This window comes from Aureibacillus halotolerans, from assembly GCF_004363045.1.
In the GTDB taxonomy this organism is placed as follows: Bacteria; Bacillota; Bacilli; order Bacillales; family DSM-28697; genus Aureibacillus; species Aureibacillus halotolerans.
This window is the reverse complement of record NZ_SNYJ01000003.1, coordinates 57,382-288,067: the sequence shown is the minus strand read 5'-3', so window position 1 is coordinate 288,067 and position 230,686 is coordinate 57,382. Positions and strand designations below refer to the sequence as shown.

The window sequence follows — 230,686 nt, the reverse complement described above, 5'->3', positions numbered from 1 at the left end:
CGTAGGACGAATTGGCTGTCATGTCATTGATGTGACGAATAAAGCTGTGGAAGAAACTGCAAATCTAATCCTATCTTTTATTGAACATACGCGAACCAAATAATTATCGTAAATGGGTTTCTAATGTCCGTCTATTCTTTTCATCCCATGAGTGTAAAAGGTGAGATTAATTTTCGGGGAAACTTCTAAAAGTGAGAGAACTTCGCATTCACATTTATTCGCGAGAAAGAAACGAATCATGTAGCATTTAAAGTAAGTAAAGCATTCCCATGAAAACTTCTTTAGGCATCAACGGTAAAAAGAAGTCTATTCGCTACGAATCGTCCTAAGGGATGACCGTTCTACTCGCTTGGGCGAATGGCTTTCTTTTGATTTGTAAGGAGGGGAGTCATTAAACTGATTCAACTTTATGCAAAGGATTGAGCGTCTGAATAGATTTTATTTGTTCGATGTATTATAATGATTGGATTATGTTTGTGGCTTGGAGACGCTCATTAGTCGACAAATATTGAACGTTTCTTCACTGTACGACAGATTTCTGAAATTTAAAACTTAACGAGTCGAGAAGGAATCTTTGAGGTGATGTAGAAATAGAGAACTATGACGAATTAAAGATGTCAGTTTTTGTGGACGCTGATGCCTGTCCCGTTAAAGATGAAGTATTGCAAGTATCACGGGAATACGGGATTCGCGTTGTCTTTGTTGCGTCTTATTCGCATTTTTCCCCTTCCGCTATAGGTCATTGGATATACGTCGATAGTGCCAAGGAATCAGCTGATATGTATATCGTCAATCATGTAGCAGAAAATGATGTAGCCATTACTGACGATTATGGACTGGCAGGTCTGCTCTTGCCTAAGCGTGTTTACGTGCTGACATCAAGGGGGAAAAGCATTCATGAGGGCAACATTACCCTTCACCTTAATCAGCGCTTTCTGTCTCAGAAGGCACGAATGGCTGGACAACGCTCGAAGGGACCTACGGCGATCAAGCAAAGTGACAAGGCTCATTTTGCGACAGCGTTAGACACATTGCTTGCAAAGCTAGCGAGTGCGGCAGATAGAGAAGCTGAGTAATTTCAGGCAGGTTGAAAACGTTAGTCAGCAGGAGTTCAGATTGATTGAAAACAGTTGTCTAATCTAAGCGCGAAGACTTGAGAGGAGCGGAGTTGCCATAAGGCAATGAGCACCGGACAAGGCAAAGCAACGAAGAAAGCGAGCGTTTGTCAACAGGAGGTCAGACTGATTGAAAACGTTTGTCTTTCAAGGCGCGAAGACTTGAGAGGAGCGGAGTTGCCATAAGGGCAATGAGCACCGGACAAGGCAAAGCAACGAAGAAAGCGAGCGTTAGTCAACAGGAGGTCAGACTGATTGAAAACGTTTGTCTTTCAAGGCGCGAAGACTTGAGAGGAGCGGAGTTGCCATAAGGCAATGAGCACCGGACAAGGCAAAGCAACGAAGAAAGCGAGCGTTTGTCAACAGTCTGAGGGGGGTGGTTTAATGGGGCAACGCATCCCTGATGAAACAGTTGAGGCTGTTCGTCAGTCGGTCGATATCGTTGATGTCATCGGGGATTATGTACAACTGAAAAAGCAAGGGAAAAATCATTTTGGGTTATGTCCTTTTCATGGAGAAAATACGCCGTCTTTCTCGGTGTCTGAGGACAAACAGATTTTTCATTGTTTTGGCTGTGGTGCTGGAGGAAATGTGTTTCAGTTTATGATGGATTATAAAGGGGTATCGTTTGCGGAGGCGGTCGAAATGATGGCCAGAAATACGTCTATCGCTCTCCCTGATAGGCCTCATAAACAAACAGAAAGAGAATCTCCGGAAACAACTAATGTACATGAGGCGTATGATTTAGTGACAAAACTTTATCACCACTTGTTACTGCATACAGATGAAGGCAAAGCGGCGCTCGCTTATTTAACGGATAGAGGCGTGACAAAAGAAACCATTCAGGCATTACGATTAGGCTATGCGCCAGAGTCGTGGCAGCTGACAACGCAATTCTTGGAAAAACGAGGGTTTGATTTAGCTCTTATGCAGCGTGCGGGTCTTGTTGGTTTTTCAGAGAACAAAACCCGTTACTTTGATCGTTTTAGGCATCGTGTTATGTTTCCAATTGCAAATCCACAAGGAGCGATTATGGCTTTTGGAGGAAGAGCGATTGGAAACGGGGATGAGCCCAAATATTTAAATACGACAGAGACCCCTTGGTTTGAAAAAGGAAAACAATTATATGGATTTTCAGAAGCACGCCCATTTATAAAAAAAGAACAAAAAGTGTTGCTAATGGAAGGAAATGTGGATGTTGTTACTGCGTACCAGGCGGGTTTTAAGCATGCTATTGCTACGCTGGGAACCGCGTTAACGAAGCATCAGGTGATGTTGTTGAAACGCATCACATCACAGGTCATCATCTGTTACGACGCTGATTCAGCAGGCTCAAAAGCCGCTGTAAGAGCGGGTGATCTTCTTGTTGAGAATGGTCTCGATGTAAGGGTTGCCTCGTTGCCCGACAACATGGATCCAGATGAATGTATTCGATCACATGGAACGGAGCATTTTAAGAATGAGGTTCTCGGAAACAGTTCGACGCTTACCGCGTTTAAAATGACCGAAGGAAGAAAAGGGAAAAACCTTCGAGATGAAGGAGAACGTCTAGCCTATATCGAACATGTTCTTAAGGATTTACTGCTTCTCGACAGTGAAGTCGAAAAAGATCACTATATTCGACAGCTTTCTGACGAATTTTCAATTGCTGATACGACGTTACGAAATGAAATTGAGCGATTGTCTAGGCAGACATCCTTTAAGACAGAGCAGCGAGAAACTCCAGAGAGAGAATGGAAAGGCACATCTCGTCCCGCAGTAAAATCACAATTAAGACCGGCATATGAGAATGCAGAGCGGTTTTTAATCGCTCATATGTTGAAAAGCGCCGACAATGCTGCCGTCGTTTACGAAAAACTTGGTGTTGCTTTTAACCTTGAAGAACACAGTGCTATTGTCACTTATCTATATGCTTTTTACGAAGAGAATGATCGTATTGATATCTCAAGATTTATTTCAGGTTTAAAAGACCAAAGGTTGGAAACCCTTGTATCTGAGCTTGCGATGCTTGAAATGAACGAGGTTATTTCCGAAAAAGAACTTAATGACTACATTCAGCAGGTGTTGAATCACCCTGAATGGTTAATGATAAATAAAAAAGAGCAACAAAAGCATGATGCGGAAAGACGTAAGGACTTTAAGATGGCTGCCCAAATCGGGCAAGAAATCATCGATCAAAAACGACGTTTGAAATCCCAAAGGTTATTATAGATTTAGTTTATATAAATGTAATTGTACTAAAGCAGGCCGAACATAGGAACACGGCTTCACTTTCTGGAAGGAGGCGGACGAATGGCTGAAAAATCAGCTCGTTCAAAAGAAGTTGAGGGTGAACTACTAACAGTAGATCAGGTGAAGGAGCAGCTTACCGAGCAAGGCAAAAAAAGAGGCTCTATCACTTATGAAGAAGTGGCTGAGAAAATGGCCGGCTTTGAATTGGAATCTTATCAAATGGATGAGTTCTATGAATACTTGGGGGAGCAGGGCATAGAAGTTAATGGCGAGTCAGAAGATGATCCAAACGTCCAACAGCTGTCTAAGGAGGAGGAATTTGATCTTAATGATTTAAGTGTGCCTCCAGGCGTTAAGATAAATGACCCTGTTCGTATGTATTTAAAAGAAATTGGTCGTGTGGATCTTCTTTCTGCAAAAGATGAAATTCAATTAGCAACCCGAATTGAGGCTGGAGATGAAGAGGCGAAACGACGCCTTGCAGAAGCAAACTTACGTCTCGTGGTGTCGATCGCTAAACGCTATGTAGGACGGGGAATGCTGTTTCTGGATCTCATTCAGGAAGGAAACATGGGTCTAATTAAAGCTGTAGAAAAATTTGACCACAGAAAAGGCTTTAAATTTAGCACCTATGCTACTTGGTGGATTCGTCAGGCCATTACTCGTGCCATCGCAGACCAGGCAAGAACCATTCGTATTCCTGTTCATATGGTTGAAACGATTAACAAGCTTGTTCGTGTACAAAGACAGCTTTTGCAAGATCTAGGACGAGAGCCTACACCTGAGGAAATTGCTCAAGAAATGGAGCTGACCTCTGATAAAGTGCGTGAAATCCTTAAAATTGCTCAAGAACCTGTATCTCTTGAAACGCCTATCGGTGAAGAGGATGACTCCCATTTAGGCGACTTTATTGAAGATCAGGAAGCAACGTCACCATCTGATGCAGCGGCCTATGAGCTTCTTAAAGAACAATTAGAGGATGTCCTTGATACATTGACAGATCGAGAAGAAAATGTTCTGCGCTTGCGTTTTGGGCTAGATGATGGACGAACACGTACATTGGAAGAGGTAGGGAAAGTGTTTGGTGTGACGCGCGAAAGAATCAGACAAATTGAAGCAAAAGCGCTTCGTAAGCTACGCCACCCAAGCCGGAGTAAGCGTCTAAAAGATTTCTTAGAATAAGGGATATGAAAAAAGAAAACTATTTGCTTCAACAGTTGAAATGCTGTTGGAGCAAATTAATTCTATAAGAGGAAGTTAGAAACATCCTACACTTATTTTACTGAATCTTATAGTGATTTGCAAATCACGTTGGCAGTTTTTACTCGTTCTTTTTCGACGAAAATCGCGATTGTTTCTATTAATTATCAATCTCCCCTTCCTCATCGGGGTGATTTTATTGTAAAATAAATGATGTGCAGTAATGGAAACGCTTTTGGTACTACATAAGGGGGAGCATCAATGAAAAATCCACTCATGCCATTTTTGACGATAGCGGTGCTTGGCATCATCTTAATTGTCGTCCTTTCCACGGTTGGTGTAAACCAGAATGCGGAAGGTGAAGGCGCTACGGAAGCAGCGACACCTGAGGAGATTTTTGCGCAAAATTGCGCAATGTGTCATGGGCAAAATCTCGAAGGGGCATCGGGACCGAACCTTCAACAGATTGGCAGCAAGTATTCAGTTGACGAAATTAAAGGCGTCATCCAAAATCCACCAAGTGCGGCAATGCCACCAAACCTCGTGTCAGGTGAGGAGCTTGATGTTTTGGCTGAATGGCTTGGTGAACAGAAGTAACCATTGAGAAAGGCAGATGACTGCCTTTTTCTTTTTTTGATTATAAGGGAAACGAGGGCGCGTCAAATGAATGATCATACATTGTCGAAACGTCTAGAGACGGTGGCTTCATATATTCCACTAGGGGCTCGCTTAGCCGATATTGGCTCCGACCATGCTTATCTTCCTGTCGTGTTAGTACAGCAAGATAAAATTCGTTCAGCCATTGCAGGTGAACTAAATGATGGGCCTTTTGCAGCGGCGAAAGCACAAGTATCCGCGCTTCATTTGGATGATAAAATTGATGTGCGACAAGGTGATGGATTATCCGTCCTGAAGAAAGGCGAAGTTGATTGTATTACAATCTGTGGCATGGGCGGCGTGCTCATTAAAACCATTCTTGAAGGCGAATCAGAGGTGCTTCCAGTTCCTAAAATGATCCTGCAACCAAATAATGGTGAACCAGCGCTGCGCTTTTGGCTTCAGCACAACCAGTACCGAATTGTTTCAGAAGAGATTATTGAGGAAAATGATAAACTGTATGAGGTTTTAATCGTTGAACCAGGCGATCAGGAGTTATCTGAGGAAGAGGTTTTATTCGGACCTTGTCTAATAAAGAACCCTACCAATCCTGTGTTCCAAAAAAAATGGCAGGATGAAGAAGGGAAAACCAAGCGTTTGTTACTCTCGTTGGATCAATCTGTGAATGATTCCTCCATTCAAGAAAAACGAGAGCAATTTACGAACAAACTTCGCATGATACAAGGAGTGATTCAATGAAAATCGCAGAGGCAGTCACGTCCATGGAAGCATGGGCAAAGCCTTCGTATGCCGTGGAGGGAGATCGCATTGGACTCCAGGTTGGCAATTCAGAAACTGAACTATCAGGCATCATTGTGACGCTAGATGTCACGATGGAGGTCGTTAAAGAAGCGATTAACGCAGGCGCGAATTTAATCATTGCTCACCACCCCTTTATATTTTCGCCTATTAAAACAGTAGATACGTCGACGTACCGAGGGAAATTATTGGTCGAGTTGCTTCAACATAACATCGCAGTTTACGTAGCCCATACAAATCTAGATATCGCGCCTGGCGGTGTAAATGATATGTTGGCGAACGCACTCGACCTTAAACAAACACGGGTCCTCGCAGAAACCTCTACAGAGAAGCTACACAAATTAATCATATTTGTGCCTGAGACACATACAGAGGACGTACACACTGCAATGGCAGCAGCAGGAGGGGGGGCATTAGGGAACTATAGCGCATGTGCATTTCAGACCTCTGGCGTAGGGATGTTTAAACCGAACGAAGAGGCGACACCTTATTTAGGCTCAGCTGGTGAGCTTGAGAAGGTGAGTGAAGTTCGTTTGGAAATGATTGTGCATGAGCCGGTCCTACAAAAAGTATTATCTGCAGCAAAAAAAGCCCACCCATATGAAGTGATGGCCTATGATTCTATAACGCTTGACGTGACAGGAGAAACGTACGGCCTTGGAAGAATCGGCATGTTAGAGAAACCACTTCCGTTTGGACAGTTTGCTGAACATGTGAAACGGTCCCTTCAAGTGCCCTTTGTAAGAACGGTAGGGGACCATGAACGACTGGTGCAAACCATCGCTGTTCTTGGTGGCGATGGCAATAAATACATCGGAGCTGCACAAGTTCAAGGTGCAGATGTTTATGTGACGGGTGATTTGTATTTCCACACAGCACAGGATGCGATGTACGAAGGCATGTTGCTTGTTGATCCGGGGCATCATGCAGAAAAGATCATGAAACATGGCGTGGCTCACTATTTAAAACAACAACTCCCATCCATCGCTATTGCAGCGTCCGAACACACATCAGAACCGTTTAACCTCTTGTAAGAAAACGGTGAGGCGGGACTAGTTCCAGGAAGGATTTGTTATGCTTTTAGTAAAAAAAACGTGCCAGTAATTGGCACGTTTTTTAAGCTTTTAAGACTGCCCTATATTGTTTACGCTTTTTTCTTTGGTCTTACTTTCGGCAGAATTCTATCCGTTTCTAACGTCCATTCTCGAGTCCATGTTGACTCGTCTTCCCAAGTAAAGGCTTCGAAGAAAGCAATGACCTCACGCACGACCGGTGTTGGCGTAGATGCGCCTGCCGTAACGGCCACTGTGTGCACATCTTTTAACCATTCTAACTGGATTTCAGTCAGGTCTGTCACACGATAGGCTGTTGTGCCGGCGATTTCCTCTGACACTTGAGCTAACCGGTTTGAGTTATTGCTCTTCGGGTCACCGACAACGATCGTTAGGTCTGCTTCCTTCGCTTGTTCGGCAACCGCTTCTTGGCGGACCTGAGTCGCTTTGCATATCTCCTTATGAAAAAGTGTCTGCGGATAGCGTTCCTGCACACGATTCGACACATCAATGACATCCCACTGACTCATCGTCGTCTGGTTCGTAATTAGAATTCGATCATTTTCTATGTTCAGTTCGTTGGCATCCTCAACAGTTTCAATTAGATGCACGGCATGAGGAGCTACGCCGACCGCACCCTCAGGCTCTGGGTGATGTTTTTTACCGATATACACAATGTCATACCCTTCAGCGGCCTTCTCACGTATAAGGTCATGGGTCACCGTCACATCTGGACATGTCGCATCTAATACGGTAAGTCCTTTGTCTGTCGCTTTTTTACGAACTGACGGGGAGACACCGTGTGCTGTAAAGATGACAGTACCTTCATTAATTTGTTCAAGCAAATCTTCGCGGCTGTCTCCATCTACTGTAATTATACCTTCAGCTTCAAATGCATCAGTAACATGCTTATTATGAACAATCATGCCGAGAATATAAATGGGTCTGGGGAGCGTTTTGTCCATTGATGCATTCTTCGCGATCACCATTGCATCAACAACACCGTAGCAGTACCCTCTTGGTGCAATTTTTATGACTTTCATTTGGTCTCCTCCTCTCCATCTCCTTTCATTATAAAGGAAAGGAAAGGGGTTTGACAAAACATCTATGCTTTTAAAGGGATAAGTGGTGTCAATGGATTGAGAGAGCAAGGTGTGGTACACTTTTGTTGGAATGAAACAGTGAGGTGAGTACGTTGAAAATTGGTTCACATGTATCCATGAGTGGAAAGAAAATGCTTCTCGGTTCTAGTGAAGAGGCAGCAAGCTATGGAGCGACGACTTTTATGATTTATACTGGTGCACCACAAAACACGCGCCGAAAGAAAATTGAAGAACTTAATATTGATGCAGGTCTCGCACATGCAAAAGAAAATGGGATTACTGATATTGTCGTGCATGCCCCATATATTATCAATCTTGGCAATGCTGTAAAACCAGAAACCTTTGAACTAGCTGTTTCTTTTTTGCGTGCAGAGATAGATCGCGCTCAGGCCATCGGAGCCAAGCAAATTGTATTGCATCCTGGTGCACACGTAAAAGAGGGAACAGATGTAGGAATTCAACAGATAATTAAAGGATTAAATGAAGTCATCTCGAATAAAGAAGAGGTACAAATCGCACTTGAGACGATGGCTGGTAAAGGATCGGAATGTGGAAAAACCTTTGAAGAGCTGGCCAAGATCATTGACGGTGTAGTGCATAATCAGCACTTGTCGGTTTGTTTTGATACATGCCATACCCATGACGCAGGCTATGATATCGTGAACGACTTCGATGGTGTGTTAAATCACTTTGATAAAATCATCGGAGTAGACCGATTAAAGGTTGTTCATGTAAATGATAGTAAAAATGAACAGGGTGCTGCTAAAGACCGGCATGAAAATATTGGTTTCGGGAAAATAGGATTTGCAGCGTTGGACAAAATCGTTAGCCATCCTCAATTAGCAGAGCTACCTAAAATACTTGAAACCCCATATGTCGGAGAGGATAAGAATAATAAGACAGCGCCATATAAGCTTGAAATTGAAATGCTTCGATCTCGTAAATTTAATCAAAACTTAAAAGAACAGCTACAATCTGAAGAAAGCATGTGACCAAAAAGGCCAACATGCTTTTTACTTACACGCATTTTTTATGATGAGCTTGTTAGTTTAACAAATAACTGCTCTAGCTGTGCAGCTGTAGATGGCCCAACGCGTTCAGAAATGGTCTTTAATAGCTTTGATCGTTGCTGTACGTCGTATACGTCAAGGTTCGGTTGCTGATGGAAAATCGTAGCGATTTTTTCCGCTTGTGGCTCTGTTAAGTTAATTTGATAATTTTTAGCATATTTTAATAATTCTTTAGGAGAAATTCGACGAAGCTTTTGGTTCACAATCTTTTTAACGAACATGTCACTCCTCCTTTCATATTGCCTTTTTATACGTATGAAAGGGGACTGAAGTTGATGAATGGAATGTATCGATAAATCATGTTAATATTCTGTTTAAGATTCGCATGACTGTTCCAAACGCTAGAAAGGGGGACTAGAAGTAGTGCATTCTCACGTTCAGGCCGATATAGATCATACAGTTTTTGATGAATTGTCACAGGAAATCCGTCTTGTGCTTGGTCCAAATGGAGAAGTGTTAAACCTAAACCATTGCGGCAAGAGGATATTCGGAGAGAAGACCTTTTCTTTTTTTCATTATTTTGAGGAAGAAGATAGGCAACAGGTGTTTCAATTTTTAAAAATGCTCACGTCATCACAAAAAGAGGACGAGCGCCACTCAACCTTTTCCTTTTCTCGCAATAATCTAAGATGTGATATGACCTTTAAAGGAAAGTGGGATGGTCATTTTATCTATCTGATCGGCAAAATGATTGAGCAAAAAGCGGAACATATTGCTCAAAGAAATGCAGGCTTCAATCATCTCCTGAGTCAGAACACGAACATATTTTTGAATTTTTTGGAAACTAAATTGGATTTAGCTGTGATCCTTCTTCGTGAAGATGATGAAATCCAATTTTGCAATGATCGGTTTGGGAAGTATCTTCAATTGGAGGCGCAGCATATCACAGGCAGTAGTGTGCATGCCCTTCAAACAAAGCATCCCTTAAAGGACACTTTAATTGAAATCGTCGAGGAAATACGATCAACTGGTTTGGTAAACGAACGCTATTATTACGAGGATGATGCTTTGTATCAGTTTCAAGGGTTGTATTTTCCTGAAGACGAAGGCATTCTTTTGCTTGTTCATGATCGTTCGTACCAGCAACGGTTTGAAAATTTACTGATCTATAAGCAGCAGATGGAATCCGTTTCACAGCTCGCGGCAGGTGTGGCGCACGAGCTAAGAAATCCATTGTCGGTCATAAGAGGCTTTTTACAGCTCTCTTCGTTAACGAACGATTGGACTAAATATTACAACACCATCTTGAGCGAATTAACGCGTATGAATGACATTATCGAAGATTTCCTATCAGTGTCTAGAAAAAAGATAAAAAAGCAAAAACAACTTCCTCATGCTATTTTTCAATCACTCGTGTACATTATTCGCTCTGAATGCCTTTTACATAATATTACGTTCGAATACCATATCGAAAAAACAGATGCGTATGTGGATGTAAATGAGGCGATGATAAAGCAAGTTTTGTTGAATCTTCTTCGCAATACCATTGAGGTGTACGAAGAGAAAAAAGACAATCGCCGGTTCGTATTGCACACGAAAGTGATGGAAAATAGGCACTATCAGATCGTTATCCAGGATTTCGGTAAAGGGATGGAAAAAGAAGTCCTCGAACAATTGGGGAAACCGTTTTTTACAACAAAAGAAAAAGGCAATGGTATAGGGATTCCGCTTTGTAAAAAAATTGTGGAAAATCATGAAGGAGAGTTTTTTGTCGAGAGTGAGCTTGAGAAGGGGACAAAAATTACGTTTACACTGCCACTTACTGTAGATGAGGGGGAGTAGCGCACCTTGAAGCTTGAAAGCATTGCTGACTTAGGCTAAGATAGGCGTCATGGACAAGGAGGGATGTCGATGCAGTCGAAACGCACAAATATGCCAACAATGTTCATGATGCTTCTTGCGATCATAATGTGTGCTGGCGTGACGTTTTATTTTTCTCAGAAAGTCACGTTACTTAACAAAGAAGTGTCTGCATTAGAGCAAAATGTATCTGAAAAAAAACAGCTGCTTGATAATTATTCAATTAGCCCAGAGATGATAAAAACATACGTGAGCAAAGAGCGAAGCGGAAGCATGAACGGGTACGAAGAATGGGCGCAGGCAGTCACATTGGCTGAAAGCTTGTATAAGAAAAGTGATGGGCAATTTAAAAAAGAATGGGGATTGTTCCTTTTTCAAGAAGCAAAGCGATACGATATTGATCCCTATGTCGTGTTTGAGTTGCTCTCAGTTGAGACAGGTGGGACGTTTAATCCATCGCTTACTGGACCTCAAACGCAGTATGGCAGAGCTTATGGCATGTCGCAATTCATGAAAAATACCGCCCCTTGGATTGCGGAAATGGCCAATCTAACGTATAAAGACGAGCTGTTGTTTGATCCGCTGTATTCCATTCAATTGTCAATTGTTTATTTGGATTTTCTACATGAACGTTATGGAAACTGGGATCAGGCATTAACGGCCTATCATCGTGGTATATTTGGAATGCACTCTTATGTAAGAGAAAATGGAAGTGCCAAAAGCTGGTACGCGACAAAAATACAAACAGAGGCTGCCGCTCATTAAAGTCTTTAAAACATGACTTTTCTATTGTTTCGTATAAGGAATCCCTTCTATGTGCGTCGCATTTGAAGGGTTTTTTCTTTCGTTGAGATGCTATGGAACAATGATGCGCTTAGACAAGATCCTCATCAATTTACTTCTCAGCTATTATTCGCTATAATATCTGAGTGGTAAATCGGAATAATTCTTACTTAAGATTGAATCATCTTAGCAATTTATAGAGAGGTGGGCGACTGTGAATACGACGCCTGTGTTATCAATCGACCAGCTGTCCTTTCGGTACAATGATGTTGACGTATTGCGTAATATCTCATTAACGATACCAGACGGGGCATTTATGGCATTAGTAGGTCCTAACGGGTCAGGGAAATCTACATTGATTAAATTGATTCTCAATCTTTTGCCGTCATCGGCACGTTCCCAAATACAGCTTTTTGGCGTATCAGCTCCAAAGTTTAAAGAGTGGAATAAGGTCGGTTATATTTCTCAGAAAGCGAATAGCTTTAACTCAGGTTTTCCTGCGACAGTTAGAGAAGTTGTCTCTATGGGACTCGTCTCTAAGGTAGGTTTTTTTCAATTTATGAATAAAGCCAATCGACAGAGAATAGAAGAGGCCGTTGAAGCTGTAGATATGACAAGCTTCATTGATAAAAATATTGCGTTGTTATCCGGCGGCCAACAGCAACGTGTGTTTATTGCGCGCGCATTGGTAAGTGACCCAAAGTTATTGATTTTGGATGAGCCTACGGTTGGTGTAGATGCAGCTCATGTCGATTCCTTTTATCGCTTGTTGGAAACCTTAAACAAAGACAAAGGGATGACATTGCTCATGGTCTCTCATGATATAGGGACGATGACAAAAAAAGCCACTCATTTGGCATGCCTTAATCGAGAACTGCACTTTCATGGAGAAATGGACACATTTAACAAGCTGGACGATGAGGTGCTCTCCCAATTTTACGGTCACGCTGTCCATGCCGTATCTCATGATCATGGAGGTCTGGCATGATTGAAAATATTGTTCGATTTGAATTCCTGCAAAATGCGTTTTTGACGGGTATTATGATTGGTTTCCTTGCGCCGTTCCTTGGTGTATTTATTGTTGTACGGCGGCTCTCCTTAATCGCTGATGCCCTTTCTCACATTACATTAGCTGGCATTGCAGCTGGGCTGTTGATCCAAGCAAAGGTAGCGTTTGTTACAGCGTTTAATCCGCTGTATACAGCCTTACTATTTTCCGTCATTGGCTCGTTGCTTATCGAAAAGCTTCGAAGCTTGTATGCCTCTTTTCAAGAATTATCCATACCGATTATTTTATCAGGTGGCATTGGATTAAGTGTTATTTTTATTTCGCTTGCCAATGGATTCAATCAGGATTTATTTTATTACCTCTTTGGGAGTATTAATGCAATTTCACGAAGTGACATGTGGACTGTATTTGCGATTCTCATCGTCGTGTCTAGCGTATTGGTGTTTTTATATAAGGAGCTTGTGTTCCTTTCATTTGACGAAGAACATGCCAAAGCTTCAGGAATGCCTACGAAAAAAGTTCATTTTGTATTCATCGTTATTGTTGCCCTCGTCATAGCGGCGAGTATGAGAATTGTTGGAATTATGCTCGTTTCTGCTTTAATGACACTACCGGTGGCGACCAGTATACGAATTGCAAAAGGCTTCAAAGAAACGATTGTCCTATCGATTGTTTTCGGTGAGCTTGCGGTTGTCGGCGGGTTAGTAGCTGCGTATTACCTCGAGCTTCCCTCGGGTGGAACGATCGTTATGGTGTCAATTGCATTGCTTTGTATCGTTTTATTGTGGAAAAAAGTGAAATTGATGTTCGTGGCAAAAACGGCGCAAATCGATTAATTTCCCAGCATAGGCTAGGCTCGCTAGTTGCATACTATAACTGCTCTTCAGAAAAGAGGAGGTGTTAGGTGTGCATAATGATGATAGAAGGCACGATGAAGGTTTTGAGGACATCCGCGCAGACGATGCAGCAGATCGTTCTTATCTAGAGGAAACCGCTACAGAAGCCTCCTTTGATGGTATCGATCGAGATCGTAATCGAGATCAAGACAGTATAGATGATGATCGAGAGCGTTCCACAAATACAGACTCGAATGCGGTTGGCTTAAGCGGTCTTGCTTTGGCACTTTCCCTTTTGGCTCTGTTTGTGCTCCCGCTGATTCTCGGTGCTGCAGGTATTATCATCGGTTTCATCTCTCGCAGACGAGGCGCTGGTGCAATGGCTCTATGGGCTATTGGTTTAGGTGTTGTTGCTGTGCTCATTAGTTTGTTTTTTGCACCGTTCATATAGAGCTTATGACAAACGTTTGCTTTCGTCGGTGCTTTGTCTCATCTGACGCTCATTGCCTACAATGCGGTAATGAGCGCCTTCCAAGTGCCTCAAAAGCCGTGAGCAAAGTCTTGTTTGAACATTAAAAAGCTTGACACATAGTGTCAAGCTTTTAATGTTTCTTCTTTTTTTGCTTCTTCTTTTAATCGATGTGCTTCAGCTAAAATATCAATTTCTTTTTTAAGCTCCTCAACCATTTGGTCCTCGGGTACTTTACGGACCGTTTCACCATGGCGGAAGAGAAGGCCTTCACCACGTGCTCCAGCAATGCCGATGTCAGCCTCACGTGCTTCACCTGGACCATTTACTGCACAGCCTAATACAGCAACTTTAATTGGGGCTTTAATTTTTGAAATGTACTCTTCAACCTCGTTAGCGATTGAGATTAAGTCGATTTCGATTCGCCCGCACGTTGGACATGAAATTAATGTCGCAGCGTTTGATGCAAGTCCAAAGCTCTTTAAAAGTTCTCTTGCCACTTTTACCTCTTCTACGGGATCCGCAGACAAGGAAACGCGCAGCGTATTTCCGATTCCTTTGCTAAGAAGGATGCCTAAGCCAGCAGCGCTCTTTACAGTTCCAGAAAATAAGGTTCCTGATTCAGTGATGCCTAAATGCAATGGGTAATCAAAGGCCTTAGCTGCTTTTTCATAGGCTTCGACAGCGAGGCCCACATCAGAAGCTTTCATGGACACAATGATGTCATGGAAATCAAGGTCCTCTAGAATTTTAATGTGATGCAATGCACTTTCGACCATCCCATCGGCGGTAGGGTAACCGTACTTTTCAAGAATCCCCCGTTCAAGCGAACCTGCATTTACTCCAATTCGGATGGGGATGTTTTTTTCTTTAGCTGCGTTTACCACAAGCTCCACTTTGTCGCGTTTTCCGATATTTCCTGGGTTGATTCGGATTTTATCTGCGCCGCCTTCAATTGCTTTCAACGCCAATTTGTAATTAAAATGGATGTCGACAACTAGCGGAATATTGATTTGTTTTTTAATATCAGCGATGGCATTTGCTGCTCTTTCATCAGGGCAAGCAACGCGAACAATCTGACATCCAGCCTCTTCCAAACGATGAATTTCTGCGACAGTGGCTTCGACATCATGTGTTTTTGTTGTCGTCATGCTTTGAATGAAAAGTTCATTTGAACCACCAATCGTTACATTTCCTACCTTAACAGGTCTCGTATTTTTACGATGAACTAATTCGCTCATTGTATCATCTCTCCTCTATTAAACCATCCGTATCACGAACAGTCTCCCAACTAATCTCATTGTAACAAGACCAATTTTAAAAAGACAAGAAAAAGTACCTAATTCCTAAAAAGTACTTCATTATTGATTGTATAATGGAAACCGATAGACTTCACCAGCTTCAATTGTGTTCACGGGTGACTGGTTTAAGGCGATAAAGTCCTCTGAAATTTGTTCAATGGGCACTGGTATTTGATTGTCATGCAGACTTTCGATAATCCCGAGAACGGTATCACCAGGTTTAACCATATGTTCTATATAAGTGTTGTTTTCTTCAGAACGCGTACTTGGGAGTAACTCGTCTTGTTGGAGGACATCAACGGTTTCCCAGTTGCCAACAGATTGTGTGCTTGGTATTGTCCCGCTTCGAAAGTCATAAACAATGGCATAGATGATCGCAAAGCTCAACACAACGACGATAAATTGTTTCATTTCGCTTCATCCTCTTTTCGTGATCTCTACCATCACTATATGGTAGAAGAGGACAAGGTATGTCATAATGTAAAAGGAACGCAAAATAGTCCAGATTTAGTGAAACTTTATCAACTTTAATTCGTATACTAAAGTAGAGGGAACGTTTTATAAATAGAAGGACTTATACACGTAACTGAAAGGTGGTGAAGACAATGCTCCTGGATTATGTGTTTATTGGGATGGCAGTTATCCTTTTTGCGACGATGTTTATTTTAGGAGAAATCCTCGTTAAAACACGCGGTATTTTAGGTGCAATTGGTCTTTTGTTGATGCTGCTTTACTTTAGCTACCATGTGTCAGGGGGAGCGCTCGTCTGGATGGTTGCCATTTATATTATTGGCATCGCTCTTATATTAATTGACGGAAAGCTTCTCAATGACGGGACATTAGCCATTATCGGCACACTTATGATGATCGTTGCCATTGCTGTGCCTTCTCCATCATTAACCTATGGTGTCGCAGTAACCATTGGTATGATGATTGGTGTCGCAGGCGCATTATTTCTTCTTAAAGTTTTTCCAAAGCGGAATGTATGGTCTAAGCTCGCACTCAAAGATCGTTTGACGAGTGAAGCCGGCTATAATTCAATAAATCTGTCTTATAAAGAACTCGTTGGAAAAGAAGGAATGACGATGACTGACTTTCGCCCCATTGGCACGGTTCGCATTAACGAGACCGACTATAGTGCAGTGTCTTCTGGACAATGGATCAAGCAACAGACAACAGTGAATGTTGTTGCTGTGGATGGGACGAAAATAGTCGTGAAGCCTCAAACGGAAGAATCAATAATTCAGGAATAAGTTAAAGCTGCCTGTCAGTTGGTTATACACGGCTGACAGGCAGCTTTTTTATGGCGAGAAACATCATAGATATCGTTACGAATACGCCACCTAGCCCAAAAAGGGGTTGTCCTATGACGCTGCCAATAAGGTAAAGAAACGTTCCTAAGGGCAATGTAAAGGCGCTCATCGACCATGCTTGTGTATAAGAGCTGCGTTTTTTCTTCATAACGGTGGAGAAAAGCTGGCTGGATAAAGCGAGTCCACTCGATGCGAGCACTAGGAACATAAAACAAAGAACAAAGGTGATTACAAAACTAGCAACATACAGTAAGACGATATTTTCTTGGACAAAACGCAGTGCATTCTGACCGTCTTCTTCAGTGAAAATGCGTTGAGGAAAGGTTGAATAATCCACCGACATTGACAGATACTCAGAATGAATTGTAAATTGGGTAGAATCAAGAAACAATGCTGGTGTTATTGAATCTTCTGATGGCGATGACCGTTTGACAAGACTATTGTCAGGGGCTGAAAAATCTTCGAGAAACCCGTCAACGCTTTTCCAGCGGATGCTTTCTGAAGATAACGCATGAGAAACGTCATTTACCCATGCTGATAAGGAAAATGATAAAATACTGCCGTAAAGAAGGGCGAACAAAGCAGAGAGCGTGAGTAATAAACGAAGCGCGTTTCCAATGCCCCGAACCCGCATTGCGGCAATAAAGGCAGGCGACGTAACGCTTTTTCGTAGTTGAAAGAACAAACGTTTCATGAATGGATCTCCTCAAGGTTCACATACTTTTTTATCTATAGTTCATTTTACGCACGACATGACACAACATCAAGCATAGAAACAAGATATCATTATAGAAGCGAGGTGGCACCGTTTTTTAAGGCAGTTATATAAAAAACGGACGGATATTGGATATTGTCGGTTGGATTCTAATTTCAATTTTATTTCTATTAGGGTATCTCAGTTTCATCTACCCGGTACTCCCAGGCATTCTCTTTGTGATCGCAGGCCTATTTCTTTATGGATTTTGGTTTTCTTTTGCGCCGTTTGGCATTGTTTATTGGGTGCTACAGGCAAGTATAGTTGCCTTGATTTTTTTAGCAGATTGGGCGGCCACTTATTTTGGAGTGAAAAAATGGGGAGGGTCGAAAGCAGCAATTAATGGAAGCTTAATTGGCATGCTTATTGGTCCATTCGTCATCCCGGCTGTTGGACTGTTTGTGGGTCCGTTTGCTGGTGCAGTTATTGGGGAGCTTATTGTGCATAGAGGTCCTTTTTTGAAGGCATTAAAAATTGGGGTAGGTTCATTGCTAGGATTTATCGCAGGATCACTTGCCAAATTCGTTCTGCAAACCATCATGATTGTCCTGCTTTTTGTTTGGATTTTTATATAGAAAAAGATTGCAACACGAAAACAAGCATGGTATATTGTTCTAGTGATCCTTTAAAAAAGGGTTGACTTGAGAGATTATTACTTGTATAATTTCTAATGTCTTTTCATTGTGGCGGTGTAGCTCAGCTGGCTAGAGCGTACGGTTCATACCCGTGAGGTCGGGGGTTCGATCCCCTCCGCCGCTATGCTTTTATATGTAACTGGACCCTTAGCTCAGCTGGTTAGAGCCATCGGCTCATAACCGATCGGTCGCAGGTTCGAGTCCTGCAGGGTCCACCAGTTGTACGGAGGAATACCCAAGTCTGGCTGAAGGGATCGGTCTTGAAAACCGACAGGCGGGTCAAACCGCGCGGGGGTTCGAATCCCTCTTCCTCCTCCATAATTTATATGGCACATGAATCAAGCCTCTTGAAGGCTTTTTTTATTTGTGTTAAATCATATAAGAAACTCGTGCTAGACGGAATTGATTAAAGCTAGAATGGTTCGTCTTATTTTAAAGATCGTCTTTTAGTAACTAAGTGGATCTCTACGCTTTTAATAACTAGAGGATCCCTCTTCAATTCAATTCAAATCAAATCATAAAAAATGAATGGGTCATTAAAAGCAGCCACTAGCGAGGACTCCTACGGCAAAAAAATCACGACGAAGCTTTTTGAGTCGATGATGCACTTGTGCACTTTAGGGTGAAAGCGAGCGTATGGCAGCTTTTATAAAAAGTAGGACTAGTCGAACGAGTCGCTTGTCGCTACAATAAACGTAAGCGATTACAATTAAGGAGGGTTTTTATGAATCATCGTGTCATTGTTGTTGGGTGTGGTGGGATGGCAAACAAATGGGTAGACTATGCCATCGAGAGAACCAATGTGTCGATTGTAGCTCTTGTCGATGTGTTTATCGAGAATGCAATCAAAATGCGAGACGCACACAATTTGGATGTTCCGGTGTTTGAATCACTCACAGATGCCATTGCACAAACAGAAGCAACACTTGTTTTTGATGTAACCATTCCTGCTAGTCATAAGGATGTTAGTTCAGAAGCAATGAGAATGAACTTAAACGTCTTTGGTGAAAAGCCAATGGCTGAGTCATTTGAAGATGCAAACAGTGTCTTAGCATTATCGGCAAAACAGAAGCAGACGTATTCAGTAATGCAAAATCGCCGCTATGATAAGCATATTCGTGGCTTACAGAAGGCTCTTGATCAACAGCTTATTGGACCTGTAGGAGCTGTACACGCTGACTTTTTTCTAGGTCCACACTTTGGTGGGTTCAGGGAAGCGATGCTGCATCCTTTAATTATTGATATGGCGATTCATACGTTCGATCAGGCACGCTTGATTTGTAACGCTGACCCTGTGTCTGTTTACTGTCACGAGTTTAACACGCCAGGATCGTGGTATGACGGGAATGCTTCTGCCGTTTGTATTTTTGAGATGGATAATGGCATTGTCTTTACATATCGAGGTTCGTGGAGCTCAATTGGTGCAGGGACATCGTGGCAATCGGAGTGGCGGATTCAAGGTTCAAAAGGAACTGCCTTATGGAATGGGGAGAAAGAGCTTTTTGCCGACGTTAAACAATTGAAGGAAAATAAGGAGGGGGACTTCCTTGATGAGATCGTTCATGTGCCTATTCAAGCAGATGTGTCACGACGAGAAGGGCATGAAGGGTGTTTAGATGAAATGTTTCAGGCGTTAGAAGAAGGGCGTCTAGCGGAGACCGACTGTACCTCTAATATTAAAAGCATGGCCATGGTTTTTGGGGCGATAAAAAGTGCTAAAGAAGGTAAGAAGGTATTGTTGACAGGAACCCACTTAGAAGTATAACAATTTTCTGCTTGTAGGATGAAGGTAGAAAATCACTAAATTTGTAAAACCTTTTGTGTTGAACGCATTTAGAAAAGGAATTCGACTACAAAACGGTGAACTAGTAAATGGAACCGCTTTTATAGGGAACGATGTCGTATCTAAGCGGAGATTACTCAACCACTCATCAAAAGGGGATGAAAAACATTGAAATTAGGCGTATTTAGTGTTTTGTTTCAGGACAAACCGTTGGAAGAGGCACTCGACATCATTGCCAAAAATGGACTGGATGCCGTGGAAATTGGTACAGGTGGGTATCCAGGAAATGCTCATTGCAACCCTGCAGAGCTTTTGGCAGATGCCAGTAAGCTCGATGCGTTCAAACAAGCTGTTGAAAGCCGTGGGCTAGAAATTAGTGCCTTAAGCTGTCATGGAAATCCTCTGCATCCAACAAAAGAAACAGCTGACAAATTTCATCAGGATTTTCATGATACCGTTTTACTCGCAGAACGCCTAGGTGTTAAAAATGTGATTACCTTTTCAGGTTGCCCTGGAGAGTCAGAGCATTCTAAATACCCAGTGTGGGTGACCGCTGCTTGGCCAGAAGATCATCCTGAGGTTCTGAAGTGGCAATGGGAAGAAAAAGTGATTCCGTATTGGAAGGAGCAGAATGAATTTTTGAAAGCGCATAACGTTCAAGTTGCGATTGAAGCGCATCCTGGTTTCGTTGTGTACAATACAGAAACGGCTCTACGTCTACGTGAAGAGTGCGGCGCTCAGATTGGTGTTAACCTCGATCCGAGTCATTTGTTCTGGCAGCAGATGGATCCAGTTGTGGCGATAAAAGCACTTGCAAAAGAAGATGCACTTTTTTACTTTCATGCGAAGGATACAGGCATTGATGCACAAAACACTGCGGCAAATGGCGTATTAGATACAAAAAACTATGGTCAAGAACTTGAACGATCATGGATTTTTAGAACAATAGGCTTTGGGCAAGGCGAAGAAAAATGGCGGGAGATTGTCTCGGCTCTTCAGCTAGTTGGCTATGACGGCTACTTAAGCATTGAACATGAGGACAGCTTAATGTCTGTCCAAGAAGGGTTTGAAAAAGCGGCTGCGACTTTGCAACGCATGATTACGAAGGAAAAAGTAGGCGAAATCTGGTGGGCATAACCAAATGAAAAAACAGGGAAGAAAAATCGGGAATCCCGATGTTTTTTCTTTGCACTTCACGGGTATATTTGGTACTGTTGATGTAGTGACAGGCTGATAATCGTTTTCAGCTGCAAACTACATACATTCTTAAAGGAGGAATTTGCAATGGCTTATGAACTGCCGGAATTACCATATGCATACGACGCACTCGAACCACACATCGATAAAGAAACGATGAACATTCACCACACGAAGCACCATAACACGTACGTCACAAAACTTAATGATGCCGTTAAAGGAAACGCGGATCTTGAGAACAAAGACGTGTTTGAGTTGGTTGCACAATTGAATGATGTCCCAGAAAACATCCGCACAGCGGTAAGAAACAATGGCGGTGGTCATGCAAATCACACATTTTTCTGGAATAGCCTTTCTCCTAATGGTGGCGGGGAACCTACTGGTGATTTGAAAGCAGCTATCGACAGTAAATTTGGTAGCTTCGATGCGTTTAAAGATGAGTTCACGACTGCAGCAACTGGTCGTTTTGGCTCTGGTTGGGCATGGCTCGTCGTAAATAACGGCGCCATCGAGATCACAAGCACTCCAAATCAGGATTCTCCACTTACAGACGGTGCGACGCCAGTTATTGGCCTAGACGTTTGGGAGCACGCCTACTACTTGAAATATCAAAATCGTCGCCCAGATTACATCTCGGCGTATTGGAATGTCGTTGATTGGGATAAAGCGAATAAAATTTACAACGACGCAAAATAATAATTTGTAAAAATGGGGCAGCCCTTAAAGTCATCTAAGTGACTTTAAGGGCTGCCTTTTTGCTTGTCGTTTTGTGCATATCTCCCTTGCTTCAGGATCATGCTAAGAAAAGCATGCAAAGGAGAGGCTACGATGAAGACATTATTACGTAATATGACGGGCAATACAGGTGGTAGTCAACGGGCGTTGTTATTGCTCATTAGTATTGGAGGGCTTTACGCGTTATCCATTGCACTATCAAATACCTTTGTAAACATTTATCTTTGGAAGCAATCAGGAAACTATACGGACCTGGCCATTTACAACCTTGCTCAAGTCATTTTACAGCCACTCACTTTCCTTTTTGCTGGTCGTTTAGCAAAAAAAGTAGATCGAGTGCTTGTTTTACGCATTGGTGTGATTTTCTTGGCGCTCTTTTATTTAGCCGTATTAATGGTAGGGGGGGCATCCTCTCAATATTTAGTGCTTTTGGGCAGCTTGCTCGGGATTGGGTTTGGGTTTTACTGGTTAGCGTTTAACGTGCTGACATTTGAAATCACCGAACCAGACACACGTGATTTTTTTAACGGTTTTCTAGGCTTTATCTCCTCGTTCTCCGGGATGGTAGGTCCCTTGGCAGCTGGGTATATAATTGCTAGTATGGAGCAATTTACAGGATATACAACAATCTTTACGACCTCGCTCATCCTTTTTGCAGGAGCTGTGGCGCTCAGTTTCTTGTTACTTCCTAGACCTGCTAGTGGACGCTACGAATGGAAACGGATCTGGACCGAGCAAACATATAATAAGGATTGGAAACGAATATTAAACGCCCATTTTTTCCAAGGGCTCAGAGAAGGAACATTTATATTTGCGATTACACTATGGGTGTTTATTGCAACGCAAAGTGAGCTGGCCATCGGTACCTTTAGCCTTGTGCACTCGTCTGTAGCGCTCTGTTTCTATTATATAGCCGCGCGATATATTCCACCCACAAGGAGGAAGCTTGCTATTTTAGTGGCTGGAGCGATGATGTATGCCAGCGTATTATTGCTCATGTTCACATTGAAATTCCCTCTCTTGATGATCTATGCAGTTTGTACAGGAATTGCTTACCCTGTCGTCATGGTGCCCTTTGCATCTCTCACCTATGATGTCATTGGTCGAGGCTGGCGTGCAGCAGATATGCGCGTAGAATATGTCGTTATCAAAGAGCTTTTTTTAAATGCCGGTCGCGCCGTTTCCATCCTCATGTTCATAGTAGCTGTGACGGCGTTCTCTCCAACAGTTTCACTTCCTGTGTTAATTGGTGTCATAGGCTCCGGCCATTTTCTCATCTATTTTTGCATACGACGGATCCATACGGTGACACCAACACGTGACGATGACAAAAAAGCTGTGTCCGATTCTTGGCGAATGCAAGAAAATAATGCAGACCCACGTTAACATTCTTTCGCTCTCGTAAAAATTCATGTAAAATGGACTTAGAAGTTGTAGCGAGAGGGAGCGTTATGTGTGGCAGATACAGTAAAGAAACGAAAGAAAAAACGGAAACAGCTATCCTTTCGATTAAACATCTTATTTTTTGTTATATTTTTGCTGTTTTCGGTATTAATCTTACGGCTTGGTGTGCTTCAAATTGTGCATGGGGAAGAGTACGAACGCAGTTTAAATCGAACTGTAAATACGACCGTGAATACGCCAGTTCCTAGAGGAAAAATATACGATAGCAATTACAATGTGCTTGTGAACAATAAGCCGCTTTATGCTATTACCTATACAAGAGACAAAAACACTAGCAATGAGCAGCTTTTAGAACTGGCAAAAAAATTGTCAACGCTAATTGAAAAGCCGGATGAAGACGTAAATCTCCGTGACGAAAAGGACTATTGGATCATTACGAGACCGGAGAAAGCTAGAGAAAAAATTGCCACTGAAATTGAGGCAGGGGAGCTTGAAGCAGGAGACCTTTACCAACTTCAGTTGGAGCGTATTACAGCTGAAGATCTTGCCTCCATTAATGGGCAAGAGCGTGAGGTGATGGCCATCTATCGTGAGCTTGCAGGTGGATATGATCTTGTGCCACAGAACATAAAGATTGAGGACGTAAAAAAAGAAGAATATGCTCGTGTCAGTGAACATTTGGCTGAGCTACCGGGCATTCATACGACAGTCAACTGGGAGCGGAATTATACACAGGATGGGATGTTACGGAGTGTTATTGGCAGTGTGTCCAGTTCGGAAACAGGATTACCTAGAGAACAGCTTGACTATTATTTGGCACGCGGCTACAGTCGAAACGACCGTGTCGGAACAAGCTATTTAGAGGCACAATATGAAGATGTCCTTCAAGGACAGAAAAAGCAAGTAGTGAATACACTTGAAGATGGTGAAGTTGTCGCTACAAAAGTAGTGACAGAGGGAAAACGCGGCAAGGACCTTGTTTTGTCCATTAGATCTCAACTACAAAAAGAAGTGGAACAGATTGTTGAGGAAGAAATGCTTCAATCTAAACAAGGTCCACATGGGTCTAGTCAGTATGCCAATGAGGTGTATGCAACAATGCTGAACCCTAATACTGGTGAAGTGTACGCCATGGTTGGGAAGAAATTTAGTCGCAATGAAAATGGCGAAATTGAATTTATTGACAATCCGTTAGGCGTCACAAACAATGCTTATGCAATGGGGTCAACGGTCAAGGGCGCCAGTGTACTAGCTGGATTGGAAAGTGGTGTCATTCATCACGGCGAGGTCATTGATGATCGGCCGATTAATATCAATGATGATGATGAAAAAAGCTCTTATAAATATTTGGGCTACAACAATGAAATTCAAGCGTTACAAAAATCTTCGAACGTGTACATGTTTCATATTGCAATGCGGATGGGGGAGTACAATTACCGCCCCTATGAATCTGCTCCGTTTAATAACCCTGGCGCTTATGAAGAAGTAAGAAACTACTTTGCACAGTTTGGTCTCGGGGTGGATACAGGCATAGACCTACCTACTGAAAGCTCAGGGTATACTGGTAGAGACAGAATAATCGGTCTCTTGATGGATATGATGATTGGGCAGTATGACACCTATACAACAATGCAATTAGGTCAATACGTGTCAACAATCGCGAATGGTGGCTATCGCATCCAGCCAAGACTAGTCAAAGAAATTCGTGAACCTACGCTCTCAGGTGATGGTTCACCTGGTCCATTAATTCAACGTTTTGAACCGAATATCCTCAATAAAATCGAAATGAGCGATACGAATTTAGGATATGTTCAGCAAGGCTTTCATATGGCTTTCCATACGGCGGAAGGTACAGCAGATGAGCACTTTGCTGATCGCCCCTATAATGCCGCTGGAAAAACAGGAACCGCTGAAGCTGACAACTCTGGCAACTTCTACAACTTAACGTTGATTGGTTATGCGCCTTATGATAATCCGCAAGTCGCTTTTGCTATCGCTGTCCCGGGAATTAGTGACAGTGATCCAATCAGCAAAGATATCGGTCAGCGAATGATGGACGCCTTCTTTAATTATGGTGATTATGCTAATACCAACGATAATCAAAATGAAGAAGAACAAGGCAATGAATCGTAGTAGAGCGCTGTAGCGCTGCTGCAAACCGAAATAGGCTAAGGCATACCTAATTTATCCGATAAAACTTCGAACAATTCATTTGAATCTGTTCGGAGTTTTGTTTGCTATTAAGGCATTGACCGATTCATCTGTTACAAGCCGGGCGCTAAGTTAAGTCCTATTTTTCATAACGACGTAAGCGGTCAACACCTAACGAATGGTAAAGCGAATAGAGAAAAAGCAGCCCGCCCTCGGAGGAGGAATGGACTGCTTTTTTCATATTAAAGATTGAATAATAAAGTTCGAAGCTTTTTTGTCAAAAGCAAGACCTCTGCAGAGCTTATGAGGATGGCCTTAGCCGACAATGTAAAGAAATGAGTACCGGTCGACCTCCACTCGAAATCGCTACAGAACTCCTTATGTGCTTTTGCAGACTAACAATTTCCCAATGGACTTCTACAAATGCCCATTTGTATCCCTTGTTTATTCAATTCTGCTTTAACATTAATAATAATTGACCGCTTCGTATATGTTGAGTTAAGAAGTGAATGAATTGCATCATCGTGCATTTGATTCTCTTCGCCAGCTATTAGCCTATTGAACCAATCATGTATCCCGTTCGGATCAATATTTCCTGCTACAGAGGAAAGTCGATTGAACCCCTTCTGAAGTTTATTTTTAAGATCTATATCGCCGCCAGCATAAATGTAAATACCTGGACATGATTCTTTTATATAGGCTAAGGTTTCCTTACTTTTTGGGCCAGATTCTTTTAGTCCAATGACAAGTTTTAATGAATTAAACGTTTTTATGATGGTATCTTCACTCAGGTCAAATCCTGTTCTCGCTGGGGAGTTATATAGAATTGTAGGTTTTCCCCCCGCTTCAACAACTTTTTTAATGTATATTGTAATTTCATCTTGTGTGGGCACAATATAGGGAGGAAATCCTAACACCATACCAGCAATATTCGTTTTGCTAATTGCTTCCGCAATCATCACTGCGTCTTTTTGTCTGACAGCGCCTACCCCAAAAAGGATCTCCATTTTTTTAGATAATCCATGACCATCTAGTGCTTCAATAAGCCTTCGTTTTTCTTCTGTATTGAGACTGTGCTGTTCTCCTGTAGTCCCACAAACTAAAACCGATTTGACCCCCTTATCATACAAATTCTGAATATGATTCAATGTGTGTTCGATTTCTAACTCCTCATTTTGTGAGAAGGCTGTAGGTATTGTAACGTGGTAAGCTTCAGTAAGCATTATGTAACATTCCTTTCCATAGGTTATTGAGTTTCTTTCAAGTGCCAGATTTCAGCCACTTAAACTAATGTAATGGTATAGCTTTTTTGTGTGATGTCGTGGCACGTTCAATTGTGGTATTAATGGCTATCTACTAATGGTTGTGAAAAACACTCAGCCTTTATTAACCATTTGTATAATATTTACACCGATTTTGATGTGAACGTCAAGTAAAATCTATTCTAGTGCACTTTCAGGTAACGTAGATCTTATTTTAATCAGAATGAATTGTAGTGCTTGTTTTCGCACAAATAACAGCCTGAAAATATTCTCAACTAATGTTGTATGAACGGATAAGCAGATTACGAGATGGACATGGCCCACTCATTTGGCTCTATTTTTGACATTTCTGCTTTCGGGCACAAACGAAAAAGACTGAATAGGGGTTTTATCCTCTACTCAGTCTTTTATAAATGTACGTATGGTGTTAGCGATTTGTAATTTGTTTGGCGATCTCGACAATGTTCATTCCGGCTTTGATTTCATGATCACCGATTTGAACATACTGTGCAATGTTGTTATCTTCCAGATAATTCGTCAGAACAGACGCATCTAGCAAACCTAACTCTTCAAGCTGTTGACTTACTTCATATGTGCTCATGCCTTCTTCAACGGTAATCGTCCATTCCGTTTTTGGTTCTTCTGGAGCTGCGTTTTCGTCTTCAGCATTATCGTTGTCAGCATTTGCACCTTCATCTGATACGGGACTAGGCGATTCTTCATTTTTTTGCAATTCATCGCCTTTATCAGCCGCTGGTTGCTCGTCGGTCGAAGAAAGGCTTCCATCAGCTGAAACGGCCATCTGACCATTGGCGTCTAGGTAGCGATTGACAGAGGCTTCGCTCAGCGTAGGTTGTGGAGAAAAACCCGTAAATATCAATACGACAACAACGGCAAACACGATACCAGCTGAAAAGGAGCGTAACGTGTTTCGGCTCATAAAAGGACGCCTCTGCTTTTCTCAGCATACAATAATTGCTCAACATGGTCGGTGCTAATGTGAAGTGCGTGGGCAATCGATGAAGGATCCAAGCCCTGGGCGTGCAAATGCAAGGCTTTTTCAGTGAGAAGCTCTTGCTCTGAAGCCATATGATCGTCTATTTGTTGAGTTTGTGTGTCAGTGAGAAGCATTTCTTCTTCAAAGACCTCTACTTTACGTCGGAGTTGATAAGTATCCTGCGATGTTTGAATCGTCAATTGTTCGAGCTGTTCCTCCACGTCCTTCATTCGATCCTTGGCGAAAAAAGAAATGACAAACAGTGCAATTGCGATACATACTAAAACAATTAAAATCGTAGTCATGAGATTCCCTTCCTTTTGAGTCTTAATACTATACATTTATACCATACTATTCGAGCGCTTCGTAAGGTTTTTAAAGGAGAAAACATGACATTTTGTCGTCATTTGACGAATTTATAGGAGTTAACGACAACTTTCGCAGTGCAAAAATTACTTTCAACGCTGACAGTGACTGAGTAGAAGCAGGGTGAGATAGATGAAATGATATCTTGAGTATTGAGGAAAATTAAAGTTGCCAAAGCTCACAATCCTGTATTTTCTAAAAGGTCGTCTTTCAGTAACGAGCGGAGATGCGCTGGGGGGCATAGGAATGACGACCGCTGCGTCAAAATACTTCGCTTTCTGCGGGGCACGGCTTCAGCTTCCTCGGAAAGCAGGCTTTCCGAGGGGATCTTCAGCTCGCGCTGATCCCACTAGAGTCTACGTATTTGACTACGCTGGGTTTTGTTTCTGTGTAAATTGTTATTTATTATGTCCGTGACTCGTATATCGAGTAATTAAGCGTTTTGCAACCAATTAAAACAAGTAAGGGCATCGTTTCATGCAAAGTTGGATTACCTAATGCAAGAGTAGAGATAAATTTAGTTCTTCAAAACAACGCCTGCTGTATTCTGGTAAACAGATAAGGGCCTCTGCTCACGATCTGTATTTCTAAATATCATCTTTTAGTAACGAAACGGATTTCTACAAGTTAATTCTTTTAATGAGTCCTTTTGAATTCATGTTACATCATAAAAAGAGTCGATCAATAAAAGCTGCCACTAACGAGACGCCAGGAGAAAAGAAAACGCGACGTGGCCTTTTCGAGTCGATGATGCGCTTGGGTGCACAGGAATGACGACCGCTGCGTCAACATACTTCGCTTTCTGTGGGGCACGGCTTCAGCTTCCTCGGAAAGCAGGCTTTCCGAGGGGATCTTCAGCTCGCGCTGATTCCACTAGAGTCTACGTATTTGACTACGCTGGGGTTTGCTTCTGGTTAGATTGTTTTTTATTGTGTCCGAAATCCGTATATCGAGTAAGAAAGCGTGTTGCAACCAATTAAGACAAGTAAGGGCATCGTTTCATGCAAAGTTGGTTTACCTAATGCAAGAGTAGAGATAAATTTAGTTCTTCAACGACTGCTGTATTCTGGTAAACAGATAAGGGCCTCTGCTCACGATCTGTATTTCTAAATATCATCTTTTAGTAACGAAACGGATTTCTACAAGTTAATTCTTTTAATGAGTCCTTTTGAATTCATGTTACATCATAAAAAGAGTCGATCAATAAAAGCTGCCACTAGCGAGACGCCAGGAGAAAAGAAAACGAGACGTGGCCTTTTCGAGTCGATGATGCACTGGGGGGCACAGGAATGACGACCGCTCCGTCAAAATACTTCGCTTTCTGCGGGGCACGGCTTCAGCTTCCTCGGAAAGCAGGCTTTCCGAGGGGATCTTCAGCTCGCGCTGATCCCGCTAGAGTCTACGTATTTTGACTACGCTGGGGTTTGTTTCTGTGTAAATTGTTATTTATTATGTCCGAGACTCGTATATCGAATAATAAAGCGTGTTAAAACGTGATTGCTTAGCAAACAAGACAAGTAAATGCATCGTTTTATGCAAATTTGCATCCTAGTGCAGTATTGATGCAGTGGTGGACATAAGGTTTGTTTATAATTCAGATAACTTCCGCAGTGCAAAATCGATTTTAACGCTGGTTGTGCTTGAGTGGACGAAAGGTGACATAGATGAATGGACTTCTTAAAAATAACGGCTGCTGTATGCAGTAATATAAAGATACCATTGCTCATAATCCTGTGATTTCTAAAAGTTCATTTTTCAGTAACAAGCGGACTTCTACATCCTAAATCACTAAATAAAAAATGAATCATCATTAAAAGCTGTCATAAGCGAGACTCCTGAGGCGAGGTTTTATCGAGTCGATAATGCACTTGTGCCTTTAGGGGAGAAGCGAGCGTATAGCCACTAGTATAAAGCAATCACTTCAATGGGTTGCAGGTTATTCTTCATCTAAACATGTAAACCAATAGGCAGTGGCTATGCTTTGAAAAAAACAAGTCATTCTGTAAATAAAAAACACGAACTAACTTGCCTTTTGTCGTTACGTTTGGTACTTTATTATAGTATGTGTTGCAAGAAATGGAGGGATACTTATGCGCGTAAACATTACACTTGAATGCACTGAAACTGGTGACCGTAATTATATTACAACAAAAAACAAACGAACCAACCCAGAGCGTATCGAGCTGAAAAAATATTCACCTCGTCTTCAACGCCACACGGTGCATCGCGAAACGAAATAACAACAGGGTCCTCCTGTTGTTTTTTTTTCGCTTTTTTTTCGCTTTCTTTGTACACTAAGCATATGGACATTCAAGAGAAACACTTTATTCGACAACAAATGAAAGCGAAGCGGAAGCTCATCGCGGATCGCGACCAAAAAACTAATTTGGTGACAGGGCGGGTGTTGAGAACGAAGGCATGGCAACAATCCAAACAGGTTGGTATTTATGCTGCTATTGAAGGTGAAGTTCAAACGGAAGCACTTATTCAAGCGGCGTATGAGCAGCATAAGCGGGTAGCGTTGCCCAAAATAGCAGCGGACCGCTCGATGCAGTTTTTGCAAATGAATAAAAACAGTTTAATGAAACGAAACAGGTACGGCATTGAAGAGCCTTGTGATTCACAGGTGTTGACGTTTGAAGCCATAGACTTGCTTGTCATTCCAGGTCTCTGCTTTGCAAAAAATGGAGATCGCCTTGGGTATGGTGGCGGGTATTATGATCGCTATCTTAAAGAAACGAAAGGGATAAAAATGGGGCTTGCTTTTAACGAAATGATGCTTGAAGAGTTGCCAAGAGAAGAAACCGACATTCGCATGGATCTAATCGTCACAGACCAACACGAGTATTGGTCTTGAAAGGAGGGGCGCAGCAAATGACAACACGATATTCTCGACAAACATTGTTTCAACCAATTGGGGAAGAGGGGCAGGAACGACTGGCAAAGGCGTCGGTTGTTATTGTTGGCATGGGAGCCCTTGGAACCGCAACAGCAACGCATTTTGTACGTGCCGGGATCGGTCATGTACGCTTAATTGATCGTGATTTTGTTGAATGGTCTAATTTGCAACGACAGCAGTTGTTTGACGAGGAGGATGCTAGACAATTGGCCCCTAAGGCGGAGGCCGCAAAAAACAAGCTTGAAAAAATTAATAGTACCGTGACCATTGAAAGCATTATCACAGATGTGACCGCATCCAATGTGATGGAACACGTGGATGGAATGGATGTTATTGTCGACGGGACAGATAATTTTTCGACTCGGTTCCTGCTGAATGATGTGAGCGTTAAATACAATCTACCATTTGCGTATGGAGGAGCCGTGTCATCGCGAAGTCTGGCAGGTTTTTTTATCCCAGGGAAAACGCCATGCCTGCGTTGTATGATTTCTGGTGGAGACCATGGGGAAACCTGTGACACTGTCGGGGTGATCTCTCCAGCCGTAGCGATCACAGCTGCCCTCCAGACAACGAGTGTGCTCCAATGGCTCGTGCATGAGGAACTTGAACAGGAAGGTTTAACGTCCTTTGATGCATGGACTGGCCGCTATCACCATCTTCCGTTTACAGCACCGAAGGCGACGTGTCCCACCTGTCAATCCCATGAATACCCTTCATTAAATGCAAGGGAAAAAACAGAAGCGGTCTTGTGTGGTCGTGACGCTATACAACTTCAATACAAGAGCTCGTTTCAATTGGAAGAGGTCGCAGAGCGTTTAAACCCAATTGCCGATGTGACGACAACACCGTTTCTCGTTCGTGCAAAAATTTCTGATCAAACCACTTTTGTCATCTTCAAAGACGGACGAGTCCTTATTCAAGGCGTTAAGGAAGCTTCAACGGCACGAAGCTTATATAGTCGTTACTTAGGAAATTAACCAGCTCTTGCATAAACCTCCAGCAGATAAGCCACCCTAAGGCGTACTGGAGGGATGTATAAATGCGTGAAGCCGATATAGCAAAATGGATGCTTCTCCTTGGTGCTATTTTTGCATTGTACACGTTGCGCTATCGTTTGCTTGGATTTTTGATGTCAGCCAATTGGTTACGAAACATTGTCGTTCGTCGATTTGCAGGTCCTTATATCCGGAAAAAGCTTGAAGGGGATCTGTTTTAACCGTATTGCTTAGATATACAAGGATGAAAAGAAACCACCTTTTGATGACAGAGCCTTTTTGTCGCTAGAGGGTGGTTTTGTCTTTCTATCGGAATAAAGGTATGGAACACGAAAAGCATGACAATGATGAGTAGCAGAAGTGTCGTTTGCTTTAGCGAGTAAGGTCAAATTAATGAACGTTTAAGAGAGTTCATTTTGCCGAAGATAAAGGGTGATCATTCAAATGCATAAACCTCATAAACGAGTCCCGTTAACGGAGAATTTCACGGAGAATATTGCGTATTTACATAAGCGCCTCGGTGTCGATAAAAGCTTTGATGTCATTCAAGTCGATCTGAAGTATGCCAACAGGAAAATGGCACTCTTTTTAATCGATGGCTTTGTCAAGGACGACATTATGCTGTACATTATGCGAGCTCTTTCGCATTTAAAAGAATCAGACCTTGATGATCAACCACTTGACACCCTCATGAAAACACATATTCCCTATATTGAAATTGGAACAGAGGACGACCTTGAGATTATCATTGATCAGGTATTAAGTGGACCTGTTGCTATGATTGTAGAAGGCGTTTCAACAGCTATTTTAATTGATGCCCGTACATATCCAGTGCGTGGACCAGAAGAGCCTGATGTAGAGCGAGTTGTGCGTGGTGCAAGAGATGGCTTTGTTGAAACGATCGTATTCAATACGGCAATGACGCGAAGACGGATACGAGATCGGTCTTTACGTATGGAGTACATGCAAATCGGAAGGCGATCGAAAACAGATATTTGTATTAGCTATCTGGAGGACATTGCTGATCCGAGTCATGTGGCTGAGATTAAAAAAGCCTTGGAGAGTATTGATACAGACGGTTTGCCTATGGCTGAAAAAACAATCGAGGAATTTATCTTCAAGGAATTCAAAAATCCGTACCCTCTTGCTCGGTATACAGAACGGCCAGATACGGCTGCATCCCATTTGTTTGAGGGACATGTGATTATCATTGTAGATGGTTCACCAAGTGTCTTAATTACACCGACAACATTTTTCCACCATTTGCAGCACGCAGAAGAATATCGCCAGAAACCGATTATTGGCACCTATCTTCGTGGTGTTCGCTTCCTTGGTGTATGGTTGTCACTATTTATGCTACCGTTATGGTTTTTATTAGCGATCACACCAGAGCTCCTCCCCGACGCATTAGCGTATATTGGTGTTGACGATTCAGGGGTTGTCCCACTCCTCTTTCAATTTTTGATTATCGAGGTCGGGTTAGACCTGTTACGTATGGCGGCCATACACACACCGTCTTCGCTCGCGACTGCCCTTGGCCTCGTCGCTGCTGTACTTATCGGACAAGTTGCGGTGGAGGTAGGGTTATTCTCCAACGAGGTCATCCTTTATTTGTCGATTGCAGCCATTGGAACGTTTGCGACACCAAGCTATGAGCTGAGCATTGCCAATCGTCTTTTTCGGATTTTTTTGCTCCTCACGACAGGTCTTTTTGGAGTGGTCGGATTTGTAGTTGGTGTGACGTTTTGGGTCCTATTTTTAGTGAGACTCAAAGGGTTCGATGTTCCTTATCTTTGGCCACTCCTGCCGTTTAATCGGGAAGCGCTTAAGGATGTACTGCTGCGGGCTCCAATTCCATTGAAGCATCATCGACCGAAAATATTACATCCAAAGGATCCAGATCGCTAAAAAAATCTCCTTGGCTGAAACAATTTTATAATGTGTATGAATCTCTTTGAATCTCTTAGACCACGGGTTTTAGAAACAGGAGTGCTACTTTTTAAACTTACGTGGAAAGTGCATGGAGTTTTAACGCAAAGTTGCTTATAATAAAAGGTATACAAACTGTTTTTAGGGGTGTGGCCTATTCAACACTTTATAGATGTTGTTCAGTATGTAAGACGGTTTGGCGCTTTTATTTACACGGGCGACAGACTAGCTGATATTGAATTAATCCACGGAGAACTTAGGGAGCTCTTTCAGCTCGGCATGATGGATGCGGATGAATATGCGAAAGCGGTTGCTTTGTTAAAACAAGAAGAGCAGGTAGAAAAAAAGAAAAAACTGCCAAAGTGATTGGCGTCATCATTGAAACACATACATAGAACCAAAAGGGAGAGATTTTCTTGGAGAGTACGGTTTTAGCAGCAGCGGATATTGGAGGGACATCAATTAAATTAGGATTACTTAGCGGCACAGGTGATATTTTGGACAAATGGGAGTTGCCTACAGATCTTGCAAACAACGGCGAGGCAATTCCTGAGCAACTTGCCCACTCTTTATTGGATCGCTTGAAAAGAAATGGACTAGGTAAAGAAAATGTTCGTGGGTTAGGTGTCGGATGCCCAGGATTTATGGACATGGATCATGGTTTTGTGCATCAAGCGGTTAATATTGGCTGGCGTGATTTCCCATTAAAAGAGAGGCTAGAAAAGGCAACTGGACTTTCGGTGATCGTAGATAATGATGCAAATGTAGCTGCTCTGGGAGAAATGTGGAAGGGCGCAGGAAATGATGAAAGCGATTGTTTGTGCATTACTCTCGGGACAGGCGTTGGTGGAGGGGTCATTATCAACAACGACATCGTTCACGGGACATCAGGGCTAGCAGGAGAAATTGGTCATGTCACCGTCATTCGTGTAGGCGGAGCGCGGTGCAACTGTGGAAGACAAGGGTGTTTGGAAACCGTTTGTTCGGCAACTGGAATCGTCCGACTTGCGGAAGAGGCATTAGAAACATCCCCATCCATTACCTCGTCATTACGAACGCTCCAAGGCACGTTAACGGCCAAGGCGATTTTTGATGCAGCGAAGGAAGACGATGCTTTAGCGAAACAAGTTGTTGATTTTGTGACCGCTGAGCTTGGTCATGTTCTTGCACAATTTGCGAATGTTCTCAATCCTAAAGTGATCGTCATCGGCGGAGGCGTATCAAAAGCAGGAGACGCTCTATTACGCCCAGTGCGTCAGGCGTTTACAAATGCCGCTTTGCCACTAATTGCTGAGAGTTGCCGCATTGAAGAAGCTCTTTTAGGCAATGATGCTGGTATTGTTGGTTGTGCATGGTTGGTTAACGAGAAAGTGTAAATAGCATTATTTTTATGGTTGCACTGCATAATTTAAACATTGAAAGCATTTGCCAAGAGTGTTGGGCAAATGTTTTTTTTTGTTTTTTTTATACGACGCTTGTCCTACTGCCAGAGGGGTTTTAGTTCATAGGGAGGATGGAGTGTATGGAGAAAACTGAAACTAATTCGCCTGTTTTTTCGTCTTTAGGTTTAGATGATGCGCGATTGTGTAATAGATCTAAGTTAAGATTTTTGTTTTTTTGTTGAGATTTTATGAAGAAAACATTAAGATATACTATACTGTCTCAACCCCAATTGACGTGCCGAAATAGAGGAGGACCATTTATGAAGGAGCGTTTTGCGTCTTCAAAGTATTTTGTGCTATTGTTTACCGTTGGATTGCTATGGATAAAAACCTATGCGCTTTACAGAATGGAATTCAGTATAGAAATGAATTCACTTTTAGAGCAATTTAACCTTCTCATCAATCCATTAGCAACATTGCTCTTGATTGTTGGTACGGCGTTTCTTTTCACATCCAAACGTCGTCGTGGATGGCTGCTTTTTGTCAGCATTGCCTATACGCTAGTGCTCTATGCCAATGTCCTTTACTTTAGAGCGTTTAGTGATTTTATAACGATTCCAGTATTGCTTATGACAAACAATGCAGCCGATTTAGGATCAAGTTTTTTCGCTTTACTTCACATTTACGACGTTTTGTTTTTTGCTGATGTAGCTGTTATTGCTTGGCTTCTTTACAAAAAGAAGGTTAACGTAAGCTTTGTTTTCAAAAAGCCTGATCTTCGGAAATATTATGCGATCGTCGCTTCTGTGTTTATATTTAATCTAGCGCTAGCAGAGATGCAAATGCCGTGGTTGCTAACCAAAACGTTCGATCGTGAGATTATGGTGAAGAACTTAGGGACGGTGAATTACCATGTTCATGATGCCTTTATGTCTTCAAAAACGTTAATGCAGCGTGCGTTCGCAAATGGCAGTGAGCTTGATGAAATAACGAATTATGTGAATGCAAACGACGTGGACCCGAGTGAAGATATGCAAGGGATGATAGAAGGGAAAAACGTAGTCTATATTTCAATGGAGTCTATGCACCGGTTTGTGATAAATAAAAAAGTGAACGGTGAAGAGGTTACACCATTTCTAAACGATTTAATCCAAGACTCGTTGTATTTCTCAAATTTTTATAGTCAGGTTGGGCAAGGAAAAACGTCAGATTCTGAGTTTCTCGTTGAAAACTCCCTTTATCCACTGCCTAGAGGATCTGCGTTTGTCACACATGCGGATAATCAGTTTCGTGCAGTTCCGGAAATTGTAGGTGAGCACGGCTATCATTCGGCTGTGTTTCATGCCAATGATGCAACGTTTTGGAATCGCAATATCGTATACGACTCTCTTGGGTATGATGAGTTTTTTGACATTGAAAGCTATGATGTCAATGAAAACAACCAAGTGGGTTGGGGGCTAAAGGATGTTGATTTCGTTGAGCAGACTGTCCCATATTTGAAAGAAATGCAGCAACCATTTTATACGAAATTGATCACGCTAACGAATCATTTTCCTTTTGAGCTTGATCCACAAGACCAGCTGATTGACCCGCTTGAAACGAGCAGTGAAACAGTGAATAATTATTTCCCGACAGTTCGTTACACTGATAAAGCCATTGAAACGTTCATCCAAAAAATGAAGGACGCAGATCTTTATGAAAACACTGTGTTTATCTTGTATGGAGATCACTATGGTATCCCAGAATTTAATTATAATGGGTTGGAAGACTTGCGTGGCGAGGAAATTACGCCATTTGATCACGTAAAGCTCCAACGTGTTCCATTAATTATTCATATCCCAGGGTATACAGACAACCGTACGATTGATAACGTCACTGGACAGATTGATCTGAAACCAACCTTGTTGAATATGATGGGCATTGCAAATGACGACTTGTCTTTTGGTCATGATATATTTTCCGATGAAAATCAACCATTAACGATCCTAAGAGATGGAAGCTTCATTACAGATGAGGTGCTTTACACAAAAGGCGTTTGTTATGATGCTGAGTCTGGGGAAGAAATAGAAGCTTCTCATTGCGAGCCTTATAGTAAAAAGGTGGAGCAGGAGTTAAGTTACTCAGATAAAATCATATATGGCGATTTGTTACGTTTTAAAGATGAATAAAATAATCTAGAAGATAAGAAAAGGTTTTCTGTGAAGTTATTGTTCGCAGAAAGCCTTTTTTGTGTGAGTGATGACAGTGGTGCAGGGCTCATATAGTAAAATTAAATCACACAACCAAGGAGAGGGACTATGCAAGGTCATGCTAGTGAAGCATTTGGTTCTCGGCAAGTCATCCGTCGATTGCATCGTTTACATGCGACTTGTCCATTTATAACACTCCGTACGATAGGATATTCTTTGGCAGGAACGCCTCTATTGGAAGCCAGAATCGGCCAAGGGAAGACGGTTGTGCATGCCAATGCGGGTTTTCATGCACATGAATGGATCACTTCCTATGCTTTATTAGATTTTCTTGAGCGTTATGCGATGCAAATGAATACAATCAAAGAGACCCCTTGGAACAAAGCCTATGAAACATACACCCTTTCTGTCGTGCCTATCGTCAATCCGGATGGAGTCGATCTCATCCGGTTCGGTCCGTGCGTTTTTCCTGACTACAAAGATATACTTGGCGAATTAAATCATTTCCGAACAGATTATAGTGGCTGGAAGGCCAACCTTCGTGGTGTTGATTTGAACAATCAGTTTCCTGCTGGCTGGGAGATCGAACAAAAGCGAAAACCGTTGGCGCCTGCCCCGCGCGATTTTCCTGGATATGCGCCATTGAGCGAGCCAGAGGCACAAGCGATGCACTTGCTTGCTTGTGAATCCTCGTTTGCAACAGTGCTGGCATTTCATACACAGGGAGAGGTGATTTATTGGGGGTATCAGGAGGCTGAACCCACAGAGGCGAAGGAAATGGTTGAGAGGATGCAGACTTTTTCGGGATATCGACCTGTCCGAACGATTGATAGCCACGCGGGATATAAAGATTGGTTTATTGATACCTATCGTAAGCCCGGGTTCACAATCGAGTTAGGAAAAGGCATTAATCCGTTACCTTTTAGTATGTATCAAGGAGTGTTCAACAGCCTCACACACATAATGGCTTCAGTAATGCTTTGAATTCAGTAAGATTTTCCGTTGTATAGAGGCGTGGAAGCTTGTAAAATAGAGAGAACATATTCAGGAGAGAAGGCGAAGGATGAGAATGATACGCTGGCTTCTGGTCCTTGTCATCATTTGCCTTGCCGGCTGTGCCTCTGGACCTGTTGTACAAGAGGCTGATGGGAGTAAATTCCAAGGAATTACAAAGCAAGTCGGGCTTAATGCTGTTCGTGGATTGGAAATTGATGAAAATGCAGAGTGGGAATTCGTACAATGGAGAAATGAACACGCGATTTATGTCATTGAACGTTCGACCACAGAAAATACTCTGCTGCAATACGATCTTTACACGGGTGATCGTCAACCGTTATTTACAACAGAAGGAGCCATCAGCTCTGTCACTTATAACCGCCTTAGTCAAAGCTTTGCCATCTATTACAGTGAAGACCCTATGAGAAGCTATTTAATGATTGCGACATTGGAAGGGGAACAGATTCGTCTTTGGGAAACGTCCGCCTACGATCTTTTTGTGGCATGGAGTCCATTTAATGCAGATCAAATGGTGGTTTCCACCTTTCAGCGCGATTGGACAGCAGACACCTTTTTGTGGTCAATAAAGGACGATACACGTGTTCCGCTACAAGTCCCTTCCCCGTTTTTGTATTGGTTGTTTTCTGATACGTTAACGTATATGGATACCACTGCTCTGCAATGGAACTTATTGTCTCTTGAGTCGTTGGCGCCCGAACCGATCTCCAAAAATGTATTGGACATTAAACAACTAGGCCCTTACACAGTCGCTTTGGAGCGAACGAATGAAGGGAAAAAGCGCTCCTTGTATAAACAAGGTTCATTTGTTTTCTCAACATCTCTCCCTTCAGGAGTCAGCCGATTGTCGCCAATGGATTTGGCCATTCAACAGGAGAGAATGTACATCGTTGAAAATGATATGCTTGTTGTGTATAGCCTTACCGACGGCTCATTGATACGACAACTTCCGATTCAAGCCTCAACAGAAAAATTGACAGTGTCTCCAAAGGCGTCATGGGCAATATTGCATTCCTATAATGAAGCATACATTGTGAGACTTGCATCAGGAGAAGCAAAGCCTTTGTATTGAATTCGTTGAGTAATATTGCTAGAATTGCAATAATAGAAACATCAATAATGTGACTAGAGGTGCCCATGTTCGGGCTGAGAAAAAGCCTAGCTTTTACTCTTAGAACCTGCTCTGGCTAATACCAGCGAAGGGAAGTCACGGACGTGAGGTCTAGATTTAATGTATGCCTCATAGCCGCTTCCCTTTTGTGTGGGAGCGGCTTTTTTATATGATAAGGGGGAAAAAGAAATGAAACTTGGTCGTGTATATGCCATTACAGGAGAACAGTTTCACCCACAGCGACCCTTAGAAGAAGTGATGAGGGATGTGCTCGAGGGAGGGGCATCTATTGTACAGCTTCGGGACAAGAAAAACGCACCCCATCTTGTGCGTGAAAAAGCATTTCAGCTTAAAGCGCTTTGTGATCTCTATCAAGTGCCGCTCATTATCAATGACTATATTGACATTGCCATAGAGGTTGACGCTGCAGGGGTCCATTTAGGTCAAGAGGATGTAGCAATTGAAAAAGCTAGGGCTGAACTTGGCCCATCGAAGCTCATTGGCATTTCCACGCACGGCATTGAGCAGGCCATGGATGCACAAAGGCGAGGGGCAGATTATATTGGAGCGGGTCCAATCTATGATACGCAGACGAAGGAAGATGTGGTTGCACCCGTTGGCCTCGGGTATATTAAAGAGCTGGTCTCAGCAGAGCTCCGTATTCCCTTTGTTGCCATCGGCGGCATTAAATTGCATAACCTACATGAAGTGATTGAAGCAGGGGCTTCTACGGTGTGTATGGTGAGTGAAATCGTTGGCAATGAACGACCAGCCCACCAGATTCAGCAAGCTATACAAGCATTTTCGTATGAGGAAAAGAGGTAGAGGGCATGACGATTGTCTTAAATGGAAAAACAACAGAGGTGACTCAAGGAACTTTGGCAGAGCTTCTTTCCACTTACAATATGACTCCAGGATTAGTTATAACAGAGGTCGATGGCGAGATTATCAGTGAAGAATCACGAAATGAAATTACACTAAAGGACAACATGAACATTGAAATTGTTCAATTTGTTGGAGGGGGGTAAAGAGATGAAACATGACTCATGGAAAATAGGTGAGCATACGCTAACGTCACGTATTTTTTTAGGAACGGGGAGGTTTCCAAATCCTTTTATTCAAAATGAAGTCATCGCTGCCTCCGGATCGGAAGTGCTGACGTTTGCTGTTCGGAGGGTGAATACAGAAGCTCCTGAGGAAGATGCCATCTTACAGCATCTTGGCGATCGTACGCTTCACTATTTACCGAACACTTCTGGCGCGACCAATGCAAATGAAGCTATCCGTATCGCACGCTTGGCACGTGCTAGTGGGCTAAGTAACTGGATTAAAGTTGAAATTAGTGTCCAGGATGAGACATTACTGCCTGACCCCATTGAGACACTGAAGGCAACGGAACAGCTCGCGTCGGAAGGCTTTACTGTTTTTCCGTACACATCGGACGATCCAGTGTTAGCAAAAAGACTTGAAGAAGCTGGAGCAGCGGCAGTCATGCCTGGTGGGTCACCGATTGGAACTGGCCTCGGTATATTGAATCCATACAATATCGAGCGTATCTGTACATCGTTGACTGTACCGGTCATTGTTGATGCAGGCATTGGCACGGCAAGTGACGCCACGAAAGCGATGGAGCTAGGAGCCCAAGCTGTATTAATAAATACAGCCATTGCGAAAGCCAAGGATCCTGTCCGGATGGCCACCGCAATGAGATATGCAGTTGAGGCAGGATTGCTTGCTAAAAAAGCGGGTCGAATTCAGGAAAGAATGTACGCGACGGAAAGCAGTCCTACTTTAGGAAAAGTACACTAAGCATGTGTTCGAAAAATGCTGTATTTAGCATGGGAAAGGCTTCAGAAAGCGAGTAAAGTAATCGTATGGAGCATTGGAAAAGGGATTAAACATATAGAAAGTTTCCTGAACCAATTCACATGAAACCACCGACAAGAAAAAGAGCGCAATCGCATCATCGCAGCAAAGCGTATAGGGAGTGAGCATTTTGCGCCAAACAGTCAATATAGTAGGCGGCGGCGTTATTGGATTATCTGTCGCTTTTGAGGCAAGAAGCAAAGGGTGGGATGTGCGCGTTTTTGATCAATCAAACTTTGGTGGACAAGCTTCAGGAGCAGCGGCGGGCATGCTTGCGCCTTATTCAGAGGTTGAAGAGGATCCAGATGCCTTTTTTGTTCTTTGTCAGGAAAGCTTAAAGTTATTTCCCCAATGGAAAAAGCGAGTTGTAGATGCAGGCGGCATGGATTTTGAATATATGGAAAGTGGCAGTTTACATGCTTTTTTCCACGAAGCGGATGTTTTAGCAGCTAAAACAACGATGGCATGGCAGAAAAAATTTCAGGTGGATTCGGAGCTGTGGGACGGCAGAAGTTTGGCGGAACGTGTGCCTGCCTTAAGCTCGTCTGTCCTTGGCGCTGTCTATCGTCCAGAGGAAGCTCACATTTATGCTCCGGATTATGTGAAATCTTTGCATAGGGCGTGCTTAGCAACTGGTGTAGAATGCTTCGAACATAGGAAGGTGACACCGACGGCGGCTAACAACGGAGATATTATTGTGAAGAGCAGATGTTATGAGGCCGATGTTCTTGTCATCTGTTCTGGTGCGTGGGCAAAAGAGTGGGAAGACACCTTGAGTTTAGAGATTCCAGTTTACCCAATTCGTGGTCAGATTTGTGCGTATAGAGGGGCACCAGGTGCCTTGCCACACATCGTTTTTTCAAGCCAAGGGTATTTAGTTCAAAAGGGAGACGGAACGATTGTAGCAGGAGCCACGGAGGATATTGCAGGTTTTGAAACAAGTGTCACAGAAAAAGGGGTCGGACGACTGCTCCGATGGGTTCCGAAAGTTATGCCTTCTCTTGAAGGGCTTGTACCGTTTCATCAATGGGCGGGTCTCCGTCCTGCTACAATGGACGGGTATCCATTACTAGGGCATACAGATGATTGTAGCGCAATTCTATTTGCTTGCGGGCATTATCGAAACGGGATTTTATTGTCGCCAGTAACAGCTAAGCTTATAGGTGAGCTATTAACTAAAATTTCAATGCCTCGTGATTATGAAGTGGCCTTCCACCCAGGTCGATTTAATAGAAAATGAAAAACAACCAATCGTCTACACGATTGGTTGTTTCAGGCTGTTCTTTTAATACTGCCCCTTGATTTGTAAAAACCAAAGAGGACTTCTAGAATTAATATGAAGTCGGTCCGTTTGTAATGAGGCTGATTAGTGTGTTCACTGTAAACCATCCAAAAACCGCAACTGTAGCGGCAGAGAAAGCGACGGCAACGAAGTTTTTCCTTGAAAATTCGCGAATGAAACCAAATATGCCTAGAATCGTAACGATCCCAAAAATAATAATAATACCCATCGTATGTCCCTCCTTACATCGAGCGTTCAATATGTAAGAGACACGCTTCTTGCCTCAAGGCATACACTCATTTGAATGTAAGCGTGCCCTTTGCTATTGTTTATTATACGATGTATCTTTTAGAATGTCGATTGTTGATCGTAAGAATTTGAAGCTTTTGTCATGATAGTAGAAAAGAGGGGAATTAAATGGCTTATAGACAGCAACCGTTAGGTACCATTCAAACAAACGCATATATCCTGAAAAAGAACGAGCATGTTCTTCTCATTGATCCAGGGGACAATATAAAAAAAATTATCTCATTGGTGGGAGACCAGCTTGATGCTGTGTTGTTAACTCATGCGCATTGGGATCATATTGGCGCATTGGATGCCGTTTTATCTCATTACAAAGTGCCAGTGTATTTGCACGAATTTGAACACGACTGGCTTGTGGATGGTAAGAAAAATGGGTCAGCTAAATATTTTCCTGAAGCCATTACGGTGAATTCACAAAGTGATTTACACCCTCTTACAGAAGGCAACCTCTCGATTGGACCTTTTCATTTACGCGTCATTGAAACGCCGGGACACTCACCTGGGAGTTGCTCGTTTTACTGGGAGGAAGAAGCTGTGGTCTTCGCTGGTGATACTCTTTTTGAACGTAGTATTGGGCGAACTGATCTCTACGGTGGAAACACATCGCAATTGTTGAAGAGCATTCAGGAGAAGCTGCTCTCTCTCCCTGATGAGACAGCTGTAGCTCCTGGTCATGGTCCAGAAACGACAATCGGAGCTGAAAGACAATCAAATCCGTTTCTTTGAGTTCATAATAAAGGAGTGCATCGTTAAATGCAGCGACTAACGAGACTCCAGCGGCAAAGAAATCACGACCGCTCCGTCAAAATACTTCGCGTTCCGCGGGCACGGCTTCAGCTTCCTCGGAATCTTGCTTTCCGAGGGGATCTTCAGCTCGCGCTGTTCCCGCTGGAGTCTGCGTATTTTGACTACGCTGATGTCTGTTTCTGTATAAATTGGTTTAGGTTGTCTCGGTCTCGCAATTGAATGTATTCAAAAATCAAATCTGTTATGGGACAAGCGATTCAGAAAGTGCAAAAAGTAATCATCTAAAAACCAGCGGTCACTAGTGCCCTTTCAACTAACTTAGTTGGTCATGGTCGAAATTGAATCAACAAGGTCGATCTTTTTTTTACAATACCCAAAAGCGGTACCTAGTGAGACTCCAACAGCAAAGAAAACACGACGAGGTCTTTTTGAGTTGAAGATGCGCTAGGGTGCACGGGAATGACGACGACCGCTCCGTCAAAATACTTCGCTTTCTGTGGGGCACGGCTTCAGCTTCCTCGAAAAAGCAGGCTTTTTCGAGGGGATCTTCAGCTCGCGCTGATCCCACTAGAGTCTACGTATGTTGCCTACGCTGATGTTTGTTTCTGCGTACAATGTTTATTGTGGCTCGATCTCGTATAGAGGGTAAAAAGCCGTGTGGCAACCAAATAAGGCGAGTACGTGCACTGTTTCAAGTTAGATCACCTGGTGCCTTTTACACGAATGTTGTTTGGTAAAGGAAGCAAGTGAACGCGGATGTATAGCCGTTTGCCTAGAGAGAGTGTTTTCCAGCTGTTAACTTGTGCGAAAACAAGAACCATAACTCATCCTGAATAAAATAAGATCTACGTTACCTGATGGGGCACTAGCGAGACTCTTGAGGCAAAGAAAACACGATGAGGTCCTTTCGAATCGATGTTGCACTTGTACCCTAAACGTGAGTTGTGCTGTGTTGCTTTAGTATACAAGAAAATGAAGCGAATTGTTTCATGCAGAATTAGGTTACCGGTGCCCGAAGATCATCTGCTTGGCAAGATAGGTGCAGCGGTGGATTTTGCTGTTTTTGCAAATTCTATGGCTCTACCTCAAAGTAGGGATTGATGTTAGCAACATTCGTACATTTCGCAACGATGAATGACTTCGTTAAACCTTTAGGGTGAAAGCGAGCGTATGACCGCTAGTATTTAAGTCAACCCAGAGTTGTGGTGATGACCAAAATTTGTAAGGTCTGTCGTATGAGAGAGTTAGGAAGCTCAAGTGAACCTTTATGTCCTTCAGGGTGAAAGCGAGCGTATGGTAGCATGTATAAAAAGCAATCCCAACAATGAATTGCAGGTTTACCTAGCTATATAAAAGCGTGTCTGCCAAACGTAAGCTGCGAAAGTGGAGGTAATTACATAAACGTTCACGCAATAAAAAGGACAACACGCAAAAAAATCCCGTCATCCTATTAAGGTTGACGGGATTTTTATTGCGGTTTAATGACCAGCGCCTGGCTGAAAAATAAAGGTCGTGTAGTACGTAAAACCTACAAAGAAAACCGTCAAATAGGCACCAAAGATGTAGATGTACATTCTCTCGCTTAATTTAAGATAGCTTAGAAAGACGAAGAATGCCGTTTGGGCAAAAAACATAAGCGACATTGGCTTTAAGTCACCAAGAAACGCCATTATCGCTATAATTGCTGTCCAAAATCCTAATACGCGGTACATGCGATCCATATGTATTCCTCCTTGCTCGATCCCTTGAAAAACGTTCATACATTAGTTCAACTCATTATAATATAAAATCAAACGCTTGCAAAGGGAGGACTTGACAAAAGTTTTACGAAACCGGTAAAAAGCCCACTTCTACGAAAAAATTTCAAAAAATGTACGAAAAGATAAAAAAACAGGTTTTAGGGGGTCGGTATTTTGGGTACAAAGTATTGCTACATACTTTTAAGGGAGGTTTATCCATGGAAGAAAATAAAGCTATTACATTTTATACGTACCCGAGTTGCACATCATGCAGAAAGACGAAGGCCTGGTTGAAAAAAAATGATATTGATTTCGGTGAGCGTCATCTATTTCGTGAAACCCCATCATCCTCTGAATTAAAACAGATCCTGTCACTAACGACGGAAGGCATTGATGAAATCCTGGCGACAAGAAGCCAAACTTTCAAACAATTAAAAATTGATGTGAATGAATTGACCTTTACTGAAATGGTTGAGCTCCTTACGAGAGAGCCGAAGCTGCTTAGACGTCCTATTATTACAGATGGAACAAAACTCGTTGTTGGTTATAATCCTTCAGCACTACGAAATATCTCGCAAAAGAAACAGCGCTTGTCCATTGCAAATTAATCGCTGCTGGAGAATGATGTATTTTACATGTCATGCAACACATGAAAAAGCTGACATTCTTTCACGCTATAACGTAAAAAGTGTCAGCTATGTGTATCAAACTGGGCTAGCTGGATTCGAACCAACGAATGACGGAGTCAAAGTCCGTTGCCTTACCACTTGGCTATAGCCCAAAGTTCAAGTGAACATACATAGCATTTACTTTGATGAAAAAAATATACAAAAAAAGCAGGAGTTTTTATATTTGTGCTGAATAGCTAAAACATAGCAGGTGAAAAAGTCACGATTTTTGTCGTGATTAGCGTTGTAACGAAGCGATTATTTTTTTGACCTGCCAAAAAACATTTGGAGGTGTGTGTACATTAATGTGACAGACAAGTTGCAAGATCTTTTGTCATTTGCATTATCCGCTCAGGCGACCGATATTCATTTTTTTCCTGAGCATTCATCTGAACAAGTTGTTGTTCGGTACCGAATGAACGGAACACTAGAAAATAGGGAGACACTCCCGATGCTGCTGTATGAGAAGTTGCTGCAACATTTGAAATTCTCTTCGTCGCTTGATATCGGCGAAAAACGCCTTCCGCAAAGTGGTTCGTATCTATTTAAGCTCAAAAACGAGCATTTTCCTCTCCGAGTTTCTACCCTTCCTGGGCGTCCACTTGAACACCTCGTCATTCGCTTGCTTCCATCACAAACGTTACAGCTGAGTGAATTATCTCTTTTTCCAAATCAAACCGACCAGCTTTTTGCTATGTCCCAAATTCCGCATGGTCTGCTTTTAGTGAGCGGTCCAACAGGTGCGGGGAAGTCAACGACGTTATATGCATTGCTTCAAACCATTGCCAATGCTGGACACAAACATATCGTTACGCTTGAGGACCCTGTTGAAATGTCATTGGAACATATTGTTCAGCTCCAAGTAAATGAGCGATCTGGATTTTCTTATGCAGAAGGCTTGCGATCCATTTTACGCCATGATCCTGATGTGATCGTCATTGGAGAAATCCGTGATGCCCTAACGGCGAAAATGGCAGTAAGGGCAGCATTAACAGGTCATCTCGTACTCAGTACCATTCATGGCAGCAACGCTTTTTCAGTAGGAAGGCGGATGATTGACTATGGTGTGCTCGAAATGGATTTAGACGATTGTTTGCTGGGGGTTGTTTCCCAGCGACTTACGCAGCTTACGGTTTCTCCTGCGAATAAACGAACACGTGCAGCGATCTTTGATGTTGCCCCGAACAAAACCTGGAAAACCGAAGAGCGCCACTACAAAGGCATCAATCAACAGCTTCTTAAAGCGTATGTGTGTGGGTATATTTCCAACTCGGAACGCAGGAGGTGGACCATGCTTGAAATGGAAGCGTAAACGCTGGCCGCTTGCTGATCAAGGAACTTTTCTACAAAAAACAGGAGAGTTGTTAAGCAAAGGCTATCGAATGAAAGACGTACTTTTGCATATGCAGCCATTTTTCGATCACCGCTACGATCAACAACTTCAGCATGCCTCTCTACAGTTTGAACAAGGTGCATCCTTCCTGCATGTGATGCAACATATGCATTTTCACCCCCATGTACAAAGCTTTCTCCAAATGCCTCACTCTCAAAATACATTTCCTAACGTGTTAAAAAATTGTGGTTTAATGATGACGAAGTGGTCAATGTATCAGCGTCAGCTTCTGCAAATTATTCGTTATCCTTTGATTATGGGTTTGTTTTTTATTGCTTTTTTGGTCGTGCTTCAAATGTATATTCTCCCTTTGTTTGAAGGGCTGACGACAGGAGAGAAGAACCCTTACCTCGAGCTCTTGCCGTCTCTAATGTTTCAGGGTATTCAACTCATTGGTTGTTTGATTGCTTTTTCTGCGATTGCTTATTTGGCTTTGAAGCGTTTCGCCACTCCTGTACAACAAATCAACTTGTATTTACGTTTGCCTCTCTTCAAGCGTTGGCTACGCTACTATTTGACATATTATTTTTGCTCCCAATTATCCATCCTGTTTGCAAGTGGATGTTCTGCTAGAGAAGCCTTTACGATTCTCACAACAAAGTCAAATACGCCTTTTTTTCAAGAAGAATGCAAGCGAATTTATGAGCAGCTTACTGCAGGAGAACGGCTAGAGGAGGTCATCGCTCAAAGACCTTATTATGATCCGTCACTAGCAGCTGTCATCGTTATGGGACAGTTAAAAGGTGATCTTCACCAGCAGTTGGATGAATTAAGTGCAAATAGCTTTGAACAGATGGATCGTATGTTGAAATCAGTTGTGGCGCGTACACAACCCATTTTATTTGCCATGCTCGGCTTGTTTGTTTTCCTATTATTTCTGTCTGTCATGCTGCCTGTGTTTCAACTTATGAACAGTATTTAATTTAAAAAATGAGGTGTCCTTACAATGTGTAAACAGAACAGGATGAAACGACTTACCAACGACCGTGGTTTTACGCTTGTTGAAATGCTCATTGTGCTTGTGATTATTTCTGTGCTCATCGTTCTGACTGTAGCAAATTTATCGAAAAACAAAAGTGTCGCAGAAGGAAAAGAATGTGAAGCGTTAAAAACAGTGATAGGGAATCAAATGGAGGTATATGAAATCGATATTGGCGAGCCAGCTGCTGATATTACAGTGTTGATGGATGGAGGGTATATTCAGTCCAATACTTGTAGCAATGGCACGATTTATACGATACAGGATGGGAGTGTTGTAGGGGGAGAGACGAGCAGTGGGTGATCGTGGCTTTACACTTATTGAAGTATTAATCGCACTTACACTTGTGCTTTCTGCGACATACCTTATTGTTTCAAAAGCTCCTGCTCCAAAGGAAAAAGAACTCACAAATTTCGTTGAACAGGTGGCCGCGCACCTTAGGCAAACGCAACATATGTCTAAGCTTTATAAAACAACAGGGCGAGTGTATTTCAGAGATGAATACTACCGAATATCTTGGACGTGCTGTCCACAATTCACCCAACAGCATGACATTCCTGATCATGTTTCAATAGAGACAACGACATTTAGAATTCCACATTTGTTTACAGCAAGTGGTCGGTCAAGAAAAGCTGGCTCGTACGAGATCTCTTCAGGTGATCAAGTATTCCAAATCTCTTTAACGGTTGGAAATGGCAGAGTGACGTACTATGAAATCTGAACGAGGCTCCTTTGTTGTTGAAAGCCTTTGGTCAATGGGGTTGTTGTCCGCTTTTCTAATGCTGTTTGTCCCCGTCTCTGTGAATGTTTTGCAGGATCGACACCAAGTTGACCTCCGCTACGAGCAGTTACAAGTGCTCAAGGAGCTTATCACTCAACATGGGAGTGGATCACTAGTAGGAGACGAAGGTGTTTATATACCGACAGATAGTGATCAAACGTATGAATGGGCGATCGAAAAGAGGAATTCAGTCCCGCGATTTTGTGTACAAGCCATTCAAGTAGAAGGTCTCGAAGCCAGCTGTACGTTGCTCATTCGGGAGGAATGGAAATGAATGTCGTTAGTGTGTGTTACGGACTGCTCATCGTCACAATGAGCCTAAGTATGCTGTCTTGGGTGTTAACTACAATCAATACATCACCTCGTTCAGATCTAGAGCGTCTGGAGTATTACCGGTTCATCAGACAACTCAAGGAGGAGTACCACTCGGCAGCAGAAATAGACGTTGTTGAGGCGACACTGATTTTACAAACCGAAGACGGACGTGTCACCTATGAACCCTATCAAGACAAATATCGCCGCCGAGTCAATGGAAGGGGTCACGACCTTGTGCTACAGCAAGTACATCAAATGTCTTTTTCAAAGGAAAATGGCGGCCTCAAGGTGGTGACGACATTTGAAAGCGGTCATGAAGTTAGCAGCTTCCTGCAGAATCCCTTTTTCTACAGAGAGCAAACACAATGACCACGGGTTTGTCTTTTTATCAGTGTTGCTGCTTACCATCTTTCTAACCGGTGCTATGCTTCATTTTAGTACGGTACATCTCGCTGCCAAAAAGGCATTTATGAGTGAAGAGCGGATGATTTACTTGGATCAATTGCTGCATTATGGGGCGGCCTATACGGTTCATCTCATTCAAAAAGAGCAAACTGAGGAGCAACGTTGGCCAGAGGAGTCTTGGAAGGAGACGATGACCTTTGATGAAGGAACGATCACAAGTACGATTGAACCAGATGCATCTGAGTTGCTACAAGTCACGATTAAAGCGGAGGGTCATCATGAAGAGTGGGCACGTGCGCATTTTTCCTACGACATCGAGCTTGAAAAAGTGATAGAATGGAGGGCATATTAACATAATGAAAGTAGGGAACGTATCGTGGCAGTAATTTTTTTGACTGGATTTATGGGAGCTGGAAAAACAACCGTTGGTCAGCTACTTGCTGAGCAATATGGGTACCGTTTTATTGATACAGATCAAGAAATAGAACGTTTGCATCAATGTTCTGTTAGGACAATTTTTCAAGAAAAAGGGGAAGCTCAATTTAGAGAAATTGAAACAGAGGTTCTTCAAAAGGAGACGACCTCAAAAACGGTGCTGTCCACTGGCGGAGGTATCGTATTATCGAAAGCCAATCGGGAATGGCTTTCAAAAGAAGGCATCTGGGTGTTTTTGCATGTAACTCCTGAGGAAATCTACCAACGGGTGAAAGATGATCCACATCGCCCGTTGCTTGATGGAGATCCGCAAGAGAGAATCCAATCGTTGTTTGAACAACGATTGTCGCTATACAACGAAGCACCGATCGTTATTCCTACATCAGAGTTCACTCCTAAAGAGGTCACTGTAGAAGTCATGAATCGTATAGCCCACCTTATCTAGGGGAAGACTTAAGTGAAGAATGTTCGTTTTCAAATTGAACATTCTGTCATTGGTTTAGGAGGTGAGCACATGAGTGTTAATGATTTCGTCAAATTCCTTACGGCGCAACTTGTTACCGGATTTGAAATGAATCGACAGAATCCTAAGCCGGAGAAGCAGCTGCGTGTTGTTCATCCATGTAGTCATCGCTGGTTCGGTGTTCTGCCGTTTTCACTCTCTATGATGTTCGGTAGGCGTTGATGGCATTGCTTTCGTCATTGCATTGTTTTGTCCGGTGTACATTGCCCGTATGGCAACGCCGCACGCCAGACAACTTTGCGTCTCGAAAGTGACGAATATTTATTTAGCTTAATGTATTCGAAAAGCCTCGCACAGCGAGGCTTTTTGTATGCCAATTGACTCTTCAAGCAGACGCTCGCAAATAAAACATTCCCCCATTAACAATGTGAACTTGAATGGTTGGCATGAATTGATCAATGATCGCTTTTTTTTCGATATGATAGCTCTCGGGAAGCTCTTCTTCATGTGCGTAAAAGCGATCAAGCAACGTCAAGTCTTGGGCCATACGTGCGTTGGCTTCAGTCGCCCAAGCGTCTTCTCCATTTGAAATGGCGTCTCTTAACATGTATTCAATCCGTTCAAAAGCCCTTTGAGGCTTTATAATAGGCGCGATCGTGAAAGTGTAGTCTGGCAGTGTTGGTGTCAGTGACAACGCTCTCAAGTCATCCATAAAATGATCACGGACGGTTCCTGTGAGCAAATGTATGCCAAGTGATAAGAGAGTGTCTTTTCTTCGATCGCAAACAAATGAAATTTTGACATTTAAAACGAGCCAAGGGTGCAGTCCTTCTTTAGTACCTTGGCCATCTGACGTCTGTTCATATAAGCGAATATATTGAGCTTGCTCTCCTAAAAGACGGAGAATTTGATGGAAGCGCGGTGAGCCAGAATGAACCAAATCGCCACGTTCGGGTGAAGAAGCGTCAAGCTTGAGCGTGAGCTCCATCGGTGTCGGTATCCCACCCGTTTTCCGGACATACTGCCAGTAAAAAGGCCGGTTCATCATGGCCATGTCAAGCGCCTCGGTGAGCTGGACGCGCAACATACCTGGAGGAGCTGGTCGCATCTCAGCCCCGGCCCTTAATAAAAATGTTTCCGTAATGCGTTGAACATCAACCTGATTCATGAAAGGCCTCCTTTGACATTTCTTGAAGTACAGATGTAAGATTATCCACTTTGATTTTTCGTTCGCCCTCATTCTCAGAAGTTGAAAAAATATCTTGGATATGAGCATCCACCTCTGCCATGTTGACGCGTTCTAAAATATCGTCTAGTCGGCCGATGACATGCTCGAAAAGGTGGATTTTCTCGTACAGGAGTTCAACGATACGCTCTTCAATTGTGCCAGTGCAAGCCATATTGTAGATGTTCACATCATTTTCCTGTCCCAATCTGTGAAGCCGTCCGATACGCTGTTCAACTCGCATTGGGTTCCAAGGGAGATCATAGTTAATAATATGGCTGCAAAATTGCAAATTGATTCCTTCACCACCAGCCTCCGTGGCGATCATCACGTCGGCATGGTCTCGAAAGAGCTGTTGCATCCAATCCTTCTTGCCGCGTTTAAAGCCTCCACGAAACGGAACTGAGCGAATGCCGTGTTGCTGGAAGAGCCATTGCAAGTAAAGCTGGGTGGCACGGTATTCCGTAAAGATGACTGTTTTCTCTTGAATACCTTGCACAAGCTCAAGAGTCTTATTTGCTTTCGTGTGGCCTGGAAGTTGTTGAATATCATTGAGGAGCGTTTGCAATGTTGATAGGTCGCGATCACTTAATGTATGTTCTTTACTATATTTCGTAATGGTCTGATAGAGCGCCTCTCTGCTCGAACAGAACTCTCTTTGTAAAGTGAGGACCATAAACGGATTTTGCCCGAAGGCTTCAATCGTCGAACGCAACGAGGAGATGCGCTCATAAATGCCTTGTTCTTCCTCCGACATTGTGACAGTTTCGGTGTGAACGATCCGTTTCGGCCACTCCATTTTCGTATCTGCTCTTCGATTTCGAACCATGACACGTCCAATAAGGTCGCGTAATTCATCAGGATTCCCTTTTCCTCTTGCCAACTCAGCACATTTATCGGCATCCCCAAGATGCCCTGGCTTTAATAAAGACACAAGATGGAACACTTCATCGACTTTGTTTTGGATCGGGGTCGCTGTTAATAGCAAACAAAACTTTTTTTTCAAGTGACGCACAAATTCATAGTTTTTCGTTTTATGGTTGCGTAAACGATGGGCTTCATCAATGATGACCATGTCGTAATCCTGCTCATAAACGATGCTTCTATGTGGCTCGCGTTTCGCTGTGTCCATTGATGAAATAACGACGTCACATTGTTCCCATACATAGGTTTTACGCTGGGCGACAGCAGGAATGAAAAACTTTGAATTGAGTTCGCGTTCCCACTGTGAGACTAAAGATGCCGGGGTTAAGATTAATACTTTCTTCACAAGTCCTCGAATCATATACTCTTTCAAAATAAGGCCAGCTTCAATCGTTTTTCCAAGTCCGACTTCATCAGCTAGAATGGCCTTCCCGTTCATTTCTTGAATGACTTTCTCCGCCGTCTCTCTTTGATGCTCATAAATATGAAGATCAGGCAGATGCTGCGGAGCAAGCAATTCGTCAAAATCTTTAATTCTCAAACTGTTTTGGGCTTCAAAGTGAAGTTGGAACAATGTCCAATCTGCCCAAGGGCCGTCTTTTTCGTAGCGTTCCATAAACCCGTCCGCAAACGCCGTATCATAATGAATGTCTGTCATTTTTGCACCTCTTTGAAATACTGGTTGAAGATCACTTTAGTTTAATGATAGGATAAAGATGCTTAGTCATAGTGTAACCAAGATTTCAAAATTTAATGATTGCGGATGACAGCAAGGGGAGAGATCGAATTTATTCGACGCCGAAGGAGCAAACTAACGTGAATCTCTCAGGCAAAAAGACTCTTGTTGGACGCTTCTCTGGAGAGTGCTGCTTTACGCAGCCGCCAACGGGGAAACGGTCGCCTTCTACATAATCTTGTAGTGAAGGTGTACTTAAACTCTCAGGTGACAAGGACAGGGACAGTTCGTGAGGATACTCACGCTGTTTTGCTGTCCTTTTTTTGATTGCCAATAAAAAGGTGAACGAAGAAAAGCAGGTGTACTGACAACAAAGGAGTGAGCTGAAATGAAACAAACCCCACTGCATCAGGTATGTGTAGATGAAGGTGGAAAAATTGTTGATTTTGCTGGATGGGCATTGCCAGTGCAATTTTCAGGAATTAAAGAAGAGCATGCAATCGTCAGACAATCGGCAGGACTGTTTGATGTCTCTCATATGGGAGAGTTTAAAGTGAGTGGTCCTGACAGTGCTGTTTTTTTGAATCGCATGGTCACGGGCCATACCGATTTACAGCCGGTAGGGAAAGCTCTATACACGTTTTTGTGCAAAGAGGATGGCGGACTCATTGATGATTTAATCGTATACCGGTTAAGTGCAGACACTTACTGGCTTGTAGTCAACGCTGCAAATCGAATGAAGGATTGGGATTGGCTCGTATCACACGCGGAAGAATATGATTGTGAATTGACGGACATTTCAGAGAGCACAGCATTGCTTGCATTACAAGGACCTACGGCAATCGATGTCATGGAAAAGGTCCTTAAGGAAGAGGTTCAACTTTCCTCTTTCTCCTTTAGAATGACAACAATTGCAGGTGCAGAAGTGCTTCTCGCTCGAACAGGATACACGGGGGAAGATGGGCTTGAGTTGTATGTTCCTTCTGAGCACGCTGCTACGGTATGGAAGCTGCTGCGGGCGGATGGAGCAAAGCCATGTGGGTTAGGTGCGCGGGACACACTGCGTCTTGAAGCGGCGTTGCCTCTATATGGGCAGGATTTAGATGAAAACACAACGCCACTTGAAGCAAAGCTTGGATTTGCGGTGAAGTTCAAAGATGTGCCATATATCGGTCAGGAAGCACTGGCGGATCAAAAAGCGAACGGAGTCACAAAAAAACGAGTTGGACTCGAAATGCTTGGCAAGGGGATCGCTCGTCATAGCTACGAAATCTTTGCTTCTGAAACGACAGAAGAGCCGATTGGTGTTGTGACGAGCGGGACAAAATCACCAACGCTTGATAAAGCCATTGCGATGGGGTACGTGCCTGCTGAATTAACCCTTGGGTCATCCGTATGGATCAGTATCCGAGGCAAAAGAATAGAAGCGAAACTTGTGAAGCTACCATTTTATAAACGTATTGAGGAGGGTGTCTAATGCAACATCGTTACTTGCCAATGACAGACGCAGACAAAGCAGAAATGCTCGCAGATTTAGGTGTTGAATCTGTTGAGGAGCTATTTTCTAGCATCCCGACGAATTTGCGCTATGACATACTACAAAGCGATCTTAAAACGAGCATGTCAGAAACCGATTTGCTAGCTTATTTTCAAGAAAAAGCGGAGCAAAATCAGCATATGAAAAACATGACATCATTTCTAGGAGCCGGCGTGTATGATCATTTCATACCTATTGTTGTCGACAATGTCATCTCTCGACCAGAATTTTACACTGCCTACACACCTTACCAGCCTGAGATTTCTCAAGGAGAGCTGCAAGCAATTTTTGAGTTTCAAACAATGATTTCGGAGCTAACAGGCATGGATTTAGCAAATTCCTCAATGTATGATGGTGCAACGGCCCTTGCTGAAGCTGCGCAGCTCTCTGCTTATCATACAAAAAAACGCAACGTCATCGTATCAGGAGCCGTGCATCCTGAATCAAGAGAAGTCCTCATGACGTATAGCGGTGGCGATGCATTTGATGTTGTTTTGGCGCCGCACGCAAATGGCGTGACGGATCGTGCCGCCCTAGAACCTCTATTAGACGAGAATACAGCATGTTTAATCGTTCAATCCCCTTCGTTTTATGGACAGATTGAAGATTTAGAAGCATTAGCGGAAAAAGCAAAAGCTGTCGGTGCGCTCTTCATTGTAAGCAGCAATCCACTTTCATTAGGCGTCCTAAAGCCACCGGGTGAAGCAGGAGCCGATATTGTTGTAGGCGATGTACAGCCATTTGGCATTCCGGCACAATATGGGGGTCCTCACTGCGGATTTTTTGCAGCGAAAAAGGCGTTTATGCGAAAAATGCCAGGGCGTCTTGTTGGGGAGACGTTAGATGAAAACGGAGAGCGAGGCTACGTGCTAACGCTGCAAACCCGTGAGCAGCACATCCGTCGCGATAAAGCGACATCAAACATCTGCTCCAATCATGCACTGTTTGCGTTGGCTTCTTCTGTGGCGATGAGTGCGCTCGGAAAGCAAGGTGTCGCAGAAATGGCACAGCAGAACATTCGCCACGCACAGTATGCGAAAAATACCTTTGCTTCAGCAGGTATTCCTATCGTATACGAAGGTCCGTTCTTTAATGAGTTTGTCATTGATACAAAGATTTCTGCGTCAGTCGTGAACAGGCATTTGCTAAAGCAGGGCATCATTGGTGGGTTTGATCTGGCTCGTGCAAACACAGAGGATGCTGGAAAGATGCTCATTTGTGTGACTGAATTAAAAAAACGTGACGATATTGATAAGCTCGTCCGCTACGTGAAGGAGGCCATCACTCATGAAGAAACAGCAATCCCTTCTGTTTGAAATATCTAAGCAAGGAAGAATCGCGTATTCCTTGCCGGAGAGCGATATTCCTGCCCTTGATGAACAACCTATTCCAGAGGCATTTTTGAGAGAATCTGCCCCACGATTGCCTGAGGTATCTGAAGGGCAGCTAATGCGACATTATGTAGGTCTCGCCAATCGTAATTTCGGCGTTGACACAAGCTTTTATCCACTAGGTTCTTGTACGATGAAGTACAACCCAAAAATAAATGAAACGATCGCTCGACTTCCTGGTCTTGCGCATGTTCATCCTTATCAGGCAGAAGCAACCGTTCAAGGAATGCTCTCGATGCTGTATGACATGCAAACCATTTTAGGGGAACTTACCGGTATGCACAGCGTCAGTCTTCAGCCAGCTGCTGGTGCTCATGGAGAATGGGCAGGATTAATGATGATTAAAGCCTATCATGAACAAAAAGGGGATTCTGGGCGCGATACTGTGATTGTTCCAGATTCAGCTCACGGAACAAACCCAGCCTCTGCTAATGTTGCAGGTTACAAGACAGTGACGGTGCGCTCGAATGATCAAGGGCTTGTTGATATTGATCATTTAAAGGAGCTCGTAAATGAGAAGACAGCAGCGTTAATGTTAACAAACCCGAATACACTTGGTCTTTTTGAATCCTCCATTATTGAAATGGCTGATATAGTTCATCAGGCAGGCGGAAAGCTTTATTATGATGGAGCCAACTTGAATGCCATCTTAGGAAAAGTGCGCCCAGGAGACATGGGTTTTGACGTCGTGCATTTGAATCTACACAAAACATTTACCGGTCCACATGGCGGTGGAGGCCCTGGGTCTGGTCCTGTTGGCGTTGTAAAGGAGCTGGCTGACTATCTACCTAAACCCGTGCTGGAAAAGGGAACAGAGGGGTATTATTGGGAGCATGATCGTCCGCTTTCAATCGGGCGAGTTCGTTCGTACTATGGCAATATCGGCATCGTGCTCCGAGCGTATGCCTATATTTTAGCGATGGGCAAAGATGGATTAAATGAAGTGTCCACTCAGGCGGTCATCAATGCCAACTATTTGAAGCTTAAGCTGTCAAAGTGGTTTGATGTGCCATACCCAGAGCATTGCATGCACGAGTTTGTCGTTTCTGGAAAGCCACAGAAAAAGCTAGGTGTGCGCGTGCTGGACATTGCAAAACGGTTGTTGGATTATGGGTATCATCCACCTACAATTTATTTCCCATTAAACGTCGAAGAGTGTATGATGATTGAACCGACAGAAACTGAATCAAAGGAAACGCTAGATGAGTTTGCCGAGGCGTTAGGGAAGATTGTGCAAGAAATTATTGAAACGCCTGAACTTGTTCAAGAAGCGCCACATACAACGGTCATTAAGCGTTTAGATGAAACAAGAGCCGCAAGGAAACCTGTGCTGATCTATGAATGGAATGAGGAAGCTTAAATAAGACTCAAGGAAAAGCGTACCGATCAAGGGATCTGGTACGCTTTTTTTAGTGAAGGGGAACAAAGGTGATCAATTCAGTTAGACAGATGACTGACTATAGGAAAAAAGAAAAGGGAGAGCCACCATGGTCATAGTGGTTCCCCCTAAATCCTTTTGATAATGAGGCGAATGCTAGGCGAATTTACTTCTTAATACGTCCGTTCCATTTCTTGAATCCACCTTTTAATTCATTAATATCCTCACAGCCATGTTTTTTTAGCATGGAAGCAGCACGACCAATTCGAGTGCCATTTTGACAGTAAAGGTACACTGGCTTGTCCTTGCGAATTTCTTTTATCCGCATTTTTAACTGAGAGAGTGGGATGTTGCGGGCACCTAAAATGTGACCCCCCTCATATTCCTGTGGCTCTCGTATATCTATAAGCTGCGCTTTTCGATAGCCTTCACGGAATTCAGTCTGTGACAATGAAGTCAAATAGCGTCGTTGTAACTTGCGAGAAATAAGCGCATACGCAACAATCGCAACCACAAACGCTACGAGAATAATAAGTGCTTCCAAATCCAAAATCCCCCTTAAACGTTCAAAAAAAATTGTCTATCTTAGTATACTGTATCGTGAGATTTTCTGAAAGCTATTCTCCATAAGTATTGTTTCGTATCGTGGAAATGTATTAAATGCACATAATTAATATTATGTAAACTTAAAGTCGTTTCCTTGCCTAGGGAGCTGTTCTATTGTATCCTCAAAGAGGAACGTTCATGTTTTTATTAGGACGTGCATGTTCATTACGTTGTTTTGTTTGGAGGAGCTTGAAATGCCTACACCGAGTATGGAAGATTATATTGAGCAAATATACATATTGATTGATGAAAAAGGCTATGCAAGGGTTTCAGATATTGCAGAAGTCTTAGAGGTGCATCCATCCTCTGTGACGAAAATGGTGCAACGTTTGGATAAGGATGAATACTTGGTGTATGAGAAATACCGAGGGTTGGTTCTCACAAACAAAGGAAAAAAGATTGGAAAGCGTCTTGTGTTTCGGCATGAATTGCTTGAAGAGTTTATGCGCGTCATTGGTCTTGCTGAAAGCAAAATTTATCACGATGTTGAAGGGATCGAACATCATATTAGTTGGGAAGCGATCGACCGCATTGGTGATCTTGTCGAATACTTTGAAGAAGATCAATCAAGAATGGACCAGCTACGTGAGATTCAACGAAAAAATGAAAATTCTTCCTCCGGGAAAGATTCGTAAAAACAGCCATTTGGCTGTTTTTTTATGTCCTATGGCACAATTTCTCGTTCTATTCCCTTCAGTGCTCGCTTAGACATGTCCTAAGAAGCAGTAGGGGGCGATGACAAGTGTATGTCGACGGGGTATTTTCAGGCGGTGGAATGAAGGTGATCGCCATTGTAGGAGCTGTGTTAGAGGCTGAACAAAAGGGTTGTGTGTTTGTACGAACGGCAGGAACGAGTGCTGGTGCGATTGTTGCTGCTTTATTGTCTGCGGGCTATCAAGGGAGAGAGCTTGTAGCAATTCTTGAGGAGTTAAACACTGAAGCCTTATTGGACGTAGAGACAAAGCTGGCAGATGGCGGCTTGTTTAAATGGTTTCAATTGTACATCAAGATGGGGTTCTACAAAGGGGATTCGTTAGAAAAATGGCTAGAGGAAAAGCTGGCAGCTAAAGGCATACGCACATTTGAAGATTTGCCAGCTGATACGCTACGTGTGATCGTTTCGGATGTATCGATCGGACGCATGCTCGTGCTTCCAGATGAACTGCACCATTATGGCCTTGATGGGCAAAAATTTTCGGTTGCGAAAGCGGTTCGAATGAGCTGTAGTTTGCCTTTTTATTTTCAGCCAGTGCCATTATACAATGCAGCGGGTAAAAAAAGCCTCATTGTTGACGGCGGCGTACTAAGCAATTTCCCCATATGGCTGTTTAAGTCAAAAGGACAAAAAGCAAAACGGCCAGTGCTTGGCTTCCGATTGACTGGCGAGCGTCCGATATATGCGAAGCGAAAAGTAACAAACGGTTTGCAGTTGTTTCGTGCCCTGTTTGCGACGATGCAAAATGCACATGACAACCGGTACATTAGTGAGCATCATGTCAAAGACATTATTTTCTTGCCTGTGACGAAAGTGGATACAACGGATTTTCAGCTGTCGACGAAGGAAAAAGAGCAACTGCTGCTTTTAGGAAGAGAAAAAGCGAAGGCATTTTTTAGAACATGGGGTTATTAAGGGCTGAGGAAAAGGGGATGAATTGCTTTTTGTGCATTAACGATGCGTAAAAATCCTCGGGCGAGAGAAATGTGAAAAACCATTTCCCTGCCCGATGATGTTCTGACCTGCGCTTCTGAGCGTACGGCACTCCGCTTTTCATTGTCCAGCTTCGGCTCGCACAGAAATCCCCAAACGAGAGAAATGTGGAGAACCATTTCACTGTTTGGGGATGTTCTGCCCTACGTTTCAAAACGTACTCGCCTGCGCTTTTCGTTGTCCAGCTCCGGCTCGCTGAAGCTGCGAGATAGAAATCCCGGTACAAGAGAAATGTGGAGAACCATTTCTTTGTCCCGTGATGTTCTACTCTGCGCTTCAAAACGCGCTCACCTCCGCTTTTCTTGTCCAGCTGCGCGCCGTAGAAGCTGCGGCGCAGAAATCCTCGGGCGAGAGAAATGTGAAAAACCATTTCCCTGCCCGATGATGTTCTGACCTGCGCTTCTGAGCGTACGGCACTCCGCTTTTCTTCTCACCTTGCATTTTTCTTAGGTGGTGGGTCGGACTTTTTGCCTTGGATGACGCGTAGGTGAGTGGGGCGGTTTTTTCTTTTTTTGGTGCTTGAATTGGTTTGTGATTTATTCAATAAACGTTGTGGGTCCTGCTTTTTTGGTGGGGCTTTTTTGTATTTTTGATTAGATTGTTTAACGGCTTTTTTGTAATTGGCGTCTGTTTTGCTGTTGGCTCCAGGACCAGTGCTGTACTGGAACATAAAGCGCCGAAATACCCAAATTAACACGGCAGCGATGACAACGGTAATTAAGGCGGTGAGAAAGAAATGCAATGGATCGTTAATGAGTTGAGAGCTTAACCCGATGATCGCAAGTCCGACAATGACAGCAATAGCGATATTCATAACGCGATGTTTGGTCAATATCGACACCTCCATCCAATAGCTTTATCTACTTCTTCTTTTCCCGCTTTCGCTTCAATATATTCAGCTTACTTCAATCGATTGCGCATCGACTTGTTTTATTTCTTTTTCTTGTTGAAGTAAATCGTTAAAAGACGCGATGGCTACCTCGAGCTGATCATGGGTAGGCTCTTTTGTGGTGAGTAGCTGTAGCCATAGGCCTGGGTATCCTAAATAACGCAAAACCGGTACGTCTCGAAGTTTGTTGGTGAGCTGTAGTACTTCAAAGGACACACCAAGGACTACCGGGATAAGAGCAATGCGATTGACGATTCGGAGCCATAATGGGTCAGTTGGGAAATTTAGATAAATAAAGACACCGACAACGACCGTGAATAAGATAAAACTACTGCCACAGCGATAATGCAAACGTGATGCTTTGGCAACGGATTCAGGCGTTAAGGGCATATCCTGTTCAAATGCGTTAATGACCTTATGTTCGGCTCCGTGGTATTGAAAAACGCGCTTTATCATTGGTGTAAACGACAGTAAATAGATATACAACAGAAGCAGAATGAGCTTAAATCCGCCTTCAAGAAGATTTTGCACGACCTGACCAGGGAACCAGTTGTTCAATGAGAATGCTAAGAACATAGGAACCATAGTGAAAATAAGCTTCCCAACAAAAAAAGACAGGACACCGATAACGGCGACGCTAAAAATCATCTGTGTTTTTGACTGCTCTTTTTGTGGTTTGGATTTGTCCTCATGGTCATCATCGTATTCTTCACCAGCAAATTGCATATGCTTTGAACCCGTGGCACTGGCTTCAATCATTGCTACGAGCCCGCGTAGAAATAAGATTTTCTTCAATCGCTTAAGCCATTTATTGCTCTTTTTTTCAGCACGATAATACGAGAGTGTACCATCTTTTTTTCTTACAGCTGTTACAGCGTGCGTGCGACTACCAAACATGACGCCTTCAATGACAGCTTGCCCTCCGTAAATGGGTTTGTTCGTTTGCGCCATGAGAGCTTGCCTCCTTCTTACATTCAGTTATTATCCAGTTTATCATGTTTTCGTTGCTTTATTGAAAAAAACGTCTGCCAGCTGGGCATACTTTGTAAAGAAACCAGCCCGTTTTAGAGAAGTCAGGAAAAAGATGTGAGTGTTTCACAGTTTTTATGCAATAAGGAGGAGGAAAATGATGAGCGATTCTCAAGAGTATCCAGGACAATCTTTAGGTCCTTACTACATGCGTGTTCTTAGCATCGGATGGTATGGAGGCTTAATGTTTACACTGTTTGGCTGGATTGCCTCTCAGTTTTCATTTACATCTAATGGTCCACAATCATTTTTAGCGGAGATTACATCCCAAGGTTGGGGAGCAACATGGTTGGGCGTTGTTGTATCTTTCCTGGTTTTAAGCATGGTTTCGATTGTGATTGCTTTTTGTTATCATGTGCTCCTTAAGAAAAGAAAAGGCATCGTTTCTGGAGCATGTTACGGACTTGTTATTTGGCTACTCCTGTATGCTGTCCTCGGTCCAATTCTTCCAGGTGTTCCAGTACTTACGACCATGTCTTTGGATGATTTTGTGACGACCGCTTGTTTATTTCTTGTGTATGGGGTGTTTATCGGCTACTCGATTTCCTATGAGTATTCGGAGTATAAAAAATTACTTCGGTTAAAGGAGACCAAAGCTTCATCAAACTACTCAAAATCCTAGTCGTATGATAAAATGTGGTGCACACGCATTTTTACTAAAGATTGTTAGATAAAGGTAGGGAAAGCGATGGAGAATACAATTCTGCTGCTAAACGGACCTAATTTAAACTTGCTTGGGAAACGTGAGCCTACAATTTATGGCAGTCAAACGCTTACTGAAATAGAGGGTCAGTTCGTTGAAATTGGGTCTTCACATGGGCTTCAGGTCGTTTGTGCTCAATCAAATTCCGAGGGGGCGCTTATTGACGCGCTGCACGCTCACTTTTCATGTAAAGGAATTGTGTTGAATGCCGGGGCGCTCACGCATTATAGCATTGCGATTCGTGACGCCATCGCGTCTATAGAAGCACCAGTCATTGAAGTACATATGTCAAATATTCACGCAAGAGAAAGTTTTCGTCATACCTCAGTCATTGCTCCGGTTTGTCGTGGGCAAATTAGTGGCTTTGGAAGTAAAAGTTATGAGTTGGCGTTGCTGGCATTCCTGAACGAATAAAAGAAGGGAGATTACATACATTTATGCGTCTAAAAAAACTGCAAGCAGCCTTAAAGGAACAACAGCTTGATGGGATTATTATCTCTAATGCATCGAACCGGAGATACATCACACGATTTACGGGAACCGCAGGACTGGCATTAGTCACAGCGTCAGATGCGATTTTTATGACTGATTTTCGATACATTGAGCAGGCAAACGCCGAAACAGATGGTTTTGAGATTGTTAAATATGACCAATCGCTTTGGAAAGAAACAGCCACACAAGCCAAGCGATTAGGAATTAAACGTCTAGGGTTTGAGAAAACGAGCGTTAGCTATAGTGAGTATGAATCATTTGCTCAGGCACTTGCTGGTGTTGAATTCGTTCCAACACGTGGACTTATTGAGCAACTCCGACAAGTAAAGGATGACGACGAAGTAAAGATCATTCAAGAAGCGGCGCGTATTGCGGATGCGGCTTTCGATCATGTGTTGAATCTTCTTAAGCCAGGCGTTTCCGAATGGTCCATTGCGAATGAATTGGAGATGTTTATGCGCAACCAAGGCGCTGCTTCATCATCCTTCGATACAATCGTTGCCTCAGGAAAGCGATCTGCACTGCCTCATGGTGTGGCCTCTACAAAACGAATTGAGAGCGGCGATTTTGTGACGCTTGATTTCGGTGCGTACTATCAAGGCTATTGTTCTGATATTACGAGAACAGTCGCGGTTGGCGAACCATCGGATGTGCTGAAAAAAATCTACAACATCGTTTTAGACGCGCAAAAGCAAGCGGTTGCTTCGATAGCTCCGGGAAAATCGGGTATTGAAATCGACGCCGTTGCACGTGACTTGATTTCGAAAGAAGGGTACGGCCCTAATTTTGGTCACTCAACAGGACATGGCATTGGCTTAGAAGTTCATGAAGGTCCCTCATTATCCATAAAAGGAGAAGAGGCGTTAGCTCCTGGTATGATTGTTACGGTAGAGCCAGGTATTTACGTCGCTGGCATTGGTGGCGTACGTATTGAGGATGATGTTCTAGTCACTGAATCAGGGCATCAAGTACTCACTCACAGCACTAAAGAACTTATTATCTTATAACAACGAATAAAGGGGCGTTACGAATGATTTCTGTAAACGATTTTAAAACGGGTGTTACCATTGAAGTGGATAACGCTATTTGGCAAGTCCTTGAATTTCAACATGTAAAGCCAGGAAAAGGAGCTGCATTTGTTCGAACAAAGCTTCGCAATATACGAACAGGCGGTATCTCGGAAAAGACGTTCCGTGGCGGCGAAAAAGTAGGGCGAGCACACATCGAACGTGCAAAAATGCAATATTTGTATGCGACTGGCGATATGCATGCGTTTATGGATACGTCCACTTACGAGCAAATTGAACTTCCAGCAACTCAAATTGAATATGAGCTAAAGTATTTGAAGGAAAACATGGAAGTTTCGGTGATTACGTATGAAGGGGAAACGCTCGGTGTCGAACTTCCAAATACCGTCGATCTCACTGTTACAGAAACCGAGCCAGGTATTAAAGGCGATACGGCCTCTGGAGGAACAAAACCAGCGATTATGGAAACGGGCATCAGTGTCCAAGTACCTTTTTTCATTAATCAAGGCGACGTCCTCATCGTGAACACAACAGACGGAAAATATGTGTCAAGAGCTTAGCAAAACATATAGAAGCCACCCAACGTCGTCAAGAGACGTTGGGTGGCTTTTTTGGTGCAGAAAAAAAAGAATTTTAGCTTCAACACATATAGATGTAAAGATAAATACTCCCCTGCTAATAAATCTCCTTCAAGAAAACCAAGACGAGAGAAGCATCTTCAAAAATCACCCCCTGCTTTAAGAGCACCTTGAGTCGATGTGACCCATTTGCCTTCGGGTGAAAGTAAACGTATGGCTAATCGTATTTCAGTTCGCACAGGAACAAAAGTGAATTCCACAAATGACCTTTCTCCATCCTCTTCATTGGACAAGAGAGTCATATGAAACAAACTTTTGAATACGATACAGTATACGCCAGATGACAGAAAGGTGAGGCACATGAACCATGTATTGTCGTTGCTCCCACACCATATTCAAGAAAGCCTCTCGTTGCAAGACCAGCCTAAGGATGAACTTGAAGAAATCCGTTTACGTGTGGATAAACCGGTTGAGTTTATCTATCGTTCGACTTCATTGCTTGTGCCGTCATTGTTTTTCGATAAGAAGGATGCACATACATTTTTACAACGATTAACAGAGTTCTCGATGTATGCGCATGAAAATGACATTAAACAAGGGTACATTACCTTTTCAGGTGGGCATCGAGTCGGTTTATGCGGAACGGCCGTTATTGAAAACGATACGGTTCAAGTGCTACGTGATATTTCAAGCTTTAATATCCGTATCGCTCATGAAAGGGTTGGCGCGGCAAATCCAATCGCGGCACTGCTTTTCGACCGGTTGTGGCAAAGCACGCTTGTGTTGGGCGCTCCGAAAGCTGGAAAAACGACGATGATTCGTGATATCGCCCGTCTAATGAGCGAAGGCTTGTATGAAAAGTGGCCGAGCATTACCGTAGGCATCGTTGACGAGCGCTCTGAAATCGCCGCAAGTGCCTCTGGTGTTCCTCAACATACGTTTGGACCGAAAGTCGACGTTCTTGATAGTTGCCCAAAAGCATTAGGCATGATGATGATGATTCGATCAATGAGCCCCGACATGCTCGTCGTTGATGAAATTGGTCGAGAAGAAGATGCACGAGCCATTTTGGAAGCCTTGCATTCTGGCGTAAAGGTCGTCGCTTCTGCTCACGCTGCGAATTATGAAGACTTTATCCGTCGACCAGGAATGAAGGAGCTTATGGACTATCGGCCCTTTGAACGAATTGTAGAGCTTGGTTCGTCACCTACGGGTTCCATTCTTGCCGTAAAGAATAGCGCAGGGGAAGCACTTGCTCTAAAAGCGCTCATACAATCCAAATGATGGTGATCATTGGAGCTGTCTGCATTATTGGCACAACAACACTGTTAGGATTTATGCAAGCTGCGAAGCTAAGAGGCAGGCCAGAGCTCCTTATGCAACTAAGGTACACGCTTCAAGCTCTTGAAGCTGAAATCTTATATAGTCAAATGACGTTAATTGAGGCAAGCAAGCAGATTGCCGCTCAACATCAGAACAAAGCGGGTCTTCTATTTGCCTTGTTTTCTGAAGAACTACAAGAACAGCATGTTGCCCAAGAAGCGTGGACGAAAAGTGTAAACACGTTGCTAAGGCAATCTTCACTAAAGTCAACCGATGGAGCTGTTTTGCATCAGTTTGGCACAACGCTCGGTGCATATGACACACGACAACAGCAAAAACAAATTAGGCTCGCCATGACACATCTGGCGAGAGAAGAAGAGAGTGCTCGTGAGCAACAGCGCACCTATGAAACAATGAGCAAAAGTCTGGGCTTTTTAAGCGGCTGCTTGCTTGTGCTACTGCTGTTGTAAATTGCCGTAAAAGAGGGTGCAATCGATTGGGCTACGATGTGAATACGATATTTCAAATCGCAGGCATAGGCGTCATTATCGCTATGATTCATACCTTACTAAAACAAATGGGCAAAGAGGATTGGGCTCATTGGGTCACTTTAATCGCATTTATCGTTGTTTTGTATCTCGTCGCTACAATGATCGCGGATTTATTTGACAAGATAAAACAAGTGTTTTTGTTTTAGAGAAAGGTAAAGGGGGCAATTGGCGACATTGGACATTGTGCAGCTTGTTGGGCTTGGCATCGTCGTCGCGCTTTTAGTGCTTGTCATAAAAGAAAAAAGCCCTTTGTTCGCTCTTATGCTTGGTATTTTTGCAAGTGTTTATATTTTTTTTAGTTTGATCAGCCAAATGCAAGCCGTTTTGCTCATGTTAGAGAAGCTCGCTTTAAATGCGCATGTAAAACCGATTTATTTAAGCACTATTTTAAAAATCGTTGGCATCGCTTATATCGCAGAATTTGGTGCGCAAATTGTAAGGGACGCTGGACAAGCAGCCCTGGCTTCTAAAATTGAGCTAGGAGGAAAAGTAATGATCCTTTTAATGGCCGTCCCAATACTGACCGTAATCATAGAAACCGTTTTGGCGATGTTGCCGACATGAGAAGTAGATGGAGAATACAACCGCTAATTCTTCCATTTTTAACAGTGTTCGTCGTCATTCTAAGTCTTACTTGGCCAACCACCTATACGAAGGCAGAAATGAATGCTGGAATGTCACCAGCGGAAGTGACGGATGCAATGATGGACAAGCAGTTAAATCATATTGATCTTGAAGGTATTCAAACCTTCTGGGAAGACTTGAGTAACCAATATGATAGTTTTCTCCCTGAGAGCCATCGGACGTCTCTTGTCGACATTATCCGCAATAATGAAGGAATTCAATTCAGAGACATTTTGCCAGGAGTACTACGATTCCTATTTCAAGAGCTACTGGCAAGCGGGAAGCTGATGGGTGCCCTCGTGATTCTCACGGTCTTAAGCATGCTCTTACAATCGCTGCAAAATGCCTTCGAGCAAAAGACGGTATCTCAAATCGCTTACGCCATCATTTATATGGTTCTTATCTTGCTGGCATTAAACTCGTTCCATATTGCAATGTCGTATGCAACGGAAGCCATTTCGTCGATGGTCCATTTTATGGTGGCGCTCGTCCCCCTATTGCTAGCAATGATGGCCTCGGTTGGTGCTCTTTCAAGTGCTGCACTCTTTCATCCGGTTATCATTTTTTTAGTCAATGTGAGTGGGATATTCATCCAACATGTCGTGTTGCCATTGCTTTATATCTCTCTGCTTTTAGGTATCATTTCATCAATGACAGAGCATTACAAAGTCAGCCAGTTGTCCCAGCTGTTGCGAAACATTGCCATTGGGGCTCTTGGTGTCTTTCTAGCAGTGTTTTTAGGCGTCATTTCCGTCCAAGGTGCGACAACCGCAGTAGCGGATGGCATGCTTCTTAAAACCGCAAAATTCATTACTGGAAATTTTGTTCCGGTCGTTGGGCGAATGTTTACAGACGCAACGGACCTCGTCATCGGCGCATCTGTATTATTAAAAAACACGATTGGCTTGGTAGGTCTAGCGATTATTATTATGATTGCAGCATTTCCCGCTGCAAAAATTTTTATTTTAGCGATGGTGTACAAGCTGACAGCGGCCTTAATGCAGCCTTTAGGCGGCGGACCTGTCATCGAGTGTTTGAACATTATTTCCAAATGCATGCTATTTGTTTTTGCTTCGTTGGCAATTGTTTCGTTAATGTTCTTTTTGGCATTAACCATCATGATCACCGTCAGTAATGTCCCTATCATGGTGAGGTGAGAATGTTTTGGCGTATTTAACAAGCTGGGCTGCAGACATCATACTGTTCATATTGTTGGCTACAATTGTCGATTTGCTGCTGCCGCAAAACACATTTAAGACGTATGCAAAGGTGGTGTTAAGTCTATTGCTCGTTTCTATTTTGCTCTCTCCAGTGTTCCAACTCTTTAAGCTGGATGCGAACGATTTGCTTGAGAACACAGCGTTTGGCGAGTCATCCTATGAAAAAGAAATAGAACAGACAATAAAAAATAGAAAAAAAGAAATACATGCTGCGCAGTCTGCATATATTTCAGAGCAAGTGGCTGTCCAAATGAAAAGTCAAGCTGAGGAGGAGCTGAAAAATGATGGGTTTGTTGTGAAAGATTTAGATGTGGTCATTGAGGGAGCGTCCGAAGATGAACGACATATCGCTCACGTGCAGTTGCTTCTTAGCCACGATGACGATGCAATTTCTATTGAACCGGTTGTCGTCTCACTGACTGAGGCAGAGGAAAGCCAGGAGGTTTCGACAGAGGTAACAAACGGTATAGCGAAACGCTTCAGAGAGCTTTGGCAGCTTGAGCCATCCGAGCTTTCTGTAGAAATAGTGGAAAGGGATGGCGTTTCATGAAGTGGGACCTAACAAAGCTGAAAGCCATTTTTGACAAAAAAACGCCGGGCAAGCTTCCTGTTGCGTACATTGTGATTATGCTGGTGGTTGGTGTTCTCCTTCTTGTGGCTGGCTCATTAAATCGCACCTCGTCAACGTTAGAGGTTCCGGATAGCCCTGAGGAACAGGAAGTATCTCAGCAAGTGCTGTCAGACACACCTGAGGGGAATGCATTACCTGCATCTGGAAAATCAGCGGACGCAAAGTCAGTCGTGAAGGAACTTGAGGCTGCTTATGAGGATGAACTAAAAACAGCCATTCAAGAAATGATGGGTGTAGAAGATGCCACCGTCATGGTGACATTAGAATCAGCGGGTGAACGTGTTTTCGAACGAAACGAGACAAGCAGGCAGCAAACAACGAATGAAGAAGATCCGAATGGTGGTAAACGGACGATAAATGAAACGACAACAGAAGAAAATGTCGTCATTTTGCGCCAGGGAGATAAAGAAACCGCAGTGCTGAAAAAAACGGCGACCCCAGAGGTACGAGGTGTTTTGGTCGTGGCTGAGGGGGCCGACAACATACAGGTCAAAAGCTGGATCATAGAAGCCGTTACAAAATCACTTGGTGTACCGCCACACAGAGTATCTGTGTTGCCTAAAAAAAAGGAGGAACGATAAAAAATGTTACTAAAAAAACAAACGGTTTGGCTACTAACCATGCTGAGTTTGGTGATTGTCCTCTCCGTCTATTATATGACGGCACCACCACAATCAGATTATGCGCAATCATTGCCTGATGAAAATGAAACAGCTGATGCGACGCAAGGTGATGAGCAAGACGCTGAACAGCCTCCAGCTGAAGATGATGCGTCAGCTGCACCTGGAGATGAGGAGCAAGGAGTCGAGGATGGAAACACAACAATGGAGGAAGAAGTCTTTTTCTCTTCAGTGGGGTCAAACGAACAATTTACAGCTATGCGCCTTGAATTAAATGAAGCTCGCAGCAAGCAAATCGAAAGCTTCGAAGAACAGATTGCCTCGCAGGATTTAACAAGTGAGGAACGTAATGGGGCATATAATGAAATGGTTGAGCTTCAAAATCTTGAAAGCAAAGAAGCGATCATAGAAACAAGACTTCGACAAGAAGGCTTTAAAGACGCTTTAGTTCGTGTTGAAGGTTCAGATGTCAATGTCACTGTAATTTCTGAAGAACAAACAAAGCACTTAGCGAATCAAGTCATGGCTACCGTTCGAGAAGAGCTAGGGCAGAATACCTTCGCTGTTGTTGAAATGAAGCCTGCTGAGTAATTTGGGATAGTCAACTTTCATACTTTACTTTTTGAACCTGGATAAACGTGCAATGTAGTGTACGTGGAGGACCTTTTTATACAATCCGTCAAACGCTCGCAAACCACGGGGAAGCTGAGCTTTCTCGGCATGTTCAGCGAGAGAACTGAAACACGCAGGCATCATAGTGTCTGCTGTACTCAATCTAGTCTCTCTACACCTGACCGCTGTTTCCTATATGGAACGGCGGTTTTTGTATGAGGCAAAGCGAGTCCCTATGGAGTCTTTTTACCGTTTCTGTTATGATTTGCTCAAAGCTGAAAACAACGGTAATATAATACATGATAAGTGAAAAAGGAGCGTTTAAACTTGTTAAACCTTAAAGAAATCCAAGAACTGATCCATATGCTCGACCAATCAAGTGTTGATGAACTAGATTTAGAAAATGAAGGGTTCCGCCTTCAGCTTAAAAAAAGTAAAGTGTATACGTCAGAGCCTGTCGCTCTACCAGAGGTGCGAGCTTCGCAGCCGCAAGTCGTTAGAGAAGAGTCGTCAGTGGACGTAGAAGAGGAACAACCACAAACTCATTTGCAGGAAATCACATCACCGATGGTAGGGACATTTTATGCTTCACCGTCGCCTGATGCCAAAGCGTACGTTCAACCAGGAGACACTATATCTTCAGGGAAGGTTGTTTGTATTCTAGAAGCAATGAAGTTATTTAATGAAATTGAGTCAGAAGTCTCAGGAACGATCGAAAAGGTGCTCGTTGAAAATGGCCAGCTCGTTGAATATGGACAGCCACTTTTCCTCGTAAAGCCGGAGTGAGCACTATGACAAAAACGATCCATAAGTTACTCATTGCAAATCGTGGGGAAATTGCTGTTCGCATTATTCGTGCTGCCAAGGAGATGGGCATTTCGACCGTTGCTGTGCATTCTACAGCTGATCGTGACGCACTACATGTTCAACTCGCTGATGAAGCCTATTGCATTGGGCCAACAGCCTCCGCTCAAAGCTACTTGAATTTCACAAACATCATGAGCGTTGCAACACTTACTGGCGTGGATGCCATCCATCCTGGCTATGGCTTTCTCGCGGAGAATGCTGATTTTGCTGAAATCTGTAATGACTGCTCTGTGACCTTTGTTGGACCAACTGCTGAAGCCATTTCAAAAATGGGAACAAAGGATGTTGCCAGGGAAACGATGCGTGAAGCTGGTGTGCCTATTGTTCCTGGGTCAAAGGGCTTGGTTGAAGGTGAAGAGGATGCGAAACGGATTGCACAAGACATTGGTTATCCTGTCATCATTAAAGCAACAGCAGGAGGCGGTGGGAAGGGCATTCGTGTCGCCCACACAGAAGAGGAGTTAATTCAGGGCTTGCATATGACCCAAAAAGAAGCAGCTACGGCCTTCGGCAATCCTGGTGTCTACTTAGAAAAGTACATTGAGCGGTTCCGCCATGTCGAAATTCAAGTGCTTGCAGATGAACATGGAAATACCATTCACCTCGGTGAGCGCGATTGTACGATTCAGCGTCGCCTGCAAAAGCTTGTGGAAGAAACCCCTTCACCAGCCATAAGTGAAGAAACGCGACAACGTATGGGAGAGGCGGCGGTTCAGGCTGCCCAAGCTGTCGGCTACACAGGTGCAGGAACAGTTGAATTCATCTATGATGTTGATGAAGATCAATATTACTTCATGGAAATGAATACAAGAATTCAGGTGGAGCATCCGGTCACAGAAATGGTGACAGGTGTTGATTTAATTAAAGAGCAAATTCGAGTTGCAGAGGGTCATCCACTTCGTTACGAACAGGACGATATTGTGTTGAATGGCTATTCGATGGAATGTCGTATCAATGCGGAGGATCCATACAAAAACTTTATGCCTTCCCCTGGAGAAGTGAGCGTGTATTTGCCTCCAGGTGGTTTTGGAGTTCGAGTTGACTCTGCTGTGTATCCAGGATATGTGATCCCTCCATACTATGACTCAATGGTTGCAAAGCTCATTGTTCACGGAACTACAAGAAAAGAAGTCGTCGCAAGAATGCAGCGTGCTTTGAGTGAATTTGTTATTGAAGGCGTGAAGACAACAATTCCTTTTCACCTGGAATTAATGGAACATCCAGTGTTTAGAGAAGGGGTATTCACCACTACCTTTTTGCAAGAATACGATGTGCTAAAAAAGTAAGAAAGGAGAATCGTCATGTCAGACATTCAGCGTTTAGAAATGGATGCGAAAGACGAAGGCCTGGGTAAAATTGAAATTGCTCCTGAAGTCATTGAAGTGATTGCCAGCATTGCGGCGTCAGAAATGGACGGTGTGTTTTCGATGCAAGGGACATTTGCTGGAGGTGTCGCTGAGCGATTAGGTAAGCGAAACCACGGCAAGGGCGTCAAGGTTGAACTTGGAGACGAGGGCATCATTATTGATTTGTACTTGACCATGCAGTTTGGCGTCTCCATTCCTGATGTGTCTGAAAAATTACAGACACATATTAGGCAAACGCTAATGACGATGACGGCGCTCACAATCCACGAAATTAATATTCATATTGTTGGCATTCAGTTTTGAACAACACGAATGATATAGCATTTTTGACACACAGCGAAGAAGCTCCTTTGCTGTGTGTTTTTTTGTGATCAAATGAATGTAGAAAAGTTTTGCAGCTTCTAGACTGTGTCTTCCTTCCCACGTGATGTTCTGACCTGCGCTTCAAAGCACGCTCATCTCCGCATTTCTTGTCTAGCTACTGCTCGCTGAAACTGCGGGACAGAAATCCTCAAACGAGAGAAATGAAAAAACCATTTCACTGTTTGATGATCTTCTGCCCTACGTTTCAAAACGTGCTCGCTTCCGCATTTCCTGGTTGCATCGGGAGTGAAGGAGGTTTAAACTGGGGAAAGATAGTTTGTACGAGAGTAAAAAAGGGGTCGTCATGAATGAATCGCCATCAGGCTAGAGAGTTTGCGTTTAAAATACTTTTTCAAATGGATGTAAGTGATACGGAGCTAGAAGATGCTATGCAGCATGCGCTTGAGGAGGAAGAGGCGAGTGACTTTTGCTTGCAGCTTATTCAAGGCGTGTTAGAACACCAAGCGGAGATTGATGTTGTGATTACCAAACACTTGAAGAACTGGACCATTGATCGTATGGCCAATGTGGATCGAACCATTTTAAGGATTTCGCTATTCGAGCTTTTGTATGTTGAGGAGATCCCTTTTGCGGTGTCGATAAATGAGGCTGTTGAATTGGCAAAAATCTATGGAGATGATGAGGCGTCTAAGTTTGTGAATGGTCTCTTATCCAATGCGTCTAAAGAGATATAGGGGGACATTATGAACGAGAATACCCTCACGGTGACTGCCATTACGAAATATATTAAGAAAAAATTTGATGTGGATAGGAATTTGCAGGACATTTGGTTTAGAGGTGAACTCTCTAACGTAAAGCTGCATTCACGAGGTCATCTGTATTGCACGATCAAGGACGACACTGCTCGCATTCAAGCAGTAATGTTTCAAACCGACAGGATGAAACTGTCGTTTGAACCTGAAAACGGTATGAAGGTGCTCGTAAGGGGAAGTATTTCTGTTTATCAACCCTATGGCCAATATCAAACAACGGTGACGGAGCTCCAGCCAGATGGTGTTGGAGCCCTTCATCTTGCCTTTGAGCAATTAAAGGAAAAGCTTACGCAAGAAGGTTTATTTGCTCAAGATAGGAAAAAACAGCTGCCTCTATTTCCAAGCACAATCGGAGTTGTGACTTCGCCAACAGGAGCGGCTATTCGTGATGTGTTGATTACATTGAAACGTCGATTTCCATCTGCTCAGGTGCTCATTTATCCCGTATTGGTGCAAGGAAAAAATGCCGCTGGGTCAATTGTACAAGCATTAAAGGTCGCACAAAGACAAGCGCAAGCGGACGTGCTCATCGTAGGTCGAGGTGGGGGCTCCATAGAAGAGTTATGGGCCTTTAATGAGGAAGAAGTTGCGCGAACGATTGCGAATTGTTCCATCCCTGTTATTTCTGCTGTAGGCCATGAAACGGATACTACGATTGCTGATTTTGTTGCTGATGTTCGTGCAGCGACGCCAACAGGAGCGGCAGAACTCGCAGTGCCTGATATGCGCGAATGGAAGCAACGAACGAATGATCTTCACCTCCGCTTGCAGCGGGCTACGAAACAAAAGATTCAGAAGCAATCAGAGCGTCTTCAACGCTTGCAATCCTCTTACGCATTTAAATATCCACGCCAATTAGTGAACCAAAAACAACAGGAGCTTGATCGCGCCTTTGACGATCTTCTCCAAATAATGAAACAAGGAATTCATCGGAATAGGATGTCACAGCAACAACTTGCTGCCCGCTTAACGAGACAATCCCCACAAAAGATGCTCTCACGTGCACAAGAGCAACAAGGCAAGCTGTCCGAACGCTTGCATAAGTCGTTACAATCGCTTTTAAAAGACCGTCAAGCAACGATACAGGAAAAGTCACGTCAATTGGATGCATTGAGTCCTCTAAAGGTCATGAGTCGAGGATACAGTGTCGTTTACAACAATGGTCACGTCGTTACATCGGTGGACCATGTTCATCTAGACGATGAGCTAGATCTTCGTGTAAATGGTGGTCATATCTCTACGAAGGTTACATCTATTGCCAAGGAGGACACAAGGGATGGACAAGAATGACAAAACGTTTGAAGTAGCGATGAAGGAGCTAGAGCAAATCGTTGAAAAGTTAGAAGAAGGCGATGTGCCTCTGGAAAAAGCGATTGCTTTTTTTCAAGAAGGAGTCCAATTAACCAAACTATGTCATGACAAGCTTCAAACCGTGGAAGGTCAAATGGATCAGATTCTAACAGAACAAGGAACATTCGCCCCATTCTCCTTGCGTGAGGAAGAGGAAAGCGATGAATAATGACTTACACACGTATTTAAAAGACAATAAAAAGTTCATTGACCAGGCCCTTCTTAACTACCTAGACCAAAAAGGTCCCGCCTCGCTTTTATCTGCAATGACCTATTCCATTAAAGCAGGAGGCAAGCGTCTACGTCCCATTCTAATGATCGCTACTGCGGAGGCGTTAGGGAGTTCTAGAGAAGTGTGTGTGCCCGTTGCATGTGCGTTGGAAATGATTCATACGTATTCACTCATTCACGATGATCTGCCCTCAATGGATAATGATGATTTCCGTAGAGGTCAGCCAACAAATCATAAAGTGTATGGCGAAGGTATGGCCATTTTGTCAGGGGACGCTCTTTTAACTCATGCGTTTTATGTACTCGGAGAAGGCAAACGTTTTTTGGACGCAGAGACGGTACTTCGCCTGTACCAAATGCTCGCTGAAGCAGCTGGGCCAACTGGCATGGTAGGCGGACAGGTCCTTGATTTGGAAGCAGAGGAGCAACAAACGCCTCTAGACTCATTAGAAAACATTCATCGTAATAAGACAGGCGCTTTGCTTCGTTTTTCAATTATTGCTGGTGCCATCATCGGGAATGCATCTGAAGAAGAATTATCGACTTTACATACGTTTGCCGCTCATTTAGGACTAGCGTTTCAAATTAAGGACGACATTTTGGATGTCGAAGGCGATGTAGACGTTATCGGAAAACCTATTGGCAGTGATGAGGTAAATCATAAAAGTACGTTTCCTAGCTTGTTAACTCTAGACGGGGCGAAACAACGATTGAGTCAGGAAGTCGAGATGGCTGAACAAGCCCTTACAAGACTGCATCTTTCGGAGAGCTCTATGCTACGTGCAATCACACATTATATGGTGCAGCGCGTATCCTAATCGCGTTCATTGAGATGGGTGGAAAACTGTGCTATGATACAATCACTAATGACTATGCAGATTTCAAGCACTTTAAAGCGCACCGTTAAAAAGATGAAACACAACCAATGCCGTTTCCACTCTGTGTGAACGGCTATTTTTAAAAATGATAAACGTGTAATGATCTTGTGGCAATCGGTTTGCTACAGGAAAAACGCATTGAAAGCGAGTGGTCACCATGGACCTTGGGAAGATTCAACATCCCGGATTTTTAAAAGACATGCAGCACGGTGATCTTGAAAAGTTAGCAGCTGATATACGCCATTTTCTAATCACAAATATCGCCAAAACAGGTGGGCATATTGGACCTAACCTTGGTGTTGTGGAATTAACACTTATGCTTCATAAAACCTTCTCTTCTCCTGAAGATAAATTTCTTTGGGATGTTGGGCATCAGGCATATGTGCATAAGATTTTGACAGGTCGTGCAAATCAATTTGGTACGTTAAGACAATACAAAGGATTATGCGGTTTTCCAAAACGAAGCGAAAGTGAGCACGATGTTTGGGAAACAGGGCATAGCTCAACTTCTTTATCCGGCGCAATGGGAATGGCAGCAGCACGAGACATAAAAAACGCCAACTACCATATTGTTCCAATCATCGGTGATGGGGCACTCACAGGCGGAATGGCGCTTGAAGCGTTGAATCACATTGGGCATGAAAAACGAAAAATGATTGTTGTTCTCAACGACAATGAAATGTCAATTGCCCCTAATGTTGGCGCGATGCACAATATGCTTGGACGTTTACGTACAGCAGGAAAATACAAGTGGGCAAAAGAAGAGCTCGAGTATTTACTGAAAAAAATTCCGGTCATGGGTGGAAAACTTGCTTCAACAGCAGAGCGCGTGAAAGATAGCTTAAAATATTTAATGGTCTCTGGAATGTTTTTTGAGGAAATGGGCTTTACGTACTTAGGCCCTTTAGACGGACATTCGTTTGAGGAATTAGAGGATCATTTGCAATATGCTAAAAAAATTGACGGACCTGTATTACTTCATGTCGTAACGAAAAAAGGTAAAGGGTATACGCCAGCTGAGTCTGATAGCATTGGGACGTGGCATGGAACGGGTCCGTATAAAATTGATTCTGGTGAATTTGTCAAGCCAGTGAATGGACCGCCTGCCTGGAGCAAAGTCGTTAGCGATGAGATTATTAAAGGGGCAGAAAAGGACAAAAGAGTCGCTGTGATTACACCTGCGATGCCTGTAGGATCTAAGCTCGAAACGTTCGCAGACTTGTATCCAGAGCGTTTTTTTGATGTCGGAATTGCTGAGCAGCATGCCACGACAATGGCAGCAGGAATGGCAGCAGACGGCATGAAACCTGTGCTATCGATCTATTCGACGTTTTTGCAAAGAGCATATGATCAACTCGTTCATGACGTCGCAAGACAAAACTTAAATGTATTCCTAACCATCGACCGATGTGGTCTTGTCGGCGCTGACGGTGAGACGCATCAAGGTGTGTTTGACGTCAGTTTCTTACGACATTTGCCAAACATGGTCGTCATGATGCCGAAGGACGAAAATGAAGGCCAAGCCATGGTGAAAACGGGACTTGCTTATGAAGATGGGCCAATTGCTATGCGCTTTCCAAGAGGAAATGCAGCAGCAGCTCCAACAGAAGACGAAAAAGATATCATTCCGATTGGCTCTTGGGAAGAGCTGACTGAAGGCAATGACGTGGCTGTTCTTGCTGTTGGTACAATGATCCAGCCTGCCTTAGAAGCGGCAGCCACGCTTCGTGCTGAAAACATTTCAGTAAAGGTGATTAATGCTCGATTTATTAAACCGCTTGACGAAGCAATGCTGCATAAGCTTTGCCAACAAGGGACCCCATTGCTCACAGTTGAGGAAACGGTTCTTCAAGGAGGTTTTGGATCAGCAGTCCTTGAGTTTATGGAGGAGCATGAGCACCGTGACATTGCCATCAAACGAATGGGTGTGCCGGATCGCTTTATAGAGCACGGTAGCCCAAAAGAGCTTCTTAAGGAAATCGGCTTAACGTCTACAAATATCGCTGCACAAATTCGTGATTTATGTAAAAGTGAGCATCAAAATCACCAGCAAAGGGCCTAAGCATAATGAAAGAGAAAACAGAGCGCGTGGACGTTCTTTTAGTTCAGCAACAATTGATTGACACAAGAGAGAAAGCAAAACGTTCTATTATGGCAGGCCTAGTTTTCGCAGGAAGTGAGCGCATTGATAAGCCAGGGACAAAACTGCCAATTAACACAAGCTTAAGAGTTAAAGGGAAAGAGCATCCATATGTTGGGCGTGGTGGCCTGAAGCTTGAAAAAGCGATCTCCCATTTTTCACTCGATTTAACTGGAAAGATTATGGTGGACATTGGCGCTTCTACCGGTGGATTTACAGATTGCGCCCTTCAAAATGGGGCCACCTTAGTTTATGCTGTGGACGTCGGGACAAATCAGCTTGCCTGGTCCCTACGGTCAAACGCTCAAGTCGTGGTGATGGAAAAAACCAATTTCCGATACGCCACAAAGGACATGTTTGATCGTGGGCAACCAACTGTTGCCTCCATTGATGTTTCTTTTATCTCTTTGGGACAAATGTTTCCACCTTTGAAAGAGATTGTAGCGGAAAATGCGGATATCATTGCACTTATAAAGCCGCAATTTGAAGCAGGACGTGAACTTGTAGGCAAGAAGGGGATCGTTAAGGACAAGAGCGTTCACCTGCAAGTGATTGTCGACGTGATCGCCAAAGCTGAAGAAAAAGGATTTAATTGCGAGCAGCTCACGTATTCTCCGATCACTGGAGGCGATGGGAATATTGAATTCCTCGCTCATTTTAAGGCAGGACCTGCTTCTTCAAGTGTGACAAAAGAGGCAGCGCAAGAGGCTGTAAACCTCGCTCATGAGGCACTTCGAAAAGCAAGTGACTAAGTTAGAGACGTCATTGAAAAGGTGGTGAATGACTGTACTTTTTCTGATTGGCGGAAAAGCTACAGTTGTGTAAAGTGAGCAAAGCTCAACGATTAATTAAAATTAGAGAACTGATCGCTCAACATGATATTGAAACACAGGAAGAGCTCGTTGACCGACTCCGAGACGCCGATTTTACTGTCACACAAGCGACGATCTCAAGAGACATTAAAGAGCTCCATCTAGTCAAAGTATCTACAGAAGAAGGCGTATACAAATACAGCTTGCCTGCTGACCATCGATTTAATCCACTTGAGAAGCTGAAGCGTTATTTAATGGATTCTTTCGTAAAGATAGATGCGGCAGGGAACCTTCTCGTTATAAAGCTTTTGCCTGGGAATGCTCAATCGATAGGGGCCATTATTGACCATTTGGATTGGGAAGAGATTGTTGGCTGCATATGTGGAGACGATACGTGCTTAATCATCTGTAGAACGCCAGAAAACGCTGTTGAGCTGAGGGAAAAAATCATTCACATGCTGTAGCTTTGGCTTGTGATGTGATTTTCCCTGGAACAGCGTTGTTTGTATGCTGATGACTAGGACTAGAGTAGAAAGGACGGCGAAGCTATGCTCTCCGAACTTCGAATCAAGAATTTTGCAATCATTGAGGACTTGTCTTTGTCCTTTGATGAGGGGTTGTCCGTACTAACGGGTGAAACAGGAGCAGGAAAATCCATCATCATTGATGCGATTTATTTGCTCATGGGATCAAGAGGATCCAATGAGTTTGTCCGTCATGGCAGCGAGCGTGCTGAAATTGATGGTCTTTTTAATTTCGAAGATAAGTCGTCTGTACATAAGAAACTGCAAAGCATGGGTATTGACACGGAAGATGGCATGGTTGTCCTTTCACGATCGATTTCACGAAAAGGAAAAAATGTATGCCGGCTGAATCACAAGCTTGTGACATTGGGAATGCTCCGAGAGGTAGGTCAGCATTTCATTGATATCCATGGACAACATGAAAATCAGGACCTTATGAAATCTGAAAGACATCTCCCTCTGTTAGATCTTTATGCAGGGAAGAAGCTTGCTCAGCCTCTAAACGAGTACCAACGTCTGTTTAAAGCGTTTAAGCAGCTTCAGCATAGATACGCATCACTTACGAACAATGAACAAGAAGCTGCACAACGAATTGATCTTCTTCGTTTTCAGTTAAATGATATCCAGTCCGCACAACTTGAGCTTGGCGAAGGGGAAACGCTCCAAGCTGAGAAGCAACAGCTTGGCAATTATGAAAAGCTATATGATGCTCTCCACCTGTCGTACAATGCCCTTTATGGAGACCAAAAAGGCCTTGATTGGGTGGGGATGGCGATGAATCAAATGGAAACGATCGCACCGTTAGAGGACTCTTATACAAAACTGCACCAAACATTGGCTGAAAGTTTTTATGCAATAGAAGAAGCTTCTTTTACAATGCGTCAGTTTGCCGACCAGCTTGAGCATGACCCAGACCGTTTGGATCACATCGAACGAAGATTACAGGAAATTGCCGGTTTAAAGCGTAAGTATGGGTCAAATGAAGAAGAGATTTTGAAGTACGCCTCTTCGTTGGAAGAAGAGCTTGATACACTCGAGCACCGAGATGATCATATTGCAAAAACGAAAAATGAGCTTGAAGAGGTAAAAAAGGACCTTCTTCTTGAGGCAGCTCAGTTAACGGAAATCCGCCAGCGTGAAGCAAAGCTACTTGAAAAAGCGATTCACAACGAACTGAGAGCTGTGTATATGGACAAGACAAAATTTAACATTCAGTGGTCGTCCACAGACAATCCAACAGAACATGGCGTGGATCATGTCGAGTTTTTTATAAGTACCAACCCTGGTGAACCGCTAAAACCACTTGCAAAAGTCGCTTCTGGAGGTGAGCTTTCGCGGATGATGCTGGCGATCAAGAGCATCTTTTCAACTCATCAGCAAAAAACAGCGATCGTATTTGATGAAGTGGACACTGGTGTAAGTGGCCGGGTAGCGCAGGCGATGGCAGAGAAAATTTACTCCCTATCCACGCATTCTCAAGTGTTATGTATTTCACACTTACCTCAAGTAGCAGCCATGGCCGATCACCATTTATCAATCGTCAAAACGTCATCGAAAGGCAGAACATCGACATCCGTTGAAAAACTAAAAATGGAAGACGTACAAAATGAAATTGCTCGAATGATTGCGGGAACTGAGGTCACAGAGCTTACGAAAAAACATGCAACAGAACTGATTGACCTTGCAATGACGTACAAAAAAAATGCGTGAGAAAGCTATCCATGATTGGATGGCTTTTTTCTTTGCAGACGGTTATAAAACAAATTCCGAAAGGCAACATTAAAGAATGTAAACACCACGTGCAGGCGGACAACGAGGAGAGTGATTATGAAAAAAACAACAAATGTACGAAAGGCAATAGGTGTTCTTCTCCTTGTTTTATTTATCGGAGTTACAATGAGCCCGTCTTTTTCGTCTTATCTTCAAATGCCTTCAGCTATGGCATTGTTTCACAATCAAGCATCATTAAAGCTCCCGGTTCCTAACGGAGTAGATGTCTCTGGTACCAATCGCTTGGAAACAGATATGAACCAAGCTGAAAATACAGTAGAAGTTACACCGGTAACCGCAGGACTAGCGACATTACAGTATCGTCTATCAGGATTTCCAATTAAGCAGTCAGACATTCGTGTTTTAAAGGATATTCGTCTCATTCCCGGTGGTCAATCAATAGGTGTTCGTTTAAATTCTGGTGGCGTATTGGTCGTGGGGTATCATGATGTCTCAACATCTTCAGGCGCTTTGTCCCCAGGTCGCTCATCAGGTTTACAAGCAGGGGATATGATTCTTTCAATCAACAATACACCTGTACAAAAAATGAAAAATGTAGGTGAGCTTGTCACAAAAGCAGGACAGGACGGGGCACCAATGCTGCTTGAGGTAAAACGAAAGGAAACGATTTTTCAAGCACAGCTGACGCCTGCCTTTGATCAGAACGATCAAAAGTATCGCATCGGGCTGTATATTAAAGAAGCAGCTGCCGGTATTGGAACAATGACATTTTATGATCCTGAATCGAAAGCGTTTGGTTCGTTAGGGCATGTCATTGCTGATTCTACAAATCATGAACCAGTTGCCGTCTATAATGGAGAGCTTTTGCCATCACAGGTCACGTCCATCGCCAGAGGTGGACAAGGCACGCCTGGTGAAAAAATTGCCTCCTTCACAAACGATAAAGAGCCCATTGGTAGCGTCAGCAAAAATACGCCATTTGGTGTATTTGGAACAATGAACAAACCATTCGTAAACGGAATTTATCAACAACCATTGCCGATTACTGTGTCTTCTCAGGTGAAGAAAGGGCCAGCAAAAATGCTAACCGTTGTTGATGGACAAAAGGTGGAAGCCTTTGATATTGAAATTGTCAACTCTATCCCACAGAAATTCCCTGCGACAAAGGGAATGGTTGTCAAAGTAACGGATCCAGACTTGTTACAACGAACAGGTGGAATTGTCCAAGGGATGAGCGGCAGTCCTATTATTCAAGATGGCAAATTGATTGGTGCAATAACTCATGTCTTCGTAAACGATCCGACGAGCGGCTATGGCATTCACATTGAATGGATGTTAAAAGAAGCTGGAATCGAGCTCATGCAAGAAGACAGCTATAATAAAGCCAGTTAAAAACAAATGTAAACGGATGGAAGCTTATGCTTCCATCCGTTTTAATGATTAAGCAGCAAGAAAACTGTCGATTGGGTTCGTATTTTTTGCGTTTTTCGTCGAAACAAAAAGAATTATCACTATTAATTTATAAATTTTCGCTTTTTTTAAATAAAGAAAGGTTTTAAAGGCATGCTGTCGAAATCATGTCATAGTCATTATTCGAGCATATAAGATATAATGAACGTTAGAGGAGGAAGTTTTATGCAAACGATCAAAGTGGGTTTGGCAGATGACAATCGGGAACTTATCGGTTTATTAGAGGATTATATATCCACTCAACCTGATATGGAAGTAGTTGGTGTCTCCTTTAATGGACAGGAATGTCTAGAAATGGTGGAGAAGAATCGACCAGATGTTGTCGTGCTTGATATTATCATGCCTCATTTAGACGGTTTGGCGGTGTTAGAAAACTTACGTGAACGCAACCTTGAAAAAATGCCAAATGTCATTATGTTAACGGCATTTGGACAAGAAGATGTGACAACAAAAGCAGCTGAATTTGGAGCGTCCTATTTCATTCTCAAGCCATTTGACATGGAGCATCTAACAAACAAGATCCGTCAAGTTTCAGGCAAGCAAACGTCAACGGTTAAACGCTCCAGCGTAATTAGTAAAGCAGGAGAATCGAAGCCTAAGAACCTTGAAGCCAATATTACGTCAATCATCCATGAAATTGGTGTGCCTGCTCATATTAAGGGATATATGTATTTGAGAGAAGCGATATCGATGGTCTATAATGATATAGAGCTGTTAGGCTCAATCACAAAAGTGCTTTATCCGGACATTGCCAAAAAATATAAAACAACAGCAAGTCGCGTTGAACGTGCGATTCGGCATGCCATTGAAGTTGCGTGGAGTAGAGGAAATGTGGACTCCATCTCAAATTTATTTAGCTATACAGTCTCCATGACAAAAGCAAAGCCGACCAACTCCGAATTTATTGCCATGGTAGCCGATAAATTACGTTTGGAGCATAAAGCATCGTAGAAATTCGTGGTAAACTAGTGCCCTTTTCACTACTTTCGTTGGTTATGGTCGAAATTGAACCAACAAGGTCTATCTCATTTCATTCGTTCTTTATAAAAACCAAAAGCAACGATTATTGAGGCTCCAGTAGTAATGAAAACACGACGAGGTGCACGGGAATAACGACCGCTCCGTCAACATACTTCGCTTTCTGTGGGGCACGGCTTCAGCTTCCTCGAAAAAGCAGGCTTTTTCGAGGGGATCTTCAGCTCGCGCTGACCCCACTAGAGTCTACGTATGTTGCCTACGCTAATGTTTGTTTCTGCGTACATTGTTTTCATGTGGCTCGGTCTCGTATAGAGGGTAAAAAGCCGTGTTGCAACCAAATAAGGCAAGTAAGTGCAATGTTTTAAGGTAGATCACCTGGTGCCTTTTACACGAAATTCGTTTGGTAAAGGAATGAAGTAAAACCGTAAAAGGTCGGTCTCATTTGATTCGCCCTTTATCATAGACTCCTGCGACAAAGAAAACACGATGAGGTCCTTTCGAGTTGAAGATGCGCTAGGGGGAACGGGAATGACGATCGCTCCGTCAACATACTTCGCTTTCTGTGGGGCACGGCTTCAGCTTCCTGGGAATCTTGCTTTCCGAGGGGATCTTCAGCTCGTGCTGATCCCACTAGAGTCTACGCATGTTGACTACGCTAATGTTTGTTTCTGCGTACATTGTTTTCATGTGGCTCGGTCTCGTATAGAGGGTAAAAAGCCGTGTGGCAACCAACAGGCAAGTAAATGCATTGTTTCAAGGTAGATCAAACGGTGCCTTTTACACGAATGTCGTTTGGTAAAGGAATGAAGTGAACCCATAAAAGGTCGGTCATTTGATTCGCCCTTTATCATAACCAAAACGACGAATAGCGAGACTCCACGACTAAGAAGTCATGACGAGGTCTTTTCGAGTCGATGATGCACTTGTGCCCTTTCAGGAAGAGAACACGCACAGCTTTTTTTCTAAATAGAATAAGATCTACATTACCTGATGGGGCACTAGCATGGAATAGCTAAAGGCACGAAGAAAGCGATCGTCGTTTGTCATGCGCCACAGTCAGGCGGAATGAAAACGCTTGTCTTATCTAAGCGCAAAGCTTATGGAGGCGCGGAGTTGCCACAGGGGCAATGAGTACCGGACAAAGCAAGCAACGAAGAAAGCGAGCGTTTGTCATGCGCCGCAGTCAGGCGGAATGAAAACGCTTGTCTTTCGAGGCGTGAAGTCTTGGGAGGAGCGGAGTTGCCATAAGGGCAATGAGCACCGGACAAAGCAAAGCAACGAAGAAAGCGAGCGTTTGTCATCCGCCTGGAGAAAAAGGGAGCCAACCTTCCTTTAGCTACCCACCATTTTGGTAGCGTTTTCAGTGAGACATATTATACGAACACGGGGGTTTAAAAATGAAAGAAAAATTAGCTGCACAGTTGTATACGGTTCGAGAGGAAATGAAAAAAGACTTTTCAGGCACGTTTCGCGCGTTAAAAAAGATGGGGTGGTCAGCAGTCCAGCTTTCTGCACTGCCTGCAGAATTGACGCCGCAAGACGTTCACCAGACGTTGAAAGAAAATCAATTCAAGGTCGCAGGAATGCATGTTTCCCTTGATCGCCTGGTCAATGATTTGCCAAATGTGCTTCAAGAGGCAGACCTCTATGAAACAAAAGATATTGTTTGTCCTTACCTTGGACAAGAATACCAAAATGCAAAAGGCTACCAGCAAGTGCGTGCGATGTTAAATAGCATTGCAAGAGAGGCAAGTGGTTATCGGATTAGTTACCATAATCATGATTTTGAATTTAAAACTGAAATTGATGGCAAAAATGGGCTTGAATATTTATTGGATCCTGTCCCTGGAAACGATGTGCTTGCTGAGATTGATGTGTACTGGGTTAAAAAAGCGGGCTATGACCCATTAGCCTTTATTGCACCTTACGCGCAGAGAATGCCAATTATTCATTTGAAGGACATGACAGATGACAGCCGAGAGGCCTTCGCAGAAATTAATACAGGAAAAATTGATTTCTTGCCAATTTTGCGATGGGGTGAAGACAATGGCGTGGAATGGTACGCTGTTGAACAGGACCAATGTGACGTTTCTGGCTTACATTCATTAAGCATTAGTTTTGAGCAGCTTCACAAGCTAATCGAATCAAAAGTGGTCTAAATGACTGTATGTTCATTGCCCCCCTATAAAAAAGGGGGGTTTTTAAGTTGACTCCAATGATAAAGCTTTTGAAAATCTCCATAAGTGCACAAGTGCAACATCGACTCGAGAAGACCTCGTCGTGTTTTCTTTGCCGAAAGAGTCTTGCTAGTGACAGTGACCACTGGTGTTTAAATGTTTACTTATTGCATTATCTGAATCGCTTGTTCCATAACAGATTTGATTTGTGAATACATTCAATTGCTAGGATAGGCAGACTTAAAGGATTAACGAAGCCATTCATCGTTGCGAAATGTTAGAATGTTGCTCAATTCAATACCGACTTTTGGGTAAGAGCCAGAATTTGAAAAAATAGCAAAATTTACTGCTACATCGATCCTGCGAAGGAGATGATTTTCGGCCACCTGATAATCTATTCTGCATGAAATGATGCTCTTACTTGTCTTGTTTCCAAAAGCAACACAGCTTTACTCACTTCTCCATTTTCTCCGTTATACGAGACCAATAAAATAAAGCCAATTTACACAGAAACAAACATCAGCGTAGTCAAAATACGCAGACTCCTGCGGGAACAGCGCGAGCTGAAGATCTCCTCGGAAAGCAAGATTCCGAGGAAGCTGAAGCCGTGCCCGCGGAAAGCGAAGTATTTTGACGCAGCGATACTGATTGCAACAAGTGCAACATCGACTCGAAAGGACCTCATCGTGTTTTCTTTGCCGCTAGTTATTCGCTTAATTAATAAAAGACGATCTTTTAGAAAATACAGGATTGTGAGCATTGGCACCTTTAAATTTCCTTAATACACAAGAAGTCGATCGATCTATCTCACCTTACTTCGAATCATTCACAGCAAGCGTTGAAGGTGATTTTTGCACTGCGAAAGTTGTCTAGTAAAGCAATGAAACAGTTTAGGCTGGTTCAACTTGTTAAAGTGCGTTATACTTCTTCACAATAACTAACGAGATAAAATTGTAATTATTTAATTGAAGAATGAAAAATCCTCTAGCCAAACAGCTGAAGTGTGATACTATTGTAACGTACAAAGATGCATTTGTTCTCTCTCGTGAGACAAAGAAAGGTGGAAAACGACCTGATGAAGGTGGCAAAATTCGGTGGAACGTCCGTGGCAAGCGGTTCACAAATAAAAAAAGTAGGAAATATCATTACAGCAGACCCTGACAGAAAAGTCATTGTCGTTTCTGCGCCTGGAAAACGCTTTGAAGACGATATAAAAACGACGGATTTACTCATTGCATTAGATGCGCAAGTCCAAACAGGAAACAAGTATGCAGATGCGTTTAACAGTGTGATTGAACGATTTGCAGAGATTGCAGATACATTAGAATGTGGCCGTAAAGAACTCGTCTATTTTCAAGAGGCTCTCGAAGAGTTATGCACGAGCAAAGTCTATTCGAACGAGCATCGTTCAGATTGTTTAAAAGCATGCGGGGAAGACTTTAATGCACGTCTCATTGCGGCTTACTTACAGCATTTAGGCCTTGATGCGACGTACATGAATCCTAAAGAGGCCGGTTTAGTTTTGAGTGACGAGCCAGGAAATGCTCGTGTACAGCAGGAAACCTTTAAGAACTTAAACAAGCTAAAAGAGCATGAAGGCATTCTTGTTATTCCAGGGTTTTTCGGGTACTCAAGAGAAGGTCATCTTGTCACTTTCCCAAGGGGGGGCTCGGATATTACGGGAGCGATTGTCGCTGCTGGTGTCCAAGCAACTCTGTATGAGAACTTTACAGATGTGGATTCTGTTTACGCTGCTAATCCTAAGGTAGTAAACACACCACGGAAAATAGATAAGTTAACATACAAGGAAATGCGAGAGCTTTCTTATGCTGGTTTTTCTGTTTTCCATGATGAGGCATTAATGCCTGCATTCCATGCGGGTATACCCGTATGCATCAAAAACACAAACAATCCCTCTTCAGAAGGAACGTTAATTGTTGCTCAACGTGACTATGAGATTTCACCAGTCGTAGGTATTGCGAGTGATGAAGGTTTTGCTAGCATCTATGTGAGCAAATATTTAATGAACCGAGAAGTTGGGTTTGGTCGGAAACTGTTGCAAATTTTAGAGGACGAGCAGTTGTCTTATGAGCATATTCCTTCAGGGATTGATGACATTTCAATCATATTACGAGAAAAACAGCTCACAGGGGAAAAAGAACAGAGGATTATGGATAAAATTCATTCGGAGCTTAGTGTGGACACTATTACAGTTGAACGTGGCTTAGCTCTGATTATGGTTGTAGGCGAAGGAATGACGCGGACAATAGGTGTTGCAGCAAAGGCAACAGCAGCGTTTGCGATGGCGAAGGTGAACATTGAAATGATCAACCAGGGGTCATCAGAAGTAAGCTTAATGTTTGGGGTGAAAGAGAAGGACGTCTCCAAAGCCGTCTCTGCCCTGTACAATGAATATTTTGGTGAGCATCCTTTTTTAGAGGATAAACTAAAGCTTGAGACGGTCAAGCCAGTACAATAATGAACGTCATAGTGAGTTGGTAGTCTGTAACAATAAGAAAACGTTCGTTCATTTTGATTAAATAATGAAAAAGCTAAGGTGCTATCACACTTTAGCTTTTTTTTGTGCTTTTCGTGGCGGGACCTTCCCGTTTTTGCGATCACGATAGATGACAAAGCTACCTACCAAATAACAGCCAATCGCAAGAAAAAAGAGTCCAGCAAAAAATTGTATCCATAAATAGCCGTAAGGAGATTGTTGAATACCAAAAAGAACATCACGAAGTAATTTTATCCCATATGCTGCAGAAATAATGGGAATACAAACGAGAAGCAATGCAATAAATCGCTTCAATAAAACCACCCTCTCAACAAACTATTCGACGTCAGACGGCAAAAATGCTTTAATGGTAAAGGAGAGACTCATTCAAAAGGTACGTTGATTTTTTCAGCTTGTCAAGCACAAGCATGAATGGGTCTTTTTACGAATAAAGTAGAAGAAAGGAGCCGCCTTATGATCAAGTCATATGACCTCATCATTTTAGGAGGTGGCATTGCCGGATATACTGCAGCTATCCGTGCGTCTCAGCTTGGATTACGTGCAGCCCTGATTGAAAAAGATCGTGTTGGTGGGACATGCTTACATAAAGGCTGTATTCCAACAAAAGCGTTTTTGAAAAGCGCTGAGGTATTTCAACAGGTGAAAAATGCTGGCCATTTTGGCGTGCAAACGGCAGCCGCTGCCTTGCAATTTTCTAAAGTACGGGAACGAAAAGACGAGATTGTGCAAAAGCTATACCAAGGCGTACAAAGCTTAGTTAAACAAGCCAAAGTAGACTCTTTTACAGGAACTGCAACATTTGTATCAAATGAATCTACAACAGAACATCATACAGTGATTAAAGTGAATGATGACCAAACCCTTGAAGGAAAACACATCGTGATTGCCACCGGTTCTCGGTCTAGGGAGCTATCAACTATGCCATTTAATAATGACCTAGTCCTAAGCTCTGATAATATGGTAGAATTAAGAGAGCTTCCACAATCGGTAACGATTGTTGGAGGGGGTGTCATTGGAGTTGAATGGGCCGCTATGTTGGCTGACTTCGATATTCCAGTGACCATAATTGAGCCTATGGATCGTCTTCTGCCTGCAGAGGATGAAAGTATTTCGAAGGCGATGCAAACGTCTCTTGAGGCAAAAGGCGTAACATGCTGGACAAGCGTCAAGGATATTGAACGATCAAATGATTCAGCAGCTATCCGATTTATTCATAATGAAGAAGAACGATTGGTTGAGAATGAAAAGATTCTTGTTGCTATTGGAAGAGAAGCGCATACGAGCGATCTGAATTTAGATGCGATTGGCGTTGAACGTGATGGAAACGTCATTCTCATTAATGACCAGCAACAAACTACTGTACCGAACATTTATGCTGCTGGGGATTGCACATCAGGACCACAGCTCGCTCATAAAGCAGCATGGCAGGCGAAAACAGCGGTGGAGCATATCGCTGGGCTCCAAGTTGAAGGGTATGCATTGAGTGATATTCCAAGATGCATTTATACGACCCCTCAAGCAGCTAGTGTCGGTTTGACACAACAGCAGCTTGAACGAAAGCAACGTCCCTTTGAAGCAAAGACGTACCCACTTCAGTTCAATGGCAAGGCGTTGATTGAGGAGACCACTGGGTTTGCTAAACTATTGTACGATCCAGAAACGAACGATTTGCTTGGGCTTCATTTATTTGGTGACCACGTTACCGAAATGATTGGCATTGGCGCGATGTCTCTTTACGTCAATGCATCGACGGAAGAATTGGCAGAGGTTATCTTGCCTCATCCGACGCTGTCGGAAACCATTAATGAGGCAGCGAAAATGGCAATAGGATCTCCGCTGCACATTTAGAGGAGGGCGAATATGAAAACAGGTAGACACCGTAAGTTAGGCTTAACAGATGAGACGGTTGTTGATATGTATAAAAACATGCTTTTGGCAAGAAAGCTTGATGAACGTGCTTGGCTTTTGAATCGTGCTGGGAAAATTGATTTTGTGATTTCCTGTCAAGGACATGAAGGAGCCCATGCAGGTGCAAGCTTTGCTTTGCAACCAGGAAGAGATTACTTGTTTCCGTATTACCGTGATTTTGGTCTCGTGCTTCATTTCGGAATGACTCCTGCTGAGGTTATGTATGCCAACTTTGGCAAACCACTTGATCCTTCATCTGGTGGAAGACAGATGCCTGGACATTTCGGAAAAAAAGCAAGCAATATTGTCACTGGATCTTCTCCTGTGACGACACAAGTGCCACATGCAGCTGGCGTTGCGCTAGCCGGGAAAATGAATGGAGAATCATTTGTCACTTTTGCTTCCTTTGGTGAAGGCTCTTCGAATCAAGGTGATTTTCATGAAGGGCTGAATTTTGCAGGCGTGCATAAGCTGCCTGTGATATTTATGTGCCAAAACAATCGTTATGCAATCTCTGTACCATCTCATAAACAGCTTGCGTGTGAGCAAGTATCGCAGCGAGGAAGTGGCTATGGTATGCCCGGGATTACGGTGGATGGCTCTGATGTTCTCGCTGTTTATGAAGTCATGCAGCAAGCGGTCGAACGTGCTTTGAATGGAGAAGGGCCAACATTAATTGAGGTGATGGTTCAACGATTGACTGCACATTCTAGTGATGACAATGACCGTAAATATCGTCCATCAGACGATTTCGAGGAATTTTCACGTAAGGATCCTGTGACAATGTTTAGAGACGAGCTACGTGAAGCAGGGATTTTATCAGACGATCTCGAAGCATCGATAAATGAGGAGCTTGACGTGATCGTCGATGAAGCGACGGACTTGGCAGAAGCAGCTCCTGACGCAGATGAAGAAACGTTGTATGATTTTGTGTATGAGGAAAAGGGGGCGACTTCATGACGGTTATGAATTATGTAGAAGCCATTAATGCAGCCCTTTATGAAGAAATGGAAAGAGACGAGAAGGTCTTTATCATCGGTGAGGATGTAGGCATTAAAGGGGGCGCCTTTCTTGCGACGAAAGGCCTTTATGAAACGTTTGGGGAAGCGAGAGTCATTGATTCACCACTTGCTGAATCAGCGATTGCAGGCGTAGGTATCGGTGCAGCCATGTACGGCATGCGTCCAATTTGTGAAATGCAATTTGCCGATTTTATTTTGCCGGCAGTGAACCAAATTGTCTCAGAAGCTGCTAAAATTCGTTATCGATCAAACAATGACTGGTCATGCCCAATTACCATTCGTGCACCTTATGGTGGCGGCGTCCACGGAGCCTTATACCATTCACAATCGTTAGAAGCGATGTTTGCGGGAACGCCAGGGTTACGTGTTGTGATTCCTTCGTCGCCTCGTGATGCCAAGTCCATGCTAAAGGCTGCCATCCGTAGCAATGATCCCGTGTTATATTTCGAGCACAAAAAAGCATATCGCTCGTTGAAGGAAGAAGTTCCTGAACACGAAGAGGTCATGGACTTAACAAAGGCAGCAGTGAAAAAAGAGGGCGATGATGTCACTGTGATTACGTATGGCCTTTGTGTGCAGCATGCACTAGATGCGGCGAAAAACGTTGAAAAAGATGGCATATCGGTGCATGTCTTAGATTTACGTTCAATCTATCCGATGGACCGTGAAGCCATTATTGAGGCAACATCAAAGACGGGGAAAGTGGTACTTGTCACTGAGGACAACAAAGAAAGCTCTGTCCTTGGCGAAGTCGCAGCCATCATCGGAGAAGAGTGCTTGTTTCAGCTCGATGCGCCAATCCAGCGTGTATGCGGGCCGGATACGCCAGCAATGCCATTTGCTCCCGTTCTAGAGAAACATTTTCTTGTCAATCCTGATAAAATCGAAAAGGCATTAAGGCAGCTTGCCGCATTTTAATACATCACCATCTATTATGAATGAAAGGGGGGCTACAGATGGCTTTAGAGACGATCAAGATGCCACAGTTGGGTGAAAGTGTTACCGAAGGGACAGTCAGCAAATGGCTTGTTAAAAAGGGCGATAACGTGAAGAAATATGACCCTATTGCCGAAGTGATGACAGACAAAGTAAGCGCTGAGGTACCATCTACATTTCAAGGTGTCGTTGAAGAGCTCATCGCCGAGGAAGGCATGACCATAGCCATTGGAGAGCCTATGTGCACAATGGAGGTCACAAGTAGCTCGTCAGCAAAAGCAGTTTCCACAAAAGCAGCGCCTGAGGTGAGCAGAACCCCTGATAAACCTTTGCGCCATAAAGTTTTTAAAGGATTAGATAAAAATCGTTTTTCCCCTGCAGTTCGGTGGTTAGCTGAAAAAGAAGGCATTGAGCTAAGCGACGTTGAGGGGACGGGGAAAAGAGGTCGAGTCACTCGGCAGGACGTTGAGCACTATATTGCTCAGAAAGCTGAAGTGACCAAAAATCAGCCAGTTGAAGCAGTTGATGTTCAAAAAGAAACGAAAGCAAAAGCAAATAAAGTTGTCGTCGAACGTGGCGACGTCGTGATTCCCGTGCAAGGGGTCCGCGCGGCGATCGCAAAAAATATGCTTCGAAGCACAACTGAAATTCCTCATGCGTGGACAATGGTTGAAGTGGATGTGACGGGTCTTGTTCAGCTGCGAGACAAAATAAAAAATGATTTTAAAAGCAAAGAAGGCTATAGCATAACGTATTTCCCGTTTTTTGTTAATGCTGTTGTTGAAGCGTTGCGAGAGTACCCGCAGCTTAACGCTGTCTGGGGCGGTGACCAGATTATTCAAAAAAACGACATCCACATTTCAATTGCTGTTGCTACAGATGATGCGTTATTTGTTCCTGTTATTCGACACGCTGACGAAAAAAGCATTAAAGGGTTGGCACGTGAAGTGACCACACTTGCTTCAAAGGTACGCTCTGGGAAAATTCGTGGTGAGGAAATGACGGGAGGTACGTTCACCGTCAATAATGCGGGTTCTTTTGGCTCTGTGCAGTCGATGGGGATTATTAATTATCCGCAGGCCGCATTGCTTCAAGTGCAATCCATTGTGAAGCGTCCAGTCGTCCTTGATGACGGACGGATTGAAGCAAGAGATATAGTCAACTTGTGCATGTCCCTTGACCATCGGATTTTAGATGGCCTTGTGTGCGGGCGTTTTCTTGGCAGAGTTAAGGAACTTCTTGAGCGCATTCACCCAAATGAAACATCAATTTATTAAGCCACGCGTTCTGCGTGGCTTTCTGCATGCCGTAATAGATTAGATACAAAAATAAGACTACGTTGGGGGACGTAGTCTTCATAGGGAGTATATAGGGTATGGGATCTCGATGCTATACTAAAATGTACCCTTTTTTTGACCATCGAAACCTCTTTTCTAAAATTTTTATTTAACAGCTACTATTGCACCTTAATTATATAGATGGGTAAACCTTAAATTCATTGTTGAGGGGCTTTTGATACAAGCTGCCATACGCTCGCTTTCATCCTAAAGGGTACAAGTGCAACATCGATTCGAAAGGGCCTCATCGTGTTTTCTTTGCCGCTGGAGTCTCGCTAGTGGCTGCTTTTGCTTCTTTTATCTGTCGCAAATGATCTTATTTTTGTTACACTAACAACTACACACATTAAAAGCTGAGGGGATGGGTTAAGATGACCTTTACAATATTTCACCCAAGTGGGGAAGACTATGTGGCACTTGCACGAAAGGAAGCAGAAGAGGCAGGTTTTAAAAGCCTGTATACTGTCGATGAAGTGAACGACACTTTGGCAAGCGATGGAGTGACGCTTGTGCTTGTCAATTCCATTTGTGGATGCGCAGGCGGAATTGCAAGACCAGCAGGCAAAGCGATTCTCGAGGAACTAAACAAACCTATCCAAGCCGTCACAGTGTTTGCTGGACAGCAAAAGGAAGCCACATCGAGAGCACGAGAATTGTTTTCAGGCTTTGCTCCGTCGTCTCCAGCATTTGCCGTCCTAGAAAATGGTGCTATAAAAGGCATGGTTGAACGTCAAGAAATTGAAGGCTTTGCCCCTGAAGAGGTTGTAGCCAAGCTAAAGCATCTTTTGACTTGATAGAACTTTAAAATGGGTCACAAGCAAGCGAATACGTAAGCAGAACTGAGGCGTTTAGGTTGAAAATGTATCGCATAGGGTACCGAACAATAAAAACGGCGGTTGGAACGGCAGTTGCAATTGCATTAGCCCAAGGGTTGGGACTGCCTAACGCAACTTCTGCGGGCATTTTAGCCATTTTGTGCATTAAGCCTTCGCAAAAAAAGACTGTGGTGAGCTCGTTGCACCGCTTTGTCGCTTGTTTGTTAGGCATCCTATTTTCGTTTGTGTTTTTTGAGGGGCTTGGGTATTCACCTGTCGTCATTGGGCTATTATTGCTCTTCTTTATACCAATCACCGTCATGTTGAGGGTCGAGGAAGGGATTATTACGAGCTCGGTCATCATCTTGCATATGTATTTGGGAGGAAACTTCACTTGGCTGAACATATGGCAGGAAGTGCAGTTAATTTCAGTTGGCATCGGTATGGCGTTGCTCATGAATGTCTATAGTCCGAAAAATGAAACGTCCTTAAAGGAAATTCAACAGAAGCTTGAAGCTCAATACAGTCAGATATTTATAGAAATCGCTGCGTTTTTTAGAGATGGACGAATGGATTGGAATGGTGAGGAGATTACTCTTGCGGCTGAGTGCATTCGGAAGGGGAAGGAGCTCAGTCTGCGTAATGCAGAAACCTATACGTTTAAAAACCGCGATCATTATTATCACTATTTTACAATGAGGGACAAGCAATTTGATATTCTTGAACGAATTCTGCCGACTGTTTCCCGAATGACAGTCACTGTGAGGCAAGGGGACATGATTGCGGATTTTTTAACTCAGCTTAGTGTATCTGTTCATCCAGGAAATACAGCTCACGTACACTTGGAGAGGCTAGAAAAGCTGAAGGAGAGTTTGAAGCGAACACCACTTCCTGTGAATCGCGAGGAGTTTGAGGTTCGAGCGTTGTTGTATTATTTTATCACTGAGATGGAGCGCTACTTGGATATAAAAAAAGAATTTAAAGCACTTAAGGATATAAGCAAGTCAAAGAGTAAAAGGAACGATGCACGGGAACTCTAAGTGAAAAACGGAGTGATTCGATGCGGATCTTTTTCTTCGGCGTATTGTTGTCTCTTTTGATCCCTTTTGGAGCCTTTGGTCCGACCCCTAACCCAGGGGATCCATTTATCATTATTTCAAAACGCACGAATGAGCTTGCCTATTATGAAGACAATCAGGTTGTTCTTCGGGCACCGGCAGCAACTGGGGTAAATGCTGAAGATACACCTGAAGGCGTGTTTATGATCGTAGTAAAAGCAGAAAATCCCTATGACCGGAGACGGGACATTGAGGGCGGTGACCCGCGGAATCCACTCGGCTCAAGATGGATTGGTTTCGATGCACGCCATACGGATGGTCGAATCTATGGCATTCATGGCAATAGCAATCCTGACTCGATTGGGAAAAAGGTAACGAACGGCTGTATTCGACTCCATGAGCAAGATATTCAAGCACTGTTCGCAAGCGTCCCTTATGGCACAAAAGTGCTCATCACAAATGAGGATCGTCCGATTGAAGAGCTGGCACTCTCATACCTTAACCGGCAAACCCCAAATACAATGCACAAAAAAGCGCTGCCCTAATTATTGGGCAGTGCTTTTTTGTGCATCATTTTATCAAAAATTAGCATTAGAAGAACGACATCGCTCCCGCAAAAAGAGTGGACAGCAACATTGTAGCAATCATAAGGTACACTACGATTTTCGTCATTTTTTTAGACATAACAAACCTCCAAAAAATATCTCCCCTCATTGTAGCCTGTCTCTGCCATTCGTGCAACAGAAAATGGCGTTCCCGAGCGAACAGACGCATAAGTATGTAGCGAGTGCACCTCATAAGGAGGAAATGAAGATCAAAAACAACAGCCAAAGTATTCAGCGAATCGCGCAGATTGTAGACGACGGCTCATTTCAAGAAATTATGTCAGGTGTTACCACGCGGGTTATGGTTGGTGGTCTAAAAGGAGATGGCTTGATTGCTGGCACAGGCTTGATATCAGGCTACCCAATTGCAGTTTTTTCACAGGATTTTAATTATATGGGTGGTTCGGTCGGTGAAATGCATGCTCAAAAGATGGCAGCTATTATCCGATTGGCAAGAGAGCTTCACATGCCTCTAGTTGGATTAATCGATTCAGGAGGCGCCAGAATTCAAGAAGGGATTTTAGCCTTAGAGGGGTATGGAAGTGTTTTTCAGGAGCTTGTCCATGCGTCAGGAGAAATTCCTTTGATCTCTGTGATGCTTGGTGTTTGTGCAGGAGGAGCTGTATATGGCCCTGCTTTAACGGACATTGTAATTATGAATGAAGCGAAGGCGCAAATGTTTATTACAGGTCCAAGAGTTATACAGCAAGCGACGGGGGAAAAGGTGAAAATTGATGCCTATGGTTCGCCTGCCGTTCACGCCGTGTTAAGTGGGACGGTCGATATCATGGCAACAGATGAGTCGAATGCGATAGAACGGGCAAAGCAGCTTTTGCTGTTTCATGCACAGCCTAAGGTATCCGCCAATCGAACGATAGAGAAACAAGCGCTTGTCCTTCCTAGCGAATCAAAAAAAACGTACGATATGAAAAGTGTGATTTCATACGTCTTAGACGATCTGAGCTTCATGGAAATGAAGCCACGGCATGCCATGAATGTCATTACGGGCTTTGGAAGATTATTTGGTCAATCGGTCGGGATCATTGCCAATCAACCTAAATACAAGGCGGGAGTCCTTGATATTCTCGCATCAGAAAAGGCAGCGCGTTTTATCCAACTCTGTAATGCATGGCGTATTCCAGTCCTTTCTTTTATGGATGCAGTCGGCTTTTATCCGAGCACGCAAGAAGAAACCAATGGATTGATTCGCAAAGGGGCCAGGCTTCTATATGCGTTCGGAAAAGCTACAGTGCCTAAAATAACGTTGATTGTGCGTAAAGGGTATGGTGGGGCTTACGTCGCAATGAATTGTAAGAGCATGGGCGCAGATGCGGTATTCGCCCTTGATACGGCTGAAATCTCCGTGATGGGCATTGAAGCGGCACGCAGCGTTCTAAACGAAAAGCATATGGGCACACTAGAAGCCTCAGATGGTTTAACCGATGGATTGAAATATGGATTTGTTGATGATGTCCTTCAATGGAAGGAGGTCGCACTAGTGCTATCAAACACGCTTGCGAGGTTAGACAGAAAGCGCGTGGACGTCAAGCCAACGACTTTCGGGAATCCACCTGTCTAAAAGAGCGTTTGCTTTCATCTTCTGATACAATAGAAGCATATGTTCCATTTGATGAAGAGAAGGGAAGCTTAATTATGGTGAACTCTGAACGACTTATAAATGAATTCCTAGAACTTGTGCAAGTAAACTCTGAGACAAAAGATGAAAGAGGCATTTGTGATCTATTAATCAACAAATTTTCAGCCCTCAACTTGCATGTGATTGAAGACGATAGCGCCAAAGTGACGGGGCATGGGGCAGGGAATCTAATTTGTACATTGCCCGCAACAGGGGAAGGCGACTCTTTGTTTTTTACGTCACATATGGATACCGTCGCACCAGGGAGAAATATTCAACCGCAGCGTACCGATGGTTGGATTACCTCCGATGGGACGACAGTGCTCGGGGCAGATGACAAGGCAGGGGTCGCCGCGATGCTTGAGGCGATTCGAGTGCTTAGTGAAACAGCGGTGCCTCATCCGCAAATTCAATTTGTCGTCACTGCCGGAGAAGAATCTGGTTTAGCGGGATCCCGGGCAATGAAGCGAGAGCAAATTGACGCGGTTATGGGATTCGCCCTCGATTCAGATGGTGAGGTTGGAGCCATTGTTACGAAAGCCCCTGCCCAGCATAAGCTCGACATGCGCATTATTGGCAAATCAGCACATGCTGGCGTCGCGCCTGAGAAAGGCATTTCAGCTATTACCGTGGCGGCAAAAGCGATTGCAGCTATGAAGTTAGGGCGAATTGATGAAGAAACAACTGCAAATATCGGTCGTTTTGAAGGCGGGCAGGCGACGAATGTCGTTTGTGAGCAAGTGAGTTTGCTCGCCGAGGCACGTTCGTTGCAAAATGAGAAGGTGTTGAAGCAAGTAAGCCATATGAAGGAAACGATTGAAAAAACGGCTGAAGCATACAAAGCAAAAGCAGAAATTAACACTTGGGAAATGTATCCTGGGTATTTTCACGAGGACGATAGTCCAGTAGTGAAGCGTGCGATTCGAAGTATGGCATCGATAGGTCGTTCAGCAACCATTGTGCAGAGCGGTGGTGGCAGTGATGCCAATATTTTCTCCGGTTTCGGCATCCCAACGATTAATTTAGGGCTTGGATATGAAGGCATCCATACGACCGAGGAACGCATTCCTGAGAGTGAATTAATTAAAGCAGCGGAGCTGATTGTCGCGATTGCAAGTGAAGCGTAATCAATGAGGAAGGGGAGTTGTTTGTGCAGCATTCAGCGAAACCCCAATCCCATCGTGTTATTTTCCATATTGATTTGAATAGTTTTTTTGCAAGTGTTGAGATGCTTCTAAGACCAGAGCTTAAGAAGCATCCTGTAGCCGTTGCCAGAACGAGCAGTCAGCGTTTAGGGATTGTGGTGACGAGCAATTATTTAGCAAGACAACAAGGTGTGAAAACGACAATGCCCGTTTGGAAAGCAAAGCAACATTGTCGCGACCTTGTCATTGTCCCTCCTCATTTCGATGAATATCGAGCGTACTCAAGGCGTTTCTTTTCTCTCCTTCGTACGTACACTGATGCTGTGGAGCCTGCATCAATTGACGAAGCCTATCTTGATGTGAGCGATTGGAGGGGAGATTATGTGGCGCTTGCGAAAACCATTCAAGACGAGCTCTTGGACAAGGTAGGGTTGCCTTGCAGCATAGGCATCGCGCCAAACAAGTTTTTAGCAAAAATGGCTTCTGATCTTAAAAAACCGCTCGGCATTAGCGTCTTAAGAAAAAGAGACTGGCCGCGTCTTTTTTACGATAAGCCGATTGAAGTCATTCATGGCATTGGGGAGAAAATGGGCGAAAAGCTTCGTCAGGCGGGATACGATAATGTCCAACAGCTTGCTGAAGCCAACCCAGCCAAAATGGCAGAACTATTTGGACCAAAATCCATTCGTCTCATTGATAAAGCACAAGGCGTAGATGACCGAATGGTTGACCCAGAACGCGCAGAAAAACGAAAAAGCGTCGGTGTTTCATCTACCTTTGATGCCGACTTACGTACATTATCCTCGTGCGAGCGAGAGCTCAAAAAGCTCGCAGCAAAATTAAGTGAACGACTATCTGACAAACAGCTAGCTGGGTTCTCATTGACGGTGCAAATTAAATACGCGTCTTTTGAGACGACATCTAAAACGACAAGCTTTTTATCGCCACTTTCATCTGAAACAGATATTGTTGAACAAGCGGCAGCACTATTCACTCTTCTATGGAACAAAGACTCCGTTCGTTTGCTTGGCTTATCCATAGGCAAGCTTGTTTCTGATCAGCAACAGAGCACTCAGCTCAATTTATTTACATTTGAGCGCGAGATTTCCCAATATGAACAACGACGAAAGAGAGAGGAGGAAAAGGAATGAAACTGACGTTTTTAGGGACAGGCGCAGGGTTGCCTTCAAAATCACGGAATGTCTCATCGCTAGCGTTGCAATGGACAGAGGGGATGTTTGACACCTGGCTGTTTGATTGCGGAGAAGCCACGCAGATCCAACTATTGCACACACCTATTAAGCCTGGTCGGATTACAAAAATCTTTATTAGCCACCTGCATGGGGATCATATATTTGGACTGCCTGGTTTTTTAAGCTCCAGGTCATTTCAAGGAGGCGAGGCGACGCCGCTAGAGATTTATGGTCCAGAAGGCATCGCTGCGTATATTGAAACGTCATTGCAGATTAGCGAAACAAAAGTGGCGTATCCAATCATTATTCATGATCTGACCCAAGGTATCTTGTTTGAAAACGACGTTGCTATCGTCGAGGCAAAATCTCTTCAACACACGATCCCATCGTACGGTTTTCGCATTGTCGAGAAGGACAAGCCAGGGGCTTTGCTCGTGGATCGTCTTGTGGAGGACGGTGTGCAACCAGGTCCACATTACCAGCAAATCAAGGATGGACAGCAGGTTGCCCTTCCAGATGGGCGTGTGTTGAATGGAAAAGAGTACATCGGAGAAGCGAAAAAAGGCAGAGTGGTCACCATTCTCGGGGACACCTCTTACTGCGAAGCGGCTATTGAGCTTGCCGAAGATGCCGATTTGCTCATCCACGAAGCAACTTATGCGGAGGCAGATAAAGCCGAGCAAGCGAAGGATTATGGGCATTCAACGGCATTGCAGGCAGCAGAGGTGGCTCATAAAGCACGGGTTCGTCAGCTAGTCCTTACGCATTTGTCTTCACGTTATCAGGATGAGGATGAGCTCCATTCGCTGTTATTAGATGCGAGAAACCTTCATGAAAACATGCTGCTTGCGAGTGATTTACTCACCATCGAGCTTCGGCTTTCTGAGAAGGATTGAAGTGAGGTATTCTTTTTAGCTTTGACGTTTCATAACAGCGCGAGCCATAGCTGGTTTGTCGGTGATCACGCCATCAAAACCCATCCGTCGTGCTAGCATCGTACCTAACGCTGTGTTCACGGTGTACACACGTACATAGAGCTGCTCGCTGCGAAGGCGAGAGACAAGTCTCTTATTTGCAAAGCGCTGGTTCATATGAATTCCGTTCGCACGACAAGCGTTAGCTTGTGCCGACCACTCTCTGACAGGACCAGAAGGGAGCCAGGCCGTTTCAATCGCGTCATCAACCTTTTTGACGTGTGTTAGAAGCTCTGCTGAAAAGCTAGATACGATGCATCTCTTTTGAAGGCTATACTGAAATACGCTTTCCAATACTTTTTCTGGAGCATGTGCATCGTTTGTAGGAGAGGATTTGAGTTCAATATTAAACAAAAGCGGCGTGTGCATTCCCCATTGAAGCACTTTATCTAGTGTCGGAATTGGCGTGTGGAGACCTTTCCAGCGACCATTTGCATTGCATTTGGTCAGGTCCGCCGCGGACAGTGTATGCACCTCAGCATCTATGCCCGCTGTGCGAAGCAAGGTGTTGTCGTGGATGACAACAGGGACACCGTCTGCCGAGAGATGGACATCAAGTTCAACGCCATCCGAGTCATTTGCTAACGCAAGCTGGAAGGAAGCCATCGTATTTTCTGGTGCCGCCTTACTCGCACCACGATGAGCAAAAATGTCCATACCATCACCCTTTCCTCTAATCGATTGTATCATTTTTAACTTTTATGACTTCATAAAAAAAGGCACGGCTTCAGCTTCCTCGGAGTCTTGCTTTCTTTCCTGCGGGATCTTCAGCTCGCGCTGTTACACCCTACGGGTACAAGTGCAACATCGACTCGAGAAGACCTCGTCGTGTTTTCTTTGCCGCAGGAGTCTACGTATTTTGACTACGCTGATGGTTGTTTCTGTGTAAATTTTTTTATTCAAGACAAGGTATTGCATCGTTTCATGCAAATTTATATCACCTGGTGCAGTATTGATGCAGCAGTGGACTTATGACTTATTTTTAGATAACTTGGGCAGTGCGAAATCACCTTCAACGCTGGCTGTTCTTAAGTGGCCGCGAGGTGAGATAGATCCATTGACTTCTCTTTAAAACAACGACTGCTGTATTCAGTAGATAGGAATGGTGCAGGTGCTCACAATCCTGTATTTCTAAAAGGTCGTCTTTCAGTAATGAAGCTGACTTCTTCTACCCTTAAAAACACTAAAAGAGTCTTTTTTTAATTGTGATTAATTCATATATGCGAATCATTAAAAGCCGCAACTAGTGAGACTCCAGCAGGAAAGAAATCACGACTAGAGGTACTTATACTATGGTGCTCTTTAGGGTGATAGCGAACGTATGGCGGCTTGTATAAAAAGTAACCACAAATTGCAGGTTTACACATCTATTTCTAAGAGTTTCCCCGAAAATAAGGTGCGAAAGTTGATTTTACTTGATGAACAAAAACGAAAGGAGGGACCTTATTGCATGAATGAGCAAAAGCCTTTGGTCGTTATTACAGGTGCCTCTGGTGGCATCGGTGCTTCAATCGCCAAACAAGCGGCGAAGCAAGGGTATCGGCTTGCCTTAGTCGGTCGGTCACGTACGCGTTTAGAAAAGACTTTAGAAAGTATTGATTCAACGGATGTTCAGCTTTTTCCTGTAGATATTGCAGATTCGAACCAAGTCTATACTCTCTTTACATCCATTCAGCAAACGATGGGACCGATTGATGTGCTTGTGAACAATGCAGGATTTGGTCGTTTTATCGATTTTCAAGAGCACTCACAAGAAGATGTTGATCAGATGATAAACGTCAATGTAAATGCACTGATGCATTGTACTCGAGCCGTCCTCCCATCCATGACAAAACGAAAAAAAGGTCATATTATCAATGTCGCCTCACAAGCAGGTCGTTTGCCAACACCAAAAGCGACCGTTTATGCAGCATCTAAGCACGCTGTCATCGGTTTTTCACAAGCGTTGCGAATGGAGGTCAAAAACGATTCAGTTTACGTAACGTTGGTGAATCCAGGTCCTGTAAATACGCCGTTTTTTGACGAAGCTGATCCAGAAGGGACGTATAGAACGAAGGTTGCCGGGATGATGATTGACGCGGATCAGCTGGCGGCTGTGATTGTTCAAGCATTTGGAAAAAACAAACGAGAAATTAATCGACCAATTTGGATGCATATAGGCGCAAAGCTCTATCAAGCGTGTCCGCCATTGGTTGAATTTCTGTTTAAAAGCCAATTTCATTCAAAGTAATCGGTGTAAGCTTTCGATCTATTATGGCAAAGGAAACACGATAGGAGGCAATTCCAAGTCGGTGATGCCCCTCGTTGCAATCACGACCGCTGCGTCAACATACTCTGCTTTCACCCTATGGGTACAAGTGCAACATCGACTCAAAGTACTTCTGAGTCTTTGATGCTCTTGTGAAAGCGAGCGTATTAAAAATTGCTTTTACCCAGCTTTATCTAAGCGTGTCTGACAACTGTAAGGTGCAAAAGTTAAGTCATAATTTAAAAACGCATGGTGAGTTTGTCTGAAATATGAATTCGATGCTAGGTGCGTAAGGGATGGGATTGAAGTGGGGAGTGGGTCTATCGCGTCGTGCGTACGAGCAAAAGCTAAATGTAGGTAAACCCTTCATCTGCTTCACTAAAAAAAACCGTCCGGAGACGGTTCTCAAGCTGTTGGCAAACGCTTGCTTTAGGCTATTCGCTGCGCTCAAAAATGCCAAGTGAAAGGAGCGATTCTTCAGCGGCAGTTTGGTCTTCAGGTGTTGTTGTAATCTCTACCTCTTGATCTGGCTGAAGGGAAAGTGCCAACACGCCGAGCAAGCTTTTGGCATCAACGACCCAATCCCCTTTTTTAATTAAAATTGTTTCTGAATGCTGACTGGCTGTGTTCACTAATTGACCAGCTACTTCTGCAAACACTGGCTTTAAAACTTTTACCTTCATTTGTTCATCCCCCATTTCTTGAACCTGCGTTCTACGTCTAAGTATAGAGTCAATGATAGCGATTACACAAGTCAAAAAGTACAATCAAATAAATTTCTATTTGGAGTGAGAAGAGTTCATCTGATTTGCTTTAATTCCAGTGGGCGTTTTAATAAGGTGCATTGCAAATTTGCGTTGACTTCAGTACATTTGAGATAATTGCTGTAGAAAGAGGGTATGAATATGTCTTTAAGGTACGCCATTTTAGGGTTGCTCTCTAAGGAACCAGCTACAGGCTATTCAGTTACACGTGAGTTTAAATACAGGATCACGCATTTTTGGTCTGCTCATCATACGCAGATTTATCGTGAGCTTGTAAAAATGGAAGCAGAGGGTCTTGTTCGTTCGAAGACAATTCGGCAGAGTGATTTTCCTGATAAAAAAGTATACGCAGTCGAAGAAAAGGGAATGACACTTTTGCTTCATTGGCTGCTTCAAACACCAGAAAAAAAAGAAACTCTTTCGATGAAGGACCCCCGTTTGTTACGAGTTTCGTTGCTTCATTTAATTGATATTGACCAATCGATGGCCTATCTTGCATCGTATCGCGATCAGCATAAATCAGCGCAAAAAGAGATTAAAGAATGGCAATCTGTCCATCTTGAGTCATTGAACAACGAGCAGTTTGGAGAGTATTTGACATCGGAATTCGCAATTCGCTACATGGAAATGTGGAGTGATTGGTGCGAGTGGGCAACTTCGGTTCTAAAAGAGTACAAAAAGAAAGGTGATTTGAATGAAACTCAACATGTCGAAAGCGACGGAAGCTAAAGTGACGAATATGCTTACGTCTTCACAGAATGTGTTACGACTCGTATATGATTCGGAAGGGTGTGGCTGTGCCGTAAGTGGCGTGCCTACATTGTATGAAGCGAATGCCAAGGACGTGGGAAGTGAGCAACGAGCTGATTGCCCATTGCCAGTTTATTATTGGCCGCCGCATCAAGTGTTTTTTGGGGATGAGGCATTAACGCTGAAAGCCAACGAAACCAACAATACCTTTACGCTTAGAAATGACTCTGAAATTTTGAATGCACGTTTGACAGTGAAGCAACCAAGCGCTTCTAAATAAAGTCAAAGACCGATCTACTTCCATTTAATTCAGGGAACGTAACTTTTTGATGTTTTAAAGGGGGGGCACTATGGACGAGATACGACAGAGAATAGCCAATTTGATAAACAAAAATGATCAAAAAGTTATGATCGGGATCTCAGGTCATGGCGCTTCTGGAAAAACAACATTCGCAAATCAGCTTGTTGAGCTTATAGAAGAAAAAGACATCAATCTTATAAATACTGATCCTTATATAATTGGCTCTGATCTGAGGAAGTACACGACATTAGCTTATGAATATAACGGCAAAGAACACCATTATAAAATGACAGCATGCCATCCTGCTGCTCATAATGTGTATGCTTTAGAGCGAGACATCAACATGCTGAGGGATGGTTTGGATTTTTATAGTCTGGCCACACATTATAAGAAGAGCACGCTAATTTCTTCTCAACATAAAGTGACGATTGTAGAAGGTATGAGTCTGGCATTTATAAGCCAGAGATTGTTCGATTTGACGGTTTATTTATATACCGATGGAGAAACAGAATTAACTAGAAGAGGGATTCGAGATGTTTCTGAAAGAGGAACAGACCTTCATTATTTAAACCAATCACACGAAGAGCGCAGAATACAATATGAAGTCTTTATGCATCCTTATCATCAAAACTTTGATATCGTAGTAAAGAATTCAAATGAAGCGTTTTTTCTAGAAAAAGATAATTTTAAATAGACATCCCCATACAAAGGAATGAGAGAAACCTTCATTGTATGGGGATTTTCTGTTCTACGCTTCAAAACGCGCTCGCCTGCGCTCCGTAGAAGCTACGGCGCAGAAATCCTCGGTCTAGTGAAATGTGGAGAACCATTTCCCAGCCCAATGATGTTCTGACCTGCGCTTCTGAACTCACGGCGCTCCACTTTTAATCTCTAGCTCCGGCTCGCTGAAGCTGCGAGGTAGAAATCCCGGTGTGAGAGAAATGTGAAGAACCATTTCTTCACCCCGTGATGTTCTACTCTGCGTTTCAAAACGCGCTCACCTCCGCTTTCAATTATCCAGTTGCGCGCCGTAGAAGCTGCGGCGCAGAAATCCTTGGTCTAGTGAAATGTGGAGAACCATTTCCCAGCCCAATGATGTTCTGACCTGCGCTTCTGAACTCACGGCGCTCCACTTTTAACTTCTATACTGTTGATATTGCTGGTTTTTTGTCTGGGACTGGAGCCAGGTGGTTTGATCGGTCGTTAGTGTGGTGTTGGCTTGTCCGATGTCTGTGAGCTGTTGTGTGTTGCTTGCACCTGGTATGACGCAGGCGACTGCGGGGTGGTGCAATGGGTAGGCGAGTGTGTGTTCTGTTAGTGTGTCTGGCCATTTGTCTGTGAGTTTTTTTAAAGTGTTTTGGAGCTCTTCGCCTGTGTAGGATAGGTAGCCGTCTTCAAAGGCACGAACTCTTTTTTCATCGCCTTTGGTGGTGAGGAGGCCTTTGGCGAGTGGTCCTCTGGCAATGACGGACACATTGTGGGCATGAAGAGTGTCAAGTAGCTCTTCAGGTCGTCTGTCGAGTAAGCTGTATTGCATCATCACGCTGTCGATGGAAGCTTTTTTGAGATACGTATGAATGACATTTGGTCGGATAGAAGAGATTCCGTAGGCGCGAATTTTCCCTTGCGCTTTTAACTGCTCAAATGCTTCAATGATGTCATCAATGGGATCATCTAGTGTCCCCCCATGGAGCTGATAAAGGTCGATATAATCTGTGTTCAAGCGTTTTAAGCTTTCTTCAACTTGGGAGAGGATGTATGGCTTGGTTGGCGCCCATTCCCAGCCTTCTTTCCCTCTTTCAAATCGATTGCCTACTTTTGTGGCAATCGTCACATCTAGGCGATGGCTGTGAAGAAACTTGCCGACAAGTTCTTCATTGCGTCCTTGATCATAAAGGTCTGCCGTATCAAAGTGCGTAATGCCAATCTCGAGTGCTTTCTTTATAAGTGTCTCAGCCGTGCCCTCTTCGGTGCCTAATGACATACACCCATAGCTAATGGGAGAGACGAAAAGACTAGAGTTTCCTATCTGTCTTTTTTTCAATGAAATTCCTCCTTACGCGAAGTAGGTTCATTGTAACGAAAGTTCTGGACGTTCTCCAGTTTAGACGTTTGTGCGTTTGTTGGTTTTGATGCAGATGCGATCCAATCGGTTACATACGTGAATTGCTTATTGTATTGCTTTAATGTTTCTCTTATCTCCCAAGCCTTTCCAGAGCAAACAATAGAGGTCGAACGAATGATGATCTTCAATCTGTTCTCCTTTCCTGCCTCAATAGCTATCCGAGTCAATGTTTTTTCCTATATAGTCTCGACAAACGTAAAGTCGTTCATACCAGACTGAATAAGCGGTATGATACACTGTATGAAGCAATGAAAAAAACATGATTGGATGTGATTGAATGAAGCTAGAAGAAGAAACGCTAGGCAAGGAGATTGTGTTTGAAGGACGCTTAATTCGAGTCGAAGTGGAAGATGTCCGCTTGCCTGATCATAGCCATTCAAAACGTGAGATCGTGAGGCATCCTGGAGCTGTTGCGGTCATTGCACACGATGAAAATGGTCGACTTGTGCTTGTTCGCCAGTATCGAAAAGCGCTAGGGAAGGTCATCTATGAAATTCCAGCCGGCAAAAAAGAGACGGGTGAAGAGAGCTTAGTAACGGCTCAACGAGAATTGGAAGAGGAGACAGGCTACACGGCTTCCGAGTGGAAGGAAATCACCTCGTTTTATACCTCCCCTGGGTTTGCGGATGAATGCATTGAACTGTACGAGGCAAAGGGTCTAACTCTCTCACAAGGCTTACAAACGGATGAGGATGAGTTTCTAGAGGTGGTCCATGTGACGTTAGAGGAAGCGAATGAACTGCAGAAGGAAAAGAAAATACATGATGCGAAAACAGCGTATGCATTACTCTATCTAGCAAATCGTTAAACTGGAACGCATGTCCCTGTTGCTTTCTTCATAGACTCATAGAAATGGAGAAAGGAAAGGATGGTAGACATGCATTCATTGCGGACAAATTCGTTGAGGCAGCATCTTCATAAGCATCACTCGTTGTTTGTGTTTAGTGCGACCTTATTGTTGGTAGGCATTATTTTTGGTGCGCTCATTGTAAATAGCTTGACCCTCTTACAAAAAGACGATTTGTACAAGTATCTTGGGCATTTTTTCACTGATGTGCAAAGTGACCATTTGGCAACGCCAACGATTATTTTCGCCCAGAGCTTTTGGCAGGATGTGAAAACAATTGGCCTCATGTGGTTGCTTGGGCTGTCCGTCATCGGGGCTCCAATTGTGATGGGTCTAGCTTTCATAAAAGGAGTGTTTGTAGGGTTTACTGTCGGTTTTCTTGTCACGCAAATGGGCTGGCAAGGGGTGGTCCTATCGGCATTTGCGATTATGCCGCAAAATATGATTATCGTCCCTGTGTATATTTGTGTTTGCGCCATGTCGATTGCTTTCTCAATGCAATTGATTCGCAACCAGCTATCGACGCGACATCGAAAACCGTTTTGGCCGATCTTTAGGCAATTCTCAATAGCCACCGCTACGTTATGTGTTTTGTTCATTGTGTCAGCCGCATTCGAAGCTTGGATTAGTCCTTATTTTATGCGTCTCGCTTTGCATTTGTAGAAGCGAAAGTAAAAAAATCATTCCTTTTTTTAAATTGATAAAATTATCATATTATAATTAATATAATTTGACAGACTTTCTCATTCTCAATATAATAGATAAGAAGAGTGGGGAGGGTGCGAATTGGAAATTGAAAATCGTATCGAACGAATTAAGAAACAGCTTCATCAGCAAAGCTATAAGCTGACTCCGCAAAGGGAAGCAACCGTAAGAGTCCTTCTAGAAAATGAGGAGGACCATTTAAGTGCTGAAGATGTGTATTTGCTCGTAAAGGAAAAAGCACCTGAGATCGGACTTGCAACGGTGTATCGTACACTAGAGCTCTTAACCGAACTAAAGGTAGTCGACAAAATTAATTTTGGAGACGGGGTCTCTCGGTTTGATCTCCGCAAAGAAGGGGCTGCGCATTTTCATCACCATCTTGTTTGCATTGAATGTGGAAAAGTAGAAGAGATTGAGGACGATTTATTAGAAGACGTTGAAAAAATCGTGGAACGTGACTTTACGTTTAAAATAATGGATCACCGACTTACCTTTCATGGCATCTGTCGTAACTGTCAGCAATTAAAGAAAGGTGAATAAAATTTGTTCTCCTGGCAATACATTGATGTAAAACGTATTTTGCAGGAGGACAAAAAGATGGGCTGGTTCGCTAAAGCTTGGGTGTCATTTCGGGTATTTATTGCCTTTATGTTGTTTACATCATTGTTTTATTTCGCAATGACGTGGATACAAAACGAATATGGGTATTTTCAGCATGAGGACGTTCCATCACAAAACACTGAAATTGAGAAGGTGCACATGGCGCCCCAGGAGCAATCGTTCATTTCTACTTAAATGGGGAGTGGAAGACAATGATTCACCACAAGGAATCCTTCCTAGAATATGTGATCGTTGAAAAGGGATTATCCGAGAATACGGTTTCCTCCTATGAACGAGATATTCAACACTATTTGACGTTCCTCACTTTACATGAGCGGGTGGAACGAATAGAGGATGTCACACGTGGCCATATTCTAAACTATCTTGCCGAGTTACATGACAAGGGACGCGCAAAAACGACCGTTGCCAGAAATATTGCGTCAATCCGTTCTTTTCATAAGTTTTTATCAAGAGACAAGGTGACTCAAACAGATCCATCTGCCCATTTGGATGCCCCGAAATCTGACCGTAAGCTTCCGAGTGTCCTTGGAAATCGAGACATTGAAGCGTTGCTTTCATTTCCTAATAGTGAGACCTCCTACATGCGTCGAGATCGAGCAATGCTAGAGCTATTGTACGCGACAGGCATGCGTGTTAGTGAGTTGACCAACCTGAATGTGGAAGATGTACATATGACGATGGGATTTGTCCAATGCACAGGGAAGGGAAACAAAGAGAGAATTATCCCACTTGGTCAAATGGCCAATAACGCCTTGGACGTGTACCTTCGTGAAGAACGTGGCACACTGTTAAAAAGAGGAAGTTCAGAGCATGCTATGTTTATTAATCACCGAGGCACTAGACTAACGCGTCAAGGGTTTTGGAAAGTATTAAAAAAACGCGCAAAGGAAGCTGGCGTTCAAAAGAACATTACACCACATACGTTGCGACATTCTTTTGCCACGCATTTGTTGGAAAACGGAGCTGACTTGCGAGCGGTTCAAGAAATGCTTGGGCATTCAGATATATCAACGACACAAATCTACACCCATGTATCAAAGGTCCGTCTCAAAGACATATATGCTCAGCACCATCCACGTGCTTAAGCGCAAGAAGCCAGCCAAACGGCCGGTTTTTTTGTTGTCTTTAGCATTTAAGCAACCGATTGACAAATGAAATAATAGTCAAAAATGCGTATACTGAAAAGAACTCTTAGGAGGTGCGAAAGTGAACCAATTATTTCAAAGAGCGGTTGTCGTTGTTTTAGATTCAGTTGGTATCGGCGCGGCCGATGATGCCAAAGAATTTGGTGACTTAGGAGCACATACGCTTGGTCACTTGGCGGACGTCACATCAGATGGTCTTCATGTCCCTGCACTTGAAGCGATGGGACTGGGCCATCTAGCAGAGCTTAACGGTGTTGCAAAAGTCGATGAACCTAGCGCGTTCCATACGATAATGAAGCCAGTTGCCAATGGCAAGGATACGATGACAGGGCATTGGGAGCTAATGGGTGTTGTCGTAGACGAGCCTTTTCAAACGTACCCCGATGGATTTCCCGAGGAAGTGATTAAACGAATTGAACAAGAATCGGGAAGACGTGTCATTGGGAATGTGCCAGCCTCGGGCACGGAGATTATTAAACAATTTGGTCCACAGCAACTTAAGGACGGCTCATTAATCGTGTATACGTCTGCGGATTCTGTGCTTCAGATTGCGGCCCACGAAGAAGTCATTCCGTTAGAAGAATTATATGAGATATGTGAGAGAATTCGTTCTTGGACGAAAGAACCTCCCCACCTTGTTGGAAGAATTATAGCACGTCCATATAGAGGTAAATCAGGTCAATTTACGCGGACAAGCAATCGGCGCGATTATGCGTTAAAGCCCTATGGACCAACGACGTTAACGACGTTGAAAGAGCATTCTCTTGCCGTTATTGGCATTGGGAAGATCGCCGACATATACGATGGAGAAGGCATTACAGAGAGCATTAAAACGAAATCGAACGACGATGGTGTCGATCAGCTTTTAACCGTTCTAAAGCGTGAACCAGAACAAGGTCTCGTTTTTGTAAACCTCGTCGACTTTGATGCGTTGTATGGCCACCGACGCGATCCGAAAGGATATAAGGAGGCCTTAGAGGCGTTCGACAAGCGCTTACCTGAGATTACTGCTGCGCTAAACGAGTCCGATGTGCTAATTATTACGGCAGACCATGGAAACGACCCGACCGCCACTGGGACCGATCATACGAGAGAAAATGTACCATTACTGTTGTATAGTCCACGATGGAAAGAGGGCAAAGCACTCCCAGAACGACAAAGCTTTTGTGATCTTGGTGCTTTCATTTCTGAAAACTTTCAAGTGCCTAAAGGAAAACACGGCACAAGCTTTTTTGGAGAGCTGGGTGAGTCCAATGACGGATAAGCTTACAGCAGCGGTAGAGTACCTTGAGTCAAACAATATTGGCTCCCCTAAGATAGGACTTATTCTCGGATCAGGCATGGGAAATACCGTCGACAACTATCCTGTTTTACAATCGATTGGGTATGAGCAAATTCCAGGATTTAAACAACCAACTGTTGCAGGCCATCAAGGCCAGCTGAAAATGACGAATCATTACGGGGTAGATGTGATCTGGATGCAAGGGCGCTTGCATTATTATGAAGGTCATTCAGTAGAAGATATGGTGTTCCCCATCCGCGTGATGAAGGAACTTGGCGTTCAAAAGCTCCTCATTACCAATGCGGCGGGAGGGGTGTCGACGTATTTTCATGAAGGTGATTTTATGGTGCTAGATGGGCATTTAGGACTTGCCAACATGACCTTTTCATCGGCTGCTGCGCCGGGCTCCTATTGTCCACAAATGCGTACCAATGCGATGGAGGCCGCTTCGAATGTACCAAATCTAACGATGCATGCTGGTGTGTATGCCATGGTTAGCGGTCCCTCCTATGAAACTCCTGCAGAGGTCAAGATGTTGCGTACACTTGGAGCTGACGCTGTTGGAATGTCGACAGTGCCAGAGGTTCTTACAGCCCAACAGTTAGGTATGAAGGTTCTCGGTATTTCCTGCATCACTAACATGGCGTCTGGCATAACGAATGCGCCTCTTTCTCATGAAGAGGTGATGGAGACGTCCTCACGTGTGAAAGCGGATTTTGCCGATTGGTTAGACCGTTGGCTTGCGTTAGAAACGAAAGGAGAGAGTGATGATGGAAAACATTTGGGAGAATAGTGAAGCAGCTGTAGCGTTTATTCGCCAAAAAACAAATCTAAAACCAGTGTTAGGTTGTGTGCTTGGGTCAGGGCTTGGTCAATTTGCCGATGGATTAGAGGAAGCTGTGCGTATTCCATTTGAAGACGTACCGGGTTGCAAACCTTCTACAGTTGCAGGACATTCTGGCGCTTTTATTATCGGCACGTATCGTGACGTACCGATGGTGATCATGCAAGGAAGGTACCATTATTATGAAGGCTACAGCATGCCAGAGGTTACGTTTCCGATACGCGTCATGCATCAGCTTGGTTGTCGAGAGCTCATTGTGACCAACGCCTGTGGTGGGATGGACGAATCTTTTTCACCAGGTCAATTTATGCTGATTACAGATCATCTTAATCTTACTGGAGATCATCCATTGATCGGGAAAAACGATGAGCGATTTGGTCCGCGATTCCCTGATCTTTCTTCTGCGTATGATCAAGAGTGGCAACAAGTTGCACGAACCGCTGCAGGATCTGTTGATGTGACTCTACAACAAGGCGTGTATGCGGCGATATCTGGACCGTCGTATCTTTCCCATGCTGAATTACGTATGCTACGTACGCTTGGTGCTGACGCTGTCGGGATGTCGACAGTGCCAGAAGTGATTGTGGCTCGGCATATGGGAATGCGTGTGCTTGGCATTTCTTGTATCACGGACCTGGCTCTCGGAACCGCCACAGAATCCCTTACTCATGAAGAGGTTGTCGCCGTAGCTGATGCGGCAAGTGCGCAATTCGTCCAATTGCTAACAACGATTGTCGAGCTTGCTAAAAAGGAGCGATTCGTATGAGAATGACAGACGTGATTGAACGGAAACGCGACGGAAAAGCACTAACAGGCGAGGAAATAAAAGCGCTTGTCAAAGGCTATACAGAAGACTCGATTCCAGATTATCAAATGAGTGCCTTCCTGATGGCCGTTTATTACGAAGGCATGTCAGATGAAGAGGTTGCTGCGCTCACAGATGCGATGGCAACCTCTGGTGAAACATTGGATTATGCTTCTCTAGGCAATAAAACCGTAGATAAGCATTCGACGGGTGGCGTAGGCGATAAAACAACTTTTGTGGTTGCGCCACTCGCCGCAAGCTGTGGCATTATCGTTCCGAAAATGTCAGGTCGTGGCCTCGGTCATACCGGTGGCACGATCGACAAGCTTGAGGCGATCCCGGGTTTTAAAACCGATGCCACGAAGGAAGAGTTTAATACACTTCTGAAAACGTATGGCATGGCAGTTGTCGGGCAGACTCAGGACTTGGCGCCAGCTGACAAAAAAATATATGCCTTACGTGATGTCACCGCAACGGTCGAATCGCTCCCGTTAATTGCGAGCTCTGTGATGAGTAAAAAAATTGCGGCAGGCGCAAAAGGCATCGTGTTGGATGTCAAAGTTGGATCAGGAGCGTTTATGAAGTCTGCTGACGAAGCGAGGAAGTTAGCTTCAACAATGGTGTCCATCGGCGAAGCCCTTGGCCGAAAGACGATCGCTCTGTTAACAAACATGGATCAGCCTCTTGGCTATACGATTGGCAATTTGCTCGAGGTAGAGGAAGCGATTGACACGCTTAAGGGAGAAGGTCCTGAGGACGTTACAGAATTAAGTGTGCAGCTTGTTGCCCGCATGCTCATGTGTACAGATGAGTCGATCACGTTTGATAAGGCATACGAAACAGTCAAAGCGAAGCTGCTGAGCGGTGAGGCGTTGGAGAAATTTATTTCGTATAGCGAGAGCCGAGGTGCCGACAGAGCCTTGTTTTCGTCTTTTTCATCGCTCTATGAAGGCGTCGAAACCATTGATTTGTATCCTGAACAAGAAGGTTACATCCACCGTTTTGATACGCAAGGAATCGGGCGAGCGGCCATGTGGCTAGGTGCAGGTCGAGCAGACAAAACAAGTCAAATTGATCCTGCGGTTGGGTTAAAGTTATTGAAAAAAAGCGGCGATTTCGTGAGCACCGACACCCCTTGGGTCCGGCTCTATGTGAGAAAAGGGACAAGCTGCGAGGATACGAAACGTCTTTTGCAGGAATGCATTGAACTGGGAGCAGCTGCCCCGGATACACTGCCTTTAATTATTGATACCGTTACAGCATAAACCATGTAAAAAGCTTCCTTCTGGCAAAGATTGCAGAAGAAAGCTTTTTTTCTGTGACTAGAAAAATAATCGTTGCGTGATTCCTATAACTGCAAAGAAGACATACATCCCGATAACGAATCGAGCTAAGAACAGCCCCGCTTTTGCAAATAGTTGCTCTTTATATGTTTTACCTAGGTACCAAGCAACGCAAAATAAAACGATACCAACCAATTCGATATAAGGAGAAGAAAAACCTAAGGGAGCTAGCAAATACTCACCAACAGACCCATTTCTGAGATGATAAAAATTGAATACCATGGCGAAAGCAGCAACCAATAGAGAAAAACTACCGATACCTAAGGATTTCTTTACTGAAAAAGCCGAAGTCTTTTCTAAAGCGGATGAGACCATGCGCATCGCTCCTAAAATTTTTTCTAGATAGCGTAAAAAGAGTAAGCATCGATTTTTAATAGTTTGTTGCAGAATTAGTAAGTGGGTATTTTAATTAGCCAGCTTTCGCATTGCAAAAATCACCTTCAAAGTTTGCAATGCTTGAGTAGAAGTGAGGTGAGATAGATTGATTGACTTCAAAGAAACGAGGTCTTTTCGAGTCGATGTTGCACTTATACCCTTTTAGGGGCAAAGATAACACGATGAGGTCCTTTCGAATCGATGTTTCAATCACGACCGCTTCGTCAAAACACTTCGCTTTCCGCGGGCACGGCTTCAGCTTCCTCGGAATCTTGCTTTCCTGCGGGATCTTCAGCTCGCGCTGTTCCCGCAGGAGTCTACGTATGTTGACTACGCTAATGTTTGTTTCTGCGTAGATTGTTTTTATTTGTCCGGGTCTCGTATAACGGAGGAAAAGCGTGTTAAAGCGTATTGCAACCCAAATAAGAAAAGTAAGTGCATCGTTTCTGCAAAGTTACATCACCTAGTGCAGTGTTGATGCAGCAGTGGACATATGTTTAGATAACTTGCGCAAAACAAAAATCATCTACAACTGGCTGAGCTTGGTAGGGATTGAATTTCAGATTTACCCAACTATATCTAGGCGTGTCTTCAAAATGTAAGGTGCGAATGTTGAGTTGATTATATTCGAAAAAATCATTTATTTCAATTAAAATGAGATACGTAACGTGCGAACAGGTTTCAACTTTGAATTCCTCATGCTTCTAAGTGGCTGCTGTAATACTCAAAAATTTGATGGGAGGGCGACTCATTGAACAAGCACAAGAGAGCATGGATTTTATTGACTGGAATAGTACTGGCAACCATGTTTCTTTTCTTTATCATTGGCGAAAAGGATCTTAATGACCAAACAATGACAGGGTATCTTACAGTTATTAAGGAAAGGGACAATGGCACAATCCATAATGTCTATGTGTCTGCTAAAAATAGCAAAGAGATCGTAGGTAAATACACCATTAACGAACAAACCAAGCTGGTCAATGTCAACTGTGATTCAATTGCGCACGAATCATTTAAAGTTGGTCAGGTCGTTGAGATGACAAATAATGGTCTGGTCTTAACGAGCATTCCTTTTGCGACCACTGCTTTGAAAATGGTCTTAAAAGAAGAAAACGAGGCAGAAGCAAAGGCTACCCGAAAAGCCATACAGCAAACGTATGATTTATCTGAAGTTGCGTTCTCCATTGAGGAAGTCAAGCAAAATCAACAGACCGGACAGTGGAAGGTCGTATTTAACAGTCTAAGTGGCCAGGATAAGGAAGTTATTGTTTCAATAGATCAGTGAATAAGCTGCAACAAGAACTAAGCTCCTTTAAGGTAGACAGATGAAATCACCGTCTGTTTGTACTTTAAGGTGTTTTTTTCATTTATTAAGAAGCCTCTTTTACGCCTTACTTCTACACCTCAATCCCTTATCCAGCCATCCATCAGAAATCGTACATTCACGCACTCGTGCGTATAAGCTGCCAACCTTTGGAGACAATGGTAGCTAGTAGAATGGAGGTCTTAGGATGGGTAAACGGTTAAAAATGGCTGGATTGCTTCTTTGCATCTTCACATTGAGTAACGGAATCACCATGAATTCAGTAAAGGCTGAAGAGATTGGCTTAACACCAAATGCCTCGTCAGCCATGCTCATTGAACAATCCTCTGGACAAATGTTATATGAGAAAGATAGCAGGGAAAAGCTGCCACCAGCTTCAATGACAAAAATTATGACAATGTTGCTTGTCATGGAGGCGTTGGAAAAAGGCGAGCTCACTCTTGATGAAAAGGTTACTGCCAGTGAACACGCTGCCTCAATGGGAGGATCGCAAATCTTTTTAGAAGCTGGCGAATCCATGACCGTGGATGACCTATTAAAAGGCGTGGCGATTGCGTCAGGCAATGACGCGTCGATGGCGTTAGCTGAACATTTAGCCGGCACTGAGGATGCGTTCGTTGAAAAAATGAATCAGCGGGTCAAATCGCTAGGTTTAACCGATACGCATTTTGTGAATCCAACAGGGCTGCCTGCGAAAGATCATTATAGCACTGCGCACGATATGGCCATGATGGCCCGGGAGCTTCTTAAACATGAAAACATTACAACGTACACTGGAACTTACGAGGACCATCTTCGTCAGCAGTCGGATGATCCGTTTTGGCTTGTCAACACGAACAGACTCGTTAAATTTTATGACGGTGCTGACGGGTTAAAAACGGGCTTTACTTCGGAGGCAAAATATTGCTTGACAGCGACAGCAAAACGCAATGGAATGCGCGTCATTGCCGTTGTCATGGGAGCACCTACGTCTAAGGAGCGAAACGGCCAAATTGTTAAAATGTTTGATTACGCGTTTAATCGATTTGAAACGCACAAACTTTATGAGAAAGACGTTGCTGTTGGAACAATACGCGTTGAAAAGGGGCAGCGAAAGCATGTCAATGCCGTCACTGAAACACCTGTGTCTATACTTACCCCAAAAGGAACTGATGTATCAACATTAACGACATTCATTAAGCTCGATGGCCCTCTCAACGCTCCGCTAGCGAAAGGAGATAGAGCAGGTGAGATTCATGTCAAACAGGATGGCAAGACCGTCTCGAAAACCACGTTGGTCATCCAAGAGGATGTTGATGATGCGAGCTGGTGGACGTTATTCAAACGTTCCCTCGCCGCTGTTTCGGGGCAATAATTGTCAGAATGAGTAGAAATCACTCTGATTTTTATAACCTTTGTCACCTGTAAAGGATTTTCTCAAGACGCTGGCGAAAAAGGCTCATATCTCAATTCTGAAGGGAGCAGTCATGCGTCTATGAGCTTAGAAGTGAAGATGAATGTTAAAAACGATGTGCTTTGTGTACGACTCGTTGGAGAGCTGGATCATCATGAGGCGGATACGCTTCGGGAAACCCTAGTCGCTAAGTTTGCAGAGAGTGGGACGAAGCATTTGATCTTAAACTTAGAAGCACTGTCCTTTATGGATAGCTCAGGATTGGGCGTCATACTTGGAAGGTACAAGCAGGTTCAAAAACTTGGAGGGCAAGTGTATGTTTGCGCAATATCGAAGCCCGTCCAACGTCTATTTGAAATGTCAGGGATGTTTAAAATCATTGCGGTGGCAGAAAACGAAAACGTCTGTCTAGAAGCCTTGGGGGTGGCCTAAACAATGAGAAATGAAATGCATATTCGGTTTTCGGCTGTTAGTGAAAATGAGTCTTTTGCACGTGTCGCCGTTGCTGCCTTTTTGACCAATGTGAATCCTACCCTTGATGAACTCACAGAAATCAAAACCGTTGTATCGGAAGCAGTAACGAATTCAATTATTCATGGCTATGATCATGATGCAGAGAAGTTTATTGAGTTATCCGCAGTGCTTGAGGAAGGGAAGTTAGACATTGTCGTTCGTGACGAAGGTCATGGCATAAGTGATATCCCTGAAGCGATGGAGCCATTGTATTCCTCAAAGCCAGAGCTTGAACGATCAGGTATGGGATTTACCATCATGGAAAACTTCATGGATGAAGTCAGTGTAGAGTCTGGACCAGGTCAAGGAACTGTTGTTCGTCTAACAAAGTATTTTGCAGCGAAAAAAGCACTCTGCAACTAAGGAGTTGGACCTATGGATGTGGAGGTCAAAAAACAAACGGCGTTTCTAAAAGACGAAGAAGTCAAAGCTTTAATTCGTTTAAGCCATGATGGAGACCAGGAAGCAAGAGACCACATTGTACAGAAAAACATCAGGCTTGTCTGGTCTGTCGTGCAACGATTTCTAAATCGTGGCTATGATCAAGACGATTTGTTTCAGATTGGTTGTATAGGATTACTGAAATCGGTCGATAAATTTGATCTGAGCTATGACGTGAAATTTTCCACGTATGCCGTACCAATGATTATTGGCGAAATTCAGCGTTTTATTCGCGATGACGGTACTGTAAAAGTAAGCCGATCCTTAAAAGAAACAGGCAACAAAATTCGTAGAGCACGAGACGAATTGACAAAATCCCTCAGTCGTTCACCGACGATTTCAGAAATCGCCGAAGCTCTGGAAATCTCAACAGAAGATGTCGTGATGGCTCAAGAAGCGAGTAGGAACCCGTCATCCATTCATGAGACTGTTTATGAAAACGATGGGGACCCTATTACGCTGCTTGACCAAATCGCCGATGATACGCAGCATAAATGGTTTGATCAAATGGCGCTAGAGGAGACGATTCGCGCTTTAAACGAGCGTGAACGACTGATCATTTATTTGCGCTATTACAAAGATCAAACGCAATCAGAGGTGGCCCATCGTTTGGGCATTTCACAAGTCCAAGTGTCACGTTTAGAGAAAAAAATTCTTGAACATATGAAAGAGCAAATGGGTTAATGCCATTTGCTTTTTTTGTTTTAGACATAGTTGGGTAAAAGATGAAAATCATTATTGGAGTTGCTTATATACAAGCTGCGATACGCTCGCTTTCACCCTAAAGGGTACAAGTCTCGCTAGTGGCTGCTTTTGAGTTGTAACGCATTTTACAAGCTAAGGCATGCCTCACAAAAAAATTGAAACAGTAGCGTAGTCAAAATACGTAGACTCCTGCGGGAACAGCGCGAGCTGAAGATCCCCTCGGAAAGCTTTTGCTTTCCGAGGAAGCTGAAGCCGTGCCCGGCGGTAAAGTAAACACGATGAGGTACTCGCGAATCGATGTTGACCTTATACCCTTTAGGGTGCAAGCGTAGTATTTTGACGAAGCGGTTAATACCTTACTAGCAAAAATAAAACTCAAAACAGATTCAGTTGAATTGTTCGGAATTTTATAAGAATACATAAGTTATGCCCTAATCCGTTCACAGAAATTGGATGCGTTTTGCAGGGCTCTCCTCAAATGCTCACTTTTGCACAGGTAGTACAGTTCTGCGTCCTTCTCAAAAGGATCTGTTGCCAGCTTGAACGAAACATTGTGCAAATTAGCTTAGGCAAGAATTTTGTTCGTTTCAAAAACGTTGGGATTTTATGCATGAGCTACCCTTCTAAGTTCCATACTATAACAGAGTATGAAGGAGGTGCCTCAATGATCCAAGATAGTATCATACGGATGAGACCTCATATCGTTGTAGAGCCGAATGCCGTCGTGTCCCTCCGTGATGTCGCACAAATCATCACAGAAGAACCATATGCAAGCGACCTTGAATCACTCGTTATCCACCAAGTGACAACAGCGGATCGTAATCTTGTTGTAATCGATGTCGTCAAAGCAATCCGGTGTATACGTGAGCGATTCCCTGGCCTTCCTGTACAATCCTTAGGGGCAACTCAGACGATTGTCACCGTTAACTACAAGAAGAAAAGGCTTACGCCGCTTCTATTTGTAGGTGTGTGGTTGTTATTGTTCATTGGCGCTGGACTGGCCATAATGAATTTCCATGAGGATGTCAGCATGGGGGCTGTGCATCAGAAGTTATTTTATTTGCTAACTGGAGTCGAAAATGAAGAACCACTATTGCTTCAAATTCCATACTCCATTGGACTAGGCCTTGGCATGATCTTATTCTTTAACCACATATTCAAAAAGCGGATCAATGAGGAGCCGAGTCCTCTCGAGGTCGAGATGTTCAAATATCAGCAAGATCTTGATCAGTATGTTGCGATTCATGAAAATAAAGAAATCGATAAACAAAAAGATGCTCACTAACCTCTTGGTAATTTTTTTAGGACTGGCTGGAGGGCTAGCTGTAGGTTCAGGGTTTGTCGCCTTTTTAAGCGTTTTAGGTATCATTCCACGTTTAATGCAACTTACCAAAACGGGTCACCGAATGCATCAATATGAATGGGCGATTGTTTCCGGCGCTTTGTGTAGCACATGGATTGGTCTTCGATCGATCCCGCTGTACATGGGCATTTGGGTAACGATCCCGGTAGGATTATTTTGTGGCATGTTTATCGGCATGCTTGCAGCTGCGTTAACCGAGGTACTGAATGTATTTCCAATCCTCGCAAAGCGAATTGGTATTGAAGCACAAATGATTGGGTTGCTGATGGCCATTGTCTTTGGAAAAGTATTAGGCTCACTATTTCATTGGATCATTTTCGTGAAGTGAGCCCTAGTTGATGTAAAGGAGGAGAAGTTGGTTGACGACGAAAAATGTCATTTTTGTTACAGATGGTGATGAATATGCAGAGCGGAACCTCGTCTTTGCAGCCAAGACATTTAATGCTGAATGTCTTCTCCAATCCAGAGGCAATCCATCTCTTAGAACAGGGAAGCAACTGTTGGATGATATTCAGAAATCGAATAGCGATTTGCTGTTCTTGATGTTTGATGATTGTGGATCAACCGGTACGGGTCCGGGCGAGATGGCAATGCTTGAAATTGCGGCTGATCCTTCTGTGAAGCTTTTAGGCGTCGTAGCGGTAGCCTCCAAAACGCGGAAAGGTGGCGGTGAGTGGACGCTCGTCAATGTGTCTATTGATCGCTATGGGGAATTGACTCAGCACTCTATAGATAAAAGTGGTGTCCAGGATATTGAGATTGGGCGTATTCATGGCGATACCGTAGATTGTTTGCAGAAGCTTCCGACGAACCTCATTGTCGGCATTGGCGATATCGGCAAAATGGACGGACGTGACGATGTGAAAAAAGGTGCACCGATTACGTGCCTAGCGATCAGTACGATACTCGAGAGGAGCGGCTTTCTTTATGGCGAAAGAAACGAAGACGAAGACAAAAACGCCCATCAGCACAAACATTAAAGAAGTCGAAAGCTATTTTAAGCATCATTTAGGGATGGATGTGTCATTTGACGTTGGCGTCAGACGGCTGCTTGTTTTGGATAAGCAAGTGCACATCTATTATGTGACTGGTCTTTGTGAATCACGATTGATTGCCGAAATCATCGAAGAACTTGTCCATCTAAACGAAGTCGAAAAAAGCGACAGTGATGTTGCAGAAGTGGTCCATAACCGCTTACTTCATCAGCAGGTGGCGACGTGCAAAACGTACGATGAAGCGTGTGACCAAGTCCTGTCAGGTTTGATCTTTATCGCTATTGACGGAGAGAATCGAGGTTTTATTGTTGATGTCCGAAAATATCCAGGAAGATCACCTAAAGAGCCTGATACGGAAAAGGTCGTTCGTGGCTCAAGGGATGGGTATACAGAAAACATTATCGAAAATACGGCACTAACCCGTCGTAGAATTCGTGATGAACGTCTTCGATTTAAAATGGTTCATGTCGGTGAACGCTCAAAAACCGATATTTGTATCGTCTATTTACAAGATGTCGCCGATGAAGAGCTCGTCGATCTCATTGGCAAGCAGCTTGATAAAATTGATATTGATGGATTGCCGATGAGTGATAAAACTGTTGAGGAATTTGTTGTCAAGCAAGGGTACAACCCTTTTCCTCTTGTCAGATATACGGAGAGACCAGACGTGGCTTCATCGCATTTGTTAGAAGGTCATGTGCTCATTTTTGTCGACACATCTCCTAGTGTTATCATTACGCCAACAACGTTTTTTCACCATGTGCAGCACGCGGAGGAATTTCGTCAAGCTCCTTTGATGGGTGCCTTTTATCGCTGGGTTCGCTTTTTAGGTATGATTGCCGCATTGTTTTTAACCCCGCTCTGGTTTTTATTTGTAGTAGAGCCTTCTCTACTCGCTGAACAACTTGGGTTTATCGGGCCAGACAAAGAAACAAATATCCCCATTGTTGCCCAGCTGTTGCTTGCTGATTTTGGGATTGACTTGATGAGAATGGCTGCCATTCACACACCGACGTCTCTATCAACCGCGATGGGGTTAATTGCAGCGGTCTTAATTGGACAAATCGCCATTGAAGTAGGTTTATTCACAAATGAAGTTATTTTGTATGTTGCTGTTGCAGCGATTGGATCATTCGCCACACCTAGCTATGAGCTTAGCATCGCGAATAAAGTGGCCAGGCTTCTCTTTATCATCTCCGTATTTTTCTTTCAAGTACCTGGATTTGTTATTGCAGTCACCGTTTTTGTTCTGTTTCTTGTTTCCATCACATCGTTGCAAACGCCCTACCTTTGGCCATTGCTCCCGTTTAATGCGAAAGCGTTTTGGCATGTTCTTATGCGTGTGTCTGTTCCATTGGCCAATACAAGGCCAAGCATCGTCAAGCCAAGAAACCGAAAATCACAACCAGGAAAATAACAGCGTTGCACCTCTACACTAGCTGTGGTAAAGTTTTATCAAGTTTTGAACTATGTTGGAAGTTAAGAGGGGAACACAATGGCACGCATTTATGAGACGAACAAAGAAGGTCATTTGACAATCGGTGGCTTAGACGCTTTAGATTTGGCAGATACATTTCAAACGCCAGTGATTGTATACGATGTCGCTAAAATTCGCAATGAGGCTCAAGAAATGCATCATGCATTTCAAAAAAGAAACCTATCGTACCAAATTGCTTACGCAAGCAAAGCCTTTTCCTGCAAAGCAATGGTGCAGCTTGCAGAAGAAGAAGGGTTAAGCTTGGATGTCGTTTCAGGTGGTGAGCTGCATACGGCATTGCTGGCAGGGTTTCCGACTGAAAGAATTCACTTCCATGGCAATAATAAAAGTGAAGCTGAGTTGAAAATGGCGATTGAAGCCAACATTGGTTGTGTGGTTCTTGATAACCATCTTGAAATCCAGTGGCTACAATCGCTTTGCAATGAGGCAAATGCAACGATGAACGTGTTGCTACGTGTTACCCCAGGGATCGAAGCACACACACACGATTATATTTTGACGGGGCAAGAGGATTCCAAGTTTGGCTTCGATTTGCAGAGCGGGCAGGCCAATGCAGCATTTGAAGCTGTAAACGCATCCTCTAGACTGTGTTTTAAAGGGTTGCATTGCCATATCGGATCACAGATTTTTGAAGCCACTGGGTTTACTCACGCTGCTGAAAAGCTGATTGCTTTGCTTTCTGAGTGGAAGGTAAAGTACAATCAAGAAGCAGAGGTTTTGAATATCGGCGGAGGCTTCGGCATTCGCTATACCGATGAAGATACACCAATGCCTATCGGTCTCGTGTTGGGTGAGGTACTTGATTATATTTCAAGCGCCGTCTTAGAACGTGGGCTTGCAATGCCTGAAGTTTGGATTGAACCAGGACGCTCGCTCGTTGGTGAAGCGGCGACAACACTTTACACGCTTGGCAGTCGAAAGGATATTCCAGGCATTCGAACGTATGTGTCAGTGGATGGGGGCATGAGTGATAATTTACGCCCTGCTCTTTACCAGGCAAAATACGATGCAGCTCTTGCAGAGAGACCAAATGCCGGAGCGGATGAAACGGTGTCAATCGCGGGGAAGTGCTGTGAAACAGGCGATATGCTCATATGGGACGTGGCATTGCCGCAATCAAGTGCTGGCGATATTCTTGCCGTTCCGAGCACAGGAGCCTATGGTTATTCAATGGCAAACCATTACAACCGCAACCCACGTCCAGCTGTTGTATTTATCGAAAATGGAGAAGCGTTTACTGCCATACGAAGAGAAACCTATGAGGACTTGACACAATTTGACCTCACACTGCGCAATTACAAAAAAACAGAAACAACGATTTGATAGGAGAGATACTTATGGCAAAAACAGTAACGATGACACTAGAGAACGGTAAAAAACTTACGATTGAGCTTTATCCAGAAGAGGCACCGAAAACAGTCGAAAACTTTGAATCATTGATTAAAAAAGGTTTTTACGATGGATTGACGTTCCACCGTGTTATTCCAGGTTTTGTATCACAAGGGGGATGCCCACTTGGTACAGGCACAGGAGATGCGGGCTACACGATCGCATGTGAAGCTGAAAATAATGTTCATAAGCATGTTCCCGGCGCACTTTCAATGGCTCACGCGGGCAAAGACACTGGAAGCTGTCAGTTTTTTATCGTGCATGAGGCTCAGCCACATTTGGATGGGGTTCATACCATTTTTGGTCAAGTGACAGAAGGTCTTGATGCAGCATTGGCAATGGAAAACGGCGATAAAATGGCGACAGTGACTGTTGATGGAGATGCGTAAGAAAAACATTACTTTGTTTTTAGTGCTTCTCCTTGGCTCAATGTTGTGGGGAGCTATCTATATTTTGTTCCTAATGCCGAAGTAATTCGGACAAACCAAACAATTGAATAAACCTTCGGGGCAGGGTGAAATTCCCTACCGGCGGTGATGGATCTGACATTTAGTTGTATCCTCAGTCCGTGACCCGTAACGCACGTAAGTGTGTTGCGGTGGACCTGGTGAAATTCTGGGACCGACAGTGAAAGTCTGGATGGGAGAAGGTTATGCAAAAGCGTTTAGCGCCTGAGAAAGGCTTCTTTATGCTACGCTTTTATTGCTTCGTACAGCACGCACAGGATGTGTATGCTTTATTTTCGATGCGAAATCCAACGCCCCGAACCGATTAGGTTTGTAGGCGTTTTTTTTATTTGAATTGAGGTGAAATCAATGAACGATGAACACTTTATGACGATTGCGTTGCAAATGGCTGCTATGGCGACAGGGCAGACGTCACCGAACCCTCTAGTCGGCTGTGTTGTCGTTAAAGACAATTCAATCGTAGGAACGGGTGCTCATTTACGAGCCGGTCGTGCACATGCTGAAGTCAATGCGCTTCAAATGGCTGGCGAGGATGCGAACGGCGCAACCATATACGTGACGCTTGAGCCTTGCAGCCATACTGGGCGGACGCCACCGTGCTGTGAAGCGATTATTAAGGCTGGTGTAGCGCGTGTTGTGATTGCTAGCATGGATTCAAATCCGCTTGTAGCTGGGAAAGGTGTGACATGGCTTAAGAGGGCTGGAGTAAGTGTGGAAACAGGGGTGCTCGAGAAAGAGGCCACCCAATTAAATCGAATGTTTATGCATCATATCTCTGCAAAAAAACCTTATACTACGCTTAAGTTTGCAGCAAGCCTCGATGGCAAGATTGCCACGGCAATGGGGGAGAGCCAGTGGATTACTGGGGAACGAGCACGTCGTGACGGCTGGAAGGAACGCTCTCTCCACGATGGCATCCTCGTTGGCATTCAAACGGTGTTAGCCGATCAACCAGCGCTGACAACGAGAGGGGTTGGGACAAAAACACCAACTCGAATTGTTTTGGACAGTCACTTAAAGCTGCCAATAAATGCGACGATCGTCACAGATCAAATGGCGCCAACGTGGGTGCTGACAAACAGAGATGTCTCAGATGAGAAGGTCAACACATTGGAAGCGTTAGGAATTCGGGTGATCAAGACCGATCCACATCAGCTTGATGTATGGTTGCCTTTGCTATATGAATATGGCATCACTTCGCTTTATGTGGAAGGGGGAGCACGCGTCCTCGGAAGTTTCTTAACGTCAGGTAATTATCAACGTGTGGTCGCCTATCTAGCTCCAATGCTGCTCGGCGGAGACAACGCCTTGTCTAGCTTTGGTGGTAAAGGCATAGATTCGTTAGCAAACACAACGAGGCTTCACTTTAAGCAGACAGAGCAAATTGGCGAGGACTTAAAAATCGTGTTGGAGTCATTCTAAAATATGGTCTAACCTAAAAGGAGGAGTTCCATTGTTTACAGGCATCATTGAAGAAATTGGTCACGTGCTTCACCTTACAAAAGAGACGCACAGCTGCTCACTCACAATCGCTGCGAATACGGTGCTCACAGAAACGGAGTTAGGAGACAGCATTTCAGTTAACGGTGTTTGTTTAACTGTCATTGAGATAATGGACACGTCATTTACTGTTGATGTTATGCCTGAGACCCTAAAAGCGACAACGATAGGAGCTCTAGTTTCAGGAGCTCATGTTAATTTAGAAAGGGCCATGAGTGCCAAAGGGCGTTTTGGAGGTCATTTTGTTAGTGGACACGTTGATGGTGTCGGTACAATTGTTGATGTGACTCCAGAATCAAATGCCACCTACGTCAAGATTGCTTTGCCTGATGATTTGGCAAAGTATATGGCCTTAAAAGGATCGGTCGCGATTGACGGCACTAGTCTCACCTTATTTGGGGCAGACGACACGACTATTCTGCTCTCACTCATTCCTCATACGTCGGAGTACACGGTCCTTGGACGAAAAAAACGAGGAGACAGCGTCAATATTGAAGCAGACATGCTGATGAAGTATACCGAAAAATTGCTGCAGTTTCCCGTAACACATAAAGAAGTAGAAATAGAAGCGTAGGAGGAACCAGCATGTTTTGTACTGTTGAAGAGGCGGTAAGAGAATTACAACAAGGCAAAGTAATTATTGTTTGTGATGACGAGACACGTGAAAATGAGGGCGATTTTGTTGCACTTGCCAGCCACATCACTCCGGAGACTATTAATTTTATGGCTAAGGAAGGCCGAGGTCTGATCTGCTTGCCGGTGCATGAATCGATTGCGAATCGACTACATTTTCAGCCGATGACGGACACCAATTCGGACCATCATCGTACTGCATTTACCGTAAGTGTCGATCACCGATCCAATTCAACTGGTATTTCGGCGTTTGATCGTGCGACTACCGTTAAAGCGGTTGCGAGTCATGAGTCTGTTGCCGAGGATTTCACAAAACCTGGTCATATGTTTCCTTTGATTGCCCAAGAAGGTGGCGTACTCGTTCGTCCAGGTCATACTGAAGCAGCGGTTGATCTTGCCATTTTGTCGGGGACCGTTCCAGCAGGCGTTATTTGTGAAGTGATGAATGAAGATGGGTCAATGTCGCGAGTGCCAGATCTTATAGTCATTGCCGAAACCTTTTCGCTAAAAATGCTTTCCATTCAAGCCTTGCGAACCTACCGACAAACAAATGAAGCACTTGTGCAGCCAGAGGCACGTATCCAGCTTCCCACTAGCGTTGGTGATTTTGAGGCAATCGGCTATAAAAGCTTACTGGATGGCAAGGAGCACCTTGCCATGATAAAGGGTGAGGTAAAGAATGCTGAAGACGTTCTAGTTCGGGTTCATTCAGAGTGTTTAACAGGGGATGTATTTGGTTCAAAGCGTTGTGATTGTGGGCCGCAATTGGATGCCAGCTTGATGGCCATCGAAAAAGAGGGTGGTGTGGTTCTCTATTTGCGTCAGGAAGGCCGAGGAATTGGATTGCTAAACAAGCTCAGGGCTTATGAGCTACAGGAAAAAGGCTATGACACAGTGGAGGCAAATGAACATCTAGGCTTTCCTGCTGACATGCGTTCTTATGCGGAAGCGGCACAGATGCTGAACGATCTAGGTGTTCGTAGCATCCGACTGTTAACGAACAACCCTCAAAAAGCTTCTGAGTTAACACGTTTTGGTATTAATGTCAGGTCCTTAGTTCCGTTAGAAATCCCAGCTGAAAAAGAAAATGAAAATTATCTTTTAACAAAAAAGCAAAAAATGGGGCATTTGCTTCATTTATAATCAGGTTGATTTACTGTGAAATTGTCTCGTTGATTTACAATCGTTTTGGAAATGAATTTAGACATTTATTCAACTTAATAATAAAAATTGATTCACAAGGCAAAGTAAGGTAAGATGTAAGCTGTTACCTTGTGGTCATGTAACGGAGGAAGAAGATACATGAAGGAATATGAGGGACATTTAGTTGGAACTGGACGTAAGATAGCTATTGTCGTTGGTCGTTTTAATTCGTTTATTACGGAAGAGTTGCTGCAAGGATGCATCAGTGGATTAACGCGTCATGGAGTTGATATAGACGACATTCATGTGGTGCGCGTGCCAGGAGCATTCGAACTGCCAGTTGTTGCACAACAGCTTGCAGAAGCAAAGATGTTTGATTGCGTTGTCGCTCTAGGAGCTGTCATTCGCGGCGGCACTCCACATTTTGATTATGTGTGTAATGAAACGGCAAAAGGCCTATCGACGGTCGCTTTAAAAACAGGGATTCCTGTGATTTTCGGCGTTCTGACGACCGATACAATTGAGCAGGCCATTGAACGCGCTGGAACAAAAGCAGGCAATAAAGGGTATGATGCTGCCGTAAGCGCTGTTGAAATGGCGAACCTTCTTTCTATCTTGCCTAAAGAAAAGGCTTGATATTAGTCGGGTAACTGCAAATACTGGAGGATATTTTCATGTTTGTGAAATACAAAAAAAACTATGAAAAAATTGCAATGGGCTTGTTGTCTTTTATGCCTGGTGAAAAGGACTTAAAAAAGCTGATGGCAACCATTCGCGAATATGAGGAAAATGAGCTATGGCAGCTTTACCTTTGGAAGGAAGAAGAGGACATGGTCGGCATCGTCGGCGTCCGTTTGCTTCCAGAAAGGCAAGAAGCAGAGCTGCAACACATATGCGTCAATCCATCATTTCGTAACCAGGGATTGGGTCATCGTTTAGTGCAAGAGCTGAAAGCCCTCCTGTCGAACAAGTATACAGTGCTCCCAAATGAAGATACCGCAGCTTTTTTTACGAGGTGCGTAGATGAGGAAGAAGCCCCGATAAATGAATAAACCAATTCAAGCTGACCAACTCCTGTGAAAATAGGGGTTTGGTCAGTTTTTTTGATAGAATTGAGACAACTTTCGCGGTGCAAAAATCACCTTCAAGAGTAGCTGTGCTTGAGTTAAAGCAAGGTGAAATAAAGGAAATTCAAAGTTTTCAATGCACCTAATCCTGTATTTACTAAAAGGTTGTCTTTTAGTAACGAAGCGGATCTCTATGCTCTAAATAACTAGCGGCAAAGAAAACACGACCGCTACGTCAAAATACTTCGCTTTCTGTGGGGCACGGCTTCAGCTTCCTCGGAAAGCAAGCTTTCCGAGGGGATCTTCAGCTCGCGCTGATCCCACTAGAGTCTACGTATTTTGACTACGCTGACGTTTGTTTCCGAGTTGTTTGTTTTTATTTTGTCACGGTCTCAAATACCGGAGATTTGAAGTAGCTGGGATGAGTAAATTTCACAACAAGATTTTTTAAAAGCCAAGCCTGAGCATGGAAAGAGATTTAACTAATCAAAAGCAGCCACAAGTGAGACTCCAGGAGCAAATAAAACCAAATGAGGTCCTTTCGAATCGATGTTGCCCTTGTGCCCTTTAGGGTAAAAAGCAACCCCAACATTGAACTACTGGTTTACCCAGTTATATTCCTTGAGAAAGTTCCGGTATAACAAAAGCCCCAACGTTGCTGCCTCTTTTCTTACAATCGTTTATCCGATAGATGGCGCTCAATATGACGGTTGATCAGAGAATCATTCGTCAGATCACTTTGTTGACCAAAGAGAAGACCTTGCTCATCGCATGCAACTTGGCATGCTTTTTGAAGTGATGGTGACAACGGCAGTATTACACTTTTATAAAGTTGTTGGTTTGCCGCACGGGTTTGTAATGTGTTGAGCAACGTGTGCAATTGTGGCCCATCCACTCCGAGCTCTTGAAGTTGGGGGTCGTCAGCGGGGAGCTTTACAATCGCCTTCTCGAGCAACCGAACAGCGCCTCTAAAATTCCCACGCCTGTGATGGTACTGAGAGACTGCAAGTTGTATCAAGCCTGACCATAAGGGGTTTTTAATGTCTTCGCTTTTCCAATGGTCCTCTAAAATCTCATGGCATTCAAAATAATCCCTTGTCCCATGAAAATGCAGCAAATAGCTGAGAAAAGCTTCCGGAGGAACATTTGTGTCTCTGTGCATGGTCATCACCCCTTTGCTCCATTGGAACAGAAATGATGTCTTCTATCAAGTGAAAACGATGAGTACAGCAAAAAACCCCCGGAATGGGGGGTATATGGGTTAGCTTAGCACCAAGCTGCGCCTACAATAATCAAAAGAATGAAAAGCACAACAATCAAAGCAAACCCTTTGCCAGATCCATATCCACAAGCACTCATTAAAAATTCCTCCTTTTAAATGTATAGCTGACTTACAGTAATACCATATGTTTACGTCACGAAAAGTGTATGGGCACTTGAGTGAAGTTCTTGGTTTTTGTTTTGTCAATGCAGGTCGGCGCATATACTTTCTAAAAAGGGGGTATTTGATGTCCCTAAAAATTGCGAAAGAGTATGTCGATACGCATTGGCATCACGCTGATGCAACATTTATTGGTGGTAGTCATGTCGCTTCTCGGGCGAAATCAGGGTCAGATGTAGATATTGTCATCATCAGCGATACGATTCCGCATTATTATCGTGAAAGCTTGCTTTTAGAGGGTTGTCCTTTGGAGCTTTTTGTTTACAATCAAGGTGCTTTGCAAACCGTCATGGTCACTGAAACGTATGCAGGGGTGCCGTTTATGTCTCGTTTAACAGCAGAAGGTATTCTTTACACCGATCAAGAAGGCATTGGTTCTGAGCTTTTAGAACAAGCTCGACTGATATTGAAAAAAGGCCCACATCCGTTATCCCAGCTTGATATTTCTTCTCGCAGGTACGCGATAACGGATACGCTTGTGGATTTTGAGGATGATCGTCCAGCGATAGAAACGATTTACGTGTTGCAGCAGCTTCTTCATGACATTCAGGAATTTGTATGCCGAACGAATGGCCGCTGGACGGGTCAAGGCAAATGGGCTGGAAGAGAGCTTGCCGAGACAGATCCTTTGTTTTGTCAAACGCTTGAAGATGCTCTCTTCCATTATCAAAAAACGGGACAAAAGGAAGCTTTGATTTCATGCATTGACCAGCAACTCAATCTTTATGGAGGCAGGCTTTTTCATGGGTATACAGAATAGCTGTATCACCGTTCTGTTGTCAGTCAACGATAAGCAGCAAACTATGATAAAATAGCTCTAGACCAGCCTGGCTGGAATTTATAAAGTTAAGGTGAACGGCGTGTCGTACCAGGTGAAATTGGAAAGTTTTGAAGGACCGTTAGATTTGCTGCTTCATCTGACGCAGCGGTTTGAGATTGATATATACAATATTCCTGTTCGGGAAATTACCGACCAGTACATGGCCTATATCCATGCGATGAAAACGATCGAGCTGAATGTAGCAAGTGAATATTTAGTGATGGCAGCCACATTGCTGGAACTAAAAAGCAAGATGCTGCTGCCGCAAGTCCAAGACGACGCTTTTGACGATTGGGATGAGGAAGAAGAGGAAGACCCTACAGCGATGTTAATGGAGAAGTTGGTATTGTACAAACGGTATAAGGAAGCTGCCTCACGCTTGCGAGAATGCGAAGCAGAGCATAGTCGCTTATTTTCGAGGCCATGTCACTCCCTACCGGTTCCAAAAGCAGCAAATGAAGAGGTTCTGCAAAATGTTTCGTTGTATGATTTGGCAGAAAGTTTGTTAAAGCTCCAACAAAAGACCCGAGAACAAGGAGAGCCAGCGAGACCGGATACCGTTATCCAACGTCAGGACATTCCGATTGAGCATAAAATGACCTCCATCGTGCAGCGACTTCAGCGAAAGCGGCTTTCGTTTGCAGAGCTAATGGATTCTGGAGATCGTACGCAGGTGGTTGTCACCTTTTTAGCGGTGCTGGAGCTTTTAAAAACAAAAAAGATTGGCTACCGCCAAGGAGGCAATTTTTCCGAGATTGAACTTTACCTTGAGCACGACGTTGAGACTAGAGGGATGATAGACGAATGAATGCAATTGATAATAGAGCGGCAATTATTGAAGCAATGCTTTTTGCGGCCGGAAACGAGGGGGCTGACTTAACGATGCTGGCCAACGCGCTTGAGTGTAGTGAGGATGACGCTGCTGAAGCGTTAACATTTCTGCAGCAATATTACGAAAACCAAGCACGCGGTTTACATATTATCGAAATCGCTGGGATGTTCCAGCTTGCGACGAAGCCAGCGTATTTTTCTTATATTGATCGTTTGGTCACAACCCCGGGTGCTTCGACCTTGTCCCAAGCTGCACTGGAAACTTTGGCGATCATCGCTTACAACCAACCGATGACAAGGCCGGAAATCGAAGACATTCGTGGCGTCAAAAGCGAACGCCCGATTGCAACACTGCTCTCCCGTGAACTGATAGAGGATCAAGGACGAAAAGAAAGTAGCGGACGAGCCATCTTATACGGAACGACCCCACAATTTCTGGAGCATTTTGGCCTGAAATCGATTGAAGGATTGCCACCACTCCCAGTTGTGGAAGACAAGGAAGAACCAGCCCCTGACTTATTTTTTGATCAATTAAACGAAGACTGGGACGATAGCAATTCGTAATAGCGAGTTCTGAAGCCGTGCCGTGGAAATGAAAACACGACGGGAATCCTAAGACATTACTAATTTATCCCTATAAAACTCCAAACAATTTAATTGAATCTGTTTGGAGTTTATTAATGAAGCGGATCTCTACGCTCTAAATAACTAGTGCCCCATCAGGTAATGTAGATCGTATTCTAATTAGAAAAAAAGCTGTGCGTGTTCTCTTACAAATGCCCATTTTGAACCCATTTTCTCTAGACAAACGGCTATACATTCGCGTTCAGCTTGAAAGGGCACAAGTGCATCTTCAACTCGAGAAGACCTCGTCATGACTTCTTAGTCGTGGAGTCTCGCTATTCGTCGTTTTGGTTATGATAAAGGGCGAATCAAATGAGACCGACCTTTCATGGAACTTGCCTTAATTGGTTGCCACACGGCTTTTACCCTCTATACGAGACCGAGCCTCATTAAAGCAATGTACGCAGAAACAAACATCAGCGTAGTCTACATACGTAGACTCTAGTGGGATCAGCGCGAGCTGAAGATCCCCTCGGAAAGCCTGCTTACCGAGGAAGCTGAAGCCGTGCCCCACAGAAAGCGAAGTTTGTTGACGCAGCGGTCGACATTCCCGTACACCTCATCGTGTTTGCTTTGCCGCAGGAGTCTTGTTAGTTACCGTTTTTGGTTATTGTAAAGAACGAATGAAATGAGATAGACCTTGTTTGGTTCAATTTCAACCATAACCAACGAAGGTAGTGGAAAGGGCACTAGATAAAATCCCTTTTTAATTCATGCATCATAAAAAATGAGAGCAATATTAAAAAGCGTCCACTAGCGAGACTCCAGCGGGAAAGCGAGCGTATGGCAGCCTGTATAAAAAGCAAGCACAACAATGAATTTCAGGTTTATCCAACTATTTCTAAGCGTATTTGCCAAATGTAAGGTGCGGAAGTTTAGGGCGTGTCTTAAAACTCGCTAAGAGGCATCTGTCACCGCCTTTTCGTCCCCTGCTGCGTTCCTTTTTCTTGACGTACGTCCGGTACGCCTGCGAAAAAGCGCCTGGCTTGGAACGAAAATTCGGCAACATCTGCTCCCTTCAGAGTTCTCAGACACGCCCTAGTAAAAGAGAATATATTTGTCTTAGGTGAATGAAGAAAATTCACTCATGCGGCTTGTCTTTTCCACATAGGCATAAATAGGTGGTTTAAGACAAGGAGTCGAACGCTATGAAAACGATTGGTTTTTTCATTTTACTCGTCATGCTATTTACGTCAATGCCATTAGAAGCAAGTCTTGCGACTAAAGAGGACAGGCCGCCTCCCAACGTGTCTGCTGAGACGGCTGTGTTAATGGACTTAGAAAGTCAGCGTATGCTGTTTGGCAAACAGCCGCACAAGCAAATGCGTATTGCTAGCATTACGAAAATAATGACCGCCCTCCTAGCCATTGAATCGACTAAATGGGATGAGGAAGTCACCGTTTCGGCACTTGCAACGCGACAGGAAGGATCTTCGCTCTATCTGCAACAAGGGGAGAAAATTAAACTCAAGCACCTTGTATATGGATTGATGCTACGATCAGGAAATGATGCTGCTGTGGCGATTGCAGAGCATGTAGGCGGTAGTGTAGATGGGTTTGTTTTTATGATGAATCAACGAGCACGGCAAATTGGCATGACAAACACGATTTTTAACAATCCTCATGGTCTTGATGATCATGAAGAACATTTTTCAACCGCTTTTGACATGGCGCTTCTTACGCGTGAAGCAATGAAAAACGACCAATTCCGTGAAGTCTCTTCGACTAAGCTCTATCAGGTAAAAGATCCAGACGGTCCGTGGAATCGTGTTTGGAAAAATAAAAATAAGCTTTTGACGACTTTGTATCCCCACTCAACGGGAGGAAAAACTGGTTTCACGAAGCGTGCACGAAGAACGCTCGTTTCAACTGCAGAAAAAGAAGGTGAACCCTTAGTGGTGGTTACGCTCAATGCGTCCTCTGATTGGGCGGATCACCAGGCATTATTCGAGTGGGGATTTTCACAGTTCGATTGGTACACCGTTCTTGATAAAGATGAGCGATTGGATAGGAAATCGCTACAGTTGGAGGAGGAGTACGCGCCAGCATTTAACGTTGTCCTCCCGCTCCGTGACAGCGAGAAGGAGGACGTTACAATTGATTTAAGGTTGGGTGACACAGACTCTTTTGCAGATGTGTCGATTGCCAAAGAACAAGTGACGACAGTCAGACTTGTGAAGCACGAGCCCCCTCCAAAACCAGGGTTTTTTAAACGTTTGTTCGGGTTCTTTCATGTGGGTTATGGAGGTCAGCCTCATGGTTAATTACATCTGGGTCGCATTGACTGTCATTGGTCTCGTATACGCAGCGATTACGGGCACGATTGATGAGGTGAACAAAGCTGTATTTGAGGGCGCAGAGCAGGCGGTGGTGTTATCCATTGGGTTAATCTCTGTGCTTGTCTTTTGGCTTGGTCTAATGAAGGTTGCAGAAGAGGCAGGGCTTCTAGCAGGTTTAGCAAAGCTATGCCGTCCACTGATGAGCAGACTGTTTCCCGACATCCCTAAACAGCATCCAGCGATGGGCTATATTTTATCAAACATGACAGCCAATTTATTTGGCCTAGGCAATGCAGCCACTCCTTTAGGTATAAAGGCGATGGAGCAAATGAAGCTGCTTCATGGAAGCCAACCAACGGCCAGCCGATCCATGATCACTTTTTTGGCTATCAACACATCGAGTGTCACCCTCGTGCCAACAACCGTCATTGCGATTCGTATGACCTACCACTCTGAGAGTCCGACAGAAATTGTTGGCGTAACGCTTGCGGCGACATTGATTTCACTTATTTCCGCCATTTTGATTGATCGTTATTTTGCTCATCGTCGAATGAGGAGGTAGCAAAAATGATTGCATTCTCTACACTCATCATCCCTCTCTTAATTGGCGGTATTTTACTTTTCGCAACATGGAAGCGTGTACCAACTTATGAAATGTTTGTTGAAGGAGGGAAGGAAGGCATACAAATGGCTTTCTCCATTATTCCTTTTCTTGTTGGTATGATGGTCGCGATATCAATTTTTCGAGCATCCGGTGCGATGGATGCGATCACGCAACTACTCCAGCCAGTATTGGCCCTCGTTGGAGTGCCGGCTGAAGTCGTTCCACTGGCACTAATTCGCCCCATTTCAGGAACCGCAGCGCTCGGAATGACGTCGGATCTTATCGCGCAGTTTGGCCCAGACTCATTTATTGGTCGATTGGCATCAACCATGCAGGGGAGTACAGATACGACATTTTATGTGCTCACGGTTTATTTTGGCGCTGTAGGCATCAAGAAGATGGGTGATGCCATGAAAGTCGGGTTGCTCGCGGACCTTGTCGGATTGATTGCGGCAATTGTTGTTGTCTCTATTGTTTTTTAGTCTGTCGTTGCGTTACGATAGAGGAACGTTACAGAGACGAGCGCGACGGTGTTACGTATGGTACAATAGCAGTGCTTGGAAATGTCCGCGAAGGAACAGGTAAACTGGTTCTGCCGCGGTGTTTTTTCGTTGTTGTGAGCAATTTGTGAGATCTTTAATGAAGGTTTTTCAAAAAATGACGCATCATAACGGAAGCAGACAATAAGAACAAAAAATAGAGGTGGACCAATGGAACGTTTACAAAAAGTGATCGCACATGCAGGTGTAGCGTCACGTCGTAAGGCTGAAGAATTGATTTTAGAAGGAAAAGTAACCGTCAATGGAGAGGTCATCAAGACACTTGGCACGAAGGTATCCACAAATGATCGCGTCGAAGTAAATGGTGTCCCTATGGAGCGAGAAGAACCTGTCTACTTTTTATTTTATAAGCCAAGAGAGGTTATCACGAGCGTTTCAGATGAAAAAAACCGCAAAGTTGTTATTGATTACTTTGAAACTGTGCGCCAGCGCGTGTATCCGATTGGACGACTTGATTACCATACGTCTGGGTTGTTGCTGCTCACCAATGACGGGACGTTTGCAAATATGCTGATGCATCCAAAGTATGAAATTGAAAAAACGTATGTGGCGAAGGTTGAAGGCATCATTAAAAAAGGAGATTTACTAAAGCTTGAAAAAGGGGTTCACCTTGAAGATGGTCAGACAGCACCCGCAACTGCTAGAGTCATTTCAAGAGACACAGAGCGCAAAACATCTATTGTCGAACTATCCATTCATGAAGGGAAAAATCGCCAAGTTCGTAGAATGTTTGAAGCCCTTGGTTTTAACGTCATCAAATTGAAGAGGGAACGTTATGGGTTTCTAGACCTTAGAGGAGTTATGCCCGGGGACTTTCGTGAGCTTACACCACATGAGGTGAAAAAGCTTCGTGAACTTGCTGTCACACAACCGTCATAAATCGAATTCTAGCACAGAGGCGTCTAATGATATACTTTCCTTGAATGTTTGAAGCATTCGCTGCAAAAAGGTATGTAGAGCATACATAAACGCTTTCATCGAGGTGATCGGTACTATGAAAAAGAAGAAAAAACGGCTGGTCGTACGGACGGGAATCTTGATCGTCCTCTTTGGCGCATTGATTTTCACATTATATCAAGGATTGTTCACTGAAAAAGTGATTGTCCAAGCGGGGGAAGCTGCTCCGAATTTTTCGTTGGAAACCTTTGATGGTGACCGAATTGAATTAGCTGATTTAAAGGGAAAAGGTGTCGTTGTGAATTTCTGGGGAACGTATTGTGAGCCATGTGAGCGTGAGATGCCAGCGATTGAAGCCGCTTTCCAAGCATACAAGGACAAAGGCGTCGAAGTGCTTGCTGTGAATGTGAAAGAAAGCAAAATGACCGTCGCCCCGTTTATCGAACGGATGGAGACAAGCTTTCCGGTTTTGATGGACAAACACGGCGACGTGATGGAAGCGTACGGAATTGATCGATTGCCTGCAACGTATGTCCTTGATGAAAATGGCAATGTGATTCATCGCAAGATCGGCGAAATGACAGCTCCTGAAATAAATCAATATATGGAAGATGTTCTGCCTTCCAAATGATTGCAAAGATCGGCAGGTGGTTCGAATGCAAAAAGTGAAATGCGAATGCGGGCATGTCAATCCTATAGGAACAAATTTGTGTGAGGCTTGCGGGCGCCCGCTTACAGAAGAAGAACGTAATCGCATGGTGGCAGAAATGCGCTACGAAGGCACAGCGAGAAGATCGCAAACGTACAAACGCTCGCTCGTGGATCGAATTTGGAACTATTTCTCCTCCGTAAAAGTCGGTGTGTGGCTCATCTTTGTTACGTTAATCATTTCCTCGTTAGGAACCATTTTTCCACAGGAAATGTATTTGCCCCCAGGTTCAACAGAAGAAACGTACTACAAGGATGAGTTTGGCATTGCGGGGCAAATTTTTTATCAGCTTGGCTTTCACAATATGTACGGACAATGGTGGTATATTCTCCTTGTTGGGTCGATCGGAATCTCGCTAGTCATTTGTTCGTTGGATCGTTTCGTTCCTTTGTATCGAGCATTAAAGCATCAAAGAGTGATGAAGGCAGATCATTTTTTGAAGCATCAACGTCTTTTCTCCACGACGAAGACGTCGTCATTTTCTATGGATGAGATGAAACGATCACTTGAAAAGAAACGCTATCGAGTAAGGACAGATGGCGATTATTTGCTCGCTGAAAAAGGACGCTTTTCTCGCTGGGGTCCGTATGTAAATCATATCGGGTTGATACTATTTCTTATTGGCGTCATGCTGCGTTTTTTCCCAGCGATGTATGTTGAAGATTCTCTTTGGGTGCGCGAGTATGAAACGGAGCCGATCCCACACACAGACGGCTATTTTCTCGAGAATAAAAATTTTGAAGTCATTTATTATGATGAAGAAGACAATGAAGGGTTATACGAAGAAGCGCTCGATCGTGTTGGTGGAGGAGTCGTCAAGTCCTATCAGACAGAGGCTGTTGTTTATAAGCGTGCAGAAGGATCGATACCTGGCTCAGAACCTGATCTTGAAAAAGTGAAGGAAGAGTTGATACGTGTAAATCAACCACTTGAAGTGGATGGGTTAAAATTGTATCAAATGAATTACAAGCCTGCGGAGCTTTATCGACTTACGTTATCGCTTAATTCTGTAACGACGGGTGAAAGTGTTGGTGAATTTACGATCAACCTTGGCGATGAGGCAATTCACACTAATGAAGAAGTGGTTTATCCGCTGAACAATGGGTATGAAGCCACCCTCGTCGGTTATTACCCAGATTACCAAGTGGAGGAAGTTTGGGTCGATGGCGAGCGAACGATCAAGTTAGGGACTAGATCGAAAATCCCAGACAATCCTGTATTTGTGTTTGAAACAACAGGCCCAAGCATTGAAGGTGTTGAAAGAAGCGTCATTGGTATTGGGATCAACGTAGCTTCTCCAGACGCAGATAATCAATTTGAACTGAGCCTCGTCGCGCCAGAATTTCGCGAAGCGACTGGATTGACCGTGCAGCGTGATCGGACATTAGGCATTTTGTTAGTGGGCGGCATTATTTTCATGATAGGTGTCATCCAAGGGATGTATTGGACGCATCGGCGTGTGTGGGTCAAAAAAGATGGCGAAATGGTATGGGTGAGTGCCCACACAAACAAAAACTGGTTTGGCTTTAAAAAAGAGCTCGAGCAAGTGACCGAGCAACACTCGCTTTTGACAGCGGCTGATCGAACAGAAGAAAAAGAGAACGACACATTCTCTGAAGAAGGGAAGAAGGAGACGTGGCGGAGTTAAGCGAAAACCTACTTTTTATCGCATTTTTATGTTATTTGGTTGCCACCGCTTTTTTTGGTGGTGCGATCCGCAAGAAAACCGATGATGTAGTCTGGACCACATCGGGAAAAATTGCTTTCGGAATTACGTCCCTCGGATTTTTAAGTCATTTAGGCTATTTCATCATGCGTTGGATTGTGGCTGGGCGGATTCCAGTTGGTAACTTGTTTGAGTTCATCACTTTTTTTGGCATGATGTTTATTTTAGCCTTCTTGATTTTATATTTTATTTATAAAATTAATGTCCTTGGCCTTTTTGCCCTTCCAATTGTGATGATTATCATTGCTTATGGGAGCATGTTTCCAACGGAGATCGAACCGCTCGTCGCTTCATTGCAAAGCAAATGGTTGTATATTCATGTGACGACCGTTGGAGCTGGACAAGCAATCCTCGCCGTGAGTTTTGCTGCAGGGCTGGTTTATCTGATGGCAGTCGTTGACCAAACAAAAGCAAGCAAAAAAACGTTTTGGCTTGAATTTATCATGTATACATTATGTGCGACATTTGCCTTTGTCGTTTTGACGTCAATATTTGCGTTCACGAATCATAGTGAAGTGTATCGTTATGTGCAGGATGAAAGTGAAATGACGGTCGAATATAATTTACCTGTTGTGTTTGCCCCACATAATGGGGAGTTGATTGAAGGCGATGCATATTTTGATGCACCATTTGAGACGCCTGCATGGCTCAATGGAGCAGAAGCGCCACGACGCTTCAATACGCTGATGTTTTCAATCGTTGGCGGCTTGCTACTGTATGGTCTGTTGCGATTGTTGCTTAGAAAACGTATAAGCGCGGCTATTCAGCCAAAACTAAAAGGAGTACGCCCTCAAGTTGTTGATGAAGTGTCCTACCGCGCTGTGGCGATTGGTTTTCCCGTCTTTACTCTCGGTGGACTCGTATTTGCGATGATATGGGCACAAGAAGCATGGGGTCGTTTCTGGGGCTGGGACCCGAAAGAAGTATGGGCGCTCGTAACCTTCTTGTTTTATGCCGCCTTCTTGCACTTGAGATTGTCTCAAGGGTGGCACGGTGAACGGTCCGCGTGGCTTGCTGTAATTGGTTTCGCAATTATTATGTTTAACTTGATTTTCGTTAATCTCGTCATATCAGGACTTCATTCATACGCGTAACAAAAAGGGTCGACAGAAATGGAAGGGTGGTGGGCTGCTGTACCCACAGCAGCATCTATGGAGAAAATGTCTCGTATACTTGTTGTTGACGATGAGGAACGGATTCGCCGGCTGTTAAAAATGTATCTTGAGCGTGAGAATTATGAAATTGACGAAGCTGAAGATGGGGAACAAGCCTTGGAACTTGCCAGCCACCGGAATTACGATTGCATCCTGCTCGATATCATGATGCCAGGGATGGACGGTGTAGAGGTTTGTGAGAGAATCCGTGAAAAAAAGGCGACACCGATTGTGCTTTTGACCGCAAAAGGTGAGGAAGCCAATCGTGTACAAGGCTTTGAATCGGGGGCAGACGATTACATCGTAAAGCCTTTTTCTCCACGCGAGGTTGTACTCCGCGTGAAGGCGATTCTTCGCCGCTCAAGCTCCACAAAGTTTTTGCATACAGACACACAAGCGAAGGACGTGCTTGTCTTCCCCCACCTTACCATTGATCATGATGCCCACCGGGTGACTGCCGATGGCAAGGAAATCAATCTTACGCCAAAGGAATATGAGCTTCTTTATTTTATGGCCCGAACGCCAGATAAGGTGTTTGACCGGGAACAGTTGCTTAAGGAAGTGTGGAAATATGAATTTTTTGGTGACTTGCGTACAGTTGATACGCATGTGAAACGTTTGCGTGAAAAACTGTCGAAAATGTCAACAGATGCAGCAAAGATGATCGTGACAGTATGGGGTGTAGGGTATAAATTTGAGGTTGCAGGTGAGTAAATGATTTGGCGAAGTGTCGTCGGAAAAGTATGGCTCACCATCATCCTGCTTGTCGCCTTTGTATTGCTTATCCTGACGGTGCTGCTTCTGCAATTTTTCCATGAGTATCAAGTGGAAGAAGCTCAAAAGGACCTCACACAGTCCGCCGCAAAGGTTGTACGTATTTTAGACAGCCATGAGGATTTAGAGATTGGGCGTTCTATCGCCTTTGAGGTCGCAGATGAGACGACAGGTGTTATTATCGTCGGCAATGAAGAACGATATTGGATGTCGGATAAAACGGATTTTGGTTCCTTTTCTATCGAGGATATCATGAAGAACAATACATTGAGTGCTGCCATGACAACTGAGCGTACAGTGTCTGAAACAACGTGGATTCCAAATGAACAAGAGGATTCCGAGGCAGTGATGATTGTCGGTGTTCCTGCGACTGTGCTGAACGGCGAGCAAGGTGCTGTCTATGTCTATCAATCGCTGAATTTAATTCAGCGGACGACGGAGGAAACGACTCGCATTGTATTGTTGAGCGCGGGGATAGCGATCATCCTAACGACTGTTTTCGCCTTCTTTTTATCGACCAGAATCACGGCACCGCTTCGAAAAATGCGAGAAGCAGCGTTTCAAGTGGCCAAGGGTGAATTTAATACGAAGGTGCCGATATTGACGCATGATGAGATTGGGGAGCTTGCCTTAGCGTTTAACCGCATGGGCCGTGAACTTCACTTTAACCTTACGGCGTTAAATCAGGAAAAGGAACAGCTCACAAGTATTTTAAGTAGTATGGTGGACGGGGTTATGACGATTAATCGAGATGGTGATATTCTTGTCACAAATCCACCAGCTAAACGATTTCTGCAAATGCTCTCAGAGGAGAAAAACCAAAGTGAACTTCCTCCGGCTGTGTCTGAACTATTTGCCAGCGCAGTACAAAGAGAAAGAAACGAAACGACAGAATTAACCGTCCAAGGTAGGACATGGGTCATCATTATGGCACCGCTTTATGACGGTACATATGTAAGAGGTGCTGTCGCTGTGCTCCGGGATATGACGGACGAACGAAAACTGGACAAACTACGGACGGATTTTATTGCCAACGTCTCGCATGAATTGCGCACACCGATTTCCTTACTTCAAGGATATAGTGAAGCCATCGTTGATGATGTCGCTGCAGATGAACAGGAAATGCGTGAGATCGGGAAAATTATTTATGAAGAATCTCTTCGAATGGGCAGGCTCGTAAATGAGCTCCTCGATATGGCTCGGATTGAGGCAGGGTACATCGAACTTAGCATTCAGAACATTGATCTTCGCGTCTATTTAGATCGTATTTTGTACAAATTCCTTACGCTCGCAAGTGAAAAAGAAGTCTCGTTGCGAACAGACCTCCATCTGTCGGTAGAACGTTTCCCGCTAGATGAAGACCGTATGGAGCAGGTGCTTACAAATTTATTAGACAACGCTATCCGGCATACAGAAGCTGGTGGCGATGTGACGATGAGTGTCCAATCGACCACCAACGACCTAACACTCCGCATCATTGATTCGGGTCATGGCATTCCCGAAGATGATTTGCCTTTTGTCTTTGAACGCTTTTATAAAGCGGATAAAGCGCGTACGCGTGGCAAAGGAGGAACGGGATTAGGGCTTGCTATTTCAAAAAACCTAGTCGAGGCTCATGGTGGAAGTCTGTCAGTTCATAGTGTTGAGCATGAAGGAACGATATTTACAATCGTTCTCCCTTTTCGAGAGTTCGATACTGAACAATAACGTATAGAAAGGTTGACCTGAACTCACGAGGTCAACCTTTCTTGTTTTAGCCTCCTGGTGATATTGCGTTCTAGGTGATTTCTAACTATGATAGGATACAAATGTAACGTTTTGCAGCGAAATGACGACAAATAGGTAACGGGGAGGGAACCCGATTTGCAGGCGCTGTTCGAAGAGCTTTATAACAAATACCACAATGATCTCTTCAACTTTCTCTACTATATGGTGAAAAACAAAGAACAAGCTGAAGACCTCATTCAAGAGGTGTATATAAAAGTATTGCACTCGTATGATTCATTTGAAGGGAAGAGCTCTGAAAAAACATGGCTGTTTTCCATTGCTCGGCATGTGGCCATTGACTGGATGAGAAAGCAAGGGCGACGTAAAGAATATAGTGGAGACTGGTTTGATCTTCTGAGTACAGAAGGAGCGTTAACAGCACCAGACCCACAACCAGAGGACCAGCTACTGATTAATGAGGAGAAACGTAAGCTCTATGAAGGATTGAATAAATGCAACGAGAAACATCGAAGTGTTCTCGTTCTTCGTTATCTCCAGTCGATGTCTATTGCTGAAACAGCAGCGGTTTTAGGGTGGACAGAAAGCAAGGTTAAAACGACGCAACATAGAGCACTTAAAAAGCTGAACCAATACATGAGCCAATCTTTTGGAAAGGAGGGGAACTTTGATGAACAAACGCCGTTGGACCGATAAAGAGCTTGAGTCATTGTTGAGCGAGCTGCCTAAAGCAACCGATTCACAGAATGCCGATGAGCTCTATGAAAAAATTCAGGCGAAAATGCAGACAGAAGCGCATATGCCAAAAAAGCTAAAAAAACGGCGGTCGCTTGTGCCGGTTTTATCTGCTGTTGTGGCGGCAGTCGCCCTATTGTTTGTGTTGGTTCCAATGTTTCCCTTCCAGCAAGATGAAATGGCTAGCCCTGACCAAGCAATGGACTCCGGTGTATCATCCAATGCCAGGTCTTCCACTAGTGAAAACGATGTAGGTGTAACTCGTTCTGAAGATAAGCTTTCACCGAAGGAAGCTGAGGAGGAGGCTGTAGATCAAGGAGAAGTGCCAATGATGACCATGATGGCACCACAGCCCCACGTCTTATTGAATGTTCCCGAGGATGCAAACGTCGTAAAGGTGCCTTTGCTTGATCCGAACGCTCAATTTGTCGTGCCAGTATCGTTTACCGTAACAGAAGACGCTACTCAAGAGGTTTTAAAAAATGCGGACACAGCACTTGAAGAGTCAAACCAGTTGATTGATGCCCCAGAGGTTGGCTTAATTCCTGCGATGTTTAACGGGGTCGACATCCAAACAGATACATCTGCAGAGACGGTGACACTTAACTTCACGCAACAGCAGGTGGGATCGCTGTTCGTTGGGTCTGCAACAGATTCCTTGTTTGTCGCGTCCTTGCAAGAGGCATTTGCTGACAATTATTCAACTGTCATTCTGCAAACGGAAGGACAGCCAGGTGTTGATTTTCAGGAAGCTGGTGTCATCGAGCAAGTGACATTAACAGAGAAGCAGCAACGCCCGTATTTCTTATATTCGTATGGGAGCGAAATGAATCAGCACTGGCTCGTCCCAGCTCCAACTGCAATGACGAGCTTACGTATCCCTTCTTCGTTTTCAGAGGCGGTGCAATTTATGAAACAAGTGCCTGAGGAGCTACCCAATATATCTTCAGCTTTAGAAGGCTATGAAGACGTCACTGGGCGAGTGGAAGGAAATGAAGCGGTGATTACATTTTCAGAGACGGCCGATTTCTCGGATCTAGCATCTGCTCAATGGATGATTGAAGCCTTGCTGCTTACGGCTGAGGAATATGGTGCAGATCATGTGGTATTTGAGAATGCTCCTGTTCAATTTGTAGGTCCGTACGACCTGACAGCGGTCAATGAAGTTCCACTTGGACCAAATAGTTATCCATGATTTTCTCAGTAAAAAAAGGACGGATATTCTTTGAGCGTGCCATTCGTTTATGGTGATGCTTAAACAGTACAAGGTCTTATCGAGTGAATGGTGCACTTGTGCCCTCCAGGGTGAAAAGAAAATACGACCGCTTCGTCAAAATACTTCGCTTTCCGCGGGCACGGCTTCAGCTTCCTCGGAGTCTTGCTTTTCGAGGGGATCTTCAGCTCGCGCTGTTCCCGCAGGAGTCTACGTATTTTGACTACGCTGATGTTTGTTTCTGCGTAAATTGTTTTATTTTTTCTTGGTCTCGTATAATGGAGAAAATGAAAGAGTGAGTTGTGCTGTGTTGTTTTAGTAAACAAGAAAAGTAAGTGCATCGATTCATGCAGAATTATATTACCAGGTGCTTGAAGATCATCTGCTTCGCAGGATTGATGCAGCTGTAGATTTTGCTGTTTTGCAAATTCTATGGCTCTTCCCCAAAGTCGGGGTTGACGTGAGCAACATTCTTACACTTCGCAACGATTTAATGGCTTTGTTAGGTCTGCCTATCATAGCAATTGGATGTATTCACAAATCAAATCTGTTATGGAACAAGCGATTCAGAAAGTGCAAAAAGTAATCAAAAACCTGACGTATAAATAGAACAGATTGAATTTGAGTTAAGCGATACATGTAAAAAACGAATGAAGCGCTAGTCGATCAAGGATAACAATTATGCAGAGATGAAACGATTCCTCGAATAAATACAAAGAAGTACATGGGGATTTCTGCAATATGCATAAGAATTGTTCACCACAACAAATTAGCTAGAATAAGTATTTTTTTACAAAGCTTTTGTGAGGTATGCTGTAGCATGTAAAAAGCGTTAACAAATCAAAAAAAGCAGCCACTAGCGAGACTCCAGCGGGAAAAGCGAGCTAAGCGAGACCCCACAGAGAGCGCAAGCGATCGAGGAGGCTCGCAGTTCGCCGAGCGTATGGCAGCTTGTATAAAAAGCAACCACAACAATAAATTGAGGGGTTTAACCAGTTATATCTAGACGTGTCTACCAAATGTCAGGTGCGAAAGTTAACTTTAACAAAACACATAAAAAACCGGAGCGCGTAGATGAGATCACAACGTCGCTCCGGTTCTTTTTTTTACAGTTCGATATTTTTCAGAGAATCAAGTTCGGTAATGAAGGAAAGGTCATTTACCGCATTTTCGGTTAGTGCCCGATCAAAGGAAAGCATCATAATGGCTTCTCCACCGGCACTTTTTCGTCCAACCTGCATGGTAGCGATATTGATTTCATGTTTTCCAAGGATTTTACCCACCTGGCCAATAACGCCAGGCTGATCATTGTGATGGATATAGACAAGATGCCCTTTAGGGAAGAAGTCAATATCAAAGTCATTCACATTAACAATCCGCATGCCGTACTCTTTGATGTACGTTCCAGAGAGTGTGAAGGTGGTGTGTTCCCCGCGAACCTTCACCTCAACTAAATTGGAGTACCCTTTTGTTTCCGTTGTAATGGTCTCTCCATATTGAATGTCACGTTGCTTAGCCAGCATTGACGCATTGACTTCGTTTACTGCCGTATCTACACGTTCCTGTAAAAAGCCAACAAGCAATGCACGCGTGGTCACAGACGTTTCAAGGTCTGCAATATCCCCACCATAAGTAATGGACACTTCTTTCACAGGCTCCTTCATGCACTGAGAAAGAAAACGACCCATTGTTTTTGTCAGGTTATAAAAAGGTTCCATACGTTCAAAGACTTCTTTAGGTAGGGCTGGAAGATTAATAGATGACTGCGCTGGTTTGCCCTCAAAGAAGTGGAGCACTTCTTCTGCGACTTGTGTGGCGACGTTAAGCTGAGCTTCCTTCGTTGAGGCAGCAATATGTGGCGTCGCAATAACTTGTTCGTAAGCAAGCAAAGGATGCGCCTCTGGAGGCTCTACTTCAAATACGTCAAGAGCGACACCAGCAACATGACCTTTATCAAGGTAGTTCGCTAAAGCGGATTCGTCAATAATGCCCCCACGAGCACAGTTAACGAGAAAAACGCCTTTTTTCGTCGTTGCCAGATTATCATTGTTAATCAAACCTCTCGTTTGCTTTGTTAGAGGTGTATGTACTGTAATAATGTCGCATGTTTCAAGAATTTCTTCCAATGATACAGATTCAATGCCCATTTTTTCTGCGCGTTGCTTTGCGAGGAACGGGTCAAACGCTTTTACCTTCATATTAAAGGCTTTAGCGCGTTTGGCAATTTCAGAACCGATACGTCCCATACCAACGATGCCAAGGGTTTTATTGTTTAATTCACGTCCTTGAAAGGCAGAGCGTTTCCAGTTGCCGGCTTTGATTGACGACGTTGCCTGAGGAATGTTTCGAACGAGAGAGGCAATCATCGCAAACGTGTGCTCGGCTGTTGAGATGGTGTTTCCATCAGGTGCATTGATCACGACAATACCATGGGACGTTGCTGCATCAATATCAATATTGTCGACACCAACACCAGCACGGGCGATTATTTTCAAGTTTGTCATCTTGTCAATCAATTGCGCGTCAACCTTCGTTTGGCTACGTACAAGCAAGGCGTCAAATTGTGAAAGGTCATCTACTTCAGATGCATTGGTCTGCACCACGTTGACATTATCGGCATTTAAAAGCGGCGCAAGACCTTCTTCACTCATCGCATCAGACACTAAAATATTTACCATCGGTTTATAGGACTCCTTTGCATGTCTAAGTTTGTCAGCTTTGTATACAATGATTTTTTTTGAAAGTACCATACCAGCGCAAACAAGTCAATGAATTGCGAACAAAACAATGTATATTTATTGAAAATTTGCTGAGATTCTTCGAAAAAACGAACGAAAATATAAAATCGATCTATTTTTGTTCGTGAATAAACAGTCTAGCATGTATGTACGTTCAGTCATAGAAGAACATCATTGTTATTCTTTTTAAACAAACGCACGTTTCGCACCTTGAATTCGGGAGATACGCCTAGATATAACTGGGTAAACCTGAAATAAATCGTTGGGGTTGCTTTTTATACAAGCTGCCAAACGCTCGCTTTGCTCTAAACGGCAACAGCGACTCAGAAGTGCCTCTCGTCGTAAAAGGACCTCATCGTCATTTCTTTGCCGCCTGGCTTCTGCTGCGCCTCCTCGATCGCTTGCGCGCTCTGTGGGGTCTCGCTTAGCTTGAGATCTTTGCTCCATGAAAGTTGAGTTACAACCAAAAAAGGCTGCCCATTTTCTTATGGACAACCTTTTCCTCGTTGCAATCTCGTCACCTTCCTCGGCTATGAAAAAGCTTTTGTCATATTAAATGATCACCCAAGGTCTCTGGGGATCTTTGCAGGCCATGTTTTAGTAAACACGAGCTCGTCGCCTTCAAAGGCATTGATTTCATTGGAGAGATAAAAATAATCAGCATCACATGTCATCGTGCTGACGCTCTTCAAATGTGTTTGCCATTCACCTCGTCCAACGTCGAGGGTCCATTCACAGCGAACGTTTGCAGAAAGAGGATCACCTTCATTAATGGAATACACATTACGGTTCGTGCTTCCATACTCAAGTCCGTTGTCCGATAGCTTACGTGCTCCCTCATCAGAGTAATCATCCAATACCCATTTTCGCTCAATAAGATCGTAGTCGATGTGGCGGTTTCGACGTTCAGATCGGAGCACCTCTTTTTTCAAGACGGGTGCCGTTTCTGGAACATCGAAGTCTGGAAGTGCCTTATCTGCTGCCTGTGGTTCACGAGTAGGAAGCACGAGCTTTGTCTCGGCTCCTGGATAAAGAGTGAGCGTGGCCTCTTCAGGTGATGGCCATGCATGCGGCCAATAGGTTGGAGAGACAGCAAGTTGCCATGAGTGACCAACAGGCAACGCATGCGCAATATCATTTAATTGAAGTGTTACTGTATACCGTTTTCCTGGAGCAAGCTCCTCAGGATGTTCATGGCTGTTTCGGTGGGTTAGATTCAGCATTCCCCAGCTTACCCTTGTTGAAGAGCCATCCGGTGCAACGTCACATAAGCGGGCCACCAGCAAAGCCACTCGTTTGTCGCTTTCTAGCTCAACTGTGATTTTTGGCGCTCCGAGAATTTCCATTTGCGTCGATAACGGCTTCGATGTAAAAATCGTGGCAAACCCATTTTCCATGCGTTGATCAGAGGCAAGGTCTCCAGGCTGACCAAACGGGCAAAAGACCCCAGCATACAGGCCGTGCTGCTGCATTGAAGCAACGGTTATCGGCGACTCATTGCTTGCTTGATCGGCTAGCAACTGTGCCTGTAAGTAATAGGTTTTTTCCTCAATGTTCTTTGAAGGCCACGATTGTTCTGCGACCCAACGGCCAGGGCGATGATCATAATCAACCTTAGGGGGCACACTGTCCTGCATCCATGCTCGAAGCATAGGCTCGTCCATAATGCCTGTATCCTTCCCTTTAAGCCAGTGATCCCACCAGCGCAAGCACTCCTGCGAAAAGCCAATGTTTGGTCCAGGTACAGCAACCTCTGGGTATTCATGCGCCCATGGACCAATTAAGCCTTTTTTTGGTCCCGGAAGTCCTTCTAGCATCCTTGGAATGGCGTTGGTGTATCCATCTGCCCATCCGCCAACAGCAAAAATAGGCGTTTTCACTTGGCTGTAATCTTCGTTAATTGATCCATGCTTCCAGTAGCTGTCGCGGCGTTGATGACGGACCCATTCTTCGACATGTGGAGGTGTTTCTTCAAGCCGTTTGAGCCAGTCCTGCTTCCATGTATCTCCTACAATCAAAGGATCAGCTGGACGTGCATTGTATGCAAACATCGTCGACGCCCACCATAACATGTCAGAGGCAAGGATGGCGCCGCCTTTGTAATGAACATCATCGGCGTATCGATCGTCTGTGGAGCACAATGTAATAACTGCCTTAAGCTCAGGAGGTTGAGTGGCAGCTACTTGCAACCCGTTGAATCCCCCCCATGACTTTCCAATCATGCCTGCTTCACCAGTCGACCAAGGTTGTTCTGCAATCCACTTTAATACATCAGCAGCATCCTGTTGCTCCTGGGGGAGGTATTCATCGTACAGGATGCCATCCGAGTCACCACTTCCACGAATATCAACACGAACAGAAGCGTAGCCATGCCCAGCAAAGTAAGGATGACGGATCGAGTCACGTAACGCGGTGAAGTCATCTTTCCGATAAGGAATGTATTCGAGAATCGCAGGTACAGGGTTTTCTTCAGCATCTTCTGGAAGCCAAATCCGGGCCGACAGTCTTGTGCCATCTCTCATCGGGACCCAGACGTGTTTTATTTCTCTGATCTTGTGGGGAAAGGATTCTTTAATTGAAAGAAATTCGTCGCGTACGTTAAATACCATTCTACGACCTCCAGCCGATCCTAATTTTGAATATCTTAAAGACTGTGCTATGCTTTTTGTAATCATGATTATTTTTTCAAGAGTGATTAGGGTATCACACATGATCTCTCTGTGGCAACTATTCATATGTTCTTTTCACAGAAGTAGGGGGCAATCGGGTGATGAAAAACAAAGAGCTGCAAAAAAGCCGTATGTGGAAATACTTTGTCGAGGCAACCGCAGATATCATTCGTGAGGAAGGGTACGACAAAGTGACGATCAGAAAAGTAGCTGATCGTGCGGGATATAATAGTGCTACCATTTACAATTATTTCTCAGAGGTTTCACATCTTGTCTTTTTTGCATCAATGATGTTTCTTAAGGAATACACTGAGGACGTTGCAAAAACGATGGAAAAAGTCTCAAAGCCTATTGATAAATATCTGCTGGCATGGGAATGCTTTTGTTACCATTCCTTTCAGAAGCCAAAATTATTCCATGCAGTATTTATGATGGACTTAGGGGATTACCCAGAAAACATGCTGGAGCATTACTATGCGAAGTTTCCACGTGAGCTTGTTCATTTTCCAGAAGAACTCATCCCTACACTGATGGAAAGAAATATGTCTAAGCGCGGGAGGTCTGCACTTGAACTTGCTCTTCAAGCAGGGGAAATTAGCGACCGAAATGTGGATGCCATCAATGAGGTCACAATACTCATTTGGCAAGGCATGTTTAACAATGTGCTGAACCATCGGACAAAGTATCAACCTGACATCGCGTTGAAAAAAACGATGCGGTACATTACGGAGATTGTTCGAAACGAGAAAGTACTACTTTTTAATGACGAAACGATGGAGGGAAAATAAGGTATGTTGACCTTTGAGAATGTAACGAAGATTTACAGTGGATCAAAAAAGGCTGTCAGTGGGCTTTCTCTCGAAATTGAGAAGGGAGAATTTATTTGTTTTATTGGGCCGAGTGGTTGTGGGAAAACGACGAGCATGAAAATGGTCAATCGCTTGATCGAACCAACAGAAGGACGCATTTTGATTGAAGGCAAAGACATTATGAAGCAAAACCGTGTCCAGCTCCGCAGAGATATTGGCTATGTGATTCAACAAATTGGTCTATTTCCGCATATGACGATCAGTGAAAACATTACCCTCGTCCCAAAATTACTTCAATGGACAAAGGAAAAACGGCGTAAGCGTGCGTTGGAGCTCATCAAACTGGTGAATTTATCAGAGGATTTTCTCGATCGGTATCCGCAAGAGTTAAGTGGTGGACAGCAACAGCGCATTGGCGTGCTGCGAGCACTTGCTGCAAACCCCCCGTTAATTCTTATGGACGAGCCTTTTGGAGCGCTTGATCCGATTACGAGAGACAGCTTACAAGAAGAATTTAAACACCTGCAAAAGCAGCTGGGTAAAACAATTGTTTTTGTTACGCATGACATGGATGAGGCTATTAAGCTCGCTGATCGCATTGTCATTATGCGCGACGGAGAAATTGTTCAAGTAGGCACACCAGATGACATTTTGCGCCATCCTGCCAACGAATTTGTGGAGTCCTTTATTGGCAAAGAACGCCTTATTCAAACGAAGCCAGAAGTGCAAACAGTAGGGCAAATCATGAACAAAGTCCCCGTTACGATTCATAAAGGAGAGACGCTAGCAAGCGCCATCGCGATTATGAAGCAAAAACGTGTTGACTCACTCCTCGTCATTGGCGAAGACAATACGCTTGAAGGCTATATCGACGTTGAGGATATTGAAGAAAATCGAAAAACCTCCCTGCTCGTTCAAGAGGTGGTCGAAACGGAACTTTACGTAGTGAGTGAGGACAGTTTTATTCAAGATACCATTCATAAGATGCTGAGGAGAGGCACGAAATATGTACCTGTCGTTGACGCAAACCATCGGTTAACTGGAATTGTGACGAGGGCGACATTGGCTGACCTTGTGTACGACTCCATTTGGGGAGAAGAGACGAAACAAGAAAGTGAATGAAAGGAATGAGGGCATTGGACGCCTTACTACAATTTTTTAATGAGCAGGGCTATACTCTGCTGTTTAAAACATGGGAGCATTTGTTTATCTCGCTTGTGGCCGTATTGATGGGAATTGTTGTCGCAGTGCCTTTAGGCATTGTGCTTACAAGACTTCAACGTGCTGCCGAAACCGTTATTCGGCTTGTCAGCATTATTCAAACGTTTCCAAGCTTAGCGATCCTAGCCTTTTTTATTCCGCTTTTAGGAGTGGGCAAGCTTCCGGCAATCGTCGCTTTGTTTTTTTATTCAATGCTACCTATATTACGAAATACCTATATTGGCATTAAAGAGACCGACAAAAACTTGCTAGAAGCAGGGCGCGGTATGGGCATGACAAGTCAGCAATTAATTTTTGGGATCGAATTGCCTCTTGCTGTCCCAGTAATCATGGCCGGGATACGAGTGTCCACAGTGTATTTGATCGGTTGGGCGACATTGGCTTCTTTTGTAGGTGCAGGTGGATTAGGCGATTTTATCTTTGACGGACTGAATTTATATAAGCCGGAATTAATTTTAGCAGGCGCCATTCCATCGACGTTACTAGCCTTGCTTGCTGACTGGATGTTAGGACGCCTTGAAACAAAACTTACGCCACGAATGAAAAGCAAAGCACAAGAGCTTGCATAGAGAGGAGAACACAGAATGAGAACGTATGTAACGCGTGCATTGCTGTGCGCACTAACAGCCCTCCTATTATCAGGCTGTGCCTTGCCAGGGTTAAGTGGGTCATCTAAAAACACAGTGAAGATTGCTTCAGCCACGACGTCAGAGACCCAAACATTAAGTTATATTCAAAAATATATGATTGAACATTATACGGATCTGAATGTTGAGATCATCAGTAACTTAGGGTCTTCGATCGTGTTGCATCAAGCGATGATTAACGGCGATGTTGATATTTCTTCCGCCCGTTATACGGGGACTGATATAAATGGAGCGCTTGGGATGGAACTTGTAAAAGATCCTGAGGAAGCGATGGACATTGTCCAACGGGAATTTAAGAAAAGGTTTAATCAAAAATGGTACGATACGTACGGGTTTAGTAACACGTATATTCTTGCGGTTCGCCAAGAGGTGGCCGACGAGCATCAACTAAAGACTGTGTCTGATTTAGCTTCACTGGCGCCGAATTATCGATTTGGGGTCGACAATAGCTGGATTAATCGTGAAGGCATCGGGTACGATGAGTTCGTAAATGCTTATGGCTTTGAGTTTGGGAATGTGTATCCAATGCAAATTGGCTTAGTGTATACCGCCCTTGCCAGTGGAAATATGGATGCCGTACTCGCATACTCAACGGACGCTAGGCTCAAAAATTTTAATCTTGCTACGTTAAAAGACGACAAAAAATTCTTCCCGCCCTATGATGCATCACCAGTTGCGACGTTCGCGATTTTAGAAAAACACCCCGAACTTGATACGATTTTGCAAAAGCTCGTAGGCAAGTTTAGTACAGAAAAAATTGTTGAACTAAATTACAAAGCGAATATTGAATTAATAGAACCAAGCGTGGTTGCGAAGGAATTCTTGGAAGAACACAATTATTTTGAGGATGAGTAAGGAGGTGCAAACATGGAAACCATTCAACAATTTATAACGTATTACTCGCAAAACACATCGTATGTCTGGACAGAGTTTTATCGTCATTTCTTAATGTCAGCGTACGGTGTACTCTTTGCAGCGCTTATTGGCATTCCATTGGGGATTCTCATCGCAAGGTATGGCAAACTGAGTCCATGGATTATGTCTTTCGTCAATGTGATTCAAACAGTGCCTGCTCTTGCTATGCTGGCAGTGCTTATGCTCGTGATGGGTCTTGGTGCGAATACGGTTGTGCTTGCGCTCTTCCTTTATTCACTTCTGCCAATTGTGAAAAATACGTATACAGGCATACGTGGTGTGGACTCGACATTAACTGAAGCAGGGAATGGCATGGGAATGACACGCCTGCAAATCTTACGCATGGTGGAACTGCCTTTGTCCTTGTCCGTCATTATGGCAGGTCTGCGTACAGCGTTAGTGATTTCCATCGGTATAGCTACAATTGGAACGTTTGTCGGAGCAGGGGGGCTTGGCTCCATCATCGTCAGAGGAACAAACGCGGCAGATGGGGCAGCCATTATTCTTGCTGGCGCGATACCGACGGCGCTCATGGCTGTGATCGCTGATGTTGTCATGGGATGGTTTGAACGTCTACTGTCTCCAGCCAATAACAGAAAGCTGCAGGAATAGAATCAAAAAAGCGGTAGGCTGAGAGGTGTCTCTCATTTCCTACCGCTTTTTGTTCGTTGTTGAACGTCCAATCCGCAATTAAAATAGCGTACATGATTGCCACGTGCTCGCACAAACCTAAACGTCTTTATATGTCTTTACGTAAAACAAGAATTCCTGGACATTAAGTTGTCCGTGAAATGCGCTCATTTAGACATTAGTCTTCATGTTTATTTGGATCCCCATCAAATGGAGAGGAGGCGATACGGATTGATTCAGTTGGACACCCTTCGAAGGCATCCATCATATCCTCTTCAAGTTCTTCAGGCAACTCAATTGTCCCTTCGTTGTCGTCAAGGATAGCGAAAGCCAGACCTTCGTCATCATAATCAAATACGTCAGGGGCTGCAGCGCCACATGCGCCACATGCGATACACGTGTCTTTATCTACTATCGTGAACTTTGCCAAAAGACTCCCTCCAGTTGTTGCGTCTGGCGTCAAACATAGCCATTTGCTAAAAATCTTCGTCGATGTTTTGATGAAATGTCTGTGTTATTGTATGCTTCTTTTGCTCGACCGTCAAGGAACGCGACATGCACGTGGAAACGTGTTTTGTTACTGCAAGGATGAGTGTAGCTATGCTAAACTAAGGGAACATATACTTCTGAATACCGACAAAGTACGACACCTGATCCATGTAATATGTATTTGTTGAGTGAGGTGGGAAATGAGATACACACAGGCTCTTTTATTGCACACACTCGATGCATTCCAAGGAAAACGCAGTGTTAATGCTGCCTTCCATTTGCTTAGAGGGAAACGTTCGTCACAAACGATTCAGGATGCTGGTTTTTTTTCTATGGCTCCATTGTATGGCTGTGGTGCCACGAGCCTTAGCAAAGATGAATTTATGAAAGCTGTCCGTGACCTGTGGAGTCAAGGGGATATTGTTTCGTCTAAAAAAGGACATGCGGATGTGACAGCCAGTGGGAGATCCAAAGCACAGGAGATAGCGCCTTTACCTGACGGGTTAAACGGTATCCGATTTCACGCATCGACACAGCTGTTTTGGCGGCGCTTATATCATTTGATCCATAGCCTGCATGTTGAGGAAGAAAAGCAACATTATTTGCTCACTGAAAAACACCTACTTGACTGGGTGACGACGTTTACAAAATCTTCGTCATTTTCTTCATGGACGACGAAAGCTTTTGAAGAGCTGGACACTATTCTCTCAAAAAATGACCCTTTGCAGGCTGAAGTATTTGTGCAGCGATTGTCTCGACCTGGACGAACGGGGCGCACATTGCGGCAGCTTGGTGTGGACTTTGGAATGGATTCGGTGTGGGCAGAGGTCTATTGGCGCTCGACTGTTCATACGATTTTGCATAATGTCCTTTCTCAGCCGAACCAGTTTGAAGCCATGGCAGCTGTTTTGCCGAAAGAGGCCAGATCGCCTTTAACCATAACAGCACAAAAGACATATCAATTGGCGAGGCAAGCGATTCCGATTGAACGAATCGCGTCCATTAGGCGTTTAAGGGGAAGTACAATAGAAGATCACCTCGTCGAAATAGCTTCACATATCGAGGATTTTGCCTGGACGGAGTACATAACGCAAGAGGATGCTTCAGTCATCCAAACGGTGCTTGCACACTCAAAGCATTTGACATTAAAACAGCTGAAACAGGAGCTTCCTGAGCGAATTTCTTATTTTCATATTCGTCTTTGCATGGCTCGTGAGAAAGGGGCGTTTTTTCATCAAAGAACGTGATAATGTGCTGCACTCAGTGTTTCGTTTGTCTGAGCTCCGATCATTACAGAGTGAAGTGATTGATGCTGTTTTACAGCGTCAGGATGTGTTAGCTGTGATGCCTACAGGCTCTGGTAAATCACTTTGCTATCAACTTCCCGCTTACCTTCTAAAGGGTACGATCCTCGTCATCACACCTTTAATCTCATTAATGGAGGATCAGGTAAGGCGGCTGTGGAACCTTGGTGAAACATCGGTCGCCGTTTTAAATGGCATTAAGAGCTGGGAGGAGCGGGACGATACCCTTCGACGCTTACACACATTTCGCTTTGTTTTTACTTCTCCTGAGATGTTACAAAATAGACGCGTGTTGCAAGCACTAAGTCGTTGCTCCCTCTCACTAATGGTCATTGATGAAGCCCATTGTATCTCGCAGTGGGGACATGAATTTCGGACAGATTATTTGCGTCTCGGAACCGCGCGTAAACAACTTGGTTCCCCTCAATGTTTGGCGCTTACAGCTACGGCGACAACAGAGGTTAAAGCTGATATTGTTCAAGAGCTTCAGCTATCATCCGCAACGCATATTGTGTCAGCGATGGACCGTGGAAATATTGGTCTTTCCGTGACATGTGTCAAAAGTGAGGATGAAAGAGCTCAAACCGCGCTGGAATGGATTCAACGGTTTACTGGCTCAGGTCTTGTTTACTTCTCAAGTCGAAAAAAGGCAGAGCAGTTTGCACGTTTGGTTCAAGACAACACAGCTATTCGCATTGCCGTGTATCATGCCGGACTGACGCCAGAGGAAAGAACTCTTGTCCAGCAGCAGTTTATTCAAGACGAAGTTCAGCTTGTGGCATGTACAAGTGCATTCGGTATGGGCATAGATAAATCAGATGTACGGTTCGTTCTGCATTATCACCTCCCCTCAAGAATTGAATCGTATGTTCAAGAAATGGGCCGCGCCGGACGTGATGGAGAGCCGTCGTTAGCCATTGCTCTTTATGCGCCAGAAGACGATTTGCTGCAGCACCATTTTTTTCAAGCGAATTTGCCTATGCCGGAGGATCTTACCTTCCTTAAAGGCTACATAGAGACACACGGATGGACGAATGCAGAGAAAGCGTTAAGCGCAAATCCTTCGCCGCTGCCACTTAGTGATGACGTGCGTGGATTTATCTTATTTAGAATGGAAACACACCTCGAAAAAGAACATTTTTTCACAAGGCTTGAAGAGGAGATTGCTGATCGCGTTCAGAAAAAACAACGTGATTGGTTTCGTCTTAGAGCTTGGGCGTTTACAGAAAAATGTCGCCGAACTACTTACTTAAAGATGTTTGATGAAACAGGTATTCACGAGGTTCCGACACATCTGTGTTGCGATCAATGTGGATTAGAGAAGGACTATTTTTTCGCGGCGACGCCTAAGGAATACGACTCTGCTAAGATACCTTGGCAGGATGAGCTACGATTGCTTTTTAGGAAATAATGATGAAATGGACAAGGGGAGCAAGCCGTCAAATCAAAGCATTTACGGCAAAAGAGTGACATGAGCCCGAGCTCACCATTGCCTCGCTTGTGTTTGGCTTGTGGGCAGAAAGTATCAGTGTCGTCATCATGGCGTATTATTTATTTTACCTTTTTTGCTGGTATCCGCTATAAATATAAGGAGGGATGACAATGCAAACTAGAGCTGAACGAAAAGCCTCTCAAACGAATAAAATGAGTCAAAAAAAAGCTGGCGATCCGTCCAAAACTACGTTGCCACCAAGAAGAAAAACTCATCAGTCAACCCCTTCGAATCAGCGTCGACGTCGGGAGGAGGAAGAGAAACGACCTTCAATTCCTGCATCACGCTGGCTTCTTGTTGTTTTTCTATTGTTGATCGTTGGGCTCCCGGTTTACGTTATATTTTTTTCAGACGAATCTCCTGTCTTAAACGAGACGATTAATACAGTGGCAGATCCTGTTCGGATGGCTCCTACCTTACAGGAGCGTGAAGCACAAGAGCTATCCATCTCTAGTGAGGAAGAGGACGCCGAGGAGCCGACGGACACAGTGGCGACATCGGAAGACGAAATTGATCAAACGCAGGAACCAAACACGCCTACGTCTGAGGAAACAAACCAAACGAATGAAACAAATGAAAAAAATGAAACAACAGATGTGAATACTCCTCAGGTTCGCACTGAAACAGAAGAAACCAACGAAACGACTTCGCTTGAGCCATCAACTGATACGACTGAAAAAGAAGTAACTGAAGGTGCAACTGAAGAAGAAACTGAAACGGCAGTAATTGGACAAACTCATATTGTTAAAGATAGCGACACGTTATTTTCCATCTCACAGCAATATTATGGGACAAGAGAAGGCGAAGCGCTTATAAGGCAAGCGAATGGTTTACAAGGGAACGCCATTAGTGTTGGGCAAAAACTTATTATCCCCGAGATGTAAGACGCACTAGCATGTGCCTATGTGCATACGATAGACTAATGTCCAATCGTAAAGGAGCAGTGGGCGCATGTCTGGAAAAATGTATGGAATGTTTCTTTTGCTTAGCAGTTGCTTTTTTGGAGTGGCTTTACTTACATTACCGGAGAGTTTTGAATGGGATGCATTTCTCGCTTTATTGGTCATGAATCCTTGGCGGCTTCTGCCGGGAATTATTCTTCTCTGGGCAGGCGGCTTAATGACGGCAAAAAGCTTGATGATTGCCTACCATCGGTTGCATCCTTCCTCATTTAGGGGCGCTTGTATCGTAACGCTGTTAGCCATTGGCTTCGTGTTAGCCTCCAAAGGGGTATGGTTGGCGGTAGTGGCGATTTTGCTCATTCTTGCCTGCTTGTTAAGTGAACTATATAAAAAACAATTTTTATTTAAAAGCAAATCATAGGAAGCGTTATAAGGAAGTCATAACACTACCAGCAATAGGGTACAAAGACCGTTATCTCTGAAAGGTGGAGATGGATTGTTATCGTTCTTCGCCATTCTATTGGCAGGATGTATCATTTTAATACTCGTCATGTTTTTTTGTGCGATGGAGCGTCGTATTGTCCGGCATACAATTGCTTCTTCTGCATGGCCGAGTGGAAAGAGTCATGTGACTATCTTTTTTATTAGTGATATTCACCGCCGCAAACTGACAGAGCCCTTTCTCAGGCAAATTAAAGAACCGCTTGATGCCATCATTATTGGCGGCGATTTAACTGAGAAAGGCGTTCCAATTGAACGAACACGGGACAATTTAAGGGCGTTACGTACATTGAATTGCCCAGTATTTTTTGTTTGGGGAAACAATGATTATGAAATTGACCAGACGGTATTTGGTCGTCTTTTGGCAGAGGAAGGAATCCAAAAGCTGAAAAATGAGCATTGTTTCTTGCAGGAACACGTGTGCCTTGTCGGTTTGGATGATGCGACTGGGCATAGAGATAATATGAAAGCTGCGATGCCGCATCGTTTAAATAACATGCCTTTTTATACCATTCTTATCTCACATAATCCTGGTTTCCAATGGGATGAAGTGTTGAAAGGAAAGGTGTCATGTGTCCTTACTGCGCATACTCATGGTGGCCAAATTCGCTTCGGTCGCTTCGGTCCTTACGAACATGGTGGGCTTTCTGTTCAGAATGGTTTTCATTGGCTACAAACCAATGGCTATGGCACGTCTCTTGTACCGCTAAGATTTGGTGCACGACCTGAATCACATGTCCTCCATTTTTGTAGGAAAAAGTAGATGTCGCTTTCATTGGCTTATCGTTCTATACTTCTATATACTAGAACGTACAATGTAACAATAATGGGAGACAGTTAGATGGAACAAGGAGAAGGAAAATACAACATAAAAGCCGTATCTAAACAATTAGGTGTTCAACCGGGAACCATTCGTGCATGGGAGAGGAGATACGACATGATCTCTCCTATTCGTAACGAAGCAGGGCACCGGCTGTATTCACAGCAGCAAGTTGAGCAGCTTAGGTGGCTTGTTCATAAAATTAATCAGGGCTTTACGATCTCACAAGCCATTCAAGTGTGGCAGCAAAGCGATCGTCACGCAAACCAGATAAAAACAGAATCTGTGCAGCATGATATGACATCAGAGCTCTTGCAGGCGCTTCTATCATTTGAAGAGAAAAAGGCACACGACAGTCTTGATCGAGCGTTTAGCTTGTATAGCTTTGATTTGGTCATCACAGACCTATTAATTCCGCTTCTTAATAGCATTGGGCATCAATGGGCTACTGGACAGATTACGACCGCACATGAGCATTTTGCGACCTCGTTTCTTCGCTCTAGAATCGGTCATATTTTTCATACAATGCCTGTTAAAGGGTTTCTTCCAAAAGCAGTGTCTGTTTGCTCGCCCGGAGAAACCCATGAGCTTGGTCTATTGATTTTCACACTGTTTTTGAGAAGAAAAGGATTTGAAGTGATTTATTTAGGGACAGGCATCGCTGAGGAGGATATGGATATTGTCATTAATGAAATTCAGCCTCGACTTCTTGTCATGTCCTGTACCTTTGACCGCCATCTTCCTGCACTCCGACGAACGATTCAGCGAATCTTGAAACAGGAGCAGTCACTTGATTTGGCTCTTGGCGGGAGTGCAGTGTCCGCGGACGACGCATTGTTTTCGCCATATACGATTGGGGACCGCGCCGAAGAGTGGGAAGATTGGATGCACAAATACTTCAGACGTCGAATGAGTTTTGACTAACATGTGCAACAGCTTGTTTTTTATAAAACAGTCAGTGTACACTAAGAACACATTTGAATTTAACATAAAGCACGCACCTATAGATGCTTCTATCATAGGATAGAAGAAGGCAGGTTACGGTTGAGGGAGGGCTGATCTCTTGCGCTTAGAAAGGTTAAACGTCAACAAAATAAAAATCTTCTTAACATACGATGACCTTTATGAAAGAGGCATGACAAAAGATGATTTATGGCAGGATGCACCAAAGGTTCATCAATTGTTTCGAGATATGATGAAAGAAGCCAATAGTGAACTTGGTTTTGAGGCAGCAGGACCTATAGCTGTAGAGATCTTTTCGTTGCAAGCCCAAGGAATGGTCATCATCGTCACGAAAGGTGTCGATAGCCAAAACGATGACGATTACGATGACGATTATATCGAAATGCAAGTCACACTTGACGAAAGTGATGATATTTTTTATGAGTTTGCCAGCTTTGAGGATTTTATTTCTCTATGCGCTCATTTAGTACGTAAAGGAATGCGACGTGGTCGCTTGTATGCATTCGAGAATCGTTACTTTTATAGTCTAAGCATTGAAGAAGTTGAAGAAAAAGACGTTGAAAATCTTATTGCATTGCTTGCTGAGTATGGCAATCCATCAACATTGACAAAATACCGAGTGGCCGAGTACGGAAAAACAATCATTCCCCATTCGGCACCACAGGTCATTTCAACGTATTTCCTCAATGACCGTTAAAGAATAGCTTTCTAGCACACGAATGTTGCGGGCAATGAGCACCGGACAAGACAAAGCAACGAAAAAAGCGAACGATTCTCACCCCGTTCAAGCTGAGTGAAAACGTTTGTCTTTTGAGGCGCAAAGTCTTGAGAGGAGCGGAGTTGCCCTAAGGCAATGAGCACCGGACAAGACAAAGCAACAAAAAAAGCGAACGATTCTCACCCCGTTCAAGCTGAGTGAAAACGTTTGTCTTTTGAGGCGCAAAGTCTTGAGAGGAGCGGAGTTGCCCTAAGACAATGAGCACCGGACAAGACAAAGCAACGAAAAAAGCGAACGATTCTCACCCTGTGCAAGCTGAGTGAAAACGTTTGTCTTTTGAGGCGCAAAGTCTTGAGAGGAGCGGAGTTGCCCTAAGGCAATGAGCACCGGACAAGACAAAGCAACAAAAAAAGCGAACGATTCTCACCAGCTTGAACCCTGCTGCTCACTCTTATGTGGAGAGCAGCTTTTTATTTATCCACGCAGAAATAATAAAACCATCTATGTCTAAATTGGCAACGCATACGATTTGTGCAGAGCGACATGCCATTGTCTCAGCGGATTAAAAAAATCAGCCATCTGTGCCTTTCAAATGTACCAGACAACGTGTATACTAATCTTTGACAGAGGAAAGTTAGTGCGTTAAACACAGGAGGTTTGTTGAAAGATGGCACCTGGACAATCGACGGACATGAACGAGGACCGTTCAGATATTTTAAAATCAACCCAAACTGTTATTCATAAAGCTTTAGAGAAATTAGGCTATCCTGAAGAAGTGTATGAGCTTTTAAAAGAACCGATTCGTTTATTGACGGTTCGTATTCCCATTCGCATGGATGATGGATCGATAAAGATTTTTACAGGCTATCGCTCCCAACACAACGATGCCGTTGGGCCAACAAAGGGTGGCGTTCGTTTTCATCCGAATGTTACTGAAAAAGAAGTCAAAGCATTGTCCATTTGGATGAGTCTTAAGGCAGGCATTGTTGATCTCCCTTATGGTGGCGGCAAAGGGGGCATTATTTGCGACCCTAGAGAAATGTCTTTTCGCGAACTAGAGCGATTAAGCCGAGGGTATGTGCGAGCAATAAGTCAGATTGTAGGACCTTCAAAAGATATTCCAGCGCCCGATGTATTTACAAATTCACAAATTATGGCATGGATGATGGATGAATACAGTCGTATTGATGAATTCAACAATCCGGGCTTTATCACAGGGAAACCTCTCGTTCTAGGCGGATCTCATGGTCGTGAATCGGCTACAGCAAAAGGCGTTACGATTTGCATAGAAGAGGCAGCAAAGAAGAAGAATATAGAATTGATAGGCGCTCGCGTCGTCATTCAAGGGTTCGGGAATGCGGGGAGTTTTTTAGCAAAGTTTATGCATGATGCCGGTGCGAAAGTGATTGCGATTTCGGATGCGTATGGCGGTTTACATGACCCGAACGGATTAGATATTGATTACCTGCTTGATCGCAGAGATAGTTTTGGTACAGTCACAAAACTATTCAATAACACGATTTCAAATAAAGAACTCCTTGAACTTGACTGCGATATTCTAGTTCCAGCCGCGATTGAAAATCAAATCACTGAAGACAATGCAGATGCGATTCAAGCAAGCATTGTCGTCGAGGCGGCCAACGGTCCAACGACGCTTGGTGCAACGAAGATCTTAGCTGATCGTGGTATTTTATTGGTCCCTGATGTTCTGGCTAGTGCCGGTGGTGTTACCGTTTCATATTTCGAATGGGTGCAAAATCGCCAAGGCTACTATTGGACGGAGCAGGAGGTCGAAGATCGGCTTCGTGAAGTAATGATCAAATCCTTCCAAAACATTTACACGACGTCTGAAAACCGTCGAATTGACATGCGGCTTGCGGCTTATATGGTCGGTGTTCGGAAAATGGCAGAAGCTGCTCGTTTTAGAGGTTGGATTTAGACATAAAGTGAACGTCAGAACGCAAAAGGTTGACTTCATGAGTCAGCTTTTTTGCGTTTATTCGAGCGAGTCAACTGCTGGACACCATAGGATTCCACTCCTATCACATCAAATTGAATAAGAACAGAAAGGCGGTGTTGTGCTGTTGGATACGAACAGTGCAAAGCATGAACAAGTCATCATAGTTGGAGCAGGACCATGTGGATTAGCAGCTGCCATCGCTTTACAAGAACAAGGCATAAAACCACTTGTCATTGAGAAAGGCAACATCGTTGATGCCATATCACAATACCCAACGCATCAAATGTTTTTTTCGACAAGTGCAAAGCTTGAAATTGGCGATGTGCCATTTATTATTGAAGAGCGAAAGCCGCGCCGCAATCAAGCATTGTCTTACTATCGAGAAGCCGTCAAAAAAAAGCAACTGCGCATTAACGCTTATGAAGAGGTTACAAGAGTTCAGAAACTTAGTGATGGGCAATTTTTAATAGAAACCAAAAATTCCGATGGATCTCAAACCTATACAGCAGATGCTGTAGTTATGGCAACAGGATATTATGCAAATCCAAATTATATGGGTGTACCAGGTGAATCTCTTTCAAAGGTGTATCATTATTTTAAAGAAGCACATCCTTACTTTAATCAGGATGTCGTCATTATCGGCGGGAAAAATTCTGCTGTGGATGCAGCGATGGAACTGGAAAAAGCAGGAGCGAGAGTGACGGTGTTGTATCGTGGCGATGTGTATTCGAGCAGTGTGAAGCCGTGGATATTGCCTGAATTTGAAGCGCTTGTTCGCCATGAAAAAATCGCAATGGAATTTAATGCTAATGTAACAGCAATTGAGCTACACCATGTGCACTATGAAGTAGGCGGAAAAAACTATTCAATTAAAAATGATTTTGTGTTTGCGATGACAGGGTATCGGCCAGACCATGCGCTGTTAAAGGCAGCAGGAATCGAAATTGATGAACAAACGGGGCGACCGCGTTTTAATGAGACATCCATGGAATCAAATGTTCAAAATTTATTTATTGCGGGTGTTTTAGCCGCTGGAAACAACGCCAATGAAATTTTTATCGAAAATGGTCGTTTTCACGGTGGACAAATTGCAGCGGTCCTTGCGGAAAGATTCTCAAAGTAAAAGAAAACGATGGATGACAGCGAAAAAGGAGGTCAGCCAATGGCTAAACTATTGCTAATAACAACTGGAGGAACGATTGCCAGTAAACCGACTTCGGATAGCGGTTTATTGGCATCTGGCGCGATGAGTGGCACTGAGGTTGCTCAATTATGTCAGTTGCCTCCATCGTTTGAGTTGCAAGTGCTGCCTCTCTTTCAACTTCCAAGCTTGCATCTAGCCTCTCCCCAACTTCTTGAGCTTAAGGCTGCCATTCAGACTGCTTTTGAGGATCCTGAGCTTGCAGGGATTGTCGTCACGCACGGCACGGATTCGCTTGAAGAAACCGCCTATTTTTTGGATGTGACGATTCATGATTCCAGACCGATCGTCGTTACGGGCTCCCAACGAGCGCCTGGGGATATTGGCAGTGATGTTTACAGCAATTTAAGAAACTCTATGTTTGTAGCTGTTCACCCATCATTAGAAGATGCAGGCACGGTCGTTGTGTTTAATGAGCGAATATGGGCCGCTAGGTATGCAAAGAAAGTTCACGCCTCTAATACGCAAGGCTTTGAATCATTCGGGTACGGGTATTTAGGCATTATTGATCATGATGTAGTCACACTTTATCAAAAACCTCTTCGAAGGGATGTCTTTCGAGGCGTTAATCATTTGCCAAGGGTCGATATAGTCAAATGCTTTACAAATGCAGATAGTGTTGCTCTTGATGCATTTTGTGAAGCTGGCACAAAGGGCCTTGTCATCGAAGGAATGGGGAGGGGGCAGGTGCCTCCGGACATGGTTCAAGGCATTCAAAGGGCGATCAAGCTTGGGGTTGTCGTCGTGATAACAACAAGCGCCGAGGAAGGCCAAGTGTTCCCTGCCTATGATTATAAAGGCAGTGCACATCAATTGGAGACAATGGGTGCTGTACTCGGCAAGGATTATGATTCGAAAAAAGCAAGAATCAAGCTTCAAGCCGTTCTTGCGTCTGGAATTTCTCCTGAAAAAGCGTTCGGTCGCTAATTTTATGGGACAACCCTGCTAGTTTTCTTAGGAAGGAAAGCATGGTACGATAGTCGTATCAGATTGGAGTATGAAGGAAAGGGAGGGTGTCGGGATGCTCCCCATCATTTCTGCTGGAGTAGCCCCTGGCGCTGCTCTCTTATGTTATTTTTATCTGCATGATAAATATGAGTCTGAACCATTCTCATTGGTTTTTAAAATGTTTATAACTGGTTTACTTATTGTATTTCCGATTATGTTCCTTCAATACACGATGCACCATGAAATTATCATCTCTTCACACGTGTTTGAAGCGTTTGTTGAGACAGCACTTCTTGAAGAGTTTTCAAAATGGTTTGTGCTTTATTATATGATTTATCGCCATGTAGAATTTGATGATTACTATGACGGCATTGTTTATGGAGTAGCCGTTTCTTTAGGCTTTGCTACACTTGAAAACATCTTATATCTTTTTGCAAATGGACTTGATACGGCTTTTGGCAGAGCGCTGTTACCAGTGTCAAGCCACGCGCTCTACGGTGTCATTATGGGCTACTACCTTGGCCGTGCACGCTTTAAGACGAAGGCATCTAAAATGCCATGGTTGCTCATGTCATTCATGATTCCCTTTTTACTGCACGGAGTTTACGACCTCATCATTTTGTCATTTGCGGATAACTGGATGATGATGATGATTCCGTTTATGACATTCCTATGGTGGCTAGGCCTGAAAAAGGTGAAGCTTGCGAATCGCCGAAGCAGGAAACGAAACCTCGTTTTTATGAATCAATCGAAAAGGTTTAAAGATCCACCTGCCTAATAGCTTATAAAAGCAACGAACTATGACGATGCTTTGCAAATTTCAGGAAATCCTGATGCTGCAAAGGTCGTTTTTTTGTGTTCAAAATGATGATAATACCTTACATTAGGCAGAAGCGCTTAGATATAGCTGGGTAAATCTAGAATTCAATATTAGGGTTGTTTTCTATGCAAGCTGCCATACGCTCGCTTTCCCGCTGGAGTCTCGCTAGTGGCAGCTTTTAATGATGCACTCATTATATAATGTGCCATGAAAAACAAAGAGATTCATCTAGGGCGTGTCTTAAAACTCGCTAAGAGGCATCTGTCACCGCCTTTTCGTCCCCATCTGCGTTCCTTTTCCTTGACGTACGTCCGGTACGCCTGCGAAAAAGCGCCTTGCTTGGAACGAAAATTCGGCAACATCTGCTCCCTTCAGAGTTCTCAGACACGCCCTAGTGATTTAGAGCGGAGAGATTAACTTAGTTACGTAAAAGCGATCTTTTAGAAAAAACAGGATTGTGAACATTTGTAACTTGAATTTCCTGTATACACAAGATGTCAATGGATCTATCTTACCTTACTTCCACTCAGGCACAGCCAGAGTGGAAGGTGATTTTTTCTCTGCGAAAGTTGTCTTCTTAAGCGTTCGCCAGTTTGAAATTGTGACGACAATTAGCTAAAATTCATGGTCTTTTTGAGCACTCCGTTTTTTAGTAAATCAACTTTCATACTTTACAATTGGAAGACACACTTAGATTACTGGATAAATCTGCAATTCAATGTTGTGATTGCTTTTTATACAAGCTGTCATCCGCTAGCTTTTACCAAGGGTACTCGATATAAGAGACCGAGACCAATTAAAACATTGAACAAAGAAACAAACATCAGCGTAGTCAAAATACGTAGACTCCAGCGGAAACAGCGCGAGCTGAAGATCCCGCAGGAAAGCAAGATTCCAAGGAAGCTGAAGCCGTGCCCGCGGAACGCGAAGTATTTTGACGAAGCGACCGTGATCTCTTAGCCACCCTAAAGGGAATAAGTGAAACATCGACTTCAAAGGACCTCATCGTGTTTTCTGTACCACTGGTGTCTCGCCAGTGGCAACTTTTAATGATGCACTCATTTTTTATCATGTGACTTGAATAAAAAAGTACGAAGCCCGCTTAGTTATTAAATTGCGCACCTTCCTAAAAATACCAACCCCATTCCTGCAATCTAAATGAACTCAAGAAGAGCATCCTTTCATCCGCCTTAGCTGACTGATTTTCCTACTACTCAAACACTGTGTTCCGAGAAAAGATCAGACCTTCATGAAATTCCATCGCATAATATTTTCACTGGAACAAACAATAGGAAAAAGCGTAAGTGAAAGGCAGTTTATGAAAACGGAGGAATGAAATGTTGAGACATGTAAAGTGGCTGATCGTAATTCTTGCTGTGTCTTTAATGGTTCAAGCGCCACCTTTGATGAAGGCTAATGCGTTTTCAGGTCAGGTCATTCAACAGGGGGCAACAGGAGATGATGTTATTGAGCTTCAAGCACGATTGCAATATATCGGGTTCTATAAAGGGAAGATCGATGGTGTGTTTGGCTGGGGAACGTATTGGGCACTACGTAATTTCCAACAGAAGTTCGGTTTAGAGATTGACGGTTTGGCTGGTGCGACGACGAAAGACAAGCTTGCCTCAGCAACACGTTATGATGAAGGGTATGTAAAGCAACAAATTCGATCAGGCAAAGCCTTCACGTATTATGGAGGAGCGAAAAAGTCCGATCAAGGGTCAGCCGCTCCACCGCCGGCAAACAACCAAGGAGAAAAAACCCCGCCCCAAGCTGTTAATGTTCCTGCGGGCTATTCCCAAAATGACATAGAATTAATGGCAAATGCTGTTCATGGGGAGGCCAGGGGTGAACCTTACGAAGGGATGGTCGCCGTCGCATCGGTTATTTTAAATCGCGTCGAGAGTCCAGCATTTCCAGACTCGGTTTCCGGGGTGATCTTTGAACCGAGAGCGTTTACTGCAGTAGCTGATGGGCAAATCTGGTTGACACCGGATGAGACGTCAAAGCAGGCGGTTATTGACGCCATTAATGGCTGGGACCCAAGTGGCAATGCGTTGTATTATTTCAACCCAAATACGGCGACATCTCCATGGATATGGACGCGTCCACAAATTAAACAAATAGGCGAGCACATCTTTTGTAAATAACAACTTGGAAGGAGACCGACTCATGGTACGTAATGTTATAATTGCTGTTTTAGCCCTTGGTGTCCTTGGTGCAGGGTATTGGGGATACCAGGAGCAGCAGCAAAAAGAAGCCGTCATGATTCATGCAGAAAATAATTACCAGCGTGCCTTTCATGATCTCGTCTATCGTGTGGGCTACTTAAAAGATAAGGTCGGTACATCGCTTGGTATGTCGTCTTCGAAACAAATGACAAAAGCCTTAGCAGATGTGTGGAAAGTGTCCTCAGAGGCGCAAGGCGACGTTGGTCAGTTGCCATTAACGTTAATGCCGTTTAATAAAACAGAAGAATTTCTATCAAATATTGGCGAGTTCTCCTATCGAACGAGCGTACGGAACTTGGATCAAAATCCGTTGGATGAAAAAGAACTTGCCACACTGCAAAACTTGTACGAAAAAGCGGATGAAATCAATACAGAGCTGAAAAATGTCCAACACAAAGTGATCCATGATAAACTTAAGTGGATGGACGTACAAATGGCATTGGCTTCTTCAAAAGAACCGATGGATAACACGATCGTAGATGGCTTTAAAACGGTCGAGGACAATTCAAAAAAATACAATGCCAACACAGACTTTGGCACAGATGTGCAACGTTTGAACGATCACCGCAATGCAAAGCATACGTTCTCAGGTCAGCCGATATCGCAAAAGCAAGCCGTACAAGAAATGAAACGTTTTTTTGAACTTAGCGGCCCATGGGACGCTAAGGTTTCAAAAAATGGCGGTGGAGCCGACTACGATTTTTATTCTGTTACACTTTCTAACGACAACCACACTTACAGTGGTGATATATCGAAAAATGGCGGTGTGCCTATTTGGCTGCTTAACCGACGAGATGTCGCAGAAACCAAGCTGTCGCTCAACGAAGCGGCTGAAAAAGCAGCCTCATTTTTAAACGCACATGGCTATAAGAATGTGGTATTGAATGAGAGCATGCAGTTTGATAACGTTGCGATGTTCACCTTTGTAAAAACAGTAGGGGAAGACATTCGTTATTTGCCGGCGTCGATCCGCATGAAAATAGCGTTAGACAATAATGATATTCTCGGCTTTGATGCAAGGCAGTACATTGTGGAGAATCCGTCAGATGCGAGCAAGTTAAACACGACCCCAACACTAACACAAGAAGAAGTGACCGCACAGCTTACGAAAGCATTGGACGTTCAGCAAGTGACGACAGTATTTATTGAAAACGATTTAGGTGAAGATGTGCTCTGCTATGAGATTTTAGCTTTGAAAAAGGATGAAACGTATAAAATTTATATCAATGCTGAAAACGGGGATGAGGAGCAAGTAGAAAAGCTAGAATCCGCAGAAGCAGTGTATACGGACGAAGTTTAACCTGAAGGAAAGGGAAGGCATAGTTTGCTTTCCCTTTTCTTCTTTTTCATGGCATAATAATAGGAAAGGGGTGAGTCTATGGAACTAGGCACAAAGGTTCGTTTTTTCTTAAATGATGTAACGAGACGTGAGTATAATGCATCAATTGTCGATGGGGATGAAAACGTTGTCTGGATTGCGATGGATGAAGAGATGGTAAAGCATAGCTCGGAAAAAGAAGTAGCCTTTACGTTTTCCTTTATTAATAACGAAGGAACGATGTATACGTTTCGAGGTCATGCGATTAATCATCGAAAAGAAGGCAATGTATGGATGGCGGCATTCTTAAAACCACAGCATCAGGATTTGCACAAAATTCAACGACGCCATTTCTTACGATCAGAAGTGTCTTTAAGTGCTGCCATTTATCCATGTCGCCAACAATTTGCACCGTTTGTTACAAGTACACATGATTTAAGTGGCGGTGGGGCGGCTATTTGGTTGCCGAATAAGAAAGAGCTAGAAGCGGATGAGCTCATAACACTCTATTTGCTAGTGCCTGAAAAGAACCAGCGTCCCACGATTATAAAAACGACATATCGTCCAATTCGTGAAGTCATCCAAGAAGATAAGCGTCGTCAATGGGCAGGAGAATTTATGGAGATCCATGAAGAGGATCGTAAACGCCTTATCCGCTTTTGTATGCAGCGTCAACTTCAAGAAGCAAGGGTATAACGAAGCAATTGCTGAGAGATCCTACCCTGTAAAGGAGTTGGGCTCTATGAAAAAAACCGAGCGAATACTTATTATCATCGTGCTTTGGCATTTCGTGTTTGTTTGCACGGCCCAAGGCTTTATCCGCTTTTTTCCTGAGACATTGGTGCACAAAATATCATTGTATGAAGGCATATTTAATATGGACGAATCCCCTCCTCAAAGAGGTTAGACCAGGTGCTAAACGTATGGTATGATGAGTGAAAATAGGATGGGGAGTCAAAAAGGTTATGCAGCAACAGATCGCTATTGCAATTGATGGGCCAGCGGCTGCGGGGAAAAGCACAGTCGCGAAGAAGATTGCCGATTATTTCGGTTATATATACATAGATACTGGCGCCATGTATCGAGCATTTGCTTGGTATGTGTTAACGAATGAAGCAGACCCTAAAAATGAAGAGCAATCAATTCAGCTTCTTTCCTCATTTTCTCTTACGTTAGAACGAGAAAATGGGAAAACATTTGTCATGGTTAACGATCATGATGTGACTAAAGAGATTCGTTCCAATATTGTTAGTCTTCACGCATCCTCAGTTGCGGCTTACGGTGCGGTGAGAACGAAAATGGTTGATCTGCAACGAGATATGGCCAAGCACGTATCCGTTGTCATGGATGGTCGCGATATCGGCACAAATGTGCTTCCAAATGCGGACGTAAAAATTTTTCTAATTGCATCCGCAGAGGAACGAGCTGAACGTCGTTATCGGGAACTCATTAGAAAAGGCGAGGACGTCTCGAAAAATCAACTGCTCACTGAGATTCTAAAGCGTGACGCCCAAGATTCAAGCCGACAGATTGCACCATTAAAAAAAGCTGAAGACGCAGTTGAAGTCGACACGACGTCTCTTGCATTGCCAGAGGTTGTGACAAAAATTATTAATGAGATTAGACGGAAGGTGCCTGCCAAATGAATCTATATCCACTTGGTAAAGCCTTGTCAACAGGCTTCGCGAAGACAACGTTTAGGTTAGAGGTGCATGGCAAAGAGCATGTCCCTAAAACGGGTGGTGTACTTTTGTGCTGTAATCATAAATCAAACCTGGATCCGGTTATTCTAGGTGTTGGTTGTCCGAGGGAAGTGCGGTACATGGCAAAGGAAGAGCTTTTTAAAGCCCCTGCCGGAAAATGGCTTATGGAATCGCTCAAAGTCATTCCTGTCAAAAGAGGACAATCAGATAAGCTTGCCTTGCGAAAAGGCTTGGCTGTTTTGCAAGAAGGTGAAGTGTATGGCATGTTTCCTGAAGGCACACGGAGCAAAACAGGAGAGCTTGGTGAAGGTTTAGGAGGCGCAGGCTTTTTTGCACTTCGTTCGAATGCAGCCATCGTACCAAGCGCGGTGATTGGAGATTACCGTATGTTTGGCAAGCTTAAGCTTGCTTTCGGTCCGCCGATTTCTTTTGAGAGTGCGAGAGAGGAAAAACTATCCTCAAAGGAAGCAACTGAGTTGATTATGAGCAAAATCTCTGCTTTAATAGAACAGTACAAGGAATAGTAATGACTTGACAAACTAGAGTATTTGTAAGAAGTTAGACAAAAGAACTTTCGTAGCACTAAGGAATGGAAATTACTTACTTTCATTGGTGGAATACGTGGTTTGTTGGTATTCAAGGAGGTTGTTTAGATGGTTGATGAATTGAACCAAGAACAGGAAATGTCCGACATTAAGACGTTCACTGCAGGCGATATAGTGAAAGGAAAAGTCACTAAAATCGAAGATAAGCAGGTACTTGTGGATGTGGGCTATAAAGTCGATGGGATTGTACCTATTAAATCTCTATCCAGTTTGCATATTGAGTCCCCTGCGGATGTTGTTGAAGACGGACAAGAGCTTGAGTTAAAGGTCATAAAAGTAGATGACGATGAACTTATTTTATCTAAACAGGCAGTTGACGAAGCAAAAGCCTGGGAAGATCTTGAGAAAAAAGCGGAAAACGGTGAAACGTTTGAAGCAGAAGTGAAAGAAGTTGTTAAAGGTGGTCTTGTTGTAGACCTTGGTGTGCGTGGGTTTATTCCCGCATCTCTCGTAGAGCGTCATTATGTGGAGAACTTTGATGATTACAAAGGGCGCACACTTTCGCTAAAAGTACTAGAGTTAGATCGCGAAAAAAATCGTGTGATTCTTTCTCACCGCGCTGTTGTGGATGAAGAAATCCACAATAAAAAGAAAGAAACACTTGAATCACTTGAAGCTGGGCAAGTACTGCCTGGGACTGTTCAGCGTTTAACCGACTTTGGTGCATTTGTTGATATCGGTGGAATTGACGGACTGGTTCACATTTCACAACTGGCACATCATCATGTTGAAAAACCATCTGATGTGGTTGAAGAAGGGCAAAGTGTGAATGTTAAAGTATTATCAGTAGACTTGGACAACGAGCGGATTTCTTTGTCTGTTAAAGAAACATTGCCTGGACCTTGGGAAGAGGTTGCTACAAAAATCAGTGTTGGCGATGAGCTTGACGGAACAGTCAAACGACTTGTCTCTTTCGGCGCTTTTGTAGAAGTATTGCCAGGTGTTGAAGGTCTTGTGCATATCTCACAAATCTCAAACCGCCATATCGGAACACCTCATGAGGTGCTTGAAGAAAATCAAGAAGTGAAGGTTAAAGTTCTTGAAGTAAACCCTGATGAGCATCGCGTTTCTCTAAGTATCCGTGACTTGCTTGACGAGCCTGAGTACGAAGAAGCGACACCGGTAAAATACGAGAATGACGATGATGACGATAACAATTCAGGCGTGAAGCTTGGCGACATCTTTGGAGATGCCCTGAAAAAATTTAAATAATGGTGTGATGTTGTGAATCGTGAACAGAGAAAACTGGATCATATTCAAGGCGCTCTGACAACTGGATTTTCTGGAAACAGTGGATTCGATTGTGTCACCTTTGTGCACCAGAGCCTTCCTAAATGTGATGTAGCAGACATCTCACTACAAACCGAGATAGGCGAACTTACTCTAAGTTCGCCTCTTTTTATCAATGCGATGACGGGTGGCGGAGGAAATGAGACCTTCAATGTGAATCAGCGCCTTGCGCGTATTGCAAAGGAAACAGGTATTGCAATGGCGGTTGGTTCCCAAATGGCTGCCGTGAAGGATGAACGTCAGGCACGGACATATCGCATTGTTCGAGAAGAAAATCCCGACGGTGTGTTGTTTGCTAATTTAGGTATGGATGCCACGGTGCATCAAGCCTTAATGGCCATCGATATGATCGAAGCGAATGCGTTGCAAATCCATTTAAATGTGATTCAAGAGCTCGTAATGCCAGAAGGCGATCGAGAGTTTTCACGTGTCCTTCATCAAATTGAAGCTATCGTGAAAGCTGCGCAAGTTCCTGTCATTGTTAAGGAAGTCGGCTTTGGCATGAGCTGGGTGACGGCAAGAGCCCTTCATGAAGTGGGAGTCTCAGCTGTCGATGTAGGCGGTTTCGGAGGAACGAATTTTTCTAAAATCGAAAACAGTCGACGGACGAGGCAAATGACTTATTTTAATGACTGGGGGATCCCTACTGCCTTTTCATTGGCGGAGCTTCGTTTAAGTGGAGTGTCCCTGCCCGTGCTTGGATCTGGGGGAATAAATGATCCATTGGCAGCGGTGAAGTCCTTTTCACTTGGAGCCTCTGCGGTTGGAATTGCCGGGTTTGCCTTACGGACTCTCCATGATTCAGGGGATGAAGAATTGCTAGGTGAATTGAACAACTGGTCAGAGGATTTCAAAATGATAATGACGGCATTAGGTGCAAAGAACATCGCTCAGATGAAAAACGTTCCTCTCGTTGTAAAAGGCGATTTGTACCACTGGTTGACTGAACGTGGCTTTAACACGAAGCGCCTAGCGGCGACAACGTAAACCAAGCGTGCGCATCTTTGTCCGCGACGCTTGGTTTTTTAAGTGGAAGCGTGATGATTGAACTGGGTGTCATTGAGCCATAATGGTGGGTAGAGGTGATAGAATGGCCCCCTTATGGTTTTTATGGCTAGGTTGGTTAGGTTGGATTTTGATTGCGTTTTTCTTGAATGCATCAGCAAAGCGTTCGTTTATGCAAGCGTTGGTATTGCTATCGATCGCCTTATCAGGCTTGTATATTCCTTGGTTGTGGGGAACATTTAATGCTGGCTTTGTTTTACTTGGAATCGTTAGCTTTGGGTACCTCTTTATTTCATCAAACGAACCACGTTTAAAATTGGTCTCCATGCTTTTTGCCAGTACAGCATGTTATGCATTTCTTGAGCTGTTTGCTATGTTTGATCCTGTTTGGGTGTTTACAGATCGACGAGTAATTTTCGGGAGCATTATGGTCATAGTGGCCGCCATATTAGGGAAAACGATGTTGTGTAAAATAGCGTTGTATATAGGCGGGATGGTCCAAGGGTCCATTCTTGCAATGCTAGTGCTTGATTCAGTCACGATCAATACGACTGCTGGGACCGCACAACAGCTTGATACGGTTGGCTTCGGGTGTGCCATTTTGCTGGTTTTGCAATGTGTTGCTTTAGCGATTCACAAGTTAGAAGAGATTGTGCAGCGGAAAGTTGGAAGACAACGAGGACTCTGGTAGCCAAAGTCATTGAACAATCGTTGCAATTGAAGTGAACGATATGAAAAAGAATGCAGATAAAAAGGTGGGGGATATGATGGGTAAACCTGTATTAGCAATTGTAGGAAGGCCGAATGTGGGGAAATCGACTGTGTTTAATCGGTTGATTGGGCATCGCTTGTCGATTGTCGAAGACACACCAGGTGTCACAAGAGATCGTATTTATGCGTCGTCTGATTGGACAGGCGTCGATTATGATGTCATTGACACAGGCGGAATTGAATTAACCGATGAGCCGCTATTAACGCAAGTACGTGAGCAAGCCGAAATAGCCATTGATGAGGCAGATGTCATTCTGTTTATGGTCAACGGTAAGGAAGGGATCACTGCGGCGGATCAAGCAGTGGCTGAGAAGTTGTATCGGAGCGGAAAGCCCGTGTTGCTCGCCGTGAATAAAATGGACAATCCTGAAATGCGAGCTGATATTTTCGATTATTATTCCGTCGGATTTGGCGAACCTTATCCGATTTCTGGTTCCCACGGTTCAGGTTTAGGGGATTTGCTTGACGCCGTGGTAGAGGCGTTTGGACAGGTTACCGAGGATGCTGCACTTGATCCTGAAACGATCCGATTCTCATTGATTGGGCGTCCGAATGTGGGGAAATCATCGATCGTCAACGTGCTTTTAGGTGAAGAGCGTGCGATTGTTTCTAACATTCCTGGTACAACAAGAGATGCAACGGACACATCATTCGTAAAGGATAAACATCATTACGCGATTATTGATACGGCTGGAATGAGAAAACGTGGAAAAGTCTATGAGAAGACAGAGAAATATAGTGTCCTCCGTGCACAAAGAGCGATTGAACGTTCTGATGTGTGTATTGTCGTAATTAACGGCGAAGAAGGCATCATTGAACAAGATAAGAAAATCGCAGGTTATGCACACCAGGCTGGTCGAGCTGTTATCATTGCGGTCAATAAATGGGATGTGGTTGCGAAGGACGAGCGTACGATGCAGACCTTTACCAAAAATGTCCGTGCTCATTTTCCGTTTTTAGCTTATGCTCCTGTTGTGTTTGTCTCTGCACTCACAAATAAGCGAATGCACACGCTTTTTCCAGCAATCCGTCAAGCCGCAGAAAATCATGCCATGCGCGTTCAGACAAATGTCTTGAATGACGTCATTGCAGATGCGGTGGCGATAAATCCACCTCCAACCGACAAGGGTCGTCGTTTAAAAGTGTTGTATGCAACGCAAGTGGCCGTGAAGCCGCCGGCCTTTGTCATTTTCGTTAATGATCCTGAATTAATGCATTTTAGCTATCAGCGATATTTGGAAAATAAAATACGTGAAGCCTTTGATTTTACAGGGACGCCAATTAACATTTATCCACGAATGAGAAAATCGGATCGGTAATTGATAGAAGGAGTGATACGAAGATGGCACGAGTCACGGTGATAGGAGCAGGAAGCTGGGGGACTGCGTTGGCGATGGTATTGGCAGACAACGAGCATGATGTCTACCTTTGGACGCACAGAGAAAATCAGGCGGAAGAAATCAATACCGAGCATAAAAACGAAGCGTATTTGAAAGGGGTCACGTTACCAGAGACACTAAACGCTGGTACGAGCTGTCAGGACGCTATGGATGGAGCAGCGTATGTATTGCTTGCGATTCCTACAAAAGCGTTGCGTGACGTCCTCAGCCAACTGATTCCTTTTATGAAGCAGCCAATGTATTTCGTCCATGCCATTAAAGGGATTGAACCTAGCACCTTTCTTCGACCTTCAGAGATCATTAAACACCTTGTGCCTGAAGCGCTCCGTTTAGACGTTTCAGTGCTTTCTGGACCAAGTCATGCCGAGGAAGTCAGTTTACGGAAACCAACGACAGTGGCGGTTGCGTCATCAAATGCGAATACGTCAAACCAAGTCCAGGATCTATTTATGAATACCCATTTTAGAGTGTATACGAACCCGGATCTCATAGGCGTTGAGATGGGAGGAGCTCTAAAGAATATTATTGCTCTTGGTGCGGGAATCTCAGACGGTTTAGGGTATGGCGACAATGCAAAAGCTGCTCTGATGACGAGAGGATTGGCAGAAATGACACGCCTTGGCAGTGAAATGGGCGGAAACCCTCTGACGTTTGCTGGCTTGACAGGAATCGGTGATTTGATCGCTACATGTACGAGTCAGCATAGTCGGAATTGGCGTGCTGGTTACCTGTTAGGCACTGGTCATTCGCAGGAGGAAACGTTACAGCAAATGAACATGGTCGTTGAAGGTGTAAGAACGACAAAGGCAGTGCATCAGATTGCGAAAGAGAAAAAGATCGCGATGCCGATTACTGAAGCCATTTTTGATGTGTGGTTTAATGGGAAAATGGCGAAAACAGCGGTTGATGAACTGATGAACCGTACACGGACTAGTGAGATGGATTCGATGGATGAACTGTTCGGAGAGCGCCCATTTTAGCTCGGACGGAGAACTTGCTAGGCAGTTGCTCTCTCACCTTTTGTTAAGGCTGCATACACTAAGAGGGAGCGTCTCCAACGCAAAGAATATAATCCCAAAGAACAAAACGTCGTAATAAAAATCGTCCTAGATCACTAGGGTTGGTGATGCAAACAAGGGAACGAAAGGACCGGCAGCTTCATCGCCGGTTTTTTTCTTGGATGGTGATTAAAACGTTTAGCCAAACAAGGCGGGAGAGAGAATTTTCAATCAAATGACTCATCCTAAGATAGGTTCACGCACGTTTAGGGCTCGCTTGAGAAAAAGGGGTCCCGAAGGCCGCTTTGTGCCCCAGCGGTCTCAGAGGAGCGACCTAGCTTCTCCTGAAAGGGAATAGAATCGTTGTTGATAGAATGCTATAATAGGACTAGTTTGAAAAGGGGGTGGGCCAATGTCTGTAGGGCTCATAAAAATGTGGATTGCTTTAGCTGCAATTGCATTTATGTTTTTATCGGTTGTCCTTATTATGGCAAGCCGATATAAATTAAATGGGTTTTTAAAAGGTCTGTCAGCAACAATGGCCTATTTATTTATGCTTGTAGCTGGCGGAATGATTGTTTTGGTCGTATTTTCAGGACCAGTTGATGAGTAAGGAGCGAAATTCATGCATAGTAAACTGATATCGTTTGCATGCATTCTCGTTGTGTTAACAGGATGTATGTATCAAAGCGAGTATGGGCAAAACGTTCCGCCGCAAGAGCAGTTGATCGTCGTTCAAAATGCGGTAGAGCGTTACCAAGAAGCAACTGGAGTGCTACCGATAAAGAATAGTGAAGAAACAACAGCGATTTTTGAGAAATACGTTATTGACTTTAGGCGTTTGTTGCAAGGCTACCTTGGCGAAGTGCCATCAAATGCGTTTGAAGAGGGCGGGTATTACCAGTATGTGCTGACAAATGTTGAAGACAATCCAACAGTCAAGCTTCTAGATTTGCGTCATGCTGAAGCGTTGCGTAGCTTTACCCTTGAACTGACAATGTATATGCAGCACTCAGACTATTTGCCCGTGTTAGACGTAAAGGAGAACGGACTGCTCGAAGTGGACTTTGAGAGAATGGGTTTGTCTTCGCCGCCATATGTAAAGAGTCCTTACACAAATACAAATTTGCCTATTGTAATGAATACTTCTGGTGATGTGTTTATCGACTACGCGCCAGATATCTTTATGGCTCTAGAACAGCAGGACGTTCCAGAAGAAGAGGACCTCCGCTACATATTGTTAAATGATGAGCATCCAATCGTACCGGCTTTCTCCGTTCCTTACACATTAGAAGGCGATACCATTGTTGCTTTAAAAGAAGCATGAATAAAAAACAGCATTCCTTTCATAGACTATGAGAGGGAAGCTGTTTTTTTAAATTGGTAGGAAAGGTCCGTCTACTGTATTAAAAATCTCGGTGCTGCAATAGAACATTGTATGAATAGGGTAAGTCATGGAACAAAAATTGGCATATTCATCAAAGACCATCATACACTGGTATCGTTATGGTGGGTGCTTGTCGCATGGTGAGTGGACTAAAGAATTCACGGGAGGGGAAGCAGTGGAAAGAGTTGATATCTTCAAAGATATAGCAGAACGCACTGGAGGCGATGTGTATTTAGGTGTCGTCGGTGCTGTCCGAACAGGAAAGTCAACGTTTATTAAGAAATTTATGGAGCTTGTTGTGCTCCCAAACATCGATAATGAATCGGACAAGGCAAGGGCTCAGGATGAACTGCCACAAAGCGCCGCTGGCCGGACGATCATGACAACGGAGCCAAAATTCATTCCAAATCAGGCGGTTTCTGTTCATGTTGATGAAGGCTTAGATGTCAATGTTCGCTTAGTTGATTGCGTTGGGTACGCTGTTCCTGGGGCAAAAGGATATGAGGACGAAAATGGGCCAAGAATGATTCATACACCTTGGTATGAAGACCCTATTCCATTTACAGAGGCTGCTGAAATTGGTACCCGCAAAGTGATTCAAGAGCACTCTACTATTGGGGTTGTGGTCACTTCTGATGGGTCCATTGGTGATATTGCTCGAAATGATTTCATTCAGGCTGAAGAACGTGTGATTGCAGAACTGAAAGAAGTTGGCAAACCATTTATTATGGTGGTGAACTCTACACAGCCGCAGCGTCCTGAAACAGAAGCACTGAGACAGAAATTGCAGGAGCACTATGATATACCTGTTTTGGCAATGAGTGTTGAAAGCATGCGTGAGAAAGATGTGTATGCTGTCCTGCGAGAAGCACTATATGAATTTCCGGTGCTCGAGGTCAATGTTAATTTACCAAGCTGGGTCATGGTCTTAAATGAAAATCACTGGCTCAGAGAAAGCTATCAAACGGCGGTTCGTGAGACCGTAAAGGACATTAAGAGACTTCGCGATGTTGACCGCGTTGTAGGTCAGTTTAGTGAATATGAATTTATCGATCAAGCGTATTTGGCAGGCATCGAAATGGGTCAAGGTATTGCTGAAATTGACCTGTACGCGCCAGACGATTTGTATGACCGCATTTTGCAAGAAGTGGTCGGCGTACAAATTCGTGGCAAGGATCACCTGTTAGAGCTTATGCAAAGCTTTGCTCACGCCAAACAAGAATATGACCAAGTGTCAGATGCTTTACGAATGGTGAAGCAAACCGGGTACGGTGTAGCTGCACCTGCGTTAAGTGATATGAGTTTAGAAGAGCCAGAGATTATTCGCCAAGGCCCTCGGTTCGGTGTACGCCTGAGAGCGGTGGCCCCTTCCATACACATGATTAAAGTGGACGTAGAGTCAGAATTTGCACCGATTATTGGAACTGAAAAACAAAGCGAAGAGCTGGTTCGTTACCTCATGCAAGACTTTGAAGACGATCCGCTATCCATCTGGAACTCTGATATTTTTGGTCGCAGCTTGAGCTCCATCGTGCGAGAAGGCATTCAGGCGAAATTGTCACTTATGCCTGAAAATGCACGTTACAAACTAAAGGAAACGCTTGAGCGTATCATCAATGAAGGCTCAGGCGGCCTGATCGCTATTATTCTCTAAAAAAGTACGCCTGTAGGTCGGGCGTGCTTTTTTCTGCTTTAAAAAAGGTACAACATAATACGTTGTTCTTGTCATCTTCAGGGAATCATCTAAATCGTTTGTGCAAGTAGTCATACGCCTCTTTTGCACTTAATAGTCCCTGGTACGGGAGTCGTATCCGTCTTAGCAGCGCAGTTGGCCCGTGAATGCGCGAAGTAAGAGACGTTATCCGCGCACCATGGGCTTGACCGCGCAATGCTTGAAGTACGCCCTCTTAGACTTGCGTACTTATTCAAGAATTTGCGTTTAGAACTTCAAACACTGATTCTTTGAGATCGATCCTTAAAAAATTGCATTTATTCTCAAATGCAATTCCTTTAAACGGTAAGTATTCGCATATAGATTAAATCGTACATATGCACTTTTACAAACCTAAAATATCGATCGCATCACAAGGCCTGCAATCCACTGTTGCAGTCGATTTTTGATATGGGATTTGATTTTCTTACTCGCATTCTGATTCACAAAGTCGAGAAGATCAATTAGATGCTTCGTGGCTTCCATCCAATCCAAGTCGCTTTTTTTATCACAAAGTAGGTAAAATAGATCCCCAAAGGAGAGCCCCTGCAAAAGGCTTGTACTTGACATAAAAGCACTTCGAACTTAAAAATTCAATCTTTGTAATCATAAACAATTACGAGATTTACTACTGTTTCATTCTGCGAAGCAGATGATATTCAGGTACCAGTTGATATAAATCTGCATAAAACGATGCAGCTTCATTGTCTGATTGCTGAATTCATGTGGGGAAACTCACTTTTCCATTTTCTCCATGATACAAGACAGGGATAAATTAAAAACAGTTAACGCAAAAACAAAAATTTAGCGTAGTCAACATACGTAGACTCCTGCGGGAACAGCGCGAGCTGAAAATCCCGCAGGAAAGCAAGACTCCGAGGAAGCTGAAGCCGTGCCAAGCAAAGAAATCACGGCGAAGTCTTTGTGAGTCGATGATGCCCTTGTACCCTTTAAGGTGAAAGCGAAGTATTTTGACGAAGCGGGCGATGCCTTGCTAGCAAAAGCAAAACTCCAAGCAGATTCAATAAAATTGTCCGGAGTTTTATAAAGATAAATTAGGGCGTGTCTAAAAACTCGCTAAGAGGCATCTGTCACCGCCTTGTCGTCCCCTGCTGCGTTCCTTTTCCTTGACGTACGTCCGGTACGCCTGCGAAAAAGCGCCTTGCTTGGAACGAAATTTCGGCAACATCTGCTCCCTTCAGAGTTCTCAGACACGCCATAGTTATTTTCTAGCCTATTTAAAAAATTGTATTCGTTTTGCAGGGTCTCCAAAGGTGCGGTCATCATCGCCAAGTCATTAGAGTACATCTCGGAAACACGACAAGAAGGACTCCGAATCATTGTTTCACTGCTGCCCTTTAGGATAAATGCGCACGTCTTGCCGTTTGACTACAGATACAATTTCCTAGTTGTTTATTTGCTCTTAATTCATTCAGAATAAAATAAGACCTACGTTACCTGAAAGGGCGTAAGTAACAAAATGTTTGTTCTGTTTGGCTAATAAACAGTATTCCATGAATGCGAAAAAAGACTATTAATTCGTTGAATGACCCACTTTTCGGTCCGTTTTGCCATGTTTCAGTAGAAATCATGAAAATCTACACCAAAAAGATTGAATTCTAAAAGATGATCGTTTAATATAAGGCTGTCAGCGCCGTTGTTGGCGTTGTTTTACGGCTTTGGACAACATTGGAAATATGAAGATAGGCTGTCCAAACCATTCGGGAGGAGGTGTTTTGCATGAACAAAACGGATCTCATTAATGCAGTCAGCGAAACTGCGGAGCTTTCTAAAAAAGAAGCAACTCAAGCGGTTGATGCTGTATTCGAAAGCATCAGCGACGCATTGAAAAGTGGAGACAAAGTCCAATTAATTGGCTTTGGTAACTTTGAAGTACGTGAGCGCGCGGCACGTAAAGGTCGCAACCCACAAACAGGTGCTGAAATTGAAATTCCAGCGAGCAAGGTGCCTGCTTTCAAACCAGGTAAAGCCCTTAAAGATGTAGTTAAATAAATACATAATGACAGGGTGCCAAAAGAACCGCAAACAATCGTTTGCGGTTCTTTTTTGCGCTCTGTACAGCACTATGCTAGAATTTCTCTTAGCTGAACATGTTAGTATCGTGTTAAACAAATGCAGTATAAAGACGAGGAGGACGGCGCGCAATGAATGGAAAACAAGGGGACTACATTGTGATTAAAGCAGAGGAAGATGGCGTAAACGTGATTGGGTTAACGCGTGGGACAAGTACGCGTTTCCATCACTCGGAAAAGCTGGATAAGGGTGAAGTGATGATTGCCCAGTTTACGGAACATACATCTGCGATAAAAATTAGAGGGAAAGCGGTCATCCAAACAAATGTCGGCGAGGTTCACTCGAACGAAGTATAAACATTCGTATAAAACGTACTCAAAGCACGCAATCTGTATGGACAGGGTGCAAAATGTGTTACAATATAGAGTAGATATTTGCAAGTCGAAGATACGAGGGTGATTCGTTGTGCAACACATCAAAGAGACGATACAAACGCTACATAATAAAGTACAAGCTCAGGCAGATCATCCTTCGCTTCGTCAGTCGGTTCCGTTGCCTGACATTGACACGGATCGAATACTTTTTCTCTATACAATGCTCCATGAAGCGGGATATTCTGATGCAGAGAAAGAAACGTACATCATTCCAGTGATGCTCGTTCAGTTGGCGCTGGATACACATGAGCGAGTTCAATTGAATTCCATTGATGTTGCTCCTGCACAAATGGAACAGCATCAACTCACTGTACTAGCTGGTGATTACTATAGTGGTCTTTATTACCGTCTGCTTTCATTCACGGGGGACATTCCCTTTATACGAGTGGTCGCTGAAGGAATTAAAGACATTAACGAAGCGAAGATAAAAATGTATGAGCAAACGATCGGGAGCGCAGAGGTCTTTGCTGACACTTTAATCAGGATTGAATCGGCGATTGTAGGAAGTGTTGCCGACTTTCTGAATACAAGGATGCTAAAAGATATTGCTCAGGACTTTTTCTTATTAAAGCGCTTGGTCGTTGGTGAACAACTACTGGAACAAGGTGTCACATCACCTTTCCATTTAGCAGATGGCGACTTTCACACACCAAGTGGCGGCACGTATGCTGTCGAACGTATTGTCGAGAATGCGGCCTATCGGTTGGAAAAAGTGCTTCGACGAAAGCCCTATGAATTTATTCTCTACCGGGTTCAGGAAATTCTTCACCACGCTGGTCATCCGGTACGACGTGTTGCAGGTGAGGGATCTTGATGGATAGACGAGCCAAAGAGGAAAAAGTGCACCATGTATTTGAGTCAATTTATGGAAAATACGATAAGATGAACTCTGTCATTTCGTTTAACATGCATAAGAAATGGCGACGGTACACAATGAAAAAAATGAATGTGCAAGCAGGCGCTCATGCGCTTGATGTATGTTGTGGTACTGGAGACTGGACAGTTGCTTTAGCAGATAAAGCGGGCAAGACGGGACGCATTGTCGGCTTGGATTTTAGTGGGAATATGCTGAAGATCGCTAAAGAAAAAAAAGAACGGCAACAGCTTGATCACGTTGAATATATTCAAGGGAACGCGATGGATTTGCCATTCCCTAATGATAGCTTTGATTACGTGACTATTGGTTTTGGGCTTCGGAACGTCCCAGATTACGGTGTCGTTTTGCAGGAAATGGCACGAGTGGTAAAGCCGGGTGGAAAGGTTGTTTGTTTAGAAACATCGCAACCAACATTGCCGGTGTTTAAACAAGGCTACTTCTTTTATTTTCGCTTTATCATGCCTCTAATGGGGAAGCTCTTAGCCAAAAGCTACAATGAGTATGCCTGGTTACAAGAGTCTGCAAAGGACTTTCCAGGAAAGGACGAGCTCGCCGCTCTATTTGTTGAAAGCGGCTTACAGCTATGTGAAATTAAAAGCTTTACCGGCGGTGTAGCCGCCATGCATTTAGCAGAGAAACCAATTGAACGTCCTTGATCTTTAAAGGCAAAGGTGAGTCATCCTCTATGAAATTAAGAACAATTTATGCTCATTTAGACAATGAGTTAAAGCGAATTGAAGAGTCACTTGAAAAAACCGTTCATTCTGAACAACCTACTTTGCAACAAGCATCAACGCAGCTGCTTAACGCTGGTGGGAAACGAATTCGCCCCGTTCTTGTGCTGCTTGCTGGTCGTTTTGGGCAATACGATAAAGACGTCACCAAAAAAGTGGCTGTGTCACTTGAACTGATCCATATGGCTTCACTTGTCCACGATGATGTGATCGATGATGCTGAGCTTCGGCGAGGAGAGAAAACGGTAAAAACAAAATGGGACAATCGTGTAGCGATGTATACAGGCGATTATATTTTTGCGAAAGCCTTGGACATCATGGCAGATATCCCTTCGATTTCGGCCCATAGCCGACTCTCGCTTACCATTCTAGAAGTATGCAAAGGTGAGATTGAGCAAATCAAAGAAAAATTTGACTGGGAACAGTCGTTGCGTACATATTTACGACGCATTCGTAGAAAAACGGCCTTACTTATTGCGGCAAGCTGTCAGCTTGGAGCAATTTCGACAAACGCACCTAAACCATATTCTGAGGCATTGTACCGTTTTGGTTATAACATGGGAATGGCCTACCAAATTACAGACGATATTTTGGATTTTACCGCCTCAGAAAAGCAGCTTGGCAAGCCGGCAGGAAGTGATTTAATGCAAGGGAACATCACGCTTCCTGTGTTATACGCCATTCAAAACAATGAATGCAAAGAGAAGCTTCAACAGCTTATTGGTTTAGGCAACGAACAAGCGGTTGCAGATGCTGTGAACATTGTTCTTGAATCTGGCGGTATCGCCTATGCGGAGGAAATGAGCCGTACGTATTTGCAAAAAGCGCTTTTCGCACTGGAAGGCTTGCCTGTTAGCAAGCAACGCAAAACACTTGAAGACATCGCCAAAGTGATTGGAAAGAGAAAATTTTGACGAACGTTGAAGTTTTCGGACGATTTTGGTAAAATATGCGTTGTACTGGTAAATGGTAGCAGTGAGGAGAGTTTCGTATGCAAAAGACGTTTATTATGGTGAAACCGGATGGCGTTCAAAGAAACTTGATCGGCCATGTCATCCAACGCTTCGAAAGAAAAGGCTTTCAAATGATTGCTGGAAAACTTATGGTGGTCAGTGATGAGCTGGCAAAAGAGCATTATAAGGAGCATGAAGGGAAGAGCTTCTTTGGAGATTTGATGGGCTTTATCACGTCTGGTCCAGTGTTTGCAATGGTATGGGAAGGAACCAATGTCATTGATGGCGCGCGACACATTATTGGCGCAACCAATCCATTAGAAGCCACACCGGGAACTATTCGTGGTGACTTTGGGATTGTGACACACCGTAATCTTGTCCATGGATCAGATTCAGAAGAGAGCTCAAAAAGAGAAATTGGCCTCTTCTTTGCACCAGAACAGCTTGTTACTTACCAAAAAGCAGTGAATGAATGGCTCGATTAAGTGAAACCGACCTGACCAGGTCGGTTTTTTCAAGCAGAATGGAGAGGTTGTCCCGTTGAAAGGAACGGAAATGGATGATTATCAGCAGTTTGTTCAACGATATAAAGAACGAACAGGTCTAGATTTAACACTTTATAAAGAAAAACAGATGAAACGTCGCTTAATCACGTTACGAGATAAACTTGGTTTTGAAAATTTTCATGATGTGATTACGGCGATCTCTTCTGATGCATCACTTGAAGAAATGCTGTCTGATAAGGTTACGATTAACGTGTCAGAGTTTTATCGTAATAGCGATCGGTGGAAAGAGCTTGAGGAACGATTGCTTCCGCAGATGATGTCTGAGAGGAAAAGACCTATACGCATTTGGAGTGCTGCTTGTTCGACTGGTGAGGAGCCTTATACGCTAGCGATGATTTCTGAACGTATCCGCTGCAAAGTGCAAATCTTGGCAACCGATATCGATCAAAAAGTGTTGAATAAAGCACGTGAGGCGACCTACAAGGCTCATGCCATTAAGCAAGTGCCTCCAGACGTGCTTACGTTGTTTTTTGAATCAAATGACAATGAATGGCGTGTGCAAACGAAAAAGCTCCCGCCTGTGACGTTTGACGTGCATGATCTTTTACGTAATGATTATCCACAAGGACAGGATCTTATTGTTTGTCGTAATGTATGTATCTATTTTACTGAAGAAGCAAAGGCGCTCGTCTATAAAAAATTTGCTGATGCATTAACGTCAGGCGGACTGCTTTTTGTTGGCAGTACCGAACAAATTTTCCGTCCTGAACGGTACGGACTGCGTCATGAAAGCTCATTTTTTTATCGAAAACTGTAGGACAAACGCTACAGGATATGCTATAGTATTTACATATACGCTTTAAAGTGATGAAGGGAGTTCTGCCATTATGAGATATTTAACAGCTGGAGAATCACACGGACCCCAGTTAACGACGATTATCGAAGGCGTTCCATCGCTGGTTCCGCTGACGGCTGAAGACATAAATGAAGACTTAGCAAGACGGCAAAAAGGCCATGGTCGCGGAAGACGAATGCAAATCGAGAAAGACCAAGTTCAAATTAAAAGTGGTGTTCGACATGGCGCCACATTAGGTTCACCGATCACACTTGTTGTTGAAAACAAGGATTGGACGCATTGGACTGAAATTATGGGAGCAGAGCCGATCGCTGAAGAGAAGCAGGACGATGTTCGCAGAAAAGTGACGCGCCCACGTCCAGGGCATGCGGACCTTGTTGGCGGCATGAAATACGGTCATCGTGATCTGCGTAACATCCTTGAACGCTCTTCAGCACGTGAAACGACCGTACGTGTCGCAGCAGGTGCGGTAGCTCGTAAGGTATTGGCTGAACTAGGCATCACGGTTGCTGGTCATGTGCTTGAGATTGGTGGCATTCGTGCTGAAAGTCCGGCTTATGAGTCCTTACAAGAATTAAAGGAGACAACGGAAGCTTCTCCTGTGCGAACGATGGATGAAGAAGCGGGCAAAAAAATGATGCAGGCCATTGATGATGCGAAGAAAAATGGCGATTCCATCGGTGGTGTCGTGGAAGTGATTGTTGAGGGGATGCCAGCAGGTCTCGGGAGCTTCGCTCAGTATGACCAAAAGCTGGATGCGAAGCTCGCTCAGGCCATCGTTTCCATCAATGCCTTTAAAGGTGTGGAATTCGGCATTGGCTTTGAAGCGGCAAGACGTTTTGGAAGCGATGTCCATGACGAAATTCTTTGGACAGAGGAAAGAGGCTACTATCGTTCTACGAACAATCTAGGTGGCTTTGAAGGTGGGATGACCACAGGCATGCCGATCGTTGTCCGTGGTGTGATGAAACCCATCCCAACACTTTACAAGCCACTCGCTTCTGTAGATATTGAATCAAAAGAGCCCTTCTCCGCAAGTGTAGAGCGATCTGATTCTTGTGCAGTGCCTGCCGCAAGCGTTGTTGCGGAAGCAGTTGTCGCCTGGGAGCTCGCCAAAGCGATTGTTGCTCAATTTGGCCATGATCGATTTGATGTTATTAAAGCGCAGCTCGCTGAACATAACGAACGTACGAGGCAGTTTTAATGAATGAAGTCTTGATTCAAACGCCTTCGAAATCCTATTCAGTTCATATTGAAGCTGGTATACGTCATCGTATTGGGTCAATTCTTAAATCCGCTAGTTCCTATTCACGTATCCTGATCGTAGCGGATGAGAATGCAGCTCGTTACTACGAAAAGGATTGTGTGAACGCACTCATTTCTCACGGTTTTGCTGTCAGTGTGTATACGGTTCCTGCGGGAGATCAATCGAAATCGATGAAGCAGTATGAAGATGTACTAACCTTCGCGTTGGCAGAAGGGCTAGACCGCAAGTCATGTATTGTAGCGCTTGGTGGCGGAATGGTTGGGGATCTAGCCGGCTTTGTTGCTGCCTCCTATATGAGAGGCATTGGATTTGTGCAAGTGCCAACCACGTTGCTTGCGCATGACAGTTCTGTTGGGGGCAAAGTCGCTATCAATCTTGGAAAAGCGAAAAACATGGTAGGTGCCTTCTATCAGCCAGACGCCGTTTTTTATGACACGGAGACGCTGCAAACATTGCCAATGGACCAATGGCGATCTGGGTTTGCGGAAATGCTAAAGCATGGCATTATTGGAAACGTCGCGCTTCTTGAGCGATTGTTGAAGGATTGTCCGACTTTAGAGGCGGTTAAACAATCTTCTCAATTTGCTGAGCTACTGGCAACGGCGATCCAAGTGAAAGCAGACATCGTGGCGGCTGATGAAACGGAAGCAGGCGTGCGAGCACATTTGAATTTTGGTCATACGCTTGCTCATTCTTTGGAAAGTCTATCTCAGTTTCAGTTAAGTCACGGGGATGCCGTTGCGATTGGCATGCGTTTTGCCTTGAAGCTTAGCCGCAGGTTTACAGGCGTGACTGAGGATGAAAGCAATTGGCGTCAGTGGTTTGATCAGTATGGTTTTCCGAGGATGCCTCAGCATTTTGATCCTGACGCATTGCTTGCGCTAATGAAAAAGGACAAAAAAGCTTCGTACGGAACACTTCATATGGTGCTTCTCGATGCTCTTGGTGTAGTTTCAGTGAGGACGATGGAAGATGAAGCTGTTTTAGAGGAGCTTCGATCGTTCCAAAAGGAGGAACAACGATGATTCGAGGAATTCGTGGGGCAACAACCGTCAAAGACAACAATGAAAGCGACATTCTCGACAACACAGAGGCATTATTTCGAGCAATGATTCACGAGAATGCCATTGAACCAGACGATGTCGCAAGTGTGTACGTATCTGTGACGGAGAATTTGGATGCGGTATTCCCTGCCAAAGCATTGCGTCGTATTGAAGGATGGACGTTCGTGCCCATTATGTGTATGGCAGAGGCTTCTATCGTTGGTTCTCTTACGTCTTGTATTCGTGTCATGATGCATGTGAACACGACAACCTCTCAAGACCAAATTCGCCACGTTTACTTAGAGGATGCAATCGTCTTGCGCCCGGATTTAGCATTGACAGAAGACAATCAAGTATAGTACAGTCGAGTTCAGAAGTAGTACATTTGTAGCTGAGAAGAGATGAGATAGGTTTTAGAGAGCGTGAGCAGAGATGAGCAAATACAGGATACGTCTACCTTTTTGCGCCCTCGGTCATTGATCAGGGCGCTTTATGTGTTCTTCGGAAGTCGGTTCAAAGACAGAACAATGCCTTGTACGAAGCCCTAGAAAAAACGGCTTTAGCACGGCACTGTCATTTGACCATCCTCTACCATCTCCCGCTCTCCAATGACTACGTTCAATGGAGGGAACCCTGATGACACTTCAAACCTTTTTAACCCAAGCCTCAACCTATGATACCGTTCCAGTAGTGAAGCGGTACTACGTTGATCAAAGCACACCCATTCAAATGTTTACAAAACTTCAGGAACGTGCCGCGTATATTTTGGAAAGCCGTGATGAGCAGTCACTCTGGTCAAAGCATTCATTTATTGGCATTGATCCTACATTACAGATTAAACAAGGGAAAGATGACTTTCAAATCATGGATATGAATGATGAGCGTCTATCCTCACAAGAGACTCTTGAAGAGGCCTTTCAGTACGTGAAAGCAACGCGAAACCTGCTACCCCATACGAGTGATCTTCCTTTTTCTGGTGGTGGCGTTGGGTATATGGCGTATGAAGCTGCCTACCAGCTTGATCGTGTTCGTACCGTCCAAGACCATCGTCAAGATAAGCCTTTATACCATTTTGTGTTTTGTGATGTGCTCCTTGCGTACCACCATCAAACAGGTGATTTAGATGTGATTCATTATGTTGATGCACAAAATAAATCGAATCTTGAAGAGCTTTACGAGCAAGCTATTCGTGACATGGATGTCCTTGTGAAGGAAATGATGTCCACACAGTCCTCATCGCCACTCTTGACAGACATGGAGGGCGGGGTTGAAGAGGAATTTAATACGTTTGAAAGCAACTATGAAAAAGCCGCATTTCTTCGTGATGTGGAACGAATACAAGAATGGATTAAAGCGGGTGACATCTTTCAGGCGGTATTGTCTCAGCGATTTTCCAAACAGACGAATGTTGGTGGTTTAGAGCTCTATCGATCACTTCGCATGATCAACCCATCTCCATACATGTTTTATATTCGCCTGGACGGTACTGAAATTATTGGCAGCTCGCCTGAAAAATTAGTTGAAGTTCAACAAAATGGCATTGAAATTCATCCGATAGCGGGAACGAGACCAAGAGGAAAAACGGTGGAAGAGGATCGTGCGCTCGGAGAGGATTTGCTTGCCGATGAAAAAGAGCGTGCAGAGCATCATATGCTCGTCGACCTTGCTAGGAATGACGTCGGTCGGGTGGCTTCCTTTGGTAGTGTGCATACACCGGTCTTGCTTGAACTGGCGATGTTCTCTCACGTGATGCACCTCATCTCTAAAGTTCGTGGAACGTTATCCAGTGACCACACTTCTTTCGACGCGTTAAACGCTGGTTTCCCAGCAGGTACTGTCTCAGGGGCGCCAAAAATACGAGCCATGGAAATTTTAAACGAACTTGAACCAACGTCAAGAGGCATTTATGCGGGAGCCATTTGCTATATCGGTTACAATGATCAAATTGACTCGTGCATCGCCATCCGGACAATGACGCTAGAGCAGGGGACGGTTTCCGTGCAGGCGGGAGCAGGCATTGTGGCAGATTCTGTGCCTGAAAATGAATGGCAGGAAACAAGGAACAAGGCCATGGGTCTTGTGCGCGCCATCATTCATGCTGAAAAACAAACCATCGAGGGGAGCAATTCATATGTTTAAATCCGTGCTTCAAGCTGTGATTCAGCAAGAGGTTCTCACTGTTGAAGATGCCGAAAAAGCGATGAACATCATTATGGAGGGAAATGCTTCCCCGAGCCAGATCGCAGGTTTTTTGACAGCCTTACGCCTGCGAGGAGAAACGGTCGATGAGATTGTCGGCTTTACACGCTCACTGCGATCCCATATGACAACAGTGAATGGGATTGACACGGATACTGTGGATACATGCGGCACTGGCGGAGATGCAGCGAACACATTTAACATTTCAACTGCGAGCTCGCTCGTCGTTGCCTCTCATGGTGTAAAGGTCGCTAAGCATGGCAATCTTGCTGTGTCATCTAAAAGTGGAAGTGCAGATGTGTTAAAAACACTAGGCGTTAACATTCAGCAAAACGCAGATGAAGCAAGAAAAGCGTTAGCTGCTTACAATATGACCTTTTTGTTTGCGCCTTTGTATCATCAAGCGATGAAGCATGCGGTTGTGCCTCGGAAGGAACTCGGTTTTCGAACGGTCTTCAATATTCTCGGTCCGCTCGCGAATCCGGCGCGCTGTAAGCGTCAGTTGATTGGCGTTTACGATCATGAGCAGGCAAAAAAAATGGCAAGCGCGTTACGCATTTTAGGCTCCTCTCATGTGATGCTCGTCACGGGAGAAGATGGATTGGATGAGGCAACAATTACTGGGAAAACGAATGTGGTAGAATTAAAAAATGGGGACATTACGACATTTCAAATCCATCCAGAGGACTTTGGATTAGAAGTTGGTTCGTTAAAGGACATCCAATCGTTTACGCCAGAAGAAAGTGCGCAAACGATAGAGTCAGTCCTGCTTGGGAAAGCTCATCCAAGCGCTCGAAACATCGTGGCCTTAAATGCGGGAGCCTCCTTGTATGTGTCTGGGGCAGCAGCCACCCTGTCAGAGGGTGTGATGCTTGCGCTAGAAACTGTGCAGACGGGAAATGCGTATAAGCAGCTTGAACGCATGAAAGAAGCCGCTGGAACAGAGGAGGAGAGAACACATGCTTAATACAATCCTTGAAACGAAGGCCGCAGAAATTGCGGCCATAGATCCGACACAATTCACGCCTAGACAATCGCCTTATCGCTCGCTCTATGAGGCGGTAAAACAATCAAAGCGCCAGCCTGCGTTAATTGCAGAGGTGAAAAAAGCGTCGCCTTCTAAAGGGCTAATCGCACCTCACTTTCAGCCAGTTCAAACCGCGAAAGCGTATGAAAAAGCAGGTGCAGCAGCCATTTCAGTGTTAACAGATGCGACCTATTTTCAAGGGTCTGTGGCCGATCTCCAAGGAGTTAGAGCGGCGGTGTCAATCCCTGTATTGCGGAAGGATTTTATTATTTCCGAAGAGCAGGTGTTGGAAAGTGCAGCCATTGGGGCGGATGCCATTTTACTCATTGGCGAAGCACTTGAGCCTAAGAAACTACACGCTCTTTATTTGCAAGCCACAGAGCTCGGGCTTTCCTGTCTAGTTGAGGTGCATAGCAAATCCGTACTGGCAAATTTGTTAGAGGTATTTACGCCATCATTAATCGGCATTAACAATCGCGACCTGCATACATTTCACACCGCTCTAGAGCATACGCAAGAGATTGCCTCTCTGTTGCCCGCAGGAATCCCATTTGTAAGTGAATCAGGGATCCATGGTCAGCAGGATGTAGCAACGATCGAACAGTTCGGCGCTTCAGCTATGCTTGTTGGCGAGCATCTTATGCGATCAGGAGACCCTGAGAAAGCCATTGCTAAGCTATATGGTGATCAACAGTGACACGTCAAGCGTTGCTAAAATGCTGTGGCAATCGATCCTATGAGGATTATACGAAGTCTCGTGACGTTGCGGATTGGTTAGGTTTCATTTTCTTTGAGGGAAGCAAGCGCTATGTCAAACCCGCCATTGTCCAACAATGGCTCAACGAAACGCCATTAAAAGAGCAGCAATTGGCTGTTGGGGTTTTTGTCAATGCGACCATTGAAGACATTCAGCGGGCTGCAACAGAGTTTCCTAACATGAATGTGATTCAGCTTCACGGCAACGAAGCACCTGAAATGGCAGTGGAACTAAAGGCTACATTAAATAAAACAATTTTAAAAGCCATTCATCATAGCGACGAAGGACTAGCGATGATGAGATCGTATGCACAAAAGGTGGATGGCTTTCTGATCGATACAAAATCCCCACAATGGGGGGGCAGTGGTCTGTCCTTTGACTGGGCAAGTATTCCTGCTTATCAAGCTGTGGCAAGAGAGCTCGGAGTGCCATTGTTTGTTGCAGGTGGAGTAACACCAGACAACGTGAAAGAACTGCTTCGTTATCACCCGGATGGGATTGATCTTGCAAGTGGCATTGAAGAGAACGGAGCCAAATCCGAACAAAAGATAAAGCATTTGGAGGCGATGATGAACGATGGGACTTAATATGAACTATCCAGATGAGCGCGGCCGTTTTGAGAATTTTGGTGGCAAATTTGTTCCTGAAACATTAATGCAGCCGCTTTATGAAGTCGAACAAGCACTAAAAGAAGCGTTGGGAGATGAACAGTTCGTCAATGAATTAACGAGAGAGCTTCAAGAGTATTCTGGTCGACCAACCCCACTGACGTTTGCTAAAAACACGACGGAGACGTTAGATGGCGCACAAATCTATTTAAAACGTGAGGATTTGAATCATACAGGTGCACATAAACTGAACAATGCCCTTGGCCAGGCACTGCTTGCCGTTCGCATGGGCAAAAAAAAGGTGATTGCTGAAACAGGTGCAGGTCAGCACGGCGTGGCAACGGCAACTGTTGCTGCGAAATTCGGCTTGGAATGTAAAGTATTTATGGGTCGAAAAGACATTGAGCGTCAAAAACTAAACGTCTTTCGAATGGAGCTTCTAGGTGCTGAAGTGATCCCAGTTGATTCAGGGGATCAAACGTTAAAGGATGCGACGAACGAAGCCATTCGCTATTGGGTACAACATTGCGAGGATCACTTTTATATTATTGGTTCGGTTGTTGGGCCACATCCATACCCGAAAATGGTGAGGGATTTCCAACGCATTATCGGTGACGAAACAAAAACACAGATCCAAACGCAAATCGGTCAACTTCCTGAGCATATTGTTGCCTGTGTTGGCGGTGGAAGCAATGCGATCGGTATGTTTTACCCATTTTTAGAGGATAACGTGGCGCTTTACGGCGTTGAAGCCTCTGGGAAAGGTGTCGACACAGAGGAGCATGCGGCAACACTGGCGAAAGGTCGACCTGGTGTCATTCATGGTTCAATGACATATTTACTTCAAGACGAGCATGGTCAAATTACCGAGCCTTACTCCATTTCTGCGGGATTGGATTATCCAGGTATTGGGCCGGAGCATGCCTATTTAAAGGATAGTGGTCGAGTTCGCTATGAATCGATTACAGACGACGAAGCCATCGCAGCGCTTATCTTCTTATCAAAGCAAGAAGGCATTATCCCTGCGATTGAAAGTGCACACGCCCTTGCTTACGCCTTTAAACTCGCGCCGACGCTCGCCAGCAACGAAACGCTCGTCGTCTGTTTATCTGGTCGAGGAGACAAGGACGTACAATCCGTCAAGCAGTACCTTGAAGAGAAGGGAGAACAAGCATGACGTCATTTAAACACGCACTCAAACGACAAAACGATCTCTTTATCCCGTTTATTACAGCTGGAGATCCATCGGAGGAAGCGACGATTGGATTAGCCAAAGTGTTGCAGGATGAGGGGGCAGATATTCTAGAGCTTGGTATTCCGTATTCAGATCCGCTGGCGGACGGCCCTGTCATTCAAGAAGGCTCTGCGCGTGCGCTGGCAGGTGGGATGACGTTGACGAAGGCGATGAAGCTTGTTTCAAAAATGCGGGCGAGCGGAGTGGAAATTCCGGTTGTCATCTTTACCTATTACAATCCTGTGCTACAATTAGGAGAGGAACGCTTTTTCGCTTTAGCGCGTGAGAATCAAGTGGATGGAGTGCTTGTTCCAGATCTTCCTTTTGAAGAAAGCCATGACTTTAAGAAAGCTTGCAGGGCCAATGATCTTGCGCTTATTTCGCTTGTGGCTCCAACATCTAAAAAGCGTGTCGAGCTGGTCGCTAAAGAGGCAGATGGCTTTTTATATTGTGTGTCCTCTCTTGGTGTGACAGGCGAACGTGCTTCCTTTTCCGAAGAAATCGGGCAATTTTTAACTGACGCAAAAACGCATAGTTCTGTTCCTGTGGCCGTCGGATTTGGCGTTTCAACGAAGGAGCAGGCAACGGCTTTTCTAGAGCTCTGTGATGGCGTCGTTATCGGCAGTGCGATTGTCAGGAAAATTGGTGAGCTTCAGTCTCTGTTTGAAAACAGCGAAACGCTTTCCGAAGGGCTGGAAGAATTCAGACGCTTTATAACCTCCATCGTTCCTGTGAAATCAAACGTTTAAGTTGAGGTGCAGTGATGAAAATAAAACAACAATTGCAAGGGATGGCTTCCTATAAACCGGGGATGACGCCTGAAAACGTCAGGGCCTCCTTAGGGCTGGAAAAAATCGTGAAGCTATCGTCAAATGAAAATCCTAAAGGGCCATCACCGAAAGCGATTGAGGCGGCGACAAAAAGCTTGCAGCAAATCTTTCTTTATCCCGATGGCTATGGTCTGCAGCTAAAACAATGCTTAGCAGCTATGCACGGTATGCCCGTCGAACAGTTTATTCTTGGCAATGGCTCAGATGAAATTATTCTGATTTTATGTCGTGCGCTCCTGCAAGCTGGGGACAATACAGTCATGCCAACACCGTCTTTTCCGCAATATCGACATAATGCCATGATAGAAGGCGCTGAATGTAGAGAAGTTGAATTGATTCAAGGAGCCCATGCGCTTGATGCGATGGCAGAGGCGATTGATGATTCAACAAAAATTGTCTGGATCTGCAATCCAAACAACCCTACAGGTGTGCACATCTCTTCAGAAGCGTTTGTCGCTTTTATGGAAAAAGTTCCACCACATGTGCTTGTCGTTTCTGACGAGGCTTACATCGAATATGTGACGGCGGATGATTTTCCTGATTCATTAGCCTTGATATCAAAGTACCCGAATTTGATGGTGTTGCGGACGTTTTCAAAAGCTTATGGCCTTGCAGGATTGCGTGTTGGCTACGGGGTTGCCTCTGAAGCACTGATTTCACAAATTGATCCAGCACGTGAACCCTTTAATACGTCAATCCCTGCTCATTCTGCAGCGATTGCAGCTTTATCTGACGTGAATTATCTTGCAGAAACACGGAATGAGAATGCGGCGATTAAAGCAACGTTTCGTACCTTTTGCGAGTCGCTAGGTCTTACGGTGTACCCCTCTGAGACGAATTTCGTGTTAGTCGACTTTCATGCTCCGGCAGATGAAGTGTACAATGGATTGCTTCACGAAGGTTTCATCGTTCGTTCTGGTGCAGCACTTGGATTTCCTTCAGCAGTTCGTATTACGATTGGTTCAGAGGAGGATATGGCTGAACTCTCAGCAGCGATTTCCCGAGTGCTTCCAACACTGACCGTTGGTGAAGAAAAATGAACAAGCATGTGTTCATTATTGGCCTCGGCTTAATTGGAGGCTCGCTGGCACTAACAATCAAGGAAGGGCATAGAGCGACCATTTCAGCGTTTGATGTGTCAGAGGAACAGCTGAAATTGGCGCTTGCCCTTGGCGTTATTGATATGGCCGAACCGTCCATTGAAGCAGGAGCAAAAAAAGCAGACCTCATCATCATTGCGACGCCTGTCAAGCAGACAAAACAAATTTTGCAAACCATTGCGCATGTGGACGGCAAGCCATCGGCCATTATAATGGATGTTGGAAGTACGAAAAGTGATGTGATGCAAACAGCAGAAGATTGGCTACCTGAAGGCACATGCTTTATAGGTGGTCATCCAATGGCAGGCTCCCATAAATCTGGTGTTGAGGCAGCGAACAAACGATTGTTTGAGAATGCCTTTTTCGTGCTCACACCGTCAAAGCGTTCAACCGCGGCGCAGCTTACGATACTAAAGCAATGGCTCACCGGAACACGGGCTACTATGATTGAAATGGATGCCGATGAGCATGATAAAATTGCCGGAGCCATTAGTCATTTCCCTCATTTGATTGCAGCAGCGCTCGTTGGACAAGTCTCTGATTTGTCTGCAGAGCATCCGCTAGCGATGCGAATGGCAGCAGGTGGTTTCCGTGATATTACGCGAATTGCTTCGTCTAGCCCAGCGATGTGGCGTGACATCATGCTTCACAACCGTCAAGAAATGCTTGATGCTGTAGACGATTGGCAAGAGCGGATGCGTCAAATCAAAACGATGCTTGAGAATGCTTCTGATGAAGAGCTTTTTACGTTCTTCGCAGATGCCAAGGAATTCCGCGATGCCCTCCCAGTGAAAACGAAGGGAGCCATTCCGTCCTTTTATGATTTGTATGTTGATGTTCCTGATTATCCAGGGGTAATTTCAGAAGTGACAAAAATGCTCGCGGATCAGGGAATTAGTATAACGAACTTACGCATCATGGAAACGCGTGAAGATATTTTAGGAGTGCTTCGACTTAGCTTCCGTTCAGAAAAAGATCGTAAAAAAGCGGAGGAGTGCTTAGGTGTAGCAAGCTATCCGACGTATGTGGCCACATAAAATGTAAATCGCTTGTGTGTTTTGAGCACAGGCTTTTTCCTATTTGCAAAAAAACGGTATAATAGGTCATCAGGCGTCAGTATTTGTCTATCAATAGAAACAGGAGATTCAGCTACGAATCCCGTAATAGTTATCAATAAGTCAAGGTGTTGAGGTGTGAGTATGCAAATAGAGGATGCCGTACGTTTAGTAGAGGAAGGTCATGTTGAAGAAGGACTTCACAAGTTACAGCAGATAGAGCGTGGGGGCAGCGACGATGATCTTTACCACATTGCCAGCTTATATGCGACATGGGGGCAAACAAGCGAAGCGATCCGTCTGTATCAACAGCTTCAAGAAAGGTATCCGACAGACGAGGATTTGCGTCTTGACTTAGCTGAAATGTATCTTGAAGAAAATGAAGAACTTGAGGCACTCGAGTTGATTGAAACCATCACAGAGGAAGATGCTGCGTTTACTCGTTCCTTGCTGCTTTTAGCTGATGTTTATGCGGCCCAGGGCTTAGAAGAGGTGGCAGAGCAAAAACTGCTGCAAGCAAAACGTTTGGAAAGCCAGGAGCCTATTATCGATATGGCGCTCGGTTCCTTCTACCTGCAACATGGCTCGTATAAAAAAGCGATTCCTTACTTGGAACGCGTGCTTAAAAAACAATCTGAAATTCCTTTGTCTGAGGTTCATTTGTTTCTGGCGGAAGCATACAGTTTAACAGGTCAGTTTGAAGAGGCCTTTGCCCATTATCAGGAAGGTTTGCAGGAACATACGACGCCAGAAGCGTTGTTTGGTTTAGGTCTTACAGCACTAAAAGTAGATGAAGCGCAAACCGCCATTCATGCGTTGCAGCAGTTAAAAGAGATGGATGAGGATTTCGTATCACTTTACAAGCCGCTTTCTGAAGCTTATGAGCTTGAAGCTGCCTATGATGAGGCCTACGCGATTGCCAAGGAAGGCATCGCCAAGGATAGTACACAGGTTGAGCTTTACTTGCTGGCAGGCCGCCTTGCAGAACGACAGCATGAAAAGGAATCTGCTATTGCATACTACGAAGAAGCGCTTGCTTTAGATGAATTGTCCCAACCAGCTCTCAAAGGGCTTGTGAAGGTGTACGAGCAGGAGGAACACGATGAACCACTGATTGAGCTTCTATCAGGCAGGATTTTAGATAGTACCGACCCTGAATTGATGTATGCCCTTGCCAACGCGTACCACAGGCAAGAAGTATTCCATAAAGCCAATGAGCTCTTTACCGAAGCCTATGAGGCGTTAAAGCATCACCCTGCTTTTGTGAAGGATTATGTGCGCTTTATGATTGAAGAGGGGAAACGAACGATTGCTCTACAAGCACTTGTTGATCTGAAAGAGCATGAACTGTTTGATGAAGAGCTGGAAGCATTGTACATGGATTTAAACGAAGAGATGTAGAAGAGATATAAAGGGGAGGAAACGCGGGATGGAAGCCATATCGATCCAAGAAAAAAAAGAGTTTCTGCAATGGTTTCTCCATACGTATCAGTTACAGAAGAGAGAATGTGTCTGGATCCTGAATTATCTTGCCAATCATGAGCATCTATTAAAAACAGTCCATTTTGTTGAAAATGCCAGCTATTGTCCGCGTGCATTAATTATGTCAACGACGTGCACGCAGGAGGCGGGATTTCGCTTCTACAAAGACAACATCGTAACAACAGATGCTGAAAAAGCGTTCCATGACATTCGTATGCATGATTCCGATCGCATTTATGTGCAATTAAATTTTAAAAACAGCTATCAAACGCCCCAGTTTGCAGCCGTTCTTATAGATAACCCTTATGTTCCATCCAATCATTATGAGAATGGCAAGGATCGTGATCTCGTTGCAAAACTGCTACGGCATTCAGTGTACCATTATCAGCGTCAAGCCTTAATGACTAAGATTGATCAAGCACTTGATGAAAAAGATCGAGCTGCCTTTCTGACGTACAGTGAACAATTAAACAATTTAAAAGAGACCCCTTAAATCAGTGAGGGGTTCTTTTCTGTGAGGAGAAATCAACGATGAAATGGACAATGAAGGACGTCGGAACGTTTACCCAAGAACCAGAGCAAATGGATACAGTCATCGTACCGCTCATCCCGATAACGCTCGGTGGACAAGCAAAAGCAACGGCAGGGATGGGAGAGTATCTTCAATATGTTCTGCTAGAGCTTGAACGGCAGTTCCACGGGAGAATTTTGATTTTGCCAGCGTTGACATATTGGTCTGGTCATGAGCCAGAGCAGACACTTCAGTCGTGGATAGAAGAAGCCAAAAAAGCAAATGTGAAGCATGTCTTCACTTTGACCTGTGATCCGTACTGGCGTGGCAAGGATGTGGCAGGTGCAAATGAGGTCATTTGGTTACCAGCCTCCATGTCAGAGCATATGGATGAAGAGATGCGTAGAAAAATCGTCCGTGACCAAGTTTCCACACTGATTGGGGTATTTACTTCGGTTTGGTTTTCAATGGAGTAAAGAATTTCATAAACACATTGTGGCACGATATTGACATGCTTCCAATAATTACGCTATCATTGGTATGTCCTAGTAATCTATGTGTAATATGAAACAATTGTCCGTTCGTTTCGGATGAGGGGGGTAGCAAAAGTCATGAGTGAGGAAAAAGAGCATCGGGTCTCCCGCAGGCAGTTCTTAAACTACACACTTACTGGTGTCGGTGGGTTTATGGCAGCTGGAATGCTGATGCCAATGATTCGATTTGCAATTGATCCGGTATTACAAAGCCAAGGTGAATCGGAATTAGTGCCTGTGATGGATGTATCGGAAATTACAACAACGCCACAGAGCGTGAATTTCCCAGTTGATCAGGTAGACGGGTGGTACGAGTCTACAGTCGACAATCAAGCGCTTATCTTTAAAGATGAAAATGGAGATGTACACGCCTTTTCATCCCTATGTAAGCATCTTGGTTGTGGGGTAAGTTGGGCTTCAAACCCTGCCTATCCAGACCAATTTTTTTGTCCATGTCACGGAGGTCGCTATTATAAGGATGGGCGAAATGTTCCAGGAACACCTCCGACAGCAGGTCTAGATGTCTATCAACAGGAAATTCGCGATGGCAAGCTTTATCTTGGTCGCGCAGTGCCAAGAGGGGGAGTGTAAGCATGCTAAATAAAATTTACGATTGGGTGGATGAACGCCTGGATATTACTCCTTTGTGGCGAGATCTTGCCGACCATGAAGTGCCAGAGCATGTCAATCCTGCTCACCATTTTTCTGCGTTTGTTTATTGCTTTGGAGGTTTGACGTTTTTTATCACGGTCATTCAGATACTCTCTGGAATGTTCCTGACGATGTACTATACACCGGATATTATTAATGCGTGGGAATCCGTTCGTTACTTGCAAAATGAAGTCGCTTTCGGACAAATTGTCCGTGGTATGCACCATTGGGGCGCTAGTCTTGTAATCGTTATGATGTTTCTACATACATTGCGCGTCTTTTTTACAGGGTCCTATAAAAAACCAAGAGAATTGAACTGGGTTGTAGGCGTACTCATTTTCTTTATTATGCTTGGTCTTGGGCTAACTGGATATCTTCTTCCTTGGGATATGAAAGCGTTGTTTGCCACAAAGGTAACGTTGCAAATTGTTGAAGCCGTTCCGTTTATCGGAACAGAATTGAAAGTTTTAATGGCTGGCGACGAACATATTGTTGGAGCTCAAACCTTGACTCGCTTTTTCGCCATTCATGTGTTCTTCCTTCCGGGTGCATTGCTCGGTCTATTGGCGGCACATTTTATCATGATTCGTAAACAAGGAATATCCGGACCGCTCTAAACCGATATGTCCGTGAACAAAGGGAGGGATTGCGATGCATCGCGGAAAAGGAATGAAGTTTGTCGGTGACTCGCGTGTGCCAGCAGAGCGCAAGCCAAATATACCGAAAGACTATTCCGAGTTTCCAGGCAAAACAGAGGCGTTTTTGCCAAACTTTTTGCTGAAAGAATGGCTCGTTGGGGCCGTCTTTCTTGTAGGTTATTTAACATTAACTGTGGCTCATGCGTCTCCTTTGGAGGCACCAGCAGATCCAACGAATACAAGCTATATCCCATTGCCAGACTGGTATTTCCTATTTATGTATCAGTTATTGAAATATGAGTTTGCTTCTGGACCATATACTGTGATAGGTGCACTTGTTATTCCTGGAATTGCTTTCACAGCTTTGTTGATTGCACCATTTCTCGATACAGGAAAAGACCGACGTCCTGCAAAGCGACCCATTGCAACAGGCATGATGTTAATGGGACTTGTATCGGTTACATTTTTGACGTGGGAGTCTGTCATCACACATGACTGGGCTGCAGCGGCAGAGCAAGGGAAAATTCAAGAGACACCAACAGCAGATATTGATGAAAATGACCCTGGGTATCAGGTGTTTCAGGCACAATCTTGCGTCAACTGTCATGGGGACGCTCTTCAAGGGGTTCCGAACGTTGGACCTTCATTAATTGGCACTGGATTAGCACCAGAAGAGATCGCTGATATTGCCCAGAATGGTGTTGGTTCAATGCCTGCTGGACAGTTCCAAGGATCGGACGAAGAATTGCAGCAGCTAGCTGAATTTATTTCCGCTCTGGAACCAGAATAAGAAAGTTCATTCGTGAGAAGCTAAGCCCAGAGTCTAAAGAGGTTTTAACGTAACTCTTATGAGATGGGTTGACTTGGGAGTCACTCATTGCGTTTACAAGTCAATGAGTGGCGGACCAAGCAAAGCAACGAGTGAAACGAGCGTTTGGTAACAGCCTGTAGCTGACTGTATATAGCAGTCAGCTTTTTTTTATTTCAAGCCACCCCACTAGTTGGGGAGTAGGGAGAATGCCCATTGATTGCTGCATTTTTTGGAAATCGATTGATTGTATCGCTTTTGTTTATTGTCAATGCTTTAGGTACATTATATGGCTATTACTGGTACCGAACCCAGCTTGACGATACCGCCGCTATTTTTTATATTTTTGTGCCAGACAGTCCAACCGCTAGCTTGTTTTTTACAATCGTTTTAGGCTGCTTCCTCGTCAAAAAGCATAATCGCTGGATAGAAGCCCTCGCCTTTGTCACTCTCTTTAAATATGGTGTATGGGCCGTCGCAATGAATTTGCTAACATGGGCTGAAACAGGATATATGGGGGCTTTGGCCTGGATGCTCGTTGCATCACACGGTGCAATGGCGGTTCAAGCCCTCCTTTACGCTCCATTTTACCGATTTTCCATGCGTCATCTAACGGTTGCAGCGATTTGGACGTTCCATAACGACGTCATTGATTATGTGTTTGGTCAGCTGCCGCGTTATCCAGCGCTGGATTTGTATGTTCCACAAATTGGCTATTTTACGTTCTGGTTAACTGTGCTTTCGCTTGCACTAGCGTATTGGTTAGGTGTACGTAATGCTTCATTTCGTCGACCATTGGGCGATTAAAGACCCGATGTACTATGCTGGATGAGTAAAACTTTCTACAACACGCATACACCTCCACTCAGCCTCATAAGATGGGTGTGAAAGGGGGGTGGACAACCGTGACATATGGACAAACGAAGCTCTTTGTCATGGCGTTGTGTATCGGGGTGCTCCTCAGCATCGGATGGCAGCCAACGCACGCTCAAGTCGAGGCGAACACGCAGGCATGGAAAGATCTTAGTACGATTGCAGATCGCGCATTAAAAGAAACGCAACAAAAAGAATATGAAAAGGCAAAAGAAACGCTGCTCTATTTATCAGAGGATGCGTTTACCGAACATACCTCGCAGTTGAAGCTCTCGATGGATGATATGTATTTATTAAGCATGAGTTATAAGGATGCTAAGCAAGCTGTCACACAAGCCGCGATGGACGATCAGCAACGCTATATAGAAGTGGCTAAATTCAGGCTGCTCGTTGATGCACTCCAACGCCCTGAGCGTCCTCTCTGGATGGAAACCGCTAATTCAATGTATGAGGCATTTGACACCTTGAAGTCTACGGTAGAACAGCAGGAAGCTAGAGACTTTCAACGCGCATTGAATCACTTTTTACTGCTTTGTGAAATGATTCGTCCTTCAGTTCAAGCGACTGTTTCCCAAGAGGCTGCTGAAAAATTGCAATCTCAACTCGTCATGCTTGAACGGCAACGCCATGTGTTTGTGGAATCTAAGGAAAGTCATGCCATTTTAGAAACCATCCAGCAGACACTACGTGAGCTTTATGGAGAAACGACTGAAGATGAAACGGATCCTTCATTTTATTGGGTGCTTTTCACTCTTGGCGGCATCGTTTTTTTAACATTATTTTATACAGCTTGGCGAAAGTATCGAGGAGAGCAACGAGAGCGTAAGCGAACACATCAGCAGAATCAAGATCATTGACAACGAACTGTCTTTTTGGGGATAGTATAGATATATTGTTAATGTGAGGAGGTCATTTAGTGGATTACTTGCTATATTTTGCGTTACTGCTTATTATCCCACTTTGGGCACAGTTTCGTGTTAAACGTACTTACAAAAAATATTCAAAGGTCCCCGCAATGAGAGGCATGACAGGGGCTGAAGTGGCACAGCTTATTCTCCAACAAAACGGGATTTATGATGTCTCTGTTCAGGAAACGAAAGGGTTTTTATCAGACCATTACAATCCAGGCAATAAAACTGTTAATCTGTCGAGTCAGATTTATCATGGACGGTCAATTGCCGGGACAGCTGTGGCGGCTCATGAGGTGGGTCATGCGATGCAGGATGCTGAGGACTACGCTTTTCTTCGCTTTCGGCATTCGCTCATCCCATTAGCTAACTTAGGATCGAATTTCGCTTACATTCTAATTCTGATTGGGTTCTTTTCAAGCTTGACGGGATTGATTTGGCTTGGCATTGCTTTTATGGCCTTTGCCGTCTTGTTTCAATTCGTGACATTGCCTGTGGAGTTTAATGCGTCTAGCCGCGCGATGGATCAGGTGGTGTCTCTCGGTGTTGTGCAAAATGATGAAGAACGCTCCGCTAAAAAGGTACTTAACGCAGCAGCCTTGACATATGTAGCCGCTGCTGTTGTCGCTGTAATGGAGCTTTTAAGATTGATTCTGCTTGCAAGGTCAAGTGATTAGTGAACGTTGTGGAAAAAAGCGCTCGTCGTTTTACCCGCTACGTTGTGTATTGACCAGCTTTGATTAGATGTAAAAAACCGGCACCCTTTTGGGACTGCCGGTTTTTTTCGTAGAATAATGTCTTACTTATCAAGTAAGCTATGTCCCTCAGATGCTAAGGATGCAACGGTTTCTTTTGCTCATCGAAAGTAAATCCTTCTCCGAGGACATCTTTCACTTCACTTATCGTCACAAAGGCATGATGATCGACGTGTTGGACAACGTTTTTCAAACGGACGATTTCGTTTCGTGCGACAACACAGTACAATACGTGCCGTTCTTCTTTGCTGTAACTACCCTCGGCTTTAAATGTTGTTACGCCACGTCCCATGATGTTCATAATTTCGTCAGCAATTTTTTCATGATGGGCAGAAATAATAAAGGCGCCTTTTGCAGAATAGGCCGTTTCCTGCATGAAATCAATCACTTTCGCACCGATAAACACAGCGACGAGTGTGTACATGCCTTGTGTGTAGTTCAAGTAAAGAACGATGGAAGCGCCAATCACAATCGCATCAAAGACAAACATTGCACGTCCGATGGAAACCCCTGTGTAATTGCTAATAAGTCTAGCAATTATGTCTACACCGCCAGTTGTGCCTCCATAGCGGAAGACGATGCCGAGACCAACTCCGATAAAGACACCAGCAAATAAAGCGGCGAGCGTCATGTCATTTTTTAGCGGCATCGATAGGTGGGTCACATTTTGAAAGATCGATAAAAACAACGAAACACTCAGTGTTCCAATGATTGTATACAAAAACGTTGTTCTTCCTAAGTATTTCCACCCGATAAAAAAGACAGGAATGTTTAAAATGATATTTGACAGTGCAGGGTCTATGGAGTACATAAAATAGAGCAGCAATGTAATTCCAGTAAAGCCACCTTCTGCGAGATCGTTCTCCATATTAAAATGCACGATGCCAAATGAAAAAATTGCGGAGCCAAATAAAATCATAGCGATGTTCTTAAAACGAAGCCCTAACATTTGCGTGATCCTCCCTCAATATACATTGCCTTCCAAAGTATACCGAATACGTGTAGAGAGCTCAAACGGTTTTTTGGTTTTGAGGGAACTTCGTAAGAGTAACGTTCGACATCCTGTTTTTTCTAAAAGATATCATTTTTGTAACTAAGCGGTTCTAAGGTCTAAATAACTAGTAGCAAAGAAAACACGAGGAGGTCCTTTCGAATCGATGATGCACTTGTACCTTTTAGGGTGCGAAGAAATCACGGTCGCTTCGTCAAAATACTTCGCTTTCCGCGGGCACGGCTTCAGCTTCCTCGGAGTCTTGCTTTCCAAGGGGATCTTCAGCTCGGGCTGTTCCCGCAGGAGTCTGCGTATTTTGACTACGCTCATGTTTGTTTCTGCGTAAATTGGTTTTATTGGGTCTCGTTCTCGTATCATTGGGAAGATGGAAAAGTGAGTTAAGCTGTTTTTTACTTTAGCAAACAAGACAAGGAAGTGCATCATTAAAAGCAGCCACTAGCGAGACTCCAGCGGCTAAGAAAACACGAGGAGGTCCTTTCGTATCGATGATGCACTTGTACCCTTTAGGGTGCGAAGAAATCACGGTCGCTTCTTCAAAATACTTCGCTTTCCGCGGGCACGGCTTCAGCTTCCTCGGAGTCTTGCTTTCCAAGGGGATCTTCAGCTCGGGCTGTTCCCGCAGGAGTCTGCGTATTTTGACTACGCTCATGTTTGTTTCTGCGTAAATTGGTTTTATTGGGTCTCGTTCTCGTATCATTGGGAAGATGGAAAAGTGAGTTAAGCTGTTTTTTACTTTAGCAAACAAGACAAGGAAGTGCATCATTAAAAGCAGCCACTAGCGAGACTCCAGCGGCAAAGAAAACACGAGGAGGTCCTTTCGAATCGATGATGCACTTGTACCTTTTAGGGTGAAAGCGAGCGTATGGCAGCTTGTATAAAAAGCAAACACAACAATTAATTGTAGGTTTAGGCAAGTTGAGTTGAGTAAGGAAGTGTAATGCAAGCCATTGTGCGCTTGTTTTTGTAATGCTCGCATGCATTTGTTCATTGTAAACTCTCTTCACATTGGTCGCTAAAAAAATTTAAGGCTAGTGGGAAGGAGGCTTTCTCAAGAGGAATAAGTGATCTTTCCTTCAAAAACTTTTGCTCATTTTGTGTTACCATTCGTAAGAGTTGCTGCTACTATGCTTTTGTGAATCGTGGGCAATCCGGCAAAAAAGTGGCTGATTGGTCTCATTTTCGATACAATAGGACTGCACTTAAGAGAAATTCCTCATGCATGAACATGCATTCGAACGATAAACAGATGGCAGGGCAGGTGAATACGATGACGAAAAGCATGGAGCACATTCAAACGGATGTGGATGAGTACATCGGGCAATTTAAGGAAGGGTATTTCTCTCCACTCGCGTTGATGGCCAGACTTACCGAGGAAATGGGCGAGTTAGCCAGAGATATTAATCATTATCATGGAGAAAAACCAAAAAAAGCGACTGAAGATGAGCGCTCTATCCAGGAAGAGATGGGGGACGTGCTGTTTGTGCTTGTCTGTCTGGCAAATTCATTGAACATTTCACTAGAAGAAGCACATGAGCAAGTGATGCATAAATTTAAAACAAGAGACCGAGATCGTTGGACGAAGATCGAGGATAAGGAGCGTACATAACATGAACACCATACGAATCATCCTTGCAGGACCACGTGGGAAAATGGGGCAGGAAGCGTTGCGCTTAATCCAAACGACCGATCACTTTCAGCTCGTGGCCGCAATTGACCATACGCATGAAGGTGAAAGGGTGTCTGATGTGACAGGAATTGATGTTGGGGGAACCATTTATACAGACGCTGCGCATTGCATGTCTACGATAGAGGCAGACGTGCTGATTGATCTGACAAACCCTGAAGCTGGGAAGAAGCATACGATGCTTGCCCTTCAGTCGCGTCTACCGTCCGTTATTGGCACAAGTGGTTTCTCTGAAATGGACCTTGGCGACATTCGTGCGCTTGCGAAAGAACAGCAAACCGGCTGTATTATCGCACCTAATTTTGCGATCGGCGCTGTGCTCATGATGAAATTTTCACAGATGGCTGCCCGCTATTTGCCTGATGTTGAGATCGTAGAAAAGCATCATGATCAGAAGCTGGACGCGCCAAGTGGAACGGCTGTGAAAACGGTAGAGATGATTCAGCAAACACGATCGTCTAAAACTCAAGGTCATCCGGATGAGAAAGAGACGATCTCAGGGGCAAGAGGGGCTGACGTCGACGGCATTCATGTCCACTCTATGCGTCTTCCGGGTCTGGTTGCTCACCAGCAGGTTGTCTTTGGAGGAGAAGGGGAAACGTTGACGATACAACATGATTCAATTCACCGCTCAAGTTTTATGTCCGGCGTCCGGCTTGCGGTTGAAACCGTGCGAAGCTTAGATGAGCTCGTGTATGGATTGGATGAATTGATCGAATAGAGAGCAGAGGAGGCTGTCGCTTTGAAGATGAACATTGCGATGATCGCACATGATAAGAAAAAAGATGAACTTGTACAGTTTGCTATGGCGTATCAGCATGTTTTGAAAGACCATTGCCTTTATGCAACTGGCACGACAGGCACGAGAATTGCTGAAGCGACTGGCCTTTCAGTGCACCGTTTTCAATCCGGTCCTTTAGGCGGGGATCAACAGATTGGTGCCATGATTGCCGAAAATGAAATGGATATGGTGTTGTTTTTTAGAGACCCGTTAACGGCTCAACCACATGAACCCGATATTATGGCGTTAATCCGTTTATGTGACGTGTATGCGATTCCACTCGCAACAAATCTTGGCGGGGCAGAGATCTTTATCCATGGCTTAGAGCGCGGTGACTTGAATTGGCGAAAGCTTGTGCATGGAAAGGAAGAGGATCAAATTGACTGATGTGTTGGCCATTGGGGCGCACCCTGACGATGTAGAGATTGGAATGGGAGGAGCCATTGCAACTTGGGCAGCGCATGAAATTCAGGTTCATATTGTCGATTTAACAGAAGGTGAAATGAGCTCGAATGGAACGGTTGAAACGAGGAGGATTGAGGCGAGCAGAGCAGCGGAGGTTTTAGGGGCGACGAGAGAAAATGCTCAGTTTCCAGACCGTGGGTTGCAGAATGTTCGAACTGAAGCATTGGCCTTTCTGGTCGAGTTAATTCGAACACAGCGACCAAAAGCCGTGTTTGCTCCATTTCCTCATGATCGTCATCCTGATCATGCACATGCGTCTTCGCTTGTGAAAGAGGCGGTATTTTCTGCAGGAATTCAAAAATTCGCTCCTGATGCAGGACGTTCTATCAAAGGCGTCTCTTTATATTATTACATGATTAATGGCTTCCATAATCCTGATTTTGTAGTGGATATTGGCTCGTCTTATGAGAAGAAAAAACAGAGCCTCCTTGCCTATACAACGCAATTCGGCGAGTCTTCTGACGTTCAAACGCCGCTAACGTATGGCTATTTGGAGGCGTTAGAGGGACGAGATCGTTTAATGGGGAAAGAAGTTGGTCTCACCTTTGCAGAAGGATTTTTAACCGAGAAACCGCTGCTTTTCTCAATGGATATGGTTCGAGGGGGGCAAGGCTAGAATGAAGATCGGCATTACTTGTTACCCAACTGTAGGAGGCTCTGGTGTCATTGCTACAGAGCTTGGAAAGCTGCTTGCCGAGCGTGGTCATCAAATCCATTTTATTGCCTCTAGTGTTCCTTTTCGATTAAACCGCTTGTATGCCAATATCTACTACCATGAAGTTGAAATCAACCAATATTCCGTGTTCCAATACCCGCCGTATGATTTGTCGTTAGCGAGCAAAATGGCGGAAGTGATTGATCGTGAGGAATTAGACATATTGCATGTGCATTACGCGATGCCACACGCCATTTGTGCGTTTTTGGCGAAGCAAATGTGTAAGCGAGACATTGCCATCGTCACAACACTTCATGGAACTGATATTACCATTCTCGGGCAGGATGCGAGTTTGAGTGACATGATTCGTTTTGGCATCGACCAGTCAGATGCGGTGACGGCTGTATCAAACAGCCTTGCCTCCCAAACGAGAGACTACCTTGGGACGACTGTGCCAATTGAAACGATCTACAATTTCGTAGATGAACGTATTTACACGCACCAAGGAAATGATGCTTTGCGAGAGGAATACGGAATCAAAGCGCATGAAGCAGTTGTGATTCATGTGTCCAATTTCCGTAAAGTAAAGCGAACGCCCGATGTTGTAAAGGTGTTTCGAAAAATTCGGGATGCGATGCCAGCGAAATTATTATTGGTTGGCGACGGCCCTGATATGACCGAGGTACGTAAACAGATCCACACAGAGAACTTAACAGACGACGTGTTACTTTTAGGAAAACAGGATAATTTAGCGGACTTGTTTTCCATTAGTCAGCTCAAGTTGCTTCTGTCTGAAAAAGAGAGTTTTGGTCTTGTTCTTCTTGAGGCCATGGCGTGTGGCGTGCCGTCCGTAGGAACAAGAGCGGGGGGAATTCCTGAAGTCATTGAAGAAGATGTGACGGGGTATTTGGCGGATATTGGAGATATCGATAGCATTGCTGAGAAATCCCTATCCATTCTATCTTCAGAAGACACGCAGAAACGTATGCAAATTGCTGCCAGAGAAGCGGTTAAAAGGCGATTTTCCTCTGAAGAAATTGTCTCGCAATATGAAACGCTTTATTTAAATACGATTCGGAGGGACGCAACGTGAAATCTCCACTGAAAGAAGGCCTCAGCGTGCTTCATGCTCTTGAAGAGCACGGGCATCAAGCCTATTTTGTAGGTGGTTGTATTCGTGATTATGTCATGAAAAGATCCATTCATGATATTGATATTGCGACTTCTGCGACGCCGGACGAAGTTATACAAATCTTTGACAAAACGGTTCCAACGGGGCTTCAACATGGAACCGTTCTTGTGCTTCTCAAGCAGTCCTCCTATGAGGTGACGACATTTCGATCTGAAGGGACGTACGAAGATTTTAGACGCCCCTCGGAAGTGACGTTTATTCGTGATCTTAATGAAGATCTGCAGCGGAGAGACTTCACTATGAATGCCATGGCTATGGACCGTCATGGTCTTCTTTATGATCCTTTTGGTGGCCAGGAAGCCATTGAACGTAAAGAAATTCTTGCCGTTGGAAATGCAGAGGAACGCTTTATGGAGGACCCACTGCGTATGATGAGGGCACTACGTTTTTCAGCCGTTTTAGGCTTTTCGTTGGCAGCAGAAACGAAGGAGGCCATTCAACGTCTTGCACGATATATTGCGCATACGTCCATCGAACGAGTGGCAGAGGAATGGACGAAATGGTTGGCGTGTGCGGATCGAGACGCGGTAGATGTATGGCTGTCATCAGGCCTTCAAGCACAACTCCCACTTGGAGAAAAAATAGGACCCGCCTTGCCCGCCTTTGGTGCACACTGTGATGAGTGGTCGACAACTGCTGAGAGATGGGCCTTTTTGTTTCTGCTAGCAGAGATGTCCCCAAGTGACTCTGTGGCTTTTCTTCGAGCATGGAAGCAGTCACGAACACGAAGTAAAGACGTCACAGAAAAATTGCAGGCCATTGATAGGCTTAAGACAACGGGATTTACACCAGAGGCTCTGTATCGTGTCGGCGAAAGAAACGCAACGTTTGCCTGGAAAGCAATGAGACGAACCACCCAAACGGAACACATCACTGCCAGTGAGCTTGCAGAGCGATTTAATTCGCTACCGATTCACCATCGTCATGAGCTGCAAATGACAGGACGAGATCTTTTAGCGTGGACAGGTCGTTCCCCAGGGCCTTGGATTGAAGACGTATTAGCTCAGGCGGAGAAGCTCGTCGTTCAGCAGGACATCGTAAACGACAACATCGCATTAAAGGAGTGGTTTGATGAGCACCATTAAACGGAGGCTGTTTGCGTTGTTTCAAGCTCACCCAGGCGTGTTCCTCTCGGGCGAGGAGGCGGCAAAGGAGCTCGAATGCTCACGTGCCGCAATCTGGAAACACGTCAAAGAACTGCAATCTGAAGGTTTTGCGATCGAAGCCGTCAATCGTAAGGGGTACCGCCTTGTTTCAGTCCCGGAAGCGATGACCGAAAACAGCTTACTTGCAGGGATGGAAACGACCGTATTTGGTCAATTTGTTCACTTATACGAGGCGTTGCCTTCTACGCAAACACGACTGCTCGAGCTTGTTCAACAAGGGGCTCCCGAAGGAACGATCGTATTAACAAATGAACAAACGTCGGGACGTGGAAGGCTACAGCGTGCCTGGCATGGTGGGAAAAACAAAAACATTGCCATGAGTGTGCTCGTCAAGCCGAATTTGCCTCTGCACATTGCTCCGCAGCTCACCCTCCTCATGGCCGTAGCTGTCGCCGATGCGTTAGAGGCTGTAACAGACGTGTCATGTCAAATTAAATGGCCGAATGATGTGCATATGTCAACAAAAAAAGTGGCAGGTATATTGACGGAAACGATTTCAGAGCCAGATCGCGTCATTGCGGCGATCATCGGTATTGGCATTAATGTGAATGAGCCGGAGGATGCTTTTCCGGAGGATATTCGAAATAAAGCGACGTCGTTAGTGAGTCAAACAGGGAAAGAATTTTCGCGAATGGCTGTAGTTCAGCATATTTGTTCAAGTTTTGAGAGGCTCTATTCAGCCTACCGTGTGGAGGGCTTCGATCCAATTCGGCTGCTTTGGGAAGCACGGGCAGAAACGATTGGAAAAAGAGTTTCGGTGCAAGGGGTTGATGGTGTGGTCACGGGTCTTTCTACGAATGGTTCGTTGAAGGTGAAGGCGGAAAATGGCATTGAGCATCAAGTGTATACGACTGATATTGGACATTAAATGTGCTATACTAAAAATCGATTAAGGGCAGCATCCTTCCATCAAGCACATGCACAAATTGAACGACCAAAGACGTCCTCATGCTGGACGTGTGCTTTCACATGAAAGAGCTGCACCACAGGATCGATGATGGCAATGTTCTGCCTGGATCTAACGTAAAAGACTAGGACGGAAGCCTCGTTGCTATGATCGTCCTCTTTCTATGAGGAGGAACTATGAAAACATTTCGTCAAATGCAAAAGAAAAAAACGAACGCGGAACCGATTGTCATGCTTACGGCATATGATTACCCTTCAGCACGCCTCGCAGAAGAAGCTGGGGTAGACATTATTCTTGTTGGTGATTCCCTTGGGATGGTTGTTTTAGGCTATGAGTCTACAGTTCCGGTCACTGTGGACGACATGATCCATCATGCAAAAGCGGTGAAGCGTGGGGCACCTGAAACGCTTATTGTTGTCGATATGCCGTTTATGAGCTACCACGGGTCTCATGAAGAAACGAACAGACATGCACGTCAAATCATGCAGCAAACAGGTGCACATGCGGTAAAGCTTGAAGGTGGAGCAGAAATTTCAACAACTGTACGTGCGCTTGTGTCAGCTGGTGTACCAGTGGTTGGTCATCTTGGTCTTACCCCACAATCTGTTGGTGTGTTAGGTGGGTATCGTGTGCAAGGCAAAACAGCAGTGGAAGCAAAGACATTGCTTGAGGATGCGCATGCGTTAGAGGACGCAGGGGCGTGTGCTGTCGTTGTCGAATGCGTGCCTGCAGAAGTCGCTGAGGTGCTCGCGAAAGACTTAGAGGTCCCTGTGATTGGTATTGGTGCTGGCAAAGCGACAGACGGTCAGGTGCTCGTTTACCACGACGTGCTTAGTTATAGCCCGCATTCAGCGCCGTCGTTTGTCAAAAGCTATGACAACAGCTACGAACGTATGGGTGACGCACTACAAGTCTATGTAAACGAAACACGAAGCAGACAGTTTCCTGAGCATACCTTCTCAATGCCAGAAGAAGAAAAGAAAGCGTGGCAGCAGTCATGAACCAAATTCGCCATGCAATAGACATGCAACGTTGGGCAACTCAGCAGCGCAGTGATGGCAAAACGATTGGGTTTGTTCCAACAATGGGGTTTCTCCATGAAGGTCATGCAGCGTTGTTAAAGCAGGCAAGGCTGGAAAATGACCTTGTTGTCCTCAGCATTTTCGTTAACCCTACTCAATTTGGGCCTAATGAAGATTTTGAAACGTATCCACGGTCACTTGAAACAGATCTTGACGTTGCGAAACGACATGGGGTGGATGTCGTGTTTACACCGGCGGCAAGCGAGATGTACCCTCAACGTGACCTGCTTGCTTCCATGTCCGCAGGGGAAGCGGCAACGAAGCTATGTGGTGCTTCAAGACCGGGTCATTTTGATGGCGTTCTAATTGTTGTATTAAAGCTGTTTCAATTAACGCAACCCAACCGTGCGTATTTTGGTCGAAAGGATGCTCAACAAGTAGCTGTCGTAAAAGGCATGGTCAAGGAATATTTTCTGCCGATTGAGATACGTACCGTTGCCACTGTACGTGAAGAGGATGGCCTTGCGAAAAGTTCTCGAAATAGCCGCCTTACAGAAGGCGAACGTCAAGAGGCAAGCATCCTGTATAAAAGCTTAAGTGTAGTTGAGACATTAATAAAAAATGCAGGTGATTCTACGTCTAGCGAAGCGATTGAAAACAAGTGGCAAGCGTTTCTGGAGGAGAATTTATCCTTAGGCAAGGTGGATTACGCAACGTTGTACAGTTTTCCCGACCTTCAACCCGTTAAAGATCTGTCAGCGCCTTGGATTGCGGCGGTTGCTGTTCAATTTCCATCCGCTCGTCTAATCGATAATGTAGTAAAGGAGGGAGGAGAAGAATGATGAAATCGATGATGTATGCAAAGCTTCACAATGCCACTGTAACCGAAGCCAACCTTCGTTATGTAGGCAGCATTACGATCGACGAGGATTTGCTAGATCAAGTGGGAATGATTGTCCACGAACGCGTCCAAGTTGTGAACAATAACAATGGAGCAAGGCTGGAAACGTACATCATCCCAGGAGAACGAGGTAGTGGAGTCATTTGTTTAAATGGAGCAGCAGCGCGCCTTGTCCAAGAAGGCGATCAAGTGATTATTATGGCGTATGGACTATTTTCGGCGGAGGAGCTCATCTCCTTTTCTCCAAAAATCGCGATTTTGGACCAACACAATCGTGTCCAACAGCTCATCTCCCAAGAAGAAGCTAGTACGATCTTATAAATAGTCGCCCTCTAGGTAATCCTTGTGCCTAGAGGGCATTTTTGAGCAATATGCGCATGCAGATGAAACGACCAATGACGTTTTTCGCATCTACTGCTATACTAAATAAAAGAGACACACTGAAGTGTTGCATGTGTTTCGTTTTAGCAAGCATGTCCATACATAGAGAGGATGGACGTGAATCGATGATACGAAGAGGGGCGACCATTAATGAGTGACAAAGGAATACAAACGCTAGCAACCGTCTCATTAGACAACCATAAAGACTTATACAAAATCGTAGACTTACTCAATCGAACGTTAAAGTATGATGACCTCATGTTTGGTTTGGCGTTAGATGAGAAGGACAAGCAGCAAGCCGTGTTTACGATTTACCGTACTTGATGAAAACGCGCATTTGGAGTGGTGTAACGGTTGTTGTCGTTCTGATGACCTGGCTGCTGATTGATACATACGTCACCGCCAGAGAACCGATGGTGCAGGAGCAGGGAACAGCAAGAGAGACGGTGCTCGCTGCTTATCCATCAATGGAAATCAGTGAAACAACGACGTATTATGGAGACGTTGCCGTTCAGGTCATTCGTGGCCAATACGAACAGGAGCCCCATATTGCTTGGGTGTTTCCTCAAGAAGAGGGAAGCAAAATCGTTTTACGAAAAGAATCGGACGGCGTTAGTAAAACAGCGCTTATAGATAAGGTTAAGACCGAACGAAATCCAGAGAAATTTTTGTCTGTCAAGCTTGGAATTAAAGATGAGAAGCCTGTTTGGTCAGTCGTGTACATCGCTCAGGACGGTCGCCAGTACTATGAATTTTATGCCTTTCAAACTGGCGAATTTATCGAATCCATTTCCTTAAAACGCACGACATAAGGCACTGTTGTACTTCTTACAAGTATCGTAGGCTAAATATGAAAAAAGAGTTTAGAAAAAGGGGTTCTCAAAAATGAATAAAACGACAATTATCGAAGCCAAGCAATGTGTTGGCCAACAAGTGACAATCGGAGGCTGGCTGAACAATAAACGCTCCAGTGGAAAAATCGCCTTCTTGCAGCTGCGTGATGGCACGGGGTTTATTCAAGGTGTCGTCGTCAAAGCAACGGATGAAGAAATGTTTCAAAAAGCGAAATCACTCACACAGGAAACATCTTTATATGTTCAAGGGCTCGTTAAAGAAGATGATCGATCCCCTTTAGGAATAGAGCTAGAAGTGACGGGAATAGAAGTCATTCATGAAGCGGTTGATTATCCGATCACGCCTAAGGAGCATGGAACAGAGTTTCTCATGGACCATCGCCATATTTGGTTGCGGTCAAAAAGACAGCACGCGATTATGAAAATACGTAACGAGATTATTCGTGCAACGTTTGCCTTTTTCCAAGACCGTCATTTTGTTAAAGTCGACGCACCGATTTTAACGTCAACGTCTGCCGAAGGAACGACCGAGCTGTTTCACACGAAATACTTCGATGAAGATGCCTATTTGTCACAGTCTGGTCAGTTGTATATGGAAGCTGCCGCAATGGCACTAGGCAAGGTATTTTCCTTTGGTCCGACATTTCGGGCAGAAAAATCGAAAACACGTCGTCATTTGATTGAGTTTTGGATGATAGAGCCTGAGATGGCATTTTGTACGCATGAGGAAAGCCTAGAAGTGCAGGAGACGTACGTCACTTCTATCGTTCAAGCAGTGCTTGACAATTGTCAGATCGAGCTTGAGACGTTAGGTCGCGACACGGATGTGCTTGAGAAAATTAAGGCGCCATTTCCACGCATTACATATACGGACGCTCTGGCGCTTTTACACGAGAAGGGTTTTTCGGACATTTCTTGGGGGGATGATTTTGGTGCACCTCATGAAACAGCCATTGCAGAGGCGTTTGATAAACCTGTCTTTATTACGCATTATCCTACGTCATTAAAAGCCTTCTATATGAAGCCAGATCCAACCAACCCGGACGTTGTAGAATGTGCTGATTTGATTGCTCCTGAAGGGTATGGGGAAATCATTGGTGGCTCTGCACGAATTGATGACCTTGCCCTCATGGAAGAGCGCTACAAAGAACACGGATTAGACCATGAGTCTTATAGTTGGTATTTAGACCTTCGGAAGTATGGGTCAGTGCCTCATGCGGGCTTTGGTCTAGGGTTAGAACGTACGGTTGCGTGGATCTCTGGTACGGAACATGTGCGCGAAACCATTCCATTCCCACGCTTGTTGAACCGCTTGACGCCTTAATTGGCTGTGTCGAAAACGACCAATGAAAGGGGCGTAAGGATGGATAATGAATGGTTTGTGCGTTTGATGAATGAAGGAAATTTTTCAATTCCCTCGGTAATGATGAGATCATATAGACAGCTCGGACTTAACGATCAGGAGTGGATGACAATTATGCATCTTTGGCATCTTCAACAGGAAGGGCGCCTATTCCCTACACCAGAAGAAATGGCAGAACGCATGTCAGCGACGGAGGAGGAGGTTCAAACGATGCTTGCTTCCTTCGTTCGGCGTGGATGGATCGATATCATTGATGCAGCAGATGACCGGTTCATGAAGGCAGAGCGCTACTCCCTTGATCCGTTGTTTTCACGATTGTTTGCCCTCATCTCACAACAACAGAAGCAAAAAGCAGAAGCCAAGGATGAGGCGCTTGAGCAGGAACTCTTTTTTATGTTTGAAAATGAATTCGGTCGCGCATTATCTCCAATTGAATACGAAACGCTCGGCATGTGGCTGGATAAGGATTTATACGAGCCAGGGCTCATTAAGATGGCTCTAAAAGAAGCCGTATTAAGTGGTAAGCTAAGCTTCCGATACATTGATCGTATTTTGTTTGAATGGCAAAAAAACAATATACAATCGGTGGAACAGGCGCAAGAGCACGCAAAGCAATTCCGCGCACGGAAAAAGCAGTCCAAGCCTGAAACGGAAGCACGAAAAGCGACCATTCCTTTCTATAACTGGTTGGACTGAGGGAGGGGACTCGGATGCTTTCAAAAAAACAAACAAAGGCTGCCATAGAAACGATGGGTGAATTGTTTCCTGAAGCAGAATGTGAGCTTATACATCGCAACTCCTTCGAGCTATTAATTGCTGTCGTTCTCTCAGCACAATGCACAGATGTGCTCGTAAACAAAGTGACAGCATCGTTGTTTGAAACGTACAGAACGCCAGAGGACTTTATTTCAGTTTCTTTAGAGCAAGTACAAAGCGATATTCGCTCGATCGGACTGTATCGGAACAAAGCGAAAAACATTCAGGGCCTCTCACATGAGCTCATTGAAAAGTACGACTCGCAAGTACCACATGATCGTCAGGCGCTTGAGGCATTGCCTGGTGTTGGCAGGAAAACAGCAAATGTCGTCCTTTCTGTAGCGTTCAATGAGCCGGCAATTGCGGTTGATACACATGTTGAACGGGTCAGCAAGCGTCTAGGCATTTGTCGTTGGAAGGATTCCGTACGGCAAGTGGAAGAGACACTAATGGACAAGCTTGATGAGGACATGTGGAGCGATGCTCATCATCGGATGATTTTTTTCGGGCGGTATCATTGCAAATCACGTCAGCCAAACTGTCCGAACTGTCCATTGCTCCCCAGCTGTCGTGAAGGAAAAAAACGGTTAAAGGAGGCGGCATCGTGAACATCGTTCCTTTGCCAGAACCATTTAATGTCGCACCGTTTTATACAACAGCAGCATCCACTATTCCATTGCCAGTAAAGGAAGCATCAATCGAGCAATGGCTGGAGGCGGCACCATTTGCGATCGATATCGCAGCGAGTATAGGCGTCGACCATGTGGCAGTTTATCAAGCACCCTATGTAGAGATGAAAAAAGTGTTTACATGGTGGGAGGACTATCAAAAGCCGATACAAGCTGCATTCTCCAGAGACGACAAAGAAGCCGCAGAACGGCCCATGCAGCTTGCGACCTCCGCGTTGATCTCATTACTGTATTGGATTGAACGCAGGACTGTTCCATCGCTCGTCCAATGGCAGGAGCATATTGAGGAACGTGTGGTATGCCCGTTTAACGCGAAGGAACGCTTGCATTTTATTGCGACAAGACCACGACATTATGCGTCCTTTATTCAACTCAATCAGCTCTACAAGGAGCTCGCTAAATCGTTTGCAGCTTATATTGCGAAGCAGAAGCATGCGTGATTGAAACTTTAGTCACAACATATAAAAAATGTGCCCATCGGTGAGAAACGGACCAGGCACATTTTTTTACGTTTACCCAGCTAGGAGGGCATACCTCACTAAATAAATAGGAAAAGGATCTGCCCATTAAGTCACTTATGACTTCTGGACAGATCCTTTTTGTCTTCAACCTATCTACGTTTACGGAGTGGATTCACCATCTGGGTTGTCATTGGATTGATCAGGATTGTCAGACGAATCATTGCCTTCATCCTCGTTGCCAGACGGTTCTTCTTGATCGCCTTCATTTCCATTTCCGTTCCCGTTCCCTGGACCAGGCTCATTCCCTCGACCATCCGAATCTCCATCATTGCCAGGTCGATCTTGGTCGTTTCCTTGTCCATCTTGTGAACCATCATCTGGATTATTGTTTCCAGGGCCGTTATTGTTGCCTTCACCGTCTTCATTATTGCCCTGACCAGGTCCGTTTGACCCGTCATTTTCGTTGTCCTCATCAGAGTTGTCGTCATTACTATTTCCATCTGATGGAAGTTCAATGGTCGTTGTAGATGGCTCGCTTGATTCTCCATCAACCGTCGCCGTAACACGGAAGCCATAGATTCCACCAGGGATCACATTTTCAACAATGATTTCCGTTTGGTCTGTTGTCGTCAAGGATTGGAAACTTCCTTCATCAACGGATACATCGACACTAAATTCTGCGTTATCACTGTCGGCATGATTCCAGGAAAGCTCAATAACGTTCGATTCTCTGTTGTACGATGCGAACAAACCTTCTACTGAAGAGACTGGTTCTTCTTCTTCCTCTTCCTCGAAGTATTGCTGAGAAGTGACTGTCGGCTCAGTTCCACGAATGAAATACTCATACACGATTTCACTTTGTGGAGTAAAGTCACTTGGAAGTCGGGCAGGGGTAGAGCCTTTTTCAACCCCAACACGAACAACAGAATCGGGTTGTTGAAAATCAGCGACTTGATCACCTGATATTTGCGTCATAATCGCACGGAACAACTGCTTCGCAATTTGCTGGGACTGATAATCCATATAAAAATCACTCGTTGTTTTCGGATACCCAGTCCAAATCGCTGTCGTGTACTCTGTGCTATAACCTGAAAACCAGCTGTCAGGAACGGCTCGGTTTGGTAGACCGTATTTCGATCGTGTTTCGTCTGAGTAATTGGACGTTCCGGTTTTTCCGGCAACTGGAACGTTCGCGACATTCGCTGCGGTTCCGGTTCCGCTTTGAACAGCCGTTTTCAGCATATCGCTTATCATAAATGCTGTAGATTCTTTCATTGCCACCTGTGGTTCTGGATCAAAGGTTTTTTCAGTGCCGTCTGGGAAAACAATTTTTGCAATCGTGTGTGGCTCGTTATACACCCCACCATTTCCAAAGGCACTGTATGCCCCAGCCATTTCAAGAGGGGAGACGCCGTTAAACCCACCAATGGAATACGATTCATAAATATTTTCTCCAACGTCGATGCCTAAACCAGCGGCAAAGCCTTTGGCGCGGTCTAGTCCAACCTCTTGTATTGCTTTTAGAGCAGGGATATTCCGAGATTCGGCTAGCGCTGTACGCATCGAAATCTGTCCGAAATATCGATTGTCCCAGTTGTTAATTGGTGTACCATCAGAATATGTGTATTGCTCATCCACCATCTGATGATAGGTGGACCACTCAAGATATTCGATGGCAGGTCCATAATCTAAAATTGGTTTAATCGTGGACCCAGGCTGACGATTGATGTCCGTTGCATAATTGTAGCCACGCTTGACCTCTTGGTTTCGTCCGCCACCAATGGCGGCAATGCCACCGTTTTGTGTACTAACGACGGCAACCCCTGCTTGCATTTGGGCGTCAGGGTACTGTACGTATTTGTTTGTATCCAGCGATTCTTCAACCACTTGCTGAGCTTGTGGGTTTAAATACGTATACACCTTAAGCCCAGAGGAATACAAGTCCATATCACTTTTCTTTTGAAATTCCTCAATCACTTGATCAATGTAAGCATCATAAGGCTGTGGATTGTCTTCTTTTTTGACAATTGTATCTGTCACAGGGATGGCTTTGGCTTTCTCTGCTTCAGCGTCAGTGATAAAACCATTTTTCGCCATTAAATTGATGACGACATTACGACGTTTTTCAGCTGCTTCCGGGTTTCGGAATGGATTGTAATAATTCGGGCTTTGCGGGAGCCCGGCCAACAATGCGGCCTCTTCAATCGTAATTTCGTCGCTTGTAATATCTTTATCAAAGTAAAACTCTGTCGCTTTCGAAACACCATAAATATCCTGAGCAAACAAAATCTTATTCAAATAGAGCTCAAGGATTTGATCCTTCGAATACTGCTGCTCTAGCTTCACTGCAAGCCAAGCCTCTTGAATTTTCCGAGTTAGCTTTTTTTCAGAGGTGAGCAAGTAGTTTTTAACGACCTGTTGTGTAATCGTACTTGCTCCTTCAGCACCAAATCCCTCTTGGAAGTTAGCAATGACCGCGCCACCTATGCGAAGAGGGTCAACGCCAAAATGACTATAGAAGCGAACGTCCTCTGTTGAAACAAACGCGTTTTTTACAATATCAGGGACATTTTCAATATCAACCTGTGTGCGTTTTTGGGCACCTAGCTCTGCGATTTCATTTCCATTGACATCATATATTCGTGATGATAATGGAGATTCAAGGGCTTCAGCACTAATTTCAGGTGCCCCTTGGATAATGATCGCGACGGCAACGCCGCCAATGGATATACATGCCAGCACAAAGATGGCAAGACCCATCATAATGCGCTTAAAGAGAGAAGATTTATCTGCTTTATTTCCTTTTGGACGTGTTGGTTTCTTTGACGAAGACGACGGCTTTTGAGCAGATTGTTTTCGCTCAGCTCTCGTTTTGTATCGTTCTGACATCGTAATTTCCTACCTTTCAAATCTATCATAAGTGCGAAAAATAATAGTGATCGACGGCCTTAAGATAATCAATCCGTGGCGCAAAGCCCATAGCTATGATTTGTCCATGCTCTTCAATATAAGGAAGGGGCATGGATTTGCGTTTATAGGTATCCAAGTTTGCTTGAAAATGAAGCACATGAGTCGCATCCAACAAGAAGGTTTGTTGGGAAGCGGTAAAACGAATGAGCACAAAGGCTAGACCGCCATGCCGTTGTATTTCCTCCATATGAAGCAGCTGGTGAGCATGTAAATTTTTCATCGGGAAGGATGCGGCATTGCGAGTTTCTTTTGCTTCAAAGTCAATGTAGTGTCCCCGATAAACGCCATTATAATCCGTTGTTGAAGGCTGCTTGAAATAGGCCTCTGTTATTTTCGCAGCACTACGCTTTGGGTAATGGACGTCGACAATTTGAATCGGTGTCGGTTTTTTGTGAATAACAGCCACACCATGATTCAAGTAATACTTATTCGATTGATTAAGATCTTCTTCGAGGGTCATGCCTCGGCGCGCATACTCTGGCGATTTGTTGCCTGCTGTTTCCGTAGTAGACGCAGGCGTATATGGTTTTCCATTTGGATACCGCAACAATTTTCACCACCTTATAGAACAGACGCCTTTGTCTATTCTACATTTGATTGCCGTGTGAACACAACAAATATCATGAGAATGGACGATAGTGGTCAGACTAACGTTACAGTTTTGCCGAAAGAATTTAATGGAAGGGAGGAAAAACCATGAAGGAAAGGAAGCTTGTTGCTACGATTCATGAGCTCACAGCAGCATATAACAAAGACAACCTCTCTCGAACGAATGCGTACAGGAAGCTGTATGCTCGTTGCCCAGAATTGCATTGGGCGTTGCTTGCCTCAGTTGTTTCAAGAAATGCTGGCTATCAGATGACCGATCTTTGGCACCCTTATATGAGGCATGGCTTGGCTGAAAAAACACGCTTTCGACTATTTTTAAGCTATGAACGAGCAAATTGGCTTATTTTTCGAGATGCCTTCCCGCAGCTGTTGCTCTACGAAGCTTCCTGCAAACAGCAGCAATCTTTATTCCATTTACTCCACCATTTTCATGTGTCTACTTACATGCACTCCCAGTGGCACGCCTTTTGGACAAACAAAGATGCTATAAAACTTACAGACGCGCTTATTACAAATGAGCAGCATCTTATTTATCGACCAGTGTTTTTACATCATCAACTCCAGCATGTCTTTCATTCAGCTCTTTTTCACCTTCAGCAGGCGATGCATACAAGTGTTATTCTCATGCCATCCATAAAGGGGGAGCTGTATGGCGCATCCGTATACGGGTTTCAGCATCTAAAAAAACGGATTTTATTTGGCAAGATGCTCTATCGAATGTTGTTTCACACACCGTATAGCCAGGATTTGCAGCCTTTTGCAATATACCAACCACATAGCGGGCAACGCAAAGACTACCACACTCTCGTTCACCTCGCCAACGATTTTTCCGGCCCACCATTGCGATGTTGCACCCCAATCGTGAAACAACCACCAGCCAAACAAACCGATTGGTACCAAACCACCAATTTCATAACCCCAAAAACTGTACCAACCACCCCAGAAGTACCAATCACACACTGGTACGATAAAAAACGAGCCCAACTCCAATGGATTTTAAAACGAAAAGCGGAGGCGAGTAAGCTATGAAGCGGAGAGTAGAACATCACGGGGCGAAGAAATGGTTCTTCACATTTCTCTCGAACCGAGATTTCTACCTCGCAGCTTCAGCGAGCCGGAGCTGGCCAAGAAAAGCGGAGGCGAGTAAGCTATGAAGCGGAGGGCAGAACATCACCAAACAGGGAAATGGTTTTTTCATTTCACTCGTTTGGGGATTTCTGTCCCGCAGCTTCAGCGAGCCGGAGCTAGCCAAGAAAAGTGTAGCGCCGCAGCTTCTACGGCGCGAAGCTGGACAACGAAAAGCGGAGGCGAGCATGCTATGAAGCGCAGGAATAAGAGCGTCACCACAAAGGTGCGCTCTTTAGCGTGTTAACAATTCATTGGGACATCATTCTGTTTCTTATGTCGAAGGACGGTTTTCACCGGACGTTTTAGACATAGGGGCTTGCCGTTTTTGGTCGGCATTGTCCTTCGATTGTTTTTGTTGAGCCGGGCTTTCATTCTTCTTTTCCATGACCTTCACCTCCAATTGTAGTTTTTCCACGACTTCATCGTGGTTATTCACTCAACTTTTGCAAGACTCCAGCAGCTAAGAAAACACGACGAGGTCCTCTCGAATCGATGTTACAATCACGGTCGCTTCGTCAAAACACTTCGCATTCCGCGGGCACGGCTTCAGCATCCTCGGAAAGTAAGCTTTCCTGCGGGATCTTCAGCTCGCGCTGTTCCCGCAGGAGTCTACGTATGTTGACACGCTAATGTTTTTTTCTGCGTAAATTGTTTTTTTTATCTTGGTCTCGTATAACGGAGTAAATGGAGAAGCGAGTTGACCTGTTTGTTGCCTTAGAAAACGAGAACATGAAGCGTGTTTTTTCATGCAGAATCACTTTACCTAGTGCCTGAAGATCGTCTGCTTCACAATATTGATGCAGTAGTAAATTTTGATGTTTTTGCAAATTCAGTTCGATCTGTCGGATGAGAGAGTCAGGAAGCTTAAGTGACCTTACGTATTAACTTGAGGTAAGCACAGGCCGATCATAGAACACAAGAATGCAGAGATGAAACGATCCCACGTAATGTATACAACTAAGTACATGGGGCATTTCCGAAACATGCTTACTTAACTGCATTTGAGGTAAACATTAAATGCATGATAAAGCTAATAGGGAAAAAAAGCAGTCTACCCTCGAATGAGGATAGACTGCTTTCTTCTTACCAAAAGATATGAAGCTCTTCATTCTAAAGCTAGAAATCCTTGGTGCGAAAGTTAAGTAACTCATATTTAGCGGAAGGTTTGTCGAATGCCGATGGCTTTTTAGGAATCCCACTTTCTTTAGCGAATCTCTTCTAGTTTTGTCAGCTTGGAAGGGAGTACACGAGCTTTTCCCGAATTGAGTAGACAAAACAATTCATGGGGAGGAACTGCTATGTACCCGCCATTAAAAACAAAAGAAGCGTCAGATGAAATTGGTGTGCGTCCTACGACCATTCGCTACTGGGTAAAAAAATACAATGTTGCTTGCGAACGAAACGATAGAGGCCATTTAGTCTTTCATAAGGAGGCGTTAGAAAAGTTGAGCCAAATTAAAGAAAGTACAAATCTCTCAGGGGATGCCAAAGAGGTCGTGTCGAAGGAAGAATTTGATCAGCGGATGAAAGCGATCTGTACGAAAATGGATGCCATTGAGCAAACGTTAATGAAAAAAGCAGATGAGGTCGTCGCCTTCCAATTGCTTCAGCACCGTAGAGAAATGGATGAGCTGCTTGAACGGGTGGAGAGGATTGAAGGGAAACTAGAAGCCATGAAAAATGCGAAAGAACATGCCATCTTGATTAAACCAACCGAACAGAAAAAAACAGGCTTCTTCCATAGACTAGGGTTTTGATTCATGTTCATTTTCTCGTTACAATGATAAGATGACGTTGTAAGGGGGAACGAATGTGGATCAAAATTACAGCGAATTACTTAAGCTCACTCAGCGTTTGCTTCACTATACGGCTGAGATAAAAACACAATATATCGATGTAGCACCTTTCACCTCGGAAGTTGATTTCTATGGGGACGTCAAACCTTTTGTTGATGAAGTGACTCAGGATATAGAAGCATGGAAACCACTTGCCCTTGAATGGGTTGCTAATGAGAAACCGATGTACATTCATCCGATTCAAATTGAAAAGACAGTTGAAAATTTGCTGATGGTGGCGGTGCAATGCTTTTACACAAAAACAAGAAAGACAAGGTTTTTGAACACAGTAGAAGCCGTCGTCTATGTGATGGCTAATGTAGAGAATCATCTCCTCAAATTATACTGAATGGCGAAGCGGATGGGCTCGGTCACTGCCCAACCTCTTCGTCTTTTTAACTGCCGAACAAGACCAGATTTGGTGAAATTACAGAAAATGCGGAGAAAACATTGACTTTCTATTCGGATGTTGCCTATTCTTTATAGATCAGGTGGATCACATCAATACACCATGACCTTGGAGGCAATGACGTGAACTATGGAAATTTAACGTTACATACAGACAAGTATCAAATTAATCAAATGTACGCCCATTGGAAAAATGGGACTCACAACCGGAAGCGGGTGTTCAATGCGTTCTTTCGCAAAAATCCGTTTCATAATGGATACGCTGTTTTCGCAGGTCTTGAGCGTATTATTGAGTACATCGAGCAGCTTCGTTTTGAAGAAGAGGATATTGCGTATTTGCAGCAACAGCCAGAATCATATGATGCCGCATTTCTTGACGCGTTAAGGAGCTTTCGTTTTACAGGCACGATTTATAGCGTTGAGGAAGGCCAAATCGTGTTTCCGAATGAACCAATCATTCGCGTAGAATGCCGTGTCTTTGAAGGGCACATGATTGAAACAGCACTTTTAAACTTTATGAACTACCAAACCTTAATTGCTACGAAAGCATCTCGTATCCGGCAAATTGTTGGCGAAAACGACATCTTGCTTGAATTCGGCACTCGACGTGCTCAGGAAGCCGATGCCGCCATTTGGGGTGCAAGAGCGGCGTATATTGCGGGGTTTCATGCCACTTCCAATATGCGTGCGGGCAAGCTATTTTCGATTCCGACAGCAGGCACACACGCCCATGCATGGGTCCAGGATCATGAGTCGGAGATAGAAGCGTTCAAATCCTATATGAATGTTTTTCCTGACAATGCTACGCTATTGGTTGATACTTACAATACATTGAAGTCTGGTGTTCCAAATGCCATTAAAGTGGCAAAAATAATGGCTGAAAAAGGCCATCGCTTAAAAGCCATTCGTCTAGACAGTGGTGACCTTGCGACGTTGTCTAAGGAAGCGCGTCGAATGTTAGATGAAGCAGGGTTTGAGGATGTCCAAATTTCAGCGTCGAATGATTTAGACGAAGAGGTCATTCTGCACTTAAAGCTCCAAGACGCCAAAATTACGATGTGGGGCATTGGAACAAAACTGATTACAGCTGCGGAATCACCGGCTTTAGGTGGCGTTTATAAAATGGTTGCCAAAGAAACAGAAACCGGGTATGAGCCTGTTATTAAAATTTCAGAGAATCCGGAAAAAATCCCAACCCCAGGGTTCACTACTTTATATCGGATTATTAATAATCGTACAGGAAAAACAGAGGGCGATTATGTGGCCATGGTCGATGAAAATGTCCAGCAAGAAAAACTGAAAATGTTCGATCCAAGCAATCCGTACAAGTTTAAAATTGTCAAAGACTATACAGCGAAGGAATTGCTAAAGCCAGTGTTTATCGACGGCTCGCTCGTATACAAGAAAAAAACGGTCGAGGAAATCAGGCAGTTTCATTTTGAACAGCTGCAAAGCATTTGGGAGCCTACGTTACGTTTACTGAACCCCCAAACGTATTTCGTTGATTTAAGCCAAAAAGTGTATGACACAAAAATGGCTTTGATTGACCAACATGCCCGTGAGGCAGAAGAAGACAATTGATCTAGTGTTGCTCTAACGTCTCTGTGATTTTCATGAGCAGTGTACTATTTTTTTGACGAACGTCGTTCATCGTGGCGAAGGGAAGAAAGCCAGAATTCACAGCCTGCATGACCCTGTGTTGTGTGCGTAAGTATGAATCGGTTAACGATAGCTCGTCCCATTCCAGTGGAGCCGCCACATACCCTTCTTGATTCCCGCGACAGGAATAGGGAGCAATGATCGTTTTTTTCGGATGATGCTGGACATAATCAACGTAAAGTCGACCTTTACGCTGTTGGATGAAGCGCTCGACGGTTACCTTATCTTCATGCCGCTCGGCCAACACATCAGCGCACAGCTTCATAAACTTATGCACCGTTGCATATGAATGACGTTCTTCCTGAAGAGGGACGTACACCTGTAAGCCTTTATTTCCGGACGATTTCACAAAGGACATTAGGGAAAAGGAATCAAGAATTTCTTTTAACCAAAGGGCAGCAGAGACCGTTTGTTTTTGAGATGGTGAGGAAACATCTGGTGGGTCAAGGTCAAAGACAAGTTCTCGAGGACAGGTGTCGCCATCCTGGTGAAAGGGCACATGAAATTCTAGCGCTGCATGGTTGGCAAACCAGAGCAGTGCTTTTTTTGTGTTGCAGAGCATGCCGTCTGCATCGGAAGTGGGGGTGCCAACGACAGTAGGTGCATACGCTGGCTTGTTCCTTTGATAAAAGGACGTCTTGCCAACCCCGTCTGGCCATCTCACTACGGTGAGAATACGCTTCTGCAAATGAGGCAAGATCGCTTCTGCCACTGTTTCCATATACGACATATAGCAAGATTTTGAAATCGAGACTGTCGGCCATAGCAGTTTAGCAGGCTTAGATACGTCAGTGTTTGTTTTGGGTGTGAGGGCTTTTTGCAAGGCGTTCATCGTAC

The 230,686-nt window shown here is 44.1% G+C and carries 239 protein-coding genes, 4 tRNA genes, 1 pseudogene and 4 riboswitches (2 of these 248 running past the window's edge); of the genes and pseudogenes, 212 read left to right on the top strand and 32 right to left on the bottom strand.

The genetic code is table 11. The annotated features are described in order from the left end of the window. From EV213_RS05955 to EV213_RS05925, 7 genes are all read left to right on the top strand, one after another. Positions 1-103 carry the end of a pyruvate, water dikinase regulatory protein gene (locus EV213_RS05955; protein ID WP_133579576.1) on the top strand. It extends 707 nt beyond the left edge of the window, so 103 of the gene's 810 nt are visible here — the last part of the coding sequence; its start codon lies beyond the left edge, outside the window; its stop codon occupies positions 101-103. Between the two features lie 511 nt (positions 104-614). Then, complete coding sequence (locus EV213_RS05950) at positions 615-1,076, top strand: YaiI/YqxD family protein (RefSeq protein WP_133579575.1); 462 nt, start codon at positions 615-617, stop codon at positions 1,074-1,076. A gap of 423 nt (positions 1,077-1,499) precedes the next feature. Then, complete coding sequence (gene dnaG, locus EV213_RS05945; protein WP_133579611.1) at positions 1,500-3,326, top strand: DNA primase; 1,827 nt, start codon at positions 1,500-1,502, stop codon at positions 3,324-3,326. Positions 3,327-3,407: 81 nt separating this feature from the next. Next, on the top strand, positions 3,408-4,529 hold the full coding sequence (gene rpoD, locus EV213_RS05940; RefSeq protein ID WP_133579574.1) for an RNA polymerase sigma factor RpoD: 1,122 nt from the start codon (positions 3,408-3,410) through the stop codon (positions 4,527-4,529). A gap of 279 nt (positions 4,530-4,808) precedes the next feature. After that, a complete protein-coding gene (locus EV213_RS05935) occupies positions 4,809-5,144 on the top strand; it encodes a c-type cytochrome (protein WP_133579573.1) in 336 nt (111 codons plus the stop codon). Positions 5,145-5,210: 66 nt separating this feature from the next. Further along, positions 5,211-5,903: a tRNA (adenine(22)-N(1))-methyltransferase gene (locus EV213_RS05930; RefSeq protein ID WP_133579572.1), complete on the top strand. Its 693-nt coding sequence runs from the start codon at positions 5,211-5,213 to the stop codon at positions 5,901-5,903. Then, positions 5,900-6,997, top strand: a complete 1,098-nt coding sequence (locus EV213_RS05925; protein ID WP_133579571.1) for a Nif3-like dinuclear metal center hexameric protein — start codon at positions 5,900-5,902, stop codon at positions 6,995-6,997. The genes EV213_RS05930 and EV213_RS05925 overlap by 4 nt, the downstream gene beginning before the upstream one ends. Before the next feature lie 110 nt (positions 6,998-7,107). Here the strand turns inward: EV213_RS05925 and EV213_RS05920 are convergent, their stop codons facing one another. After that, positions 7,108-8,058, bottom strand: coding sequence for a 4-hydroxy-3-methylbut-2-enyl diphosphate reductase (locus tag EV213_RS05920; RefSeq protein ID WP_133579570.1), 951 nt, complete (start codon positions 8,056-8,058; stop codon positions 7,108-7,110). Between the two features lie 152 nt (positions 8,059-8,210). Between EV213_RS05920 and EV213_RS05915 the strand changes: the two genes are divergently transcribed. Next, the gene (locus tag EV213_RS05915) at positions 8,211-9,110 is read left to right on the top strand and encodes a deoxyribonuclease IV (RefSeq protein ID WP_279512751.1); all 900 of its coding nucleotides are present in this window, start codon (positions 8,211-8,213) and stop codon (positions 9,108-9,110) included. Positions 9,111-9,148: 38 nt separating this feature from the next. Here EV213_RS05915 and EV213_RS05910 read toward each other — a convergent pair whose 3' ends face one another. Beyond that, complete coding sequence (locus EV213_RS05910; RefSeq protein WP_133579569.1) at positions 9,149-9,409, bottom strand: DUF2624 family protein; 261 nt, start codon at positions 9,407-9,409, stop codon at positions 9,149-9,151. 142 nt (positions 9,410-9,551) lie between these two features. Here EV213_RS05910 and EV213_RS05905 point away from each other — a divergent pair, with 142 nt between their 5' ends. The 5 genes from EV213_RS05905 (at position 9,552) to EV213_RS05885 (ending at position 14,067) form a co-directional block, all read left to right on the top strand. Then, entirely contained in the window at positions 9,552-10,970 is a 1,419-nt protein-coding gene (locus tag EV213_RS05905; RefSeq protein WP_133579568.1) for a two-component system sensor histidine kinase NtrB, read from the top strand. Between the two features lie 69 nt (positions 10,971-11,039). Then, a complete protein-coding gene (locus tag EV213_RS05900) occupies positions 11,040-11,753 on the top strand; it encodes a transglycosylase SLT domain-containing protein (protein WP_243739995.1) in 714 nt (237 codons plus the stop codon). Between the two features lie 232 nt (positions 11,754-11,985). Continuing rightward, positions 11,986-12,759: a metal ABC transporter ATP-binding protein gene (locus EV213_RS05895; RefSeq protein ID WP_133579567.1), complete on the top strand. Its 774-nt coding sequence runs from the start codon at positions 11,986-11,988 to the stop codon at positions 12,757-12,759. Beyond that, positions 12,756-13,616 carry a metal ABC transporter permease gene (locus EV213_RS05890; RefSeq protein WP_133579566.1) on the top strand — a complete coding sequence of 287 codons (861 nt, stop codon included), beginning with the start codon at positions 12,756-12,758 and terminating at the stop codon, positions 13,614-13,616. Before EV213_RS05895 ends, EV213_RS05890 begins: the two co-directional genes overlap by 4 nt. Before the next feature lie 70 nt (positions 13,617-13,686). Continuing rightward, positions 13,687-14,067 carry a DUF4190 domain-containing protein gene (locus tag EV213_RS05885; RefSeq protein WP_133579565.1) on the top strand — a complete coding sequence of 127 codons (381 nt, stop codon included), beginning with the start codon at positions 13,687-13,689 and terminating at the stop codon, positions 14,065-14,067. Positions 14,068-14,210: 143 nt separating this feature from the next. Here EV213_RS05885 and ispG read toward each other — a convergent pair whose 3' ends face one another. Next, positions 14,211-15,326, bottom strand: coding sequence for a flavodoxin-dependent (E)-4-hydroxy-3-methylbut-2-enyl-diphosphate synthase (gene ispG, locus EV213_RS05880; protein WP_133579564.1), 1,116 nt, complete (start codon positions 15,324-15,326; stop codon positions 14,211-14,213). Positions 15,327-15,446: 120 nt separating this feature from the next. Further along, a complete protein-coding gene (locus tag EV213_RS05875) occupies positions 15,447-15,797 on the bottom strand; it encodes a hypothetical protein (RefSeq protein WP_133579563.1) in 351 nt (116 codons plus the stop codon). Positions 15,798-15,991: 194 nt separating this feature from the next. On the opposite strand from EV213_RS05875, the gene EV213_RS05870 reads away from it, so the two are divergent. Beyond that, positions 15,992-16,639, top strand: coding sequence for an NfeD family protein (locus EV213_RS05870; protein WP_133579562.1), 648 nt, complete (start codon positions 15,992-15,994; stop codon positions 16,637-16,639). 22 nt (positions 16,640-16,661) lie between these two features. Here the strand turns inward: EV213_RS05870 and EV213_RS05865 are convergent, their stop codons facing one another. Next, complete coding sequence (locus EV213_RS05865) at positions 16,662-17,393, bottom strand: DUF1189 family protein (RefSeq protein ID WP_133579561.1); 732 nt, start codon at positions 17,391-17,393, stop codon at positions 16,662-16,664. Positions 17,394-17,542: 149 nt separating this feature from the next. Between EV213_RS05865 and EV213_RS05860 the strand changes: the two genes are divergently transcribed. From EV213_RS05860 to EV213_RS05820, 9 genes are all read left to right on the top strand, one after another. After that, the gene (locus EV213_RS05860; RefSeq protein WP_133579560.1) at positions 17,543-18,028 is read left to right on the top strand and encodes a DUF456 domain-containing protein; all 486 of its coding nucleotides are present in this window, start codon (positions 17,543-17,545) and stop codon (positions 18,026-18,028) included. Positions 18,029-18,138: 110 nt separating this feature from the next. Beyond that, positions 18,139-18,212: transfer RNA gene (locus tag EV213_RS05855), tRNA-Met, on the top strand. Between the two features lie 17 nt (positions 18,213-18,229). Beyond that, positions 18,230-18,306: transfer RNA gene (locus tag EV213_RS05850), tRNA-Ile, on the top strand. A gap of 7 nt (positions 18,307-18,313) precedes the next feature. Beyond that, positions 18,314-18,406 (top strand) — tRNA-Ser (locus EV213_RS05845). Between the two features lie 406 nt (positions 18,407-18,812). Then, on the top strand, positions 18,813-19,853 hold the full coding sequence (locus tag EV213_RS05840) for a Gfo/Idh/MocA family protein (RefSeq protein WP_133579559.1): 1,041 nt from the start codon (positions 18,813-18,815) through the stop codon (positions 19,851-19,853). A gap of 186 nt (positions 19,854-20,039) precedes the next feature. Further along, entirely contained in the window at positions 20,040-21,008 is a 969-nt protein-coding gene (locus tag EV213_RS05835) for a sugar phosphate isomerase/epimerase family protein (protein ID WP_133579558.1), read from the top strand. Positions 21,009-21,155: 147 nt separating this feature from the next. Continuing rightward, on the top strand, positions 21,156-21,764 hold the full coding sequence (locus EV213_RS05830) for a superoxide dismutase (RefSeq protein ID WP_133579557.1): 609 nt from the start codon (positions 21,156-21,158) through the stop codon (positions 21,762-21,764). 132 nt (positions 21,765-21,896) lie between these two features. Continuing rightward, positions 21,897-23,189, top strand: coding sequence for an MFS transporter (locus tag EV213_RS05825; protein WP_243739994.1), 1,293 nt, complete (start codon positions 21,897-21,899; stop codon positions 23,187-23,189). A gap of 69 nt (positions 23,190-23,258) precedes the next feature. Further along, on the top strand, positions 23,259-25,340 hold the full coding sequence (locus tag EV213_RS05820) for a peptidoglycan D,D-transpeptidase FtsI family protein (RefSeq protein WP_133579556.1): 2,082 nt from the start codon (positions 23,259-23,261) through the stop codon (positions 25,338-25,340). A 413-nt stretch (positions 25,341-25,753) separates the two neighbouring features. Here the strand turns inward: EV213_RS05820 and EV213_RS05815 are convergent, their stop codons facing one another. From EV213_RS05815 to EV213_RS05805, 3 genes are all read right to left on the bottom strand, one after another. Beyond that, the gene (locus EV213_RS05815; protein WP_133579555.1) at positions 25,754-26,581 is read right to left on the bottom strand and encodes a dihydrodipicolinate synthase family protein; all 828 of its coding nucleotides are present in this window, start codon (positions 26,579-26,581) and stop codon (positions 25,754-25,756) included. Between the two features lie 466 nt (positions 26,582-27,047). Next, positions 27,048-27,560, bottom strand: a complete 513-nt coding sequence (locus EV213_RS05810) for an MltG/YceG/YrrL family protein (RefSeq protein ID WP_133579554.1) — start codon at positions 27,558-27,560, stop codon at positions 27,048-27,050. After that, positions 27,557-27,922 carry a hypothetical protein gene (locus EV213_RS05805; protein WP_133579553.1) on the bottom strand — a complete coding sequence of 122 codons (366 nt, stop codon included), beginning with the start codon at positions 27,920-27,922 and terminating at the stop codon, positions 27,557-27,559. The genes EV213_RS05810 and EV213_RS05805 overlap by 4 nt, the downstream gene beginning before the upstream one ends. A 2,151-nt stretch (positions 27,923-30,073) precedes the next feature. On the opposite strand from EV213_RS05805, the gene rpmG reads away from it, so the two are divergent. The 14 genes from rpmG to thiO all read left to right on the top strand — a co-directional run bounded on the left by rpmG (position 30,074) and on the right by thiO (position 42,608). After that, a complete protein-coding gene (gene rpmG / locus EV213_RS05800) occupies positions 30,074-30,223 on the top strand; it encodes a 50S ribosomal protein L33 (RefSeq protein ID WP_133579552.1) in 150 nt (49 codons plus the stop codon). A gap of 62 nt (positions 30,224-30,285) precedes the next feature. After that, the gene (locus EV213_RS05795) at positions 30,286-30,840 is read left to right on the top strand and encodes a 5-formyltetrahydrofolate cyclo-ligase (RefSeq protein WP_133579551.1); all 555 of its coding nucleotides are present in this window, start codon (positions 30,286-30,288) and stop codon (positions 30,838-30,840) included. Positions 30,841-30,857: 17 nt separating this feature from the next. After that, entirely contained in the window at positions 30,858-31,859 is a 1,002-nt protein-coding gene (locus EV213_RS05790) for a ThiF family adenylyltransferase (protein WP_133579550.1), read from the top strand. A gap of 62 nt (positions 31,860-31,921) precedes the next feature. Next, on the top strand, positions 31,922-32,098 hold the full coding sequence (locus EV213_RS20665; RefSeq protein WP_166639180.1) for a hypothetical protein: 177 nt from the start codon (positions 31,922-31,924) through the stop codon (positions 32,096-32,098). A gap of 223 nt (positions 32,099-32,321) precedes the next feature. Next, positions 32,322-33,785: a spore germination protein gene (locus tag EV213_RS05785; RefSeq protein WP_133579549.1), complete on the top strand. Its 1,464-nt coding sequence runs from the start codon at positions 32,322-32,324 to the stop codon at positions 33,783-33,785. 168 nt (positions 33,786-33,953) lie between these two features. Then, positions 33,954-34,172 carry a YqgQ family protein gene (locus tag EV213_RS05780; protein WP_166639179.1) on the top strand — a complete coding sequence of 73 codons (219 nt, stop codon included), beginning with the start codon at positions 33,954-33,956 and terminating at the stop codon, positions 34,170-34,172. Positions 34,173-34,222: 50 nt separating this feature from the next. Then, positions 34,223-35,182: an ROK family glucokinase gene (locus tag EV213_RS05775; RefSeq protein ID WP_133579547.1), complete on the top strand. Its 960-nt coding sequence runs from the start codon at positions 34,223-34,225 to the stop codon at positions 35,180-35,182. Between the two features lie 326 nt (positions 35,183-35,508). Continuing rightward, a complete protein-coding gene (locus tag EV213_RS05770) occupies positions 35,509-37,356 on the top strand; it encodes an LTA synthase family protein (protein WP_133579546.1) in 1,848 nt (615 codons plus the stop codon). 129 nt (positions 37,357-37,485) lie between these two features. Further along, positions 37,486-38,361 carry a M14 family metallopeptidase gene (locus EV213_RS05765; protein ID WP_133579545.1) on the top strand — a complete coding sequence of 292 codons (876 nt, stop codon included), beginning with the start codon at positions 37,486-37,488 and terminating at the stop codon, positions 38,359-38,361. Positions 38,362-38,440: 79 nt separating this feature from the next. Beyond that, the gene (locus EV213_RS05760) at positions 38,441-39,463 is read left to right on the top strand and encodes a YqgU-like beta propeller domain-containing protein (protein WP_133579544.1); all 1,023 of its coding nucleotides are present in this window, start codon (positions 38,441-38,443) and stop codon (positions 39,461-39,463) included. 45 nt (positions 39,464-39,508) lie between these two features. Continuing rightward, positions 39,509-39,613: riboswitch (TPP riboswitch) on the top strand. Between the two features lie 78 nt (positions 39,614-39,691). After that, a complete protein-coding gene (thiE, locus tag EV213_RS05755; protein WP_133579543.1) occupies positions 39,692-40,327 on the top strand; it encodes a thiamine phosphate synthase in 636 nt (211 codons plus the stop codon). Positions 40,328-40,332: 5 nt separating this feature from the next. Beyond that, the gene (gene thiS / locus EV213_RS05750; protein ID WP_133579542.1) at positions 40,333-40,530 is read left to right on the top strand and encodes a sulfur carrier protein ThiS; all 198 of its coding nucleotides are present in this window, start codon (positions 40,333-40,335) and stop codon (positions 40,528-40,530) included. Positions 40,531-40,534: 4 nt separating this feature from the next. Then, positions 40,535-41,311: a thiazole synthase gene (locus EV213_RS05745; RefSeq protein WP_133579541.1), complete on the top strand. Its 777-nt coding sequence runs from the start codon at positions 40,535-40,537 to the stop codon at positions 41,309-41,311. 178 nt (positions 41,312-41,489) lie between these two features. Next, positions 41,490-42,608 carry a glycine oxidase ThiO gene (thiO, locus tag EV213_RS05740; protein WP_424923024.1) on the top strand — a complete coding sequence of 373 codons (1,119 nt, stop codon included), beginning with the start codon at positions 41,490-41,492 and terminating at the stop codon, positions 42,606-42,608. A 91-nt stretch (positions 42,609-42,699) separates the two neighbouring features. Here the strand turns inward: thiO and EV213_RS05735 are convergent, their stop codons facing one another. Beyond that, the gene (locus EV213_RS05735) at positions 42,700-42,879 is read right to left on the bottom strand and encodes a DUF2759 family protein (RefSeq protein WP_133579539.1); all 180 of its coding nucleotides are present in this window, start codon (positions 42,877-42,879) and stop codon (positions 42,700-42,702) included. 188 nt (positions 42,880-43,067) lie between these two features. On the opposite strand from EV213_RS05735, the gene EV213_RS05730 reads away from it, so the two are divergent. Next, the gene (locus tag EV213_RS05730) at positions 43,068-43,682 is read left to right on the top strand and encodes an MBL fold metallo-hydrolase (protein WP_133579538.1); all 615 of its coding nucleotides are present in this window, start codon (positions 43,068-43,070) and stop codon (positions 43,680-43,682) included. 1,499 nt (positions 43,683-45,181) lie between these two features. Here the strand turns inward: EV213_RS05730 and EV213_RS05725 are convergent. Continuing rightward, on the bottom strand, positions 45,182-45,424 hold the full coding sequence (locus tag EV213_RS05725; RefSeq protein ID WP_133579537.1) for a DUF2626 domain-containing protein: 243 nt from the start codon (positions 45,422-45,424) through the stop codon (positions 45,182-45,184). Between the two features lie 236 nt (positions 45,425-45,660). Here EV213_RS05725 and EV213_RS05720 point away from each other — a divergent pair, with 236 nt between their 5' ends. Continuing rightward, positions 45,661-46,050, top strand: a complete 390-nt coding sequence (locus EV213_RS05720) for a Spx/MgsR family RNA polymerase-binding regulatory protein (protein WP_133579536.1) — start codon at positions 45,661-45,663, stop codon at positions 46,048-46,050. A gap of 101 nt (positions 46,051-46,151) precedes the next feature. On the opposite strand, the gene EV213_RS05715 is transcribed toward EV213_RS05720, so the two are convergent. Beyond that, positions 46,152-46,223, bottom strand: a tRNA-Gln gene (locus EV213_RS05715). Between the two features lie 182 nt (positions 46,224-46,405). On the opposite strand from EV213_RS05715, the gene EV213_RS05710 reads away from it, so the two are divergent. The 9 genes from EV213_RS05710 (at position 46,406) to EV213_RS05675 (ending at position 51,103) form a co-directional block, all read left to right on the top strand. Further along, positions 46,406-47,422: an ATPase, T2SS/T4P/T4SS family gene (locus EV213_RS05710; protein WP_208112714.1), complete on the top strand. Its 1,017-nt coding sequence runs from the start codon at positions 46,406-46,408 to the stop codon at positions 47,420-47,422. Next, positions 47,406-48,425 carry a type II secretion system F family protein gene (locus EV213_RS05705; RefSeq protein ID WP_166639177.1) on the top strand — a complete coding sequence of 340 codons (1,020 nt, stop codon included), beginning with the start codon at positions 47,406-47,408 and terminating at the stop codon, positions 48,423-48,425. Before EV213_RS05710 ends, EV213_RS05705 begins: the two co-directional genes overlap by 17 nt. A gap of 24 nt (positions 48,426-48,449) precedes the next feature. Then, positions 48,450-48,785: a competence type IV pilus major pilin ComGC gene (gene comGC, locus EV213_RS05700; RefSeq protein ID WP_133579533.1), complete on the top strand. Its 336-nt coding sequence runs from the start codon at positions 48,450-48,452 to the stop codon at positions 48,783-48,785. Next, positions 48,778-49,203 carry a type II secretion system protein gene (locus EV213_RS05695; protein ID WP_133579532.1) on the top strand — a complete coding sequence of 142 codons (426 nt, stop codon included), beginning with the start codon at positions 48,778-48,780 and terminating at the stop codon, positions 49,201-49,203. The genes comGC and EV213_RS05695 overlap by 8 nt, the downstream gene beginning before the upstream one ends. Beyond that, positions 49,193-49,537, top strand: a complete 345-nt coding sequence (locus EV213_RS20660) for a hypothetical protein (RefSeq protein ID WP_166639176.1) — start codon at positions 49,193-49,195, stop codon at positions 49,535-49,537. The genes EV213_RS05695 and EV213_RS20660 overlap by 11 nt, the downstream gene beginning before the upstream one ends. Continuing rightward, positions 49,534-49,947, top strand: a complete 414-nt coding sequence (locus tag EV213_RS05690) for a ComGF family competence protein (protein ID WP_166639175.1) — start codon at positions 49,534-49,536, stop codon at positions 49,945-49,947. Before EV213_RS20660 ends, EV213_RS05690 begins: the two co-directional genes overlap by 4 nt. After that, positions 49,880-50,335, top strand: a complete 456-nt coding sequence (gene comGG / locus EV213_RS05685; RefSeq protein ID WP_133579530.1) for a competence type IV pilus minor pilin ComGG — start codon at positions 49,880-49,882, stop codon at positions 50,333-50,335. Before EV213_RS05690 ends, comGG begins: the two co-directional genes overlap by 68 nt. A 24-nt stretch (positions 50,336-50,359) precedes the next feature. Beyond that, a complete protein-coding gene (locus tag EV213_RS05680) occupies positions 50,360-50,863 on the top strand; it encodes a shikimate kinase (protein ID WP_133579529.1) in 504 nt (167 codons plus the stop codon). A gap of 69 nt (positions 50,864-50,932) precedes the next feature. Further along, positions 50,933-51,103 (top strand): YqzE family protein, encoded by a 171-nt coding sequence (locus EV213_RS05675; protein WP_133579528.1) that lies wholly within the window; start codon positions 50,933-50,935, stop codon positions 51,101-51,103. A 163-nt stretch (positions 51,104-51,266) separates the two neighbouring features. Here the strand turns inward: EV213_RS05675 and EV213_RS05670 are convergent, their stop codons facing one another. Next, on the bottom strand, positions 51,267-52,049 hold the full coding sequence (locus EV213_RS05670; protein ID WP_166639174.1) for a YqhG family protein: 783 nt from the start codon (positions 52,047-52,049) through the stop codon (positions 51,267-51,269). Further along, on the bottom strand, positions 52,036-53,688 hold the full coding sequence (locus EV213_RS05665) for a DEAD/DEAH box helicase (protein ID WP_133579526.1): 1,653 nt from the start codon (positions 53,686-53,688) through the stop codon (positions 52,036-52,038). The genes EV213_RS05670 and EV213_RS05665 overlap by 14 nt, the downstream gene beginning before the upstream one ends. Positions 53,689-53,793: 105 nt before the next feature. Next, a riboswitch (glycine riboswitch) is annotated at positions 53,794-53,881 on the top strand. Between the two features lie 2 nt (positions 53,882-53,883). Then, positions 53,884-53,989, top strand: a riboswitch (glycine riboswitch). Positions 53,990-54,094: 105 nt separating this feature from the next. Here EV213_RS05665 and gcvT point away from each other — a divergent pair. The 3 genes from gcvT to gcvPB are packed head-to-tail and all read left to right on the top strand — an operon-like array spanning position 54,095 to position 57,994. Then, complete coding sequence (gene gcvT, locus EV213_RS05660; RefSeq protein WP_133579525.1) at positions 54,095-55,183, top strand: glycine cleavage system aminomethyltransferase GcvT; 1,089 nt, start codon at positions 54,095-54,097, stop codon at positions 55,181-55,183. Beyond that, a complete protein-coding gene (gene gcvPA, locus EV213_RS05655; RefSeq protein WP_133579524.1) occupies positions 55,183-56,559 on the top strand; it encodes an aminomethyl-transferring glycine dehydrogenase subunit GcvPA in 1,377 nt (458 codons plus the stop codon). Before gcvT ends, gcvPA begins: the two co-directional genes overlap by 1 nt. Continuing rightward, on the top strand, positions 56,531-57,994 hold the full coding sequence (gcvPB, locus tag EV213_RS05650) for an aminomethyl-transferring glycine dehydrogenase subunit GcvPB (protein ID WP_133579523.1): 1,464 nt from the start codon (positions 56,531-56,533) through the stop codon (positions 57,992-57,994). The genes gcvPA and gcvPB overlap by 29 nt, the downstream gene beginning before the upstream one ends. 184 nt (positions 57,995-58,178) lie before the next feature. On the opposite strand, the gene EV213_RS05645 is transcribed toward gcvPB, so the two are convergent. Then, positions 58,179-58,565 carry a rhodanese-like domain-containing protein gene (locus EV213_RS05645; protein WP_133579522.1) on the bottom strand — a complete coding sequence of 129 codons (387 nt, stop codon included), beginning with the start codon at positions 58,563-58,565 and terminating at the stop codon, positions 58,179-58,181. Positions 58,566-58,812: 247 nt separating this feature from the next. On the opposite strand from EV213_RS05645, the gene mntR reads away from it, so the two are divergent. Beyond that, a complete protein-coding gene (mntR, locus tag EV213_RS05640) occupies positions 58,813-59,253 on the top strand; it encodes a transcriptional regulator MntR (RefSeq protein WP_133579521.1) in 441 nt (146 codons plus the stop codon). Between the two features lie 107 nt (positions 59,254-59,360). Further along, positions 59,361-60,248: a patatin-like phospholipase family protein gene (locus EV213_RS05635; RefSeq protein ID WP_133579520.1), complete on the top strand. Its 888-nt coding sequence runs from the start codon at positions 59,361-59,363 to the stop codon at positions 60,246-60,248. A 508-nt stretch (positions 60,249-60,756) separates the two neighbouring features. On the opposite strand, the gene EV213_RS05630 is transcribed toward EV213_RS05635, so the two are convergent. Next, the gene (locus EV213_RS05630; protein ID WP_133579519.1) at positions 60,757-61,158 is read right to left on the bottom strand and encodes an SA1362 family protein; all 402 of its coding nucleotides are present in this window, start codon (positions 61,156-61,158) and stop codon (positions 60,757-60,759) included. A gap of 63 nt (positions 61,159-61,221) precedes the next feature. Further along, positions 61,222-62,166 (bottom strand): DUF1385 domain-containing protein, encoded by a 945-nt coding sequence (locus tag EV213_RS05625; protein WP_133579518.1) that lies wholly within the window; start codon positions 62,164-62,166, stop codon positions 61,222-61,224. Between the two features lie 175 nt (positions 62,167-62,341). Between EV213_RS05625 and EV213_RS05620 the strand changes: the two genes are divergently transcribed. The 27 genes from EV213_RS05620 to EV213_RS05490 all read left to right on the top strand — a co-directional run bounded on the left by EV213_RS05620 (position 62,342) and on the right by EV213_RS05490 (position 88,766). Beyond that, positions 62,342-62,866, top strand: coding sequence for a YqhR family membrane protein (locus EV213_RS05620; protein WP_133579517.1), 525 nt, complete (start codon positions 62,342-62,344; stop codon positions 62,864-62,866). 66 nt (positions 62,867-62,932) lie between these two features. After that, positions 62,933-63,361 (top strand): type II 3-dehydroquinate dehydratase, encoded by a 429-nt coding sequence (gene aroQ / locus EV213_RS05615; protein ID WP_133579516.1) that lies wholly within the window; start codon positions 62,933-62,935, stop codon positions 63,359-63,361. Between the two features lie 23 nt (positions 63,362-63,384). Continuing rightward, entirely contained in the window at positions 63,385-64,446 is a 1,062-nt protein-coding gene (locus EV213_RS05610) for a M24 family metallopeptidase (protein WP_133579515.1), read from the top strand. A gap of 23 nt (positions 64,447-64,469) precedes the next feature. Continuing rightward, positions 64,470-65,027, top strand: coding sequence for an elongation factor P (gene efp, locus EV213_RS05605; protein ID WP_133579514.1), 558 nt, complete (start codon positions 64,470-64,472; stop codon positions 65,025-65,027). Between the two features lie 378 nt (positions 65,028-65,405). Next, the gene (gene spoIIIAA, locus EV213_RS05600) at positions 65,406-66,329 is read left to right on the top strand and encodes a stage III sporulation protein AA (RefSeq protein WP_133579513.1); all 924 of its coding nucleotides are present in this window, start codon (positions 65,406-65,408) and stop codon (positions 66,327-66,329) included. Further along, positions 66,326-66,838 carry a stage III sporulation protein SpoIIIAB gene (spoIIIAB, locus tag EV213_RS05595; protein ID WP_133579512.1) on the top strand — a complete coding sequence of 171 codons (513 nt, stop codon included), beginning with the start codon at positions 66,326-66,328 and terminating at the stop codon, positions 66,836-66,838. The genes spoIIIAA and spoIIIAB overlap by 4 nt, the downstream gene beginning before the upstream one ends. A 26-nt stretch (positions 66,839-66,864) precedes the next feature. Then, positions 66,865-67,065, top strand: a complete 201-nt coding sequence (gene spoIIIAC, locus EV213_RS05590; protein WP_133579511.1) for a stage III sporulation protein AC — start codon at positions 66,865-66,867, stop codon at positions 67,063-67,065. A gap of 28 nt (positions 67,066-67,093) precedes the next feature. Next, positions 67,094-67,483, top strand: a complete 390-nt coding sequence (spoIIIAD, locus tag EV213_RS05585) for a stage III sporulation protein AD (protein WP_133579607.1) — start codon at positions 67,094-67,096, stop codon at positions 67,481-67,483. Then, positions 67,480-68,700 carry a stage III sporulation protein AE gene (gene spoIIIAE / locus EV213_RS05580; RefSeq protein ID WP_133579510.1) on the top strand — a complete coding sequence of 407 codons (1,221 nt, stop codon included), beginning with the start codon at positions 67,480-67,482 and terminating at the stop codon, positions 68,698-68,700. The genes spoIIIAD and spoIIIAE overlap by 4 nt, the downstream gene beginning before the upstream one ends. A gap of 7 nt (positions 68,701-68,707) precedes the next feature. Next, positions 68,708-69,313 carry a stage III sporulation protein AF gene (spoIIIAF, locus tag EV213_RS05575; protein ID WP_133579509.1) on the top strand — a complete coding sequence of 202 codons (606 nt, stop codon included), beginning with the start codon at positions 68,708-68,710 and terminating at the stop codon, positions 69,311-69,313. Beyond that, on the top strand, positions 69,310-69,975 hold the full coding sequence (gene spoIIIAG / locus EV213_RS05570) for a stage III sporulation protein AG (protein ID WP_133579508.1): 666 nt from the start codon (positions 69,310-69,312) through the stop codon (positions 69,973-69,975). Before spoIIIAF ends, spoIIIAG begins: the two co-directional genes overlap by 4 nt. Positions 69,976-69,978: 3 nt before the next feature. Continuing rightward, positions 69,979-70,605, top strand: coding sequence for a SpoIIIAH-like family protein (locus tag EV213_RS05565; RefSeq protein ID WP_133579507.1), 627 nt, complete (start codon positions 69,979-69,981; stop codon positions 70,603-70,605). A gap of 348 nt (positions 70,606-70,953) precedes the next feature. After that, complete coding sequence (gene accB, locus EV213_RS05560) at positions 70,954-71,412, top strand: acetyl-CoA carboxylase biotin carboxyl carrier protein (RefSeq protein WP_133579506.1); 459 nt, start codon at positions 70,954-70,956, stop codon at positions 71,410-71,412. Positions 71,413-71,417: 5 nt separating this feature from the next. Further along, the gene (accC, locus tag EV213_RS05555; RefSeq protein WP_133579505.1) at positions 71,418-72,779 is read left to right on the top strand and encodes an acetyl-CoA carboxylase biotin carboxylase subunit; all 1,362 of its coding nucleotides are present in this window, start codon (positions 71,418-71,420) and stop codon (positions 72,777-72,779) included. A gap of 15 nt (positions 72,780-72,794) precedes the next feature. Further along, positions 72,795-73,163: an Asp23/Gls24 family envelope stress response protein gene (locus tag EV213_RS05550; RefSeq protein ID WP_133579504.1), complete on the top strand. Its 369-nt coding sequence runs from the start codon at positions 72,795-72,797 to the stop codon at positions 73,161-73,163. A 368-nt stretch (positions 73,164-73,531) separates the two neighbouring features. Continuing rightward, entirely contained in the window at positions 73,532-73,918 is a 387-nt protein-coding gene (nusB, locus tag EV213_RS05545) for a transcription antitermination factor NusB (protein WP_133579503.1), read from the top strand. Between the two features lie 9 nt (positions 73,919-73,927). Next, complete coding sequence (xseA, locus tag EV213_RS05540; protein WP_133579502.1) at positions 73,928-75,286, top strand: exodeoxyribonuclease VII large subunit; 1,359 nt, start codon at positions 73,928-73,930, stop codon at positions 75,284-75,286. After that, positions 75,273-75,515, top strand: a complete 243-nt coding sequence (locus tag EV213_RS05535; RefSeq protein ID WP_133579501.1) for an exodeoxyribonuclease VII small subunit — start codon at positions 75,273-75,275, stop codon at positions 75,513-75,515. Before xseA ends, EV213_RS05535 begins: the two co-directional genes overlap by 14 nt. After that, on the top strand, positions 75,508-76,395 hold the full coding sequence (locus tag EV213_RS05530) for a polyprenyl synthetase family protein (protein ID WP_133579500.1): 888 nt from the start codon (positions 75,508-75,510) through the stop codon (positions 76,393-76,395). Before EV213_RS05535 ends, EV213_RS05530 begins: the two co-directional genes overlap by 8 nt. A gap of 217 nt (positions 76,396-76,612) precedes the next feature. Then, the gene (gene dxs / locus EV213_RS05525) at positions 76,613-78,517 is read left to right on the top strand and encodes a 1-deoxy-D-xylulose-5-phosphate synthase (RefSeq protein WP_133579499.1); all 1,905 of its coding nucleotides are present in this window, start codon (positions 76,613-76,615) and stop codon (positions 78,515-78,517) included. Positions 78,518-78,522: 5 nt separating this feature from the next. Then, positions 78,523-79,347 carry a TlyA family RNA methyltransferase gene (locus EV213_RS05520; protein WP_133579498.1) on the top strand — a complete coding sequence of 275 codons (825 nt, stop codon included), beginning with the start codon at positions 78,523-78,525 and terminating at the stop codon, positions 79,345-79,347. 74 nt (positions 79,348-79,421) lie between these two features. After that, positions 79,422-79,871, top strand: coding sequence for a transcriptional regulator AhrC/ArgR (ahrC, locus tag EV213_RS05515; protein ID WP_133579497.1), 450 nt, complete (start codon positions 79,422-79,424; stop codon positions 79,869-79,871). 84 nt (positions 79,872-79,955) lie between these two features. Further along, entirely contained in the window at positions 79,956-81,641 is a 1,686-nt protein-coding gene (recN, locus tag EV213_RS05510; protein ID WP_133579496.1) for a DNA repair protein RecN, read from the top strand. 117 nt (positions 81,642-81,758) lie between these two features. Then, positions 81,759-83,054 carry a SpoIVB peptidase gene (gene spoIVB / locus EV213_RS05505; protein ID WP_133579495.1) on the top strand — a complete coding sequence of 432 codons (1,296 nt, stop codon included), beginning with the start codon at positions 81,759-81,761 and terminating at the stop codon, positions 83,052-83,054. 243 nt (positions 83,055-83,297) lie between these two features. Beyond that, positions 83,298-84,083: a sporulation transcription factor Spo0A gene (spo0A, locus tag EV213_RS05500; protein ID WP_133579494.1), complete on the top strand. Its 786-nt coding sequence runs from the start codon at positions 83,298-83,300 to the stop codon at positions 84,081-84,083. Between the two features lie 1,424 nt (positions 84,084-85,507). After that, a complete protein-coding gene (locus tag EV213_RS05495) occupies positions 85,508-86,269 on the top strand; it encodes a sugar phosphate isomerase/epimerase family protein (protein WP_133579493.1) in 762 nt (253 codons plus the stop codon). 1,093 nt (positions 86,270-87,362) lie between these two features. Further along, positions 87,363-88,766 (top strand): aspartate kinase, encoded by a 1,404-nt coding sequence (locus tag EV213_RS05490; RefSeq protein ID WP_133579492.1) that lies wholly within the window; start codon positions 87,363-87,365, stop codon positions 88,764-88,766. Between the two features lie 84 nt (positions 88,767-88,850). On the opposite strand, the gene EV213_RS05485 is transcribed toward EV213_RS05490, so the two are convergent. Then, positions 88,851-89,099, bottom strand: coding sequence for a DUF2627 domain-containing protein (locus tag EV213_RS05485; RefSeq protein ID WP_133579491.1), 249 nt, complete (start codon positions 89,097-89,099; stop codon positions 88,851-88,853). A gap of 159 nt (positions 89,100-89,258) precedes the next feature. Here EV213_RS05485 and lpdA point away from each other — a divergent pair, with 159 nt between their 5' ends. The 7 genes from lpdA to EV213_RS05450 all read left to right on the top strand — a co-directional run bounded on the left by lpdA (position 89,259) and on the right by EV213_RS05450 (position 96,426). After that, a complete protein-coding gene (gene lpdA / locus EV213_RS05480) occupies positions 89,259-90,653 on the top strand; it encodes a dihydrolipoyl dehydrogenase (protein WP_166639172.1) in 1,395 nt (464 codons plus the stop codon). Between the two features lie 12 nt (positions 90,654-90,665). Continuing rightward, positions 90,666-91,673, top strand: a complete 1,008-nt coding sequence (locus EV213_RS05475) for a thiamine pyrophosphate-dependent dehydrogenase E1 component subunit alpha (protein ID WP_133579489.1) — start codon at positions 90,666-90,668, stop codon at positions 91,671-91,673. Further along, complete coding sequence (locus EV213_RS05470; RefSeq protein ID WP_133579488.1) at positions 91,670-92,653, top strand: alpha-ketoacid dehydrogenase subunit beta; 984 nt, start codon at positions 91,670-91,672, stop codon at positions 92,651-92,653. The genes EV213_RS05475 and EV213_RS05470 overlap by 4 nt, the downstream gene beginning before the upstream one ends. A 38-nt stretch (positions 92,654-92,691) precedes the next feature. After that, positions 92,692-93,948 carry a dihydrolipoamide acetyltransferase family protein gene (locus tag EV213_RS05465; protein ID WP_133579487.1) on the top strand — a complete coding sequence of 419 codons (1,257 nt, stop codon included), beginning with the start codon at positions 92,692-92,694 and terminating at the stop codon, positions 93,946-93,948. A gap of 431 nt (positions 93,949-94,379) precedes the next feature. Then, the gene (locus tag EV213_RS05460) at positions 94,380-94,802 is read left to right on the top strand and encodes a BrxA/BrxB family bacilliredoxin (RefSeq protein ID WP_133579486.1); all 423 of its coding nucleotides are present in this window, start codon (positions 94,380-94,382) and stop codon (positions 94,800-94,802) included. Positions 94,803-94,867: 65 nt separating this feature from the next. After that, entirely contained in the window at positions 94,868-95,863 is a 996-nt protein-coding gene (locus EV213_RS05455; RefSeq protein WP_133579606.1) for an aromatic acid exporter family protein, read from the top strand. Positions 95,864-95,883: 20 nt separating this feature from the next. After that, positions 95,884-96,426, top strand: coding sequence for a L,D-transpeptidase (locus EV213_RS05450; protein WP_133579485.1), 543 nt, complete (start codon positions 95,884-95,886; stop codon positions 96,424-96,426). 46 nt (positions 96,427-96,472) lie between these two features. Here EV213_RS05450 and prli42 read toward each other — a convergent pair whose 3' ends face one another. Beyond that, on the bottom strand, positions 96,473-96,565 hold the full coding sequence (prli42, locus tag EV213_RS20655; RefSeq protein WP_166639171.1) for a stressosome-associated protein Prli42: 93 nt from the start codon (positions 96,563-96,565) through the stop codon (positions 96,473-96,475). Between the two features lie 123 nt (positions 96,566-96,688). Here prli42 and EV213_RS05445 point away from each other — a divergent pair, with 123 nt between their 5' ends. The 4 genes from EV213_RS05445 (at position 96,689) to rnz (ending at position 101,356) form a co-directional block, all read left to right on the top strand. Next, entirely contained in the window at positions 96,689-98,065 is a 1,377-nt protein-coding gene (locus tag EV213_RS05445) for an acyl-CoA carboxylase subunit beta (protein ID WP_166639170.1), read from the top strand. Positions 98,066-98,139: 74 nt separating this feature from the next. Continuing rightward, positions 98,140-99,249: a M20/M25/M40 family metallo-hydrolase gene (locus EV213_RS05440; RefSeq protein WP_133579483.1), complete on the top strand. Its 1,110-nt coding sequence runs from the start codon at positions 98,140-98,142 to the stop codon at positions 99,247-99,249. A 23-nt stretch (positions 99,250-99,272) separates the two neighbouring features. Continuing rightward, positions 99,273-100,418: a DNA polymerase IV gene (locus tag EV213_RS05435; RefSeq protein ID WP_166639169.1), complete on the top strand. Its 1,146-nt coding sequence runs from the start codon at positions 99,273-99,275 to the stop codon at positions 100,416-100,418. After that, complete coding sequence (gene rnz, locus EV213_RS05430; RefSeq protein WP_133579481.1) at positions 100,415-101,356, top strand: ribonuclease Z; 942 nt, start codon at positions 100,415-100,417, stop codon at positions 101,354-101,356. Before EV213_RS05435 ends, rnz begins: the two co-directional genes overlap by 4 nt. Positions 101,357-101,371: 15 nt before the next feature. On the opposite strand, the gene EV213_RS05425 is transcribed toward rnz, so the two are convergent. Beyond that, positions 101,372-102,091 (bottom strand): glycerophosphodiester phosphodiesterase, encoded by a 720-nt coding sequence (locus EV213_RS05425; RefSeq protein ID WP_166639168.1) that lies wholly within the window; start codon positions 102,089-102,091, stop codon positions 101,372-101,374. A 793-nt stretch (positions 102,092-102,884) separates the two neighbouring features. Here EV213_RS05425 and EV213_RS05420 point away from each other — a divergent pair. After that, positions 102,885-103,664: an SDR family NAD(P)-dependent oxidoreductase gene (locus tag EV213_RS05420; protein ID WP_166639167.1), complete on the top strand. Its 780-nt coding sequence runs from the start codon at positions 102,885-102,887 to the stop codon at positions 103,662-103,664. A 452-nt stretch (positions 103,665-104,116) separates the two neighbouring features. On the opposite strand, the gene EV213_RS05415 is transcribed toward EV213_RS05420, so the two are convergent. Next, a complete protein-coding gene (locus EV213_RS05415; protein ID WP_133579478.1) occupies positions 104,117-104,365 on the bottom strand; it encodes an HPr family phosphocarrier protein in 249 nt (82 codons plus the stop codon). Between the two features lie 222 nt (positions 104,366-104,587). On the opposite strand from EV213_RS05415, the gene EV213_RS05410 reads away from it, so the two are divergent. The 3 genes from EV213_RS05410 (at position 104,588) to EV213_RS05400 (ending at position 106,191) form a co-directional block, all read left to right on the top strand. Further along, positions 104,588-105,175, top strand: a complete 588-nt coding sequence (locus tag EV213_RS05410; RefSeq protein WP_133579477.1) for a PadR family transcriptional regulator — start codon at positions 104,588-104,590, stop codon at positions 105,173-105,175. Beyond that, positions 105,141-105,476: an iron-sulfur cluster biosynthesis family protein gene (locus EV213_RS05405; protein WP_133579476.1), complete on the top strand. Its 336-nt coding sequence runs from the start codon at positions 105,141-105,143 to the stop codon at positions 105,474-105,476. Before EV213_RS05410 ends, EV213_RS05405 begins: the two co-directional genes overlap by 35 nt. A gap of 70 nt (positions 105,477-105,546) precedes the next feature. Further along, positions 105,547-106,191 (top strand): uridine kinase family protein, encoded by a 645-nt coding sequence (locus tag EV213_RS05400; protein WP_133579475.1) that lies wholly within the window; start codon positions 105,547-105,549, stop codon positions 106,189-106,191. Between the two features lie 441 nt (positions 106,192-106,632). On the opposite strand, the gene EV213_RS05395 is transcribed toward EV213_RS05400, so the two are convergent. Further along, the gene (locus EV213_RS05395; RefSeq protein ID WP_133579474.1) at positions 106,633-107,541 is read right to left on the bottom strand and encodes an aldo/keto reductase; all 909 of its coding nucleotides are present in this window, start codon (positions 107,539-107,541) and stop codon (positions 106,633-106,635) included. Continuing rightward, positions 107,538-107,750 (bottom strand): Z-ring formation inhibitor MciZ, encoded by a 213-nt coding sequence (gene mciZ, locus EV213_RS21285; protein ID WP_133579473.1) that lies wholly within the window; start codon positions 107,748-107,750, stop codon positions 107,538-107,540. The genes EV213_RS05395 and mciZ overlap by 4 nt, the downstream gene beginning before the upstream one ends. Positions 107,751-107,899: 149 nt before the next feature. Between mciZ and EV213_RS05385 the strand changes: the two genes are divergently transcribed. The 9 genes from EV213_RS05385 to EV213_RS05345 all read left to right on the top strand — a co-directional run bounded on the left by EV213_RS05385 (position 107,900) and on the right by EV213_RS05345 (position 115,136). Next, the gene (locus EV213_RS05385; protein ID WP_133579472.1) at positions 107,900-108,430 is read left to right on the top strand and encodes an NUDIX domain-containing protein; all 531 of its coding nucleotides are present in this window, start codon (positions 107,900-107,902) and stop codon (positions 108,428-108,430) included. A gap of 69 nt (positions 108,431-108,499) precedes the next feature. Then, on the top strand, positions 108,500-109,132 hold the full coding sequence (gene spoIIM, locus EV213_RS05380; protein WP_166639166.1) for a stage II sporulation protein M: 633 nt from the start codon (positions 108,500-108,502) through the stop codon (positions 109,130-109,132). Between the two features lie 129 nt (positions 109,133-109,261). Beyond that, positions 109,262-109,714: a ferric iron uptake transcriptional regulator gene (gene fur / locus EV213_RS05375; RefSeq protein WP_133579605.1), complete on the top strand. Its 453-nt coding sequence runs from the start codon at positions 109,262-109,264 to the stop codon at positions 109,712-109,714. 57 nt (positions 109,715-109,771) lie between these two features. Beyond that, positions 109,772-109,969: a DUF4227 family protein gene (locus EV213_RS05370; protein ID WP_133579470.1), complete on the top strand. Its 198-nt coding sequence runs from the start codon at positions 109,772-109,774 to the stop codon at positions 109,967-109,969. Positions 109,970-109,986: 17 nt separating this feature from the next. Next, positions 109,987-110,880 carry a site-specific tyrosine recombinase XerD gene (gene xerD, locus EV213_RS05365; RefSeq protein WP_133579469.1) on the top strand — a complete coding sequence of 298 codons (894 nt, stop codon included), beginning with the start codon at positions 109,987-109,989 and terminating at the stop codon, positions 110,878-110,880. A gap of 121 nt (positions 110,881-111,001) precedes the next feature. Then, positions 111,002-112,204 carry a phosphopentomutase gene (locus EV213_RS05360; protein ID WP_133579468.1) on the top strand — a complete coding sequence of 401 codons (1,203 nt, stop codon included), beginning with the start codon at positions 111,002-111,004 and terminating at the stop codon, positions 112,202-112,204. Then, entirely contained in the window at positions 112,194-113,015 is an 822-nt protein-coding gene (locus tag EV213_RS05355) for a purine-nucleoside phosphorylase (protein WP_133579467.1), read from the top strand. The genes EV213_RS05360 and EV213_RS05355 overlap by 11 nt, the downstream gene beginning before the upstream one ends. Beyond that, a complete protein-coding gene (locus tag EV213_RS05350; protein ID WP_133579466.1) occupies positions 112,993-113,832 on the top strand; it encodes a purine-nucleoside phosphorylase in 840 nt (279 codons plus the stop codon). Before EV213_RS05355 ends, EV213_RS05350 begins: the two co-directional genes overlap by 23 nt. After that, a complete protein-coding gene (locus EV213_RS05345) occupies positions 113,829-115,136 on the top strand; it encodes a thymidine phosphorylase (protein WP_166639165.1) in 1,308 nt (435 codons plus the stop codon). Before EV213_RS05350 ends, EV213_RS05345 begins: the two co-directional genes overlap by 4 nt. 57 nt (positions 115,137-115,193) lie before the next feature. On the opposite strand, the gene EV213_RS05340 is transcribed toward EV213_RS05345, so the two are convergent. Continuing rightward, positions 115,194-115,529 (bottom strand): hypothetical protein, encoded by a 336-nt coding sequence (locus EV213_RS05340; RefSeq protein ID WP_133579465.1) that lies wholly within the window; start codon positions 115,527-115,529, stop codon positions 115,194-115,196. Between the two features lie 811 nt (positions 115,530-116,340). On the opposite strand from EV213_RS05340, the gene EV213_RS05335 reads away from it, so the two are divergent. The 16 genes from EV213_RS05335 (at position 116,341) to EV213_RS05260 (ending at position 130,005) form a co-directional block, all read left to right on the top strand. Beyond that, positions 116,341-116,874: a hypothetical protein gene (locus tag EV213_RS05335; protein ID WP_133579464.1), complete on the top strand. Its 534-nt coding sequence runs from the start codon at positions 116,341-116,343 to the stop codon at positions 116,872-116,874. Between the two features lie 226 nt (positions 116,875-117,100). Beyond that, a complete protein-coding gene (locus tag EV213_RS05330; RefSeq protein WP_133579463.1) occupies positions 117,101-118,267 on the top strand; it encodes a D-alanyl-D-alanine carboxypeptidase family protein in 1,167 nt (388 codons plus the stop codon). A gap of 120 nt (positions 118,268-118,387) precedes the next feature. Further along, a complete protein-coding gene (spoIIAA, locus tag EV213_RS05325; protein WP_133579462.1) occupies positions 118,388-118,738 on the top strand; it encodes an anti-sigma F factor antagonist in 351 nt (116 codons plus the stop codon). 3 nt (positions 118,739-118,741) lie between these two features. Next, positions 118,742-119,182: an anti-sigma F factor gene (spoIIAB, locus tag EV213_RS05320; protein ID WP_133579461.1), complete on the top strand. Its 441-nt coding sequence runs from the start codon at positions 118,742-118,744 to the stop codon at positions 119,180-119,182. A gap of 12 nt (positions 119,183-119,194) precedes the next feature. Beyond that, positions 119,195-119,944: an RNA polymerase sporulation sigma factor SigF gene (gene sigF / locus EV213_RS05315; RefSeq protein ID WP_133579460.1), complete on the top strand. Its 750-nt coding sequence runs from the start codon at positions 119,195-119,197 to the stop codon at positions 119,942-119,944. A 685-nt stretch (positions 119,945-120,629) separates the two neighbouring features. Beyond that, positions 120,630-121,250 (top strand): stage V sporulation protein AA, encoded by a 621-nt coding sequence (locus tag EV213_RS05310; protein WP_133579459.1) that lies wholly within the window; start codon positions 120,630-120,632, stop codon positions 121,248-121,250. Next, positions 121,240-121,656 (top strand): stage V sporulation protein AB, encoded by a 417-nt coding sequence (locus EV213_RS05305; RefSeq protein WP_133579603.1) that lies wholly within the window; start codon positions 121,240-121,242, stop codon positions 121,654-121,656. Before EV213_RS05310 ends, EV213_RS05305 begins: the two co-directional genes overlap by 11 nt. Positions 121,657-121,687: 31 nt before the next feature. Next, complete coding sequence (gene spoVAEA / locus EV213_RS05300) at positions 121,688-122,308, top strand: stage V sporulation protein SpoVABEA (RefSeq protein WP_133579458.1); 621 nt, start codon at positions 121,688-121,690, stop codon at positions 122,306-122,308. Continuing rightward, positions 122,256-123,740: a spore germination protein gene (locus EV213_RS05295; RefSeq protein WP_133579457.1), complete on the top strand. Its 1,485-nt coding sequence runs from the start codon at positions 122,256-122,258 to the stop codon at positions 123,738-123,740. The genes spoVAEA and EV213_RS05295 overlap by 53 nt, the downstream gene beginning before the upstream one ends. A gap of 78 nt (positions 123,741-123,818) precedes the next feature. Beyond that, the gene (gene lysA / locus EV213_RS05290) at positions 123,819-125,144 is read left to right on the top strand and encodes a diaminopimelate decarboxylase (protein ID WP_133579456.1); all 1,326 of its coding nucleotides are present in this window, start codon (positions 123,819-123,821) and stop codon (positions 125,142-125,144) included. Positions 125,145-125,158: 14 nt separating this feature from the next. Next, complete coding sequence (locus EV213_RS05285; protein WP_133579455.1) at positions 125,159-125,599, top strand: peptidylprolyl isomerase; 441 nt, start codon at positions 125,159-125,161, stop codon at positions 125,597-125,599. Positions 125,600-125,706: 107 nt separating this feature from the next. Beyond that, positions 125,707-125,865: riboswitch (FMN riboswitch) on the top strand. A gap of 160 nt (positions 125,866-126,025) precedes the next feature. Continuing rightward, a complete protein-coding gene (ribD, locus tag EV213_RS05280) occupies positions 126,026-127,099 on the top strand; it encodes a bifunctional diaminohydroxyphosphoribosylaminopyrimidine deaminase/5-amino-6-(5-phosphoribosylamino)uracil reductase RibD (protein ID WP_133579454.1) in 1,074 nt (357 codons plus the stop codon). A 31-nt stretch (positions 127,100-127,130) separates the two neighbouring features. Next, on the top strand, positions 127,131-127,751 hold the full coding sequence (gene ribE / locus EV213_RS05275) for a riboflavin synthase (RefSeq protein WP_133579453.1): 621 nt from the start codon (positions 127,131-127,133) through the stop codon (positions 127,749-127,751). Between the two features lie 11 nt (positions 127,752-127,762). After that, the gene (locus EV213_RS05270) at positions 127,763-128,953 is read left to right on the top strand and encodes a bifunctional 3,4-dihydroxy-2-butanone-4-phosphate synthase/GTP cyclohydrolase II (RefSeq protein WP_133579452.1); all 1,191 of its coding nucleotides are present in this window, start codon (positions 127,763-127,765) and stop codon (positions 128,951-128,953) included. A gap of 159 nt (positions 128,954-129,112) precedes the next feature. Then, the gene (gene ribH / locus EV213_RS05265; protein ID WP_133579451.1) at positions 129,113-129,589 is read left to right on the top strand and encodes a 6,7-dimethyl-8-ribityllumazine synthase; all 477 of its coding nucleotides are present in this window, start codon (positions 129,113-129,115) and stop codon (positions 129,587-129,589) included. Positions 129,590-129,627: 38 nt separating this feature from the next. Continuing rightward, complete coding sequence (locus tag EV213_RS05260; RefSeq protein WP_133579450.1) at positions 129,628-130,005, top strand: GNAT family N-acetyltransferase; 378 nt, start codon at positions 129,628-129,630, stop codon at positions 130,003-130,005. A 685-nt stretch (positions 130,006-130,690) separates the two neighbouring features. On the opposite strand, the gene EV213_RS05255 is transcribed toward EV213_RS05260, so the two are convergent. Both EV213_RS05255 and EV213_RS05250 read right to left on the bottom strand, forming a co-directional pair. Next, entirely contained in the window at positions 130,691-131,182 is a 492-nt protein-coding gene (locus EV213_RS05255; protein WP_166639164.1) for a DUF309 domain-containing protein, read from the bottom strand. 104 nt (positions 131,183-131,286) lie between these two features. Then, positions 131,287-131,379: a YjcZ family sporulation protein gene (locus EV213_RS05250; protein ID WP_133579448.1), complete on the bottom strand. Its 93-nt coding sequence runs from the start codon at positions 131,377-131,379 to the stop codon at positions 131,287-131,289. A 149-nt stretch (positions 131,380-131,528) separates the two neighbouring features. On the opposite strand from EV213_RS05250, the gene EV213_RS05245 reads away from it, so the two are divergent. The 14 genes from EV213_RS05245 (at position 131,529) to EV213_RS05180 (ending at position 146,094) form a co-directional block, all read left to right on the top strand. Then, positions 131,529-132,221 (top strand): nucleotidyltransferase domain-containing protein, encoded by a 693-nt coding sequence (locus EV213_RS05245; protein WP_133579447.1) that lies wholly within the window; start codon positions 131,529-131,531, stop codon positions 132,219-132,221. 100 nt (positions 132,222-132,321) lie between these two features. Continuing rightward, positions 132,322-133,089: a segregation/condensation protein A gene (locus EV213_RS05240; protein WP_133579446.1), complete on the top strand. Its 768-nt coding sequence runs from the start codon at positions 132,322-132,324 to the stop codon at positions 133,087-133,089. Further along, positions 133,086-133,676, top strand: a complete 591-nt coding sequence (gene scpB, locus EV213_RS05235; RefSeq protein WP_133579445.1) for an SMC-Scp complex subunit ScpB — start codon at positions 133,086-133,088, stop codon at positions 133,674-133,676. The genes EV213_RS05240 and scpB overlap by 4 nt, the downstream gene beginning before the upstream one ends. A 1,256-nt stretch (positions 133,677-134,932) precedes the next feature. Further along, positions 134,933-136,000 (top strand): D-alanyl-D-alanine carboxypeptidase family protein, encoded by a 1,068-nt coding sequence (locus tag EV213_RS05230; RefSeq protein ID WP_243740001.1) that lies wholly within the window; start codon positions 134,933-134,935, stop codon positions 135,998-136,000. Beyond that, on the top strand, positions 135,993-136,577 hold the full coding sequence (locus EV213_RS05225) for a nucleoside recognition domain-containing protein (RefSeq protein WP_133579444.1): 585 nt from the start codon (positions 135,993-135,995) through the stop codon (positions 136,575-136,577). The genes EV213_RS05230 and EV213_RS05225 overlap by 8 nt, the downstream gene beginning before the upstream one ends. A gap of 5 nt (positions 136,578-136,582) precedes the next feature. Then, on the top strand, positions 136,583-137,101 hold the full coding sequence (locus EV213_RS05220; RefSeq protein WP_133579443.1) for a spore maturation protein: 519 nt from the start codon (positions 136,583-136,585) through the stop codon (positions 137,099-137,101). Positions 137,102-137,329: 228 nt separating this feature from the next. Next, complete coding sequence (locus EV213_RS05215) at positions 137,330-138,058, top strand: pseudouridine synthase (protein WP_133579442.1); 729 nt, start codon at positions 137,330-137,332, stop codon at positions 138,056-138,058. A 115-nt stretch (positions 138,059-138,173) separates the two neighbouring features. Next, positions 138,174-138,707: a thiol-disulfide oxidoreductase ResA gene (gene resA, locus EV213_RS05210; protein ID WP_133579441.1), complete on the top strand. Its 534-nt coding sequence runs from the start codon at positions 138,174-138,176 to the stop codon at positions 138,705-138,707. A 25-nt stretch (positions 138,708-138,732) separates the two neighbouring features. Then, positions 138,733-140,433, top strand: coding sequence for a cytochrome c biogenesis protein ResB (gene resB / locus EV213_RS05205; protein ID WP_133579440.1), 1,701 nt, complete (start codon positions 138,733-138,735; stop codon positions 140,431-140,433). Further along, positions 140,421-141,605 carry a c-type cytochrome biogenesis protein CcsB gene (ccsB, locus tag EV213_RS05200; RefSeq protein ID WP_133579439.1) on the top strand — a complete coding sequence of 395 codons (1,185 nt, stop codon included), beginning with the start codon at positions 140,421-140,423 and terminating at the stop codon, positions 141,603-141,605. The genes resB and ccsB overlap by 13 nt, the downstream gene beginning before the upstream one ends. A gap of 57 nt (positions 141,606-141,662) precedes the next feature. Beyond that, positions 141,663-142,379 carry a response regulator transcription factor gene (locus EV213_RS05195; protein ID WP_133579601.1) on the top strand — a complete coding sequence of 239 codons (717 nt, stop codon included), beginning with the start codon at positions 141,663-141,665 and terminating at the stop codon, positions 142,377-142,379. Then, a complete protein-coding gene (locus tag EV213_RS05190; RefSeq protein ID WP_133579438.1) occupies positions 142,380-144,146 on the top strand; it encodes an ATP-binding protein in 1,767 nt (588 codons plus the stop codon). Positions 144,147-144,302: 156 nt separating this feature from the next. Then, positions 144,303-144,860 (top strand): RNA polymerase sigma factor SigX, encoded by a 558-nt coding sequence (locus tag EV213_RS05185; RefSeq protein WP_133579437.1) that lies wholly within the window; start codon positions 144,303-144,305, stop codon positions 144,858-144,860. After that, on the top strand, positions 144,835-146,094 hold the full coding sequence (locus EV213_RS05180; protein WP_133579436.1) for a hypothetical protein: 1,260 nt from the start codon (positions 144,835-144,837) through the stop codon (positions 146,092-146,094). Before EV213_RS05185 ends, EV213_RS05180 begins: the two co-directional genes overlap by 26 nt. Positions 146,095-147,218: 1,124 nt before the next feature. On the opposite strand, the gene serA is transcribed toward EV213_RS05180, so the two are convergent. Together serA and EV213_RS05170 are read right to left on the bottom strand one after the other, a co-directional pair. Then, complete coding sequence (gene serA / locus EV213_RS05175; protein ID WP_133579435.1) at positions 147,219-148,790, bottom strand: phosphoglycerate dehydrogenase; 1,572 nt, start codon at positions 148,788-148,790, stop codon at positions 147,219-147,221. Positions 148,791-149,410: 620 nt separating this feature from the next. Then, positions 149,411-151,459, bottom strand: a complete 2,049-nt coding sequence (locus EV213_RS05170; RefSeq protein ID WP_133579434.1) for a CocE/NonD family hydrolase — start codon at positions 151,457-151,459, stop codon at positions 149,411-149,413. A 161-nt stretch (positions 151,460-151,620) separates the two neighbouring features. Here EV213_RS05170 and EV213_RS05165 point away from each other — a divergent pair, with 161 nt between their 5' ends. Genes EV213_RS05165 through EV213_RS05145 form a run of 5 tightly spaced genes read left to right on the top strand, consistent with a single transcriptional unit; the run spans position 151,621 to position 155,723 of the window. Further along, positions 151,621-152,307, top strand: coding sequence for a TetR family transcriptional regulator (locus tag EV213_RS05165; RefSeq protein ID WP_133579600.1), 687 nt, complete (start codon positions 151,621-151,623; stop codon positions 152,305-152,307). 3 nt (positions 152,308-152,310) lie between these two features. After that, positions 152,311-153,450 carry a betaine/proline/choline family ABC transporter ATP-binding protein gene (locus EV213_RS05160; RefSeq protein WP_133579433.1) on the top strand — a complete coding sequence of 380 codons (1,140 nt, stop codon included), beginning with the start codon at positions 152,311-152,313 and terminating at the stop codon, positions 153,448-153,450. Positions 153,451-153,464: 14 nt separating this feature from the next. Continuing rightward, the gene (locus tag EV213_RS05155; protein WP_133579432.1) at positions 153,465-154,118 is read left to right on the top strand and encodes an ABC transporter permease; all 654 of its coding nucleotides are present in this window, start codon (positions 153,465-153,467) and stop codon (positions 154,116-154,118) included. 15 nt (positions 154,119-154,133) lie between these two features. Beyond that, positions 154,134-155,051, top strand: coding sequence for an osmoprotectant ABC transporter substrate-binding protein (locus EV213_RS05150; protein ID WP_133579431.1), 918 nt, complete (start codon positions 154,134-154,136; stop codon positions 155,049-155,051). A 12-nt stretch (positions 155,052-155,063) separates the two neighbouring features. Further along, entirely contained in the window at positions 155,064-155,723 is a 660-nt protein-coding gene (locus EV213_RS05145) for an ABC transporter permease (protein WP_133579430.1), read from the top strand. A gap of 196 nt (positions 155,724-155,919) precedes the next feature. On the opposite strand, the gene EV213_RS05140 is transcribed toward EV213_RS05145, so the two are convergent. Continuing rightward, positions 155,920-156,171, bottom strand: a complete 252-nt coding sequence (locus EV213_RS05140; RefSeq protein WP_133579429.1) for a ferredoxin — start codon at positions 156,169-156,171, stop codon at positions 155,920-155,922. A 259-nt stretch (positions 156,172-156,430) separates the two neighbouring features. On the opposite strand from EV213_RS05140, the gene EV213_RS05135 reads away from it, so the two are divergent. The 52 genes from EV213_RS05135 (at position 156,431) to EV213_RS04885 (ending at position 206,873) form a co-directional block, all read left to right on the top strand. After that, complete coding sequence (locus EV213_RS05135; protein WP_133579428.1) at positions 156,431-157,477, top strand: YpbB family protein; 1,047 nt, start codon at positions 156,431-156,433, stop codon at positions 157,475-157,477. After that, positions 157,443-158,945, top strand: a complete 1,503-nt coding sequence (locus EV213_RS05130) for a RecQ family ATP-dependent DNA helicase (RefSeq protein WP_341770323.1) — start codon at positions 157,443-157,445, stop codon at positions 158,943-158,945. Before EV213_RS05135 ends, EV213_RS05130 begins: the two co-directional genes overlap by 35 nt. A gap of 191 nt (positions 158,946-159,136) precedes the next feature. Next, positions 159,137-159,910: a LysM peptidoglycan-binding domain-containing protein gene (locus EV213_RS05125; RefSeq protein ID WP_166639161.1), complete on the top strand. Its 774-nt coding sequence runs from the start codon at positions 159,137-159,139 to the stop codon at positions 159,908-159,910. Positions 159,911-159,977: 67 nt separating this feature from the next. Beyond that, positions 159,978-160,349: a hypothetical protein gene (locus tag EV213_RS05120; RefSeq protein ID WP_133579425.1), complete on the top strand. Its 372-nt coding sequence runs from the start codon at positions 159,978-159,980 to the stop codon at positions 160,347-160,349. Positions 160,350-160,424: 75 nt separating this feature from the next. Continuing rightward, positions 160,425-161,192: a metallophosphoesterase gene (locus EV213_RS05115; RefSeq protein ID WP_133579424.1), complete on the top strand. Its 768-nt coding sequence runs from the start codon at positions 160,425-160,427 to the stop codon at positions 161,190-161,192. A 78-nt stretch (positions 161,193-161,270) separates the two neighbouring features. Next, positions 161,271-162,173 (top strand): MerR family transcriptional regulator, encoded by a 903-nt coding sequence (locus EV213_RS05110; protein WP_133579423.1) that lies wholly within the window; start codon positions 161,271-161,273, stop codon positions 162,171-162,173. A gap of 139 nt (positions 162,174-162,312) precedes the next feature. After that, complete coding sequence (locus EV213_RS05105; protein ID WP_133579422.1) at positions 162,313-162,909, top strand: genetic competence negative regulator; 597 nt, start codon at positions 162,313-162,315, stop codon at positions 162,907-162,909. A gap of 688 nt (positions 162,910-163,597) precedes the next feature. Then, the gene (locus tag EV213_RS05100; RefSeq protein WP_133579421.1) at positions 163,598-164,869 is read left to right on the top strand and encodes a Glu/Leu/Phe/Val family dehydrogenase; all 1,272 of its coding nucleotides are present in this window, start codon (positions 163,598-163,600) and stop codon (positions 164,867-164,869) included. Between the two features lie 145 nt (positions 164,870-165,014). Beyond that, on the top strand, positions 165,015-166,013 hold the full coding sequence (locus EV213_RS05095) for a YpdA family putative bacillithiol disulfide reductase (RefSeq protein WP_133579420.1): 999 nt from the start codon (positions 165,015-165,017) through the stop codon (positions 166,011-166,013). Positions 166,014-166,052: 39 nt separating this feature from the next. Further along, a complete protein-coding gene (locus EV213_RS05090) occupies positions 166,053-167,018 on the top strand; it encodes an asparaginase (protein WP_133579419.1) in 966 nt (321 codons plus the stop codon). A gap of 94 nt (positions 167,019-167,112) precedes the next feature. Then, a complete protein-coding gene (gene prsW / locus EV213_RS05085) occupies positions 167,113-167,817 on the top strand; it encodes a glutamic-type intramembrane protease PrsW (protein WP_133579418.1) in 705 nt (234 codons plus the stop codon). Positions 167,818-169,244: 1,427 nt separating this feature from the next. After that, complete coding sequence (gene sleB, locus EV213_RS05080; RefSeq protein ID WP_424923028.1) at positions 169,245-170,009, top strand: spore cortex-lytic enzyme; 765 nt, start codon at positions 169,245-169,247, stop codon at positions 170,007-170,009. A 22-nt stretch (positions 170,010-170,031) separates the two neighbouring features. Continuing rightward, entirely contained in the window at positions 170,032-171,390 is a 1,359-nt protein-coding gene (ypeB, locus tag EV213_RS05075) for a germination protein YpeB (protein ID WP_133579416.1), read from the top strand. A gap of 78 nt (positions 171,391-171,468) precedes the next feature. Next, entirely contained in the window at positions 171,469-172,104 is a 636-nt protein-coding gene (locus tag EV213_RS05070; RefSeq protein ID WP_133579415.1) for a flagellar brake protein, read from the top strand. A 46-nt stretch (positions 172,105-172,150) separates the two neighbouring features. Continuing rightward, on the top strand, positions 172,151-172,315 hold the full coding sequence (locus EV213_RS20650) for a DUF5359 family protein (RefSeq protein ID WP_166639160.1): 165 nt from the start codon (positions 172,151-172,153) through the stop codon (positions 172,313-172,315). A gap of 58 nt (positions 172,316-172,373) precedes the next feature. After that, positions 172,374-173,054 carry a (d)CMP kinase gene (gene cmk / locus EV213_RS05065; protein WP_133579414.1) on the top strand — a complete coding sequence of 227 codons (681 nt, stop codon included), beginning with the start codon at positions 172,374-172,376 and terminating at the stop codon, positions 173,052-173,054. Next, complete coding sequence (locus EV213_RS05060) at positions 173,051-173,635, top strand: lysophospholipid acyltransferase family protein (protein WP_133579413.1); 585 nt, start codon at positions 173,051-173,053, stop codon at positions 173,633-173,635. The genes cmk and EV213_RS05060 overlap by 4 nt, the downstream gene beginning before the upstream one ends. A 159-nt stretch (positions 173,636-173,794) precedes the next feature. Further along, the gene (gene rpsA / locus EV213_RS05055; protein ID WP_424923027.1) at positions 173,795-174,928 is read left to right on the top strand and encodes a 30S ribosomal protein S1; all 1,134 of its coding nucleotides are present in this window, start codon (positions 173,795-173,797) and stop codon (positions 174,926-174,928) included. Between the two features lie 12 nt (positions 174,929-174,940). Next, entirely contained in the window at positions 174,941-175,993 is a 1,053-nt protein-coding gene (fni, locus tag EV213_RS05050; protein ID WP_133579412.1) for a type 2 isopentenyl-diphosphate Delta-isomerase, read from the top strand. A 103-nt stretch (positions 175,994-176,096) separates the two neighbouring features. After that, positions 176,097-176,702: a YphA family membrane protein gene (locus tag EV213_RS05045; protein ID WP_133579411.1), complete on the top strand. Its 606-nt coding sequence runs from the start codon at positions 176,097-176,099 to the stop codon at positions 176,700-176,702. A gap of 76 nt (positions 176,703-176,778) precedes the next feature. Next, positions 176,779-178,101: a ribosome biogenesis GTPase Der gene (gene der, locus EV213_RS05040; RefSeq protein WP_133579410.1), complete on the top strand. Its 1,323-nt coding sequence runs from the start codon at positions 176,779-176,781 to the stop codon at positions 178,099-178,101. Positions 178,102-178,124: 23 nt separating this feature from the next. After that, positions 178,125-179,162 carry an NAD(P)H-dependent glycerol-3-phosphate dehydrogenase gene (locus EV213_RS05035; protein WP_133579409.1) on the top strand — a complete coding sequence of 346 codons (1,038 nt, stop codon included), beginning with the start codon at positions 178,125-178,127 and terminating at the stop codon, positions 179,160-179,162. 430 nt (positions 179,163-179,592) lie between these two features. Then, the gene (locus tag EV213_RS05030; RefSeq protein WP_133579408.1) at positions 179,593-179,793 is read left to right on the top strand and encodes a DUF2768 domain-containing protein; all 201 of its coding nucleotides are present in this window, start codon (positions 179,593-179,595) and stop codon (positions 179,791-179,793) included. 12 nt (positions 179,794-179,805) lie between these two features. Beyond that, positions 179,806-180,507, top strand: a complete 702-nt coding sequence (locus EV213_RS05025; protein WP_133579407.1) for a hypothetical protein — start codon at positions 179,806-179,808, stop codon at positions 180,505-180,507. A gap of 235 nt (positions 180,508-180,742) precedes the next feature. Next, the gene (gene spoIVA, locus EV213_RS05020; RefSeq protein WP_133579406.1) at positions 180,743-182,221 is read left to right on the top strand and encodes a stage IV sporulation protein A; all 1,479 of its coding nucleotides are present in this window, start codon (positions 180,743-180,745) and stop codon (positions 182,219-182,221) included. 1,797 nt (positions 182,222-184,018) lie between these two features. Beyond that, a complete protein-coding gene (locus tag EV213_RS05015; RefSeq protein ID WP_133579405.1) occupies positions 184,019-184,291 on the top strand; it encodes an HU family DNA-binding protein in 273 nt (90 codons plus the stop codon). 152 nt (positions 184,292-184,443) lie between these two features. Beyond that, positions 184,444-184,668, top strand: coding sequence for a trp RNA-binding attenuation protein MtrB (mtrB, locus tag EV213_RS05010; protein ID WP_133579404.1), 225 nt, complete (start codon positions 184,444-184,446; stop codon positions 184,666-184,668). A 109-nt stretch (positions 184,669-184,777) separates the two neighbouring features. After that, a complete protein-coding gene (locus EV213_RS05005; RefSeq protein WP_133579403.1) occupies positions 184,778-185,560 on the top strand; it encodes a heptaprenyl diphosphate synthase component 1 in 783 nt (260 codons plus the stop codon). Further along, positions 185,560-186,279: a demethylmenaquinone methyltransferase gene (locus EV213_RS05000; RefSeq protein WP_133579598.1), complete on the top strand. Its 720-nt coding sequence runs from the start codon at positions 185,560-185,562 to the stop codon at positions 186,277-186,279. Before EV213_RS05005 ends, EV213_RS05000 begins: the two co-directional genes overlap by 1 nt. A 29-nt stretch (positions 186,280-186,308) precedes the next feature. Beyond that, complete coding sequence (hepT, locus tag EV213_RS04995) at positions 186,309-187,271, top strand: heptaprenyl diphosphate synthase component II (protein WP_133579402.1); 963 nt, start codon at positions 186,309-186,311, stop codon at positions 187,269-187,271. Between the two features lie 77 nt (positions 187,272-187,348). Next, complete coding sequence (ndk, locus tag EV213_RS04990) at positions 187,349-187,795, top strand: nucleoside-diphosphate kinase (RefSeq protein ID WP_133579401.1); 447 nt, start codon at positions 187,349-187,351, stop codon at positions 187,793-187,795. Between the two features lie 55 nt (positions 187,796-187,850). Further along, a complete protein-coding gene (locus tag EV213_RS04985; RefSeq protein ID WP_341770322.1) occupies positions 187,851-188,633 on the top strand; it encodes a CheR family methyltransferase in 783 nt (260 codons plus the stop codon). A 70-nt stretch (positions 188,634-188,703) separates the two neighbouring features. Continuing rightward, positions 188,704-189,876: a chorismate synthase gene (gene aroC, locus EV213_RS04980; protein ID WP_133579400.1), complete on the top strand. Its 1,173-nt coding sequence runs from the start codon at positions 188,704-188,706 to the stop codon at positions 189,874-189,876. After that, positions 189,876-190,964: a 3-dehydroquinate synthase gene (gene aroB, locus EV213_RS04975; RefSeq protein ID WP_133579399.1), complete on the top strand. Its 1,089-nt coding sequence runs from the start codon at positions 189,876-189,878 to the stop codon at positions 190,962-190,964. Before aroC ends, aroB begins: the two co-directional genes overlap by 1 nt. Then, complete coding sequence (gene aroH, locus EV213_RS04970; protein ID WP_133579398.1) at positions 190,961-191,341, top strand: chorismate mutase; 381 nt, start codon at positions 190,961-190,963, stop codon at positions 191,339-191,341. Before aroB ends, aroH begins: the two co-directional genes overlap by 4 nt. Positions 191,342-191,618: 277 nt before the next feature. Beyond that, a complete protein-coding gene (trpE, locus tag EV213_RS04965) occupies positions 191,619-193,121 on the top strand; it encodes an anthranilate synthase component I (protein WP_133579397.1) in 1,503 nt (500 codons plus the stop codon). After that, entirely contained in the window at positions 193,114-194,148 is a 1,035-nt protein-coding gene (gene trpD / locus EV213_RS04960) for an anthranilate phosphoribosyltransferase (protein ID WP_133579396.1), read from the top strand. The genes trpE and trpD overlap by 8 nt, the downstream gene beginning before the upstream one ends. Next, complete coding sequence (gene trpC / locus EV213_RS04955) at positions 194,141-194,905, top strand: indole-3-glycerol phosphate synthase TrpC (protein WP_133579395.1); 765 nt, start codon at positions 194,141-194,143, stop codon at positions 194,903-194,905. The genes trpD and trpC overlap by 8 nt, the downstream gene beginning before the upstream one ends. After that, positions 194,902-195,552, top strand: coding sequence for a phosphoribosylanthranilate isomerase (locus tag EV213_RS04950; RefSeq protein WP_133579394.1), 651 nt, complete (start codon positions 194,902-194,904; stop codon positions 195,550-195,552). Before trpC ends, EV213_RS04950 begins: the two co-directional genes overlap by 4 nt. Beyond that, positions 195,542-196,750, top strand: a complete 1,209-nt coding sequence (trpB, locus tag EV213_RS04945) for a tryptophan synthase subunit beta (RefSeq protein ID WP_243739993.1) — start codon at positions 195,542-195,544, stop codon at positions 196,748-196,750. Before EV213_RS04950 ends, trpB begins: the two co-directional genes overlap by 11 nt. Continuing rightward, positions 196,747-197,556: a tryptophan synthase subunit alpha gene (gene trpA / locus EV213_RS04940; RefSeq protein WP_133579393.1), complete on the top strand. Its 810-nt coding sequence runs from the start codon at positions 196,747-196,749 to the stop codon at positions 197,554-197,556. Before trpB ends, trpA begins: the two co-directional genes overlap by 4 nt. 14 nt (positions 197,557-197,570) lie before the next feature. Beyond that, positions 197,571-198,677 carry a histidinol-phosphate transaminase gene (gene hisC, locus EV213_RS04935; protein WP_133579392.1) on the top strand — a complete coding sequence of 369 codons (1,107 nt, stop codon included), beginning with the start codon at positions 197,571-197,573 and terminating at the stop codon, positions 198,675-198,677. Then, positions 198,674-199,774 (top strand): prephenate dehydrogenase, encoded by a 1,101-nt coding sequence (locus EV213_RS04930; RefSeq protein WP_133579391.1) that lies wholly within the window; start codon positions 198,674-198,676, stop codon positions 199,772-199,774. Before hisC ends, EV213_RS04930 begins: the two co-directional genes overlap by 4 nt. Before the next feature lie 162 nt (positions 199,775-199,936). Further along, positions 199,937-201,193, top strand: a complete 1,257-nt coding sequence (locus EV213_RS04925) for a tetratricopeptide repeat protein (protein ID WP_243740000.1) — start codon at positions 199,937-199,939, stop codon at positions 201,191-201,193. Positions 201,194-201,221: 28 nt separating this feature from the next. Continuing rightward, a complete protein-coding gene (locus EV213_RS04920; RefSeq protein WP_133579389.1) occupies positions 201,222-201,767 on the top strand; it encodes a ReoY family proteolytic degradation factor in 546 nt (181 codons plus the stop codon). Positions 201,768-201,805: 38 nt separating this feature from the next. Next, positions 201,806-202,261: a DUF2487 family protein gene (locus EV213_RS04915; protein WP_133579388.1), complete on the top strand. Its 456-nt coding sequence runs from the start codon at positions 201,806-201,808 to the stop codon at positions 202,259-202,261. Between the two features lie 135 nt (positions 202,262-202,396). Then, positions 202,397-202,909 (top strand): Rieske (2Fe-2S) protein, encoded by a 513-nt coding sequence (locus EV213_RS04910; RefSeq protein WP_133579387.1) that lies wholly within the window; start codon positions 202,397-202,399, stop codon positions 202,907-202,909. A gap of 2 nt (positions 202,910-202,911) precedes the next feature. Continuing rightward, complete coding sequence (gene qcrB, locus EV213_RS04905; RefSeq protein ID WP_133579386.1) at positions 202,912-203,586, top strand: menaquinol-cytochrome c reductase cytochrome b subunit; 675 nt, start codon at positions 202,912-202,914, stop codon at positions 203,584-203,586. A gap of 34 nt (positions 203,587-203,620) precedes the next feature. Beyond that, complete coding sequence (locus tag EV213_RS04900) at positions 203,621-204,397, top strand: menaquinol-cytochrome c reductase cytochrome b/c subunit (RefSeq protein ID WP_133579385.1); 777 nt, start codon at positions 203,621-203,623, stop codon at positions 204,395-204,397. A 234-nt stretch (positions 204,398-204,631) separates the two neighbouring features. After that, positions 204,632-205,222, top strand: a complete 591-nt coding sequence (gene lhaT / locus EV213_RS04895; RefSeq protein WP_133579384.1) for a lipoprotein heptaprenylglyceryl N-acetyltransferase LhaT — start codon at positions 204,632-204,634, stop codon at positions 205,220-205,222. Between the two features lie 98 nt (positions 205,223-205,320). Next, complete coding sequence (locus EV213_RS04890) at positions 205,321-206,145, top strand: sporulation protein YpjB (RefSeq protein WP_166639159.1); 825 nt, start codon at positions 205,321-205,323, stop codon at positions 206,143-206,145. A 59-nt stretch (positions 206,146-206,204) separates the two neighbouring features. After that, positions 206,205-206,873 (top strand): zinc metallopeptidase, encoded by a 669-nt coding sequence (locus tag EV213_RS04885; RefSeq protein WP_133579382.1) that lies wholly within the window; start codon positions 206,205-206,207, stop codon positions 206,871-206,873. Positions 206,874-207,027: 154 nt separating this feature from the next. Here the strand turns inward: EV213_RS04885 and EV213_RS04880 are convergent, their stop codons facing one another. Continuing rightward, positions 207,028-207,900, bottom strand: coding sequence for a YitT family protein (locus EV213_RS04880; protein ID WP_133579381.1), 873 nt, complete (start codon positions 207,898-207,900; stop codon positions 207,028-207,030). Between the two features lie 1,330 nt (positions 207,901-209,230). On the opposite strand from EV213_RS04880, the gene EV213_RS04875 reads away from it, so the two are divergent. The 16 genes from EV213_RS04875 to EV213_RS04800 all read left to right on the top strand — a co-directional run bounded on the left by EV213_RS04875 (position 209,231) and on the right by EV213_RS04800 (position 221,219). Next, entirely contained in the window at positions 209,231-209,569 is a 339-nt protein-coding gene (locus tag EV213_RS04875) for a nucleotide pyrophosphohydrolase (protein WP_133579595.1), read from the top strand. Position 209,570: 1 nt separating this feature from the next. Next, complete coding sequence (dapB, locus tag EV213_RS04870; protein ID WP_133579380.1) at positions 209,571-210,368, top strand: 4-hydroxy-tetrahydrodipicolinate reductase; 798 nt, start codon at positions 209,571-209,573, stop codon at positions 210,366-210,368. A 27-nt stretch (positions 210,369-210,395) separates the two neighbouring features. Continuing rightward, positions 210,396-210,815 carry a methylglyoxal synthase gene (gene mgsA, locus EV213_RS04865; RefSeq protein WP_133579594.1) on the top strand — a complete coding sequence of 140 codons (420 nt, stop codon included), beginning with the start codon at positions 210,396-210,398 and terminating at the stop codon, positions 210,813-210,815. Continuing rightward, complete coding sequence (bshB1, locus tag EV213_RS04860) at positions 210,787-211,509, top strand: bacillithiol biosynthesis deacetylase BshB1 (RefSeq protein ID WP_133579379.1); 723 nt, start codon at positions 210,787-210,789, stop codon at positions 211,507-211,509. The genes mgsA and bshB1 overlap by 29 nt, the downstream gene beginning before the upstream one ends. Position 211,510: 1 nt before the next feature. Beyond that, on the top strand, positions 211,511-212,641 hold the full coding sequence (bshA, locus tag EV213_RS04855; RefSeq protein WP_133579378.1) for an N-acetyl-alpha-D-glucosaminyl L-malate synthase BshA: 1,131 nt from the start codon (positions 211,511-211,513) through the stop codon (positions 212,639-212,641). Further along, the gene (locus tag EV213_RS04850; protein ID WP_133579377.1) at positions 212,638-213,825 is read left to right on the top strand and encodes a CCA tRNA nucleotidyltransferase; all 1,188 of its coding nucleotides are present in this window, start codon (positions 212,638-212,640) and stop codon (positions 213,823-213,825) included. Before bshA ends, EV213_RS04850 begins: the two co-directional genes overlap by 4 nt. Further along, positions 213,812-214,774 carry a biotin--[acetyl-CoA-carboxylase] ligase gene (locus tag EV213_RS04845; protein ID WP_133579376.1) on the top strand — a complete coding sequence of 321 codons (963 nt, stop codon included), beginning with the start codon at positions 213,812-213,814 and terminating at the stop codon, positions 214,772-214,774. The genes EV213_RS04850 and EV213_RS04845 overlap by 14 nt, the downstream gene beginning before the upstream one ends. Positions 214,775-214,989: 215 nt before the next feature. Then, positions 214,990-215,814: a 3-methyl-2-oxobutanoate hydroxymethyltransferase gene (panB, locus tag EV213_RS04840; protein ID WP_133579375.1), complete on the top strand. Its 825-nt coding sequence runs from the start codon at positions 214,990-214,992 to the stop codon at positions 215,812-215,814. Then, positions 215,811-216,677, top strand: a complete 867-nt coding sequence (gene panC / locus EV213_RS04835) for a pantoate--beta-alanine ligase (protein ID WP_133579593.1) — start codon at positions 215,811-215,813, stop codon at positions 216,675-216,677. Before panB ends, panC begins: the two co-directional genes overlap by 4 nt. Continuing rightward, on the top strand, positions 216,674-217,057 hold the full coding sequence (gene panD, locus EV213_RS04830; RefSeq protein ID WP_133579374.1) for an aspartate 1-decarboxylase: 384 nt from the start codon (positions 216,674-216,676) through the stop codon (positions 217,055-217,057). Before panC ends, panD begins: the two co-directional genes overlap by 4 nt. 210 nt (positions 217,058-217,267) lie before the next feature. Beyond that, the gene (locus EV213_RS04825; RefSeq protein WP_133579373.1) at positions 217,268-217,441 is read left to right on the top strand and encodes a YpmA family protein; all 174 of its coding nucleotides are present in this window, start codon (positions 217,268-217,270) and stop codon (positions 217,439-217,441) included. Beyond that, a complete protein-coding gene (locus EV213_RS04820) occupies positions 217,438-217,929 on the top strand; it encodes a hypothetical protein (protein WP_208112711.1) in 492 nt (163 codons plus the stop codon). The genes EV213_RS04825 and EV213_RS04820 overlap by 4 nt, the downstream gene beginning before the upstream one ends. A 73-nt stretch (positions 217,930-218,002) precedes the next feature. Then, positions 218,003-219,295 (top strand): asparagine--tRNA ligase, encoded by a 1,293-nt coding sequence (gene asnS / locus EV213_RS04815; protein ID WP_133579371.1) that lies wholly within the window; start codon positions 218,003-218,005, stop codon positions 219,293-219,295. A 39-nt stretch (positions 219,296-219,334) separates the two neighbouring features. After that, on the top strand, positions 219,335-220,030 hold the full coding sequence (locus EV213_RS04810; protein WP_133579370.1) for a DnaD domain-containing protein: 696 nt from the start codon (positions 219,335-219,337) through the stop codon (positions 220,028-220,030). Positions 220,031-220,044: 14 nt separating this feature from the next. Next, positions 220,045-220,698 carry an endonuclease III gene (gene nth / locus EV213_RS04805; protein WP_133579369.1) on the top strand — a complete coding sequence of 218 codons (654 nt, stop codon included), beginning with the start codon at positions 220,045-220,047 and terminating at the stop codon, positions 220,696-220,698. Beyond that, positions 220,695-221,219: a YpoC family protein gene (locus EV213_RS04800; RefSeq protein ID WP_133579368.1), complete on the top strand. Its 525-nt coding sequence runs from the start codon at positions 220,695-220,697 to the stop codon at positions 221,217-221,219. The genes nth and EV213_RS04800 overlap by 4 nt, the downstream gene beginning before the upstream one ends. A 180-nt stretch (positions 221,220-221,399) precedes the next feature. On the opposite strand, the gene EV213_RS04795 is transcribed toward EV213_RS04800, so the two are convergent. Both EV213_RS04795 and recU read right to left on the bottom strand, forming a co-directional pair. Then, complete coding sequence (locus EV213_RS04795) at positions 221,400-224,129, bottom strand: penicillin-binding protein 1A (protein ID WP_133579367.1); 2,730 nt, start codon at positions 224,127-224,129, stop codon at positions 221,400-221,402. A 25-nt stretch (positions 224,130-224,154) separates the two neighbouring features. Next, positions 224,155-224,760: a Holliday junction resolvase RecU gene (gene recU, locus EV213_RS04790; protein ID WP_133579366.1), complete on the bottom strand. Its 606-nt coding sequence runs from the start codon at positions 224,758-224,760 to the stop codon at positions 224,155-224,157. Between the two features lie 146 nt (positions 224,761-224,906). Between recU and EV213_RS04785 the strand changes: the two genes are divergently transcribed. From EV213_RS04785 to EV213_RS04770, 5 genes and pseudogenes are all read left to right on the top strand, one after another. Next, a complete protein-coding gene (locus tag EV213_RS04785) occupies positions 224,907-225,848 on the top strand; it encodes a DUF2515 family protein (protein WP_133579365.1) in 942 nt (313 codons plus the stop codon). Between the two features lie 992 nt (positions 225,849-226,840). Further along, positions 226,841-227,046 (top strand): annotated as a pseudogene (locus EV213_RS21035) (hypothetical protein); the annotation flags it as partial. A 199-nt stretch (positions 227,047-227,245) separates the two neighbouring features. Beyond that, complete coding sequence (locus EV213_RS04780; RefSeq protein WP_133579364.1) at positions 227,246-227,704, top strand: MerR family transcriptional regulator; 459 nt, start codon at positions 227,246-227,248, stop codon at positions 227,702-227,704. Between the two features lie 55 nt (positions 227,705-227,759). Beyond that, positions 227,760-228,131: a YppE family protein gene (locus EV213_RS04775; RefSeq protein ID WP_133579363.1), complete on the top strand. Its 372-nt coding sequence runs from the start codon at positions 227,760-227,762 to the stop codon at positions 228,129-228,131. Between the two features lie 182 nt (positions 228,132-228,313). After that, on the top strand, positions 228,314-229,771 hold the full coding sequence (locus EV213_RS04770; RefSeq protein ID WP_133579362.1) for a nicotinate phosphoribosyltransferase: 1,458 nt from the start codon (positions 228,314-228,316) through the stop codon (positions 229,769-229,771). 1 nt (position 229,772) lies between these two features. Here EV213_RS04770 and ligD read toward each other — a convergent pair whose 3' ends face one another. Further along, on the bottom strand, positions 229,773-230,686 hold the 3' portion of the coding sequence (gene ligD / locus EV213_RS04765; RefSeq protein ID WP_133579361.1) for a DNA ligase D. Its footprint extends 877 nt past the window's final position; 914 of the gene's 1,791 nt are visible here — the last part of the coding sequence; its start codon lies beyond the right edge, outside the window — the gene reads right to left on this strand; it ends in the stop codon at positions 229,773-229,775.

Bases quoted from the DNA above. Each gene is read 5' to 3' on its own strand.
- spoIIM (WP_166639166.1), top strand. From the start codon at position 108,500: ATGCATTCATTGCGGACAAATTCGTTGAGGCAGCATCTTCATAAGCAT.
- trpC (WP_133579395.1), top strand. From the start codon at position 194,141: ATGCTTAATACAATCCTTGAAACGAAGGCCGCAGAAATTGCGGCCATA.
- EV213_RS05470 (WP_133579488.1), top strand. From the start codon at position 91,670: ATGACGGTTATGAATTATGTAGAAGCCATTAATGCAGCCCTTTATGAA.
- EV213_RS05400 (WP_133579475.1), top strand. From the start codon at position 105,547: ATGGACGAGATACGACAGAGAATAGCCAATTTGATAAACAAAAATGAT.
- rnz (WP_133579481.1), top strand. From the start codon at position 100,415: ATGAAACTGACGTTTTTAGGGACAGGCGCAGGGTTGCCTTCAAAATCA.
- EV213_RS05620 (WP_133579517.1), top strand. From the start codon at position 62,342: ATGATGAGCGATTCTCAAGAGTATCCAGGACAATCTTTAGGTCCTTAC.
- EV213_RS05765 (WP_133579545.1), top strand. From the start codon at position 37,486: ATGCAAGGTCATGCTAGTGAAGCATTTGGTTCTCGGCAAGTCATCCGT.
- EV213_RS05250 (WP_133579448.1), bottom strand. From the start codon at position 131,379: ATGAGTGCTTGTGGATATGGATCTGGCAAAGGGTTTGCTTTGATTGTT.
- EV213_RS20650 (WP_166639160.1), top strand. From the start codon at position 172,151: ATGAAAAAAACCGAGCGAATACTTATTATCATCGTGCTTTGGCATTTC.
- EV213_RS05910 (WP_133579569.1), bottom strand. From the start codon at position 9,409: ATGTTCGTTAAAAAGATTGTGAACCAAAAGCTTCGTCGAATTTCTCCT.
- EV213_RS04920 (WP_133579389.1), top strand. From the start codon at position 201,222: ATGGAAGCCATATCGATCCAAGAAAAAAAAGAGTTTCTGCAATGGTTT.
- rpmG (WP_133579552.1), top strand. From the start codon at position 30,074: ATGCGCGTAAACATTACACTTGAATGCACTGAAACTGGTGACCGTAAT.
- EV213_RS05310 (WP_133579459.1), top strand. From the start codon at position 120,630: ATGATCCAAGATAGTATCATACGGATGAGACCTCATATCGTTGTAGAG.
- gcvPA (WP_133579524.1), top strand. From the start codon at position 55,183: ATGCAACATCGTTACTTGCCAATGACAGACGCAGACAAAGCAGAAATG.
- spoIIIAA (WP_133579513.1), top strand. From the start codon at position 65,406: ATGAACCATGTATTGTCGTTGCTCCCACACCATATTCAAGAAAGCCTC.
- EV213_RS05690 (WP_166639175.1), top strand. From the start codon at position 49,534: ATGAATGTCGTTAGTGTGTGTTACGGACTGCTCATCGTCACAATGAGC.
- EV213_RS05675 (WP_133579528.1), top strand. From the start codon at position 50,933: ATGAGTGTTAATGATTTCGTCAAATTCCTTACGGCGCAACTTGTTACC.
- EV213_RS05410 (WP_133579477.1), top strand. From the start codon at position 104,588: ATGTCTTTAAGGTACGCCATTTTAGGGTTGCTCTCTAAGGAACCAGCT.
- xseA (WP_133579502.1), top strand. From the start codon at position 73,928: ATGAACGAGAATACCCTCACGGTGACTGCCATTACGAAATATATTAAG.
- trpB (WP_243739993.1), top strand. From the start codon at position 195,542: ATGGGACTTAATATGAACTATCCAGATGAGCGCGGCCGTTTTGAGAAT.
- ispG (WP_133579564.1), bottom strand. From the start codon at position 15,326: ATGAGCGAATTAGTTCATCGTAAAAATACGAGACCTGTTAAGGTAGGA.
- EV213_RS05670 (WP_166639174.1), bottom strand. From the start codon at position 52,049: ATGAATCAGGTTGATGTTCAACGCATTACGGAAACATTTTTATTAAGG.
- EV213_RS05550 (WP_133579504.1), top strand. From the start codon at position 72,795: ATGTCAGACATTCAGCGTTTAGAAATGGATGCGAAAGACGAAGGCCTG.
- EV213_RS05135 (WP_133579428.1), top strand. From the start codon at position 156,431: ATGAGATACACACAGGCTCTTTTATTGCACACACTCGATGCATTCCAA.
- EV213_RS05460 (WP_133579486.1), top strand. From the start codon at position 94,380: ATGACCTTTACAATATTTCACCCAAGTGGGGAAGACTATGTGGCACTT.
- mntR (WP_133579521.1), top strand. From the start codon at position 58,813: ATGCCTACACCGAGTATGGAAGATTATATTGAGCAAATATACATATTG.
- panD (WP_133579374.1), top strand. From the start codon at position 216,674: ATGATGAAATCGATGATGTATGCAAAGCTTCACAATGCCACTGTAACC.
- EV213_RS05165 (WP_133579600.1), top strand. From the start codon at position 151,621: ATGAAAAACAAAGAGCTGCAAAAAAGCCGTATGTGGAAATACTTTGTC.
- EV213_RS05805 (WP_133579553.1), bottom strand. From the start codon at position 27,922: ATGACTACGATTTTAATTGTTTTAGTATGTATCGCAATTGCACTGTTT.
- efp (WP_133579514.1), top strand. From the start codon at position 64,470: ATGATTTCTGTAAACGATTTTAAAACGGGTGTTACCATTGAAGTGGAT.
- EV213_RS05285 (WP_133579455.1), top strand. From the start codon at position 125,159: ATGGCAAAAACAGTAACGATGACACTAGAGAACGGTAAAAAACTTACG.
- EV213_RS05145 (WP_133579430.1), top strand. From the start codon at position 155,064: ATGGAAACCATTCAACAATTTATAACGTATTACTCGCAAAACACATCG.
- EV213_RS05000 (WP_133579598.1), top strand. From the start codon at position 185,560: ATGGATAGACGAGCCAAAGAGGAAAAAGTGCACCATGTATTTGAGTCA.
- EV213_RS04825 (WP_133579373.1), top strand. From the start codon at position 217,268: ATGAGTGACAAAGGAATACAAACGCTAGCAACCGTCTCATTAGACAAC.
- EV213_RS05180 (WP_133579436.1), top strand. From the start codon at position 144,835: ATGAACAAACGCCGTTGGACCGATAAAGAGCTTGAGTCATTGTTGAGC.
- recN (WP_133579496.1), top strand. From the start codon at position 79,956: ATGCTCTCCGAACTTCGAATCAAGAATTTTGCAATCATTGAGGACTTG.
- gcvPB (WP_133579523.1), top strand. From the start codon at position 56,531: ATGAAGAAACAGCAATCCCTTCTGTTTGAAATATCTAAGCAAGGAAGA.
- ypeB (WP_133579416.1), top strand. From the start codon at position 170,032: ATGGTACGTAATGTTATAATTGCTGTTTTAGCCCTTGGTGTCCTTGGT.
- EV213_RS05215 (WP_133579442.1), top strand. From the start codon at position 137,330: ATGGAACGTTTACAAAAAGTGATCGCACATGCAGGTGTAGCGTCACGT.
- EV213_RS05295 (WP_133579457.1), top strand. From the start codon at position 122,256: ATGGCGAAAGAAACGAAGACGAAGACAAAAACGCCCATCAGCACAAAC.
- der (WP_133579410.1), top strand. From the start codon at position 176,779: ATGGGTAAACCTGTATTAGCAATTGTAGGAAGGCCGAATGTGGGGAAA.
- EV213_RS05440 (WP_133579483.1), top strand. From the start codon at position 98,140: ATGGTGAACTCTGAACGACTTATAAATGAATTCCTAGAACTTGTGCAA.
- dxs (WP_133579499.1), top strand. From the start codon at position 76,613: ATGGACCTTGGGAAGATTCAACATCCCGGATTTTTAAAAGACATGCAG.
- EV213_RS05465 (WP_133579487.1), top strand. From the start codon at position 92,692: ATGGCTTTAGAGACGATCAAGATGCCACAGTTGGGTGAAAGTGTTACC.
- EV213_RS04795 (WP_133579367.1), bottom strand. From the start codon at position 224,129: ATGTCAGAACGATACAAAACGAGAGCTGAGCGAAAACAATCTGCTCAA.
- prsW (WP_133579418.1), top strand. From the start codon at position 167,113: ATGCTCCCCATCATTTCTGCTGGAGTAGCCCCTGGCGCTGCTCTCTTA.
- spo0A (WP_133579494.1), top strand. From the start codon at position 83,298: ATGCAAACGATCAAAGTGGGTTTGGCAGATGACAATCGGGAACTTATC.
- EV213_RS05825 (WP_243739994.1), top strand. From the start codon at position 21,897: ATGAAGACATTATTACGTAATATGACGGGCAATACAGGTGGTAGTCAA.
- EV213_RS05330 (WP_133579463.1), top strand. From the start codon at position 117,101: ATGGGTAAACGGTTAAAAATGGCTGGATTGCTTCTTTGCATCTTCACA.
- EV213_RS05260 (WP_133579450.1), top strand. From the start codon at position 129,628: ATGTTTGTGAAATACAAAAAAAACTATGAAAAAATTGCAATGGGCTTG.
- EV213_RS05490 (WP_133579492.1), top strand. From the start codon at position 87,363: ATGAAGGTGGCAAAATTCGGTGGAACGTCCGTGGCAAGCGGTTCACAA.
- EV213_RS05225 (WP_133579444.1), top strand. From the start codon at position 135,993: ATGGTTAATTACATCTGGGTCGCATTGACTGTCATTGGTCTCGTATAC.
- EV213_RS05730 (WP_133579538.1), top strand. From the start codon at position 43,068: ATGGCTTATAGACAGCAACCGTTAGGTACCATTCAAACAAACGCATAT.
- trpE (WP_133579397.1), top strand. From the start codon at position 191,619: ATGACACTTCAAACCTTTTTAACCCAAGCCTCAACCTATGATACCGTT.
- EV213_RS05340 (WP_133579465.1), bottom strand. From the start codon at position 115,529: ATGGTCTCATCCGCTTTAGAAAAGACTTCGGCTTTTTCAGTAAAGAAA.
- dnaG (WP_133579611.1), top strand. From the start codon at position 1,500: ATGGGGCAACGCATCCCTGATGAAACAGTTGAGGCTGTTCGTCAGTCG.
- EV213_RS05810 (WP_133579554.1), bottom strand. From the start codon at position 27,560: ATGAGCCGAAACACGTTACGCTCCTTTTCAGCTGGTATCGTGTTTGCC.
- EV213_RS05405 (WP_133579476.1), top strand. From the start codon at position 105,141: ATGAAACTCAACATGTCGAAAGCGACGGAAGCTAAAGTGACGAATATG.
- spoIIAB (WP_133579461.1), top strand. From the start codon at position 118,742: ATGAGAAATGAAATGCATATTCGGTTTTCGGCTGTTAGTGAAAATGAG.
- spoIIIAG (WP_133579508.1), top strand. From the start codon at position 69,310: ATGAAGTGGGACCTAACAAAGCTGAAAGCCATTTTTGACAAAAAAACG.
- rpoD (WP_133579574.1), top strand. From the start codon at position 3,408: ATGGCTGAAAAATCAGCTCGTTCAAAAGAAGTTGAGGGTGAACTACTA.
- EV213_RS05425 (WP_166639168.1), bottom strand. From the start codon at position 102,091: ATGGACATTTTTGCTCATCGTGGTGCGAGTAAGGCGGCACCAGAAAAT.
- aroQ (WP_133579516.1), top strand. From the start codon at position 62,933: ATGGAGAATACAATTCTGCTGCTAAACGGACCTAATTTAAACTTGCTT.
- aroB (WP_133579399.1), top strand. From the start codon at position 189,876: ATGAATGAAGTCTTGATTCAAACGCCTTCGAAATCCTATTCAGTTCAT.
- rpsA (WP_424923027.1), top strand. From the start codon at position 173,795: ATGTCCGACATTAAGACGTTCACTGCAGGCGATATAGTGAAAGGAAAA.
- EV213_RS05255 (WP_166639164.1), bottom strand. From the start codon at position 131,182: ATGCACAGAGACACAAATGTTCCTCCGGAAGCTTTTCTCAGCTATTTG.
- EV213_RS05535 (WP_133579501.1), top strand. From the start codon at position 75,273: ATGGACAAGAATGACAAAACGTTTGAAGTAGCGATGAAGGAGCTAGAG.
- spoIIIAE (WP_133579510.1), top strand. From the start codon at position 67,480: ATGAGAAGTAGATGGAGAATACAACCGCTAATTCTTCCATTTTTAACA.
- qcrB (WP_133579386.1), top strand. From the start codon at position 202,912: ATGCTAAATAAAATTTACGATTGGGTGGATGAACGCCTGGATATTACT.
- EV213_RS04785 (WP_133579365.1), top strand. From the start codon at position 224,907: ATGAAGGAAAGGAAGCTTGTTGCTACGATTCATGAGCTCACAGCAGCA.
- panC (WP_133579593.1), top strand. From the start codon at position 215,811: ATGAACCAAATTCGCCATGCAATAGACATGCAACGTTGGGCAACTCAG.
- EV213_RS05725 (WP_133579537.1), bottom strand. From the start codon at position 45,424: ATGGATCGCATGTACCGCGTATTAGGATTTTGGACAGCAATTATAGCG.
- EV213_RS05305 (WP_133579603.1), top strand. From the start codon at position 121,240: ATGCTCACTAACCTCTTGGTAATTTTTTTAGGACTGGCTGGAGGGCTA.
- EV213_RS05270 (WP_133579452.1), top strand. From the start codon at position 127,763: ATGTTTTGTACTGTTGAAGAGGCGGTAAGAGAATTACAACAAGGCAAA.
- EV213_RS05125 (WP_166639161.1), top strand. From the start codon at position 159,137: ATGCAAACTAGAGCTGAACGAAAAGCCTCTCAAACGAATAAAATGAGT.
- ribH (WP_133579451.1), top strand. From the start codon at position 129,113: ATGAAGGAATATGAGGGACATTTAGTTGGAACTGGACGTAAGATAGCT.
- EV213_RS05370 (WP_133579470.1), top strand. From the start codon at position 109,772: ATGGGCTGGTTCGCTAAAGCTTGGGTGTCATTTCGGGTATTTATTGCC.
- EV213_RS04880 (WP_133579381.1), bottom strand. From the start codon at position 207,900: ATGTTAGGGCTTCGTTTTAAGAACATCGCTATGATTTTATTTGGCTCC.
- EV213_RS04915 (WP_133579388.1), top strand. From the start codon at position 201,806: ATGAAATGGACAATGAAGGACGTCGGAACGTTTACCCAAGAACCAGAG.
- EV213_RS05245 (WP_133579447.1), top strand. From the start codon at position 131,529: ATGTCCCTAAAAATTGCGAAAGAGTATGTCGATACGCATTGGCATCAC.
- EV213_RS05935 (WP_133579573.1), top strand. From the start codon at position 4,809: ATGAAAAATCCACTCATGCCATTTTTGACGATAGCGGTGCTTGGCATC.
- EV213_RS05875 (WP_133579563.1), bottom strand. From the start codon at position 15,797: ATGAAACAATTTATCGTCGTTGTGTTGAGCTTTGCGATCATCTATGCC.
- EV213_RS05760 (WP_133579544.1), top strand. From the start codon at position 38,441: ATGAGAATGATACGCTGGCTTCTGGTCCTTGTCATCATTTGCCTTGCC.
- EV213_RS05795 (WP_133579551.1), top strand. From the start codon at position 30,286: ATGGACATTCAAGAGAAACACTTTATTCGACAACAAATGAAAGCGAAG.
- gcvT (WP_133579525.1), top strand. From the start codon at position 54,095: ATGAAACAAACCCCACTGCATCAGGTATGTGTAGATGAAGGTGGAAAA.
- lpdA (WP_166639172.1), top strand. From the start codon at position 89,259: ATGATCAAGTCATATGACCTCATCATTTTAGGAGGTGGCATTGCCGGA.
- panB (WP_133579375.1), top strand. From the start codon at position 214,990: ATGAAAACATTTCGTCAAATGCAAAAGAAAAAAACGAACGCGGAACCG.
- EV213_RS05840 (WP_133579559.1), top strand. From the start codon at position 18,813: ATGAATCATCGTGTCATTGTTGTTGGGTGTGGTGGGATGGCAAACAAA.
- EV213_RS05865 (WP_133579561.1), bottom strand. From the start codon at position 17,393: ATGAAACGTTTGTTCTTTCAACTACGAAAAAGCGTTACGTCGCCTGCC.
- EV213_RS05230 (WP_243740001.1), top strand. From the start codon at position 134,933: ATGCCATTAGAAGCAAGTCTTGCGACTAAAGAGGACAGGCCGCCTCCC.
- spoIIIAB (WP_133579512.1), top strand. From the start codon at position 66,326: ATGATGGTGATCATTGGAGCTGTCTGCATTATTGGCACAACAACACTG.
- EV213_RS05220 (WP_133579443.1), top strand. From the start codon at position 136,583: ATGATTGCATTCTCTACACTCATCATCCCTCTCTTAATTGGCGGTATT.
- EV213_RS05450 (WP_133579485.1), top strand. From the start codon at position 95,884: ATGCGGATCTTTTTCTTCGGCGTATTGTTGTCTCTTTTGATCCCTTTT.
- trpD (WP_133579396.1), top strand. From the start codon at position 193,114: ATGTTTAAATCCGTGCTTCAAGCTGTGATTCAGCAAGAGGTTCTCACT.
- EV213_RS05415 (WP_133579478.1), bottom strand. From the start codon at position 104,365: ATGAAGGTAAAAGTTTTAAAGCCAGTGTTTGCAGAAGTAGCTGGTCAA.
- EV213_RS05565 (WP_133579507.1), top strand. From the start codon at position 69,979: ATGTTACTAAAAAAACAAACGGTTTGGCTACTAACCATGCTGAGTTTG.
- spoIIAA (WP_133579462.1), top strand. From the start codon at position 118,388: ATGAGCTTAGAAGTGAAGATGAATGTTAAAAACGATGTGCTTTGTGTA.
- spoIVB (WP_133579495.1), top strand. From the start codon at position 81,759: ATGAAAAAAACAACAAATGTACGAAAGGCAATAGGTGTTCTTCTCCTT.
- asnS (WP_133579371.1), top strand. From the start codon at position 218,003: ATGAATAAAACGACAATTATCGAAGCCAAGCAATGTGTTGGCCAACAA.
- EV213_RS04930 (WP_133579391.1), top strand. From the start codon at position 198,674: ATGAACAAGCATGTGTTCATTATTGGCCTCGGCTTAATTGGAGGCTCG.
- EV213_RS05890 (WP_133579566.1), top strand. From the start codon at position 12,756: ATGATTGAAAATATTGTTCGATTTGAATTCCTGCAAAATGCGTTTTTG.
- EV213_RS05830 (WP_133579557.1), top strand. From the start codon at position 21,156: ATGGCTTATGAACTGCCGGAATTACCATATGCATACGACGCACTCGAA.
- bshB1 (WP_133579379.1), top strand. From the start codon at position 210,787: ATGGAAAGGAAGAGGATCAAATTGACTGATGTGTTGGCCATTGGGGCG.
- EV213_RS05770 (WP_133579546.1), top strand. From the start codon at position 35,509: ATGAAGGAGCGTTTTGCGTCTTCAAAGTATTTTGTGCTATTGTTTACC.
- EV213_RS20660 (WP_166639176.1), top strand. From the start codon at position 49,193: ATGAAATCTGAACGAGGCTCCTTTGTTGTTGAAAGCCTTTGGTCAATG.
- xerD (WP_133579469.1), top strand. From the start codon at position 109,987: ATGATTCACCACAAGGAATCCTTCCTAGAATATGTGATCGTTGAAAAG.
- EV213_RS05110 (WP_133579423.1), top strand. From the start codon at position 161,271: ATGGAACAAGGAGAAGGAAAATACAACATAAAAGCCGTATCTAAACAA.
- EV213_RS05735 (WP_133579539.1), bottom strand. From the start codon at position 42,879: ATGGGTATTATTATTATTTTTGGGATCGTTACGATTCTAGGCATATTT.
- EV213_RS05100 (WP_133579421.1), top strand. From the start codon at position 163,598: ATGGCACCTGGACAATCGACGGACATGAACGAGGACCGTTCAGATATT.
- comGC (WP_133579533.1), top strand. From the start codon at position 48,450: ATGTGTAAACAGAACAGGATGAAACGACTTACCAACGACCGTGGTTTT.
- EV213_RS05625 (WP_133579518.1), bottom strand. From the start codon at position 62,166: ATGGCGCAAACGAACAAACCCATTTACGGAGGGCAAGCTGTCATTGAA.
- EV213_RS05930 (WP_133579572.1), top strand. From the start codon at position 5,211: ATGAATGATCATACATTGTCGAAACGTCTAGAGACGGTGGCTTCATAT.
- EV213_RS05015 (WP_133579405.1), top strand. From the start codon at position 184,019: ATGAACAAAACGGATCTCATTAATGCAGTCAGCGAAACTGCGGAGCTT.
- EV213_RS05790 (WP_133579550.1), top strand. From the start codon at position 30,858: ATGACAACACGATATTCTCGACAAACATTGTTTCAACCAATTGGGGAA.
- EV213_RS05920 (WP_133579570.1), bottom strand. From the start codon at position 8,058: ATGAAAGTCATAAAAATTGCACCAAGAGGGTACTGCTACGGTGTTGTT.
- EV213_RS04910 (WP_133579387.1), top strand. From the start codon at position 202,397: ATGAGTGAGGAAAAAGAGCATCGGGTCTCCCGCAGGCAGTTCTTAAAC.
- EV213_RS05090 (WP_133579419.1), top strand. From the start codon at position 166,053: ATGGCTAAACTATTGCTAATAACAACTGGAGGAACGATTGCCAGTAAA.
- EV213_RS05950 (WP_133579575.1), top strand. From the start codon at position 615: ATGTCAGTTTTTGTGGACGCTGATGCCTGTCCCGTTAAAGATGAAGTA.
- EV213_RS05745 (WP_133579541.1), top strand. From the start codon at position 40,535: ATGAAACATGACTCATGGAAAATAGGTGAGCATACGCTAACGTCACGT.
- EV213_RS05030 (WP_133579408.1), top strand. From the start codon at position 179,593: ATGTCTGTAGGGCTCATAAAAATGTGGATTGCTTTAGCTGCAATTGCA.
- EV213_RS05475 (WP_133579489.1), top strand. From the start codon at position 90,666: ATGAAAACAGGTAGACACCGTAAGTTAGGCTTAACAGATGAGACGGTT.
- mgsA (WP_133579594.1), top strand. From the start codon at position 210,396: ATGAACATTGCGATGATCGCACATGATAAGAAAAAAGATGAACTTGTA.
- EV213_RS04875 (WP_133579595.1), top strand. From the start codon at position 209,231: ATGACGAAAAGCATGGAGCACATTCAAACGGATGTGGATGAGTACATC.
- EV213_RS05870 (WP_133579562.1), top strand. From the start codon at position 15,992: ATGCTCCTGGATTATGTGTTTATTGGGATGGCAGTTATCCTTTTTGCG.
- scpB (WP_133579445.1), top strand. From the start codon at position 133,086: ATGAATGCAATTGATAATAGAGCGGCAATTATTGAAGCAATGCTTTTT.
- nth (WP_133579369.1), top strand. From the start codon at position 220,045: ATGCTTTCAAAAAAACAAACAAAGGCTGCCATAGAAACGATGGGTGAA.
- EV213_RS05900 (WP_243739995.1), top strand. From the start codon at position 11,040: ATGCAGTCGAAACGCACAAATATGCCAACAATGTTCATGATGCTTCTT.
- EV213_RS20665 (WP_166639180.1), top strand. From the start codon at position 31,922: ATGCGTGAAGCCGATATAGCAAAATGGATGCTTCTCCTTGGTGCTATT.
- sleB (WP_424923028.1), top strand. From the start codon at position 169,245: ATGGTTCAAGCGCCACCTTTGATGAAGGCTAATGCGTTTTCAGGTCAG.
- mtrB (WP_133579404.1), top strand. From the start codon at position 184,444: ATGAATGGAAAACAAGGGGACTACATTGTGATTAAAGCAGAGGAAGAT.
- EV213_RS05720 (WP_133579536.1), top strand. From the start codon at position 45,661: ATGGAAGAAAATAAAGCTATTACATTTTATACGTACCCGAGTTGCACA.
- cmk (WP_133579414.1), top strand. From the start codon at position 172,374: ATGCAGCAACAGATCGCTATTGCAATTGATGGGCCAGCGGCTGCGGGG.
- aroH (WP_133579398.1), top strand. From the start codon at position 190,961: ATGATTCGAGGAATTCGTGGGGCAACAACCGTCAAAGACAACAATGAA.
- EV213_RS05170 (WP_133579434.1), bottom strand. From the start codon at position 151,459: ATGGTATTTAACGTACGCGACGAATTTCTTTCAATTAAAGAATCCTTT.
- EV213_RS04925 (WP_243740000.1), top strand. From the start codon at position 199,937: ATGCAAATAGAGGATGCCGTACGTTTAGTAGAGGAAGGTCATGTTGAA.
- sigF (WP_133579460.1), top strand. From the start codon at position 119,195: ATGGATGTGGAGGTCAAAAAACAAACGGCGTTTCTAAAAGACGAAGAA.
- EV213_RS05070 (WP_133579415.1), top strand. From the start codon at position 171,469: ATGGAACTAGGCACAAAGGTTCGTTTTTTCTTAAATGATGTAACGAGA.
- EV213_RS05610 (WP_133579515.1), top strand. From the start codon at position 63,385: ATGCGTCTAAAAAAACTGCAAGCAGCCTTAAAGGAACAACAGCTTGAT.
- EV213_RS05385 (WP_133579472.1), top strand. From the start codon at position 107,900: ATGAAGCTAGAAGAAGAAACGCTAGGCAAGGAGATTGTGTTTGAAGGA.
- EV213_RS05060 (WP_133579413.1), top strand. From the start codon at position 173,051: ATGAATCTATATCCACTTGGTAAAGCCTTGTCAACAGGCTTCGCGAAG.
- EV213_RS04810 (WP_133579370.1), top strand. From the start codon at position 219,335: ATGGATAATGAATGGTTTGTGCGTTTGATGAATGAAGGAAATTTTTCA.
- EV213_RS05445 (WP_166639170.1), top strand. From the start codon at position 96,689: ATGAAGATCAAAAACAACAGCCAAAGTATTCAGCGAATCGCGCAGATT.
- EV213_RS05815 (WP_133579555.1), bottom strand. From the start codon at position 26,581: ATGCTTACTGAAGCTTACCACGTTACAATACCTACAGCCTTCTCACAA.
- EV213_RS04900 (WP_133579385.1), top strand. From the start codon at position 203,621: ATGCATCGCGGAAAAGGAATGAAGTTTGTCGGTGACTCGCGTGTGCCA.
- nusB (WP_133579503.1), top strand. From the start codon at position 73,532: ATGAATCGCCATCAGGCTAGAGAGTTTGCGTTTAAAATACTTTTTCAA.
- lysA (WP_133579456.1), top strand. From the start codon at position 123,819: ATGGCACGCATTTATGAGACGAACAAAGAAGGTCATTTGACAATCGGT.
- resB (WP_133579440.1), top strand. From the start codon at position 138,733: ATGCAAAAAGTGAAATGCGAATGCGGGCATGTCAATCCTATAGGAACA.
- bshA (WP_133579378.1), top strand. From the start codon at position 211,511: ATGAAGATCGGCATTACTTGTTACCCAACTGTAGGAGGCTCTGGTGTC.
- EV213_RS05925 (WP_133579571.1), top strand. From the start codon at position 5,900: ATGAAAATCGCAGAGGCAGTCACGTCCATGGAAGCATGGGCAAAGCCT.
- EV213_RS05120 (WP_133579425.1), top strand. From the start codon at position 159,978: ATGTCTGGAAAAATGTATGGAATGTTTCTTTTGCTTAGCAGTTGCTTT.
- accC (WP_133579505.1), top strand. From the start codon at position 71,418: ATGACAAAAACGATCCATAAGTTACTCATTGCAAATCGTGGGGAAATT.
- EV213_RS04780 (WP_133579364.1), top strand. From the start codon at position 227,246: ATGTACCCGCCATTAAAAACAAAAGAAGCGTCAGATGAAATTGGTGTG.
- EV213_RS05520 (WP_133579498.1), top strand. From the start codon at position 78,523: ATGAAAGAGAAAACAGAGCGCGTGGACGTTCTTTTAGTTCAGCAACAA.
- EV213_RS05190 (WP_133579438.1), top strand. From the start codon at position 142,380: ATGATTTGGCGAAGTGTCGTCGGAAAAGTATGGCTCACCATCATCCTG.
- serA (WP_133579435.1), bottom strand. From the start codon at position 148,790: ATGGTAAATATTTTAGTGTCTGATGCGATGAGTGAAGAAGGTCTTGCG.
- EV213_RS05350 (WP_133579466.1), top strand. From the start codon at position 112,993: ATGGAAAACATTTGGGAGAATAGTGAAGCAGCTGTAGCGTTTATTCGC.
- EV213_RS05045 (WP_133579411.1), top strand. From the start codon at position 176,097: ATGGCCCCCTTATGGTTTTTATGGCTAGGTTGGTTAGGTTGGATTTTG.
- trpA (WP_133579393.1), top strand. From the start codon at position 196,747: ATGACGTCATTTAAACACGCACTCAAACGACAAAACGATCTCTTTATC.
- EV213_RS05150 (WP_133579431.1), top strand. From the start codon at position 154,134: ATGAGAACGTATGTAACGCGTGCATTGCTGTGCGCACTAACAGCCCTC.
- EV213_RS04845 (WP_133579376.1), top strand. From the start codon at position 213,812: ATGAGCACCATTAAACGGAGGCTGTTTGCGTTGTTTCAAGCTCACCCA.
- EV213_RS05530 (WP_133579500.1), top strand. From the start codon at position 75,508: ATGAATAATGACTTACACACGTATTTAAAAGACAATAAAAAGTTCATT.
- EV213_RS05495 (WP_133579493.1), top strand. From the start codon at position 85,508: ATGAAAGAAAAATTAGCTGCACAGTTGTATACGGTTCGAGAGGAAATG.
- EV213_RS05355 (WP_133579467.1), top strand. From the start codon at position 112,194: ATGACGGATAAGCTTACAGCAGCGGTAGAGTACCTTGAGTCAAACAAT.
- EV213_RS05035 (WP_133579409.1), top strand. From the start codon at position 178,125: ATGGCACGAGTCACGGTGATAGGAGCAGGAAGCTGGGGGACTGCGTTG.
- EV213_RS05195 (WP_133579601.1), top strand. From the start codon at position 141,663: ATGGAGAAAATGTCTCGTATACTTGTTGTTGACGATGAGGAACGGATT.
- ndk (WP_133579401.1), top strand. From the start codon at position 187,349: ATGCAAAAGACGTTTATTATGGTGAAACCGGATGGCGTTCAAAGAAAC.
- EV213_RS05345 (WP_166639165.1), top strand. From the start codon at position 113,829: ATGAGAATGACAGACGTGATTGAACGGAAACGCGACGGAAAAGCACTA.
- prli42 (WP_166639171.1), bottom strand. From the start codon at position 96,565: ATGTCTAAAAAAATGACGAAAATCGTAGTGTACCTTATGATTGCTACA.
- hepT (WP_133579402.1), top strand. From the start codon at position 186,309: ATGAAATTAAGAACAATTTATGCTCATTTAGACAATGAGTTAAAGCGA.
- aroC (WP_133579400.1), top strand. From the start codon at position 188,704: ATGAGATATTTAACAGCTGGAGAATCACACGGACCCCAGTTAACGACG.
- resA (WP_133579441.1), top strand. From the start codon at position 138,174: ATGAAAAAGAAGAAAAAACGGCTGGTCGTACGGACGGGAATCTTGATC.
- dapB (WP_133579380.1), top strand. From the start codon at position 209,571: ATGAACACCATACGAATCATCCTTGCAGGACCACGTGGGAAAATGGGG.
- EV213_RS05025 (WP_133579407.1), top strand. From the start codon at position 179,806: ATGCATAGTAAACTGATATCGTTTGCATGCATTCTCGTTGTGTTAACA.
- ribD (WP_133579454.1), top strand. From the start codon at position 126,026: ATGAACGATGAACACTTTATGACGATTGCGTTGCAAATGGCTGCTATG.
- EV213_RS05665 (WP_133579526.1), bottom strand. From the start codon at position 53,688: ATGACAGACATTCATTATGATACGGCGTTTGCGGACGGGTTTATGGAA.
- EV213_RS05785 (WP_133579549.1), top strand. From the start codon at position 32,322: ATGCATAAACCTCATAAACGAGTCCCGTTAACGGAGAATTTCACGGAG.
- EV213_RS05455 (WP_133579606.1), top strand. From the start codon at position 94,868: ATGTATCGCATAGGGTACCGAACAATAAAAACGGCGGTTGGAACGGCA.
- thiS (WP_133579542.1), top strand. From the start codon at position 40,333: ATGACGATTGTCTTAAATGGAAAAACAACAGAGGTGACTCAAGGAACT.
- hisC (WP_133579392.1), top strand. From the start codon at position 197,571: ATGAAAATAAAACAACAATTGCAAGGGATGGCTTCCTATAAACCGGGG.
- EV213_RS05160 (WP_133579433.1), top strand. From the start codon at position 152,311: ATGTTGACCTTTGAGAATGTAACGAAGATTTACAGTGGATCAAAAAAG.
- EV213_RS05420 (WP_166639167.1), top strand. From the start codon at position 102,885: ATGAATGAGCAAAAGCCTTTGGTCGTTATTACAGGTGCCTCTGGTGGC.
- thiE (WP_133579543.1), top strand. From the start codon at position 39,692: ATGAAACTTGGTCGTGTATATGCCATTACAGGAGAACAGTTTCACCCA.